The organism is Paraburkholderia strydomiana, assembly GCF_046030495.1.
Classification (GTDB): Bacteria; Pseudomonadota; Gammaproteobacteria; order Burkholderiales; family Burkholderiaceae; genus Paraburkholderia; species Paraburkholderia strydomiana_A.
In genome coordinates this window covers 57,672-288,357 of record NZ_JAQQCJ010000005.1, presented here as the reverse complement: position 1 = coordinate 288,357, position 230,686 = coordinate 57,672, and the positions used below count along the sequence as shown (strand labels likewise).

Sequence of the window (230,686 nt, the reverse complement as noted above, 5' to 3'; positions counted from 1 at the left end):
AGGTCTTTGCCTTCCACCAGTTCGACGCCCATCTGCTGCGCGAGGAAGGTGTGTTCGAAATACGCGGAGTTGTACATGCCCGGCGTGAGCACCACCACGACCGGATCGTCGACGCCTTCGGGTGCAACCGAGCGCAACGTATCGAGCAGCAGATCGGGATAATGCGCGACCGGCGCGATGCGGTTCTGCACGAACAGTTCGGGGAAAAGCCGCATCATCATCTTGCGGTTTTCGAGCATATAGGAGACGCCCGACGGCACCCGCAGATTGTCTTCGAGCACGTAGAACTCGCCCTCGTCGCCCGCGCGCACCACGTCGACCCCGGCAATATGCGCGTAAACACCGAGCGGCACATTCACGCCCTGCATCTCGGGCCGGTACTGCGCATTGGTATAGACCTGCTCGGCCGGCACGATGCCGGCGCGCACGATGTTGCGATCGTGATAGACGTCGTGGATGAACAGATTGAGCGCCCGCACGCGCTGACGCAGACCGGCTTCGAGCGTCTGCCATTCGCCGCGCGGAATGATGCGCGGGATCAGGTCGAAGGGAATCAGCCGCTCCGTGCCGGACAGATCGCCGTTCACCGCGAAGGTGATGCCGACCCGGCGAAACAGCAAGTCCGCTTCCGCACGCTTGCGTGCGATCGCCTCGTTGCCCTGCTTGACCAACCATCGCTCGAAGCGTGCGTAGTGTGGCCGCACGGCATCGTCATGATGACGCATCTCGTCATAGCATCGCATGTCACGCCCCGCTCTTGTTGTCGGATAGAAGGCGAATGCGCTGCGCATTCGGTGTTCGATAATCGATCAAGCAAGCGCTATGCCATTGAGCTTTTAGCGTACGGAACACGTTGCATGCACGCTAACAGCGCATCCCGCGCCGGCAAGGCTTCGCTGCCATCGTACTGCGGCGGATCACGATGCGCCAGTACAGTGCATTCGCGGCACCGTGATGCACGCGAGCAGCACTCGCACGCTGACGACGCACAAAAAAAGTCCCCGTGGATTTTCATCCACGGGGACTTCGAGACAACTGGCACGACGGACCGGATCAAACGTCAACCATGGTCAAGTCAAACCCTGATGGCCGACACCACGGCAACGCTCGATGCGCGATCAGCCTGCTGCAGCGTCTTTCAGCTTCTTCAGCGCACGTGCCTTGATGCGCACGCTAGCCGGCTTGGCCGGGAACCAACGCTCTTCGCCCGAGAACGGGTCTTTGCCGAAGCGCTTCTTCTTCGCCGGCACAGCTTGCACGACGATCTTCAGAAGACCCGACAGCGTGAATTCGCCAGCGCCCTTCTTGTGGACGGCGCCGAGGATCGTGTCTTCGAGCGCGGCCAACACGGCCTTGGCGGTCTTCGGTTCGACAGCAGCGCGTTCAGCGACGTGAGCAGCCAACGAGGCCTTCGTGAAGGTGTCCTTGATCGGCGACGGTGCGCTGGAAGCCTTCACGGCGACCTTCTTAGCTGCGACGGCCTTCTTCGCAGGGACTTTCTTTGCAGCAACCTTCTTGGTCGGTACCGGGGCAGCAGCCTTCTTGGCCACCTTTTTTGCGGAAGTCGGCATGTTTCTCCTACCTGTTGTGGTCAGTGAATTGCAAGAAGCGCACACCGTATGTGCACGCTTCAACGCCGGATTCTACAAGCGCTAATACGATTTGCGCGACTCTTTTGTGTATTCCCGCGAAGGTTTGTTGCGTGGCGCAGACTCCGCAACACATTTTGATGCTTGTTTTAGCGGGTAAACGCGTGTCGGCGAGCCGCGCAACACGAACACGTAACGCACGTTACAGTTCGTTTCGATGCATGTATATAGGCACATTCGTCTTCGGCGTACGGCTGCGCGAGGTGCTTTGCGATGGCGAAGAACGCATTGTTAAACCTCGATTCGGGCGTGCGCCGAAGCGCAACCGATGACAATTCGACCGCGGCATAACGCGCCCCCGCACGAACCTGGGCTGCCGACAAGCGTCAATGCGCCACACGCGGCAGGATCGCGGCGAGGCTCGTGAGCGCCGCATCGATGTGTTCGACCGCGATGCTCCCATAGCCGAACATCAGGCCGGGCCGCGGCTGCGCATGCAGATGAAACGGCGCCAACCCATACAAGCCGATCGACGCCTCGCGCGCCGCATCGACCACCGCCAGCTCCGTCAACGGCGCGCGCAGACGCGCCGCCATGTGGATGCCGGCGGTCGGCACGATCGGCTCGAACCACGGCGCGAGGTCGCCGTGCAGATGGTCGAGCAGCATCGCACGCCGCGCCGCGTAGATCTTGTGCATGCGCCGCAGATGCTTGGCGAAGTCGCCGTTGAGCATGAAAGACGCGAGCGCGGTTTGCGTGAGCGTGCAGCCATGCCAGTCGGCGATCTGACGCGCCTTGACGAGCGGACCATAGAGCGACGCAGGCGGCACCACGTAGCCGACCCGCAGCTCCGGAAAGATCGTCTTCGAGAATGTCCCCACGTAGGCGACCAGTCCGGCGCGATCGAGGCTCTTCAGCGGCTCCATCGGCCGGCCTTCGAAGCGGTATTCGCAGTCGTAGTCATCCTCGATGATCACCGCGCCGCGCTTTTGCGCCCATTCGAGCAGTTCGACGCGACGCTCGAGGCTCATCGGCATGCCGAGCGGAAACTGATGCGACGGCGTCACGTAGACGAGCCGCGCCTTGTCCGGCAGCTTGCTGACGATCAACCCTTCACTGTCCACCGGCACCGGCACGACGCGCGCGCCGGTGGCCTTGAAACACGCAAGCGCGGGGGGATAACCGGGGTCTTCGAGCGCGGCGATTTCGCCGGGCCGCAGCGTGATGCGCGCCATCAGATCGAGCGCGTGCTGCGCGCCCTGCGTGACGATCACGTCTTCCCAATTGCTCGCCACCGCCCGGTTGAACGCGAGGTAGCGAGAGATCGCGAGGCGCAGCTCCTGCTCCCCCGCCGCGTCGCGATAGGTGCCGGGGCCGCGCGCCTGCGTACGCAACGCGTGATTCACGCAGCGGCGCCAGACGTCGAAAGGGAACAGCGCCTTGTCGGTCGCGCCGCCGACGAAGTCCTGCGGCAACGGCACCGACGGCCGCGGCAGCGGCACGCGCTCGGGCATCTGTTCCCACAGCGGCTGGGCGCGCGCGGCGGCGGCTTTGGCCTTCGCCAGGGACCGCTCGCGCGACGACTCCGCCGCGCGCGCCTGCGCGGAGCGTTCCACCGGCAAACGCTCGAGACCGTCGGCGACGAAAGTGCCCGACCCGGCGCGTGCGCTCAGATAGCCCTCGGAGAGCAGCCGCTCGAAGACGTCGAGCGTGGTCTTGCGCGACACGCCCAGTTGCGTCGCGAGATCGCGCGTTGACGGCAGCCGCGTGCCGCCGGCGAGCCGTCCTTCGACGATGCCGGCGCGCAACTGCCGATAGATCTGTCCGGCCAGATCGTGATGCCCTTCGACCGCGAGATGAATGTCCATTCGGGTGGCTACCCCAAATACCAGGGAAATGGTTAGTTCGAAAGACCACTGACGAACATAAGCTTACCCCTGGCGCTGCGATCGCAACGGGTATAGACGAAGGGGGTTGCGCGCCTGAAATGCAAAATGGCGCGACTTGCTGGGCAGGTCGCGCCATTTTGATCGTGTGTGGGCCGCGCAAAAGTGGCTCACACCACTTTCGCAGCTACAGCGGATTACTCTGCCGCCACGCTGTCAATTGCCGCGTTTTGCCGCGCACTCTCCCGCGCTTCATCGCCGCAACGCTGATGTTCGCGCGAGAGCTTGCGCATCAGCGGCAGCAACAGGACCGCCACCAGCGCGCCGGCCGCCGCGAGCCAGCCCAGGCCGTTGAACAGCCTGGTGTAGAGCGGCAACGATTCGAGCGGATCGAGATTGCCGGCCGGCATCTGCGCGAAGTTCGCGACCACGCTGCCGAGATACTGCGATACGCCGGTCGCCACGAAGTAAGCGCCCATCATGAAGCCGCTCATTCGCGCGGGCACGTAGCGGGCGATCATCGCGAGTCCCAGCCCGCTCACCAGCAGTTCGCCCAGTGAATACAGGCCGTAGCCGCCCACCATGAACCACGACGACACGCGGCCATCCACCGCATAGTTGCCGCTCGCCGCATACACGAAGAAGCCGGCCGCCACCACCGCGAAACCGAACGCGTATTTCACCGCCACCGGCACGTCCTTGCCGTTCCTCGCGAGCTTCGTGTACAGCAGCGCGAGCAATGGGCTCAGCAGCATGATCCAGATCGGGTTGAGCGCCTGGAACTGCGCGGCGCTCCACGTGAACAGCGTCGTGCCGAACAGCGTGAAACGCGGATCGACGTTGCGCAGCGCGAACAGCGTGAGCGAGGTCGACATCTGCACGTAGAACACGAAGAACAGGATCACCTGCACGGTCAGAATCAGCGCGGCGACGAGTCCCGCGCGCTCGGAGCGCTCGCACTTCATCAGCATGTAGCCGAAGATCGCCAGAATCGCGATACCCGCTGCATACACGCAGGCCACCGCGATCGCCTTGTGTTGCAGCACGAACATCGTCGCCGCGCCGAGCAGGAGGCCGCCGAGCGCGACCGCGCCGACACGTTTCCAGCGCACCGGTTCGGCATCCGGCGCGGAGCCGATATGCGCGAGCGTGCGGAACATGACGAAGTAGTTCACTACCGACAGCAGCATGCCCGCGCAGCACACCGCGAACGCCGCGTGCCAGCCCCAGTGGTCCTTGATCCACGGCGTGGCGAGCATCGACACGGTCGAGCCGATGTTGACCGCCATGTAGTAGATCGTGAACGCGCTGTCGATGCGCGCGTCATCGCCTTCGTAAATGCGGCGCACGAGGTTCGCCGCATTCGCCTTGAAGAGGCCGTTGCCGACCACGATCACGCCGAGCGACGCGTACATGTACGCGAGCTGGTCGTTAGGCAGCGCCAGCATGAAGTAGCCGGCGCTCAGCACGCCGGCGCCGAAGATCATCGTGCGCCGCGCACCGAGAATCTTGTCGCCGATCCAGCCGCCGATCGATGGCGACGCGTACACCAGCGCCGTGAACGCGCCCCACGTGAGCGTCGCGTGGCTGTCGGTGAAGTTCAGCTTGTCGATCATGAACAGCACCAGCAGCGCGGCCATGCCGTAATAGCCGAAACGCTCCCACATCTCGATCAGAAAGACTGTCGAAAACGAACGGGTCTGTGAGACGCGTGCGTCCGACGGGTGGGATGAATTCATCGTGTACCTCTTGTTCAAACAGTTGCGGCGTCGCGCGAACGGGCCGCGCGGCGCGAAATACGGGATCTGGAAAAGCGGTCGGCCAAGCCTGCGCGGTTGGCGCATACGCGATGGCGTCATGACCGGCGTGCTCGTTCGCACGCTCATGCGCCAATTACCAGCGGAAAGACCAGAGGATGGGGTGTGGAGGCCCGCCTCGCGGTAAGCTGCGCCGCATCGGCCTCGGGCTCCGGCAAGCGGAGCGGGCTCAATGATAAAGCATCGCTGGAAAGGGGACGCCGCGGGGGAGGCCCCGCCCCTCAGCACCTGTTCTTCCGCCGCTTATCCCGTGATCCGCTCGGTCGTCATCGCGCGCGACAAACCATGCATCGGGCGACGCAGCGCGACGTCGAACGGATTGGTTTGCGGCCCGATCGCATCGGCCTGGCGACGCAGCAATTCCACCACCATCGGCAGACGGTCGTCGCCGAGGCGCGCGGCCAGCGTGCCGACGCTCAGCGCCGCCACCGCGACGCCGGTGCGGTCCAGAATCGGCACCGCCACGCCCGCCATGCCGTCGAGCACGCCGCTATTGCGCCCCGCATAGCCCAACTGGCGCACGCGTTCGATCTCGGTGCGCAAATACACTTCGTCGAGCACGCCGTAGCCGCGAATCCGCGGCACGTTGAAACGAATGATTTCCTCGCGCTCCGCCTCAGGCAGAAACGCGAGGATCGCGAGGCTCCCCTGGCCGACACCCAACGCGACGCGTCCGCCGATATCGCCCGTGAACGAGCGGATCGGAAACGGCCCTTCGCAGATGTCGAGGCACACCGCGTCGAAACTGCTTTTGACGAGCAGGAAGATCGTGTCGCCAAGACTCGCGCACAGCCGCAACAACGCCGGACGGCACAGCGTGCGCATGCCGCTCGGATTGCCGGCCTGCGCCGCGAGCGCGAAGAAGTCCACGCTCAGCCGGTACAGCTTCGAGCTTTCGTCCTGTTCGACCATGCCCTCCGCCATCAACGCGTGGAGGATGCGGTGCACCGTGCCCTGCGTCAGCCCCACCGCTTTGGCGAGCCGGGTGACGCGGCCGCCGTCCGGTTGCGCTTCCGACAACGCCCGGATCACGGCAAAGGCTCGCTCCAGCATGCCCGGGCCGGGCGTGTCGCCCGTTTGGCCCGGTGCGGCAGCGGTATCTCGTTCGGCGGCAGCATTCATCCTGTTGGCTCTCAGTTATTTCATTGTCCGGAATACTATAAGACGTTTTGTCCGCAAACGGAATCTTTGGCTCACGCCGGTGATTCAACACTCCGCCGCTGATTCATAGGGATATTGCGGAGCCCGTGGAGCGGAATAGTTCATTTGCATCACATCAAATATATTCCGTGCAACGGAATTTTTTTCAATCATATCTCGCTAAACGGAATTTCAAATTGACGCCCGGTAATTTGGCTGGCTAGAGTCGCCTCCATCACGGCTCACAGCAGTCGCCGTTTGAACCGAGTCGAACCATCAAAAGGCCAGACCATGTCGTTCCTCACTCTCACCGATGTCGCCAAATCGTTCGGCAACCTGCAGGCGGTCACCGACGTGAACCTGTCGGTGGAAAAAGGCGAGTTCGTTTCGCTGCTGGGGCCATCCGGCTGCGGCAAGACCACCACGCTGCAAATGATCGCGGGCTTCGTCGAAACGACGCGCGGGCGCATCACGCTCGACGGCCGCGACATCACGCACATGAAGCCGAACAAACGCGGCCTTGGCATCGTGTTCCAGAGTTACGCGCTGTTTCCGCACATGAGCGTCGCCGACAACGTCGGCTTCGGTCTGGAGATGCGCAACATCGACAAGGCCGAGCGGCAGGAACGGGTGCGCGAAGCGCTCGCGCTGGTGCGGCTCGACACGCTGGCCCATCGCTTTCCGCGCGAGCTGTCCGGCGGTCAGCGGCAACGCGTGGCGATTGCCCGAGCGATCGTGATTGCCCCGCCGGTGCTGCTGCTCGATGAACCCATGTCGAATCTCGACGCCAAGCTGCGCGAAGACATGCAGTTCGAACTGCGCAGCATTCAACGCAAGATCGGCACGACCACGATCATGGTCACGCACGACCAGTCCGAAGCGCTGTCGATCAGCGATCGCGTCGTGGTGATGGAAGCCGGCCGCATCACGCAGATCGACACGCCGTACGAAGCGTACGAGCGCCCCGAGAACCGCTTCGTCTCGCAGTTCATCGGCAAGGCCAACATGCTGCCCGGCACGGTGGTGGCGCGCGACGGTGACGCGATCCGCATCGACCTCGGCCACGACCTCGCGGAAACCGGACGCACCGCGCAGTTGCCGGCGCGCGAGCGGGTGGTCGCGGTCGGCGACGCGGTGACCTTGTGCATCCGTCCGGAAAAGCTGCGGCTGTGCGCGCCGGGCACAGGCCGCGTGCGGGCCACCGTGACGAGCCGCTTCTTCCTCGGCAGCCAGTGGCTGTACCGGCTCGACAGCCGGCTCGGCGAAGTGCTGGTGTGCTGCCAGAACGAAGGCGCCGAGCCGCTGCCGGAAGGCGCGGCGGTGGGTATCGACTGGAACAGCGAAGCAATCCGCTTCATTCAACGGGAGGCACACCATGGCTAGCACGCTGCCTGCCACCGACAACGGCAGCCGGCCATCCGGCGACGCGCGGCGCGCGCCGTGGCACGCGTTCCTGCCGCTCTGGCTGATGTGCGCGCCGGCCTTTCTGCTGTTCGCCGCACTCGTGCTGATTCCGCTCGTGATGACGCTGGTGCTGACCTTCTATCGCTTCGACCCGGCGAGCGGGCCGCTCGCCGCGTTCCAGTTCGGCAACTACATCGAGGTGCTCGGTTCCGCGTATTTCCACACGATCTTCCTGCGGACCTTCGGCATCGCATTTCTGGTCACGCTGCTGTGCGTCGCGATCGGCACGCCCGAAGCGTACGTGCTGTCGCGTATGCGCGATCCGTACCGCTCGATGTTTCTGCTGGTGATTCTCGCGCCGCTGCTGGTGTCGGTGGTGGTGCGCGCGTTCGGCTGGAGCATGCTGCTCAATAGCAACGGCCTCGTGAATCAGGCCTTCGGTCTGGTCGGCCTCGGCCCCTACAAGCTCGAATACACGACCTTCGCGATCGTCATCGCCCTCGTGCACGTGATGCTGCCGTTCATGGTGATCCCCGTATGGACCGCGTTACAGAAGCTCGACCCGCAAACGGAAAACGCCGCGCTCTCGCTAATGGCTTCGCCCGCTACCGTGCTGCGCCGCATCGTGTTGCCGCAACTCACGCCCGGCATTCTCTCGGGCAGTCTGATGGTGTTCGGTTTGTCGGCGAGCGCGTTCGCGATTCCCGGCCTGCTCGGCGGACGGCGTCTGAAAGTCGCCGCCACCGCCGTCTACGACGAATTCCTCGGCTCGCTGAACTGGCCGCTCGGCGCGACCATCGCGCTGCTGTTGCTGGTCGCGAACCTGATCGTGATGCTCACCTACTACCGGGTTCTGGAACGCAGGTACGCCAGAAGCCTGGGTTGATCGACTGCCTCATCGAGTGAAGACATCATGAGAAAAAACGGCCCCGTCGCGCTGATTTTCCACACGCTGGTGATTGCGTTCGTGCTCGCGCCGCTCGTGATCGTGGTGCTGGTCGCGTTCACGCCCGACGAAACGCTCACGCTCCCCACGCACGGCTTGTCGCTGCGCTGGTTCCGCGCGATCCTCAATTACCCGGACTTCATCTCCGCGTTCTTCAATAGCCTGAAGCTGGCATTCGCGTCGGCGACGTTGTCGCTGCTCGTCGCGCTGCCCGCCGCGCTCGCGATCGGCCGGGCGCGCTTTCCGGGCCGGGCGTTTCTGAACGGGCTGCTGCTCTCGCCGCTCGTGATTCCCGGCCTCGTGCTCGGCATTGCGCTGCTGCGTTTCTTCGCATTGATCGGCGCGACCGGTTCGTTCGCGTGGCTCGTGCTCGCGCACATGATCATCATCACGCCGTTCGTGATGCGGCTCGTGCTCGCTTCGGTGAGCGGCCTCGACCGCAGCGTCGAACATGCGGCGCACTCGCTCGGCGCCGACGCGTGGACCACGTTTCGCCGCATCACCTTCCCGATGATTCTGCCGGGCATTACCGGCGGCTGGCTGCTCGCGTTCATCAACAGCTTCGACGAACTGACGATGTCGATCTTCGTCACCTCGCCGCAAACCGTCACGCTGCCGGTGCGCATGTACATGTACGCGACCGAATCGATCGACCCGATGATGGCTTCCGTCTCCGCACTGGTGATCTTCATCACGGCCGGCGCGATGCTGCTGCTCGATCGCGCGTATGGACTGAACCGGATTCTGATCGGCCAGCACTGATGTCTTCTTCCTATTCTTCGATGCGATCCAGCCCGCCGCCGTCCTCCCATGCCGCCACGCGCGCAAGCGAGCCGCAATTCGTTCGTCTCGCCGAAACGCGGCGCGAGCCGCTGCGGTTTTTTCTCGATGGCCGCGAAGTCACTGCGCTGCAAGGCGACACGCTACTGACCGCGGTGCTGACGCACCAACGCCGCGTGCGCGAGAGCGAATTCAGCGGCGCGCCGCGCGCCGGCTTTTGCCTGATCGGCGCTTGCCAGGACTGCTGGATGCGCACCGAAGACGGCCGGCGTTTGCGCGCGTGCTCGACGCCGGTGACCGACGGCTTGCGCGTGCTCACGCGGTTTGCCGCGACCGAAGCCGGCACCGTTGCCGTTGCTCCCGTCGATGGAGACGCGCGATGAACGACGAACGCCGCATCGTGATCGTCGGCGCGGGTCCGGCGGGCGTGCGCGCCGCGCAAACCCTGGTCGCGGCGGGCCTCAGGCCCGTCGTGATCGATGAAAACGGCCGCTGGGGCGGCCAGATTTATCGGCAACCGCCCGCGCACGGCGGCTTTCAGCGCTCGAAAAAAGCACTCTATGGTTTCGAAGCGCACAAGGCCGACGCGTTGCATACGACCATGGCCGCGCTGCTGCCGCATCTCGACTATCGTCCCGACACGCTCGCGTGGGCCTGCGAAGCGGGCTGGCTCGATACGCTGCAAGCGGGACGCGAAACCCGCGTGCCGTTCTCGCACCTGATCATCGCGAGCGGCGCGACCGATCGCGTGCTGCCGCTGCCCGGCTGGACGCTGCCCGGCGTCTACACGCTCGGCGCGGCGCAGGTCGCGCTGAAGGCACAAGGCTGCGCAATCGGCCGTCGCGTCGTGCTGGCAGGCACCGGGCCGCTGCTCTACCTGGTCGCATACCAGTACGTCAAAGCGGGCGCGCAGGTGCTGGCGGTGCTCGACACCAGCCCGCTGTCGCAACAGATCGCCGCCACGCCGAAACTCGCGCGTCTGCCGTCGACGTTCGTCAAGGGTCTGTACTACGTCGGCTGGCTGAAAACGCGTGGCGTGCGCATCGAACGCGCGGTGAAACTCGTGGGTATTCGCGGCGCAGAAGGTGTGGAGGCGATCGAGTGGCGCAAGCCGGGCGACGGCGCGGCGAGCGAAACGATCGCCTGCGACGCGGTCGGCATCAGCTTCGGACTGAAGCCGGAAACGCAACTCGCCGATCTCGCCGGTTGCCGTTTCCGTTTCGATCCGACCAACCGCTGCTGGCTGCCCGAACTCGACGCCGCCGGCCGCAGCTCCGTGCGCGGCATTTACCTCGCCGGTGACGGTGCGGGCATTGCCGGCGCCGACGCCGCCGAACTGGCGGGCCGCCGCGCGGCGCTCGCCCTGCTCGACGACCTCGGCATCGAGCCGCCGCGCGGCCCTGGTCTGCCCGACGCGGCGGCGCTCGAACGCGGCCTGAAACGTATCGCGGTGTTTCGCGGGGGCATCGAAGCGGCCTTCGCGCCGCCCGCGCAGTGCGCCGCGCAATGGCCCGACGACATGACCGTATGCCGCTGCGAAGAGATCGACGCGGGCACCGTGCGGCGCTGCATCCGCGGCGGCGAAGCGAACGAGATCAACCGGCTGAAGGCGCTCACGCGGGTCGGCATGGGCCGCTGCCAGGGGCGCATGTGCGGTGAAGCGGCGCTTGCGCTGCTCGCCGGGGAAACCGGCAAGCCGCTCGAAGCGGTCGGCCGCCTGCGCAGCCAGCCGCCCGTCAAACCGATTCCGCTTTCACCCGCGATGTACGCCGACGACCTCGCCGAGATCGCCAAGGAGGCCCGCGATGAGTGACGCGCTGCATTACGACGTCGTCATTGCGGGCGGCGGTCTCGTGGGTTCGTCGGCCGCATTGGCGCTCGCGCGGCGCGGCCTGCGCGTGGGCCTGTTCGAGCGGCGCTATTGCGGCGCGCAGGCGAGCGGCGTGAACTACGGCGGCGTGCGCTGCCAGGGCCGCCCGGCCGAACAGATGCCGCTCGCGATGCGCGCGCGGCGCATCTGGGACCGCTTGCCCGAACTGATCGGCATCGACGGCGAGTTCACGGTGTCGGGACATTTGCGGCTCGCGCGCAGCGAAGCCGATCTTGCCGCGCTGCAGGCATGGGCCGACATGGCGCGCGACTACGGACTGCGCTCGCAAGTGCTGGACGGCGCCGACTTCCGCCGACGCTACCCGTGGCTCGGCTCGGCAGCCATCGGCGGCTCGTTGTGCGCGAGCGACGGGCATGCGAACCCGCGTCTCGTCTCGCCCGCCTTCGCGCGCGCCGCGCGCGCCGCGGGTGCGGACGTGCGCGAGCAGACCGAACTGACCGGCATTCATCACGACGGCACACGCTTTCAATTGCACGCCGGCGACACGCGCATCAGCGCCGACTGGCTCATCAACTCCGCCGGCGCATGGGCGAACAAGGTCGCGGGTCACTTCGGCGAGACCGTGCCGATGAAACCGATCTATCCGAACATGTGGGTCACCGAGCCGCTGCCGCTCTTCATCGCGCACAACCTCGGCGTGTACGGCGGCGGCATCTACGCGCGCCAGGTGGCGCGCGGCAATTGCGTGATCGGCGGCGGACGCGGTCATGGCGACGGCGAATACGGCCAGCCGTCGACACAAACCACGCGCGCCGTGATGCGCGACGCGTGCGCCTTGCTGCCCGCGTTGCGCGAGGCGTTGCTGATCCGCACGTGGAGCGGCGTCGAAGGCGAGACGGCCGACGGCAATCCGGTGATCGGCGCGAGCCGCACGGTGCCGCGTCTGTTGCACGCGTTCGGCTTTTCGGGCGGTGGCTTTCTGCTCGCGCCCGGCGTCGGCGAAGTCCTGGCCGATCTCGTGATCGACGGCGCCACGGCCACGCCACTCGACGCTTTCTCGATTGGCCGCTTTGCCGCGGCGACCACCTCATCCGTCGTTTAAGTCTCAAATCCAGTGAAACTCAGGAGCCCATAATGAAACTGTTCAAGACGCTTGCGGCACTCGCCGCCCTGTGTGCATTCGGCGCGGCCGCGCCGGCGTGGTCGCAAACCAAAACGATCTACATCGGCATGAACGGCGGTCCGATGGAAAAGGCCTATACGAGCCAGGTGCTGCCCGACTTCGAAAAGGCCAACAACGTGCACGTGGTGGTGGTGCCGGGCACCTCGTCGGATATTCTCGCGAAACTGCTCGCCAACAAGGCCAGCCCGCAGATTCACGTGGTGTTCCTCGATGACGGCGTGATGGCGCGCGCGGTCAGCATGGGCGTGTGCAAGAAGCTCGACGACTCGCCGGTGCTCAAGGAACTCTATCCGTTCGCGCGTATGAAGGACGACATGGGTGCGGGCGTGCAGTTGGGCATGACGGGCATCGCGTACAACAAGAAGCTGTTCGCCGAAAAAGGCTGGGCGCCGCCGACTTCGTGGATGGACTTCGCCGATCCGAAGTACAAGGGCAAGGTGGTGTTCCAGTCGGCCTCGAGCAGCACCTTCGGGCTGCATGGCTTTCTCGCGATCAACCGGCTGATGGGCGGCAGCGAGCAGAACGTCGAACCGGGCTTCACGAAATGGGCGAGCACGGTGGGCCCGAACGTGGTCGAGTACGTGCCGAATTCGGCGAAGATTTCCGAAATGGTTCAGACCGGCGAAGCGGGCCTGTTCCCGCTGACGCCGACCGGCGTCGGCGACCTGCAGGACAAGGGCATTCCGGTCGCTTATGTGAATCCGAAGGAAGGGCCGGTGCTGCTGCTGGTCGATCTGTGCGTGGTCAACAACAACCCCGATCCGCAATTGGCGCAAAAGCTCGCGCAATTCCTGCTGTCCGCGCCGGCCCAAACGAAAGCCGCCGAGGCCGGCAAGCAGATTCCGACCAACCATCTCGCGAAGATGACGCCGCCGATGCAGCAAAGCCTCGGCAACGTCGACGATCTGGTTCGCAAGGTGACCGTGGTGGATTGGGACACGATCAACGCGCATCGCGCGCAGTGGGACACGCGCTGGAACCGTCAGATCGAGCGCTAAGTCCGCCCGGTTCAGGTTCAGCTTCGATGGAAGAAAACGCGCCTTGCCGCTACAAGGCGCGTTTTCTTTGGGGCGTACGTGACGCCCTTCGCATTCAGAAAACCACCGAGATCGCCACCGCGAGCCAGATTGCGATGACGCCCGTGAGAAACAGATGCCGCGCGATGCGGATGCGCACGTCGCTATCTTCCGGCTCGACGGGACTCGTCGCCATCCACGGCACGAGCCCGAGGCAAGCGAAGCCGATCAGCGCGCAGATGAAGACGACGATGTCGGCGGGACGCCATTTGGTCGGCTCATACAGGCCCCAGTAGCCGAGAAAGACGATGCCGATCGAGAAGATCGTTGCCGAAGCGGCACTCAGCGCGGGCACCGATCCAATTGGACTCGGCATGTTTCACCTCCGATCGTTAGGCTGCGATGACGGTCCTTCTTCATCCCCCTGCCTTCCCGCGCCGACTGCGTCCCGCGCTCAGGACGTGCGAGCCTGGCGCGCTTCGTACGTCTTCAGATGGCTATAGGCGATGCGCAGCAGCGACACCCCGTGCTCACCCTTTTGCGCATCGCCGCCGCGCGCGATCAGATCGCCGAGAATGTGATCCGCTTCGGTATGCGAGTGGTTTTCCACATCCCGCAGCATCGACGCGGTCAGCGGCGAAGGCGTGAACAGCGTCTGGGTGGCGCGTGCGTCGAAGTCGGGGCCCATCGTGAAACCGTTGTGTTCGGCCACCGCGCGGCACTCGCCCAACAGATTCTCGATCACGCGCTTGCCGTCCGGCGCGGCCAGAATATCGCCGACCGAGCCGCGCATCAGGCAGGTACTCGCCGCCAGCGTGGCCAGGAACACCCACTTTTCCCACATGCGCAACAGAATGTTGTCGCTGACCGAGACGTCGAAGTTCGCATCGGCCATCGCGTCCGCAATCGTCTGGACACGTTCCGACGTGCCGCCCGCCCGTTCGCCGAAAGTGATCGCGTGCATGTCGTTCAGATGCACGATGTGCTGCTCGGCGTTCAGCGTCGCGGCGATCACGCATTGACCGCCGAGCACGCGCGACGCGCCGAACTTTTCCGTGAGGACGTCGATGTGGCGCATGCCGTTGAGCATCGGCAGGATCAGCGTCGACTCACCGACCAGCGGCGCGAAGGAATCGATGGCGTCGTCGAGGCTGTAGGCTTTGCAGCTGAGCAGCACCAGATCGAACGGCTCGGCGTTGACGCCGGCAAGGATCGTCTTGATGCCGTCCAGCTTGAGGTCGCCGCGCGGGCTGCTGATGACGAGTCCGTCACGCTGCAGCTTTTCCGCGCGGCCCGCGCGCACGAGGAAGGTCACGTCCTGACCCGCCGCCGCGAGACGCCCGCCGAAGTAACCGCCTACCGCGCCCGCCCCTACTACTAGAATTCGCATCTTTTGGCCTCTTGATAGATTTCGGTCACGCGCGCCGCGCCTTATTGAAGAGTTCCGGCTCGCGTACACAGTGTGTGTGCAGAATGTAGCAAAGATTGCCGCGAGGCATCGGCGACGATTGCCGCGCCCGCACGTGCTGCGATGCAGCGTTACCGCGGCTCAGGCCTGCTCAGGTCAGATCAATCGCGGCGCTGCGCCACCCTGGCTCGCAGCTTCTTCACAATCGGCCGCCCGCGCAGCGCGCCGCCTTTCAACACCACTACCTCACTTCGGGCAAGCCGCAAATGGTGCGCTCGTAGAGCGCCAGCATACCCGGCACATCCACGCCGATGCAGACCTTGCACGCCGGGCGGCTGTCCCAGTCCGGCGCGGGCACGGGCAGCGTCGCCGGCTTCTGGATGGTCTGGCCCACCGCGATGCCTTCCGTCACCACGCGCACCGGACCGCTGCGCGTCGTATAGAGGTGCGGCGCCAGCACATACGCGACCGCCGATGAATCGTGCACATAGATGCCCGCCAATTGGGCGCTCTGCTCGTGAAAAGCCTCGTAGTGACGCGACACGTCCCACACGAATTGTCCCGCCGCACCGCCGCGATCGCGCAGCGACGCGAGATACGCGCGGCTCATGATGGTCGGCTGCGTGACGTCGAGCCCGACGATCGCCACCGGCCACGCCGCGCCGAGCACGCGGTCGGCCGCGTCGGGGTCGCCGAGGATGTTGGCCTCCGCGGCCGGCGTCACATTGCCGAGCACGCCGGCCGTGCCGAACGCGCCGCCCATGATCACCACCTGCCTGACGAGCGGCGCGATCTGCGGATCGTCAGCGAGCGCCAGCGCGAGGTTCGTCAGCGGCCCGACGGCAAGCAGCGTGACTTCGCCCGGATGCGCGCGCACCGTGTCGATGATGAAGCGGTGCGCAGGCCGCGCATCGAGCGGCGCCGCGCAGGTACTGTCGAACGCGATGTTGCCGAGGCCGTTGTCGCCGTGAATCCGCGCGAGCGGCGCGGGCGCGGCGCGCCGCAGCGGCGCCGCCGCGCCCTGTGCAACCGGCACGCCGGCGGCGAAGCGCCCGGCCAGAAAGCGGGCATTGCGCGTCGTCGTCTCGATCGTCGCGTTGCCGAACACGCTCGTCAGGCCGAGCAGTTCGATGTCGGGGTGCAGCGCCTGGAAGACGAGCGCCATCGCATCGTCGACGCCCGGGTCGGTGTCGTAGATGATCTTGTGCTTGCTCATAGGTAGAACGCGTCCGGCAGTTGTTCGCGCGCGGTGGTGTCGCGCGTGGCGCCGCGCAGATTGCCGAGGCGAATCGGCAGATCGGGGCCGCCCAGTTCGAGGATCACCTGGCGGCACGCGCCGCACGGTGCGATCGGGCCGTCCGTGTCGCCGATCACCGCGAGCGCCGCGAACTGATCGCGCCGATAACCCGCGGCGATCGCGCTGAAAAACGCCGTGCGTTCGGCGCAATTGCACAATCCGTAGGCGGCGTTCTCGACATTGCAGCCGTCGAATACCTGGCCGTCGCGCGTCAATAGCGCGGCGCCGACCTTGAATTTCGAATAAGGCGCATAGGCCTTTTCTCGCGCGAGGCTCGCGCGTTCCAACAGTTGTTCCATGTTCATGCGGCGGTCCTCGATTCGGTTCTGCGTGACGAACATGCCGGGGAGAGTGGCGCCCATCAGGTTCGTGAGCGTCATGGCGGGCTCGACACGCAGGCCGTCGCGCGGTTTGATGCGCGGCGGTGCCAAACACTGGGTCGGCTTCGCGATCGATCGCAGCAAAGTTCGCGAAGCCGTATGACGCGCACGACAGGGTAGCAATGGTACGCTGATCGAGTGGTCGCGGGCCAGTCGTGTTCGTGCTCGCGACGTCTGGGCACGCCGCCGCCGAGCCTACAGCACTTCCAGCGCCAGCGCGATCCCCTGCCCGCCGCCGATGCACAACGTAACGATGCCACGCTTGAGACCGTCGCGCCGCATCGAATGAACGAGGCGCGTGGTCAGCACCGCACCGGTCGCGCCGATCGGATGACCGTGCGCGATCGCACCGCCCTGCACGTTGATCAGTTCGTCCGCAATGCCCAGCCGGCGCGCGACGGCGATCGGCACCGCAGCGAACGCTTCGTTGATTTCAAAGCGCTCGACATCGTCCAGTTGCCAACCCGCGCGCGCTAATGCGATCTGCACGGCGGGCACCGGACCGAGGCCGAACATGCCCGGCTCGACCGCCGCGACCCCATACGCGACGAGCCGCGCGAACGGCTCGATACCGCGCGCTTCGGCGAAACCCCGCTCGGCCACCAGCATCGCGGCCGCGCCGCTGTTCAACCCCGGCGCGTTGCCCGCGGTGATCGTGCCGTCCGGGCGGAAGGCCGGACGCAATCTGGCGAGCGTCTCCACGGTCGTGTCCGGGCGCGGCTGTTCATCGCGCGTGAACTGCTGCAGACCTTTGCGCGCGGCGATATCCACCGCTACCAGCTCGGCGTCGAAGTCGCCGCGCGCCTGCGCGTCGGCGAAGCGCTGTTGCGAGCGCGCGGCCCAACGGTCCTGGGCTTCGCGCGTGATGTCGAACTGACTGACGAGGTCTTCCGTATGCCAGCCCGAATGCTCGCCGGAAAACGCGTCGTTCAGGCCGTCGCGCAGCAGGCTGTCGTGAATCTGCGCGTTACCCATCCGATACCCCCAGCGCCCGCCATCGAGCAGGTACGGTGCGCGATCCATGTTCTCCATACCGCCCGCGACGGCGGCATCGCCAAGACCTAGCCAGATCTCCTGAGCCGCCGATGCGATGGCCTGAGCGCCGGAGCCGCACACGCGATTGACGGTCAGCGCCGGCACCGCCACCGGCACGCCGCCGCCAATCGACGCCTGGCGCGCCGGGTTCATTTTGTTGCCGGCCTGAATCACATTACCCATCACGACCGAGGCGAGCGCACCCGCTTCGAGCCGGCTGCGCCGCAGCGTTTCGCGCACGGTTACCGCGCCGAGTTCGGTTGCGCTCACGTCCTTCAGCGATCCGCCGAATGCGCCAATCGGCGTTCTCACCGGATTGCAGATCACTACTTCTCGCATACTCGTCATGGTTCTCTCCAGTTGGATCAGCACTGTGTTTTCTACTGCGCCTGCCTGCTCATTGGATGACGCCGATTGGCCGCAGCCACGAATCAGCGTTTCGCCGATACCGCCGCAACCGTCTCGCCCGCCCCCACATCCCACCCGCCACCCAGCGAGCGGTACAACGCGACCGCCGAAAGCGCATGCTCACGCTTCGCCTGGTTCAATGATTCCGCGTCGCGCAGATACGCCTCCTGCGCGGCGAGCACGTCGAGAAAGCTCGACGCGCCGCCCTTGTACAGTTCGGTCGACAACCGCAGCGCATGGTTCGACGCATCCAGCGCGCCGCCGAGCCGTTGCACCTGCACGGCGCCGCTCACCAGATCGCTGCGGTTGTCCTCGATCTCCTTCAGCGCCTGCAGCATGGTCTGCTGCAACCCGAGTTGCGATTCGCGCATGCGGCTCTCGCTTGCGTCGATATTCGCGGTGATGCGGCCCGCGTTGAAGATCGGACTCGTTGCATTCAACGCGGCGCTAAAGAGGTTGTCGGTGAGCGTCGGCAAGCCGAGATACGACGAAGCGAGCAGGCCATTCGCGAGATCGATCCTGAACTTCGGATAGCGCTGCGCCTTCGACACTCCCACTTCGGCCGCGCGCTGTTCGACCAACGCATAGGCGGTGCGCACATCGGGCCGCTGCAACAGCGCGTCGGAAGGCAGCATCTGCGGTGCGCTTTGCGCGGGCAGCGGAATCTCGCGGGCGTCGGCAAGCAGCAACCTGTCGACGCTCTCCGGCGTGCGACCCGAATACACCGCGATCAGACTCAATTGATGCTGCACGGCCGATTGCATGCGCGGAATCTGCGACTGCAAATCCTCCAACTGATTCTGCGCACGCGCGACGTCGAGTTGCGTCGACAGTCCATAGTGCAGACGCTGTTGCGTGAGTTTCAGCGCACGAGCGCGAATCTGCTCGTTGTCGCTGAGAATCTGCAATTGCGTCTGCGCCCAGCGCAGATCGATATACGCCGCCGCCGTGTTCGCGGCGAGCGCGAGCCGCACCTGATTCAACGCCGCCTCGCTTCCCGACACCTGGGCCTGCGCGGCCAGTACCGCGAGACGTTCGCCGCCGAACACATCGGGCGTCCAGCTCGCCGTCAGGCCGATACCGGCCTGACGCACATAGCCGAGCGGCGGCGGCGTGTTCTGCCGCGTGTTCGACGCGGTTGCGCTGGCGTTCAATTCGGGCAGCAAGGCCGCGCGATTCTGCTTCGCCAGATCCTGTGCCTGCCGCACACGCTCCACGGCGGCCTGCACGTCGAGATTGCCGGTCAGTACCGACTCCACCAGTTGGTGCATGACCGGGTCGCCGAATTGCGACCACCACGCGTCGGCGCTGATATTGTCTTGCGGTGCATCGACACTCCACGCTGCCGGCGCAACGGTCTTCACCGTCTGCGGCAAATCCGCGTGCGTGGCCGGTTGCACGGCGCACGCCGCGAGCGTCAGCAACGCCGCGCTCGCCAGTACTTTGATTACGATCGGCTTCATGTTGAAATCCTCAATGGGCCTCGGGCGGCGGCGCGGTGTTGCCGAATGGGCGCGAGAACAGCACGCTGAGCAAACCGACCACGAAACAGAGCGACACGGCAAGAAACGTATCGGAGAAAGTGAGCACCAGCGCTTCTCGCAACAGCACGTCGTGCAATTGATCGAGCCCCGCGTGCGCCGCATTCAGCACATTCCCGCCGATGGCCGCGAAGTACTCGGCCTGCTTCTGCAAGATCGACTCGACCGCCGGACGGCCTGCGTTCAGATGCTCGTCGAGCCGTTCGTAATGAAAGTTCAGCCGATCGTTGAGCATCGTGCTGCTCACCGCGATCCCGATCGCGCCGCCCAGATTGCGCATCAGGTTGAAGAGGCCGCTGGCGGAGCGAAGCCTCGACGGCGGCAACGCCCCCAGCGCCATCGTGACGATAGGCGGAATACAGAACTGCTGGCCGATGCCGCGCAACGCCTGTGGAATCAGCAGTTGCTGCCAGCCCCATTGACTCGTCAACGGCACATACAGATAGCAGCCGATGCCGAACAACGCGAGCCCGAACACCATCAGCAAGCGCATATCGACGACACGCGCGAGCATCGAATACGCGGCCAACGCAATCAACTGGAAGCAGCCGACCGAGAGCAACGCGAGACCAATCTGCAACGAATCGAAGCCGCGTACGCGCGCGAGGAACACTGGCGTCAGAAACACCGTGCAGAAGATCCCGATGCCGGTAATGAAGGACAGCAAACTGCCGATACCGAAGTTGCGCACCGCGAGCGCGCGTAAATCGACGATCGGTTCTTTCGCGGTGAACGCATGCACGATGAACAGAAAGCCGCAGATCGCCGACACCCACGTGCACAGAACGATCACGTCGTCGCCAAACCAGTTCTTGCGCGGGCCCTCTTCGAGCACGTATTCGAGGCAGCCGAGGAAGCCCGACATCAGCAGAATGCCGAGGTAGTCGCCTTTTTTCAGCAGCGAGAGATCGACCCTGTCGATGTGAACGTACTTCGGCACCATCACCGTGACGGCAATGCCCGGCACGAGGTTCAGATAGAACAGCCAGTGCCACGACCATTGCGACGTGATCCAGCCGCCGATCACCGGGCCGATGGTCGGCGCGAGCGACGCCAGCGCGCCGATCGTGGTGGACGCGATCAGCCGCTGCTTGCCGGGAAACAGCACGAACGCGGTGGTGAACACCGTCGGAATCATCGCGGCGCCGGCCGCGCCCTGCAAACCGCGAAACAGGATCATCGAGTTGATGTCCCACGCGAGTCCGCACAGCATGCTGGTAACCGTGAAGCCGAGCGCGGAGAACGTGAAGAGCCAACGCGTCGAAAACACGCGCGTGAGCCAGCCGGACATCGGAATCACGATGATTTCCGCAATCAGATACGAGGTCTGCACCCACGAGAGTTCGTCCTGGCTCGCGGACAAACCGCCGCCGATGTCGCGCAGCGAGGACGCCACGATCTGGATATCGAGCGTGGCCATGAAGAAGCCGACGCACATCAGCGCGAACGCGAAGACTTTGGTGCGGGTCGGCTGGTCGGCGGGATTGTCGAGGACTTGAGTCATGATCGGCTCATCATCCGTGTACTTGTGCGCGGCCGGCGTCGACATGCACCTTCACGGTTGCCGAGAGACCGGGACGCAGCACGCCCTGCATGTCCTTCGGCACGTCGAGGCGCACGCGAACCGGCACGCGTTGCACGATCTTCGTGAAGTTGCCGGTGGCGTTTTCGGCGGGCAGCACGCTGAAGGTTGCGCCGGTGGCCGGTGCGAGGCTCTCCACCACGCCGTGAATCCGTTTGTTCGATGCGTCGAGATCGACGTCGACGCTATCGCCGACCTGCATCTTCTTCAACTGGTCTTCCTTGAAGTTCGCGTCGATCCACAGTCCGCTCGACGGCACCACGGTCAGCAGCGACACGCCGGTGTTGGCGAGCAGTCCCACTCGCGCGCTGCGATTGCCGACAAAACCGTCAATCGGCGAGCGAATCGTCGTGTACTCCACGTTCAGTGCGGCGACGCGCTGCGCGGCCTGCGCGGTGGCGATGCGCGCCTCGGCATCGCCAATCTGCGCATCGAGCACGGCGATCTGCCGTTGCGCCGCGATCAGCGCTGCACTGCTTCGATCGACCGCGGCGTGCGCCTTGGTCAGATCGGCATCGGCCCGCTCGACCACCTGGCTCGATACCGCCTCGTCCTTCACCAGCTCGCGGTAACGCGCCTGGTCGGCGGCGCTGCGCGTGAGTTCGGCGCCGGAGGCGCGCACCTCGGCCGCCTGTTCGTTGATCGTGGCAAGTTGCAACGATTTCTTCGCCTGCAACTCGGTAACGGCGGCTTGCGCGCTCTGCACTTGCGCACTGGCCTGCGCCAGCCGGGCGTCGTAGTCGCGAGCGTCGAGGCGGACCAGCACGTCGTTCGCATGAACGAACTGGTTGTCATGCACGAGCACGTCGGCGACAAAGCCGTTCACCTTCGGCGCCATGACGGTGACGTCGCCGCCCACGTACGCATCGTCCGTCGTTTCGACGAAGCGGCCAACGAAGAACCAGTACGACACGGCAAGCGCCAGCGCGACGATCACGGTGAGGATCGCGAGCAACATCCACGGAATGCGCTTGGCCGGCCTGGCGGTGTGCGCCGCACTCGGCGGGGCGACAGTCGAAGGTGTAGTGGACATGATGTCGATATGTGCGTATGCACTCGTTGCGTTGAAAAAAACGGCGCGATGCGCCGGCCTTCGTTGCGGCCGCGGGCGGCCTCAGATTGAATCCCGTGTCAGAGCGAACAGTTCGCCGCGAAGTGCGGCCGCGCGCTGTTCACCGAAGCGATGCTCGAATTCGGCTTGCGCGCTATACCAATGCTCACGCCCGGCGTTCAGCCGCTCTTCACCGATGGCTGTGAGCGTAATCGTCAACGCCCGCGCATCCGCACCAAGCGCCGCGCTCGACACGAGGCCATTGCGGCGCAACGGCTGAATCGTACGGACCAGCGTGGTGCGCTGCATGCGCATAGCTTCGGCCATCTGCTTCATCGTCATCGGGCCGGTGCGTTTGAGACGGCCCAGCAGCGAAAACTGCGTAATCGTCAGACCGACATTGGCCAGATGCCGGTCGTAAATCTGCGACACGTAACGTGCGGCCTGGCGGATCGCAAAGCAGTCGTCGTCGAATAGCCCTTCCATTGCTGCGCTTCCCTATTCGTGAGTGCGTATGCACACATGCAAATACAGCAACGCTCGCCGGAACGAGCGTGTGCCTGCCTAACCGGTAATGCTGAACAATTCGGCGCGCAGCGTCCTGGCGCGCGCCTGGCCGAACTTCTTTTCGAACTCGTCCTGGGCGGCGCGCCATGCGATGGCGGCCTGATCGAAGGTCTTTTCGCCCTGCTCCGTCAAACTGAACAGAAACGTGCGGCCGTCATGCTCCGCCGATTCCGCCACCACCAGGCCATCGCGCTGCAAGGGCTTCATGGCGCGGACCAAGGTTGTGCGCTCCATGACCATCGCGTCGGCGAGGTCCGTCATCGGCAGGCTCGGCGTGCGTGCGAGCTTGGCAAGAATCGTAAATTGCGCAGCCGTCAACCCCACTCCACCGAGATGGCGTTCGTAGATTTGCGTGACGTGCCGCGCCGCCTGGCGCAGCGCGAAGCAATTACATTCGTCGTAAGAGAGAGGGCGGGTCATGAGAGGCAGTCTATATGTGCATACGCACAGAGTCAAATTTTATTTCGATTAGGGCTGCTATGGGCGCAAGACGCAGTCCGTAGGCATACCAGTCCGCAGTAGCGGCTTAACGTCCAGCGTAGCCTCTTACGGCCATCAAGGTGGACGCGAAAACGGCTCGCCGGAGCGTTCCGGCGAGCCGCCTTTTCTATCCGCGCGATACACGGAGCGCAGACAGCCTGATTTAGAGCAACCGGTACGCCAGGCGTGCAGCCGCTCTCGCTGTGCGCTTGTCCTGATCGAGCGACGGGTTGTACTCCGCGATATCCGCCGCGCGCAGCTTGCCCGAGACCCGCACGCGCCGCACCATCGCTTCGACCACCGATAGCGGTACGCCCAGCGCAGCGGGCGCAGACACGCCCGGCGCGGTGGCGGCGGGCAAGACGTCGAGATCGATCGTCAGATAGACGTCGTCCGCTGCGTCCAGCAACTGCTGAAGCTCATTCAGACGCTGCGGCAGTTGCGTTTCCTGCATATCGACGTCGAGCACGTAGTGCACGCCGAGATGCTCCGCATGCGCGAACAGCGAGGCAGTGTTGCCCAGATCGCTGATGCCGAAGCACGCATAGTTGAACGGCAGCCCCCGTTCCGCGCAGTCGAGCGCGATCTGATCGAACGGCGTGCCGGAATTCGCGGGGCGCTTCTGGCGCAGATCGAAGTGCGCGTCGAAGTTGATGATCAGCAGCTTGCGCGATGCGAGCGGCGCCGCTGTGGCGCCGGCTTCACGCTGCTGATGCAGCCGCAAACCGCTATACGTTCCCCACGCGACTTCATGACCGCCACCGAACACCAACGGCCGGCCACCGCTCGCCAGCACTTCGCTGACCACGTCCGCGAGTTCCGCCTGCGCGCCTTCGAGGTCGCCGTCCTCGCACACCACATCGCCGGCATCAGCGAGCGCCGCCATCGACGTTTTGGCCGGCAACCCCGCCAGCACGCGGCGCAACTCCCTGGGTGCATGCGCTGCGCCGATCCGGCCTTGATTGCGGCGCACGCCTTCATCCGAGCCGAAGCCCACGATCACCGGCGCGTCACGCTGCAACTGCACGACGTCACTGAACGGTATTACCTGATTGAAGACACGCCGCGTGTCGCCGGGCTCACCGTCGTCGGAGCGGCCTGCCCACACCTTGTCATCGAATGAAACTCTCATGCGCGCGATAACACCGCCTGCAGGAATGCGCGTGTGCGCGGCTGCGAAGGCGCGGAGAAAATCTCAGCCGGCGGCCCTGCTTCGACGATCACACCGCCGTCCATCACGACCACCACGTCGGCCACTTCCTTCGCGAAGCCCATTTCGTGCGTGACGACCACCATCGTCATGCCTTCGCTCGCGAGCAGCTTCATCACTTGCAGTACTTCGCCGACCAGTTCGGGATCGAGCGCAGACGTCGGCTCGTCGAACAGCATGACGCGCGGCTGCATCGCTAATGCCCGAGCAATCGCAACCCGTTGCTTCTGACCGCCCGACAGACTCGCCGGCATCACGTGCGCCTTGTGCGCGAGCCCGACTTTTTCCAGCAGCGCGATCGCAGCCGCTTCGGCCTGCGCCTTGCCGAGACCGCGCAACATGCGCGGACCGACGGTGATGTTATGCAGCACCGATAAGTGCGGAAACAGATTGAACGACTGAAACACCATGCCGACTTCAGTGCGCAGCGCATTCAGCGACCGCTCCTTGAGCATCTCGCCCTGTTCGACGAGCCGATGCCCGCAGATGTCGATCGTGCCGCCTTCGGCCTGTTCGAGTCCGTTGCAGCAGCGCAGAAAAGTACTCTTGCCCGAGCCGCTCGGCCCGATCACCACGACGACCTGTTGGGGCTGGATATCGAAATCGATGCCGTTGAGCACCGTGTGCGCGCCGAACGATTTGGTCAGCCCGCGAATGCTGACGATAGGCTCATTGGTTTTGGCCACGGTATTCATTGCACCATCCCTCCCGCACGCAAACGACGCTCGACGCGATGCAGTGCGTAATTGGTCGCCTGCGTCAACACCAGATATACCAGTGCAATAGCCAGATAAACTTCAAGCGAACGATACGACACGCTGATGATCTTCTGACCTTCGTGCATCAGATCGTCGATCGTCAGGAGCGACACCAGCGCCGAGTTCTTGATCAGCGCGATGAATTCGTTGCCGAGCGGCGGGATCATCCGCACGATGGCCTGCGGCAGAATGATCGCGCGCATCGCCTGCCCCGACGACATGCCGATCGATCGCGCCGCCTCCATCTGCCCGCGATCGACGGACTGAATCGCGCCGCGCACGATCTCCGAAACATAAGCGGCCGAATACAGACCGAGCCCCAGCATGCCGCACACGAACGCCGGCAGCAGAATGCCGAATTGCGGCAATCCGAAGAACAGCAGAAAGAGTTGCACAAGCAATGGCGTGCCGCGGAAGAACGTCAGGTACGCGGTACACAGGCCGTACACGATGCGCCGCTTGGGCGTCAGCCGGCCAATGCCGATCAACAGGCCAAGCACGCAACTGAGCGCGAGCGACGCGGCGGTCACTTCGACCGTCACCAACGCGCCGTGCATGATGTCCGGCCAACCGGCAATCACCGGCGAGAAATCAAGTTCCATTTCGTTTGCCCGGCCGCTTATTGCGCACTCGCGCCGAACCACTTCTTGACGATCGCCGCATACGTGCCGTCAGCCTTGATCTTCGCCAGCGCAGTGTTAAAGGCGGTCTTCAGTTGCGGCTCGTCCTTGCGCACGGCGATACCGTAGGCTTCGGTCGTCAGCGTCTTGTCGAGCACGCGGAAGCCGCTGCGCGTTTTCGCGAGTTGATACGCGGCCGGCTTGCCCGTCACGGCAGCGTCGGCACGGCCGATCCCCACCAGATCGAACATCTCCTGGTTCTTCTCGACTTCGACGCGATTGATCTGCGGGAAGTTATCGCGCAGGTAGTTCACCGACTTCGTGCCCACCTGGACCGAGACTTTTTTGCCGTTCAGATCGGCCACCGTCTTGATCGGCGAATCACTTTTCACCAGCACGGCGAGGCCGCCCGCGTAATACGAATCGGTGAAGTCGACCACTTTCGCGCGCTCGTCGGTAATGTAGATGCCGGAGATCGCAGCGTCGAAACGATGCGCGATCAAACCCGGAATCAGCCCTTTGAAGTCGATGTCGGTCCATTGCACGCGTTTGCCCATCGCCTTCGCGAGCGCGTTCATCAGGTCGACGTCGAAACCGGTACGCGCGCCGTTCTCGGTGAACTCCATCGGCGGGAAGGTGGCGTCGGTGGCGACGTTCAGCACGTCCGGCGTTTGTGCCGACGCCGCGCCGGAGAATCCGGTCAACGTCACGGCGAACGTGACGCATGCGAGGGACAACAGTCGTTGCAGTTTCATGAGGTAGGCTCCTTGTGGTTCTATCGATTCGTGCAATTCGTTCGGAATCCGTATTGAGGACGAAACCGGGAAGTTTCGTCCAGTCAATCGGATTGCATATGCTCGGAAATGGCGCGGGCCGTGCGTAGCGTCCCGTCGATGAATTGGCTTTCGCGGCCGATGGCACGCGTGGAAGGCGCCATCAGCGTGATCGATGCGCCGCTGCCGGCGCTGCGTCCACTGCGATGAAAGATCGGGGCGCTCACCCCCCACACGCCCGGATCGACTTCGCTGTCGCTGACGGCGTAGCCTTGGGCGCGAATCTGTTGGAGTTCTGCTTCGATTGCGCAGCGGCCGACGGGGTCGTTGTCGAACACGCTGTCGAGCACTTCGGCGCGCGCCTTGTCGGCCATGAACGCCAACAGCGATTTCGCCGAAGCGCCCGCCTTGAGCGGCACAGCGCGGCCTTTCTCGAACGAACAGCGCAACGAATGCTGGCTGTCGACCATCTCGAGGCACATCACCTGATGCTTGACCGCGACCACCAGCCCAATGCTTTCCTGCGACGCTCGCGCGAGTTGCTGCATTTCGCTGCGGCTCGCTTCGACGAGCAGCGAATTCACATCGAAGCCAAGCGCGAGTTGCAGGCTGATCGGGCCGGGCGCGTAATACCCCGCGTTTTCGGCGACGAAACCCCAGCGCTTGAGCAGCGCGATCTGCCGGTACAGCGTGCTTTGCGCAAGGCCTGTCACGGCTAGCAGATCCTTGACGGACATCGCCTTGCCATGACTGGCGAGCGCCGCCAGCACCAGCAGCACCCGTTCAGCCCCTGTCACACCCTGTTCAACGTTCACGATCACACCGCCCGCAATCCAACAAGGGCCCAGAATGCCAGAACGTTCTCAGATTTCAAAAATGGAATTCCCATTGGACGGGAATGAAGAACAAGGGATTTCCCCAGGTCGGCATGAAATGAGTGCAAGGCCCGAGCGCCACTAAAGCGCAATTACCGTCACACCCACTTCCACCTGATGCGCGCCGCCCCCAAGAATCATTCCGCGCAGCAACGACACGTCGCTGTAATCGCGGCCGATCGCGAGCGTCACGTGATCGACATCGGCCAGCACGTCGTTGGTCGGATCGAGATCGATCCAGCCGCTGCCGGGACAATGCACCGACACCCATGCATGCGACGCATCCGCGCCGATCAAACGCGGCTGCCCCGGCGGCGGATCGTTACGCAGATACCCGCTGACATAACGCGCAGGCAATCCCAGCGAGCGCAGACAGCCGATCATCACCTGCGCGAAATCCTGGCATACGCCGCTCTTCAATTCGAACGCGCGCTCGGCGGGTGTATCGAACATCGTCGCCGAAGGCTTGTACGCGAAGTCGTCGTGAATCCGGTGCATCAGATCGATCGCGCCCGCGGCGATCGGCCGTCCCGGCGGAAAGCTCGGCACCGCATAGGCGCGCAGCGACGGCCGCGGCACGATATTCGGCGACGCGAAACAGAATTCCACTTCCGGCCTGAACTGCCCGCCGACGCGAAACTGCAGCGCTTCGGCCACCTCGTCCCATGCGGGCGTGGCGTCGGGATCGAGGTCGGTCCAGCGCGGCGTCAGCGACACCGTCGTTTCGCTGACGAGTTGCAAGCGCTCGTGCGGCGCATCCAGCGCGAAGTACAGCACATCGTTGCCGAACGCATCGACACGGCTGTGCAGATACGACGGTTCGGGTTCGATCCGCGCGCTATGCGAGACCAGCCGCTGCCACGAACAGGCGATCGGCCGGATCGTCGCGAGATGCTGCGCGGTCTCGACATACGTGGAATAAACGTAAGTCGTGCGATGCGAAACGGACAGCACGGTCGGCGCGTGCTTCATGACCACACCTGCGAAGTCACGGTACTCGCGTGACTGAAATAGCGCGCGCTGATCTCATGCGCAGCCGCGCCGACGAACCCGCCGATCTGATCGCAGACCGCCATCAAGTGACGGTAAGCGCCGTTTTCATCCACTTCACACAGCGATTCCAGCGACGGCAAGGAGCTCGCAGGCGGCATCAACTCCGCGAACGGACGATGCCGCACGCTGCCCGCGGCCAGCGCGATCTCGTCGAGCTTCTTGCGCAGACGTTCGTACACGCCGTAGATGCCGCGCGGGTTGGTCGGCTCGATCACCAGCAGGTCGAGCAAGGCCGGCACTTCGAAGCGGCCCGGATAGAGCGAGCGGTACGTGAGCGTACTGTCGAACAGTTGCAGCAGCAGATCGAAACCCGCGGGGGTGGCAAGCTGGCCGTGCTCGGCGATCACACGCAGTAGTGACGTCATCGCCGCCACGCGTTCGATGTGACGCCCCACGAACAGCAAACGCCACGCTTCGTCGCGTGTCATGCGGTCGCCTTGGGCGCCGCTGATCGCCGACAACTGCACCGACAGGCGCTCGAGCGCGTTGACCAGCGTGATGCGGTCGTAACGGTCGTAGCGTTCGCCACGGCCATTCGCGCCGTTGCCGTTGCCGTTGCCGTTGCCACCACCTTGCGCCGCCGCAGCCGGCATCAAGGTCTGCAACACATCGCGGAAGTCGTTGCGCGACGCGAGAATCGTGCGCCAGTGATCGTTCGACAGCCGCCCTCGCACTTCGCCATTCGAGCGCGCCTGGTAGTTCAGATTCTGGCCGATGCTCGCGGCCCCGGTGCTCTCGCTCAGATTCGCGACGAGCGCGCGCTCGAACATTTGCGGCGAATACGGCGCGGACATGTCGCCGGATTGCACGAGGCCACATTGCATCGCGAGTTCGACCAGGGTCGGAAACATCGCGTCGGCATCGTTGCCTTCGAGCGAGCCGAGAATCAGACGCAGCAGCCGCACGTTGTTTTCGGCGCGCTCGCCGTAACGTCCGGCCCAGAACAGATTTTCCGCCGCGCGGCTCGACACCGTGCGATGCTCGCGCGCGAGGTCGGCGGGCTGCATCGGCGAAGGCAGCAGCGTGAAGGTCGAAGTCGGCTGGCTCGACAGCACCCATGTATCGACGCTGCTGCCGCCGTACTGCATCGATACCGTCGCCTGGCGCTCGGCGGCCATCCGCGTGAAGCCGCCCGGCATCACGTGCCAGCCCCCGTTGACATCGGCAATCGCATAGGCGCGCAGCACCGCCGGGCGGCGGCCGATCGTGCCGTCTTCGTAACGCGGCGTACACGAGAAACGCTGCACCTGCTGGATCGTGTACGTGTCCGGCATCGCCTCGATGCGCTCGCGCCACGCCGACAGCGTCTGCTTGCCCTGCTCGATGCCGGGCGGCGCATCGCGCCCGGTCACCGGCCAGGTCGGCACGATGAACGCTTCGTCGAGCCGCGCGAATGCATGCTCGCGCGCCGCCTGTTCGCCGCACCACCAGGTCGCGACGCTCGGCAGCACGAGGTCTTCGCCGAGCAGCACTTCGGCGACGCCCGGCAGAAAACCGTGCAAGGCCGGCGATTCGACAAAGCCCGAACCCGGCACGTTCGACACGATCACGTTGCCCGCGCGCATCACCTGCAGCAGGCCGGGCACGCCGATGCTCGAATCGGCGCGCAGTTCGACCGGGTCGCAGAACGCGTCATCGAGCCGGCGCAGCACGACGTGCACGCGTTCGAGCCCGGCGAGCGTCTTCAGATAGAGCATGTCGTCGCGCACCGTCAGGTCCTTGCCTTCGACCAGCGTGACGCCGAGATAGCGCGCGAGAAACACGTGCTCGAAATAGGTTTCGCTGAACGGCCCCGGCGTGAGCAGCGCGATATGCGGCGACTGCGGTGACTCCGCGGCGCCGGGGTCGTGCCGCATCGTGGACTGCGCCGATTGCGCGAGCGTCGCGATCAGTTGCGAATAGGTCGGCGCGAGGCGGCTCACGCGCATCGAGCGGAACGGCTCGGCGAACAGCGTCGACACGATCAGCCGGTTTTCCAGCGCATAGCCGAGACCCGATGGCGCTTCGGTGCGATGCGCCATGACGGTCCAGTCGCCGTTCGGCGTCCGCGCGAGATCGACCGCGACCACTTGCAGGTACTGGCCGCCGGGCGGCGTGAAGCCCTTGACTGGGCGCAGATAGCCCGGATGCCCGAACACCAGCGCGGGCGGCAGTTGCCCACGTTCGAGCAGGGTTTGCGGCCCATAGATATCGGCGACGATCGCATTGAGCAGATGCGCGCGCTGCGTCACGCCGCGTTCGATGTGCGCCCACTCGTCCTCGCTGATCAGAAACGGCAGCAGGTCGAGCGCCCAGGGACGCGACTCGCCGTTATCCGCATAGACGTTGTAGCTGATGTCGTTGTCGCGAATCTGTTGCGCGACCGACGCGCAGTGATCCTCCAACCGTGCGACGCCGTCCTCGCCAAGCCGCTCGAAGAATTGCCGCCACGGCTCGCGCAGCACGCCCGGTTCGTCGCGCAACTCGTCCCAATGTCCGTCGTAGCCCGGCAGCAGCCGTAACAGGGACGAAGCGTCCGCACGAGCCGCGGACGCTTCGAAGGGAAAAGTCGATTGAAAGGCCAAGATCGTATCGTTCTAAGTATGGGCGGTTTTACCAGTAGCGCAGATCGAGCGTGAACGGAAACTCGAGACTGCGCTGCGGCAGGTCGACCGTGAGCGGCCCCGGCGTATGACCCGACGCGAAGAAGCGTGCGCGCCGCCGGCTTTCCGCCTCATAGGCGTTGACCGGGAAGGTCTGATAGTTGCGCCCGCCCGGATGAGCGACATGATACTGGCATCCGCCGACCGAGCGGCCAGTCCAGGTGTCGACCAGATCGAAAGTGAGCGGCGCGTCCACGCCGATGGTCGGATGCAGCGCCGACGGCTGCGACCACGCGCGAAAGCGCACGCCGGCCACGTATTCGCTGACGCGGCCGGTGGGCTGCAACGGCACCGGCACGCCGTTGACGGTCAGCATATGGCGGTTGCCGTTCAGACCGAGCGCGCGCACTTCGAGCCGCTCCACCGACGAATCCACATAACGCACCGTGCCGCCCGCCGAACCCTCCTCGCCCATCACGTGCCAGGGCTCGAGCGCGCTGCGGATCGTCAGCGCGACGCCGCTCACCGTGGTCTCGCCCACCAGCGGGAAGCGGAATTCGAAGTGCGGCGCGAACCAGCTGCTGTCGAATGCGAAGCCAGCGCGGTTCAGCTCGTCGAGCACGTCGTCGAAATCCATCTTCACGAAGCTGCCGAGCAGGAAGCGGTCGTGCAGCTCGGTGCCCCAGCGCGTGAGGCGCTGCGTGTACGGCTCGCGCCAGAAGCGCGCCACCAGCGCGCGCAACAGCAACTGCTGCACGAGACTCATGCGCGCGTGCGGCGGCATTTCGAAACCGCGCAATTCGAGCAGGCCGAGGCGTCCAGTGGGGCCGTCGGGCGAATAGAGCTTGTCGATGCAGAACTCGGCGCGGTGCGTGTTGCCGGTCACGTCGATCAGGATGTTGCGCAACGAGCGGTCAATCATCCACGCGGGCAGGTTCGCGCTGTCGCGGCCGCCGAGCAGATCGATCTGGCGCTGCAACTCGCGGAATGCGACTTCGAGTTCGTAGACCTGGTCGTTGCGCGCTTCGTCGATGCGCGGCGCCTGACTGGTCGGCCCGATGAAGAGCCCCGAGAACAGATACGACAGCGACGGATGGTTGTGCCAGTACGCGATCAGGCTCGCGAGCAGATCGGGCCGCCGCAGGAACGGACTATCGGCGGGCGTCGCGCCGCCGAGCACGAGGTGATTGCCGCCGCCGGTGCCGGTGTGGCGCCCGTCGGTCATGAACTTCTCGCTGCTCAGATAGCTCTGCGCCGCCGACTCATACAGGTACTCGGTGTGATCGACCAGTTGTTCCCAGTTCGCGGCCGGATGAATGTTCACCTCGATCACGCCGGGGTCCGGCGTGACCTGCAGCATCTTCAGGCGCGCGTCGCGCGGCGGCGGATAGCCTTCGAGCACCACCTGCATCTTCAACTCGGCGGCTGTCGCTTCGACGGCGGCGAGCAGGTCGAGATAGTCGTCGAGTTCGGTGAGCGGCGGCATGAACACATGCAGCAGCGAGCGGCCGCTGCCGAACGCATCCGCTTCGGCTTTCGGACCGGCCGCGCGTTTGGGGTCGCGCGCCTCGACGCAAATCGCCGTACGCAGCGTTTCCTTCGACGACTGCCCGTGCGCCGGCGCCTGCACATCGCCCGGCTGACGCGCGTAGGCGAGCACGCCGCTGCCCGCCATGCCGCTCAGCAGATCGCCCGCCGACAGCGACAACGCGGCCGCGCGCCGCTTCTCGACAAGCGTCGGCGCCTGGCTCGCGTCGCGCTGTTCGTTGTCGTACTGCAAGCGCAATTGCGCGGACGAACGCAACGGCACCGGCGGCGCGAACGGATCGTGCGCGTGCTGATACGGATAGTCGGTCTTCGACACCCACGGCAGCGAGTCGAGCGGCAGCCGGTAGCCCATCGGCGAATCGCCGGGAATCAGATACATGCGTTCGTCGCGGAAGAACCAGCGGCCGCTGACCCACTTCGGCGTTTCGCTCGGCACGTCGCGCTCGCGCGCGAGCGGCAGCACATACCCCGTGGCGCCGCTCAGGCCCGCATCGAACACACGACGCAAGCGCACCCGCTCCAGTTCGTCGTCGAGCCGGGCGTCGAACGGATCGACGTTGACCGGCAAGCGGCGCTCGCGCCACAGGTAGTACCAGACGTCTTCGAAACCGGGCTGGATGCAGTCCGTGTCGAGCGACAGCTTGCCCGCGAGATGGGCGAGAAAGCGTTGCGCGTCGCCCGCGGTGTAGCGGCCAGGCTCGCGTTCATCGGCGAACAGCGCCGGGTTTTGCCAGCAGGGTTCGCCATCGGCGCGCCAGTAGAGCGACATCGCCCACCGCGGCAACTGCTCGCCCGGATACCACTTGCCCTGGCCGATATGCAGGAAGCCGTTCGCGCCGTAACGCGCGCGCAGCTTGTCCATCAACGCGACGGCATAGCCTCGCTTGGTCGGCCCGAGCGCGTCGGTGTTCCATTCGTCGGCGTCACGGTCGCGCACCGACACGAAGGTCGGCTCGCCGCCCATCGTCAGGCGCACGTCCATGTCGGCGAGTTGCTGGTCGACCTGCTCGCCCATCTTCAGCACGTCGCGCCACATCGCTTCGCTATACGGCTTCGTGACGCGCGGCGTCTCCAGCACCCGTTCGATCGACATCGTGTGATCGAACTCGACTTCGGATTCGTCCACCGCGCCCGAGATCGGCGCGGCGCTCCCCGGCTCGGGCGTGCAGGCGACCGGAATATGCCCTTCGCCCGCGAGCAGGCCCGAGGTCGGATCGAAGCCGATCCAGCCCGCGCCCGGCAGATACACTTCGCACCACGCATGCAGGTCGGTGAAGTCGACTTCGGTGCCGCTCGGGCCGTCGATGGATTTGACGTCGGGCGCGAGTTGCAGCAGGTAGCCGGACACGAAGCGCGCCGCCAGCCCCAGTTGCCGCAAGGTCTCCACCAGCAGCCAGCCCGAATCGCGGCACGAGCCCGCGGCGCTCACGAGCGTTTCCTCGGGCGTCTGCACGCCCGGCTCCATCCGGATCAGGTAGCGGATCTCGCGTTGCAGCCGCTGATTCAACGCGACGAGGAAGTCGGCGGTGCCGGTCGGCGTGCGGTCGATGCTCGCGACGAATGCGGCGAAGCGCGGCGTCATCGGACGCTTGATCAGATACGGCGCGAGTTCGAGCGCGAGGCCGGGGTCGTAAGTGAACGGGAACTGCTCGGCCGACGGTTCGAGGAAAAAGTCGAACGGGTTATAAACGGCCATCTCGGCGACCAGGTCCACGGTCACCCTGAACTCGCGCGTCTTCTCAGGAAAGACGAGCCGTGCCTGATAGTTGGCGAACGCGTCCTGCTGCCAGTTGATAAAGTGTTCGGCCGGTTCGACCCGCATCGAATAGGCGAGGATCGGGGTCCGGCAATGCGGCGCAGGCCTGAGCCGCACGACCTGGGGCGACAGCGAAACCAGCCTGTCGTAGCGGTAATGTGTGACGTGATGCAACGCGACGCGTATGGACACACCGGACTCCTGGACGAAGGATGGCAGCCCGCCAAAAAGCAAGCTTCATGCCGTTGATAGAACGAGCGCGACAAGCGTTGTGAACCGCGTGTACTGCTTCAGCACTGCCCCGGCGCACCGGCTGCTGTGAACTTTGCCGCACTGGCCGGCCGTGCGGACCCTCGAACCGCCGGAGGTTGGCCGCTTCTCGCCAGGCCACGCACCAAAGCGGCGCAGCGCCCATGCACGATCATGCACGTAATGTGCGTTAAACCGGTGACGTCTGGCAATTGCGGCATGAAGATTGCGGCAAGCGTTCGCTCACGACTGCCACCCTCACCCAGGCTCGCCCGATGAAAACCTTCCATTGCAATCGCTGCTCGCACCTCGTCTTCTTTGAGAACGTCCGCTGCGAACGTTGCGAGTCCTTGCTCGGCTATGTGCCTGACCTGGCGGAAATCAGCGCGTTCGAAGACGCCGGCGACGGACGCTGGCGCAGCCTGCATCCGGGCGCGGACGGCGCGCTGTTTCGCCAGTGCCACAACTACGCGGTCGAAAACGTCTGCAACTGGATGATCCCCGCCGACTCGCCCGACAGCTTGTGCCGCGCTTGCCAACTGACCCTCACGATCCCCAATCTGGGCGCACCGGAGAACCGGCTCTACTGGTATCGGCTGGAGATGGCCAAGCGCCGCCTGCTCTATACGCTGGCCGAACTCGGCATCGACGTGAAATCGCGTCAGGCGGACCCCGAACATGGCCTCGCGTTCGAATTCCTCGAAGACGGCGGCGACGGCGCGCGCGTGATGACGGGTCATGACAACGGGCTCATCACGCTGAACATCGCCGAGGCCGATGACGCTCACCGCGAAAAAGTGCGCACTGCGATGGGCGAACCGTATCGCACGCTGCTCGGCCATTTCCGTCATGAGACCGGCCACTACTACTTCGACCAACTGGTGCAGAACGACCCGCGCTGGCTCGAACCGTACCGCAAGCTGTTCGGCGACGAGCGCGCCGACTACGGCGAGGCGCTGGACGCGTACTATCGCGACGGCGCGCCGCCCGACTGGCAGGCGTCGTACATCAGCGCGTATGCGACGATGCACCCGTGGGAAGATTGGGCGGAGACGTGGGCGCACTATCTGCTGATCGTCGACGTGCTGGACACGTCGACGTCATACGGCCTCGCGCTGCTGCCCGACGACCCGAGCGAGCCGACGCTCACCGACCGTACGCCGGTCGAGGACGCCAGCTTCGACAATCTGATGAAGCGCTGGTTTCCGCTCACCTATGCGTTGAACAGCCTGAACCGCAGCCTCGGGATGGCCGACGGCTATCCGTTCACGCTGGCCGCACCGGTGGTGGACAAGCTGCGCTTCGTGCATCGGGTGATTGCGCACGCTGGCGACAAGGACGCTCAATAGGCGACATAGGGCCCGGTGCCGCCAGGCGTCGCCTGTTGTTCGACGGCCGCGTACACATTGCGGCCATAGAAGAACGGCAGACCCCAGTCGAAAATCGTCGACGTCACGAAGGCCGGTCCCGCCAATAAAGGCAATGCCGAATCGCCGGCATACGTCTGCGCGATCGACGCGGCATTGCCCACGCTGAAGCTCACCGCGCTCGTCGTGCCGTTCACGCCTTCGATCAGCGCACTCAACTGCTGGGTCGACGCCGGGCAGTAGTACGCGCTGTTCGGAATCGGGCAAGCCGCCATCGCGCTGGTCTGGAAGAAGAGTCCGGTCGAGCCGCTGTCCAGAATGCTGTGTGAATACGTGATGCCGTTCTGCACCGTCGTGAACGTGCCGTTCGACGGACTCACGCCGATCACCTGCGCACTGCCGAGCGCATTGTTGGCCTGCGTGCCGATGCCGAACACCAGTTGCCCGGACACCGACGGCGCGCCGCCGGAGACCGTCGGCAGGCTCAGCATCGAACCGTTGTTGTCGGTCGCAAAGTACGGCACCGGATTGGCCACCTGAAATGCTTCGGCAAGCGGAATCGACGTGCAGGGCAGGCTCTGGCAGGCGTAGTACGTGCCGGCCAGCGCCTGCGCCACGCAGTTCGCGCCGCAGTCGTGCTTGAACACGCCGATGCCGAGAATCCCGTTGGCCTGCAAGGTGCCCGGCGTGTTGCGCGAGGCGCCGAGGTTCGCGCAGTCGGCGGGCAACGTCGGGTAGTTCGGGTCGATCACCTGGATCGGCAGCGAGGCGGCTTTTTCGCCGGCGATCTGCAGATCGGCGAGCCGCACCGAGCCCCACGTGTAGCCGTCGAAGAACTGCATGCATTCGGCGACCAGATTACCCGACGCGTCCTTCTGCTGCGGCAGGTTCATCGACGCGGGCAGTTGCGAGGCGAACACCCGCACGCCCCATGAGCCGGTATCGACCAGCACGTGATCGATGGTCTGACATTCGCTCGTACCCGGCGCGCACAGCGTGATGCTGACGAACGGCATGTTGGGCACGTTGCTCACGCCGGCGTCGACCGTCACGCGCACTGCGTTCGCGGCAAGCACTTGCGGCGCGGGCGAGGTATTGGTCACGGTCGGACCACCGGTCGAACTGCTGGAATTGGCCGTGGTGCTCGCGCCGCCGGAGCCGCCGCCTCCGCCGCCGCCGCACGCGGTGACGAGCAACGCAAGCAGCGCCGCGCACAACAGGGTCATCCACGAAGACATGTGACGCATGATCGGCTCCGTTATTGAATGACGCCGACGTCGACGCCCGCGGGCACCGCCTGCGGCAAATACGCATGGCCGGAGAACGCGCGCAGATGGCCGCCGGAGTAAATCACCAGGTCGCTGTTCGACACCGCGAGCGGCGTGCCGCGCCGGGTTGCCGTGGCGGCGACGTATGCGTCGAACGACGCGCCCAGCATCGACTTCAGATCGGGCAGCGTCGGGCCCTCCCACGCGATGCCGAACACGATGCCGTTGCGCCCGACGTACTCGCGCACCTGCGTGCCGGACGGCATCGTCAGCAAATGGACCGAATAGGCGCTCTGCGTGGTGGCCGCGCGAGCGACCGCGCGCAGGTGTATCTGATCGCTATCGACAGTGCTGACGTTCTGGCCGAGCGTGGCGTGCGCGGCAAAAGACAGCGCGCAGCTCGCCCCGAACATTGCGCGGGCAATGCGGGTGTGGAGCATCGGTTTCACGAGATTTCCTTCGAGGTGAAACGCTCGTGACCCGGCACTCGCCGATCACAAACGTGAAACTAGGGGGCGCACTTCCGACCGGTGGTGCCAGTGTGGCCTTCACGCCGGTCGGGCTGCGTGAATGCGTCTACGGAGCGACTGGATGAAACTTGAGCGATGACGGCACCCGGCGCCAATCGTTTGCGCGGCAATTTAAACCTTTAGGGCACGGGACACCGTTCAGCGCCGTTTGATCGTTAAGGACACGATGACCGTGGGACGGCCCTCCCACGGTCATTTTTACATTGCGTCCTGCTTAAAGCGAACACAGGCGACCAAAGATCGGCGAGCATCAGAAAAATGTTCACGCAGGCCGCATCAAACAGTTCGATGTAAATACCCGCTGAAAACAGCGGGCTTCAGCACCGCTTTCCTCTGACAAGAAACACGGGGAGCGGCGTATTCCCAGGACGAAAGCCCACCACAAAAAAAAGACCGCGAATGGCGCGGCGGCCAATAGCGGTCCATATTCAATCGACGGGATGCATCGCGCTCGAATCAGATGATTCGACGCGACAGCGCCCGCTATTTTTTCTGCTGCAGGAGCGACTTCAGTTCCTGCACATTCTCTTCTACGCGTTTTGCGATGACCGCATACGACTCGGCTTGCGTCTGATACGCGGCTTGCGCGAGTTGCTGCATATCGGCCAGCGACTTGTGCAGGCTCTGCTGGATCAGCTCGGCGGTTTTCGTGGAAGGCGCTGCGCCGCCTGCCGACAACTGACCCGTCAGCGACTGCAGTTCGGTCAGGGTCGTGCGCAGCATGTCGGCCTGCTTCTGCGCCAGCGATTGCATGCCCTGGAAGGCCGTCTGATTCGCCTGAACCAGCGCCTCCATGTCCTTGCGTCGCGCTTCCATGATAGCGGGGACATCGAAGCCGGGGAGCTTGAACTGCTCCAGCATTTTGGTGAAATCGCCAAATGGATTGGCGGCGTCAGGTCGGTCCATTCGAAATCCTCCTTAGCGGTTTGAGTACTCGCCGGCAGTGCAGGCGCGGCATGTTGCACCGACGCGCGCACCGACAGGCACGTGTGCCGCGCGACCCACGATCCGCCGAAGCTTGCCGGATCTGGGGTCGGACGGCGCATCGATCAATCATGCGCCATCCGGCCACATTGCGCCAGCCGACACTCACCCTGGCTCGCCGCCGGCTTCTCTCCGCTTTGTCGATTTCGACTGGCCCGCATCGCGGCGCATGCAAGGCTTGGTAAGTTACATGTCGGCTTCAGTAACCCTACGAAACGGCATGTCGACTATCGTTGCTCCTACACCGGCGCACTGTGGCGCCGGCTCTGTCTCAATGGGAGCGACATCATGAAAAAAACCATTTTCAGCGCGGCGCTGGCCGCCGTTCTGACCGTGTCCGCGACAGCGGCGCTCGCCCAGGAAACGGCCCCGCCCTCGCCCGCGCAGATGCACGGCGAACCGCAGCGCGGCGACGGTCCGCCTTCGCATGGCGCGATGGGTCCGATGATGGGTCCGAGGGGCCCCGGTTTTGCGGTGATCAACGATCTGGAGCAGTTGCGCCGTCTGTATGCGCTGAGCGGCCATCCGGGTGAGATCGTCGCGGTGTATCACGAGGTGCTCGGCAAAACGCAGGACCCGATGCTGCGGCATTACATCTACGATTCGCTGGCTCGCGAACAGTTGAAGCCCGCGAATCCCGAGCAGGCGATTGCAACGTTGCGCACCAGTTTGTCGGAGGATCTCGCCGCGGCGAGCAAGGCACCGCATGGTGCGCCGGGGATGCCGGGACAGGCGCAGTAATTCCGCTGTAGCGGGAGCCTTTTATGCGCGAAGCGGCAACTCGCCGCCTACGTGGAAGAGCTCCCGCCGATCCACAATGCGCTCGTCTGGCATGCAACGTTAGCTGTCCCACACTCCCGCGTCAGTGTCACTTTTCATCTTCCATCAGGTGATTAGGATAAGAGCACTGAAACGCTCGCGTGTGGTGAAGAATGCGATACCCGATGAATCTGGTAGTTGCGGCCATCCTGCTTGTGCTGGTCCTGTGTTGCATCATCAAGCTGGCGCTGAACTGATGCCCGATTCTCGCGGTACATCCCGCGCCATTTCACGATTTCACATTGCACGCGAATAACGCCGTTCCCGGCACGTCCGCATTTGTCCCGCTTCGGTTCCGCTTCGGTTCCACTTCGCTTCAACACCGCATCGGCACCGCCGTCGGCACCGCGCGCGTCGCCGCCTTTTCGCATGACATCGCTCGAAATAATTGCTGAATGGAGTTCGGCAGGCGACTCGACCATACTTCGTTCGCTGCCGGTGCGTACGAAACAAGGACGCATGAGATCAAGAGTGTTTCACGTGCGAATACGTTTCGCCGATGATCAACGATCCTACGGTTGCCCGATCATCGGCTGATACGTTCGAAGCTACCGGCACCGCGTGCCGAAGACAGGATGAACATGTTGACTTCAGTGAATTTCCTCAGAAAGAACGCCACCCGTCTGGTCTGCGTGGCGATGCTCGGCTGCACCGCGTTGCTGACCGGGTGCGCCGGCGGCGGCATCAGAAACACGAGTGAAGCGAGCGTGCAGTCGCAAGTACGGCCGGACACGATTTACGTGTACGCCTTCGACGCCGATCCAAACCAGGTCAAGCTCGACAGCGGCATGCTGCAGAAACTGAAGACGCACCTCAGCGGTTCGTCCGATGCACAGAAGCAGGTCGCCGATGCGGACGAAGTGCGTGAACAGGTCGCCAACGAAATCGTGCAGCAACTGCAGTCGATGGGTCTGCACGCGGTTCGCTCGGATGCCCCCGCCCCGGCCGACCAGAACGTGCTGCTCGTGCAAGGCAGCTTCGATACGATCGACTCGGGCAATCGCCGCCGTCGCACGATGATCGGCCTCGGTGCAGGCAAGAGTCAGGTGAGCAGCACGGTGCAGATTCTGTACAAACCCGCGGGCGGCGCGCCGCGTCTGGTACAGCGCTTCGATGCCGATGCGGACAGCGGCAAGGCGCCGGGCGTCGCCGAAACCGCCGGGGTGGGCGCGGCGGCCGGCAGCATCGCGACCACGGCGGCACTGGGTGGCGGTTTGCACGCCGTATCCGAAACCAAACGGGCTGGCGTGTCAGCGGACGCGAAGCGACTCGCCGATGCGGTGGCGAAACAGATCGCACAGATCGGCGTGAGCGGCGGGTGGATGTCGACGCAACACATGAAGGGCTGATGACTCGCCATTGAATCCCAGCGGCAGAACCGGGTACAGACAAAACGCAGCGCGGCAGCGTGGAGCAAAACTCCACGCTGCCGCGCGTTGTCGTTCATGCCTTCGTATAGCGCAGCCACACTGCGTCGTGCCCGGCTTTCTCCACCGACGTCAGCTTCAGATATGCGGGTGCCCGCCACTTGTCCATCGGGACTTCGAACGAAGAAGGATGCTCGCTGCGGCCATCCACCAGCGGCAGAATCAGCACGCTGACCTCGTCGACGAGACCGGCGTTCACGAACGCGCCGCTCACATGCGAACCGCCTTCGACAATCAGCTTCTTCACGCCGAGCTCGCGCGCCAGGGTCTGCACCACTTTGTCGAGATCGATCCCGCGCTTGCCGCCGAACGCGTACGACACGCCGATCGATTGCAGATAAGCGAGGTAGTCGTCGGCGACCTCTTCGGTCAGTACCTCGACCACATGCGACTTGAGCGCCGTGTTGCTCTTCCATGCGACACGTCCTTGCGGATCGATCGAGATCGCGTACTGCGCCGCGTTGCGTTCGACGAAATGATCCGTGCGAGGCAGCGCGCTCTTCGCGAGCCCCTTCGGATAATCGGCACCGTGGGAGATTTCCTGCATGGTCACGCGCCCGCAGATCCAGCCGTCGGCTTCGAAGCCGGCCGCGGTGGTCTCGTAGAGGTCGCTGGCGAAGTCGAGATGCCAGCCGTCCGTGAGACTGCGGCCGTCCAGCGACGACATCATGTGAGCGACGATGTAAGGTTTCATAGGAGGAGCCTCCGTGGTGGTCTATGAGTGGAGGTTCCAGCAAGGGCCGTTCCGCTCGCCGTGCATGACCGCGTCGAAGGTCAAACCCGCATGGCGCAAAAAAAGCGCCGTTCACCCGCCACATTCGGCAGCGGGCAAACGGCGCTCATCAGCACCACCGACTTCAGTTCAAACGCTTACGACGCGACCGCGTAACGCTCGAGCCAATGCGCGTACGGCGCGGGCAACGTCCACGACGCGCGCTCGATGCCGAGCTTGCGCGCCGCATGATACGGCCAGTGCGGATCGGCCAGATGCGCGCGGCCGACCATCACCAGGTCGAGCTGTTCGTTCGCGACCGAGCGGTCCGCGAGTTCCGGCGTATCGATTCCCCATGCCGACGAAACCGGAATACCGGCTTCGCGGCGCACGCGCTCCGCGATCGGCGCGAGAAATGCGGGCGCCCACGGGATCGCCGCTGTCGGCGTGGAGAAACCCACGCTGACGCTCAGCATGTCGAGCCCTTCGCGCTTGAAATTCTTCGCGAGTTCGATCGACTCCGCGAGCGTTTCCTCGTCGCGGCCGTCGTATTCGATCACGCCGAAACGCGCGGTCAACGGCAGATGCTCGGGCCAGACCTTGCGCACCGCAGCCAGCGTTTCCAGCAGGAAGCGGCTGCGGTTTTCCAGGCTGCCGCCGTATGCGTCGTCGCGTTGATTCGAATGCGTCGAGAAGAAGCTCTGGCCAAGATAGCCGTGCGCGAAGTGCAGTTCGAGCCATTCGAAGCCCGCGTCGCGGGCGCGCTTCGCGGCGCCGACGAAATCTTCGCGCACCCGTGCGATGTCGTCGAGCGTCATCGCTTGCGGCACTTTCGGCAGGTGCGCGCCGAACGCGATCGCCGACGGCGCGATGGTCTGCCAGCCGCGGCTGTCGCCGGCGGCGATGTGGTCGTCGCCCTCCCACGGACGGTTCGCACTGGCTTTGCGGCCCGCGTGACCGATCTGGATGCCCGGCACCGAGCCGGCCGCCTTGATCGACGCCACCACCGGCGCGAAAGCCTGCGCCTGCTCGTCGTTCCAGATGCCGGCGCAGCCCGGCGTGATCCGGCCTTCCGGCGAGACGGCCGTCGCCTCGACGATCACCAGCCCCGCGCCGCCGCGCGCCAGACCGGCGAGGTGCACGCGGTGCCAGTCGTTGATCAGGCCGTCTTCGGCGGTGTACTGGCACATCGGCGGAATGGCGATACGGTTGCGCAAGGACACGTCCTTGAGCTTGTAGGGCTGAAACAATGCGGACATCAGGCTAAACTCCACTAGATAAACTTGTACGGTAGTTCGATAAACATCGAACTATGGAGTATCGCAGAAACCTCTACTATTTGCAGAATGCGCACTTATACCCACCCTGCCGCCGAGGACTTCACGCTCGGGCGGCTGTTTCATGCTTTGAGCGACCCGGTTCGCCTCGAAATTGTCCGGCGGCTATCCACTGTGGACGAAGCCACCTGCGGCGAACTCGACGGCGGCCGGCCGAAGTCGAGCGTGTCCCATCATTTCCGGATCCTGCGCGAGGCGGGGCTGGTACGCACACGCGTGGCCGGCACCGTGCATCAGAATTCGCTGCGTAGAGCGGAACTGGACGCTCGCTTTCCGGGTTTGATGGAGGCGATTGTTCGGCAGATCATTGCCGAGCCGGTGATAGGGGAACCGGCTTAAGGACAACCGCCGCAAGCCGCCTTATTCGCGCCACAGCCTGCGCATCAGCGCAAGCAAGGCGGTGGGCGCCGTGCCTTTTTGACAATAGCCGTCGAAATTGTGACGTGCCCTGCCGGTTTCCTTGACGTGATCCTCGTCGAGCGACGTGAACGCGACGATGCCGAGACTTTGCGTCGGCAGATAGCTGCGCAGCGCGCTGGCCGTTTCGTAGCCGTCACGCTCGGGCATCATGATGTCGAGCACGACGACGTCCGGCACCCAGTCCCGCACACAGCGAAGCGCATCCGCGCAACTGACGGCGGCACGGGCTTCCACGCCTTCGTAGGAGAGATAGGTAGCGAGCGCTTCGGCCGCGCCGGCGTTGTCATCGACGACGAGGACACGCGGCACTTCGTGCAATACCCGGATTTCGCGGGCGCTCCACCTTTGGCAAGTAGACAGGGTTCGAGACATGTAGGGCACGTGCGAGAAAAACATCAACGCCCAGCAAACCGCATACCAAGGCGGCAGCAGATGCTTCGACGGGTCAAATCAGGCGAATCTACTTGTGCAAAAGCGGATCAGTTGCCGGAGGCTGGGCGTGCTGCCGGACTTAAAAGACAGCATCTAACCGGCAATTAAAAAGCTGACGGCTGGTAGAACTTAAAATGGTCTGAGCAACAAGCCGGCTTTCAACAGAGGAATCCGTATTGACGAAATCGGGCGCGGCGATTTTTCTGACTGAGTGGCAAATACGTTATTCGCGCGATTTATTGAGCCATGTAGTTTGCGCAAACGTTCTCCATGTGCACGATCTTCTCGTCATACTTAAGCGCCCGATGGGAAAAGGTAACAGTTACCAAACGAGATTTGACAATATTACAATGGCCTTTCTTAAATCTAAGATTGAGAGGGCACGCATGGTTCTATATCACCGTGGCGCAGCGATTCAGGCGTCGAGTGTCAGATACGGCCACACTTTCGTCGCCCGCGCCTGCATTCTGAAAGAAGACGGCGAATCCACGTCGCTGGGGGATCTCGGGCAGTTCGCAAGCCCCGCGTGCGCTTATGAATTTGCGGTGCGCTGTGCAAGTGCTTTTGTGGACGGCATGCCGATGCCTCGCTGCCCATTCGGCAAATCATCACACGTGGACGAAACAGTTAATAACTAAAGTTCTAGGAAAAGGGGGCCGCGATGTACAAACCTGTATTAAGCCGCTTTCAATATACGCGCCGGCACGGCAAGCAACGCACTTATGACGTCACGGTCAATCTCGTGCAAAAGGCTTCTGGTGTCTGTACGTATGCCGCATGGGTGCATTATCAAGCTGAATTCAAGGGTTCGGGATTGATGCTGCCACTCGTTGCCAATACTCCTGATGCCGCCGTGCGCGAAGCACAGATGCGCATTCAGGAAGACATCGACAATCTGATCGGTATTGTCGAGTAGATAATCAATCCGGCCGGCGCAATGCGGAGTGAACTGTGCATGCGCGGCCTCTCGTGGTGCTTATACCAGCAGGTCTTCGTAGAACGCACCGAATCGCCGCGTCGGATGAGCGGGTTGTATTTCGCGTATTGCCCTTCGGCCACACGCCGCGTGCTCTTCAAGGCAGATCGGCAATGTCCAGCCCCATCACCGCCGAGCTCAACGATTTGCCGTGCGCATCGAGTGCGAGCGAACGCGTGACACCGCCGCCAAGCGCCTCTCCCAGCACGAAATTGAATGCCGCGAGATGCGGCAATTCATAGCGCACCACCTCGCCACGCACGACGTCGCGCAAATGCGATTTCACGCGATCCGCGGATAACTCGCGCCGCAGATGTTCGTAATGGCTCGGGTCGTAGCATATGACCGACACGTTCAGCGTATTGCCCTTGTCACCTGTTCTGGAATGGGCAAGTTCTCGCAGTTTCATTTCACGCCTCCACAAACTCGAATGCCGGATCGACGTCGACGCGCGGCAGCAATACGGATTGAACCGCGAGTACCTCTCGCGTCGACCTGGTGACGCCTCCGCCGCCTGCGGGGCCATTCGTATAGAGCGTTTCCACTTCGTTGCCAATCCGCTGCGCTTCCTCGGCCGACGCGGCGCGCCCCGTCACACGTGCGCGCACTTCGTACGGCTGAGTGCCGCCCGCTGTCCCCGCGCTCTCGCCATGCAACGCGTTCACGCCGATCAGATCGAACCGCAGCTCACTCGTCTGCGCGCCGGTCAGTTGCAACCGTTCCCGCACGATATCGAGTGCGAGCCGGCCGCGCTCGACAGCGCCCGGACCGCCATAAGAAATCTGTCCTTCCCCGATGTATCCGTCGGTATACGCCACTGACACCTTGAGCGTGTCGGTGCACGGCGTACCACGTCCGCCGGTCACGCGGACGCGATCCGGCGCTTCCTCGCTCACGCGAACGCCGGTGAAATCCGCGACGACATCGGGTTGCAAATAGCGAGCCGGGTCGTGAATCTCGTAGATCAGTTGCTCCTTGCAGGTCGCCTCGGTCACGCGCCCGCCGGCCTGCGCGACTTTCGTGATGATGACGGAACCATCCTCGCTCACCTCGCCGATCGGAAATCCGAGGCGCGCGAGATTCGGCACGTCCTTGAAGCCCGGGTCGGCGAAATAGCCGCCCGTGACCTGCCCCGCACACTCAAGCAAATGCCCGACGACGGTCGCTTGCCCTAGCGTGTTCCAGTCGTCCATTTTCCAGCCGAATTCGTGGATCAGCGGCGCGGTGAAAAGCGACGGGTCCGCCACGCGCCCCGTCAGCACGATATCCGCGCCGGCCGCGAGCGCGGCGACAAGCGGCGCGGCGCCGAGATACGCGTTCGCCGAAACGATACGATCGTTGAACGACGTGACGCTTTGCCCCGACTCCTCGAAATTGAAATGACCTCGCTGCACGACGTCGAGAACATCATCGCCGGTGACGGCGGCGATCTTCAGGCCGTCAAGTCCGAGTTCGCGCGCGATCTGCGCGGTCTTGCGCGCGGCCGCTCGCGGGTTCGCCGCGCCCATGTTGGAAATGATGCGCACGCCATTGCGCGCGGCGATCGGCAGCACCGCCCTCATGCGCGCCTCCAGCAGCGGATCGTAGCCGAGTTCAGGGTCTTTGCGGCGGCTCTGCTGCGCAAGCGCGATCGTCCGCTCGGCAAGGCATTCGAACACGAGGTAGTCGAGCTTGCCGGATTCGGCCAGTTCGACCGCGGGTTCGATCCGGTCGCCGGAATAACCCGCGCCTGCGCCGATGCGCACGCGGCGTGGGTGTTGAGTTGTCGTCATACGGATACCGCCTGTCGAAAAGGACTCAAAGAGGAAACACGCCGAGCACGACGCACGCGATCGTCATGACGATCGACGCGCCGAAGAGCAGCGGAAAGCTGAATTTCTGGTGATCGGCGAGATCGATACCGCACAGCCCGACGACGAGAAACGTCGCTGGCGTGAGCGGGCTCACCGGAAAACCTGTGGTCATCTGGCCAAGCAACGCAGCCTGGCCGACGTGCACCGCCGGCACGCCGAGCTGTCCCGCGACTTCGGCCACCACGGGTAGTACGCCGAAGTAAAAAGAGTCGGGATCGAACAGCATGCTGAGCGGCATCGACACGAGGCCTAACGCAACGGGGATATGACTCGCCATCGCCTGCGGCACGAAACCGACAGCCGCCTGCGCCATTGCCCTGAGCATGCCGCTGCCCTGCATGATGCCGGTGAATACGCCCGCTGCGAGTAGAATGCCGGCCATCATCAGCGCGGCGCGCGCATGTGCGTCGATACGCTTGCGCTGCATTTCCACATTCGGATAGTTCACCATCAACGCGATGCACAGGCCCACCATGAACATGATCGCGGGCGGGACCTTTTCGCCGAGCACGACCATCGTGCCGAGCACCACCAGCGTCAGGACGATGTTGAACCAGAAGTTCTTTGGCCGCCGGAGCGCCTGTTCTTCCGGCGTGAGTTCGCGCCTGGGCATCGGCACCGCACCGTCCGCGCGGAAGTACCCGAGGCGCTTTTCCTCGCGCCGGCCGAGCCAGAATGCCATGCCGAACACAAAGACGAGTCCGACGATCTGCACGGGAATCAGCGGATTGAACAGCGCCGAGATCGGCAGATGCAGCGACGCCGACGCGCGGATCATCGGCCCGGTCCACGGCAGGAAGTTGATGCCCGCCGCCATCGAGACCGCGGCGGCGAGCACGCGCCGGTCCATTTTCAGGCGGTCGTAGAGCGGCAGCATCGCGGGAATCGTCACGAGAAAGCACACGGCGCCGGAGCCGTCCAGATGAATCAGCAGCGCGAGCAGCGTCGTGCCCATCACGATACGCGTCGGCTTCGTGCCGACCGCGCGCAGAATCCGGTCGATGATCGGGTCCAGCGTGCCCGCGTCGGTAATGGTGCCGAAATACAGAATCGCGAACACGAACATGCCGACCACCGGCGCGAGACTCTTCAACCCGTCGATCACGAACTTGCTCGTCTGAAACCCGAACCCGCCGATCAGCGAAGCGGCAATAGGCACGATGATGAGCGCGACGAGCGGCGACATGCGTTTCGAAAGGATCGCCCCCAACAGGACGACGATGGTTGCCAGCCCCAGCAATGGAAGCATGAACTTGTCTCCAGATTTGTCTTTTAGTGGGCCCAGCGTAAATTCGCGCCTACAATAAATCAATTGAAATGATTTGATTGCAACAATCACAAAATGTAATGGATCTGACCTTCCGCGATGTTCGTGCCTTCATCGCCGTGGCGCACGCGGCCAGCTTCACGCGCGCGGCGACGCGTCTGAATGTTTCGCAGCCCGCGCTGACCGTGCAGATTCGGCGTCTGGAGCAGACAGTTGGCGTGCGGCTGCTGGACCGCAACAGCAGGAACGTCACGCTGACACCGGCGGGCCGCGAACTCTTACCGGTGCTGCAAAAGTCGCTTCAGGACATGGAACATGTATTGAGCGACGCCCGCGCGCTCGGTGAAGGGACGAGCGGCACCGTGAGACTCGCGTGTCTGCCGACCTTTGCCGCGAGCGTGCTGCCCGAGCTGATTCAGGATCTGAAGCAGGAGGTGCCGCGCGCCCGCTTTTACATTCGCGACGTCGTAGCGGATAGAGTGAATGCGCTAGTGCGCAACGAAGAGGTCGACATCGGATTGACGGGCGGTGATCTCTCCGACACGGCATTCGAAGTCTTGCATGCCGGCGTCGATCGCCTGGTGGTGGTATGCCAGAAGGAGCACCCGCTGGCGCGCGGGCGGCGCGTGAAGCTCGAAGAGCTTGCCCGCGTGCCGCTCGTGCTGACGGCACAGGGAACGAGCGTCAGAGCGGTTGTCGATGCCGCGTTCGAAAACTGCGGCTACGCGCCCGACATCGCGTGCGAGCCGACCTACATGATGACCGCGGTAGCGATGGTGCGCGGCGGCCTGGGTGTGACGATCCTGCCTGCCACGGCGCGGGAAGTGCTCGCCGAACCAGGGCTGGTTGCAAGGCCGATCGGCGACCAGGCGTTCGTGCGGCCGATCGCGCTGATCAAGAAGCGCGGGCGCACGCTGCCTCCGGTCACGGAGAAGTTCGTCGCGGCAATGAAGAAGAAAATCGGCGCGACGCGTCGGCGATCATAGACACGTGGTGAGGCGAACAAACCCTCCGCAAGCCGAAACTTGCTACGTGGCGACTCGCTCCTTCAGCCGTTGGCTTGCCGCTCATCTGCGCGTCGATGCCGTCGCCAGCCCGCTCTGCGCGCGCTGCAGCCACTCCCGGTTGTGCTCCCGTGCGTGACGCGGCCAGTGTTTGGCATCCTGAACGATTTCCGCGTACAGGGTGTCCGCTCGCTCGCGATCCGCAGCGTCCGGCTGCGCCGCCAGCCAGTCCGCGAACAGACAGCGCGGCGCCACGTCGTTCGCGCAGGTCAACGCCTGCTCGAAGGCCGCACGCGTACCGGGGGCTCCCAGCGCGGCAAGCGTGCGGGCATACAGCAGCGCCGGCTCGCCTTGATTGCGGGCCTGTGGATTGGCCGCGAACAGGCTTGCCAACGTGGCGTCGGTGGCCGTGTAGTTGCCCATTGCAAACTGCGCGCGACCCAGGCCGAGCAGTAACGCCGGGTCGTTGGCGAACGGCCCGTTGGCGGCGGCCTGATAGTGCTCGAGCGCTTCGCTGGCATTACCGGCTGCCAGCAACGCTTCGCCGAGCCGCATGCGGTGCTGGACAGTAGGCGCGCGGTCGAATTGAGCGCGCGCCTCGCGCACCGCGCGATTGGGGTCGACGAACTGCGTGATGGCTTGCGTGGCCGCGCGCGCGCCGCGAGATTGGCGCAGGCTCGGCAGGTAGATGGCGAACAGATAGACCACACTACCCAGCATCGGGAAAGCGAACAGAATGAATAGCCAATACAGCCCCTGCCGGCTGCGCACCGCATGCACCGCAAAGCAGATCGCGACGATAACGTGCAGACCGATTCCAAAGAAATATGGCATGTATATTCAACCTTCGTTCAACTTTCGAGTCGATGAGAGCGCCTGCCGGAAATGGCCGCGCTGATCCTTTATCGATAAGTTTATTACAGCGGGCGTTCGCGCGACATTTAACTCCGCCCATACCTTCAGGCATTCAGCCAATACACACCAATCGACATTGAACGAATTGCTTTCTGGAATAGCGGCGGCTCGACCATAACCGACGAGCACAGATCAGCCTATGCGGCCCAGAACGATAAAGAGCGTCGATCGGGCATTCACCCGCCTGCGCTCCATTCCGGCGAGGCTTCGAGCGAAAACCGCAATCAGGCCATTGGCAAAACTCACCGGGCATTAGGCTCGCCGGGTATCGCATCGCTATGCGGTATAGGTGGATTGTCGCTCCCGCTTTCAATTAGCGGCTGCGGCCAATCTATTCCGTAAGGCCGCGAGCGATCTGACCACGGTGGATACCTCGCGCGCACCGTCCCAGTCAGGACGGACCTGTGCAATCGCGATGCGATGAATCCGCTGGCGGCGCGGCTCGAACGTGCCGGCTACGGGCGCGGAGCGGCGAACGCGCTGACCCAGTTCGTGGACCAGTGCCGCTGGCTGGACGGTTTTCTGAATGCGACGGTGAACGACCTGATGGCGGTCAGCGACTTTAGCGCCGCTGTGAAAATCGCGGACCGTCTCGTCGAGACCGACAACACCACTCCGCAGCACTACTTCATACGCGGCCAGGCGAGAGAAGGCGCGCACGACTATGAAAACGCGCTCGCGGACTACATGCAGATCGCCCTCGTGCCGGACGTATCGCACGTCACCCGCAGCCTGTTGATTCGCGCCGCGTACATGCACGCCAAAGCAGGACACCATTGCGAAGCGATCAGCATGATTCGCATGTGGACATCGGCCGAGCCTGGGCGCGCGAATAACCCAGAGGCCAACCAGCAGATTGTCGCGTATGCCGCGCACCAGTCGTGCCTGCCGTCGTGCGCTTCAGGCGACGACACGTGCGTGCGCGAGGCCGGCAAAACGATTCGCGTGAAGGCGCTCGTCAATAGCGTGCGCGCAACGTTTATCGTCGATACGGGCGCGACTTACGTGATGTTGGCGCGCACATTCGCGCAACGGGCGCACGTCCCGCGCGGCACGGCAATCTGCCCGCCGTCGCGCGCGAGCCTTCCTCGACTTTCTCGTGGATCGCTTCAGGCGAAGCGCGAATACGCTGTTGCCGGTTTCCGCATAAAAGGGCGTGCCAGGTCCACGCGACGCGGTATGCAGCGCGACGGCGCGCTCGCTCCACGCGCTCGTCGGCCATTTCCGGTTTGCCAGTCGAAACTTCACCGTCTAAACTGGGTTGGCTGGTGCGGTGCAACACGCGCCGTGACGGGTTCGTGTCACGCATGTGACACGCCACGTCGAGGCTCGCGCACCGCGTAGTTGCGCTGCCCGTTTTATCGCTGATCGTGGTGAAAGCCGCGCTTTTGACATGGCGCGCCCTGTCTCGCCCAGTTCCGCGCCAGCCGCGTCAAACCGCGCACATGGATGCGACAGGGCCGGGGCCGACTATCTGAGGGAATTCGGAGCGACGATGACCCAGCCACAACCGCAATCCGCCCCGCCTGACTTTGGCGCTTCCCCGATTTCTTATGGCGTGCCGCTCGTGCAGGCCGCCGTCGAGTACTCCATCGACGCCTGGCAACGCGGCGTCCTGTTCGCCGACGTGCTGCGTGAGCGTGGCAACCAGTATCAGGCGCATCTGCTCGACGATACGCCGAACGTGCTCGACTTCGCCGCCGAGTTGATCGTCGACGGGAGAACGCTGCCGCGCCCGGTCAACTACGGCCTCGTGCGCATCATCGCCCCCGACGACCTCAAGCCCGCACGCGACGTCGCCGGCGTGCGCGATCCGGGGCGCCTGCGCCCGTTCGTCGTCTTCGACCCGCGCGCGGGGCACGGTCCGGGCATCGGCGGATTCAAGCGCGAAAGCGAGATCGGCGCCGCCCTGCGCGCCGGACACACGTGCTACTTCGTCGGCTTTCTGCCCGACCCGGTGCCGGGCCAGACGGTCGAAGACGTCATGCGCGCCGAAGCGACGTTCCTTGAAAAAGTCATCCAGTTGCACCCGGACAGCCCAGGCAAGCCCGCCGTGATCGGCAATTGCCAGGCCGGCTGGCAGGTGCTGATGACGGCCGCGATGCGCCCTGAGCTGTTCGGGCCGATCATCGTCGCCGGCGCGCCGGTGTCGTATTGGGCCGGCTGGCGCGGCAAGAATCCGATGCGCTATTCCGGCGGACTGCTCGGCGGTTCATGGCTCACCGCGCTGACCGGCGACCTCGGCGCCGGCCGCTTCGACGGAGCGTGGCTGGTGCAGAACTTCGAGAACATGAACCCGGCCAACACGCTGTGGCACAAGCAGTACAACCTCTACGCGAACATCGACAGCGAAGCGCAGCGCTATCTCGGCTTCGAGAAGTACTGGGGCGGCCATGTGTTCCTGAACGCGGCGGAAATGCAGTACATCGTCGATAACCTGTTCGTCGGCAACCGGCTCGTTCAGGGGGAAATCGTGACCTCGGACGGGATTCGCCTCGATCTGCGCAATATCCGTTCGCCGATCGTCGTGTTCTGCTCGTACGGCGACAACATCACGCCGCCGCCGCAAGCGCTCGGCTGGATCACCGACCTGTATCGCGACGACGCCGACGTCTTCGCCCACGACCAGACGATCGTGTATGCCACGCACGACAGCATCGGGCACCTCGGCATCTTTGTGTCCAGCAGCACGGGGCGCAAGGAGCATCACGAGTTCGTCAGCAATATCGATCTGATCGATATGCTTCCGTCGGGTGTGTATCAAGCGCAGATGGGCAAGAAAGCCGCCGCCACCCGTCACGCGGAACTCGTCGAAGGCGAGCATGTGCTGGCCGTCACGCGGCGCAGCGTCGACGACGTCCGCGCGATCGTGCAGCCCGACCCGGCGAGCGACCGCCGCTTCGCAACGGCCGCTTACGTGTCCAACCTCAATCTCGGCCTGTACCGCAGCTTCGTGCAGCCATGGCTGCACGCCTGCACGACGCCGTGGTCCGCCGATCTGGCCAGCCGGTTCCACCCGCTGCGTGTGCCCCACGAGTCCTGGTCCGACCGCAATCCGCTCGCATCAAGCGTCGCTCATCTCGCCGACAGCGTGAAGCAGGAGCGCAAGAGCGTCGCCGCCGACAATCCGTTCTGGCAGATGCAGACGTTGGTGTCGAATGCGATCGAAGCCTCGCTCGATTACTACCGCGACATGCGCGACGCGGCGGTCGAGCAGACGTTCGAGACGATCTACGGCGCGCCCTGGCTACAGGCGATGGCGGGCCTTCCCGACGCGGGCGGCAAGGAAAATGCCGCCGCCGCGTCGCCGCCGGACACGGCACAGGAGCCCGACGCGGCGAGCGTGGCCGAGCACCAGCGCCTGTGCGCGGCGATGACGGCGGGCGGACTGATCGAAGCGAGCGTGCGCGCGTTGCTGTTCGTGCGCCGCACGCATGGGGAGGCCGACGAGCGGCGCTTCAATCTCGCGCGGGCGCTGCTCGGCACGCTCTCCGATCGCGGGATTCTGGCGTTCAAAAAGGTGGTGCGCGAGCAGGCCGCGTTGCTGCGCTTCGACAGCGAAGCCGCTATCGACGCGCTGCCCGGTATGCTGAAAGGCGCGCCATCGGCCAAAGTACGCTCCGCCGCCCGCCACCTCGAGCAGCTCTCCGCGACGCTCGTCCTCGATGAACACGAACGCGCGGACCTCGATCGTGTGCTGGCGATTTTCAGAGCCGCGGAGAAAGCGAAAACGACGCAGCCTGGCGAGGTTCGTCAGAAGGTCGAATGACGCGCGTCACTGTCTGTTCGCCCGGCGCCGCATCGTCGCCGGGCGCCTATCACGTTGAGACATCGAGGGTCCGTCATATGGAACACAAGCGCGAGAAATACGAGCGGCTCGTCTCGTTTGCCGCAACGCTGCCGCCTACGCCGACCGCGGTCGCGCATCCGGTCGATCACGATTCGCTGTCGGCGCTGATCGAAGCGGCGCGGCTGGGGCTGATCGCACCGATTCTCGTCGGACCGCGCGCGAAGATCATGGCCGCGGCGCAAGCCGGCGCTCTCGATCTCGGCGATCTGCCGATCGTCGATGCGCCGCACAGCCACGCCGCCGCGGCCGCCGCCGTGCAACTCGTGCACGAAGGCCAGGCACAGGCGCTGATGAAGGGCTCGCTGCACACCGACGAGCTGATGGCCGAAGTGGTCGCGCGTGGCACCGGTCTGCGCACCGAACGCCGCGTGAGCCATTGCTTCGTGATGGACGTGCCGGGCCGCGAAGACGCGCTCATCATCACCGACGCGGCCGTCAACATCTCGCCGACGCTCGACGACAAGCGCGACATCGTACAGAACGCGATCGACCTGGCCCACGCGCTGCGCTTTCCCGAGGCACGCGTCGCGATTCTCTCGGCGATGGAAACCATCAACTCGAAAGTGCCGTCGACCCTCGACGCGGCCGCGCTGTGCAAGATGGCCGACCGGCACCAGATCACCGGTGGCATCCTCGACGGCCCGCTCGCGCTCGATAACGCGATCAGCGTCGAGGCCGCGAAAATCAAGGGCATCGTGTCGCCGGTCGCGGGGCGCGCGAACGTCCTCGTGGTGCCGGATCTCGAAGCGGGCAACCTGCTCGCCAAGAGCCTGTCGTTTCTCGCGGGCGCGGACGCCGCCGGCATCGTGCTCGGCGCTAAAGTACCGATCATTCTGACGAGTCGCGCCGACTCGGTGATCACGCGGCTCGCGTCCTGCGCGGTGGCATCGCTCGTCGCGCTCGCGCGGCGCGAGGCGCTAGCCGCCGCCGTCGTCTGAGGCGGCGGCATGGACGTCATACTGGTCATCAACTCCGGCTCGTCGAGCATCAAGTTCCAGGCGTTCTCGGTGAACGGCGCCACGCTCGATCCGATCGCGGGCGGCAAGCTTGAAGAGCTTTACACGGCGCCGCGCCTGCTGGTGAAGCGGCAAGACGGCGAAGTGATCGACGATCGGCGCTGGCCGGCAGGCGAACTTCTCGCCCACGACGACGCGATCGCGTTCCTGTTCGACTGGCTGCGTGCGCACGCCGGCGCCTCGACATTGGTGGCCGTCGGCCATCGCGTCGTGCATGGCGGCGACCGTTATGCCGAGCCGGTGCGAGTCGACCCGGAGGTGCTGGCCGCGCTCGAAGCGCTCGTGCCGCTCGCGCCGCTTCATCAACCGCACAATCTCGCGGCGATCCGGTCGATCACGGCGCGCAATCCTCTCGTGCCGCAGATCGCGTGCTTCGACACCGCGTTCCACCACACGCAACCGGCCGTCGCGACACGCTATGCGCTGCCGCCTGACATCACGAGCCGCGGCGTGCGGCGCTATGGCTTCCATGGTTTGTCGTACGAGTACGTGGCGAGCGTGCTGCCGCAATTCAGCGAGCGCGCGGCGCGCGGCAAGACGGTCGTGCTGCATCTGGGCAACGGCGCGAGCATGACGGCACTGGATCAAGGCAGGAGTGTCGCGAGCACGATGGGCTTCACCGCCGTCGAAGGACTCGTGATGGGTACCCGCTCGGGCAGTCTCGACCCCGGTGTCGTGTTGTGGATGATCGAAGAAGCGCGGATGGATGCGCAGGCGATCAGTTCGCTGCTGTACAAGCGCTCGGGACTGCTCGGCGTCTCCGGCATTTCGAGCGACATGCGCACGCTGCTCGCGAGCGACGCGCCCGCCGCGGCCGAAGCGGTCGATCTTTTCTGCTACCGGATTTCGCGCGAACTCGGGTCGCTCGCGGCCGCGCTCGGCGGACTCGATGCGATCGTGTTCACCGCGGGCATCGGCGAATATGCGGCGCCGGTGCGAGAACGCGTGTGCCGCGCGGCCGCGTGGCTCGGCGTGTCGCTCGATGCGGGCGCGAATGCGCGGCACGGACCGCGTATCAGCGATGCGCACAGCGCCGTCGACGTTTGGGTCATTCCGACCAACGAGGAACTGATGATTGCCCGGCACACGCTCGAACGACTGGAGGCATAAGTATGGACAAGCCATCCGCGCAGCTATTCGCGCAACGCAAGGTGCTGATCGTCGGCATCGCCAACGAACACTCGATCGCCTATGGCTGTGCGCGCGCGTTCCGCGAGCTGGGTGCGGACCTCGCGATCACCTATCTGAACGACAAGGCGAAGGCCTACGTCGAGCCGCTCGCCGAAGAACTCGGCGCGTCGCTCCTGCTGCCGCTCGACGTCTCGAAGCCGGGCGAACTCGACAGCGTGTTCGACACGATCCGCGAACGCTGGGGGCGGCTCGACGTCGCCGTGCATTCGATCGCGTTTGCACCGAAGGAGGATCTGCAGGGCGGCCTGCTCAACAGTTCCGCCGAAGGATTCGCGAAGGCGATGGATATCTCGTGTCACTCGTTCATCCGGATGGCGCGGCTCGCGGCGCCGCTGATGAACGAAGGCGGCTCACTGTTCGCGATGAGCTACCTGGGCGCGACGCGCGTCGTGCCCAACTATGACTTGATGGGCCCGGTCAAGGCGGCGCTCGAAGCGTCGTGCCGCTATCTCGCGCACGAACTCGGGCCGAAGCACATTCGCGTGCATCCGATCTCGCCGGGGCCGTTGAAGACACGCGCGGCGTCGGGGCTCAAGGACTTCGATCTGCTGCTCAATGAGGCGGCGGAACGGGCGCCAATTGGCGAACTCGTGGATATCATGGACGTCGGCCATACCTGCGCGTTTCTTGCGACGCCTTATGCGCGGAGGATGACGGGCAATACGATTTTTGTCGACGGGGGCGTTAGCATCATGAATGGGTAGGGTCGTCAGAAAACGCGTTCGGGGAAAGACGCGCTGCGGGCCGGCGGGGCTTGTCGTTCCGGTCGCGCCACAAACCGCTGTTCACCACTGTCGGTCAAATCGCCGGCAATCGCACCACCTCCTGACGTTAGCGCCGGGAACCCGGTAGTCGGCCCGCCCGGCCGACCGCCCGGCCGACCGCCCGGCCGACCGAGTCGAGCCTCCACCGAAGAGCCCATTGCAGATCGAGCAAGCGCGGCTAGGCGGAATGTTCCCGGCATCGGCGAACATGGCGCCAATCACACGATCCAGACCATGCAAGCTCACTCCGACGCCACGACCGCCTACACGAAGCGCTTCGACGCCGTACTCGCGCATATCGATGCGAACCTCGAAGGCGATCTGTCGGTGGATGCGTTGAGCCGCATTGCGAACTTCTCGAAGTTCCATTTTCATCGACAGTTCGCCGCCTATGTGGGCGTGCCGGTCGCGCGCTACGTGCAACTGATGCGCTTGCGCCAGGCGGCCCGGCGCCTCGCCTCGCGCGAGTCCTGCTCGGTGCTCGATGCCGCGCTCGACGCGGGCTTCGACAGCCCCGAAGCCTTCAGCCGGGCGTTCAAGCGCTCGTTCGGCACGGCGCCCAGTTCGTTCCGGCAGCATCCGAGATGGCAGATCTGGAGTGCGACCTTCGTTGTCCCCTATCTTTCGAGGAAACTGACCATGCAAGTGAAAATTGTCGACTTTTCTGAAACCCGCGTCGCCGCGCTCGAACACTGCGGCCCGATTGGACTCGTCAACGGGAGCGTGCGCAAGTTCATCGACTGGCGCACGCAAAGCGGACAGTCTCCGCTGCCATCGAGCAGAACCTTCGGTATTCCGTACGGCAATCCGGATACGACGCCGGCGGAGGAATTCCGCTTCGACATTTGCGGCGAGATCGACGAAGCTGTCGCGCCAAATAGCTACGGGGTCCGGGAACTCGTCATTGCGGGCGCTCGATGTGCCGTGGTTCGGCATACGGGTTCGACCGACCATATCGGCGAGACCATCTACCCGATCTATCGCGACTGGCTTCCCGCGAGCGGAGAGGAGCTACGGGACCAGCCGTTGTTCTTCCACTACCTGAGCGTCTTTCCGGAGACTGCGCAGGACCAGTGGCAGACCGATATCTACATTCCCCTGGTGTGACGCGACGGATCCGGCGCGGCGTGATGCACGCGCGCGTCGCACCCACGCGTCGAACCGCATCTCGACCGGTCGCGGGCTTTCAGCCCTGGCCCCTCGGCTTCACGCCTCGCAATCGTTAGCGTCCTGCGCGACGCGCCCCACAGGCCGACATTGCGGCACAGCGCCCACCGAACGCATCCGCCGCTTCGGCCTGACTAGCATTATGCTGTCGAAAATTTCGGCGTAAAATGCGCCTGCCGCCGCGATGTACCGGCGTGAAAGAGCCTTTACGTCAGCGATGCATGTCGATCTCATTACCCTTTATCTCCTAGCGATCGGAACGCTTCTCGCCAGTTCCGGGATGACGCTGTGGGAGAGTCGCACGCATCCCAAGCGCAGCAAGGAATTGAAAATACTGGCAGCGGGCTACGCCACGCTCGCCATCGGCTGTGTGGCGGCGCTGTTCCGGCGCGGCCTGCCCGGCTCGACGGGCTCTGCGTTGAGCAATCTCGTCATCGTCAGCGGCTATCTGTTGATCCTGCACGGCGTCGCACTGCTGAACCGGCGGCAATACCGCACCGGCTCGATCGTCATGCTCGGCATGCTGGCACTCGCGTGGGCGGTGGCGGGCACGCGGTGGCAAGGCATCATGTGGGACTACGTGAGTTCGATCCCGATCGTGGTGGCTTGCGGTATGACGTCTCTCGAACTGCTGCGCAACGACAGCATGAAGTCGCTGCAATCGCGGTATATCGCCGTGGTGGTGTCCGGGGTCCATGCGCTCTTTTATGCGTTCCGAGCCTTCATCCTGCCGTGGCTGGCGATGACCTACGGGCGAGACATACCGACGGTCGTCGGCAAGATCACGATGTACGAAGGCGTCCTGTATTCGGTCATTCTGCCGATGACCTTGCTCACGCTCGTGCGCGAGGAAGCCCACGGTCAGCTGTTGCGGGAATCGCAAACGGATTATCTGACCGGCCTCGGTAATCGCCGATGGTTTTTCGAACAGGGTGCGCGCGTCCTTCGCGACAGCGACGCGTCCCGGCCCGTTTCACTGCTTGCCTTCGACCTCGATCACTTCAAGACGATCAACGATCGATACGGTCACGAAACCGGGGACCAGGTCCTCAAGTCGTTCGGGGAAGTTGCTCGCGGCGCGTTGGGGCCCGACGCGATTCTCTCGCGCATCGGCGGAGAAGAATTTGCCGCCCTGCTGCCCGGCCATGACGGCCTGCGTGCCAGAGAAACGGGCGAGGCGCTGCTCAGGCGGTTCGCCGAGACGGTCTCATACCGGACTGACGGAGCCGGGATACAGGCCACGGTCAGCATCGGCCTCGCGCATTCTGAAAGCGAAGCGACCACGCTTGCCGACCTGCTGGCCGCCGCCGATCAGGCGTTGTACAGCGCGAAATCGCTGGGCGGCAATCGGCTTGAATTGGCGCGGAGCGCTTCAGGCGGGCAGTCGCCGGATCAGAGCGTTGGCCGTCGCGATAGAAGCGCCGTGTAAGCGCGCGGGCGGCGTCGTGCATCCCGGCAAAGCGGCCATGCGCGACGCCTATTCATTGATCACAAAGCGTGGCTTGCTGCGCCGAGGTCGAGGGGTCGCGCGGTCTTCCCAGTCAGTGGGCCAGCTTGAACGCAGAGACCACCTGCTCCATCCGACGCGCCTGCTCCTTCAGAGACTCGCTTGCCGCCGCGGCTTCTTCAACGAGCGCCGCGTTCTGTTGAGTCACCTGGTCAAGCTGATTCACAGCGATATTGACCTGCTCGATGCCCTCGCCCTGCTGGGTGGATGCGCCGGCAATCTCATTGACGATCGTGTCGACGCCTGAAATCGAGTCGATCACGCTTCGGATGACCGAGTCCACGTCCTTGAACAGCCGTGCTCCCCCGTCGACACTGTCCGACGAGCGCTCGATCATCCCCTTCACGTCCTTGGCGGCAGTGGAAGTCCGGTGGGCAAGCGTGCGTACTTCACCCGCAACGACGGCAAATCCTTTTCCCTGCTCACCGGCTCGTGCGGCCTCGACGGCGGCATTCAGCGCCAGGATATTCGTTTGAAATGCAATGCTCTCGATGGTCGATATCATGTCGGCCATCTCTGCCGAGCGCTTGCCGATTTCATCCATCACCGTCGCCGCACGTGCGATGACCTGCCCGCTGTGACCGGCCTGTTCCGACGCCTCACGACTCAGAACGCTCGCGCGTTTCGCGTTGTCGGCGTTATGGCGCACGGTCGACGTCAACTCTTCCATGCTGGCCGCTGTCTGCTCGAGCGAAGCCGCCTGCGCCTCGGTTCTTCGGGAAAGATCGAGATTGCCTGAGGCAATCTCCTCGCTGCCGACAAGCACGGCCTCGGCGCTCGATCGGGTTGACGCGATGGCGGCGCTCAACGACGCGAGCAGCCTGTTCATCTGATCGCGCACGGACGCCAGTTCGTCGCGGCCGTCCACTGTCAGGCGACGTCGAAGGTCGCCGGCGCTCGCGAGGTTCATGCTTTCCGCGATCTCGGTAACGTCCCGGTTCGTCTGGTAAGCGAACGCGATGAACAGATAGAGCGCAAGGAACACGGACGTCGCACTGACGACGCACATGAGCGCGAAATGCGCCGCGTCGGACTTCGCTCGTTCCGTCAAAAGACTGCGCAACATCACGGCAAGCTTTTCGTGGGCCGCATAGATCGAGTCGACGGCGCGCGTTCCCATGGCGAAATAGCTTGCGGCGTCGAGAGACTCGGTATCGTGACCGTTGGCAGCGAGGTCGGCGAGCGCCTTTCCGAAGTCATCGAAGTCGCTAAAGTTCAGCGCCCGGACGTCCGCAGCCTGCGCTGTACTGCCCAATGCGCGTTGCGCGCGTTGCAGATCGCGCCGTACCGTTTCCATCTGATCGCGCAGAGAACCGGCATGCACACTGAGCGCGCCCTGGTCGGCCGGCCCCGGCTTTCCTTGACTGAGGGCCATGGCGCCTTTGCCGCGCGCGATCGCTGCCATCTCCGCTGCGTTGGGCAGCGAGAATACGACCGTGTTCATCAGATAGTAGGTGGCCGCTTTGGGATCGAGCGCCAGTTGGGACGCGTCGGCAAGATCGCCTGTGAAAGCGAAGACCGCGCGCACGAACGCCGTGTGTGCATCGAAGACGTCCTTGCCTGCGCCGGATAGCGGCATAGCCACGAGCTTCGCGTATTGCTCCGCGAGTGCATCGACCTGCTCATTGACCGAGAATGTTTTCGTCGACTTCGCCTGTTCTCGCAAGGCGGTCATCAACCGCGCCGAATCCGCGTTGGCCGCATCGAACGTCGGGCGCATGGCTTCATTGCCTGCGATCAAGGCGCCGCTCGCGCCACGCCGTTTCTGCACCGCCTTGATCAAGGCCTGACCTGTCTCGAGCAATGACACGCCCTCGAGTTCCTGCTCCGTCGAGCGGTGGGCGCTGGCATCTTCGCGCAGAATGGAGACGAGGCACACTGAGAGAGGCAGCAGGAAGAGAAGAGCAAGGACGACGAGCTTCCTCGACATCTTCATCCGACTCATCAGAGCCATGCCCGGGACAAACAATCGCATTCTTCTAAAATCCTTCGTTCAGCCAACGCGCCGGCGCGCCATCGTTTGGATCGTCTCGAACCTGAGACCCGAAGTACATATCGGCGCGCTCATGCGAATCTGAAGGATTCTTCGAAGATTGCTTGAAAATGCACTTTTGTGCAGCAAGAATTGCCCGACATCAGTGCATTAAATTTCTTTAACGCCAGGTTGGGGCACAATATTGACGCTGTTCTTTTTTCGGTAATGCACGCGGCGCGCAGGCCACATTTTCAACATGGATTCGGTGGCTGACGATGTCGACTGCTCGGACGCGATGCGCAATCCCGACTGACGTCAAAAGTCCTATGACCGCCGAAACTGGCGCAGTCGTTGTGAGAAAATCTTGATCTCACGTAAGTGAAGATAGCCTTTGGCCGATAGAACCTCTATTCGATCCTCGGCGCACTTACCGGCATTGCGTGTACGAGCGCAACATAGGACTTTGAATCGGGCCATCTGCCGCTACTGTACGGTGTCGCTCGAATGGAGGGAGACATGATATGAAGACCCCACCGATGAAGTGGCCGATGCTTGCCGCGTTGGTTTTACTGCAGGCCGGCTGCGCAGCGAGCGGCACGCCGGCAAGCACGACACACTTGAGCGCAGCGCAATGCCGCGACCTGGCCGCGCTCAGGAACAACGCGCCACCGACCGCGGAGCGAAACCGCAGCGAACTGGCGGCTTTAAGGCAGGCGGGTTATGACCCATCCAGGTGGTTCGACCCGAACTACCCGGAAGATCTGCAGGCGGCACAGCGTCAGGTCGACCGTTGGTTTGTGGCGGAATGCCAGCAGGTGCCGCCCGGTTGACGGCAAACTCATTTGAGCTGTAGCCCGCATGTCGCTTTTGCTCCGCCGGCCTGGCAGGGTGAAAAGTCTGGTGTGCCCTTTCGGTCGTTCACCTGAATCCACCGCCACTCACTTGCCGGCAAGCAGGAATGTCAAAGCCTGTCGTTCAGGAAGCTGCCGAGGGCGGACAACACCTCGTTTGGCGCATCCTCAGGCAGCAGATGACCGCCGGGCATTCCTCTGCCCGTCACATTCGCCGCCCACCTGGACCACGCGTCGAGGGGCGAGATATGCCTCCCTTTCTGTTCTCGCTCACTCCAAAGCACGAGCACCGGACAGGCAAGCGTTCGGCCCGCTGCAAAGTCGTTCGCGTCGTGTTCGAGATCCTTCGCCCAGGTGACCTGTGAGCCACATTAGCTCAACATTGCGTTGGCATTCACGCTCTAGGCGGCGACTCGACTAAACCGGTTCAGATAGCCATAGATATATATCTTTAATAGCACGTTGGATGATAAGACGGGCGACCTGTAATCGATGGCATCGCTCCATTGAAGCCCAGCGATTCAAGGTCAAGGTCTTCAACGAACGCCTCGATGATCCTGACACGATTGTCCTTGCCAACGAGTTCATCGAGGCATTCGGGAAGCAGCGTCACCTGCTTGCGATCCTCACCTTCTATGAATCGCTTCATCCGGTCACCCATGCTGAATGAGCGAATCCAGTTTAGGCGACCTACGCGTTTTCACACAGCCGTATATGGACACCGCCCGGTTTGGCAAGTTGATCTTATGTGATGCGTGAACGAGGTATCGGCTGCGGTCTTATATCCGGCCTTTTGCAGGCCGAAGTTGCGGCCCCTGATGGAATTCGCGAGGAACGTCCTCATCTCGGCCACGTGCTTGAAGCACAAGACTGTGTTCAGGTTTGCGTTTCTGCGGTCCGACCTGTCGCGCCATCACATTGAAATCAACCCAGGCAACCTACCAGTTCCTCAACGCTTCAAAGTGCTCATCCTGCTATGCACGTCTGTTGCTCACATGATGCGCTTCGTACGAAGTCCCGTGAGTAAGGATCGCCCAGGCGATTCTCGCCATTTCGTTAGCCAAGGGTGTGCGCCAGCGACAGACCGCGCTCAGGACGACCACTTCGCGATCTAAGTGGCAACCGTTGAGCAATCCGTGAATGTCTTCCAGCTTACGCATTGGCTCCTGCCCGTCGAAAACGCGAGCCTGACAGACCGGCGTATCCGAATTGCGCCACAACCATCGGACTCACCAGCAGGCACTGGCCGTAATCCAGGCGAGTCGGGCGTTTCGTCGTGCCCCCGACATCACGAAACTTGGCGTTGCTTCGGGCTTACGTCGCTTCGTAACAATCCGTTTGCGCGCTCAGGCGTGGCTTTTTGCGCAAGTCCTGGAGTCAATACACGGCGCAAGGTACTCCGAAGCGGCGCGACGAGTCTTTCCTGGAACACTATAGACGCAACGAGAATCATGGCCAGATAGACCGGATAGACCGACAAATGCGCTGGCACCCGGCTTGCCGCCGCGGCGCACACATGCAGTCTATGAACGCAGGACAAAAGTGGATAGGGAATGCCAAGCAACTTCTGTACTTTTAAAAACGCAATAAAGAGCGGGATTTGTAGAGCGAAAATCGACAGCGAAGCGTTACCGAACCGCCTCGTCCAACGGACGACTCGCGGTGACGCGCGTTGAAGCAAGCTCGCTGAAACAAATATCACCGCCACTTGGGCGGGCAACATCGCACCGTTGTGAAGAAGGACTTCCCAGAATGGCGGCCCGTGTGCGAACTGATAAGCAGCGCCGATGAAAAACGCTAGTAGCGTTCCTATCAGGATTCGCCGATGACGCCCGACGAATCCGGTGATTTGTTGAGCGTGCCCCGCGAATATGCCGTAGGCGAGAATGCCTGCCAAAAATTCCGGCAGCCGTATCAGCGGATTGATATGGAGCATGCCTATCGTCCAGACGTCATACCAGCCATTTGCGACGACGATGACCGCCGGGAGAAGACTTGCGACCCACATCGCAGTCAGCATCGACCACTTGCGGCGCATGGACAGCAAGCGAGGGGCGGCGGCTGGAAATAGCAGATAGAAAAAGAACAGCGTCGACAGCGACCACGTTGGAACATTGAACGACAGGTAAAAAGGATTCCACGCCTGAAGCAGCAGGATTTGCAAAATCGCATTGACTGCCACTTCCTCCACGCTCATCGTGTGGATTTTCTCCGCTGCGGAATCGAGATTACTTAGTTCGACATCAAATGGACGGGAACTAACGGTCATCAATGCCACCGTCAACATTAGCGTGATAATGTGGATCGGATAAAGATTGGTGAATCGGCTAATAAAGAATCTGGATGCCGAGACCTTTTTCCGTTCCCCAGGCGTCATTTCCACCGAAACATGCGACAGAATAAATCCGGACAATATAAGGAAAATACTGGTCGCGCCGCACCCCAACTTGAATATGTCAGCCCAAAACATTGCCTGTGCTGCCGGATAGTAGACCAGCGTGTGGTAAATGACCAGATAGCAGGCCAGCAAAAACCGCAGAACGTCCAGACCCGGAAGCATGCCTTTCATTGTTATTTCTCGCCGCTTACGAAAAGTTATAAATCTCTACACTTCATTGATTTTCGTGATACATATTTCAGAAATGAAGGACTCGACGTCCACGAGAGATTTATCGATCATAAGCAGGCTGTATGTGCAGCTTCGCACCCTCCCAAATTGAAAACAGGATTGCCTTGACCGGCTGAAGCAGGACATGACTGGCTGTCCCTTGAGAGGCGTTCGCACACATCGCCTGCAGCCGCTTCGATTGCGCACCGGGTAGACTTCGGTGGCGGACGCACGACGCCCCTTCCGCTGTGCGAACCGGAGACGAGGCGCAACGAGTATTCCGTTCTGTTGTTAACCAATCTATGGTCACGTAGCATGTTGGAATCGCCAAGGCCACTGTTACTACATTTGCTGGACGTCGCAACTGTATTGCCTTTTGCCATGCAGTTGGTACCTTGCTGTGACACAGAACAGAGCGCGCCCCATGTATCAGCGCATACCGGGTTGCTGCACGGCGGTCCAGATTGCCCGGGCGTCCGCCGCGTCGGTCTGGTTCGTTTGCACGAAAGGTCGAATGAATTGAGCGTGTAATAGCACCGCCTCGTGCCCGAGCGCGCGGATCTTACGCGCCCACCCGTGAGCACTTCCGCACGCCTCGAGGGCGACGCGACCAGCGGGGCGCTGGGCCAGAAACGCAATTAAATCGTCGCGTCCGAACTTTCGATTCGCGACCTCGCCGGGCGGCGTGTGACACTGGCACCTGATTGTCTGCGCCGATAGTCGGTGTCCCGCGACGCGAGCCAGTAATACAGCGGCGATGTCAGAAGTAACCCGATGACCCATGAGAGATCCGCGCCGTCGAGATACTTCGGCACGGGACCCGTATACATCGGCGTGCTCATGAACGGAATCTGCACGACGATGCCGATCCCATAGGCAATCAGCGCCTGTGGATTGAAGCGGCCGTAGATGCCGCCGTCCACCTGGAAAATCGACTGGATGTCGTATTTCCCCTTGTGGATCACATAGAAGTCGATCAGGTTGATCGCGGTCCACGGCACAAGCACGACCAGCAGGGCGAGCACGAGATCGATCAGATTACCGACGAAATTCGTCGAAGCGCCGATCGCTCCGTAGCAGGATGCGAGGAGAATCGCAGTCGACAGCACGGCACGCGCCTTCGCCGTGGGAATCCAGCGATAGGCGAATGTCTGCAGCGACGTGATGGCCGCGAGCACCGCGCCGTAAAGATTCAGCGCGTTATGGCTGATCACGCTCAGCAGGAAGAGGACGAGCATCGGCAGCCCGAGCGGTCCGGTGGCCTGCTTGACGGCGTCCATCGCGTCGGCGCCGGGCGGCACCGCGAGCACGGCTACCGCGCCGAAGACGAACGCGAGCGTCGAGCCGATCGTGCAGCCGAGGTAGGTCGCCCAGAACGTCGATGCGACGCGCACGTTCTCCGGCAGATAGCGCGAATAGTCGGAAACGTATGGGGCGAAAGCAATTTGCCAGAGCGCCGACAGCGAAACGGTCGCGAGCCAGCCGGCGAAGTTGAACCCGCCGCGCGTCAGGAAATCGTCCGTGGAGATATGCGTGAGGATATAGCCGAAACCGATGAGAATGCCGATTCCGAGCACCCAGGTTCCGATGCGGTTCAGAATATGAATGAGCCGGTAACCGACAATCCCGATCAGCCCTGATCCCATCGCGCCGATCACGATGCCGACAGGAACCGGGATGCCATGTTCGATGCCATGAAGAGACTTGCCGGCAAGCACGATATTGGACGCGAAGAAGCCCACGTACATTACGCCTGCGATTACGGTGACGAGCAGCGCACCCCATGAACCGAACTGCGCGCGGCTCTGAATCATCTGCGGGACGCCCATCTGGGGGCCCTGCGCCGAATGCAACGCCATCAGCACGCCGCCGACGGCTTGACCGACGATGATCGCGAGGATGCCCCAGAGCAAGTTCAGGTGGAAGATCTGCACGCCGAGCGCACCCGTGACGATGGGCAATGGAGCGATGTTGCCGCCGAACCATAGCGTGAACAGATCGCGCACCGTGCCATGGCGATCCTCGGGCGGCACATAACCGGTGGTGTGTTTCTCGATCAACGCCGAGGCGTCGCGTTCGGAAGTATTCAAGTTCGTCTCCTATGTCAGCGGAAGTTAGCGCTTCAGCGCCATACTCCAGTCCCATATGTGATCAGGCGTGTTCGGTCCACCGAATCGCCATGCCTGGCATTCGAAAGTATTTGAGTTGCGTGGTCTTGCAGATCAGCCAACTTTGGCGCGAGACAGTGGCCTCGCTATATAGGTCTCACGACGTGGCCGAAATGTAATCTCCCAGGCGAGCCAGCATCGCATCGCACTGGTGCAATTGCTCGACGGTGACGAATTCGTCCGGCTTATGCCCTTGGTCCATGCTGCCGGGTCCGCAGACCACCGTTGGAATGCCCGCCTGATCGAAAAGCCCGCCCTCGGTGCCGAATGCGACCGTGCCGAACTCAATGGAACCGCTCAGCAGCGCCAAAAGACGCGCCGCTTCGCTATCGGGCGAGGTGGCCAATCCCGGATAGGTGGAGAGCGGCTGAAGGCGGATGTCGGTGTCGGACTGCGCTGCGCGCATTTTCGGCAGCAGCTCAGCCTCGGCGTAGGTCAGCAACTCGTCGGCTACCTGGTTTGCGTCGAAGCCAGGCAGCGCGCGCACTTCGAAGTCGAATTCGCATTCGGCCGGCACGATGTTGAGCGCGCGGCCGCCTTTGATCACGCCCGTCTGCACGGTCGAGAACGGCGGATCGAATCGCTCATCGTGATGCTCGGGCTGCGCCAACTGCTCGCCGATCTCTTCCAGGCGGCCGATCATCCGCGCCGCGTATTGAATGGCGTTGACGCCATACGGCGCATAGGCCGAATGGCAAGGCGCGCCTTTCACCCGACAGCGCATCGCCAGCTTGCCCTTGTGACCCAGCATCGGCTTAAGCTCGGTCGGCTCGCCGATCAGGCACAGGGCCGGCTTGCGCGCACGCCTCTCCAGTTCCGCCAGCATCGGCCGCACGCCGAGGCAGCCGACTTCCTCGTCGTACGAAAAAGCGAGATGCACCGGCTGCGTCAGCTCGCGTTCGAGAAACCCGGGCACCGCCGCCAGCGCCGAAGCGATAAAGCCCTTCATGTCGGCCGTGCCGCGGCCATACAGCCGCCCGTTGCGTTCGGTGAGACGGAATGGATCGACGGTCCACGCCTGACCATCGACGGGCACGACGTCGGTGTGGCCGGACAGCACGATGCCGCCGTGCTCACGCGGGCCGATGGTCGCGAACAGATTCGCCTTGGTGCGCTCAGCGTTATAGAACAGCTCGCTCGCGACACCGAGTCCCTCCAGGTAAAGCCGAATGAATTCGATCATGTCCAGATTGGAGTCCCGGCTGACCGTGGCGAAGCCGATCAGCCGCTCGAGCAGCGCACGGCTGGAACTGTCATTCATTGCCGGGCACTCCGTAGCTGGGCGCGGCGGTCGGATTCAACGCCCGGGTCAGGTAGTCCTGCATCTGCGGGCGATACGCCTGCCATAGACCGTCGAGCTGGTCGATGGGGTCGTCATCAACCCAATCGACCCGCAAATCGACAATCGGCCAGCTCACGTCGCCCACAATCTTGAGCGCCGCCGAATGCACGGGCCCCGCTTCGCCGCCGGCAGCCATCGCGGCATGCATAGCCGCGAGCAGGCGATCGGCAAGCGTGCCGGATGCCTGCTCGAACGCCGGAAGCATGGCCTCGATCACTTCGATGCCGGCCAGCATGTTGCCTGCGGCTACGCACTGCTTGCCGGCGACAGCGTGATACGTGCCGAGTGCTTCCTTGCCGCTGAAGAACGCCGTGCGCCCCTGGACATCGACCACCGTCACCTGGCGGTACTCGCTCCACTCGCTCGCGCCGAGCACACGGTCCAATGCGACGGCGGGGTCGAGTTGCCCGTTTTCCAGCAGATCGAGAATCTGCGGGCCGAGCGCGGGCAGGGTGACGTTCTGCGTCGCCACCGCGCCCACGCCGGCGCGCAACCATGGGCATCGAGCGCCTACCGCGATGCTGGACGAACTGATCGCGATTCCAAGCTGCCCGGATTCCGGGCAACGTCCTACGATAGAGAACGTCATATCTCGCTCCTCAGGCCTTCGGCGGGGTCCATCCATCCGGAATGACCGCGACAACGTCTATCTCCATCAACCACTGCGGCTGACCCAACGCGACAACGACCAGGCCGGTCGAAATAGGAAACACGCCCTTCAACCACTTGCCGACTTCCTGATAGACCGGCTCGCGGTAGCGGATGTCAGTCAGGAACGTCGTGGTCTTGACGATGTGCGACAGGTCGCTGCCCGCTTCTTCCAGCAATTGCTTGACGTTCTTCATCGCCTGCTCGGCCTGGGCACGCGGATCGCCGATGCCGACCAGGCGGCCTTCGAAATCCGTGCCCACCTGACCGCGCACATAGACCGTGTTGCCGGCGCGCACGGCCTGACAAAGATCGTTGTCGAGCGTCTGGTTCGGATACGTATCCTTCGTATTGAACATGCGGATACGGGTATGCGTAGGTTGGCTCATCAATGCACCTTAATGTTAGGAAGAAATGGATCGTGGATTAGAGAGGCGTACGCATCAATTCACGCCCATCTCGCTGACTTTGTGGACGCGTGAATCGGGGGATGTGTTTTCAACGCTTTCAATGCTGTTCGCGCGATGACTCTGTGCCGGATGTTGCGCGCCATCGTAATAAGCCAGGTATTTACGCTGCGTGACGATGTGGTCGGCGATGTGCTTCGCGTCGTGCCACACGCCCCAGATGAATGCTGAGCCACGGCGCGATAGCCAGGGCAGACCGAGAAAATAGATGCCCGGCTCCTTCGATACGCCGCGTTGATGTTGCGGCTTACCTTTTTCATCGAAGGCGTTGACGTGCAGCCAGCCGAAATCGACCGCATACCCGGTCGCCCAGACAATCGAGGTCACGCCGGCTTTCGCCAGATCGAGATCGTGCAACGGGTGCGTCACGCACTCCGGATCTGCGGGAATGATGCGGGCTTCGGGCTCTTCGGGAAGATCGAGGCCGTTGCGCTCGGCATACGCGTCGGCCGCGTCCAGCAGCGACAGATAGTTCTCGTCGCCGCGCGCGATGTTCGCCGCGAGATCCGCTTCGAAGGTCACCACGCCGTCATCGAACGATTTCGTCAAACCCACGAGCGTGATGCCCTGATTCGCGAGACGCCGGAAATCCACCGTATGGCCGCCACGCGAGCCGCTTACCGCAATGGTGACGTGCTCCCTGCCGGGCTTCATGACCTCCGCATCCCATTCGCCGAGCACGCCGAGCCACCAGCAGAAGTCGCGACCGCGATAGGCGCGCGGCGGACGATCGTGCGCTCCCACCGACAGGTAGACGCGTTTGCCCGCACGTTGCAACTCGTCCGCGATTTGCACGCCCGACGATCCCGCGCCCACCATCAGCACGCCCCCTTCGGGCAATTGAGCGGGATTGCGATAGTCGGCGGAGTGAATCTGCGCAAGGCTCGAAACTTGCGGCGCGATTGGCGGAATGACGGGACGCTGAAAGGGCCCGGTTGCGACCACCACGCGATTGGCCTCGATCGTGCCCTCCGATGTTTCGATCGTGAAGCCCTGCCGCCCCGCATTGCGCACGACCTTCTTCACTTCCACGCCGGTGCGGATCGGCGCTTCAAACTTCTTCGCATAAGCGACGAAATAGTCCGCGACTTGCTCCTTCGAAGCGAATGCATCGGGGTCGAAGTCCGCGAACTCCAGATTGGGGAAACGATCGTGCCACGCGGGGCCATTGGCAACCAGCGAATCCCAGCGTCCCGTGCGCCAGCGCTCGGCGATACGTGCGCGTTCCAGCACGAGATGCGGCACGCCAAGCTTGCTCAAATGTTCGCTCATGGCGACGCCGGCCTGACCGGCGCCGACTACGAGCGTGTCGATTGACGTTGTTTCCACTGTCATGGCTGTGTCCTTCTGAAAAGGCGGAATGTTTCGATTCGATCGGCCGTCGCGGTCTTTGAGCGCTCGCGATCGCTGCGGACCCGGTAGCGTTTTCCGACAGCGCGTCGCCGTCTGGTCCGTTCGTCTGCGTGAAAATCTACGCGCCCCTTGAGAATTTGAAAAATATATTTAAAAAATGCATGGCATCGGATTTACCTATGCAAGCCTTTTTGACCGCTTCACAATGCCGCCCATTGAAGGCCTTGAACACGGAGCGTCGTCGATGGAGAGTCAACCGTTACGCTACTCGTTGCGCCAGTTGCGTTACTTCGTGGTCACTGCGGAAGCACTGTCCTTCACCGCCGCCGCGAAGCGTCTGCACATCTCACAGCCGTCGATCTCGACGGCGCTCGCCGATCTCGAGGTGTCGTTCGGCGTGCAACTCTTCATACGACATCACGCGAGCGGTCTCTCGCTTACGCAAGCCGGTCGCGATCTGCTCGGCCAGGCGCGCAATCTTCTGAAGTTCGCGGAGGAATTGCAGACCACTGCGAAGGAAATGGACGGCGGCGTGACGGGGGCCATCGCGCTCGGCTGCCTCGTCTCGCTCGCGCCGCCGCTCATGCCAAGGCTCATCAGCCGATTCACGGGCGAGAACGCGGGCATCTCGTTTCGCACTGTCGAGGCGCATCAGGATGGCCTGCTGCGCGGCCTGCACGACGGCTCGCTCGACATTGCCCTCACCTACAGCCTCGACTTGACGGAGGACATCGCCTTCACGCCGCTGCTCTCGCTGCCGCCTTATGCGATCCTGCCGCGGACGCATCGTCTGGCACGCGCGCGCAAGATATCGCTCGCGGACCTCCTGCCCGAGCCGTATGTGATGCTGGACCTGCCGCACAGCCGCGAGTATTTCGCCGCACTCTTCGATGCGGTGGGCAGCCGTCCCGTGCCCGCATTCCGTTCGTCGCAGCCGGAGGTCGTGCGCGGCATGGTGGCCAACGGCCTCGGCTATAGCCTCCTGAACTTTCCGCTCAAATCGAATCGCACCGTGGATGGGGAAGAGTTCGTCATTAAACGCTTCAAAGACAACGTTAACGCAACGACACTCGGCATCGCGCAATCGCGCACAATGAAGCCGCGCCAGGTCGTGCATCGCTTCGCGACGTTCTGCGAGACCTATATTCGGCGGCTGCATATCGACGCATGATCAGGAAAGCGCGATCGTCTGCTTTAGGCCCGCGCACGCTGCATAGGCAAAAGCTTTACTTTGTATCTGAAAACAATATTTTGGCTTGCAATTTGGCTTGATAGATTGATGCCATGTTGAACGCCGCGCCGCAAAGCCTTGCGTCGCCGCGCTCTCACCGTGACGAATCAAGGGGACACCATGGCCAACCCGGTAAGGACGATCGCAGTGCAAGCACTTGTCGACGAACTGCAGACGGGTTGCGAACGTCCATTCGGCGACGCGCATGCGATGCCGCCCGGCGTCTATACGTCGCCCGAATTCCTCGCACTGGAAGAGCGCGCCATCTTCGAGCGTGAATGGCAATGCGTCGGCCGGGCCAGTGCGCTCAAAGTGCCCGGCGATTACATGACGGCGCGGATCGGAGCGCAACCGATCGTCGTATTGCGCGACGAACAGATGCAACTCAAGGCGATGTCGAACGTGTGCCTGCATCGCATGTCGGTTCTGCTCGAAGGACGCGGCAACGTACGTCGCATCGTCTGCCCTTATCACGCGTGGAACTATTCGCTGGACGGCACGCTGCAAGGCGCGCCGCTCATGGATCGGCAAGAGGGCTTCTGCAAGGAAAGCTACAAGCTGCCCGCCGTGCGCTGCGACGAATGGCAAGGCTGGATCTATGTGACACTCGACGAAAACCCGCCGCCCGTTCACACGCAGCTCGCCGAACTGAGCGAGCTCATCGGCGCATACGGCATGTCGGACTACATCGAAACTTTCTATGAAGAGCACGTGTGGGACACGAACTGGAAGATCCTCGCGGAAAACTTCATGGAAAGCTACCACCTGCCCATGCTGCATCGCGCGACGGTAGGACCGCATTCACGGCTCGAGGAGATGGAATGCCCGCCCGGCTATCCCGCCTTCAACTATCACTGGATCACGAAGGAAGCGTCCTTGCCCATCGGCAACGCGCATCCGGACAACACGCGCCTCACGGGACATTGGCGCAAGACCACGGCGCTGCTCGCGATCTACCCGACGCATCTCGTCACACTTACGCCGGGTTACTTCTGGTATCTCGTGCTGCAGCCTCAAGGCGTGGAGCGCGTGCATATCCGCTTCGGCGGCGGGCTTGCGCCGGAGTTCATCGCCGATCCCGAGGCCAATGCGCATATGACGACGTTGAAGAAGCTGCTTGACGAAGTCAACGCGGAAGACAAACGCGGCGTGCAAGCCGTGTTTCGCGGCGTGCACGCGCCGCTCGCGAAGCCCGGTCACTTGAGCCCTCTCGAACGCCCCAATTATGACTTCGCGCGCTATGTCGCTAGCAAAATCGCCGCAACGCAGCTCGGCGCGCATTGATTACGACGCACCATCGACAGGACGCGATCACGATGTCAAACCCTTCCTTCATTTCGTTCTCGGGCGTGAGCAAATCGTACGACGGCGCCCAATACGTCGTCGATGACTTGAACCTCGACGTGCGCAAGGGAGAATTCCTGTCGCTGCTGGGTCCGTCCGGCTCGGGCAAGACGACGACGCTCATGATGCTCGCGGGATTCGAATCGCCCACGCGCGGCGAGATACGCCTCGACGGACGGCGGCTCGACGACAAGCCGCCGCATCAGCGCGACATCGGCATGGTGTTTCAGAACTACGCGCTCTTTCCGCATCTGACGATTGCGGAGAACGTCGCGTTTCCACTGTCCGTGCGGCGCGTGAGCCGCGCTGAGCAGAAGACGCGCGTGAAGCGTGCGCTCGAGATGATCGAACTGCCGCATCTGGCAAACCGGCGTCCCGCACAGCTCTCCGGCGGACAGCAGCAGCGCGTGGCGCTCGCGCGCGCGCTCGTGTTCGAGCCGAGCGTCGTGCTGATGGACGAGCCGCTCGGCGCGCTCGACAAGCGCCTGCGCGAAACCATGCAATACGAGATCATGCGCCTGCATCGCGAGCTGTCGCTCACGATCGTTTACGTGACGCACGATCAGGCCGAAGCGCTGACGATGTCGGACCGCGTCGCCGTGTTCTCCGATGGCCGTATTCAGCAAGCCGCCACGCCCAGCGAACTCTACGAGAACGCGCAGAACGCCTTCGTCGCGAACTTCGTCGGCGAGAATAACGGCTTGACCGGGCGCGTTGTCACTGCCGGCGAGGAGTGGGCGACGCTTGCGCTCTCGGATGGCAGCGTCATTCGTGGCCGCTGCGAACCCGGCCTGCGCGTGGGCGACGACGCGATGCTCGCGCTGCGCCCCGAACGCGCGCATATCCCGAGCGCCGAAGGCGCGTCCGTCGACGAACACAGCAACGTGGTGCGCGCACACGTCCAGGAACTGGTGTATTGCGGCGATCACCATCGCGTGCACCTCGCGCTCGGTTCGCGCGATTCCTTTGTCGTGAAAGTGCCTAATACGCAGCGCCATGCGCTGCCTTCGCCGGGCAGCGCGATCGAGATCGCGTGGCGCCACGACGACTGCAAGATTCTCGCGATGAGCGCGCCGCGCAGCGCGCCCGTGATCCACGCTTCCACACCGCTCTCACCTTCCATCATCACGACCGCACCCGCAGGAGCCAACTGACATGCGCACCCTCATCAAAACACAAAGCGTCGCACTCGCAGTACTCGTCGCAGCCGCTTTCACCACCGTGACCACCCAGGCGGCGGAGACGCTCTCCGTCGTGACCTTCGGCGGTGCATACGAAGCCGCGGCAAAGAAGGCCTATTTCGAACCGTTCACGCAAGCCACCGGCATCGGCTTCTCGACCGAATCGTATGACGGCGGCCTCGCGAAGCTCTCCGCGATGGAGCAGGCGAAGAACACCACGTGGGACCTGATCGACCTCGAAACGAACGATGCGATCACCGCCTGCGACGAGGGCCTGCTGCAGAAGTTCGACAAGAAGACGCTCGGCAAGACGAGCGACTTCATCCCCGGCACGATCAGCGATTGTGCGGTTGCGAGCATGGTCTGGTCCACGGTCTACGCGTACGACACGAGCAAGCTGAAGACCGCTCCGACCACCGTCAACGACTTCTTCGATCTGCAGAAATTCCCCGGTAAGCGCGGCCTGCGCAAGTCGCCGAAGGTCACGATGGAATGGGCGTTGATTGCGGACGGCGTCGCTCCGAAAGATGTCTACAAGGTGCTCGCTACGCCCGCCGGCGTGGATCGCGCGTTCAAAAAGCTCGACACGATCAAGCAGAACATCGTGTGGTGGGAGTCGGGTGCCCAGGCACCGCAGTTGCTCGCAGACGGCGCGGTCGTGATGACGCAGGCCTACAACGGCCGCATTTCCGACGCCGCGAAGAAGGACAACAAGCCATTCAAGACCGTCTGGGACGCGCAAGTTTACGACTTCGACTGGTGGGCCGTTCCGACGGGCGCGAAGCACGCCGACGCCGCCGCGAAATTCATCGTCTCCGCTTCGCAGCCGAAGGCGTATGCGGACTTGTCGAAATACATCGCCTACGCGCCGCCGCGCAAGGACGCCATCGCGCTTATCGACAAGCAACGCCTCGCCGATCTGCCGACCGCACCCGAGAACTTCAAGCGCGCCTTGCAGATCAACGCGAACTTCTGGGCCGACAACGCGGACCAGATCAATAAGCGATTCCAGGTGTGGCTGACGCAGTAACACCATCGTCCGACGAGAGCCCAACTTGACTAGTCACATGCCCGCTTCGGCCCGAGCCACGGCCTCGGGCTCTCCGACGAGAGCCGACGGCCGCGCGTCGTTTCAAAAGGCGCGCCGCCGAGCGTCGGTGCAGGCGCTTTTGCTTGCGCTGCCGCTGATCGTGTTTCTGCTTTCGACGTTCATCGCGCCGATCGCGCTCCTGCTCGCGCGCAGCGTGGAAAATCACGAGGTGCCCGACAGCATGCCCGCGCTCACGCGCGCGCTCGATGCATGGGACGGGCGCGGCGTGCCGGACGAGCGCATGTTCGCCCTGCTCGCCGCGGGGCTCAGGGAGGCGCAGCAAAGCGGGCAACTCGGCACCGTCGCGCGGCGGCTGAACTTCGATCAGGCTGAGTTCCGCAGCCTGTTGATGCGCACCGCGCGCCAGCTGCCCGCCGATGCGCCGCCCGCGTGGAAACCGGCGCTCGTTGAACTCGACGAACGCTGGAATTCGCCGGAGACCTGGCGTCTGCTGAAGCGCGCCGCCATGTCGCCGACGCCGGACTATCTGCTCGCGGCCGTCGATGCGCACGTGACACCGCAAGGCTCAGTCGCGTTCGTGCCGGACAACGCTTCCGTCTATCGGCAGGCGTTCGTGCGCACGATCTCTATCAGCGCCACGGTCACGCTGCTGTGCCTTGTGCTCGGCTATCCGGTCGCATGGCTGCTCGCGAACCTGCCCGCGAAAACCAGCAACCGCTTGATGCTCCTGGTGATCGTGCCGTTCTGGACTTCGGTGCTCGTTCGCACAACCGCGTGGTACGTTTTGCTGCAACCGGGCGGCGTCATCAACAGCCTGCTGATGGGTCTCGGTCTCGCCACCCATCCGCTGCCGCTCATCTTCAACCGCGCAGGCGTGCTCATCGGCATGACGCATGTGCTCCTGCCCTACATGATTCTCGCGATCTATTCGGTGATGAAAAGCGTATCGCCCGTGTACGTACGGGCCGCCCAATCGCTTGGGGCGCACCCGTTCATCGCGTTCGTCCGGATCTACATGCCGCAGACGCTGCCCGGCGTGGGGGCGGGCTGCTTCCTCGTGTTCGTGCTCGCGCTCGGCTACTACATCACGCCCGCGCTGCTCGGCGGCGCAGGCGACGAGATGATCAGCCAGCTCATCGCGATACAGACCAACACGCAACTCAACTGGGGCCTCGCCGGTGCGCTCTCAGCCTATCTCGTGATCTTCACGGCGATCTTCTATTTCCTGTTCAACCGCATCGTCGGCATCGACCGCTTGCGCTTCGGTTGAAACTCGGTTGAAACACGCGGACACGACGAGGAAACGACATGCCAGATCAACGCAACAAGGTGCTGACGGAGCGCATCGCCGGCCGCTGGGTGCGGCTGCATACGGCGCTTGTACTGTTCTTCCTGATCGCGCCGATTCTCGCGATCATCCCGCTCTCGTTCAATTCAGGCTCGTACTTCTCCTACCCGTTGCAGGGCTTTTCGCTGCGCTGGTATGAACAGGCACTCACGAGCGCGGACTGGCGGCGCTCGCTTCTGAATAGCATCGGCATCGGCACGGCGTCGACGCTGATCGCCACGTGTCTCGGCACGCTCGCCGCACTGGGCATTTCGCGCACGCAGTTTCCGCTACGCTCGCTGATCATGCCGATCATCATCTCGCCGATGATCGTGCCGATCGTCGTCGTTGCCGCGGGCTTCTATCTGATCTTCGCGCCGCTTGGCCTTGTGAACTCGTATCCCGGCGTGGTGCTGGCGCATGCGGCGCTCGGCACGCCATTCGTCGTGATCACCGTGACGGCGTCACTGCTTTCGTTCGATCAGAGTCTGTTGCGCGCCGCTTCCGGGCTCGGCGCGACGCCTTGGGTCACATTCAGACGTGTGACCTTGCCGCTCATCACGCCGGCGGTCGCGACCGGCAGCGTCTTCGCTTTCGCGACCTCGTTCGACGAAGTCATCGTCATTCTGTTCATTGGCGGCCCGGATCAAACAACCGTGCCGCGGCAGATGTGGAGCGGCATTCGCGACTCGATCGACCCGTCGATCCTCGCCGTGGCGACGATGCTGATCGTGTTTGCAGTGCTGCTCTTTGCGAGCATTAACTGGCTGCGCGGCCGCACGGCCGCGGCCAGCAACGCTCTTATCTGACGCATCAAGGCCACCCGGGCCGAGCTCTATAAGCTTCGCTTCGCGAGCGGGCTGCGTTCTCGGGCAGGAATTTGTCTTTACATCAGACAAGCGCACACGCTAGAGAAACGACATGTCTTGCTCCCGCTCAATGTCTTTCCGATGCGCAAGGGACGTTCGAGCGCACATTGGGTACACGAACCCAACGGCCGTAATTGGCCGGGTAGCGCCTGATGCAATGGGCGTGCGCTGCTTCAATCCTCGCCAAGCTGCGATCGGCAGCACGCCACTGCGGATTCAACCAGTCGTCGTCGGGCTCAGTTCGGCCATCAAGCGACACTCACCCCGTCACAATGAATGGGCGAAGACGAACGCAAAGCGGTCACTGTAGCTGGCCAGCTAACGTCACGCTTCATGCACATGAAGAGCCTTTCCTTGCGGTGATCCGGGGGTGTGCTCTTCGTCGGTGAGTCACGTCTGCCCCATCCGCAGCGTGCTGTACTCGATAGAGCGGCCAAAAGCACACGCGAGCACTTCATTGCTTCAGACTCGCTCGCCGCCCGACATCGCCACCAATCTCCGTGGCGTCACTGCTTTAGACGCGGTAAGCGATGACTTCAAATGCCTCGTTCACGCCACCGTTGAAACGTCGTGGGTGCCTGCGGAGATCGACTACCACCGCTGACCGTACGCAGTTGGCCGGGGTTCTCTTCGGGCGCTAGTCGCCGCCGCACGCCATCGACTCCCCATGCGATTCGCGATCTCTGGGCCTGCTGCGTCGTCCGTTGCACTTAGGGACCACTCCGTCCATCAAAACAATGACGCTTTTTTCACGGAGAAAAAGCTTGCATTTTTTTTAGAAAAAACTACCTTCATTAAAACAAAACAATTCTTCGCTCGGCACCGGAGGAGACCCATGCCGGCTACTCGTACGATGATTGCGCGTCGGGCTGGCGTCAGCGTGGCCACGGTCGATCGTGTCCTGCGCGACGATCAGGCTGTGCGTCCGGAAACCGCTGAACGCGTGCATCTTGCACTCGCGAATCTGCGTGATGAGCGGGCGAGCCGCGGCCGGCCGGTAAAGGTCAGCTCATTCCGGGTCGCGTTCGTGCTGCCGCAGGTGAACTCCCGTTTCCTCGATCACGTCGAGCGCGATATCGCGCTGTCCGCCAGCTTCTTTCGCGAGCACCGCATCACCCCTTCGTTTTACCGCTGCGATTTTTCCAGCCAACGCGAGACCGCGGCTTTCGCCGCTGAAGTGATCGACCACGACGCGCTCGTTCTCGCACCTCTCGACTATCCGTGGGTTGAGCGTCTCATCGAAGAGATGAGCGACGCTCACGTGCCAGTCGTCACAGTGTTCTCCGATTTACCCGCGAGCCGGCGCGCCGCGTACGTGGGTGTCGACAACCGGATTGCCGGACGCACGGCAGGACTACTGATGGGACGCTTCCTTTGCGCGAAGCTCGGCACTGTTGCCGTGCTATCGGGATCGTCGCGTCTGCATGATCAGGTGGAACGGCGCACCGGCTTCTCGCAAGTGTTGGAGGAGGACTTCCGCAACCTGCGCTGGGTCGCCGAACCGGACTTCACTGAAGACGACGACGGCGCCGGTCTTGCCGTGCAGGGCTTAAGTGCACGCCATGCGGACCTGGTCGGCGTGTATGTGACGGGCGGCGGCATTTCCGGCATTGCAGCGGCACTGCAGGAGTCCGGCGACAAGGCTCACCTCGTCCTGATCGGCCACGAATGCACTGCGGAGACCCGCACCCAACTATCGGAACGTGCGATCGACGTGATACTCGATCAGGACGTGCGCGGCATTGTTCATTGGGCCGGGCTCGCCGCGATTAATTTTCTTAACGACGTCCGGGGAGCGCTTGCCATCCCCACGCCGGAAACCCGGATTTATCTTCGTGAGAATGCGCATGCCTGACGCTCGCGACACGCGGACCGACTTCTGATCTGCCAGAGCCGAAATGCGGTGCCCGGCGCATGGGCGCTGAATGTCATCAGGTTGGAGACCCGAGAAAGACAAGGAGAAGAGACATGGTACGTCTAACGTCAGCGAGGGTAGTGGCGGCCACCCTCATATCGCTGGGGCTCGGCACTGCAACGGGCGCGCACGCACAGGACAAGCAGTTGACACTCTGCTGGGCGGCATGGGATCCCGCCAATGCACTGGTCGAACTGTCGAAGGATTTCACGGTCAAGACCGGCATCAAAATGAAGTTCGAGTTCGTACCGTGGACCAGCTATGCCGACCGCTTCCTCAATGAACTCAATTCGCACGGCAAGCTGTGTGACCTGATCATTGGCGACAGTCAGTGGATCGGCGGCGCAGCGGTCAATGGACATTACGTCAAGCTCAACGACTTCTTCACCAAGAACAAGATTTCGATGGACGACTTCGTGCCGGCAACCGTGGTGGGATATTCGGAGTGGCCGAAGAATACGCCGAACTATTGGGCCTTACCCGCGATGGCTGACGCGGTCGGATGGACCTACCGTAAGGATTGGTTTGCGCGTCCAGAGTTGCGCGCGGAATTCAAGCAGAAATACAACCGTGAGCTCGCGCCGCCCACTACGCTCGATGAACTCAAGCAGACTGCGCAATTCTTCCAGGGTCGAAAGATCGACGGCAAGACGGTCTATGGCGTGTATATCTTCACGGAGCGTGGATCCGAGGGGATCACGATGGGCGTGACCAACGCCCTGTACAACTTCGGCTTTGAGTATCAGGATCCCAGGAAGCCCTATCACCTCGATGGCTTCGTGAACTCGCCAGGCGCGGTGAAAGGGCTGGAATACTACAAAGCGCTCTACAAATGCTGCACGGCGCCGGGCATGACCAACGCCTACATGCAGGAAGGGCTCGACGCGTTCAAGTCGGGTCAGGTGGCGATGCAGATGAACTGGTTCGCGTTCTTTCCGGGGCTTTATAAAGACCCGAATGTCGGTGGCGACAAAATCGGCTTCTTCGTCAATCCGCGAGAGATGAAGCAATACACGCAGTTGGGTGGACAAGGCATCTCGGTCGTCTCCTACTCGGACCATAAAGAAGACGCGCTCGAATATATCAAGTGGTTTGCGCAGCCTGACGTGCAGAAGAAATGGTGGCAACTGGGCGGCTATTCGGCGGCCAAATCAGTGGTCGACGCACCGGACTTTCCGAACAGCGCGCCGTTCGCACCCGCGTTCCTGAAGTCGATGGCAATCGTCAAAGACTTCTGGGCAGAGCCCGCATATGCCGAACTGTTGCTCGACATGCAGAAGCGCGTGCACGACTACGTGGTGGCCGATAAGGGCACGGCCAAAGATGCATTGGATCTGCTGGTGAAAGACTGGACCAAGGTCTTCAAGCAAGAAGGAAAGTATTAGCTTTTAGCTGGACTTGACTGGACCGGCGACGGCTGAACCGGCTGTCTCCGGTCCGCTTAAAGGAGCCAGGCATGTTGGCAGATAAGCCTTTTTCTCCCGCGAGTCTCGAAGCGGGTGCGTCAACGCGCATCGCGAAGCGGCTAAGTGGACTGTCGGATCGAGCCATCGCGTGGCTCTTCATTCTTCCGACCATTCTGCTGCTGCTCGCGATCAACATCTTCCCGTTGATCTGGGCGCTTCGACTGTCGTTCACCAACTTCAAGTCGAACATGCCGAGTGTGCCGGCGCGTTTCGTCGGCATCGACAACTATGTCGACATCCTGACCGACGAAGACATCTGGTACGCGATGCAGGTGACGGCGCGCTTCGTATTCTGGTCGGTCGGGTTGGAAGTGTTGCTGGGTTTCGGCCTTGCATTGCTGATCAACCGGCAGTTCCGCGGACATAGTTTCTGGACCACGCTAATTCTGCTGCCGATGATGCTGTCGCCTGCGGTAGTGGGCAACTTCTGGACGTTCCTGCTGCAACCGCAGACGGGGCTTTTCAACGATATCGTCAGCTTCTTCACCGGCATCCCGCCGGGGTCGTTCCAGATGATCGGCGACGTAGCGCTCGCGCCGTGGACCATCGTGATCGTCGACACGTGGATGTGGACACCGTACGTCATGCTCATCTGCCTGGCGGGCTTGCGTTCAATTCCCGACTATATCTACGAAGCAGCGGAAGTGGACCGCGCGACGCCGTGGCGTCAGTTCTGGTCGATCACGTTGCCCATGACCATGCCGTTCCTGATGCTCGCGGTACTGTTTCGCGGCATCGAAAACTTCAAGATGTTCGATATGGTGAACCTGCTGACATCGGGCGGTCCAGGCTCGGTAACGGAAACGGTATCGATCACGCTCAAGCGTGCCGCGTTCGAAAAGTGGCAGACCGGTTATTCGTCCGCGCTTGCAATCATCCTGTTCGTGACGGTATTCGGTGCGGCGAATATTTACGTGAAGGCGCTTAACCGGATGAAACAGCGATGAGAGCGACTACGACACAACATTCCGTGGTGGCATCGTCTCCGCGCGCCAGGCGCTTCGCGGCTGCGATCGTTATCACGTATGCACTGATTGCTACGTTACCGATGGTCTGGATCTTCCTGACGAGCTTCAAAACGCAGGAAGATGCGATAGCGTATCCGCCCGTCGTGCTGTTTCAGCCTTCCATGGAAGGCTATGTGAACCTGTTGACGATCCGCTCGCGGCAGACACCTGAGTTTATTGCGAGCCTGCCGCCCGCGCGGACCTGGTATGAACGTGAGGTACGCAAGCGCAACATGGTGATCGCCGGACCTTCGAAGGTTTTGCCGCGCTTCATGAATTCGCTTGTCATTGGATTCGGTTCGACGTTTCTAGCGGTATTTCTCGGCACGCTGGCGGCATACGCGTTTTCGCGCTTCAAGGTGCCGCTGTCCGACGATCTGCTGTTCTTCATTCTCTCCACACGGATGATGCCGCCCATTGCAGTCGCCATTCCGATCTACCTGATGTATCGCGCTCTGGGCTTGAGCGACAGCTATGTCGGCATGATCGTGCTGTACACAGCGGTGAATGTCTCGCTAGCGGTGTGGCTGCTCAAAGGTTTTATGGACGAGATCCCGCGCGAGTATGAAGAGGCTGCGCTGGTGGACGGTTACACGCGTTTGCAGGCCTTCGTGAAGGTGGTATTGCCGCAAGCGATGACGGGCATTGCCGCCACAGCGATCTTCTGCCTGATCTTTGCATGGAACGAGTACGCGTTTGCTTCGCTGCTGACAAGCGGCGATGCGCAGACCATGCCGCCATTCATTCCGTTCATCATCGGAGAAGGCGGTCAGGACTGGCCGGCCGTTGCGGCAGCGACAACATTATTCGTGCTGCCGATTCTCTTTTTCACCGTTCTGCTGCGCAAGCATCTGTTGCGGGGCATCACCTTCGGAGCCGTGCGCAAATGAACCGCGAAGTCATTCCGACGCACCGCCGGCTGTTTCGTCGCACTTACAGCGAGGGTGCGTCGACGGTACTGATCGGCTTCGGTGTGGCGATGCTTGTGCAGCCGTTTTCGTTGACGCTCTTCACCTGGTCGTTTCCGGTCCTTCTGGTCGGCGCGCTCGCGTTCGTCGTCACCAGCCATTTTCCGGACTGAACCATGTCCACGATCGTTCTCGCTCATCTCCACAAGCGCTTCGACGATTTTGTCGCGGTGCGCGACACCAGCCTGACCATCGGCGCGGGACGCTTCGTCGTGCTGCTCGGACCGTCAGGCTGCGGCAAGACCACAACGCTGCGGATGATTGCGGGGCTGGAGCTACCGACTTCCGGGCAGATCCTGATCGATGGTGAGGACGTCACTGCGTTGCGCGCGCGGCAACGCGATATTGCCTTCGTGTTCCAAATGTTTGCGCTGTATCCACATATGACGGTGCGCAATAACATCGCGTTTCCGCTAAAGAACGAACACGTATCGCGCAGCGAAATTGCCGCCCGGGTCGATGCGGCGGCACATATGTTGCGCATCGAGAACATTCTCGATCGCAAGACCGGCGGCCTGTCCGGTGGCGACCGGCAACGCGTGGCGCTCGGCCGCGCGATCGTGCGGCAACCGAAAGCATTCTTGATGGACGAACCGCTGGGCACGCTCGATGCGGACTTTCGTGAACTGATGTGTCTGGAACTGCGCAAGCTGCACAACGCGCTCGCCGCCACGACGGTGTACGTCACACACGACCAGAGTGAGGCGATGGCCATGGCGGACGATATCGTCGTGATGAATCAGGGTGAAGTGCTGCAGGCGGCCTCACCCCATGAGATTTATCACTTCCCCGCGACAGTGTTCGTCGGCAACTTCATCGGCAGTCCACCCATGAATTTCCTGCGCGCCGACGGGACGGTGATGGCGGGCCAGGAGCAGGTGAGCCTGCATGGCGCGGCGGTGTCCGTGCCGCGTTGCGATGCCGGTGCCGCGCGCGTGTTGCTGGGAATCAGACCGGAGCACGTCGTGATCGGCGAGCACGGTCCGCTGCGCGGTCACGTGATCGCCGACGAATACCTTGGCTCGCACCAGGTATTGGCGGTTGAAACCGCGCTCGGCGTCGTGCGCGTGCGCGCCAGCAAAGACGATGGTGTTGCCGCGGGCACGAGCGTCGGTCTGTCGTTTCGGAAAGAACGCACGCTGCTTTATGACGCCACTACTGAGCGCCTGCTGCCGGGCGCTGCTTCCACGCTTTCTGTCAACGGAGTCGGTCATGGCTGAAGTCCAGCTACGCAATGTATCGAAGCGCTTCGGCAACATCGTAGCGGTGGACGATCTGTCGATCGACGTGAAAGACGGCGAATTCGTCGTGCTGCTCGGACCGAGCGGCGCGGGCAAAACCACTACGCTACGGCTGATCGCGGGACTGGAACGCCCCGATGCCGGCGACGTGCTGATCGACGGAGCGCTCGCCACCGGCATGCATCCCTCCGATCGCGACGTCGCGTTTATCTTCCAGCAATACTCTTTGTATCCGCATCTGACTGTGTTCGGCAATCTGGCGTTTCCGCTTCGTTCGCCACGTCGTCGCAGCAGCGAGGAACAGGTCCGCGCGCGCGTGCATGCGGTCGCGCAGATGCTGCATATGGAAGCGAAGCTCGACAACATGGCAACGCATCTGTCGGGCGGCGAAATGCAGCGCGTCGCGATCGGGCGCGCGCTCGTGCGCGAGCCGAAAGTGTTTCTGATGGACGAGCCGCTGTCGTCGCTCGATGCAAAACTGCGTGAGGAATTGCGTATCGAGTTGAAGCGGCTGCATCGTACGATTGGCGCGACCATTCTCTATGTCACGCATGATCAGGTGGAGGCCACCACCCTGGCCGACCGCATCGGCATTCTTGAACACGGCCGTCTGGTGCAGCTCGGCACGCCACGCGAGGTCTACGGCAATCCGGTTTCATTGAGCGCGGCGCAGCGGCTCGGCTCGCCGCCGATCAACCTGCTGCCGCCCACGCTGTTCGATTCGGCAGCGGTGCCGGCCGGCACCGCGACCGTGGCGATTCGTCCTGAAGACGTGGTGCTGCACGAGGGCGACGCGCGTGATGCACCCGGCACCCATCATGCACGCGATGCACTCGAGCTGAACGTGCTCGAATACTCACCGCTGCGTCATCTGCTGATTCTGGAGCGCGCTGGAACCCCGGTTGTGGCGACCATGATGGCCGAGCGCAACTTCAGCCCCGGGCAGTCGGTGGGCGTGTCGCTGCCCACTCGCAGCCTTTTATATTTCCGTGCAGACGGCAGGAGGATCCCGACATGAACGGCAAAACGGTCATGGAGTGTATCGACGCCGCATATGCAGCGCTGAAAGAGCACATGGACGAAATCGCCGTACTCGACCAGCAGATTGGCGATGGCGATCACATCTTCAATCTGCTGCGCGGCATGGAGGCCTTGCTCGCAGTGCGTGCGGACATCGAAGCGGAAACATTAGGGGCCGCGTTGGAACTCGCAGCGAACAAGGTGCTGTCGACGGTCGGCGGATCATCCGGGCCGCTATTCTTTTCGTTGCTGAACGGGATGGCGAAAGCATCGGCAAACAATCCGCTGGATGTTGCTGGCACCGCGCTCATGTTCGCAGCGGGCGTCGAAGCGGTCGGACAGCGAGGTAAGACGGGCGTAGGCAGCAAGACAATGATGGACGTGCTGATTCCCGTTGCCGCGCGCTTTAAGGAGCTCGCGACCATCGCATCGCCTACGTTGCGAACAACCGTGCTGGAAGAATTGCCGCAGGTGGCCGAGCGGAACATGCTCGCCACCCGCGATATGCTCGCGACCAAAGGGCGGGCATCGTTTCTGGGCGAACGCTCGCGCGGTCATATCGACCCTGGTGCGCGTTCGAGTCAGATCATGATCACCGCCGTATGCGCGCATCTGGCGCGCAACTGGGCGTGAAGGGAGACCAGGCCATGAAAAAATTCATCAACCACGTCGACGATTTCCTCACTGAAAGTCTGGCGGGATTTGCATCCGCGCATAGCGACCTGGTCGTACTCTACAACGAACCATTGTATGTGCGTCGCAAGACGCTCCAACCGGGCAAAGTGGCATTGATATCGGGAGGCGGGTCGGGGCATGAGCCGTTGCACTCCGGTTTTGTGGGCTATGGAATGCTCGACGCAGCCTGTCCCGGTCAAGTTTTCACATCACCTACGCCGGATCAGATGATGGCCGCCGCCGACGCTGTCGATACCGGTGCGGGTGTGATATTCATCGTGAAGAATTATTCAGGTGATCTGATGAACTTCGAAATGGCATCGGAGATGTCGGAGATCCCGAACGCGATGGTGCTGATCAACGATGACGTGGCGGTGGAAAACTCCAGCTACACGACCGGACGGCGTGGTGTAGCCGGCGCGGTGATCGTTGAGAAGCTGGTAGGCAGCATGGCCGAAAGCGGCGCCGACCTTGAACAGTGCAAGGCGTTCGGTGACCGGATCAACAAGCGTACCGCGTCGATGGGTGTAGCGTTCAGCAGTTGCACCGTGCCGGCCGCGGGAACGCTGACGTTCAAGATTGGCGACGACGAAATCGAAGTGGGCGTGGGCATTCACGGTGAACCGGGCCGGCGCCGCGCAAAGTTCGCAGGCGCCGATGCGATTGCGGGAGAGCTGCTCAAAGCGATCGTCGACGACCTCAAGCCCCAAGCCGGAGCTGAATTGCTGGTGCTGATCAACGGCCTTGGTGGAACACCGCTTGGCGAGCTTTACCTGCTCTTCAATTCGACGCACGCATGGCTTCAGCAACGCGACCTGAAGGTCGGCCGGGCCCAGGTGGGTGCGCTGACGACTTCACTCGAGATGGCGGGCGCGTCGATTACATTATGTGTGCTGGACGACGAAATGGCACGCCACTGGGACAGCCCGGTCCATACGCCGTCGTTGCGTTGGGGGATGTAGGACGCGCTGGCTGCGAGAAACGCGCGGGTGCCGTGATGGACTGTCGCTACTGTGATGGTCCGGTCACGCTATCGGCGTGGTCGGTGTTTTGTGCCCGGATCAGCAGTATGCAACTGGCGTTCATCCCGCGTGTGTTCATCCGGCGGAGTTGGGATCGTGAGGCCGCGCGAAATCCTGACTCGTAACGCGGCGGCCCGCGCCGTTGCGAGTGGCTTGCCACCCTCGATGCAATGAAGCACCTGGCTTCCACGACCGACTTTCCGCCTGGCGCAAAGTTGCGGCATTCGTCCCACCCGGTGTGCTAGCGCAAATTCACGTCGCGGCGGTTGAGATTTGCCGTTCGTGGCGTGCTTGCCTGAGGCACGAACAATGGAACACGCCGTGTTACTCCAGGATCGTGCGTGACAGGCTGCGAACGGCATGCATGAACTGGCGGATTTGTGCCTCGTCCTGCGGTGCGTGCTGCAGCAGCTCCGCTTCGAGGCGCTCGAGATTCGAGTAGATGGACAGACTATTTCCGTCTTCGCTTTCTACACGCATCCATTCTTCCGGGTAGACGAAATGCAGGCGGTCGATATCGAACACTTCGCGCCATAACGCGTGCGTGGGGTCGTGCAAATTCGACCCGAGCAGCCAGTGCAGACAAGCGTCGAACGTATAGACGCCACGCTGCCAGCTGGTGGCGAGTCCGCCGGGACGTTCGTGCTGCTCTAACACGGTGACAGCGTATCCGCACTTGCGCGCATGAACCGCGGCGCACAGGCCAGCAATGCCGGCGCCGATGATGACGACCTTTCGGGGAATGGGGTTCATGGCTGCGACTCCGGCGGGATGAGGCGAGCGTATGGCGCGTATTACGACGCGTACGGTCCGTATGGAAACGCGTGGGACGTTGGATGGACGCGCGCCACACACATCAACTAATGTGCTGCGCGGTGCGGTACTGCTGTTGATCTGTATCAAGTGCGGAGCGAACGACACCACGATCTGGCCGGCCGATGCAGTGCTCGTGTTGCACACGCGGATTGCGCTCTTCATCGTCGGTGGGCTCGTCGCGATCTGGGTGGGCGTGGCGCTGGGCTGGCGGTGGGTGCATGAGCCGATCCTCCGGCTCATGCACCTTGGTCGCCATCGGCATGGCGGGCGGCTCATTACCTGCGGTCCTGATGGTGGCGCTCACCGGCGCGACCCGGTTGATCGTACCGGCCTTCATCCCCCAAACCGTACCGGTACTGTACCGGCTCACCTCGCTAGAATGTACTCCACCGTCCTCTCGCCGACACCGGAGCCATCATGTCTTACTTCACTCTCAGTGCGCTGCCCGCCGGCATTCTGTTCGCGCTCGTCACCACCATCACGCCCGGCCCGAACAACACCATGCTGCTCGCCTCGGGCGTCAACTTCGGCTTTCGCCGCACGCTGCCGCATCTTTCCGGCATCAGTCTCGGCGTCGTGCTGTTGATGCTGTCGGTCGGCATCGGTCTCGGCGAAGCCTTCGTCCATTTCCCCGTGCTGTACACGGTGCTCGAAGTCGCGAGCGTCGCGTATCTGCTGTACCTCGCGTGGAAAATCGGCACGTCGGGTGAGTTGAAGGTGAAATCGGGCGAGCGCCGGCCGATGCGCTTTCACGAGGCGATCGCGTTCCAGTGGGTCAATCCGAAGGCATGGATGATGGTGCTGACCGCCGCCACGACGATCCATCTCAGCGAGAGCTACAGCATGAACGCCGTCGCGATGGCGGTGATCTTCTACGTGATCGGCTTTCCGTGCATCTGCCTGTGGGCCGGCTTCGGCACCGCGATGCGCGAGGTGCTGGCGGACCCGAAGCGCTTGCGCATCTTCAACGTGGCGATGGCGCTGTTGCTCGTGTTCTCGCTGTATCCGATCGCGCTGCGCCTGATCGGCGTCAGCGCCTGATCGGGCTAAACGGACCCGCCTAGAGCGTCCCTCGCCCGACTCGTTCGATGAAGCGCCACAGCGCGTCGTCGAGCGAGTATGGCGCATTGAAACGGAACCAGGCGCTCGGCGCATCGTCGGGACGGAAGTAGGAGCCCGGCGCGAGCCAGATGCCGTGCGACAGGGCGGCCGTCGCCACTTCGCCGGCCCGTTCGGCCTCGATCGGCAGACGCGCCCACAGAAAGAGCCCGGCGCGCGGCCGGTGGAACACCTCGAGACCGAGCGAATCGAGCCGCTCCTCGACGCTCGCGTGCGCGAGCTTGAGCCGCTCGTTGACCGCTTCGACATGACGCGCATAGCGCCCTTCGAGCAGCACCTTGTCGACGATCCGCTCGATCGCCTCCGACGACGTCAGCCCCACCGCCATTTTCGTGCGCGCCAGTTCGCGCAGCACGGCCTGTTCGGCAACCACGTAGCCGCAGCGCAGCCCCGGCGTCACCGTCTTCGAAAAACCGCCCACGTAGAGCACGCGCTGCAGGCCTTCCATCGCGGCAAAGAGCGGCGCGCCGGACGGCGCGAGTTCGCGGCTCACGTCGTCCTCGATCACCCACATGCGCTGGCGTTCAGCGATCTGCAGCAGCCGGAACGCCGCCGACATGCCGAACGTGGCGCCGGTCGGATTCTGCAGCGTGGTGTTCACGAAGATCGCCTTAGGCTTGTGCTCCGCGACCAGCGCTTCGAGCACGTCCGTATCGACGCCCGCCGGCGTGCGCGGCACGCCGTGCACGACCAGTCCCGCCAGCTTCAGAATCTGCAGCAGGTTGCAGTATCCAGGGTCTTCGACGATCACGACGTCGCCCGCGCGCAGCAACGTGCGCACGATCAGATCGAGCCCCTGGGTCGCACCCTGCGTGAGCAGCACATTCGAAACGTCGACGGGCAGGCCGCGCCGGTCGAGCTGTTCGGCGATCCGCTCGCGCAGCGGCGCGAAGCCGTACGGATGCCCGTAATCGCCGAGACGCGCCGCCGGTACCCGGCTCGTCGCGCGCAACGCGTGCTGCAAGCCGGTCTCGTTGATCCACTCGTTCGGCAGCCACCCGCCGCCCGCCTTGATCGGCACCGAATGGTCGGCGAACACGTCGGACAGCAGCCAGGTCGCGGTGAGGCTCGGCGGCTGCCAGTCAGTGGCCGCCGTGCGCGTGGACGGCGCTCGCGCCGCCACGCGGTAGCCGGAGCCGCGCCGCGCGACCACGAGGCCCATCGACACCAGCCGGTTATACGCCTCGGTGACCGTGAAGGTGCTCAGTTGATGGCTCTGCGCGAGCTGCCGCACCGACGGCAACAACGCGCCAGCGCGCAGCGACTGCGCCTCGATGGCGCGCGCGAAGCCTTGCACCACCTGCTCGACGAGCGTGGGAGCGGCGCGCCGGTCGCGCGCAAGTTCTAGTTCGATCATGGTCAGCACGAAATCGGGGCGAAGAAGCGGGTCGCGGCAAGCATTCAGGCGGACGACGGGGCGCCTTGCTGCCGTCGACACAGTTGGCGCCAATCCGCCAACACAGTTGGCATCACACCACGTCAACTGTTTATGCCGCCATTAAACCGCGAACGCTACAGTTTCGCTATGCCCCAACGGAAATCCCCCTAGGGGAGACCACTTCGAGGAGATGCTCCCATGACTTCGCGCCCCGTCATCGACGATCTGTCGTCCTTCTGGATGCCCTTCACCGCCAACCGCCAGTTCAAGGCCGCGCCGCGCCTGCTGGAATCGGCCAAGGGCATGTACTACCGCAGCACGGACGGCCGCGAAGTGCTCGACGGCTGCGCGGGTCTGTGGTGTGTGAACGCCGGCCACGGCCGCGACGAGATCGTCGCCGCGATCACCCAGCAACTGTCGACGCTCGACTTCGCGCCAACGTTCCAGATGGGCCACCCGCTCGCCTTCGAAGCGGCCACCAGGGTCGCAGAGCTGATGCCGGCCGGGCTCGACCGCATCTTCTTCACGAACTCGGGTTCGGAGTCGGTCGATACCGCGCTGAAAATCGCGCTCGCCTACCATCGTTCGCGCGGCGAAGCGCAGCGCACCCGGCTGATCGGACGCGAACGCGGCTATCACGGCGTGGGCTTCGGCGGCATTTCGGTCGGCGGCATCGCGCCGAATCGCAAGACCTTCTCCGGTGCGCTGCTGCCGGCGGTCGATCATCTGCCGCACACGCACAACCTCGAACACAACGCGTTCTCGAAGGGCCAGCCCGCGTGGGGCGCGCATCTGGCCGAGGAACTGGAGCGCATCGTCACGCTGCACGATGCGTCGACAATCGCCGCGGTGATCGTCGAACCGGTGGCCGGCTCGACCGGCGTGCTGATTCCGCCGCAAGGCTATCTGCAGAAGCTGCGTGAAATCTGCACGAAGCACGGCATCCTGCTGATTTTCGACGAAGTGATTACCGGTTTCGGCCGCGTCGGCAAGGCGACCGCCAGCGAATACTTCGGCGTCACACCCGACCTGATTACGATGGCGAAGGCCATCAACAACGCGTCGATTCCGATGGGCGCGGTCGCGGCCAGCCGCACGATCCACGACACGATCGTCAACAGCGGCGCGCAAGGCGCAATCGAGCTGTTTCACGGCTACACGTATTCGGCTCACCCGGCCGCAGCGGCCGCAGCGGTGGCGACGCTCGACCTGTATCGCCGCGAAGGCCTGTTCGAGCGGGCGGCCACGCTGGCCCCGACCTTCGAAGCGGCCGCTCATTCGCTGCGCGGCGCGAAGTACGTGAAGGACGTGCGCAACCTCGGCATGATCGCGGGTATCGAACTCGAATCACGCGACGGCGCACCGGGCGCGCGGGCTTACGAAGCGTTCGTCAAATGCTTCGAGGCGGGTGTGCTGGTGCGCTTTACGGGCGACATCCTCGCGTTTTCGCCGCCGCTCATCATCAACGAAGAGCAGATCGCGCATATCTTCAAGACCGTGGGTGAGGTGCTGGCGACGGTGCAGTAAGCAGCGACCGCGCAGTATGCGCGGGGCTGGTATGAAAACGGGCGCACGCGTTTGCATGCGTCCGTTTTCTTTTGAAGGGACGCATGGGCTTGCCGGCGGCGAGCACGTTGCGCACCCGAGCGAGCGTGCGTGAACGACGCGCGAGCAAAACCCGCGTATGCGTCGCATTCTTCAGCGATGCATGCGCAGCTCGCCCCTGCGCCGCCTTCTCAAGTGAGGCGCTGTCGAAGCCCGCCTCTTGCCCCGCCTTCCTCAATGATGCGCCCGCGAAGCCCGCGTATGCGCCGCCTTCTTCGCCGCCGCCGAGCGACCCGCCGCACCCTTCGTCGCAGCAGCCTTCTTCGCCGCCGCTGACCGGCTTGCCGCCGGGCGTTTGGCCGCCGCCGATTTCGCCTGCTTCGACATCGCCGCCGGCGACGCCCCGGCGCTGCTTTCGCGCTTCAGCGCATTGGCGGAGGCGCGCGAGCGCTTCGCGCTCGGCTCCGTGCTCGCGCTCTTTCGCGCCGTGCTCTTGTGCTGCCCGGCGGCGTTGTCCTTGTCCGCTTTCTTGCGGGTCGCCTCGCTCGCCGCGCCTTTCTTCGGCGACTTCACGCTGACACCCGCGCGACGCGCTTCCGACAGGCCGATCGCGATCGCCTGCTTCGCCGACCTGACGCCGTGCTTGCCGGCGCGCACCTTGTCGACCTGCTCCTTGACGAACTCTCCTGCCTGGGTGCTCGCTGACTTGCCGGCGCGTTTGTCGGCGGCGGCACGCTTGAGGGCTTTCTGTTCCGGCATGACCGTTCTCCAGTTGGCTGTGGCATCCGTCATGCAGCAACCGCTGTGCCGGGGGCGGCGAGTCTGCCGGTCGGGATCGGCCGAATGCCCAAACTCCGGCATTTCAACCAGCGGGGCTCGCGCCCGTCAGCGGGACGGCGTATGGTGTCAGCAAGGGTTGGCGCCATGGTCCGGCCCGACGGGAGACGTCCATGAAGATACCTACCGTTCGCGCGGGAGCGCATATCGAAGGCGTGCACTGGGTCGCCGAATACGCGGAAGACGTTCACGAGATTCGCGTGTTCCGCGAAGGCCAGGAAGTGGATGTGCACAACGCGCCATCCACCCTCTTCGGCGATGAAGAGAATGCAGGGTCCAAGAGCACCGCCGATCATCGCGCAGTCGAAGCCGCGGTGCTGGCTTATCTGCGACGCTTCGTCATCGAGCACGACGCGGAGGAGTAGCGCTGTCGCTCGCATGCCGAGCGGCATGGTTTGGCTTTTTGCATGAGACGGAAGGGATAACCATGCCGTACGCGGCAATCATTTCCCTGCGCATGTCTCATGACGCGGCAAGGGGCGCGGCTTAGCCGCAAACACCCGCTCGCACCTTGTCCAAACGACATGTACTTCGCTGCGCATTGGTCGCCTCGCCCAACCGGCCACATCTGCACCTTCGACATGGCCGGCAAACCATTGACAATCGATCGCCCATCCCTGTGTCCTGCACGGTTTAACCGGTGGCTCTCAAACTGAACGAAGCCCGAATGGCCCTGGGGCGATGCCGCATAGGAAATTACATGAACCCAGTTAGCGATCTTTCTGTTCTATTAAAAACGTTGGAGCCTGCGCTTAACCCTGGCGTGTTTGTGTTTGCTTCGGTCAAGCACGGTCATGCCATTGACCCGGCCGTCATCGTCGCGTCAATCCGCGAGCCGGAGGGCTTGTCGGTCATTACGAGTGAGACGGATGCGGCGCTCAACGGTTTGAAACCGTTGTTCAAATGCGCCTGGATTACGTTGACCGTGAATTCAGCCTTGGATGCAGTGGGGTTGACCGCCGCGTTCGCCAGTGCATTGGGTCATTCCGGTATCAGTTGCAACGTGGTGGCGGGCGCGTATCACGATCATATTTTTGTTCCCCTCGAATCGGCTCGGACGGCGATGCACGTACTTCATCAGTTGCAGACCGATGGAGGCATCGAATAACGACTGGCAAATGGTGTTGTTTTTTCGAATAGAGAATCAGGAAGGTCACCGACAGACGCAGACCGGCCGTTCGACACATCACAAAGAATCGCTGACAATCGACTGATCGCGGACTCAATGGACCGTTCAGCCCTATGAAGATAGCAGCCCTCTCGGACATTCACGGCAACCTGGCGGCATTGGATGCTGTTTTGAATGACGCGCATCGGCACGGCGTCGACGTGATCGTCAATCTCGGCGATATCCTTTCCGGCGCTCTCTATCCATGTCAAACAGCCGATCGGCTGAAGCCTCTCGGACTGCCTACGATCAGGGGCAACCATGAAAGACAAATCCTTTGTGGCGATCCGTCTCGAATGGGACTGTCAGACCGCTTTGCCCACCTCGCGCTACGGGATGATCAACTGGCCTGGATACGCGACTTGCCGGCAACACTGAGACTCGTCGAAGACGTCTTACTCGTGCACGGCACGCCGGAAAGCGATCTGGGCTACTTCCTCGAGACTGTGACGGAACAGGGTTGCAGGGTGGCTACGTACGATGAGGTCGAAAGCCGTGCCGGCGATACCAACGCTACCTTGATTCTCTGTGGACACACGCATCTGCAACGATCGATGCGACTCGACGATGGGCGTCTGATCGTGAACCCCGGCAGTGTCGGACTGCAAGCATACGAAGACAGTCTCCCGTTTCCACATCGTATGGAAACGGGATCACCGCACGCTCGTTATGCCCTGGTCACAAGGACAGTGTCGGGATGGGACGTCAAGTTTCGAGCGGTCGAATATGACTGGCATGAGGCTGCGAATGTCGCCGCACTGAACGGGCGGCCCGATTGGGAGATGGCCCTTCGAAGCGGATATTGCTGAGCGTGTCCCCGCCGGTTTCGTGGCGCAATGACCGCTTTCGGCAGACGCCACGGTCGAGCCAACGGTGCCGTGGCGAAACTGCTCTATAGGGGTAGTCGCTCCATGACTAACACTGTGCACGCAACACGGTCGGAGCAAGTCGGATCGCGTTCTTCGTGCTCGTGCCGTCACTCAACATCGGCATTGCCGCGCTGACCAACGCGTAGCCGATCGGCATTGCCGAGGCCATCGGTTTCGCGTTCATCGACCTGGTGCAGTACGGCGCGCAGCGCAAAGACTGGGTTGCCTATGCGTTGTCGCAGTTCGCGGGGCTTAACGACAACGCCGCGGTCGATGCCAACACTAATCGAACTCGTCGCCTGCGTCGCCGTGCGCCGCTGACTGCCAATGCGACCTCTGACTCCGACATCGCTGCGCGTCCTGACCGACGCGCAGCGTCCGCTCGCTCACTTTGCGTGCGCATGGACCCATCGAACGCACGGCTCACAGACTTGCCACAGCGGCATAAGTTACCTATAACTTGGTCACTGGCCAAGTCGAAGGCGAGGAATTTCTGGTCGGGTTGAACGCTCGCCAGCCATCGTTTGCATGGTTCGCCGTAACGAATACCAGGAGGTGGGGGAAATGCTCCTGGGGAATTTGAGCGTCGTCGATGTCGGCAAGGAGAACGTAATGAAACACCTGGGTGCTGCAGTGCTGAGCGGTTTGCTTGCCACGTTGAATGCTCCCTTGGCCTCGGCGCAGGGCAATACCACAAGTAGCTCACCAGCCACAGAACATTCTGATCCGATAGTGAGAATGCACCGCCAGGTCGCCGCGGCTAATCGCGTATACGACCAGAAGGTTGCGGCCGCGAAAAAGGTCTACGACCACAAGAAGGCGGAAGCCAGAAAAGAACGCGACGCGGCTATCAAGGCCGCGCACGACGCAGCGGGGCAATAGAAGCTGCACTTCGTATGGTGAGCGTCCCGATCGCACAGGACGAACAGATGGGATAGAGGCGCTGTTGCCGCGGTACCTCCAGGGCTCTGCTGTTACACGGGTGCGACCGGAATCGCACTTGCAATCTACGCATGACAACGTAGTAGGCGTTGACTACGTCTTTGGGCATTGTGACGAGAGATTGATTACAGCGAGTCCGCCAACAGGTGCGACGCTGCTGCCCGACAAATCTGCAATGGTGACCACGCAGCCAGTCGACGCAATCCTCGTACTCGGGATGAGGCTACATGTTCGGGAGACGTTGCTATGGGCCAGCGTTCCATTTCAGGTGCTGCACATCAGGACACAGTCGATTCCGATAAACCTGGACTGATCGACGCCCGGCGGCGCGCGTGGGATTACCTCCCGGTCGACATGATCTATCTGGTAGACAACCCCTGGTTGAAGGAGCTGCTGAAGGTTGAGCAGGTGAAGCAGCGTCTGCTTGGGCATTTGGGCGCGAGCCCAGCGCTTTTGTTTGTAAGGGCGCATCTGAATCGCGTCGTCAAGCGCGACGACCTCGACGTCATCTTGTGGCCGGCCCCGGCCATGGCGCTCCCGGCGTGCTCGGCCCCGCCTGTCTGGAAGGCGCCTATTCGAAGGTGTATCCGGATCAGGGCGAAGACGCTGCGGGCATGCGGAAATGCTTCAAGCGGTGCTCGTTTCCAGGCCACATCGGCTCACATGTCACACCGGAGACGCCCGGCTCGATTCACGAAGGCGGCGAACTGGGCTATTGGAGCAAGCTACCTGATCGCGACAGCCGGAAATCTAGCCGCCTGGAGAATCCAATGATGGCTCACATATCGCGCATTTCCTTTACCGCTACCGATCGCGTTTTTGAGGGTTCTGATGTGATGGCCGATACCCGGCCCTCGGGGTTCGGCATAGGCCAAAGTGAAGGAGTGGCGACCTCCACGGCAAAGGAGCGGATTCTGTCGCGATAACGCCCTGGGCGAAATTTCTTCTGTGGTAAGGATTCCTTAAACCAGAAAAAATTGGAGGCATGCGCATGACGTGCCTGAACGAACGGATAGTCGGCGCGATGTTTTTTTCGCTGAGCGGTCTTGCGTTTGCAGGCGACCTTGTCATCGACTCGCCCGTCGCGATGACGGTGACGAACATCGCGCCTCAGCCCTTGGAGGTTGTTTCATCCATTCCGGAACCGCAACGCTATTTGCAGCGCTATGAAATGGAATATCAATCGAGTCATGCAGCGCCAGCGCCGATTTATACCCAAATCGACAACTTCTACACCGCACGGCTGAATCATGACTTCCAGCCCGGCGCCGGGAAGGTCGCACCGGCGCTCGAACTCGCGCCGCAGCCGACAGCGAATTATCTCCATCTGGGCCCGTCCACGGCGCCGCAACTATCACTCGTCGATTTGAAGAACACGACATTAGCGCTCGGCACTCAACCGCAGCGAAGGCTTTCGTTGACTGTCGACGAGTGGGTGTTTTCCGCAACGGCGCGGGTCGCGATTTTACATTCACACAGTACGGGAGCAACGGTTTCTGTCCGGCGCGGATTTTAGTCCAGTGTCCGGCTTGGCTCAATCAAACGCACCGATTCATTCGGTATGGGAACGCTACAACATAATTTCACGGAAGGCGATGCGCTCCGCGGTCTGAATAAGACCAAGGTCCGGCGCCGATATCCGAACTGGTCGTCTAGTCTATTTTTTGGCACGAACGTCACGGCATCGAGTTGCGAAGGCGTTTAGCCGGCACTGCGCGTCCCTCGTCCTGCTGGGGCTCGCGCGGCAATATCCGGCGGGGGGCTTGACCTGTCGTCGAACGACCGGTTCGTCGATCTTGCAGAGAATGATTTCGATCTAGCCATCCGCACCGGCGATCTGAAGGATAAGGCTGGGGTGATAGCGCGTCGCGTCACGCGCCTGCACATGGTCGTCTGCGCGTCGCCAACCTATCTCGATACGCCTCGTCGGCCGCATTGCCCAACTTCATGACGCGAGCGGTGGCAACGTCACTGGCGCATGCCCCGGTCCAGCTTGAGCTTGCCGAAGGACGGCCGCGTCGCAACCCGATCAGCCTCAGATCGGTTGGCCGTTCCATTGCACTCCCCGAACTCAGGCCAACGATGCCCCAACGGACAATTGATTTCCGGGTTCGCCGGGAAGCGTCATTCGCTCGCGCTGTTGTGTGCGCCTTCTGACACGCGCAGGAGCGGCATTACAGACTCTTTAGTCAAGTGCCTCCAGGCAATTTCACCGATGAAATCCGTGTGATGCCCCAGCATTCTTTTTTTGTCAGTAGAATGCTGCAATCGCAAAGGTCCGGACTGTTCCGAAACCGGCGTTCAGGCCCACCAGGCTAACGCGTCTCGCTAAAACCGTGATGCAATTAGCATAGGTGCTGTCGCAAGGTGACGGGGATAAGCCAAATGCATAACTTGTCTGGCCGATGCGGTTCGGGGGGAAGCGGTACGCCGCCCAGAAAGAACGGGTTGCCATCAGGGCAACTGAAATACCGATGGCAACGCTTCGTCACTTGGACCAGGGAAACCATCGACGCTGAACTGGCCGACCTGCTGACCCGGGTACGGCACCAGATTTCAAACCCACTTGTCGTGGTACTTACCTAGCCACAATACTGTGTATTCCAAAACGCAAATCGATCCGGTAGTGAGCTTCCGCAACTCGCAGGGCGAGCAGGTGCGGGGCACGATCATCAATCTCCAGCGAAAGTCCCTGGTGATGGAGGTCTATAACCCGTACTCGATTGTCCAGGTCAGTGAGGTGTTGAACGACCTCTCGGTCAAGATGGGTGTGGAACACGCCTATTCGGGCAAGGCGGTTGTCATCAGTATGGTCAATACCGGCCTGACAGCCATTGTCTCGGTGACGCTGATCGCCGAGTGGCGGGAACTGAGTGGCGGGACCCTGGAAGCGCGCACGGTGGGGGAAGAAGCCCGCCGTTTCGCACAGGACTGGACCGAGCGCTTCCAGATCCGCCGTGACTACCAGATCGCGGTCAACCAGATCCGGGCTTTCCTCTCAGACATGTCGCGCTGGGTCGAACAGGCGGACCTGGCCGACACCATGCCGAAGGAAGGTAAAAGCCTGCGTGAGGACTTCTTCCTCGAACTGGCGTCGCCACTGATGGAAAGGACCAAGCTCTACTTCGACGAGTTCGAAGGCGAGGCGCGCCTGGTCGACGAAGAGCTGGCGCCGGCACACCGTGCCTTTGCCCAGGCTGCGCTCCATCCGCTGCTGCTGCGCTCGCCGTTCGTCTTCCGCACCTTCACGAAGCCGCTGGGTTATGCCGGTGACTACCAGATGGTCAACCAGATGCTCGACGATCCCCGCCAGGGCCCGAGCACGTATTTCCAGATCGTCAACGCGGCCTTCCTGCAGACGGCCGTGGCACGCGCGCACCGCAATCGCGTCGAACTGCTGGTGGACTACCTGACCCGGCTGGCCAATGAAGCGCGCGCCGCGCGGCGGCCGTTCCGGGTGCTGAACGTGGGTTGCGGCCCCGCTCAGGAAATCCAGCGTTTCATGCACGAATACGACGAACCGGAATGGCTGACGTTCGAACTGCTCGACTTCAGCCAGGAGACACTGGACTGGACGCGCGACCGTCTGGCGTCCATCGCACAGAAAACGGCCAGGCGCATGACCATTAGCTACACGCATGATTCGGTCCACCATCTGCTCAAGCGCCGGATGGATGCGGATGCACCGGACGTCCGCGAGTTCGACGCGGTCTATTGCGCGGGCCTCTTCGACTACCTGTCCGACAAGGTCTGTGCCCGGCTGAACCAGCATTTCGCGAGCCGCACCAGAGTAGGCGGCCGCCTGCTGGTCACCAATGTCCACGCCGACAACCCGGAGCGCTTCAGCATGGAGCACGTGCTGGAGTGGTACCTGATCTATCGCAACGAGGCACAGATGGCGGAAATCATGCCGGAGAACTGCGGCGAGCCGCGCCTGTACACGGACTCGACCGGGGTCAACGTGTTCGCCGAGGTGGTGATCGGCCAGCAACAAGTAGCCTGAGATGATGACATCCCTGGCTGGGCTACATTCGAACTATCGTGAAGAGTTGCGCGACTACCGGTTGCTCTGCAGCAAGGCCGGCGGCCTGACCGTGATCGCGCTCGTGCTGATGGGCGTGGCGCTGGACTATGTCGTGTATCCGGCTGAGCAGGAACGTTTTGCCATCGTTCGGGTGCTGACCAGCGCAGCGATCGGCCTCGCATTGCTCTCGCTTTACACGAAAACGGGCAAACGCCAGGTGCAGGTCATCACCTTCCTCTGGCTGCTGCTGCCGCAGGCAATGATCTCGTGGATGATTTATGTCACGCAGGGCGAGGAGTCGCTGTTCTATGCCGGGCTGATGCTGACGATCTTCGCGGTCGGGATCCTGTTCCCCTCCGGCTACCGGCAGACGCTGGCATTCGGCGTGGCCACGGTCGGCCTCTACTACATCGCCTGCATGGCACATCCGGGCGGCATACAGAACCCAAGCAAGTTTCAGTTCCAGCTGATTCTGATCTTCTTCTGCGCGTTGGCCAGCTCCATTTACACCTTCTTCAACGAGAAGGGCCGTTTCCAGCTTTTCCGGCTAAAGGATGAGCTGGCGCACAAGAACGACCAGCTCGCGCGCACCAATGAAAGCCTGGCGCAGATCAAGGGCCAGTTGCTGCAGCAGGAGAAGATGGCTGCAATTGGTACGTTGTCCGCAGGGCTGCTCCACGAAGTCAACAACCCGGTGAACTTCAGCCTGATGGCCATCGAAATAGCCATGGAGGAACCGCAGGCCCAGGACAGCCCGTCGATGCTGGAGTGCCTGACGGATGTCAAGCAGGGCATGCAGCGCATTCAGCATATCGTGTCGGACCTGAAGACCTTTGCGTACCGCAAACCCGGCGCGGCGGCAGACGATGTGCCGTTCCTGTTCGAGAAGGCGCTCGACTCGTCGACCCGGCTGAGCGCACATGAGCTGCGCGGCGTGAAGCTCACGCGCGAGCTGCCCGGCGACACCCTTGTGCTCGGCGACGAAGCCGCCATCATCGGCGTGCTCATCAACCTGTTCTCGAATGCCGCTCTGGCCATGCACAAGGCCGGCACCGTATCGCCGCAGGTTCATGTCACGGCGCAATGGCACGACGACCGGCTGCACGTGACAGTGCGCGACAACGGCCCGGGAATCGCCGCGGCGAATCTGGCGCGTGTGTTCGAACCATTCTTCACTACCCGCGAAGTCGGCCAGGGCCTCGGCCTTGGCCTGTCCATCAGCTATGCGGTGGTGGAGCGGCACGGCGGCACACTGTTTGCCGAAAGCGAGTTGGGCAAGTGGACCGCGTTCAACTTCGACCTGCCGCGTGTCGAGTGATGTCGAGATGAGAGAGATCCAGCAAGTACGGCAGACTGTCGTCTATGTCGATGATGAGGAATTGGCCCGCAAGTACTTTGCGCGTGCGGCCGGCAGCGACTATGAGGTGCTGCTCGCCGGCGGCGCGGACGAGGCCCTGTCGATCCTGCGCAGTGAAGGTGCACGGGTGGCCATACTGGTGACCGACTTCCGCATGCCGGGCCGGCATGGCGACGACCTGCTGCAGCAGGTCTCCGAGGAGTATCCGCATATCGTGCGGATTCTGGTGACAGCCTACGCGGACAACAACGCGCTGCTGGGAGCGGTCAATTCTGGCGAGGTGTTTCGAATCCTGGAGAAGCCGCTAGGCGTGGGCACAGTCCGCGAGGTGCTGGCGTCAGCAACGACAGCTCCGCTATTGCGCCCGAGGTGATGCAGCGCTTGCTGGTCGCCCCAGTTATCACGACCGCCGGCGTGAGCGGCTTCGGCATGATTTTCTGCAACCGCGTCATGCAGTCCTTCGGCAAGAGTATCAGGATCGCATCCGGCGCCGACAGGACCGTGACGCTGGAATTCCCAAATTTCAAGAATCGAATGCACAGGAGTGACCAATGAGCAATACGATTGCCGACCAGACGCCGGCCCCGGCGATTCTGTTCGTTGATGACGAAGCCACCGCGCTCAAATACTTCGAGCGCGCCATCGGCGCGATCGCGCCGGTGGTGACGGGCGCCTCCGTGGAGGACGGCAAGGCAATGCTGGATGCCCACGCCGCCAGCCTCGCCGTGCTGGTGTCCGACCAGCGTATGCCGGGCGAATATGGCAATGAACTTCTGCGCTATGCGCGCGAGCGCTATCCCCACATCGTCCGGATCCTGACGACGGCCTATTCGGAGCTGGACCAGACCGTCGAGGCCGTCAATCAAGGCCAGATACATCGCTATATCAAGAAGCCGTGGGACATCACCGCGCTGCGTATGGAGATGAAGCAGGCGCTGGAACTGTCGGGACTGCGCAAGGAACGCGACCAACTCGTGCGCGAGAAGCTGGGGGTGCTGCAGACGCAGACCGTCGCCACCCGCATCGGCATAGTGCACACACTGTGCGCCAGCCTGATCGGCCCGGGCCGCTTCCAACCGGTGGAAACCTACCTGGCCGGCACCGAGCTGGCCGGTGCGCGCAACGTGGAGCCGGACTGGCAGCGTATGGACTACGCCGACCTGGTGCGCGCCGAGAGCGAATGCAGCGGCAGCTTCGGCCACGCGGTCAGCACGCGCCTCGCGGCGCTGCGTACGCAGAATGCGGGACGCAGCGCTGCCGATGCGGTGCAGGTCTTCACTGAAGTCCTCGGCGCCACAGTACGCGGCGGTGGCGACGCGCTGATCTGGACTTCGCCGACCACACTGAACGAGTTCCTCACCCGGCCGGTGGGTCAGGCCGTATCGGCCGAGCACGCTGCCTGGCTGGCCTGCCTACTGTGGCTGGAAGAAGCGGGCGGTGCACTGCAGTTTGTGCGCGAAGGTGACACCATCGTCTGCCGCGGCGGCACACGCGCTGCCAGTTTTGCGGCCGACCGCCTGGCAGTCTGGATCGAGCGGTTCTCGGAGCGGGCGTTCGACTAGGCGAACGAGACGATCCGCGCCCAAAACGGGCGCAACGGCGGTGCTCGGCTCGTCGGGCCGCAGGGCGAGCGACCGCTGTACCTGAAGAAAAGACGTCGGGCCAGGCGAGACCCGACGGTTGCCGATACGGACGTTTCTGCCTGCGTGCCCGCGCCTGCTGCTAGCGGAGGCCCATTTCACGACACGCCTATTGGCGCAGCATCGGCAACGAACCGGCCAGCCAGGTGCCGTGTGCGCTGAAATCCCACGTCGGGCCGTAGCTCGCCGGGTTCCTCAATTGTGCTTCCGTGAGTCCGCTCGCCGCGGCCACCGACGTGCCCGAGCCGACGCCCGCCGACGCCCCTGACGTCTCGCTGTTCCAGAACACGTCCGCGGCAATCGAGCCGCTGTTCGTGCCCGCGATGCCGCCCGTCGTCGAGTTCGCGCCAACCGGGAGATGCGACCAGGCATACGACTCGTTGATGGAGCCCGTATTGCTGCCAACCAGTCCACCGATGGTCGTCGCACCGCCGCTCAGAGGTTCCTGCGCATACGACCGGGAGATCGCGCCGTTGTTCGTACCGACGAGGCCGCCGACTGTGCTTTGCGCACCGGCTGTCACCGAACCGAGCGCGTAAGACTTGTCGATGGACCCATCGTTGAGGCCGACGAGCCCACCAACCTGGCCCGCGCCGTGGATGTTCACGCCAGCCCACGCCTGCTCGATGCGTCCGAAGTTCTCGCCGACGAGCCCGCCGACCACCGTGCCCGTGTTGCCGATGGAATTGATGGTGCCCGTGGCACCGACATTGACCATGTACCCCCAGTTAATCCCGGCTAGCAGTCCGACCACTCCTCCCGAGGAGGTCGCGGTGCTATCTGCGAGCGTGAAATTTCTCACGACACCGGTTTTGCCGATTGCGCCAAAGAGTCCGGTATTGGCCGAAAGAGTCAAATCCGCAGGGAGGTGCCCCATGCCGTCGAACTGGCCGGTGAACGGATTCGCTGCGGTGCCGATGCCGCTGAAAGCTGGCGCCGCCGCGAACTCCAGCCCCCCGGCGCCCAATGCGTAATTGCCAGCGAGGTTGTTGTTCACCGCGATCAGGTCTGCCATGGAGTTGACAAGCTGATAAGCCGTGAACTGCGTGACGAGCCCGCTGAACGGCGCAGGGCTCCATGATGTGTTGGTGCGGACATCGCCACGCGTGTAGCTGCCGTTCCTGTCATAAAGCGCCGCGACGATACCCGTGCTACGCGACCAGTCGATCGTGCCGAGATTGACCACGCTGCCGCCGTTGTCAAACCCGTGACTATCGGCGGATAGCGTGAGAGAGCCGGTGCCCGTATTGGCGATGTTCGCATGCGGCGCGATAGTCAGCGAGTGCGCCGCATTGAGCGTCAGTGACGCCGCCCCTTGCCAGCGCACGCTCGACTGGACCGCAATGTCGCCCTCGCCGTTCGCACCATATTTGCCGTCGGCGCCGATCGCTTCCACGGTGATGGATGCGCCACGGCTCAGACTTGCGGCGAAGGTATTGGCCGTGCCGGCATCGGCAGTGAAATCGCCGCTGGTGATATTCCACGCTTTCGCCCAAACGTCTGCGCCACCGACCTTGACGCTCCCGGCGGACATATCGACGATGCCGCCGCTGCCGTCCGCATTGCGCGCACTGATCTGCGCCCCGCTCGCATCGACATGGCCGGCGACGCGGTTGCCGGCCTGGTCGAAGGTGCTCGCGACGAGCCACACGTGGCCGTCGCGCGTGGCAGTGCCGGTGGCCCGCAGCGCGGCCGAACGGCCCGCGAGCGCAAAGATGTTGCCGTCGGCCGCCTGCAGGTTGATCAGCGCCGCCTGCACGGCGCCACTGTTCGTCACCGTGCCGCCGCTTCCTACCCTCACGAAGACTTGCTGATACTTGCCATCCAGTAACGACACGCTACGACCCACGGCAAGTTCTGCATTGCCGTTCGGCGCATCGATTTTCCCTGCGTTCGTGACCTGGTTGGCCGATATGAGAAACACGTCCCCGCCCGACGAACTGATCTTGCCGAGATTGACCACATTCGCCGTGGAACTACCCGTGTACAACGCGCCACCGTACACAGGGGGATTGAGAAAATCATTGTTGGAAACATCCAGTGTCGAAGCGACGAAGCGCATGCCCGTCGACACCACGCCGCGTGGTCCGATAAGCACGCCATTCGGATTGACAAGATAGATGCTGCCGGTGCCCGTCAGTGAGCCATAGATTGCCGAGAGATCGGTACCGGTCACGCGATTCAGTGTGGCGCCCGTGCCGTTGTTGATCGACACCTTCTGGCCCTGTCCGATCGAAAAGCTGTTCCACTCGATGATGCCCCGCGAGCCAGATTGCGTGATGCTCAGGTCCGCACCGTGCTGAGCGATGCTTCCCGAACCGGCCACATAATGGCCGCCTTGTGGCAGGACGCCCGCCGCGAAACTCAGCTGTTCGGCGAAGAGCCCTGTCAACGAGAGGCCTATGACGAACCACGTGTTTCGGATCGGGCGACGGCGGCGGGGTGCGCGCTTAACGCGCACCGATCTGGCAGCATGGCTCATAGGTCACCTTTCTGCGTGAGTGCAAAGTGATGGGCCAACATATGCGAGGCAAACCGGGCCCGACCGCGTGCGCCCGTGTATGAAAAGTAGCACGCGGCGATGTCGAGACACGTCTAAATCTAGACGTATGGCGACCAAATACAAGCGCCCCCAAGAACCGGCCGCCACGCACAACTGATCGTTTTGCGAGGCACGTCGAAGCGTTCGACCGCCTTTTGCCGCTGCCGCCAGCGGCGCATTTTCAAGATGTGCAGGTTGCTTCCTTGAAGGCTTGTTTACTGTGCGGTAACGCACACTCCCAGGCTTCCTTTATTTAAAGCTTCATTGCAAGTAACCCACCTTCCCTTGTAAAGCTGGACAAATCTCACGGTGCCCTGACAGGAAAGGCTCGCACCTTCCGAGGTCGAATTTGTGTACCCCGTTGTGTACCAACGTCCAACGAGCGCCGATGATCGCCCGTTAGCACGGAGCAGGTTGGACACTAGATGCCGCAGAAAGCGGCAGCTCGAGTTGGGCCATAAGTACGGCTTCTGCCGCCGCAGAATCATCATCAACATCCGGTCGGCCAAGGGGTCACTCGCTGGCGCCTTATCGCCGCGACCCTTTGACGAGAAAAAAGGCCCGCACGGAGCGATCTGTGCGGGCCTTCTGGGGCGGTCAGGGCGGTGAGCCTATCGGTATTCGTCAATCTCGATGGTGCCGCCCATCGCTTCCATCAGCGCCCTAATGTCGTCAGGAACATCGGGGACGCGGTCGCCGCTCTCGTTATACCAATAGCAAAAGAAGCGCATATGCGCGTTGGTGCGCCTGAGTAGCTCGGGCAAGTCTGAGCGAGGAAGGGCCAGACGCTCGACCAGATACCGGAGATGAGGCTCCAGGAGATCGCTTTGGATATGCGGTTTGCTGCGTATGCCCCATACGCCGGTCCGGCGCGCCAACGCGCGGTTTTGCCCGGTAGGATCGGGAATAGGATCACCTTTACAAACGGCCGTATCGGGCCGAATGTTGAAATAGTTCGTCCAGAATTCAGGTGGCTCCGCGTCTTGATAGATGGAAAACGAGACATGGGCCATTTGATGTTCGTATGTCATGTGTTTTCTCAGGGTGCCCAACTGTGCATGTTGTCGATAATGCCGCCGTTAAAAGATACGTCGCCGTTGTCGTGCCAAATGACGTTGTCATCGCCCCGCAGCTTGTTGTAATCCTTCATCGCGTGGATCATGTCGCCGAAGGTCTTGCGGTCATAGCCGAGCATCTTGGCCGCGTAGTTCTCGTTGTTCGTGCTGGCTGCGAACTCTTCAACGTCGCCACCCACCGCATCCGGTATGTACTCGAACGGCTGCGCATCGCCGAGCGGCGTAGCGGTTTCCGTCAGATCACTCGCGGTGTCGGCCAGTGCGGACGCGGCCGTGTTCGCGGATCGTGCCAGCGCCGCATTGATGCGATCGACCGAAGCGTTGTAGCGCTCGATCTAGTCCGTCGCCGCATCGTATGACATCCCGTAGCTGGTCATTAACGATTCACGGAAGCTGGGAAGCCTTTCGGGTTCAGGTGCCGCATCAATCCCGGCGCCGCCTGTGCGCGATTGCTCGGCAATGAGTACCACGCTCTCACCACGAATCATCGACTGCAAGGTTTCTAACACCTCAAGGTCGGCGCCGGTCTTCACAAGCCGGTAGTGCCAGTAGAAGTGCTGCCCAAGGAACGTCCGCACGCGCTTGACCAGATGTGCGTCCTTGGCCCACACATCGGCATACGCGCGTTGGGCGAACTTCTTGCCCTCTTCAACTGCCTGTTTCTGCCCGGTAGTAAGAAAGATGCGCCCGCCTCCGTAGGCGTCCTTGCTGTACATCATCCACCGTTGCAGCGAATCCGTCTTCAGTTCAGTTCCACGCATTGCCAGATCCTTCGCTTGTGACGGCGTAAACCTAGCAGATCGCCCGGAGGCTATGTTTTTGGGATATCCATCAGCAACGAAAAAAACGACCATCGGGGGTCGGCTTCTTCGTGCCGGTCTTTCCCGGCTGTTCGTTCGTGCTACTGGGTGCGCCAGTATTTCCGGCCTGGCCGTCACCGACTGTCATCGACTGGTTGAATCCGCACTCGAATTCGAACCCGCAACGTTGCCTCCAGATGCAACAAAGCCGACTTGACGTCGGCTCTGTTGTAAAGCATATCCGTACAGTCGATGCAAAAAGACGCCTCCTGTTGCACGCATGCTGGCGGCGTCGAACGCCGCGAGACGCGGCACGCAAAAACACCGCGCCGCTCACGCAAGCCGTTCAGTCAGCGGGCCGCAGCTTCTTGACCTCGGCGTCCGGCGGCTGCACGCTCGCGCCGTCGATATACCGGTACGACGTCATCACGCCCTTGCCGTCCTTCATCCCCGTCACACCGACATATGCGCCCATGGTCGACTGATTGTCCTGCGCGCGATAGCTGATCGGCCCGAACGGCGTCTGCACGTTGAGGCCCTTGAACGCGGCGGCGAGCTTGTCGGAATCGACCGAGCCGGCTTTCTTGATGCCCTCGGCAATCGACATCAGCGCCGAGTAACCCACGACCGAGCCGAGCCGCGGATAGTCGTGATATTTGGCCTTATACGCATCGACGAACGTCTTGTTCGCCGCCGTATCGATCGAATACCACGGGTAGCCCGTGACGATCCAGCCGGTCGGCGCTTCCGCGCCCAGCGGATCGAGATAGTCCGGCTCGCCGGTCAGCAGCGACACCACGCTGCGGTCCTTGAAGAGTCCGCGCGTATTGCCCTCGCGCACGAACTTGCCGAGGTCCGCGCCGAACAGCACGTTGAAGATCGCGTCGGGCTTCGCATCGGCGATCGCCTGGGTGACGGCGCCCGCGTCGACGTTGCCGAGCGGCGTTGCCTGTTCGGCGACGAACTGCACGTCGGGCTGCGCGGCGCTCAGCAGCTTCTTGAACGTCGCCACCGCCGATTGCCCGTACTCATAGTTCGGATACACCAGCGCCCAGCGCTTCTTCTTCAGTTTGGCCGCTTCCGGCACCAGCATCGCGACCTGCATGTACGTGGAAGGACGCAGACGGTACGTGTATTTGTTGCCGTCGGCCCAGACGATCTTGTCGGTCAACGGCTCGGCGGCCAGGAAGAAAATCTTTTTCTGCTTCGCGAAGTCGGTCAATGCGAGACCGGTGTTCGACAGGAACCCGCCGAACAGCAGCTGCACCTGCTCACGCGCGATCAACTCCTGCGCGACGCGGATCGTGTCGCCGGGATTGCCGTTGTCGTCGCGCGACACGACTTCGAGCTGCTTGCCGAGCACGCCGCCCGCCGCGTTCACCTGCTCGAGCGCGAGATTCCAGCCGTTCTTGTAAGGCCCGAGAAAGGCGGGCTGCGCCTTGTAGCTGTTGATCTCGCCGATCTTGATGGTCTGCTCTGCGCTCGCGCCCAACGCGGCAAGCGAGCACACCGTCGACACCATCAGGCGAGAGATCCATCCTGCGCGCGTGGTCATGCGTTTCTCCGTTATCAGTGGGATTGTGTGAATGCTATTTCTCAGGCGTCCCGGCGTTCGGGCAGCCCGCGTGTCAATTTGCCTGTGACATCGTGCGGATGCGGGCCACGCTCGCCGCGACGTCCTGCCATGCCGGCTTGCCGCCTGCGAACTGCCGACGCAGATAGGACACGAGTTCGGCGACCTGGGCGTCGTTGAAACTGTCGCGGTAAGCCGGCATCGTACCGAGTTCGGGCCGCGCAGGCGAGCCGATGCCGTCGAGAATCACGCGAATCAGGTTGTCCGGGCTCGCGCTGTGCAGATTCGTGTTGAGCGCGAGCGACGGATGCGCGCCGAACAGTTGCGGCCCGCTGCCGGTGTGATGACAGGCTGCGCAGGCGCCGTCGAAGAGCCGCGCGCCGAGCCCCGCCGGCGCACCCGTGATCGTGCCGGCCTGCTCGACCTGCCGCGCCATCGCGGCCGGATCGGCGTTGGGCTCCAGCGGATTGAGCGATGCCAGATACGCCGCCATCGCGCGGATATCGCTATCGGGCAGCGCCGCCAGATCGCTGACGACGGGCGCCATCGGCCCCGCCGCGACGCCATGCAACGGCGCGTGACCGAAGCGCAGATAGCCGAACAGTTCGTCCTCGCTCCAGGGCACCGGCGCATTCGACAAGGTGGAAAGCGCGGGCGCTTCCCAACCTTCCGCAACGCCGCCGCCCATGAAGGCCGCGCCGGTTTTCTCGGCGCCGAATGCGTTGCGCGGCGTGTGGCAGGCGCTGCAATGGCCGAGGCTGTTCACCAGATACGCACCGCGATTCCATTGCGCGCTTTGCGTCGCACTGGGCGTGAACGTGTTGCGGCCGAGAAAGAGACCATTCCACGCGGCCATCAGCGGACGCACGCTGAACGGAAACGCGAGCTTCGTTTCCGGCGCGCGCGAACGGACCGGCGTTTGCGACATCAGGTAGGCGTAGAGCGCTTTGAGATCGTCGTCGGAGGTGTTCCTGAACGACGTGTACGGGAACGCCGGATAAAGCCGATGACTGTCGCGACTGATGCCTTGCCGCATCGCGCGAACGAAGGCTCCCAGCGACCAGTTGCCGATTCCCGTCAACCCATCCGGCGTGATGTTGGTGCTGTAGACGGTGCCGAACGGCGTATCGAGCGGCTTGCCGCCGGCGTTCGGCACACCGTTGTGCGCGGTATGGCAAACCGCGCAATTGCCGAGCGAGGCCAACAGCTTGCCGCGCGCGACGAGCTCAGGCGCGAACGCGCTGGCGAGCGGCGGCGTGATCGGCGCGAGCGCGGGCGGCGCGAAAGACAATGCGCCAAGCCAGCCGGCCGCGCCCGCGGCAAACGCGCCGAGAAATCCCAGGCGCCAGCGCTTCCTTTTGCGCGCCGCCGCGTCTTCGGCCTGCGCGTCGGCCAGCGCGGCGCGGATCGTCTCAGGCGTGAACGGCGGCCGCCGAAAGCGCACACCGGTCGCGTCGAACAGCGCATTGGCAATGGCGGCCGCGCCGGGGAGCGACGCGGATTCGCCCACGCCCATCGGCGGCTCGCCGTGGCGCGGCATCATCACCACGTCGATCACAGGCACTTCACGGAAGGTCAGGATCGGATACGCGCCCCACTCCTGGCTTGTCACCGCATTCCCGCCGAACGTCACGCGCTCTTTCAGCGCGCGGCTGGTCGCCTGGATCACGTTGCCGTGAATCTGATGACGTACGCCGTCGGGGTTCACCATCGTGCCGCTGTCCTGGCCGACCACGACACGCGTCACTGCGAGTTCGCCGCTTTTTCGATTCACTTCGATGTCGGCGATCCACGCGGACCATGCCGCGCCGAAGCCGGGAAATTTGCTGTGCACGTAGCGTGCGTACGCGACGCCGCGGCCACGCGCGATGTCGCCGTCCTGCTGAGGTTGCGCTTGAGCTTCTTCTTGCGCGGCGCGGCGAGGCTCCCAGCCGGCCTTGTCGGCGACGGCCTTGAGCAGTTCGATCGCGTGCGGATCGGTCAAATGCTTCAGGCGGAATTCGACAGGGTCGACGCCCGCCTGCGCGGCGAGTTCGTCGATGAAGGACTCGTGCGCGAACGTGTTCGGCAATGCGGACACGCCGCGCAGCCACGAGGCCCGCACGATCGGCGGCGTGTCGTCGCAGACGATGCGCATGCTGCGGTAGTCGTACGGCGGTACGGCCGTGCGGTCGCCCATCTCGAACACCTGCGGCTGCGCGGGAATCGTACCGGTCAACAGCAGTGCCAGCGTAGGCGCGTCGTTCGATGGATAGCGTGTCGCAAAGTCGTACGCGGCCAGCTCGCCCTCCGCGTTCAACGCGCCGCGCACGTCCATCAGTTGCGCGGCGCCCTTCGGCTCCCACGCATGTTCGTCTTCGCGCGAGAGCTGCACGCGCACCGGGGCACCCGTCGCACGCGAGAGCAGCGCGGCGTCAGCGGCGACATCGTCCGCGCAATTACGGCCATAGCAGCCCGCCGCGTCCATCCGCACGATCTCGATGTGCGCCTCCTCCATCGACACCAGCAGCGCGAGGTCGGCGCGCAGCGAATGCGGATTCTGCGTGCCCGACCAGACCTTCAACGCGCCGTCGCGATAGTCGGCCACCGCGCATGACGGTCCGATCGACGCATGCATCTGAAACGGCCACACGTAGGTGCGTTCGAGCGTGCGAGCGGGGTCCTGCGCGAGCGCCGCGTCCACGTCGCCGTCGATCACCAGGTCGCGCCGCGTGGCGGGATTCGCGCGCAACGCCGCTTCCACTTCGTCGCTGGTCTCCAGCGGCGGCAAGCCTTCGACCGCTTTCCATCGCACGTCGAGCCGTTTCACCGCTTGCTGCGCGACCTCCTCACGCTCCGCGACGATGCCGACAAAGTCGCGAATCACCACCACCTTGACGATGCCGGGCAAATCGCCAATGGAATCTTCGTCGACGTGCAGCAGGCTGTTGCCCATGAAGTCGCCCTGCGCGATGCCCGCATAGGGCGGGCGCACCACGCGGCCATGCAGCATGCCGGGCACGCGCACGTCATGCACGAAACTCAGTCCGCCGGTCGCCTTCGCGGGAATATCGATGCGCGGCGCGCTCCTGCCGACGACCCGGTAGTCGTCCGGGGACTTCAACGGCGCATCGGTGGCGAGCTTCAGTTCGACGCGCCGCCCTTTGATCAGGTCACCGTATTGAACGTGGTTTGCCGGATCGCCGCCGCTCTGGAACACGCGGCCGTCCTGCACCTCCAGTTGCTCGACGCCGACCTTGAAATGCGCCGCCGCCTCCGCGAGCAAATAGTGACGCGCTTGCGCCGCCGCATGCCGCAGCGGCACCGCCGAAATCTGGATCGTCGCGCTGGCGATCGTCGGTCCCTGGTTCGGCGCTTCGCCGGTGTGGCCGAGCACGATCGACACGCGCGTCAACGGCACGTCCAGTTCTTCCGCGACGATCTGCGCGAGCGCGGTGCCGATGCCGGTGCCGAGATCGACGTGACCGTTGAACGCAACCACGCTGCCGTCGTCGCGCACGACGAGAAACAGGTCAGCTTCGGTCGGCACGAACGCCGAGCGCGAGCCCGGCTGACCGATCGCGGCCTTCACCGGCGCTTGCGGCGGCCGCGTGACAATCAGCACGCTCTGCGCGTCATAGAGCTGTTTGCGCGACGGCGGCGTGGCGCGTCGATCGACGCTGAAATCCGGCCCCGTCATGCGCGCGCTCCTTCTTGCGCGGCGAGCAATTCAGCGGCGCGCTGCACCGCGCGCACGATCTCAACATGCGTGCCGCAGCGGCACAGGTTGTGCGACAACTCGCGCTGGATCGTCGCGACGCTCGGCTGCGGATCGCGATCGAGCAAGGCCTTGGCCGTCATGATCATGCCGTTCAGGCAATAGCCGCACTGCGCGGCCTGTTCCTCGATGAACGCCTGCTGCACCGGATGCAGCGCGGCGCGCGTGCCCAGTCCTTCGAGCGTCGTGATCTCGCGGCCCATCGCGACCTGCGCGGTGGTCACACAGGCGCGCGTCGGCATGCCGTCGAGCAATACGGTGCACGCGCCGCATTCGCCGAGGCCACAGCCGAACTTCGGCCCGTTCAGCGCGAGGTCGTTACGCAGCAGGTAGAGCAGCGGCGTGTCGGCGGCGGCGCTGACCAGATGGGTCGCGCCGTTCACCTTCAGCGCAAGCGGCGCCGGGAGGTTGATCACGATCCGTGCGCGCTCAGAACACGACCGGCACTTCCGTGGCCGGCGGCGTATTGCGGCTGCGGCGGCAGCGGATCAAACCGTCGATCATCACCATGCCCACACCCGGAATGTCGCCGAGTTGCACGCTTTCGAGCAGCGTATCGGCCGCCGTGTGTTGCGCGCGGTCCATGAATACGAGGTCGGCGGGACGGCCCACTTCGATCAACCCCTGGCGCAGGTTGCGTTGCCGCGCCGTGTTGCCGGTCGCGAAGCAAAACGCGATTTCGGCGGGCACATCGGCGAGGCTCGCAATCAGCGCGATCATCCGTAGAATACCGAGCGGCTGCACGCCGGAACCGGCGGGGCTGTCCGTGCCGAGAATGATCCGGTGCGGACACTTCAGTTCGATCGCATGACGCGCTGTCAGCAAGGCGATCCGTTCGTTGCCGTTGTGGACGATCTCCAGCGCGCGGCTCGACTGCTCGCACAGATCGCACACATGCCGGTACGACAGCGACGTATGCCCGCCGTTGATGTGGCCGATCACGTCGGCGTCGGCGGCGAGCACCACGTCGCGATCGATCAGACCCGATCCGGGAATCGACGGCCCACCCGTGTGAATCGTGCTTTGAATGCCGTACTTGCGCGCCCACGCGACCATCTGCGCGGCTTCCTCGCCGCCCTTCACACTGCCGAGACCGACTTCGCCGAGCAGCTTCACGCCCGCTTCCGACAGCTCCTTGAAGTCCTGTTCGACCATGCCCTTCTCGATCACGGGCGCGCCCGCCATCACCTTCACGCCGCCGCCGACACCCGCGCCGCGCATCCCTTCGAACGACCGTTGCGCGGTAATTGCCAGCGCCTTCACGCCGAGCACATCTTTCGGACGGCCAGGCAAATGCACTTCGCCGGCGGAGATCATGGTCGTCACGCCGCCGTTCAGATTCGATTCGATCCAGCCCATCTGATTCTGGCGCGGCGTCCAGTCGCCGAATACCGGATGCACATGCGAGTCGATCAGGCCGGGCGCGACCGTCGTGCCTTTGCAATCGACCGTGGTGCGCGCGCCTTCGAGGTCGCAGTCCTTCTCCTTGCCGAGCGCGACGATCACGCCATCGTCGATCACCAGTGTGTTCGCGTCGAGAATCGGCTGGTCGATATCGCCGGATAACAGCAGCCCGATGTTCGTTACCGCGACCTTGCCCGACAAGCCTGTCAACGTCTCTGCTGCCATCTGCCTCTCCTTTCGCAACAATTGCCCGGCCACACGGACGTGCCTGACGCACGCCCCGCGCGCCGCTGGAATCACACGCTCAGATAAGCGCGCCTGACTGTTTCGTTCTGTGCGAGTTCGCCGATCGTGCCGCTGAAACGGATCTGCCCTTTTTCGAGCACGTACGCGCGGTCGCTGACCAGCTCGGCAAAGTGCAGGTTCTGTTCGGACAACAGGATCGACAGCCCTTCGCGCTTGAGTTCGAGAATCATGTTCGCCATCTGTTCGACGATCACGGGTGCCACGCCCTCCGACGGTTCGTCGAGCAACACCAGGTACGGATTACCCATCAAGGTGCGCGACACGGTCAGCATCTGCTGCTCGCCGCCGCTCATCTGGCCGCCTGGGCGACGCGGCATTTCGCCGAGGTTGGGAAACAGGCGAAACAGCTTGTCCGGCGTCCATTGCGGCGCGCCTTCGCGCGGCGGCTGGCGGCCGGTGTCGAGGTTCTCCATCACGGTGAGATCGGCGAATACGCGACGGTCTTCGGGCACGAAGCCCATGCCCATTCGCGCGATTTTGTACGGCGGCAACGCGGCGATGTTCTGCCCGCGAAACGTCACCTCGCCGTGACGGCGCGGCAGTAGGCCCATCACCGCTTTCATCGTCGTCGATTTGCCCGCGCCGTTGCGGCCCATCAGCGCGACGACTTCGCCTCGGCCGACTTCGAGACCGACGTCGAACAGGATATGGGCGCGGCCATAGAACGCATTGAGACCGGAGACTTTCAGCATCGGCTCGCTCATTGCTGTGCTCCTTGTCCTGCCTGTCTTGCCTCGCCACTCGCCGTGTCATGCAGCGGCGCGTGCGGGCGGAAAGTCTTGCCCGTGCCGAAATAGACTTCCTGCACGCGTGGGTCGTTGCGGATCGTGCCGGCATCGCCCTCGGCGATCAGCTTGCCGCGCGCGAGCACGATCATGCGATCGGCGTACGCGAATACGACGTCCATGCTGTGCTCGGTAAACAGCACGCCGATCCTGTGTTCGGTGACGAGCCGTTTGGTGAGCGCCATCAACTCGTTGCGCTCCTTCGGCGCCATCCCGGCGGTGGGTTCGTCCATCAGCAGCAGCTTCGGACGGTTGGCCAATGCAATGGCCAGTTCGACACGCTTCACGTCGCCATACGCGAGCACGCCGCACGCACGATGCGCATCGGCGCCCATGCCGACCTGTTCGAGCAGCGCGAAGGCTTCGTCGGCGTAACGCGAGCCGGCGGACTTCCAGAGTCCGAAGGTTTTGCGTTCGCGCGAGACCAGCGCCGTCTGCACGTTTTCCAGCACGGTCATCGAATTAAACGTGGCGGCAATCTGGAACGTGCGGCCGACGCCGAGCCGCCAGATGTCGCGCGGACGCATGCCGACCAGTTCTTGACCGTCGAGGCGGATCGATCCTGAAGACGGTGGCAGTTGCCCGTTGACCATGTTGAAACAGGTCGACTTGCCTGCGCCGTTCGGGCCGAGCAGCGCGAGCAGCTGACCGGCTTCGAGATCGAACGAGACGTTGTCGACCGCCTTCAGGCCGCCGAACGATCGTGAGAGACCGGAGACGCGCAGCAGGCTCATAGCCCCTCCTTGATCGCGGCTGCGCGTTGCGACGGCTGCGCGGCGCCTGTATCTGCGGCGTCGGCGCTGTCGTCGCCGAAACGCTCGCGGATAAATCCGACGATTCCCTGCGGAAACGCGATCACCAGCAGCAGGATCGCGACGCCGAGCAGCGCCTGCCAGTAGTCGGTTTGCCGCGCGACGGTGTCCTGCAGCCACGTGAATACGGCCGCGCCGACGATCGGTCCGCTCAGGGTCTGCAAGCCGCCGAGCAGCACCATCACGAGGCCGTCTACCGAACGGCTCACGCTGATCACTTCCGGCGAGATCGTCCCCTTGGAAAACGCGTACAGCGAGCCGGCGAGCCCGCAGAACAGCGACGCGATCACGAATGCCGCCCACTGCACGCGCTTCACGTCGATGCCGATCGCCTCGGCGCGCAACACGGAATCGCGCGACGCGCGCATCGCATAACCCAGCGGCGAGAACAGCATCTTGCGCAGCAGCCACACGCCGATCACCGCGCACACGAGCGTCAAATAGTAAAACGCCACCGGCGACGACAACCAGTTGGACGGCCACAAGCCCAGCACACCATTGCTGCCGCCAGTCACATCGTCCCATTGAAAGACGACCGACCAGACGATCTGCGCGAATGCGAGCGTCAGCATCGCGAGGTAGACGCCCGAGAGGCGCACGCAGAACCAGCCGAACACCAGCGCGCCGCCGACCGCCAATAACGGGCCGAGCAGCAAGGCGGCCTCCATCGGCAGATTCAGCACTTTGAGGAACAACGCGGCGCCGTATGCACCGAGACCGAAGTAAGCCGCGTGGCCGAACGAATGCATGCCGCCCGGTCCCATGATGAAATGCAGGCTCGTCGCGAACAGCACGGCAATGAGTATCTCGACCAGCAGCACGGGCATGTAGGGAAACGCGTTAGCCGCGAGCGGCGCGAGCACGAGAAGCAGCAACACGAGCGCGGCCAGCCATTTGAGCCGTTTGCCCGCCGGACGCAATGGCGTTTCCGGCGCCGCCATGCCGCGCACCGCGGCGCCCGCACGGCCCAGCAGACCCCAGGGCCGCACCACCAGCACGACCGCCATCACGACGAATTCGGCCACCAGCGTAAAGCGGCTCAATGACAAGCCGACGCCGAAGATCGTCACGTGACCGATGCCGATGCACAGCGCCTTGATCTCCGCGATGATCAACGCGGCGACGAACGCACCCGGAATCGACCCCATGCCGCCGACCACCACCACCACGAACGCATTGCCGATCGTCTCCAGGTCCAGCGACAGATTCGCCGACATGCGCGGCCCTTGCAGCGCGCCGCCGAGACCCGCGAGAAACGCGCCGACAAAGAACACGCCGGTAAACAACCACGCCTGGTTGATGCCGAGCGCGCCGAGCATCTCGCGATCCTGAGTCGCGGCACGCACCAGCGTGCCCCAGCGCGTGCGCGTCAACGCATACCAGAGCAGCAGCAACACCACCGGCCCAATCACGATCAAGGCGATGTCGTAAGTCGGCAGCGGATGGCCGAGGAAATCGACCGCGCCGGCCAGATGCGGTGCGCGTGGCCCGAACAGGTCTTCCGGGCCCCACAGCCATAGCGCGGCGTCGCGAAAAATCAGCACCAGCGCGAAGGTGGCGAGCAGGTGGAACAACTCGGGCGCCTGGTAGATGCGCCGCAGTACGATCATCTCGACCAGCGCGCCGAGCACCGCGACCACCAGCGCGGCGGCCAGCACCGACAGCCAGAAGCCGGCCGCCGTCTGTCCGAAGCGGCTTGCGATGCTATACGCGACATAGATGCCGAACATATAGAACGAGCCATGCGCAAAATTGACGATGCGCGTCACGCCGAAGATCAGCGACAAACCAGCGGCGACGAGAAACAGCGTCGACGCATCGGCGAGTCCGTTGACCAGCTGTACCAGCAAATTCGAAAACATCGCGACCCTCGGCAGCTCGCCGGACGGCGCGTATGCGGCAAGCGCATTCGGCACGACCGGCAGACGTTGCAGCGCATGCGGCCCCATGCGCGCACACGTCAACGGCATCACACCCGTAGAAAGTCCCCTTCGGGGCCTGCGAAAATAACCGAAAGCAAAACTCAGCGCAAACCGTTCAGCGCAAACCGTCCTCGCCTTTGATCTCACTCACCTGCAATCCGCCGATGCGCGGCAGCGGCCGGCCCGACGCCGTCACCGCGACCGCCACGACGATTTCGTTGGCGCGCGGCGCGTCCGAAACACGCGCTTCGATCGCATCGAAATGACTGCGCACGAAAGCAGCGTCCTTGTGGCCGAGCGGCACGTCGATCGCGGTGCCAAGCGTGCCCATCTTTTTCGCCGACGGCACCAGCGCCGCGCCCTTCTCTACCGCCGCCCGCAGCGGTGCGCCGAGTTTCGGATGCAAAATCGCGGCGGCGTGCTCCAACTCCCCCGCTTCGCCGACGATCGCGGCCTTGCCATAGCTCTGCGCCTCGCCGGGCGCGATACCGAGCGCTTCGACGCAGCGCTTGCCGAGCAGCGCGCCCAACGCTTCACCGGCTTCGATCAGCGCGTCGAGTTTGGCCTCGTAGCGGCCCGCATACGGATTGTCGATCACCGCGATCGCGACCGCGCGACGCGCGGGCGGATCGATGCTCTGGCCCATTTCAATGCGTGTTTCGTCCACCTGCACGACCAGCTTGCGAAGCTTGATTGCCATTTCGCTCTCCGAGTTTCGATATTGCGGCGTTTTGCTGTGTGGATGCAATGCTTCAGCGCAAACCGTCCTGACCCACGATCGCCTCTTTCGCGAGACCGCCGACGCGCGCATGCACGCGCTGCCCGGTGCTCATCACGAGGATGTAGACCAGTTCGTCCGCGGCGGGCGCGCCCGGCACGCGCACTTCGATCGCATCGAAATGGCTGCGCACGTAGCTCGCGTTGACGTGCGTGAGCGGCACGTCGAGCGCGGTGGACGGCGCGCCGACTTTTTTCGTCGACGGCACGATGGCGTTGGTCGGCACGCCGTGCTTCTCCAGCAACTCGCGCATCGCATAGCCGCCGGGCACATGCCACAGCGCGCCATGCTCGAGTTCGCCCCGCGAGCCGACAATCGCGCCCTTGCCATAACTTTCGATCGACGCATGCGGCACATCCATCGCCGCCAGCAACCGCTGCGCCATATCGAAGCCGATCGGTTTGAGCGCTTCCATGGCGGGCTGGATGTTCGCTTCGTAGCGGCCGGCGAACGGGTTCGTCATCACCGCGGCAATCGCGCCGCGTCTGAGCGGCTGCGCGGGCGCGGGGCCGAACTCGTGGAAGATATCTTCGACGTGCGTCAGCACGCGGCGTATTTCGAACACGGAGCCTCCGTTGTTGTAGGCGCGCGCGACGTGAGCCACGCGCCGGTCTCGTGAATCCCGGCGACGCGCGCCCGCCCTTGCAGGAACAGCGCGGCGCCTTCGATCAAGCCTTGCGCGCGCAGACGCTGCGCGGCCTCCACGCCGCGCGCGAGCGCGAGGTCGATCAGCGGCGCCGGCAATGCGGGGACGTCGACGGTGACGAGTTTGTCGCCGAGATCGCTATCGTCTTTCAGCGACGAAGCAGGACGACGCACGATTCCAACGTATGTCAGGCCGTGCGTCAGTTCGTCGTCCAGATTCACGGCATTGGCGATCATCGTCGCGGCGGCGTCGGCGGTGGCGGCGTTGCGAGCGAGCACGGTCACGCTGTCGGCGATGCCGAGACTGAAGCTGCGGCCGCGCCAGCCGCTGGTCGCGACGCCGCGCACCGGCAGACCAGCGTCGAGCGTCAGTTCCGCGTCGAGCGCGTGATCGCGCGAGAGATGCGCGCCCGAGCAGTTCGCGAGATCGGCGAATACGCCGACGCGGTACTGCTGGCCTTGAGCCAGATGGAGCGCGATGTCGCCGCCGTTGTTGATGAACGCGCGCGCGATGCCTTCGCGCGCAAACGCCGCGATCAGTTCATCGGCGACGCTGCCCGCCACGGCCGCCATCGGCGTGATGTACCGCGCGCGATGAGGGTGGCACGCTGACCACATGCGGCGCGCCACCGGGCCATCCAATACGGTGTCGTTCAGTGCGTCATCGATGTGTATGGGCTGCCGAAGCAGCTTCAATTCGCCGACCAGTTCCGGTAAGACGTCGGAAAAACGCGCCCAGCACGCCTGATACGCAGCCTGCACCGCCGCGGGCTCGCCGTCCGCGCCGAGGATCAGATCGATCGGCCCGTGCTGCCAATGCCAGCGGCTTGCATCGAGCCGGGTGCGGGTGGGGGTCATCGGATGGATCGCGGTCTCGTGTGAGCGGAGTTCGTGTGATTCGTGCCGTTAGCCGAGCATCGGCGGCATCGCCGGCGGCCACGGATTGTCGGGATGGCGCGCCAGCGTGCGGCGCGAGAGCGGCGCCCCATCCGTGTGTTGCGGCCCGTTCGCGAGGACGCTCTCCAGTGAGCGCACCGCATCGAGATGGCCGCCGAGGTCGCGATACGCGTCATACGTCATCGTGAATTCGATCGGCGCGACGATCGCGGGCGTCGGCACCGTGCCGAACGAGTGGTCGGGCATGCGCGAGACATCCACCATCACGGTGATGCCCCCGCCTGGCCATACATAGGCCGGCGCGCCACCACACGTCACGTTCACCAGCTTCTGTTTGATCGCGCGTGTGAGCAGCACCGGATTCTCGGTCGCACCCGCGCGCAGACTGCCGCCCGCGCCGCCGAGAAACAGCACGGTGGCGAGCGACGGCTCGCAGTTCTCGCCAATCCGCTCGACCGTGCGGCGCACCGCGTCCGGCATCGGTGCGATGCGCGGCACGAGATCCTGGTCGAGTTCGTACCATTGCGCGTGTTCGCCGGTGGTCGACACCATCAGCAAACGCAGGCCCGGTTTCGCAACGGCGGGATCGAAACCTTCGACGATCGCCAGCGGGTCCTGAATGTCGGTGCCACCCCAGCCCGTGCCGGGATTCGCCACCTGAAAATAGCGGCCGGGCGTCGATTTGCGTCCGCGAATCTTCAGACCCGAACGCGTCATGCCGAGGCATCGGCCTGCCTGGTGTTCGGTGAGCACGCCCGTAATGTGATCGTCGACGACCACCACTTCATCGGCATGACCAAACCATTGCTTGGCGAAGATGCCGATGGTCGCGGAACCGCAACCCACGCGCATGCGCTGCTCCTCCACGCCGTCGACCACCGGCGCCGCGCCCGCGCGAATCACGAGACTCGCGCCGCCGTCGATGCTCAGCTCCACCGCTTCCTTGTTGCCGAGCGCGAGCATCAAGTCGCACGTCACGCGGCCTTCCTTCTTGCTGCCGCCGGTCAGATGGTGCACGCCGCCCAGGCTCAGCATCTGCGAGCCGTACTCCGCCGTGCTCACGTGGCCGACAATCTCACCGTGGCAACGCACGTTCGATTGCTCCGGTCCGAGAAAGCGGTCGGTGTCGATCTTCACCTTGAAGCTGCAGTAGCTGAAAATGCCTTCGGTGACGACGGTGATCATATCGACGTCGTCGAGTTTCGAGGCGACGATGAAAGGCGCGGGCTTATAGTCGGGATAGGTGGACGAAGCGCCGACGCCCGTCACGAACAGGGCCTGTTCGGCGCCGGGATCATGCGCGGCGGACGAGGCGCCGAACTCGACCTCGCTTTCCTGCTTCTGATCCGCTTCGTCAGTTGATAGCGAGCGAGCGAGAAACACGACGGGATCGACGCGAATCAGTCGCCCGTCCGCATTCGCATAACGATCACACGCGCCGGTGCGTCCTTCGGAGATCTGGCACAGCACCGGGCATGCATTGCATTCGATCTTGTTCGACGCCATCCGCTCGCTGCGCGGCGCCGCCTTCTCGAGCACGGTCGGACCAGGCGTCGACGCGGTTTCGCCATCGACACCGTCCGCACCGAAATCGACCTTCGTATGTTCTGTCATGGTGGGGTTCCCATACGACGACATTACAAGCGGTCCTGCCCGGCCGACGAATCCCCCTTGTTTCTGGGGACTTTCGTGTGACTCGCCAATTTTCATGTTGCGGTCACTCACCGTTCATGTAGTATCTTCTACACCAAACTTGATTGAAATCTACTCGATCAAAATTGAGTGTGCAACGAGTTTCCGGTCGGGTCGCGAATGCTGCAACGCGGCATCGTCACGCGAATCACGCTTCAATCTACGCCGATGCACGAGAAACGCGCAGCACGTGCGGCGGCGGCCAAAGCGGGCTTATGATGGAGATGCGCCGCGCCCGGGCAGACTTGCCCGAACGGCCCGCGCGCACGCCGTTCGACAGACGCCAACAACGAGATTCGAGACCACCATGAGTCCCACCGCCGCCCGCAAGCCGGGCGCCACCGGCATCCGAGCGAAACAGGCGCAAGACACGCGCGCCAAGCTTCTGAAAGCGGCCATCAAGGTGTTCGCGAAACAAGGCTATGCCAGCGGCCGGGTCGAGAGTATTTCGAAGGCCGCGCGCTCGCACGACCGCATGATCTATTACTACTTCGGTAGCAAGGAGCAACTGTTCGTCGAAGTGCTGGAAACGATTTACACGCAATTCAACGAAGCGGAAAGCAAACTCGATCTCGATCTGGACGATCCGGTGCATGGTCTCGAACAGATGGTCGAATTCGTCTGGCAGTACTACCTCGATCATCCCGAGTTCGTCACGCTGCTGTCGAGCGAAAACCTGCACCGGGGCAAGCATGCGAAGAAATCGCTGAAGCTCAAGGAGATTTCGGGCTACGCGATTTCCGTCGTGCAAAAGTTATTGGACGCGGGGCATGCGCAAAACGTATTTCGTGCCGATATCAAGGCGCGCGACGTGTACCTGATGATCGCGTCGCTCGGCTATTTTTATAACGCCAATCAGTACACCCTGGGCGCGTTTCTCGGCGAGCCGTTGATGGAGAAGGCGGCGCTCGAACATTGGCGCGAGGTTATCAGGGATACGGTGTTGCGGGCGGTGCGGGTGGAGTTGTCGGTGAATGCGGTGGATAGCCGCGAACTCGGACGCAGCCCCGTGTGAAAACGCCCGCGGGGCGGCGGGCGTGGGCAGGCATAGTCGGGACAACGCGAAACGGTATCGATATCTTATTCGTCCTTTATTGGACCCCGTTGCAGCCCCTCACTCGAAGTGGGAATACACTCTCCGCTGGCGGCTTGGGGCAAACGGACTTCGCTATAACGCATCCGGTTCAAGTTCCCAACCGACTCGATCAATCCTCTCGCGACCATCAACTTGATACGCTGCGCGTAAAAGACATCGATAATGTCCGGATAAAAACTTGTATCGGAACCCATACCGAGGGAAACGATCAGCGCAACCTTCCGGTAATTGCCGGTCAAATTCCGCAAAAGTGCGGCATCGATCGTTCGCAGATCGGCCTCGCTTAGACGATCTGCTGCCGCCTGTTGTGCGGCGGTCAGAGGCGGGTCGTCTGCATCGTCATCATCGAAATTGTCGTCGTGTTCGTCGGTCGATTTGTTCACTTAATTACCTCTTGCAGTTTTTTCAATGTAACCGTTAGACATCGGATGGCCTTCGCTCAGTTTCACGCTAACAGACTTCTGATGCATCGGAATAGCACCATGCTCTAGGATCCTGCGAAACCTTGATACGGATTGCCTCCACATCGGGCAGGCAAACAGCCAGCAAAACACTTATTAAAATTTCGATACCATATGTTTGGTTTTCTGAAATCTCCGGCGGCGTCGGAGCACGTGACCTTACAGGCTGCGCGCTCCGCGGCACATCCGTCGTCATGGCATTTGACGATTCCGCCATCTGTAGACGAATTCGAACCCAAAGGCGAATTCAATAGCGAGGACGAATAGACCACGGGCAGGCTGAGCAGCGATTGAACTGAAATATCCATCGGTCCGCCGGCCGTCAAGACGCCGGTTTGCGGATTGTAGAGTGCGCGAGGGTCCGGGCCAAGTACAGGCCACGCCTTGGCGAACACGTAACAGTCCATGCACACCGGTTCAACGTCCGTCTGGGAGCCGGTCGTTTGCGATCCCGCCACGCCAGCGGCTGGGACGATAGGTGTGACACCGTTTTCGTAATTATTCAACCATAGGTCGACGGCGTCGCTACTTATCGCGGTGGCCGTGCCGTTGTCCGTCTTCAAAGTACCAGTACGCGAAATCACCTTCCCATCCGGCGAGTAGCCGTATTCGACCTGGAGCGTACGTTTGACGTTACCGCTTTCAGGTACTGCGTTGGCGAAAATCCTGAAAGTGGTAACGCGTCCTCGAGCGTCATAAGCAGCGTCCGCGCTGAACTCATTCAGTGTTACGCCCGCAATCCGGTGCGCAGCGTCGCGCGCGATCACTGGCTGCACCCAGCCTGGGAAACGACTGGATACCGATCGAATATTGCCACTGTTGTCGAAGATCGTTCCCCACGCCCATCAACTTGATACACGGTGCGTAAAACGCGTCAATAATATCCAGACAAAGGCTCGTATCGGAACCCGTGCCGAGGGGAACGATCATCGCAAGCTCCCGCGAATGGCCAGTCGAATTCCGAAGAAGTACGGCATCGATCGTTCGCAGATCACTTCGCTTAGATGACCTGCTGCCGCCTGTTGTGCGGCGGTAAGAGGCGGGTCGTCCGCTTCGCCATCGAAACCTTCGTCGTTACGGAATTTCGGCCGACGGAGGATGGCACTGATTGCCAACGGGCGGCAAGCAGACTTCGCTGTATCCCATCCGGTTCAAGTCGCCCACCGCCAAAAGCAGCCCCTTCTCAACCATCAGCTTGATACGTTGGGCGTAGAACACGTCAACAAGGTCGGGATATAGCTTCTTGTCGGCATACGCGTTCATGGTCGTCCCTACGATCCGGGCCACTTTGCGCCAGTTATCGACGACGTTTGCGAGAATCGCTGCGTCGATGGCTTGCAAATCGGCCTCTGTCAGCCGGTCAACCGCTTGTTGTTGAGCAGCGGTGAGCGGCGGGTTGTCGGCCGCGGGGTCGTAATTGGCCGGATACTCGTGAACTGACTTGACCATTCGTTTAATCCCTCCAGATGCTGAGTAAAGTATTTTGGATCATTTGGCTAACGGTGTAGTACGAGCCCGGAACATCTCGCGATATTCCTTTGCAATCAAAAACCGCCACACCGAGCTGGCATGCAACTTCGCATACAGGTCGAAAATTTTCCGGTCCACACGTGCGGCTGGTTGAAATCGGTAGCGGCTCGAGCGCACGTTTCTGTGCAGGCCGCCTTTTCGGCCGCACATCCGTTGTCGTTGCACTTCACCATTCCCCCGGTGTTGCGCTTCACACTTGAAACCGCCCATCTAAAGCCGAATAGGCTGGCGGGGTATTTACCAAAGCCCAATTATCAATGCCCACTGGGCCGCCACCCGTCAACTGCCCCGTGCGTGGACTGTAAAGTGCGCGAGCATCAGGGCCGCCTGCCCGGGAGGAGCGTGCCGAACCCACAGGGGTGAGTGCGACGGGCGGTGACCGACAGATATCTTATCGACGGTCCTCATCACGGCCTATCGTACCGGTCCGGAAACGGGATTCAGTCCGCATCAACTTCATTGCGCTCGTTACTTTCGACAAGCCACTTGTCACGCGGATGGACTGACATCGGTTTCGCAAATGAAAACGCCCGCGCAGGGCGGGCGTCGCACGAACGTGCATATCAAGCCCACTTCCATCCGGGGCGATTACGGTTTTGACTCGTCAGCAGCGCCCTGATGCGGGTATCGCGTAAGAGTCATATATTGCTTGATTTCCGGCTGACCTAGCGCGAGCATGTTTAACATCGTTGCTCCAATCCCTTGGGCGCACAAGTCGTCAATCTTGAAATCTTGCATCTCCAGCGGAAGCGGCACCGCGAATTTCCCTGCCAATATTGGCTCCAACTTGCGGCGATCAATAGCTTGCAAAGCAAACTCCTGACTGTCTTCCAGGTAGCTTAGAACAATACAGTACGGCCGATGAGCCATCAGTAACCTCTGCAAGATTGATAGTTTTGAAAGGCTTTCTGCCTACACAAGGCCAGGCCGCTTGTCAGATTAAGCATGCAATATCCTGTCAACCTCACCGTTGGAGAAGCTGCGCGATAGCCTGGAATGGGTTTCGCAAATGAAAACGCCCGCGCAGGGCAGGCGTAGAACGAACGTGCATATCAAGTCCACATCCATCCGGAGCGATTACGGTGTAGTTTGGCGCTCACCGAACCCCTCTCCGTGAGCGCAACAACCGGTAGTCATTCTTCTGACGGTCTCTCAATTGGATGTTGAGTCAGCTTCAGATGCTTTTTGACTTCCGGTCGACCTGCTGCAATCAGATTCAGCATTGCAACTCCAAGCTGCCTCGCTATTTCGTCATCAAAACCGAATTCCTCGTCATCAAGAAAAAAAGGCACAGCCATTTTTCCCGCGACCAGCGGGGCTATTAACGCTGAATCGACTGCTTGTATTGATAACTGCCGTGGTTCATCGGAGTACGTCAGAACCACCGTGTAGGGCGGATGATTGACCATTAATATCCCCTGCATTGTTGATATCTGTCGAAGGCGTTGCTTTTACACAGCGCGTAGTTCCTATCTCCTCGGGGCTTCGCCACGAGTCTACAAAAATCCAAATCTGCCTCGTATTGGTCATGACATTGTGATTCGTGCTTCTCCCGCGAACTACACTTCACCATTCCACCGTCACCATTCCCGCTCCCGAAGACATTGCTGTAAAGCATTGACTTCTTGGCCGAGGCGGTCACGTCCGGTACAAGGGTCGGATAAGGAACCTGCGACTGATCACTCAGCATCAGCTCCGTTGTCTCGCCCCACTGCGGAAGTATATCGGTCAGTTCGCTACCAAATAGCTTGCCTGTCAGGTTGGCTTTCCACGCCATGTAGCACTCGACGCAGAGTGCCGGAGGCGAAGCAGTGGGGGCGGACTGTAGCCCGGTCAGGTTAGCGGGCGGCGAAACCGGATCATTACCCAATTCCCAGTTGGTAAGCCATACGTTCAGTTCGGCATCACTGATCGGTTGCCACCATGCGCCATTCGTTGACACCTGTCCAGTGCGCGTCGATACCGCACCGCCCGGACCATACTTGTAATCGACCTGCAACGTGCGGGCGAGACCGCCGTTAATAACTCCTGCCGGTTCACTATAGGTAAATTTCGATACGCGTCCGCGCTCATCGTAAGCAATGCCCGCCTGACCACTATTGCCTGCAATAGTTTGCGCACGACCTTCGTTGCTACGATCCACCGTCCGCATTTGCCAACCCGACACGGCATCCCGCGTCAATGCAATATCGCCCCTTAGGTCATACGTGTAGGTCCAGTCTTCAAGCGTCTTGCCATCCTGGGTGACGGTGGCTGACAGAAGGCGGCCAGCTCCGTCGTAGCTCGCGCCAACGGCGAGCTGGCTGCCTGTTCCGACCGCCTGCATCCCCTGTTCGCCTGTCAGGTCAGTCGTTTGCCGCTCTGCATAACCCGTGACGTTACCGCTTGAGTCATAGACGAACGCGCGGATTTTTCCGGGTGTAGCGACCAGATGAGGACGCAGGGAGCTGCTATCGGCATACTCAACTGTCGTGACCGTTTTGGTGCCGGAGACCGTGGCAAACGCTTTGGTTGGCCGGTTGACGCTGTCCCACGTGTACTGGATGTTTCCGGCGGGCGAGGTCCTCTGCTGCAGATTGCCGGCTGTATCCCACGTGCGCGATACCGTGCCCCCCGGTGTGGCAATCGAACGGGGGCGCAACGTGTCCGCGGCATCAAAGCTGAATGTACTGGTGCCGGACATGTCACTGACTGTCGTCGCGCCGGAACCGTAGCTCAGCGACGTATTCCGGGTGGTGTCGGGATGCGTGACTGAGGCTATGCGACCGCTGGCATCGTAACTCCACGTTGCAATCCGGGATCCAGACTCATCCTTTACGCCTGTCAATGCACTGGGGAAGCGCGCGTCCTCATACAGATATTGACGAACATACGCGATCGGTAGTGTTACCGAAGCAAGATTCCCTGTCGTGTCATACGCATAATGGACGGCATTCCCGCTAGGGGGCACCACAGAAAGGATGTGACCGCTACTGTCGTAAGTCAGGCTGAGCACCGTCCTGTTCTGTGCTGTGCTTGCTGTGCTATCGACCGGCCGCTGGGCAATCTGCGTTATCCGCTGCCCGACGTAAGTAACCTGGCGAAGCATACCCGTGCGTGTTTTCTCGGTATAGAACATACCCGTGGTGTCCGAATAGCTCTCGGTCGTTCCACGTTGCTCATCTCTCAGGTAGTAGAATCCATCACCCGCTTTCGTGAGGGTGAGACCAGGATTTCCTGATACAACCCACGCCCCGCCGCTCAACCTGAACGTCACCGGTTGCCAGAATCCCCGATAAGCGACAATTTGCGGCACACCCGCATTGACGCCCGTCAGATCAATCCGTCGCTGCCAGTTGTTGATCCAGTTGGTCCCCATCAACTTCTGGGTCGTGTCGTAGGGCTTCGACAGATAGACCCGTGTAAAGACGAGTGGCGACGCGTCACCGCTCTGAAAATCGGTTTCGGAAAGCGCGACAATCCCCTTTGCTGGCAGCACAGGATCCGCCACCGGACAGGAGTCATCCGGTGTAGCGTCGTCAGACGGGGTTGTCGGGGTGTTACACCACTGATCAATCTGCGCAAGGTCATTGATGCAGGCGTAATTGCCGAGACCACCTGGCGTGTTGCTGGCCACGGTAAGCTTGCAGCTCGGCGTACCCGGCGTTGCACCGGACTGCGCGTATAGCGAGAAGCAGTCAGTCGCATTTGCTCCGAACGCGAACATGAGAAGCATTAATGCAGCCAGCAGTCGGGTCACACCACCTGCTACCACGACTGTGGTTCCGTCTCTTTTCATAGTTATCCCTAATAGTTGTACTTAGTAATTTTCCAAGTACCTTATAGGGCACGCTCTATAACCCCGGCTATCAGGCAACTCCTAAAATTGCAAATCCCCTGCGGTCTACACCACCCGTCGCCTGTGTACCTGCACCCGTGACGGCGCGTTCACGTCCTCGTCCGCGGCCAGATGCGCGACATGCAGCGCAAGATACTGGAACGCCTCCACGACATGGCTCGTGGGTCCCTTGACTGGCTCGTTTGCATATTCCTGCGCGCCTGCCGTGGACACCACGCGCAGGCGACGGTGCACGTAGCTACGGCCCAGCCCGTCAATGAGCATCGTGCAGGCCGGGTCGATCACGCAGCCGTGACGACGGTTCAGCAGCCGAGCGACGGCCACCTTGCGCAGTGCGAAGCGGTTCGTCGCAGCGGGTAGCGCATTGATCTGGTAACGCTGCAGGAGCTGCACGGGCGTCAGACCCGTACGCGCATCACGCGGGTTCGACGGATCGCACACCGCCAGCAGCGGACAGCTGTGGTAACGCTTCGCGATCACCGGCAGCAGCACGTCCTGGATGAACTGTTCGAACGCCATGTCGGACGCGTAGCCTTCATCCATGACGGTGAGCGTACCGGCAGCGGCCTGAGCGAACACCGCACCGGGATGCAGGCCCGAGGTGTCGATGCCGACCAGCACGTCGGCCGCGCACGGGCGTGGTACGCAGCTTCCCCACATGGGCCGGTGCGGAGAACTCCGGATGCACGAGCTTGCCCAGGGCCGTGGGTGTCCAGCGCATCAACAGGTAGGAGCGGATTTCCGGCCACGTGAAGGTGGCGAGCTGGTTCGCGTAGTAGCCTTCGGGCAGATTGTGCAGGTTCTCCGCTTCGGAACTCAGACGGAAGCGCGGCGGCGCGCCATCGGCTTCCACGCTTTCCTCGTTGTCGCACACGACGGCGGCAGGCTGCAGGAACAGCGCCAGCTCCGGCTCGAAGGTGCGCCCGTCCGGCAGCTCGATCACGGGGAAAGGCTCGCGCTCCACGAACCGCCTGTAGAGCCAGTGCGAGGTGTCGGGCAGGTTGAAGTCCATCACGACGCCGGGTTCCGCGCAGGCCACGCCATGCTTCATCGACGGATAGCGCCCGACGCGCTGCACGGCGATACGCAGGATCGCCTCGGACAGTTCGGTGGCTTCATGCAGCCAGAAGGCCGACACCTCAAGAGACCTCATGTTCTCGATGTCCTTCTCGTCCTCCAGCGCAATGAACAGCAGCTCCAGGCGCACGTGCGTGCCGTCCGGCAGCGGGAACCTGAACAGACCTTCCATCGGCGCGGTGAGCTTCACGTCCCCGAGCGCGGAGGGCATCCAGTCCTGCACGGTTTTCAGCGTCGTGGTCTTGAGCTTCGGGTAGGTGGCACGCGCGATGCCGAGCCGCCAGCGCCGCACGCCGTCGCGACCCGGAGGCTGGCGCATGGCACGCAGGAGACCCCCATCCATGAATGCGCCCACGCTCTTACCGCCGCCCGGAGGACCGGCCACCGCCTTGATGAAGGCGCAGGAATTATGGACAGCGAGGATGGTCGGAGAGGGGCGGTAGTCGAGCGCCGCGCCTGCTGAAACATCAGGCATACTGTGGATTCCTCGAACAATCGGAATGGAGGCGTGTATGGTTAGTGAAGAACGAATTGCTACCCTTAACGAGCTTGCGACCGCGTTGCAGCCACTTTTCCCCGCTGACGCCAAGTTCTCACGTCATCCACAATCCGATTTCAATTTCTGCGTGCAGTCACAGGCCAGGATTTGGCGTTCATGTAACACTCCACGCATATCGGGTGTGCATCTGCCGATAACTCGATGCCGTTGCTTGACTTAGCCAGAGTGGCACCGGGGACAACAGGTGTCACGCCGTTTCATAATTATTCAACCATAGGTCGATTGTGTCGCTACTTATCGCTGTGGCCGCCCCATTGTTCGTCTCCAACGTACCAGTACGCGAAATCACCTTCCCATCTGGCGAGTATCCATATTGGACCTTGAGCGTACGCTTGACGTTGCCGCTTTCAGGTACTGCGTTGGCGAAAATTCTGAAACCGGTAACTCGCCCTCGAACGTCATAAGCAGCGTCCGCGCTAAACTCATTGACGCTTATGCCCGCAATTCGGTGCGCAGCGTCTCGCGCAATGATCACCGGCTGCACCCAGCCTGGAAAACGACTGGATACCGATCGAATATTGCCGCTGTTGTCGAAAATTGTCCCCCATGCTCCGGTCATTGCGTCGTTCCGGTACATCTCAAGATAGGAAAGGTTGTTGCCTACGTAGTACGCGCCGTATGTGGTTTTCTGGCCGTCAGTCGTATGCGCGTCAAAGCCGTTCTCCCCGGTCTGATCATCTGTTGTGAGGTCGCTGATACCGGTGACATTACCTTGCCCGTCATATGCGAACGCACGCATTTTTCCAGGCGAAGCAATCATGTACGGACGCAAGGTGGTCGCGTCCGCATAGCGCATGGATGTGACGGTCGTACCGTTGATACCACTTACGACAAGACGCACCGGTCGGCCCATCTCGTCGTAGGTGTAGCTGGAAGTGCCAACAGGATTTGTCTGTGTCAGCAAATTGCCCGACGCATCCCACGTCACACTGTTGGCTCCTTTGGGGGAGCTTCCGCTCAACGGGCGAAGCCTGTCCGCAAGCCAGGAATAATTCAACGTGTTCGAGCCTGTGCCATCAGTCACCGTAGTGATTCCACTGCTGTAGGACAACTGCACGTTACGCGTAGTGTCGGGATGCGTGACCGTGGTTGCACGACCCATTGCGTCATACATCCATGTCGCGATTCTCTTTCCCGTCTCGTCAATGACCCCAGTGAGTGCTCCGCCAAAACGAGAGTCGTCATAGACATAACGGCGCACATTGCCGTCTGGCCAGGTCACGGATACGAGGTTATTCAGCATGTCGTACGCGTATTTTGTGATTCCTCCGGTCGGGTCGGTCATCTGCGTAACGCGTCGCTTATGGTCATAGGCCAATTGAATGGCTATGTCGCCTGCCGGGTTGTAATCGACCGCATGCTCTGAAATCGCAACCAGCAAACCGACGACTGGGGAAACTGTCGATGGCGTTGTTGCATCGCTATAGGTCAGGGTGAACGTGCGTCCGTTATGTGTATTGACCGAAAGCAATACACCCTGCGGAGAGTATGACTCCGTAGTTTGGGTAGAGAGGTCAACGAGCGTCCAACCCGATCCATCCTGCGTAAGCGCTAGACTGCTAAAGCCGGCCGTGCGCCACGCGCCCGATGTTTTATTGAACGTGATGCGGCTGCCGTCCGCACGGTAGGCAAAGACCTGCGGCATGCTGCTGCCCGCACTCGCCACTCCGAGCTTCAACTGCCAATTATGAAGCCAAAGCGAACCGATGCCGGCGTCGTTGCGGGTCATTGGCTGTGCGTGGTAGGTGCGCCGGAACATCAAAGGTACGTCGTCACCGCTCACAAAATCGGTTTCGGTGAGCGTCATCGCGCCAGTAGCCGGATATACGGGATCGGCTACCGGACAAGTATCTTCAGGCGTTCCATCAGGCGGCGAATTGCACCACTGAGTAATCAGGTCAAGGTTTGCGGTGCATGAATAACTTCCGAGGCCGACCGGGGTGTTGGACGCAGCCGTAAGCCTGCATGACGAAGTACCTTGTACTGCTCCAGATTTCGGATAGAGCGATAGACATGTCGAGTCGCCACCATCCGCGTGGGCTGCATTAGCAAAGAAAAGCAATGCCGACAACACCAGGAACCGATCCAGTCTTCCGAATCGCCACTTTTTTGGTGCGAAGTTCTTCATACTTTCCTTCGGTAGACTTATTAATTTTTTTAATAGTCTGAACCAAGGTGCGTCTTTTACTGCTCAGAAATATCCCCTCAAAACTTGGAAATTTCCGCCAGTAGAAAAATCTTCGCTCGCTTGTGATTCAAGCGTTCGTACATACGATACCGAGATTGGCAGCACTGTCTGCTATTAAGCCTGCTAGGTACAGAAGCGTATCGGCGGACGTGGCCTAACGTCACAAATCGTTGCTGGCTCTATGACTCACGCTTTCATGAAACGACAGTTTGCTTTGTCCATCCTCGCTGTGAGGGCCAAGCGAATGATTGCCGGAGCAATTCCGACCTGCAACGTGTTTTGCGTGAGGGACGCCCCAAATAAAACACCCTACTGCGATACCCGCATGTAGGGTGGTGGGAAGTGTCAATCATCAAACGCGCCGATCGCTGGCGCGCGTTTTTTCATCGCAACATACACGAGAGCAGTCTTACGACTTCACCTCAGCCGCCGCATCATCCTCACGAAACAGCTTATCCGCGAGGTGAAACGCGGAATTAGCCGCCGGCACACCGCAATAGATCGCGGTTTGCAGCAGCACTTCCTTGATCTGCTCACGCGTCACACCGTTGTTCTTCGCGGCGCGCAGGTGCAGCGCGAGTTCTTCGCTGCGATTGAGGGCGACCATCATCGCGATGGTCAGCAGGCTGCGCGTGTGGCGCGGCAAGCCGTCGCGCGTCCAGATTTCACCCCACGCATAACGCGTGATGAGATTCTGGAATTCGTCCGTCAGCTCGGTGCGGTTCGCCAGCGAGCGATCGACGTGCGCGCTGCCCAGCACCGCGCGGCGTACGCCGAGTCCGGCTTCGTAGCGGTCTTCGTCGTTCATTTCGTCTCCGTCAGGAAGTCGAGCACGGTCTTCGTGAAAGCGTCGGCCTTCTCGATGTTCGAGATATGGGAGGCGTCGAGTTCGACATAACGCGCGCCGGGAATCGACTGCGCGAGCTCGCGGCCTTGCGCGGGCGTCGCGGCCAGATCGTGCGTGCCGCTGATCACCAGCGCGGGCACCTTGATGCCGGCGGTTTCAGGACGCAGATCGGTTGCGTCGATCGCGTCGCAATTCGATGCGTAGCCTTCTTTGTCCGTATGCACGAACACGTCGCGGATCATCGCCAGCACGACCGGTTCGCGGTCGAAGTAGTCGGCCGTGAACCAGCGCGGCAACACCGCATCGGCCAGCGCGAGCATGCCTTCGCTGCGAGCCTTCGCGGCGCGCGGCACCCACACTTCCGGCGACCCGATGCGCGCGGCCGTGTTGCAGAGCACGACACGTTCGAAACGGTCGCCGTGACGCGCGGCGAGTGCGACGCCGGTCAGGCCGCCCATCGACAGTCCGCAGAAATTCGCGCGGGCGATCTTCAGTGTATCCATCAGGCCGAGCACGTCGCCGGTCAGTTGATCGATCGTGTACGGACCCTTCGGTGCCTCCGAATGGCCGTGACCGCGTGTGTCGTAACGCAGCACGCGGAAATGTTTGGACAGCGCCGCGACTTGCGGCGTCCACATGGACAGATCGCTGCCGAGCGAATTCGACAACACGATCCACGGCGCGTTGCCGTGACGGTTGCCGTCGATTCGATAATGAAGCTCGGTGCCGTTGACTGCGGCGTAGGGCATGCCGGTTACTCCTTGGAATGGGCGCGCTCAGCGCGCGAGGTATGAAGTGCCAGCGCGGCGTCCACATAAGCGTGCGCCTGGCCGACGTATTGAGCGGGATCGAGCAACTGCTTCAGGCGCTCGAGCGGAAGATGTTCGGTGACGGCGGCGTCGGCGGCGAGCACCTCGAAGAGCGTCTGCCCGTCGCGGATCGCGGCCTTCGACGCGCGTTCGACCAGATGATGCGCGTCGAGCCGGCCGATGCTGTCGCCGAGCGCGAGCATCACCGCTTCGCCGAAAATCAGGCCGTGCGTGACGTCGAGATTCGCGGCGAGGCGCGCCACGTTCACGTTCAACCCGGCGGCGATCTGTTCGATATTGGCGAGCGCGCCGCCCGCGAGTCGCGCGAGGTCCGGCAGCGCGTCCCACTCGGCCTGCCAGCCGCCGAGCGCGCGCTCGTGCTCCTGGACCATGCCGGCGAACACCGTGGCGACCAGCCCCGGCGCGCGCGTGGCGGCGGTCAGCACGGCCGCGCAGCCGACCGGATTGCGCTTGTGCGGCATTGTCGAGGAACCGCCCTTGCCGGCTGCGGCAGGCTCGGCGAGTTCATCGATTTCGGTTTGCATCTGCAACGAGATGTCGCGCGCGATCTTGCCGAGCGTGCCGATCAGCATGCCGAATGCCGCCGCCGTTTCGGCGATACGGTCTCGCTGCGTGTGCCACGGCAACGTGGGCACGGCAAGGCCGAGCTCCTTCGCGAGCGACTGGGTGACTTGCGGCGCGGCATCGCGCAGACTCGCGAGCGTGCCCGCCGCGCCGCCGAATTGCAGCACCAGCACGCGAGCGCGCAATGCGTCGAGCCGCTCGCGATGGCGCAGCAGCGCATCGAGCCATTGTGCGAATTTCAGGCCGAGCGTGATGGGCAGCGCCTGCTGCAACCAGGTGCGGCCGATCATCGGCGTCGCGCGATGCGCCGCCGCGAGTGTCGCCACGGCGTCGCAGGTGGCTTGCAGGCCGTTGTCGAGCAGATCGAAGGTGTCGCGCAGTTGCAGCACCGTCGCCGTGTCGATGATGTCCTGGCTCGTCGCGCCCCAATGCACGTATTTCGATGCTTCGGCGTCGGCCGCCTTGACGCGCGCGGTGAGTTGTTTGACGAGCGGAATCGCGAGGTTGCCGCCGAGCGCGGCGTCGCGCGCGAGCGCGTCGGCATCGAGCTGGTCGGCCTGGCAGGCCGCTTCGATCGCGGGCACGGCGGATCGGGGAATCACCTGATGCGCAGCCGATGCGCGCGCGAGCGCCGCTTCCACGTCGAGCATCCGCTGCAGCGTCGCACGCGGCGCCCAGATGTCGTTCATCGGCTGTGTGCCGCAAAGAAGGCCGGTTAGACGGGCGCTGGAGTCGAGCATGATGACGTCGAGAGTCGAGGGAAACGGGAATGAAGGTTGGCGCGGCGTGCCGAACATGCCGCGACATGCTGCGTTGGACGCAAGCGTCGAGTCGAGGCTCAACGCGACACATACCGCTCAGCGCCGCATGAACCGTACACAACGTCGCGCGCACAGCGTTGCGGCGTATTGTGCGCCAAACGCGGCCGGCATGTCGTTCAAGTTGGCATGCCGGCGGGGATGAGGCTCTTGATTCATCCCCGTCTGGCGTCGTCCTGAGACGACGTCGTGGGCCGCGCCGCGTCGAGCCTGCGCGTTACCGCCCACTCGCCGTGGTGGCGCGCCGACAGCTTGCGGCGTACAACGCCCACGCGTTTCGCGTCAGGCCGCGCGAGCCGCTTGGGTGCCGTCGATCAGCGGCACGCCGGTCAGCTTGTGCAGCGCATCGAAATCGATGTCCGAGAAGATCTCGCGCACCACGAGGCCCTGCCCGGTGACGTCGATCATCGCGAGGTCGGTGTAGATGCGGTCGACGCAAGCCACACCCGTCACCGGATACGTACACTCGGCGGCGATCTTGCTTTCGCCCTGCTTGGTCAGGTGCTCCATCATCACGTAGACCTGCTTCGCGCCGATCGCCAGATCCATCGCGCCGCCGACCGCCGGAATCGCGTCGGGCGCGCCGGTGTGCCAGTTCGCCAGATCGCCCTTGGCCGACACCTGGAACGCGCCGAGCACGCAGAAGTCCAGATGGCCGCCGCGCATCATCGCGAACGAATCCGCGTGATGGAAGTAAGCACCGCCCGTGAGCAGCGTGACGTGCTGCTTGCCGGCGTTGATCAGTTCGTCGTCTTCCTCGCCTTTGGCCGGCGCGGGGCCCATGCCGAGCAGGCCGTTTTCGCTGTGCAGGAAGATCTCCTTGTCGGCGCCGAGGTGGTTGGCCACCAGCGTCGGCACGCCGATGCCGAGGTTCACGTAAGCGCCTTCGGGGATGTCCTGCGCAACGCGCTTGGCCATTTCATCGCGGGTCAGTTTTTTCATGTCGGGTCTCCGGTTCAGGCGGCAGCGTCGTGAGGATTGGGCATCGGCGCGTGTGCCGCTTGCGGCACTTCAATCACGCGTTGCACGAAAATGCCCGGCGTCACGATGTTTTCCGGGTCGAGCGCGCCGAGCGGCACCACTTGCGACACCTGCACGATCGCGGTTTTGGCCGCGCTTGCCATGATGGGGCCGAAGTTGCGCGCCGTCTTGCGATAAACCAGGTTGCCCCAGCGATCGCCCTTATACGCCTTGATCAGCGCGAAGTCCGCATGCAGCGGCGACTCCAGCACGTAATGCCGGCCGTCGATCAGACGGGTTTCCTTGCCTTCGGCGAGCTTGGTGCCGTAAGCGGTGGGCGTGAAGAAACCGCCGATACCCGCGCCCGCCGCACGGATGCGTTCCGCGAGGTTGCCTTGCGGCACCAGTTCGAGTTCGATCTCTCCCGCGCGATACAGCGCGTCGAATACGTACGAGTCGGTCTGGCGCGGGAACGAGCAGATGATCTTGCGCACGCGCTTCGCCTTGAGCAGCGCCGCGAGGCCGATGTCGCCGTTGCCCGCATTGTTGTTGACGATGGTGAGGTCGCGCGCGCCCTGCTCGATGAGCGCGTCGATCAGCTCCGACGGCATGCCGGCCGTGCCGAAGCCGCCGATCATGACGGTCGCGCCGTCGTGGACATCGGCGACGGCCGATTGAAGTGACTCGAAAATCTTGTTGATCATGTCGAATTTCCTTTTGGGGCGCTGCGTGCCGCCGAGCTGGCCGCCGTGGAATGGCAGGGCTTGCGGGACGGTCTCCGGGCCAATGCTGGCGGCGGCTCGCCGATAGGGATGCGGGCTGGCGCCTTCGGTTGGTTCACTGCCGATTTGTTCGTTGTATGAACATGGATTCGTTTAGCGAACGCTCAGGCGATTATGGTTGCCCTTCGGGCGGGTTGTCAAGGCAGGGAAATCCCCTTAATCATAGGTTCTTGTCCGCGATATGGGCGGGTTCGCTGTATTCGGCGAACGTGTTCCCTGAGCGAGACGCGTGCCGCCGCTCGCCCCTCGGCGCGGAGGTAAAAGTAAAATCGCACTATCCGCAAAGTCGATTTTTCAACTACCCTTTATGCCAGCGGCAGATAGCCACCCGCCAGCCCCCTCCGCACCGCCAGCCAAATAAAAGCATGTCCGAGACACATCTGGATCTGAACCTGATCCCTTATCTGGTCGCAATGGAAGACGCCCGCAACGTGAGCCGCGCCGCCGAGCAGCTCGGCGTCAGCCAGCCGCGCGTGAGCACCGCGCTGGGCCGCCTGCGCGAATACTTCGACGACCCGCTGTTCGTGCGCACGTCCAAAGGCATGGAGCCCACGCCGCGCGCGCTCGCGATCCTGCCTGCCGCGCGCGACGCGCTGCTGCGCATCGAGAAGGGCATGCTCGACGTGCAGGAGTTCGACCCCGCCACCAGCACCCATACCTTTTCGATCGCGCTGTCCGACGTCGGCGAAATCGTCTTCCTGCCGCGGCTTCTGCAACTCTTCGCCGAACGCGCGCCGTCCGCGAATCTGCGCTCGGTGACGCTGTCGCCTTCGCAGGTGGAGCGCGGGCTCGAATCGGGCGACGTCGATCTCGCGGTCGGCTATTTCCCGGACCTGGCGGGCAATAATTTCTTTCAGCAGCGGCTCTTCACCCACCGGTTCATCTGCCTGATGCGCTCGGGTCATCCGCTTTCGAAAGCGCCGCTCACGCTTGCCCAATACGTGGCGTCGGGCCATGCGGTCGTGCGCGCCGAGGGCCGCAGCCAGGAAGTCCTCGAACAGTACCTGGAGAAGAAGCGCATCAAGCGCCGCGCGGTGCTGGAAACGCCGCACTTCATGAGCCTGCCGTTCATCCTCGCGCGCAGCGATCTGATCGCGACTGTGCCGCACGCGATCGGCTTCGCGTATGTGACCGAGCATGCGTCGATCACGCTGGTCGAGCCGCCGCTGCCGTTGCCGCGCTTCGATCTGCGCCAGCACTGGCATCGCAAGTTTCATAACGATCCGCGCTTGAGCTGGCTGCGCGGCGTGGTCGCCGAGCTCTTCAACGACGCGATGGACGAGTGGCCGAAGTAAAGCGCGCCCGCAGCAGCCCTGCTTCGGGCTGCTTCGCGCCAACGGCGGCCGCCGCCGGCGCGCCCCGACAGCTAAAGGGGACATCGGCACGATTGAACGCAAAACATGGAACAATGGCCGCACTCATTGACCCCGCGCGCCCGTGAGCGTCGACGCGCGATCCCGGAGGAACAACGCATGACCAGCAGCAAGGCAAACCAAACCAAATCCGCAGTGGAACGCCCGAGCCGCGACGAAGCCGAAGCCGCGGTGCGCGTGCTGTTGCGCTGGGCCGGCGACGATCCGCAACGCGAAGGCCTGCTCGACACCCCGGCGCGCGTGGTGCGCTCCTACGAGGAGTTCTACGCGGGCTACCAGGTCGACCCGCGCGAGATCCTTGCCCGCACTTTTTCCGAAGTGGACGGCTACGACGAAATGATCGTGCTGAAGGACATCCGCTTCGAAAGCTATTGCGAACACCACATGGTGCCGATCATCGGGCGCGCGCACGTCGCGTATCTGCCGCAGCATCGGGTGGTCGGCATCTCGAAGCTGGCGCGTCTCGTCGACGCGTTCGCGAAACGGCTGCAGATCCAGGAAAAGATGACAGTGCAGATCGCCGATACGTTGAACGAAGTACTGCAACCGGCCGGCGTCGGCGTGATCCTCGAAGCCGCGCATCAGTGCATGTCGACGCGCGGCGTGCACAAGGCCGGCGTCACGATGGTCACCTCGCGCATGCTCGGCACGTTTCGCTCGGACCCGTCGACGCGGCGCGAATTTCTGTCGATCGTCGGCAATCCGGGCGCGGTGGCAATCGCCAATACCTGAGCGCGGCGGCGTAGCCGCAACGGCCGAACGCGCGGCCGCTCACGCCGTGCCGCGCGGCATGCGCCTGCGGCCGAACGTGGCGAGCAGCACCGCGCCCAGCACGCACGCGACGCCCACGAGTTGCGCCACACGCACCGGCTCGCGCAGCACGAGCGCGGCAAACGCCACAGCGCTCACCGGCACGAGCGCGGTCGTCAGTCCGGCTTCCGCGCCGCTGATGCGCGCGGCGCCCGCATACCAGAGCAAGAAGCCCAGCACGGTCGGCACGAGCGCGTAATACAGCACGCCGCGCAACGCGGGCGCATCGACGGGCACACGCCACGGCGTTTCGAAGCAGGCCGGCACCAGCGCCACCGCGAGGCCGATCCCGCACATCAGCGCCGACAGCGGCAGCGGCGCGACCGGCGTGCGCAGCTTGCGATTGAGCAGGATAAACAGCGCCTCGCAGACCACCGCCGCGAACACCAGCGCGTTGCCTGTCAGTGAGCCGCCCGTGTGCGGCGCGGCGACCTCGCCGCCAGGCACGGTACACACCAGCACACCCGCGCTCGCGAGCACGATCGCGCCGAGCAGCGCGGGCGCGGGCCGCTCGCCGAGCGCGAGCATCGCGACGCCCGCCGATACGGCGGGCAAGGTGCCGGCGATCACACCGGCATCGGCGGCCGACGCGAGCCTCATCCCGCTGATGAGCAACACCGTATAGCCGACGCTGCCCGCGCCGGCCTGCGCGATCACGAGCAAGGTATCGCGCCGGTCGAGGCGCGGCCAGCGCACGCCGCGCCAGCGCATGATCAGCACGAACAGCGGAAATGCAATCGCGAAGCGCAGCGCGGTTGCGCTGAACGGCGGCAGTCCAGCCGCGATCGCCTTGCTGACCGCCACCGTGCTGCCGACGCCGAGCATCGCCAGCGCGCAAAACAGGTATCCCGCGTAGCGCGAGTTCATAGTGTTGTCCTGTCGGTTGAGAAGGTCGAGACGAGTCCAGATTAGGTGGCCTTGCGCCCACGGTCTTGAACGAAATTGCAGCGCCGCCCTGGGCTAACGGGCCGGCATGCGCCCGCAGCATCGCGTTCGAACGATGGCGGCAAGCTCGCTCTCCCCGCGCGCCGGCCTGCACAGAGCCTGGCTGGGCGGAATTGCCGGGCCGCCGCCAACGGCATCCCGCCGCGCGATCCATCGGGTATCCTCATCAGGGGACGCTTCGGGAACGTACTTTGCATCTACGCTACGCAGTCCTCGCAGCACGCCGGCCAACCGCACTAACAGGAGCGCCTCAATTGGTAGCATTTCCGTCTTCGGCGGTTTCAACCTGGGGCGGCGCAGTCGTATTCCTCAATGTCCTGCTGACGCGCCTCGGCGTGCCGATTCCGGCGGTTCCCGTGCTGCTGTTCGCGGGTTCGGCAATCGCTGCCGGTACCCTGTCCTTCTGGCCGATTCTCGGCGCGGCGGTGCTGGGCGCAGTGCTCGGCGACGGTGCCTGGTTCACCGCCGGCCGGCTCTATGGCCGCAAGCTGCTCGCCCTGCTTGGGCGTCTGTCGCCTGCGGTCGATTTCAGAGTCGAGACCGCGCGCTCGCTGTTCGAGCGCTTCGGCGTCCCGCTCGTGTCGATCTCGAAGTTCGTCCCCGGGCTCGGCTTCATCACGCCGCCGCTGATGGGCACGACCGCCGTCGACATTCGCATTTACGCGGTCTGGGATCTGGCCAGCGCGCTCGCCTGGGCGACTTTCTGGCTGCTCGGCGGCGCCGCCGCGCAGCGGGAACTGCACATGCTGCACGACTTCGTCGAATCACGCGGCGGGACGATCGCCGACATCCTCGTGGGCGCGGCGCTGATTTTTCTGCTCTACCGTCTGTATCAGCGACGCCGCGAACGGCGCCGGCTCGCAGACGCCGCATCGGCACACCACGCCGCCGGAGGGTGGCGTCGCATCGCGCCGTCGCGCGTGCTCGACGCGCGCCCGGACACCCCCGCGTTCGAGCCGCGCCGCATCCCCGGCGCGCTGGCGCTCGACCCCCACTCCCCCGAGCAGATCGACGGCGCGCTGCGCGCGCATGACATGGTGATTTACTGCATCTGCCCGGATAGCGCGACCGCCGTCGAGGTCACGCAGCACATGCGCAGCAATGGCTATACGCGGATCCGCGCGCTGCGTGGCGGGCTCGATGCGTGGGAGCGGCGCGGCTTTCCCGTCGAGCCGCTCACGCCGGCTGACGAACCGGGTATCGGCAAACGAGCGCCGCCGCGCGGGGACGCACGTGGTGCGATCACGCTGCGCGGGTTTGCGCCGCGCAGCACTGCGGGGACGTGAAGGTCATGCAACGGTAGGCGCGGCCTCCAGCCTCCCGCCTCCCGCCACGAATGCCAGGCCAGGCCAGGCCAGGCCAACCTCACGCCGACGAGTCCTGCGCCATCGAAGGCGCCATCCCCTGTGCCGAACTGACGCGGTTGCGCCCGCCCGCTTTGGCCGCGTAAAGCTGCCGGTCGGCGGCGGCCAGCAGATCGAGCGCGCTCTCGCCCGCCGTCGGCACGCAGGTCGCGCAGCCGACGCTCACGGTCACCGTCACCCCTTCGCCGTGGCTTTGCACCACATGCAGGCCCTGCACCTTGCGGCGGATTTTCTCGGCGACACTCAGCGCGCCCTCGGCCGACGTCTGCGGCAACACCACCGCGAACTCCTCGCCGCCGTAGCGCGCCACCACGTCGACCGAACGCCGCACCGCCGCCGAGATGCACTCGGCCACCGTGGTCAACGCTTCGTCGCCACTTGCGTGACCGTACGCGTCATTGAAGTGCTTGAAGTGATCGATGTCGATGAACAGCACCGACAACGGCTGCCCGCTGCGCCGCGCGCGCCGCCACTCTTCGTCGAGCCGGTTGTCGAGCACGCGGCGATTGCCGAGGCCGGTCAGCGGATCGGTCGCCGCGAGGCGCATCAGCGCGGCCTGCGCACGCAGCTTGTCGCGCAACGCGAACGCCAGCAGCCACGAGACCATCACGAAGACCGCGCCGAATGCCAGCGTCAGCGCGCCGGCGATACGGCTCCGATGCCACCACAGTTCGAGCATTTCATCGACGGCGGGTGCCACCGCCGCGATCAGCGGCGTACCCGGCACGCGAGCGTAGGTGTACATGCGGCGCACACCGTCCATCGCCGACACCGCCTCGTACGTGCCGGCATCGTGCGCGGACATCCGTTCGAACGTCGGCCACTTCGCTATGCTCGAGCCGATATCACGCGCGGAAAACGGCTTGCGCGCGAGCAAGGTGCCGTCGTCCATCACGACGAACACCGAGCCCTGTTTGCCGGTATCGATGCGGTCCAGCAGATGCTGGAAATACTCGATGCGAATAGCCAGCAGCGCGACGCCGGCGAATGCGCCGTCGGCGCCGTCGATTCGCCGCGTGAGACCGATCGACAGTTTCCCGTCGCGCAGCCGCGAATGGAACGGGTGCGAGAAATACAGGCCGACGCTCGGGTTGCGCTGATGCGCCTGGAAATAGTCGCGATCGGCGAGGCGGACGGTGGCATTGACCTCGTCGTTCTGTGACGCGAGTATCTCGCCGTTGCGGCCGACCAGATAGGCGCCGCCGAGATAGGCCGCGGTGGTCGCGCGGTCGAACAGCACCTCGCGGCGCACCTCCGGGGGAAGCGCTAGCGCGGCCTCGTCGCGAGCGCCGTCCACCATCGACTGCAGCGACAAATCGTAGATTTCGACATTGCGTTCGAGGTCGCTGGAAATGATCGAAACGAGGTTCTGCGACGTTTGCCGCGCATGGTCGAGCGCATCGGCGCGGCCCATGCCGAGCGTGAGCAGCGTCAAGCCCGCCATCGCCACCGCGACCAGCGTGCCGGTCATCCCGACGACCAGCGGATGGTTGCCCACATACCGCATCACGCCGGCTCCGGCCGCGCGCAGTCTCTTGCGCAGCCGACCACGCAGCGAAAGCGTTTGACGTGCCACGTACGCAGCGCCTCCTTGACAAGTGATCCGCACGGCCTGGCGGGTGCGGGTGCACTGCCCATATCGTTTATTCAAGTTGCAAGGCACGTGCCGACGTCGCCCCGCTCTTCAGTCCTTCATCGTTTGCGCAGCAAGGCCGCCGCCGCGCGCATGTGGCGTTTGCGCTCCTGTCCGAGCCAATCCAGCACCGCTTCAGTATCGCCGGACCCGCCGAGCGACGCGGCATACTCTCGCAGCAGCCCCTCGCTTGCGACGACATCGTTCAGCGCACCGAAGCGTTTCTGAATCCGCTTCACACGCCTGGCGGTGCTTTTACAGCTGCCCTTCAGAACCGGTTCGAAAAAATCGAGCAGATAGCGCAGCTTCTTGCCCGCCTTCCTCACGTCGTGGTACGCGGTGTAATCGGAGCGCCTCGCACGGTTCGCGCGTTTCATGCGCTTCTTCAACGAGCGCTTCGCCGCGTCCACGCGCCGAGTGACGAATTTGCGCAACGGCATGCGCTCGTGCGCGGTGTTCAATTCTCTGGACGCACCGGCCAGCGCTTCGCGCAGCAGATGTTTGACGTCGGCGTTCGACAGCGTTTCGCGGCTGACCGCCAATGCGCTGCCGCGCGCTTCCTGGAGGCTGGGCATGAGGCCGTGTGCGCCACTGTCCTCCTGCGCCAGCAATTCGATCAGGATGTCCCAGTCGCGCGTCTTGCCGGCCGCCGTCGCGAGATATTTGAACAGCGCCCGCTGGTGGATGTTCTCGTCCTTCCCGAGCAAAGGCGCGAAGGCCCACCACAACGAGCGCAAGCGCCGCAGCGAGACGCGCAGTTTGTGCAGCGCTTCGGGCGACGCGTCTTCGCGCACCGCGCTCGCGAATTCGAGCGCATCAGCGACGAGCGGGGCCGCATACGAGGCGAAGGCCGCTTGCGCCGAGGGTGCCGTGCTGGCTGGATTGCCGGGCGGATCGCCGGTGGCGGATCGTTTGTCCATCTTCCCGCTGTCTCGCTTCATCGATGCTCCTTGAATCGGCTTTACTGGGGACGCCACTGTCAGCGTAGCAAAAATAGTTCCCTGGCGGCATCCGGAATTTTCTCTGCAAAGCCTGCGGCGGGAAAGCCGCGTGACGCGTTGCCGCTCGCCGCAGCGGCCTTTTTCGCAATCGATGGCGTGCCGGGACCTGAGCCACTATGCTGAATATGCGGGTCCGTCATCCCTGCCTTACAGTGAGCGGACGCGTTTCCCCGTCAGGAGGATGTATGCGAGTACTTATCGTCGGTGCAACGGGTCTGCTCGGCGGCGAAGTCGTGAAGCTGCTTTCGCCCGAGCACGACATCGTCACCGCCAGCCGCAAGGGTTCCGATCTGCATGTGGATCTGTCGGACAAGGCAACGATCGAGTCGATGTACCGCCAGGCCGGCACGCTCGACGCCGTGATCTGCACGGCGGGCTCGGCGAAATTCGCGCCGTTCGCGTCGCTCTCCGACGACGACTTCTCGTTTAGTCTTGCCAACAAACTGATGGGGCAGATCAACCTGGTGCGTTGCGGCGCGGCCCACGTGTCGCAAGGGGGCTGCTTCACGCTGACGAGCGGGGTGCTCGCGCAACAACCGATGGAAGGCAGCGCGGCGGTAAGCGTCGTCAATGCGGGTGTGGAAGCCTTCGTGCGTGCCGCGGCGCTCGAATTGCGCGGCAAGGCTCGCGTCAATGCGGTGAGCCCGGGCTGGGTCGCCGAAACGCTGGAGTCGATGGGCCGCGATCCGTCGCAAGGCGTGCCGGCCGCGATGGTCGCGCAAGCGTACAAACGCACGCTGGGGGGCAGTGAGAGCGGGGAAGTGATCGCGGCTTCGTAGCCGCGTTGTGCGCTCGCTTGATAACCGCTCCTGGCCGCTGCTTCGCAAAAGCTGACATCCGGTAGCGCTTTTCGGCTATCCAACCACTGCTATCCGCCATCCGGCAAGCGTTCAACCGATACAGTGCGCCGCCAGAACCCGCGCCATTCCCCGCGCTGACGTCTCGCGCCGCGCGCTCACGCCCCTGTCATCATTGCGACACACCGCCCCCGCAGCATCGGAAGTTCCGCGACAAACTTCAGGGCTTATGCCATGCCGGAACTTTCGTATCCGCAGCCAGCCGCTGCAAGCGGTAAAGGGCGCAATCTCAGCCTGTTCATCTTCCTCGCCGTCATCGCGGTCGGCGCGGTCTACTGCGCCATCCATTTACTGGACGATTTGCAGCCGGTCCGCGAAAGCTCGTTTCTTCCCTACCTGCTGCTCGGCGTCGCGCTGCTGATCGCGCTCGGCTTCGAATTCGTCAACGGCTTCCATGACACCGCCAACGCGGTCGCCACCGTCATCTACACGCACTCGCTGACGCCGAATCTCGCGGTCGTGTGGTCCGGCGCGTGGAATTTCCTCGGCGTGCTGACGTCGAGCGGCGCGGTGGCCTTCGGCATCCTGCAGTTGCTGCCGGTCGAACTGATTCTGCAGGTGGGCAGCAGCGCCGGTTTCGCGATGGTGTTCGCGCTGCTGATCGCCGCGATCATCTGGAATCTCGGCACCTGGTACTTCGGACTGCCGTCATCGAGCTCGCATACGCTGATCGGCTCGATCATCGGCGTAGGGTTGATGAACCAGCTGATGCACGGCACCGACGGGACGAGCGGGGTCGACTGGACTCAGGCGCTCGGCGTCGGCAAGTCCTTGCTGTTTTCGCCGCTGGTGGGCTTTCTTGCGGCCGGTTTGCTGCTGCTGATCCTGAAAGCCGTGGTGCGCGTGCCCGCGCTCTATGCCGAACCGAAAGGCAAGGAGCCGCCGCCGTTCTGGATTCGCTGCCTGCTGATTCTGACCTGTACGGGCGTGTCGTTCGCGCACGGCTCGAACGACGGCCAGAAAGGCATGGGCCTCATCATGCTGATCCTGATCGGCACGGTGCCGACCGCTTATGCGCTGAACAAGGCGGTCACGCCCGCCGAAACGCAAACCTTCGTCGCGGTCGCGCAGCAAACCGCGGCGACCCTCGCCCACTACACGCAGGGCGCCGCGCCTTCCACGAATCCGCGCGCCGATGTCGAAGCGTTCGTGCGCACGCGCCAGCTGACGCCCGCCACGCTGCCGGCGTTGCAGCAATTGACCGAACAGATCGGCTCCCAGGTCGGCGCGTCGGGTTCGATGGCCGCCGTGCCGCAAGGCAGCGTCGATAACGTGCGCAACAACATGTATGTCGCGTCCGAAGCGATCCGTCTGATGCTGAAAGCGCAACAGCCGGCCTTCGCGCCGGAGCACGCCAAAATCATCGGCAACTTCAAGACACAAACCGATCACGCGACCAAGTTCATCCCGACGTGGGTCAAGGTCGCGGTGGCCATCGCGCTGGGGCTGGGCACGATGGTCGGCTGGAAACGCATCGTCGTCACGGTCGGCGAAAAGATCGGCAAGCAGCATCTGACGTATGGACAGGGCGCCTCGGCCGAACTGGTCGCGATGGTTACGATCGGCGCCGCCGACATGTACGGCCTGCCGGTCTCCACGACGCACGTGCTGTCCTCAGGCGTGGCGGGCACGATGGCCGCTAACGGCTCAGGCCTGCAATGGGCCACCGTGCGCAGCCTGATCCTCGCGTGGGTGCTGACGCTGCCGGTGTCGATCGCCCTGGCGGCGGGCTTGTACTGGGTGTTCCGGGCGGTGTTCTAGATTCGCCGAGCCGGGTGGCCAGTCTCGCGGCTGGCCGCCCGGAACGAAAAAAGCGCGGCCCAGCCGCGCTTTTTTCATTGAACCGGAGAGGGTCCGCTCAATACACCTCGGGCACGATCATCGATTCGGGCACGGGCTGACGGCTGTACTCGTCGTGATAAACGCGCGCCGGCAATTCGATGCCCGGATGCTCGATCTCGTGATACGGCACCTGGCTCAACAGATGTTGAATACAGTTCAGCCGCGCACGCTTCTTGTCGACGGCCTGCACGACCCACCACGGCGCCTCGGGAATATGCGAGCGCTGCAGCATCACCTCTTTCGCCTGCGTATAGGCTTCCCAGCGGCGCCGGCTCTCCAGATCCATCGGGCTCAGCTTCCACTGCTTCAGCGGATCGTGAATGCGGTTCTGAAAGCGGATTTCCTGCTCTTCGTCGGTAATCGAAAACCAGTACTTGAGAATCTGCACGCCGCTGCGCGCCAGCATCTTTTCGAATTCCGGCACCGAGCGGAAAAACTCTTCGTACTCTTCGTCGCTGCAAAAATTCATCACGCGTTCGACGCCCGCGCGGTTGTACCAGCTACGGTCGAACAGCACCATTTCGCCGCCCGCCGGCAGATGCGACACGTAGCGCTGGAAGTACCACTGCGTGCGCTCGCGATTGTTCGGCGCGGGCAGCGCCGCCACGCGGCACACACGCGGATTGAGCCGCTGCGTGATGCGCTTGATCGCGCCGCCCTTGCCCGCCGCGTCGCGTCCTTCGAAAATGACCACGAGCCGATGACCGGTTTGCACGATCCAGTCCTGCAGTTTGACCAGTTCGCCCTGCAGGCGGAACAGCTCGCGGAAGTACATCTTGCGCGCTTCGCGATGCTCGGGCGTGAAACCGTCCGCCCCGTCGATGATGCGGTCGTCGACCTCCATCTCGAGTTCCTCGTCGTACGCATCGATGAGATCTTCCTCGAAACGGCGTTGCCGCTCTGCCAGCCATTCGGCTTCAGGTCTCGGGTCCTGCTCTTTCATTGCGGCTCTCCTGGCAACAGAAATGGTTAGGCGCGCGGCGGCACTCGCGACGCGGACGCGTTCGATTATCGAAGCGCCAGGTGTCAGCCGTGTTACCGCTGCGGCCATCCGGACGGCTGCGCGGCGGCGGGCGCGTGCGCTGCACGCGTGCGATCGGCACGCGTCATGGATAGTGACGATGATAGCGAGTTTCGCGCGCGCCCCCGACGCTAACGCAGGGGCCGCGCGAAGCTGAGCTCGTGGCCGTCCGGATCGGTGAGATGGAAATAGCGCTCGCCCCACGGCGCGTCGGATGGTTCGAGCGACGGCCTCAGGCCTGCGGCCAGTGCCTTGCGGTAAAGCGCATCGACGTCGGAGACGTAGAAGATCACGCGTCCCCACCAGTTGACCGGCGCGCGCGTATCGACGATCAGGTTCAGGTACGCGCCGCCGAACGCGAAAGATGTAAACGCCTCCTGCGGACCGCCGTATTTCATCGGGAAACCGAGCGCTTCATAGAACGCTACGGCACGCGGCATATCGCCGGTGGCGAGCGTGATCGCGCTGAGCGATTCGATGCGCGGTTCTGTCGGCGCGTCGGACGAGGATGAGGGTGTGGATGCGGGCATACGTGTCTCCTTCTCGGCGTAGTCGGAACGCGGGCGGCGGCTGATGACGCGGCGCCGGTGGGCGGTGGCGCCGGCAGCATCGACGGCAGCCGCCACGTTGATCACGTCGGCTCGCCACGCGCGTCGTCCGCCGCATCGCTCACCTCACCCACGCACGCACCCACGCACGAGGGAAGTGTCTCACAGCGGGCCGACCACCCCGCCCCCGCGCGCGCCCTTGAAAACCCCAATCGCGCCCTGCATGTGCGATTCCGTTTATCCGGAGCATCGCCATGGGAAGCCGTCCACGCTTCATCGATGACCTGTCGCGCGCCGCATCCGACGCCCCCGGGCCCCACTCGCTCAACCCCTTATCCGACGACGCCCTGCTCGACGCCTATTCCCGCACCGTGATCGGTGCCCTGGAACGCGTCCAGCAGGCGGTCGCCTTCATCTCCGTCGAACGCCGGCTGCCCGGCGAGCCGTCCGGGCGCGGCCGAGGCGCGCGCGGCGGCACCGGCTCGGGTTTTCTGTTCACGCCCGACGGCTATCTGCTCACCAACAGCCACGTCGTCCACGGCGCCACGCATATCCAGGTGACGCTCGCCGACGGTGCGAAGTTCGACGCCGATCTGGTCGGCGACGACCCCGGCAGCGATCTGGCCGTGCTGCGGATCGGCTCGCCGGAGCCGCTGCCGCACGTCGAACTCGGTGAATCGTCGAAGCTGCGCGTCGGGCAGATAGCGATCGCCGTCGGCAATCCGCTCGGCCTCGCGCAAACGGTGACGACCGGTGTGGTGTCGGCGCTCGGCCGCTCGCTGCGCTCGAACTCCGGCCGCATGATCTACGACGTGATCCAGACCGACGCCGCGCTCAATCCCGGTAACTCAGGCGGTCCGCTAATCAATTCGGCGGGCCAGGTGATCGGCGTGAATACCGCGATCATCCCCGGCGCGCAGGCGATCTGCTTCGCGACTGCTATCGATACGGCCAAGTGGGTGATCATGCAGATCTTCGCGCACGGCCGCGTGCGGCGCGCGTATGTCGGGGTGGCGGGCACCACGACGCCGCTGTCGCGGCGCGTGCAGCGGTATTTCGGCTTGAGTTCGGAGAGCGGCGTGCACGTGATGGAGATCGTCAAAGGCAGCCCGGCCGCGCTCGGCGGTCTGCGCACCGACGATACGATCGTCGCGATCGATGGGCTGAGCGTGCAGGATGTGGATGGCCTGCAACGCACGCTCGACGCTTCGCGTATCGACAAGCCGGTCGGCGTGACCGTGCTGCGCGGTGCGCAGCGGCTCGAACTGACGTTGACGCCGGTCGAGCAGGTGAGTTGAGGAAAGCGGCCGCCGCCAACACCCGGCGGCCCCAAACCCCAACGCTTACTGAATCACCCGCGTCACCCCACGGCCACGCGGATCAGCAGCCGCTTGCGGCGTATCGCCGTTGACCTTGATCGCCTGGATGTCGCCGCTGAAATCCTGCCCCTTCAGCGTGTAGCCCTTCGCTTCGATCTGCTGCGCGAGTTCACCGTCGATCGGCTTGTACGGCTCCCAGAAGATCGTGTTCGGCGGCAACAGCTGATGATGAAAGCGCATCGCGCCGACGGCTTCCGGCAACGGCATGTCGTAGTCGTACACGTTGTTGATCACCTGGAAGATCGACGTGAAGATGCGCGAGCCGCCCGGCGTGCCGATCACGAGCGCGACCTTGCCGTCCTTCGTCAGAATCGTCGGGCTCATTGACGAGAGCGGGCGCTTTTTCGGTTCGATCGAATTCGCGTCGCTGCCCACCACACCGAACATGTTCGCGACGCCCGGCTTCGCGGAGAAGTCGTCCATCTCGTCGTTCAGCACGATGCCAGTGCGGTCCGCCACCACGCCCGAGCCGAAATAGCCGTTGATGGTGTACGTGTTCGAGACCGCGTTGCCCCACTTGTCGATCACCGAAAAGTGCGTGGTCTCCGCTTTCTCCGGCATGTTGGTGCCGAGACCCGGCTGCACGCTCTTCGTGTCCGACGGTGCGTTCGGATTGACTTCGGCGGCGCGCCGGGCGATGTACGCGTCGCTCGTCAATTGCGCGACCGGCACCTTGTAGAAGTCGGGGTCGCCGAGATACTGCGCGCGGTCGGCGAACACGCGCTTCTCGATCTCGGCGATCAAGTGCACGTATTGCGGCGAATTGAGCGGCACGTCCTTGAAGTCGGGCGCGAGGTCGGCCTTCATCTTCAACAGTTGCACGAGGCCGATGCCGCCCGAACTCGGCGGCGGCGCGGTGTACACGCGATAGCCGTTCCAGTCGGCCTGGATCGGTTCACGCCACACGGCTTTGTACTGCTGCAGATCGGCCTTCGTGATGAGCCCATGACCGCGCATCGACGCGGCTATCAGATCGGCCGTCTTGCCCGAGTAGAAATCCTTCGCGCCCTGATCCGAAATGCGCTGCAGCACCGCGGCGAGATCCGGCTGCTTGAAGTTGACGCCCTGTTTCAGATTGGCGAAGTACGTGTCGAAGTTGGTCTTGCCCGCGAAGTCTTTCGCGGCCGCGTCACGACGCTCCTGCAATTGCTCGCTGACTTCGAAGCCGTCGCGCGCGTAGTGAATCGCCGGCGCGAGCACCTGCTTCCACTTGAGCTTGCCGAAGCGGCGCTGCGCCTGCCACATGCCATCGACGGTGCCCGGCACGCCCACCGCGCGATAGCCGAACAGGCTCATGCCCTTGATGACCTCACCCTTATCGTCGAGGTACATGTTCTTCGTCGCGGCGAGCGGCGCGCGCTCGCGATAGTCGAGGAAGTACGGTTTGCCGTCGACATAGAGCGTCATGAAACCGCCGCCGCCGATGTTGCCCGCTTCCGGATACGTCACGGCAAGCGTGAAGGCGATCGCGACGGCTGCGTCGACGGCATTGCCGCCTTGCTTGAAGATCTGCTCGGCGGCGTCGGCGCTGTACTTGTCGGCCACCGCGATCGCGGAGGCGGTGAGAATAGCGGGCTGCGCTTTCTCGGGCGCCTTCGCAATGGCCGGCGTGGCCTCGAGGAAACCAGCCGATACGGTAACGAGTGCGACCAGCGCGAATCCGCTGGCTGAAGCTTTGGCGTTGCGGAACAACCTCATTGAATACCCCCAGGACGACTGTTTCATCTGACGACGATTCAAGCTGCCTTGGGCTTATAACATGCGAAGTGACGCTTTGCGAAGTCGCAACAATTCGTAGGGCGCATGTTGCGGTACACAAAAAAGGGATACCGCGAGCGCATCGCAAGGGGTGACGGCGGCGTGACTCCGGGAGAGACGAAGTAGCGGACGCATCGATCATCGGCGGCAACGCTGAGGCGTCGATGCGACCGGAAACACAACGCCATCGCCCATGACCACCCCACCCGTTCACCCTTCACGCACGCCCGCGACTACCTCGTGCGATTTCATCGCCGGCGTCTCGCGGCAAACGCGCGGTGACCGGAATCGACATGACCGAGAACAGGCCGACGACGAGAAACGCCGGCCAGAAGTCCGAGAACACGATGCTCGAATGGCCCTGCACGTTGTGCGAAATCTGCAGCACGATACCCGCGATCGTCACACCGAGTCCCAATGAAATCTGCTGGATCACGCTCGCCACACTCGTCGCGCGGCCGACGTCGCTGCTCGGAATATCCGCATACGCCAACGTGTTCAGCGACGTGAACTGCAACGACGGAAAGAAGCCGCCGAACAGCACGACACACCAGATCAGCCAGTGCGGCGTGCCGGGAAAGAACAACCCGTACACGGCGATGGCTGCGCCCGCGCAAGCCGCGTTGAACATCAGCACGGTGCGAAAGCCGAAACGTCCGAGAATGCGCGACGCCGCCGCCTTCATGAAAATCGATCCGAACGCGGATGCGCAGGTGATCGACCCCGCTCTGAACGCGGTCATGCCCAGACCTTCCTGCAACGCGAGCGGCAATAGAAACGGCACCGCCCCGAGCCCGATGCGAAACAGCGAACCGCCCAGCACGCTTGCATGAAAACTCGGAATGCGCAGCAGCCGCAGATCGAGCACCGGCAATTCGACACGGCTCGCGTATAGCGCGTACAGCAACAGCAGCACCACACCGGCCACGCACATGCCGATCGACGCGCTCGTCGGCACCAGTTCGCCGCCCACCAGCGAGAGCCCCAGCATGAACAGCGACGCGCCGCTCGCGGACAGCAGGAAGCCGGTCCAGTCGAGCCGGCCCGGATGCGCTTCGCGCACGTTGGCGATGTGCCTGTTCGCGAGCCAGATGCCCAGCAGACCGATTGGAATATTGATGACGAAGATCAGACGCCAGTGCAAATACGTCGTGATGAAGCCGCCGAGCGGCGGTCCGACCACCGGCCCGAGCAAGGCCGGCACCGTCAGATAGTTGACCGCGCGAATGAACTCGGACTTCGGCACCGAACGAAAAATGATGATGCGGCCCACCGGCACCATCATCGCGCCGCCGATACCCTGCACGAAGCGCGCGACCACGAAGGTGCCGAGCGACGTGGAGGCCGCGCACATCAGCGAGCCGGCCATGAAAACGCCGATCGCCGTGCGAAACACCGTGCGCGAACCGAAGCGGTCGGCCACCCAGCCGCAGATCGGGATGAACACGCCGAGGCCGATCACATAGGCCGTGACCGCGAGCTTGAGGGTGATGGGATCCTGGCCGAGATCGCGCGCCAGAACCGGCAGCGACGTCACGATGACCGTGCCGTCCACGTTTTCCATGAACATCGCGCACGCAACGATCAGCGGAACGATGAAGGCGCCTAAAGCGAGAGGCATTGGCATGACGACGGGCTGCTAGGCCGTCGAGGTAAAGCGTCGATTATGGCATTGCAGCGGCGACATGGGGTGGTGCGCGAGGGCTTTCGTGCAGTTACGCAGCGCACGTGCGCAACTGCGTCGTGCGTCCTGCGGCGGGTGGGCACAACGCAACGAAGGTGAAGCGGCGTACAGCCGGTTCACCTTCGCGATACAGCGGGATGCAGCGGGCTACCGGCGCAAGCCGCTTAGCGCGACGCGCTGACGAGCGGTTGCAGTTGCGGCAGGATCTCAGTGCCCGCGCGGGCAACATCGTTCGGGAAGTCGATTTCGATCCACGGCGCGCCGGTCACGTCGGCGGTATCGAACACCTGGCTGCGCTCCAGCAACAGGTCGCGCACGGCTTCCTCGTGCGGCATGTTGGCCCGGCCGCTGTCGATATAGCCCGCGACGATCTCGGCGAAACGTTGCGCGGCTTCCTGGCGGAAGCGGAAGAAGCCGACCGACTCGCCGATCGTGTCGTACTCGAGATTGACCGCGAGCTGCTTGCGCAATTCGACCGGCACGCCGTCTTTCAGACACAGCTTGACGGGCTCGTCGCCGGCTTCGAAATCACGGTCGATCAGCAGGCGGTTGACCGTCTCGCCCGCTACCAGCGCACTCAGAATGCGTTCGTCGTAGAGCACGTCGGCGTCCATCAGCAGCACGTCGCCACCGCGCGTGAGCGCGTCGGCCACCGTATGCACCGTCAGCACGCTGCCCAGATCGAAGCGCGGGTTCAGCACGGTTTCCACCTTGTGCGGCCAGTTGATGCGCTCCAGTTCCGCCTGCACCGATTCCGGCTGAAAGCCGAGCGCCAGCACGACGTCGGTCACGCCGGCGGTTTCGAGCATCTGCAGATGCCGTTCGAGCAGGCTCATGCCGTCGAACTGCAACAGACACTTCGGGAACTGAGCTTGCGGCGGTTGCTGAAGACGCAGGCCGAGGCCCGCCGCGAGGATGATGGCACGCATGCGCGGTCCTTTGAAAAAATACGGAGATTAATCGGCAACCGGCACGCGCGCCGTGGCGCGCCGCCGTTGCCAGCTTCTTTCGCTGAAGTGCAAAACCACCAGCCCCGGCAAGCCGAGCAGGATTTCGCGCGCACGCTTGGCGAGCGACAACGCCAGCGCCGCATCCGGCGGCAATCCGACCAGCGGCGCGAGCAGGAGATAGCCGCCCTCCTGCACGCCGAGCGAGCCCGGAATCATGAACGCCGCGCCGCGAATCGCCTGCCCGATGCTCTCGAGCAACAGCGCGTCGATCCAGTCGACCGGATGGCCGAGAAAGCGCAGCGCGAGCCACACTTCGACCGTGCCGACGATCCAGCCCACGAGACTCAACGCGAAACTCGCCGCCACCTTGCAACGCTCGCGGTACAACGCCTGCACGGCGGCGTCGACGGCTTCCGCGCGCGTCATCAGCGAGGACCAGTCGCGCTTGCCGAAGACCTTCGAGACCACGCCGAGCAGCCGGCCGAACAGGCCGCGCCGCTGCGCATAGTAAAAGCCGACGATCATCGCGCCGAGCACGCCGGTGGCGATCAGCGTCGCGGTTTGCAGGTCGTGCAGCGCGCCGTTCGCGGCATACGCGCCGAACAGCAGCAGCCCGCCCAGTGCGAAGACGATTTGCGCGAGCGCCTGCGCGGTCGTGCTGACGGTGATCGCTGCGGCGGCATCGCGCATGCGCATGCCGCGTTGCGAGAGTTGCCGCACCATGACGACCGGGCCGCCGATCTGTCCGGCCGGCAACAGGCTATTCACCGATTCGCCGATCCAGCGCGCGAACAGCGCGTCGCCCAACGACAGATTGCGATGCGCGCCATCGCGGCGGCGCTCGAACAACACGGAGATCGCGGCGGCGTCGAGCACCAGCGGCACGACGTGGAACGCCGCGACGAGCGCGAGCCCCCAGCCGGCCGCGAGCAGCGTCGAGGCCACTGAGCCGAAGCCCTGCCAGGCGAGCAGGCCGACGAACAGCGCCGTGCCGATCGACAGCAGAAGCAGGGCCGCGCGGCTCATGCGCGGTCCTTGCCGCGCGCGGCGAGTTGACGGAACACCTGGCGGAAACCGAAGTACGCGATGGCGTCCTTCATGTTCGAGATGAAGCGGCGCCACGGCCGCATGTTCGGGTCCGTGACGTATTCGAACGTAAGCGACACGCGCATCTCGTTCGCGCCGGCCGGCGTGACGCGGTGGCGCAGCTTGTCGCCGTCGAAAAACACGAGGCCGCCCGGCGGAATCTGCACCGAGCCCGGCTGATCCGGCACGTCCGGATTGCGCGTGTGCAATTCGTAGTCGAGCCGGCAGGACGAGTCGTCGATCACGCCGAGCAGCAGCGTGTAGCGGCGGCCGTCATAGTACGAAGTATCGTAGTGCCAGCCGATGTGGTCGCCCGGCCGCGTGTAGTAGTACAGCGCGTACGCATGCGGGTCGTCGAGCGGCGAGACCTGCAGCTTGTCGCCGCTCAGTTGTTCGAGCCAGCCGATCAGCTCCTTCGAGCGATACAACTCGGCGATGAACGGCGCGAGGCGGTCGATCGTGTGCCGGCTGACGCTGCCGCCCTGCTTGTGACCCGGCAGGTAGTTGCGGTTCACCTCGTCGAGCAGCGCACGCGCGCTGTGGATGAGCTGCGCCGTGACTTCGGGCGCGAGAAAGTCTTCCAGATAGAGGAACGCGTCCTGAGCGGCGAAGTCTTTGCGCAGACGCGGGGTGTCGAACGTGCGCGTGCGGTTCGCGACCGCGCGGTCGGCATTCGGCGCGCCCGGCGCCGCAGCGCAAGCAGCGTCGGCGGAGACCGCTGCGATCACGTCGTCTTCGGCGTGCGTACTCATTCGCTAGCCCACATTTGACTGGTTTCGGAAGCCCCCGCGGTGCGGCGCGCAACGCGCCAGTAGTCGATCACGACCCACGCGGCGAAGAGCGGCGCGCCGATCGAGGCAACCACCACGAAGGGCATCACGACGTTCGTCAGGGTGACGATCGGCAGCAGGTACAGCACGTCTTCCGTTTCGAATCCGCCGGCCGATGCCTGCCTGGTGCCCGCCTTGCCCGCCATTTCCTCGATGCGCATGCGCAGGAAAAAGATCAGCGCGACCGCCACGCCGGCCACGGCACCGAGCACACCCGGCGCGACCTTCAACCCACCGATCTGCGAGGCGCCCACGCCGACGCCCATGCCGACAAACAGCATGACGGTGACGAGCGCGTCGCACGCGAGGTCGTAAAAATGACCGATCCGGCTCGACTTGCCGCCGATGCGCGCGAGTTCGCCGTCCGTGTGATCGACGAAATTCGACAACACGATCAGCAGCGCGCCCGCATTCGCCCACGCGAATTCGCCATGAGCGAGGCACAGCGCGCCTGCCACGCCGATCAGCAGACGCAGCGTGGTAAGGTGATTCGGCGTAACCCAGGTGTTCACCAGCGGAGTCACGAGCCGGCGGGCGAGCCGGGCGTCCCACGTGCGAGGCGGCGGGACGTTATTTGGAGTTTGGGGTTGCGAAGTCATAACCCGGAAATATATACGGGATCATAAAATATTGCTTTCATCCCGTACGTTTCTTTGAGACGCGTTCGTTACCGGCGTGTGTCCAACGCAAAGCAAGATTTGCCGAATCGCGATACAGTGCGAATCCAGTTGCGCCTGTCACGCGGAATCCCTTCGATACGCAACGTCTTTCGGTCTAAACCCCGCGCCGCCCCGCGTTGCAAAACCACGACATCGAACCCGGCGCGACTCACCGCTTATGAAACGTTTTATTTCTTCTGCACTCCTGCTTCTGGCGGCCGCGCTGCCGATGCGCGGTTTCGCGGCGTCGCTCGACACCGCGCTCACCTGCAATCAGAGCGGCCATCAGTTCATCGCCGACCTCGCGCAGCAGGAACTCATCGACCCGAAACCAACGCGCGTTGAACCGAATTCGATCAACGCATTCTCGCCGGCGTCCGGCGCCGATCTGAGCGCGTTCGGTTTTCATGTGTTCGCGGTGGTCGGCTTCGAAAAGGACGATCCGCTGTTTCGCGTCGGCGATGGCGAGCCGCTCGCACGCTCGGCCTACGGCGTCGTGGTGTTCGGCAGCGAAGCCAAAGTGCGCAACGCGCTGGCCGGAACCGGCAGCACGGCGATCGTGCATCACGTGGCGCCGCTCATCACGGCGATTTTCTGCAAGCGGAGTTGAGGTTCGAGCGCGGCAACCGCGGCCGAACCGCGCGCCCCTAGCCCGGACGACGAAACTCGTTTTCGACCCACGCCGCCGCGCTCGCCTTGCTGAGCTTGAAGTTGGGCGCGACCTGCACCTGCGCGAGCTGTTCGCCGAACGCATCGAGCGCGGTCAGCAGCGCGTACGGCTCGAGTTCATCGGGGACGATGTCCAGCGTGATGTCGAGTTCGTCATTCCCGTCGGCGCTCGCGACCCGCACTTCTTTATGCAATTGCGCGCGCAGTTGCTGCTCATGACGGCGCAGCACTTCCGACGCGGTCTTCACTAGCGTGTTGAACGCCGAGGTGTCGAGCGGCTTCGGATCTTTCTTGTTGCGGCCCATCGTCCACGGTCCGACGAGCGCGGGTTCCGCTTCGCCGTCCTTGATCATTTCGACGGCCCAGCCTTCGTCGTCTTCATTCTTGATGACGCGCGCGGTCCAGCCGTCGTCGCGCCACAGACGCGCTTCGTGGACGCTTTCGTCCAGCCCGGGCGAGCCTTCCGTCGTGAGATCGGCAGCGGTGTCGGACGATGGAAGGGGTGTATCGGTCATTACAGGTTCACTCAGGTTCGCGGGGCAAAAACACATCTCAAGCACGCGATTCTACCTGCCCTGCGCGCGCTGGCCGCGCCCCTCTGACGAACGGACAAGTCGTGGCGAACCCATTGTCCAGCGAAATACATTACTTCCTTATTCGCCGGACCTTATAAAGCCATTATAAAAAGCTTATAAAAAAAGACGCGACCCGAAAGCCGCGCGTAGAAATGAAAAAAGACACCCTTGGTCAGAGGGATACGGAATTGTAGAGCCGCAATCGATCAAGATAGACCATGCAATCCGGAAGAGTTCATTGCAGAAAAAGGAATAAATCATCATTCATTCGGCAATACGTTGTAATACCCGCCAGGACCGGCTGAGCGGACGCGTCGCGAGCCAGCAACACCACTGCGATTGACCTGCCCATTTCAATTTCCTAAACAGGCAGTTTTTCTTTTATTTTTCCCGCACTTATGCAAATCCAGATCGGCCATTACGGATTTGAGAATTCATTGTTGTGTCTTATGAGATTAAAGATCTGAATGGCAGGAATACACTTCGCTGCGAATCGTCAGGCAGCCGGCGCCATCGGCTGTAAGTACTCGAATGCGATTCTCCACGCACTGTCCCGGAGTTATCTGAACATGAAAAAAACCCTCATCGCAGCCGGCCTCATGGGCGCGTTCGCGGTCACCGCGCACGCACAGAGCAGCGTCACGTTGTACGGCTCGCTGGACGCCGGCCTCGTGTATTCGAACAACCAGGGCGGCCACAGCAATTGGCAACAAGGCAGCAGCTCGATGTCGAACACGTATTTCGGTCTGCGCGGCAGCGAAGACCTCGGCGGCGGTCTGCACGCGATCTTCACCTTGGAAAGCGGCTTCAATCTGAACAACGGCCAGAACTCGGAAAGCGGCACGCTGTTCAACCGCAAGGCTTTCGTTGGGCTGCAGAGCGATCAGTACGGCACGCTGACACTCGGCCGTCAATATGATTCGATGGTCGACTACCTGTCGCCGCTGTCCGCTACGGGCGCGGGCTACGGCAACAACCTCGCCGCTCACCCGTTCGACAACGACAATCTGGACGCGTCCTTCTCGGTCAAGAACGCGGTGAAATACACGAGCGCGAATTACGCGGGGCTGACGTTCGGCGGCCTGTATGGCTTCAGCAATGCGGCTGGCCAGTTCGCGAACAACCGTGCATGGAGCGCCGGCGCTTCGTACGACAACGGCCCGTTGAACTTCGCGGCCTCGTACCTGCAACTGAACAATTCGGGCAGCTCGAACCTGGGCGGCGCCGTATCGCAAGGCAACGGCACTGCGGCGATCGCCGCGAACCTGCAGCGCTCGTTCGGCGCGGGCCTCAACTATACGTACGGCCCGGCCACCGTCGGCTTCGTGTACACGCACACGCAACTGGACGGCATCAGCGGCGTGAATGTGGGCGGCGTCACGCTGCCGGGCGTAGCGGGCACCAACCTGCGTCTCGACAACTACGAGTTGAACGGCCGTTATGCACTGACGCCGGCGCTGAGCCTCGCGGCGGCGTACACGTTCACCGACGGTAGAATGACGGGCTCGAACGGCACCGGCGATCCGAAGTGGCACACGGTGTCGCTGCAAAGCGACTACGCGCTGAGCAAGCGTACCGACGTGTATGTGGAAGGCGTGTACCAGCATGCGTCGGGCGAGCTCGGCAACTTCGGCGCGAACGTCGCGGCAATCAATACGCTGGCGCCGTCGTCGACGGGCAATCAGGTCGCCGCGGCCGTCGGTCTGCGTCACCGCTTCTAAGTTCTCCACGCAGTACCCGCGGCGCGAATCTATCCTTTCCCGCTGCATTTCGACCCGCGCGTGACACGATCACATCGCGGGTTTTTTTATCGCACTAACGATTCGACATCGTGGCGATCAACGGGTCTCGCCACCGCGCGAAATGACGACGCCGGCGCGCGGTGGGTATACTGGCCCACGCCGCCCCGGCCACCGCGATGTCGCTGCGGTAGCCCGGCGGCTTCGTCGCGAAGCATCACGTTGTGCTGAAAATGCATGGCGCTTCGCCCGCGCCTCAAGTCCCCACGAACGACCGGGGACGCCGACGATCGGACCATGAAAAGACTTCTCCTATTAGCACCCGCTGTTGCCGTCATTGCTGCTCTCGCCGCTTGCGGTACGTCCAGGGGCCCTGCCCGCGACGCATCCGTGCCGCTGCTGTACGTGTCGTCGCAACGCGCCCCCGCCTCTATCGCCCAATGCCTCAAGGACCGTTTGCCGCGCGTACGCACGTCGCAAGTCGGCTCGGCGACTGAGCTCGCCGTCGGCTCGGATTCGAACAACTCGTATTTCGTCACGCTGACGCCGCTCAACGCGGGTTCGGTCATCAAGGTGATGCGCCCCGCGAACGCGCCGGACGATCCGCCGGAAGAAGAGATGCGCTTCGACATCGCACGCTGCGCCACCTGACATTCCGCTCACGCATTCGGGTTGTGAAGGCCACGCCGCCACGCGAATTTTTTATCTCGCGCGGCGGCTATTTTTTTGTCGGCTCATCTGCGAACATAGCCGCCCTTCGTCTTTGACGCGGCGCGGCGCGCCGCGAGTTTCATGGCCTCCAGCAACGCACATCACGCGACCGGTTTTGCAGCCGGTGTCATCGCGGCGGCAATCGTCGCGCACATCGGCGAGGGTGATCCGTATCATCTCGGCGTGCTGTCGAGCTTCCTCGCCGGGCTCGCCGGCAGCACCGCGCCGGACTGGCTGGAGGTGGCGTGGTGGTCGCGCGCGCGGCGTCTGTGGATCACGCATCGCACGTTGACGCATTGGGGTGTGGGGTGGCTCGCGCTGCTCGCGATTTCCTATCATTGGCTCGGACATTCGATCTATGCCGCGCCCGCATTCGGCTTCGCGTGCGGCGGCCTCATGCATCTGCTGGCCGACTGGCCGAATCCGCTAGGCGTGCCGTGGCTTGCCGGACGGCATTCGCTGAATCTGTGGAAGAGCGGGCACTGCGACCTGATCGTGGTAGCGGCTTCGTGGGCCGCGGCCTGGTTTATCGGCGAGCATGTCTGGTGGCATGGCGCGCATGAGCTGTCACTGCTGCGCTATCTGCGCACGGGCTAAGCGTCACCGCATCGCAGCCGCATAGTTCGCGGGCGTCACGCCCAGCAGGCGCACGAAGGCCCGCGTCATGTGGCTCTGATCGGCAAATCCGGCCGCTGCCGCCGCATCGGCGAGCGTCGCGCCCCGCGCGATCGAGCGCCTCGCGAGCGCGATGCGCCGCTGCATCTGGTAAGCGTGCGGCGGCAAGCCCATCTCGTGCGCGAAGCCACGCAACAACTGGAAACGGCTCAGGCCGGTGTCGGCGGCAAGGTCGGCCAGGGTGAGCGTGGCAGCAGGATCATCGTCGATGCGCGCTTTCGCTCGCGCAATCGGCCCGTGCGCATGAACGGCGGGCGTATGCGCCGGCCGGGTCGCGTGGGTGTGGACCAGATACCCGAGGAGTTCGAGCAACGCCTCTTCCGTCAGCAGATTGTCGGGCGCCGACTGCGCCTGCACCGACACCGCAAATAACCGCTCGAACAAATGCCTGAGCAGCGGATCGTGAACCACCGGCTGCGTGAGTTCGATCTCACGCGCCGCTGCGCCCGTCAACTCGGTCGCGGCGGACGTCAGCATCGACGGTTCGAAATACAACATGCGCCACGCGCGGCCACGCTCGTCGAGGGGGCTGCCGTCGTGGACCTCGCCTGGATTGACCGTGATCGCGTCGTTCGCGCGCGCTTCGACGACGCCGCGCCCGCTCGCCGACCGATGTCCGCCACGCACGATCACGCCGACGCCGAAGCGGTCGTGCGAATGGCGCGGAAACGAATGCGCCGTATCGGCCAGCGTCGCTTCGACGCCGGCAATCGCGCAGCGAGGCATGTGAACGCGGCCGCGCGGCATGAGTCGTGCCTCAGTTGTTGTGGCTGGAGCCGCACGAGCCGGAGGGGCCATCCCCCGCGCGCATCATCGCCGGCTCTCGTCGGTGCGCTCGCCTTCACGCACTTTGCCTTGCGACACGCTGCTGCCCGGCGGCACGCTGTGCGTGAGCCACACGTTGCCACCGATCACCGAGCCGCGTCCGATCGTCACCCGCCCGAGGATGGTCGCGCCGGCGTAGATCACGACGTCGTCCTCGACGATCGGATGGCGCGCATTGCCCTTGATCAGCGCGCCGTCGCCATCGGCGGCGAAGCTCTTCGCGCCGAGCGTGACCGCCTGATACACCCGCACACGCTCGCCGATGATCGCGGTCTCGCCGATCACCACGCCCGTGCCGTGGTCGATGAAGAAGCTCGGCCCGATCGTGGCGCCCGGGTGAATGTCGATACCGGTCGCCGAGTGCGCGATCTCGTTGATGAAACGCGCCAGCAACGGCACGCCGAGCCGATGCAGCGCATGCGCGAGCCGGTGGTGAGTCATCGCCCACACGCCCGGATAGCACAGCAGAATTTCGGTGATGTGCTGCGCGGCCGGGTCGCCGGTGAAGGCTGCCTGAATGTCGCTGACCAGCAGCGCGCGAATCCCCGGTAACTGCGTGCCGAATTCGCGCGCGACACCGAACGCTTGCTCCTGCAGCTCCGCATCGGAGGTTGCGGCGTACTCTGGCAGAAATCGCAGCGCGCGGCGAATCTGTTCGGCGAGCAAACGCAAGGTGCTCTCGAGCGTGTGGCCGACGTAGTAATCGACGGTTTCATCGGTCAGATCGGGCGCGCCGTAGTGCGTGGGGAACAGCGACGCGCGCAGGCCGGCGACGATGTTGACCACCGCGTCGCGCGAAGGCAGCTCGCGAATGCCGAGCGGATGCCGCGTGCGATGCAATTGTTCACGCGAGGCGCGCAGGTCCGCGACGATCTGTTCGAGACCCCAGTTGTGGGAAGGCACGTTAGGCATAGAAGAACGACGCCATGCGGCGAGCACGGTTCGAGGTGATGGATTATGCCGAGAGATTACCGCGTTTTGCCGCGGCCCGCGCAGCGTGGCGCGCTGGCTGGCATGCGGCTCGCGTGCGCTCATGCCGCGCGGTGCCGTGCCATGCATGCGCTTCTTCAGATGGTCACGCTGCTCGCGTCGATCCAGCGCACCGCCCAGTCGCGCGCATGGGCGATGGCGGCGCCTTCGTCGGGGAAGCGCAGCTCGTTAGGGAAGAATCGGTTGGCGACCAGCTCGCCGTCGCTCGACCGCGAGATCACCACATACGGTTGCCAAGTGCCATCGCCGGCGCGCGCAGGCGCGCAATTCAACAAGTAGCCGCGATGTGTGAATGCAGCATCGAAGTGCATGAGTCACCCGCCCTGACGCCCCGTAAAAATGTTTTGAATAGCGCGGCCTTTCGTTCGTTGTTTCCGACCATGAAGAGTTAGTCGGGGCCCTTTCGTCAATTTAACCGCGCTTCGCTCGTCGGAGTAAGATCATACTCTGTAGAAAATACGCGTCCATTAAAAAAAACGAAAAGAATCGCCGACGCAATCGCCAGGTGAAATGTCCTCACATGCATCGCCTTGCAAGCGTGGCGTATGCGCATTGCAAGTCACGTGCACACAGGCGTCGTGCCGGGCGGTATGGGTTTTGCTGACCTTCAACCATGTCCTCTTCAAGGAGAACGCATGATGAACAGCGATATCGACAAGCCAGCAGACGTCGCGAAGCAAGCGGCCGCAAGCGGCCCGAGCTCGGCGGAATTGCACAACGACCGTACGCACGACAGCACGGTCGACACCGACGGCAAAAACCTCGAAGCCGCGCGCATCGCGGGTTACCGCCCGATTTCGCCCGACGAGATCACCACCAGTAACGCATCGCTGGACAATAGCGTGCCCGAGGCGCTCGACGGCATGGCCGGCTTCGACAGCCGGGTTGGCGGCAACCACCTGCTGCTCGCGCTCGAACCCGGCTACACCGTGATCGACAAAGGCATGATCGAACCACAAGGCGCCTACTCGGCCGATCATCAATTCGACGATCCACGTCCCGTGGGCAGCCGCCAGGATCGCGGCCGCATCCATTACGCGCTGAATCATTTTCGGCCCACACGCGTGATCGAATTGCATCGGGTGAAATAAACGCGGGCAGGGAGTCCCCTGGCGTTTGAATCCACGCGCTTATTCCTATTAATCATTGAATATCATCGCGCGCACCGTTTGAAATAATGGTGCGCGCCTTGCTTTACGTCGATTCGAAACTCAGGGTTGCGGGACCTGGGCGCCAGCGCAGCTTTTTCTCCACGCCGATCCCCGCCACAATCGAGCCACATCAACCACGCTCAACAGGGCAGCAGATGAAAAAAATCGTTGTGATCGGTGCGACCGGCACGCTGGGCCAGGCCGTCAGTGCGGCGTTGCAGGCGCGTCACCAGGTGATCGAAGTGGGCGCGACGCGCGGGCAGTATCGCGCCGACATCACGGACCCGGCGAGCGTCGAGCGGCTCTTTCGCGAGATCGGCAAGGTGGACGGCGTGGTCACCGCGACCGGCAAGGTGCACTTCGGGCCGCTGCCGGATATGAGCATCGAACAGTTCTGGGTCGGTCTGCGCGACAAGCTGATGGGCCAGATCAACGTGGTGCTGGCCGCACAGCAATACGTGAACGACGGCGGCTCGTTCACGCTGACGAGCGGCATCATCGCCGACGAACCGATTCGCCTCGGCGCCAGCGCGACCACGGTCAACATGGCGCTCGAAGGATTCGTGCGCGGCGCGGCGATCGAATTGCCGCGCGGCATCCGCATCAACGTGGTGAGCCCGACCGTGCTGACCGAAGCCATGGACGCTTACGCGCCCTACTTCCGCGGCTTCGAGCCGGTGACGGCACAACGCGCCGCGCTCGCCTACGTGCGCAGCGTGGAAGGCGCGCAGACGGGGCGGGTGTATCGCGTGGGGTATTGAACGTCGGGGGAATCACGCGATGCGGTCTCGCCGCATTGCGCGCCCCTCTCGAAGTGTTGCCGCTCTGTGGCGGCTGCACTGCTCTGCCGACGGCCCTCGATAAAGCCGTTGCATTGCGAACCGCCTGCCAGATCCTCAGTGAATCTCCGGCTCGCCCGGCTTGTCCGCTTGCGGCGCGGCAAGCGCGCCGCCGCGTTGCAGGAAGTCGAAGTCGCAGCCCTGATTCGCCTGCATTACATGCACCTGATACATCGCGCCATAGCCGCGCGTGAAACGCGGCGCGGGTCTGACCCACGCGGCCTGGCGGCGCGCCAGTTCCTCGTCCGACACCAGCAGGTTGAGTCTGCGCCCGGGCACGTCCAGCTCGATCGTGTCGCCGTTTTGCACCAGCGCGAACGGCCCACCGACGAACGACTCCGGCGCGACGTGCAACACGCACGCGCCGTAACTCGTGCCGCTCATCCGCGCATCCGAGATGCGCACCATGTCGCGTACGCCCTTTTGCAGCAGCTTGCGCGGGATCGGCAGTTGCCCCCACTCGGGCATGCCCGGCGCGCCCACCGGCCCCGCATGCTGAAGCACGATCACACAGGTCTCGTCGATGTCGAGCGCTTCGTCGTCGATGCGTGCGGCCAGGTCGTTATAGTCCTGGAACACCACCGCGCGGCCGGTATGCACGAGCAGATGCGGCTCGGCCGCGCCGGGTTTGATCACCGCGCCGTCGGGCGCGATATTGCCGCGCAGCACCGCGAGTCCGCTGTTAGGCAGGAGCGGCTTGTCGCGGCGGCGAATCACTTCGTCGTTGAAAATCCGCGCACCTGCGAGGTTCTCGCCGAGCGTGCGGCCGTTCACGGTTCTCTGCGAACCGTCGATCAGCTCGCCCAGCTCCGCGAGCAGCGCCCGCAGACCGCCCGCGTAGAAAAAGTCCTCCATCAGATACGCGCCGGTCGGCCGGATGTTGGCCAATACCGGCGTGCGGCGCGAGATGTCGTCGTAGCGATCGAGCGTCAGCGCGATGCCCGCGCGGCGCGCGAGCGCGATCATGTGGACGATCGCATTGGTCGAACCGGACAGCGCGAGACAGGTGGTCACGGCGTTATCGACCGAGCCGGCTGTGATGAGGTCGGAAGGCTTGAGATCCTCCCACACCATGTCTACGATGCGCATGCCGGTCTGCACCGCCATCTGCGCATGACGCGAATCCGCTGCGGGAATCGACGCGAAACCGGGCAGCGTGAAGCCGAGCGCCTCGGCCGCGCTCGTCATCGTCGAGGCGGTGCCCATCGTCATGCAATGCCCCGGCGAGCGCGCAATGCCGCCTTCGATGCCCTGCCAGTCGTCCTGCGTGATCGTCCCGGCGCGCAGTTCGGCCCAGTACTTCCAGACGTCCGAGCCGGAGCCGAGCGTCACGCCATGCCAGTTGCCGCGCAGCATCGGGCCGGCGGGCAGGAAGATCGCGGGCAGGTCCATCGAGATCGCGCCCATCAGCAAAGCGGGCGTGGTCTTGTCGCAGCCGCCCATCAGCACGACGCCGTCGGCGGGATAGGAGCGCAACGTCTCCTCGGCTTCCATCGCGAGGAAGTTGCGGTACAGCATCGTGGTGGGCTTCTGGAACGGCTCGGACAGCGTCTGCACCGGCAGCTCGATCGGAAAGCCGCCGGCCTGCCAGATGCCGCGCTTCACTTCCTCGACGCGCTGCTTGAAATGCGTGTGGCACGCGTTGATCTCGCTCCACGTGTTGAGAATCGCGATGACCGGCTTGCCCGCGTATTCCTCCCGGTTGTAGCCCATCTGCGCGGTGCGCGAGCGGTGACCGAACGAACGCATATCGTTCGCGCCGTACCAGCGGTGGCTGCGCAGCTCCTCGGGGGTCTTTCTCTTCGTCAACGTCGGCTCCACGAATAGCGTCGGGAGTGCTTCAGCGCTTCTGCTCCTTCACGCGCGACACGATTTGCGTCGGACTGACAAATTGCAGCGCGATCAGCACCCAGATCAGCGTGATCGCCATGTAGATCATCGCCATCGCATCGATCGATTGCGGAGCGCGCACGCCGGTTGAAAATACAGCGTAGTACAACGCGACCACCAGCGTCTGCGTAGCGGGCCCCGCGGTGAAGAAAGTCAGTTCGAACATGCCGATGGTGCGCACCAGCACCAGCAACCCCGCTGCGAGCATGCCGGGCACCAGCAGCGGCAGCAGTACGTAGCGGAAGTAGCGGAACGTGTTGGCGCCGAAAATGCGCGCCGCCGCTTCGAGATTGGGGTCGATCTGCTCGATGAACGGTGTCATCACCAGAATCACGAACGGCAGCGCCGGCACCAGGTTCGCGAGGATCACGCCGCTCAGCGTGCCGGCGAGACCGATCTTGTACATGACGGTCGCCATCGGAATGCCGTAGGTGACGGGCGGCACCATCAACGGCAGGAGAAAGATCAGCATCACGAGGCGCTTGCCGCGAAACTGCACGCGGGCGAGCGCGTATGCCGCCGGCACGCCTAGCAGCACCGACAGCAGCACGACCGCGCCGACCACCTCGACGGTCACCCACAGCACGCTCGCGAGCTGGAAATCGCTCCACGCCTGGGCATACCAGTGCAGCGTGAAGCCTTGTGGCAACAGGGTGCCGAACCAGCGCGTCGCCACCGAATTGACCGCGACGGTCGCGATCAGCAGCACCACGTTGAGCAGGAAAAACACCATCACGGCCCACACCAGCACCCGCCACACGCGGCCCGCCACGCCGGCGCGCTGCGTTGCGCGCTTGACGGGCTCGCGCGCGCCGTCGCCGTGGTCTTTCGAAGCGGAGCCGGACCACGCGGGCTGTGCCGCACGACGTTCGCTCGTCATCAGCCTTTGCCTCCGCTTGCCGGTCCGCTGTAGAAGAAGCGGCGCGCGCCCAGCAGCGCGGCGACCACCAGCAATTGCACGAAGCCCATCACCATCGCGATCGCGGAGGCGAGCGAATAGTCGTAGCTTTCGAACGCGGCTTCGGCGGCGGCGATCGACATCACGCGCGTCGGACCCGCGGGCGCGCCGAGCAGCACCGCCGACGGAAACACCGAGAACGCCTGCACGAACGACAGACACGCCGCCATTGTCAGCCCCGGCACCAGCAGCGGCAGATAGATGCGGCGAAACTGCTGCCACGGACTCGCGCCGAGCGTCGCCGCCGCGCTCGCGAGCGTCGGGTCGATGCCGGTCACGTACGACAGCGTCAACAGAAACGCGAACGGAAAGCCCGAGACGATCAGCGAGATCAGCACGCCCCAGAAGTTGTGCGTGAGGCGCACTTCGCGCGTGTACAGATGCAGGCCTTGCAGCGCTTGCGGGAACCAGCCGTTGGGGCCGAAGTAGGTCAACATGCCGTCGGCGATCAGCACGGTGCCGAGCGTGACGGGAATCACCAGCAGCGTCGTGACGATCTTCTGATAGCGCGAGTAGCGGCGCAGTGCAAACGCTACCGGCACCGACACGCCGACGTTGATCAGCGTCGCGGGCACCGCGAGCTTGAGGGTGACGAGAATCGTCGGCCACATCGACGTGTCGGTGAAGAACGTCAGATAGTTGGCCCATAAGCCGCCGCCGTTCATCGGCCGGAACGACAGCACGAGGCCGTACGCGAACGGATAGATGAACATCGCGACGATGAACAGCAACGCCGGCGTAACCAGCCATGCCTTGGCGTCGCGCGACGCGAGCGGCGGCGAAGCAGGCGGCGACAACGTCGGCGTGTTCATGCGGCCTCGGCGTCGTACACCAGCACACGCGACGGCGCCACGCGCAAACTGATGTGCTCGCCCGCCACGAATTCGCCGACGATGCGCGCCCACACGTCGCCGAATGCGGTCTTCACACGCAGCAGCGAATCGTGGCCGCCGTATTCGACCGCGTCGACCAGCGCGTCGAACGCGTTGTCCGCGCCGGGCGCGGCGCGCTCCATATCCTCGGGACGCAGCGCGACGCTCACGCGTTTGCTGTCGAAGCCCGCCATCGGCGTGCCGATCAGACGCACGCCGTTCGCGCTCACCGCGACGCCTTCGCCCTGCGTGCCTTCGAGCGTGAATTCGGCCACGTTGCGATAACCCATGAAACGCGCGACATGCAGATTGTGCGGCCGCGTGTAGACCTCTTTCGGCGTGGCGACCTGCTGCACCACGCCCTCCTTCATCACGACGATGCGGTCCGCCATCGACAGCGCTTCGTCCTGATCGTGCGTCACGTAGAGCGTCGCGCGGTCGAGCTGGCTATGAATGCGGCGAATTTCAGCGCGCATCTCGATGCGCAGTTTCGTGTCGAGATTCGACAGCGGTTCGTCCATCAGGATCAGGGGCGGCTCGATCACGATCGCGCGCGCAATCGCCACGCGCTGTTGCTGGCCGCCGGACAGTTGGCCGGGCAGCTTGTGCTCGTGCCCGACCAGTTGCACGAGCTGCAATGCCTCGCGCACGCGGCGCGTCGTTTCGCTTCTGCCGACGCCGCGCATCTTCAAACCGAAACCGACGTTGTCGAGCACGCTCATGTGCGGAAACAGCGCGTAGTTCTGAAACACCATGCCGAAGCCGCGCTTTTCCGGCGGCAGCACGTCGATGCGTTTGTCGTCGAGCCAGATGCCGCCGCCCGTCAACGGCTGCAAGCCGGCAATGCAATTGAGCGCCGTCGATTTACCGCAGCCGGATGGCCCGAGCAATGCGATAAATTCGCCACGTTGGATCGTCAGATCGAGTTCCTGAAGCGCCGCGATCGCGTGGCCTTGCGCATTCGTGAAACTGCGGCTCACCGAGTCGAGCCGCAACCGCTCAAAGTGATGCTTCATGGAGGTTTCCTGGTACACGTGACGTGTCGGTGAATGCTCCTCCCGACATGTCACGCGCGAATCGCGACGGCATGCATGGCTGGATGCGCGGACTACTTGGTCTTCTGTGCGCCGACCTCGGCATCCCACTTCCTGAAGGCCGCAACCATCGCGGACGCATTCAACGGCAACGCATGCGGACGGTCAGCCAGCAGCTTCGCGTATTCCGGGCGGCCGTACTTCTTCAGCACCTCCTGGCTGTGCGCGGGCGCCTGTTCGATGCTCACGCCCTTGATCGCCGGGCCGGGATAGAAATAGCCGTCGTCATAGGTCATGGCCTGCTGCGCCGGTTCGAGCATGAAGTTCATCATCTTGTAGATGACGTCGAGCTTTTCCTTCGGCACGCCCTTCGGAATCACCATGTAGTGCGCGTCGTTCACCCATGTCATGTTGTCGAACGCCTGCACGCGGAATTCAGCCGGCACGATGCCGAGCGCACGTGGGTTGATGTCCCAGCCCGTCACCGTGACGGTCATGTCGCGCGTGCCCTCGCCGAGTTCCTTCATCACCGCCGAGGTGCCGCCAGGATAGTAAGGAATGCAATCGTTCAGCTGCTTGAGAAAGGCCCACGTCTTGTCCCAGCCGTGAATCGGGTCCTGCGGGTCCTTGTCGCCGAGGACGTATGGCAAGCCCATCAGGAACGTACGGCCCGGACCGGAGTTCGCCGGCCGTGCGTAGATCAGCTTGTCCGGATGCGCCTTGCACCATTGGAGAAGCTGCTCGGGCGTCTTCGGCGGATCGCTGACTTTGGCGGGGTTGTATTCGAGCAGCGGACCGGCCGGCATATACGCGACCGTGAGGCCATAGCCTTGAGCGAGGTCCTGCATCTTGCGCGGACCCGGCGCGTATTTGTCGAGCACGCCGGGAAACTGCGCCGCGTTGTCGGGCAGCAGCTTGATCCACAGATTCTGTTCGATGCCGGCCGCGAGCGCGTCGGTGCCGGTCAGTACGAGATCGATATCGGAGCGGCCCGCGCCCTGCATCGCCTTGATCTTGCCGGGCAATTGCGGAGCGGGCGCGTTGGTGAACGTGAGATTGGCGACGAGGTTCGGATACTTCGCCTTGAAGGCCTCGAAACCCTTTTGCGTGAGTTGGAGATCGCCGGCCACGTCGACGATGTTGATCGTGACCGGATCGGCCGCGTGCGCGGCGGATGCGAATGCGGCGCTAGCCGCGAGACATACGGACACCAGCTTGAGCGACAACCCGTGCGAAACAGTCATTGCGTCTCCTCGCTTCTTGGTATGGAAGTCCGCCCGTCAGGTGCGCCGCGGGCGGTGTCTCTCTACCAACGCAACATAGCGAAGCGGAACAGCCGATGTCAAGCAAATACTCGCGAGGGCGCGCAGTGCGTGAAAACCGCCGTTTTTGCGGGGAATCCTTATCGATTAAAGCAGAGCGCGCCGCATCCAGGGGCAAACCCGAAGCCGGTGACGAGATCGGACGATTCGTTGTCAAGCAACCGGAGAATGCGTGGCGCGCTCGCCTGCGCCCACGCGCGTCTGCTCACACCGATTCGCACTCAGCCGCCTTGCACGCCCTGCGTATTCACATAGAGCGAATACAGGCCGTGGCTCGCCGCCATGAACAGCCGGTTGCGATGACGCCCGCCGAAGCACACGTTCGCGCAACGCTCCGGCAACGCAATGTGGCCGAGCGGCTCGCCTTGCGCGGTGAAGACACGCACGCCGTCGAGTTCGTCGGTGCCCATGCCCCAGCCGCACCACAGATTGCCGTGGACGTCGACGCGAAAGCCGTCCGGCGTGCCTGGACCCGCGTCGATCAGCACACGGTTGTTCGACAGTGCAGCGCCATCGACGCCGACATCGAACGCGCGAATCTTGCGCGGCTCGCCGCGCGATTCGACGATGTACAGCACCGCCTCGTCCGGCGAGAACGCGAGGCCGTTTGGGCCGAACACGCCGTCGGCGACCATCGACACCTCACCGGACTGGCCGTCGACGCGGTACACGCACGCCGGCAGTTCCGACGTCTGACGCTCGCCTTCGTAGAAGCCGTCGATGCCGAAGGTCGGATCGGTAAACCAGATCGAGCCGTCCGACTTCACGATCACGTCGTTCGGCGAATTGAAACGCTTGCCTTGATAACGGTCGGCGAGCACGGTGATCGAGCCGTCGTATTCGGTGCGCGTCACGCGGCGCGTGAGGTGCTCGCAACTGACGAGGCGTCCCTCGCGGTCGCGCGTGTGGCCGTTCGCATTGTTCGACGACTGCCGGAACGTGCTGACGGTGCCGCTCGGTTCGTCCCAGCGCAGGATGCGATCGTTGGGAATGTCGCTCCACAGCAGATAGCGGCCATCGCCGAACCAGACCGGGCCTTCCGACCAGCGCGCGCCCTGGTACAGACACTCGACTGAAGCGGAGGCAAGAATCAACGACTTGAAGCGCGGATCGAATACGCGGATGGAAGGATCGGGATAGCGTCGGCTGTTGTCGGTCATGCTGGTGAGTGGGGTTCGGAGATTGATGAAGGGGTTTGGGCAAACTCGCGCTCCAGCGCAAGCAGTGCTCGCGCGCCAGCGTCGATCTTCGCATGATGTTGGGGCGGCGTCGAACTTAGCAGTGGCAGGATCGGGCCCATGTCGGCGATTTGCGCGAACGTGACGGCATCGTGAAGCACGCGGATCAGCGAGATGTCGTCGCGCAGGGTTTCGAGCGGCAAGAGGGCGTCGTATAGCCGTTGCGCGGTCTCGTGAGTCCCGCCTCGACGCCCTCGGGCGTCGTGAAGCCGCCGAACGGCAGCACCATCGCGGTCCGATACCGGGTTTGCGCGAGGATGCGCGCCTGATCGAGCATTTTCCCGAAGTCTGGGCCGATGGCCGGGATCACTCGCGTGCGGGGGCTCGCGGCGTCGGCAAGTAGGTCCAGCAGGTCCCGATATTCGCTGACGGCGGTGTGATAGAGGTTCGCGTTGCCGCCATATAGCAAGGTGCGCACGCCGCCGGCTTCTATATGGCGCGGATGAGCGAGAGATTCGCAGCAGGATCGAGCGTATAGTCCGCGCGGCGCGCCAGCGGCGGCACCGCCATGACCGAGGCGGCGAATTCGGCGTCAAGCAGAGAGGCTACGTTCATGACGCCTCCTGCCTGGCGAGCGCAACGGGGCGCTCACGGTAGCATCGGCCTCGCCATGTTGTCAAACAACTTGAACCGACGACGCCCGACCGTACTTGCCGCTCGTGTCTCGACATCACTGCGAACTGTCACTTTTATATGACAATGGAGCCTGATGGATCGATGCCCCACCTTGCCCGATCGTGGACAGTCGCGCGTCATTGCGGACGAATGCGCGGTTGGATCCGGCAGTCGCGGCCTCGTGCTTAATTAAAATCAGCGGGGTAATAATATTGCCAATGAAAGGCTTCAAAATGGCGACGACGAGGGAATTACCTATTTCGGGAGCCAGCAACTCTCAATCGGGCTAAACAGACTTAGATGGCAGTTCGCTCGTTTTCTTCGCAGTGGCGCCCGTCATGCCGTTCGACAGCGTTCGGCGCTGCGCAAGTTTTTTTAGTGTTAGATTGTGACGATTAAAACCGCCGGGCGGATTACCGTTCCGCGACGAAACGCAACGGGATGTTTGCGAGCCTGAGAGAGTTAAGCAATTGTCGCTACATTTTATCGAGCAGATGGCACCGCTACTGGACGCCGCCGACGAAGCGGAATGGTTCCGTGCGATTGCGGGCCTTGCCGAGACATGGGGCTTCGACAGAATTTTGATCGCCATGCTGCCGCGCCCGACCATGCGTCTGGAAGATGCGTACATACGCAGCACCTACGCGCCGGCATGGCGACAGACGTATGACAAAGAGGGATTGGTTCACATCGACCCGACCGTCGAACATTGCATGGCGCGCGCCGCACCGCTGATCTGGTCGCCGGCAATCTTCTCGACGACGGCGCAGCAATCCTTGTACGAAGAAGCGCGCTCATACGGGCTGCGCGCCGGGGTGACGGTACCGATTCACGGACCGAACCAGGAAGCCGGCATGATGTGCTTCGTCAATGACAACAGTTCGAGCGAAGATTTCCAGCGCCACGTCAACGCAGCGCTGCCGAATCTGGCGTTATTGCGCGACCTGGTTATCGATACCAGCCAGCGCCATCTGGATACGCACGCTCAGACCGTCTTGCCCAAGCTCACGCCGCGCGAACGCGAGTGCCTGAAATGGACCGCACGCGGCAAATCCACCTGGGAAATCTCCCATATCCTGAACTGTTCGGAAGCCGTAGTGAACTTCCACATGAAAAACATCAGGACGAAATTCGGTGTGAATTCGCGGCGTGCGGCAGCCGTGATCGCGGCGCAACTCGGGCTTATTGACCCGGGTTGAGAAACGCGGCGGCGTCGCGGCTATACAGCACTCGCTCGGCACGGCCCAGATCGGCATCGGAAACGGTTTTCGTGAAGTACAAGCCCAACAGGATCGACACCGGCGCCGGGATTTCGGCACCGGATTCGAACCGGCTGCCGCGCGACTGGGTGACGCCGAACCGTGCCCAGAAGCGGCGCTGGCTTTCTTTTTTCTTCTTGCGGTACGCAATGATCAGCACACGATCCACCGCCGTGGAGGCCTCCGCCGGGCGCGTTTGGAGGCCAGTCTGCGGTTGCCAGTGATTTTCGAGAAGTTCCATTTTCGTGCCTTGTCGGTTGGATGCGGATACGTGTCTCGAATTCTGCGTTACCCGATAAGCATGCACACCTATCCAGGTAGGTAGGTGGCAGAACAATTCAATATGCATAAGTTTTCCTGGTATTGGTTTCTCAACTCGTTCAGGAGAACGGCATGCAAACAGCGATCCGGATTGGAATGCGGCAGGATTTCGACAACTCGGACATCAACGAGATGTATCGCCTGCGGGCACGGGTGTTTCACGGGCGGCTCGGCTGGGATGTCCCGACCATAGCGGGCATGGAGATCGACGGCTACGACGCCCTCGGGCCGTATTACATGCTGATTCAGAGCGAAGACCGGAAGTTGCGCGGCTGTTGGCGCATGATGCCGACCGAAGGTCCCAACATGCTGAAAGACACCTTCCCCCAGCTGCTGCACGGCGAGCAGGCGCCGGTCGGGCGGCACATCTGGGAGTTGAGCCGGTTTGCAATCGAAACCGGTGGCGAGGAGCAGTCGTTCGGCTTCACGGACATGACGATCCAGGCGATTCAGGAAGTCATGAAATTCGCGCAGCGGATGGGTATCACGCGGTACGTCACCGTGACCACCACGCCGATCGAGCGGCTCCTGCGCAGGACCGGCATCGACATCAGCCGGCTCGGCGCGCCGGTGCAAATCGGCGTGGAGCGGGCGGTGGCGCTGAATGTCGCGGTGAGTCCGAAGACCCTTACGGCCTTGTTCGGCCCGATTGCGGTTGCGGCTTAGTCCGGACGCTCGTTCGCGCCTGGCGTCGGTTCAGGGAAATTTGTCCCGGTTTGATTGCGGGCCATGGGGGGGCCGGGACAAGCGCTTTCCCGTGGCTGGGTCGTGTTGGGTCGCTACGCGGAACTCAGGAGCCGAACATCCGTTCGAGCGCATTCTCGAGATGCGCGCGCATCGCCGCGCCGGCAGCTGCGGCGTCCTTGCGGCGAATCGCATCGAGCACCGCCATGTGCTCGGCCTGGACAAGCCGCTGACGCTCCACCGTCTTGAGGAGCGACAGGTTGCGCGACAGGTTCATGCTGAACAGTATCTGTTCCTCGATGAACGACATGACCGTGATGAAAAACGGGTTTTTCGACGCGCGCGCCACGGCCAGATGGAACAGGAAGTCGTCCTGCGCGCCGATCCCGCGGGTTTCGATGATGCGCTCCAGTTCGTCCCAGGCGTGCTGAATCGCGGCGATGTCGTCGGCATCGGCTTTGAGCGCCGCCTGCGCGGCCGCGCCGGCTTCGGTCACGATGCGAAATTCGTAGCATCGGCGAATATCGGACAGCGTTTCGAGCGGCGCGAAACGGCGCACGTCCGGATCGGGCCGCCGCGCGACCGTGGTGCCCGACCCGTGCCGCGTCATGATGATGCCGTCCGCCCGCAGACGCGCCAGTGCTTCGCGCACGGTCGGCCGCGAGGTCGCAAAACGTTCGGCCAGCGCGTGCTCGGTTGGCAAGCGCTCACCTTCCTTGTACTCGCCTTCGAGAATGCGATTGAGGATGTCGCCGTAGATCTTCTCGGGCAGGCCCGTGGTTTTGCGCTCGTTCATCGGCGGGCTGAAACAGCTTGTCTGAATATCATTTAATTGTAAGGCCAACTTTGGCCGTTCCTTACGGAAATATGCGCCCTGAATCGAGCAGCGGGGCGCCGCCCCGCGCGCTATCAAGCTTGGCGACAAGGACACCGGACCCATGAATTTGATAAGAGTTTGATTTACATCCCGGTTGAGTGCATCTTTTTCGGCCATCATCTAAGCTTCGTTGGTATAAAAGACCAAGGAGCCGGGCCGTGAGAACGGCTACGGCATACGGATTTTTCAGACGCGGAGTCGCCATGTACACACGCATCCTGGTAGCGGTCGACGGCAGCAACACTTCCCGCCGTGCATTCGAGGCAGCCCTCGCGCTCGCCAAATCCAACGGCGCCGTTCTGCGGCCTTTCTACGTTGTCGAAAACACGCCCATGTACTTCGAAGCGCCCGGCTACGACCCGTCGATCCTGCGCAACCGGTTGATCGAAGAAGGCAGGGAGTTGCGCGCGGAATTCGCGCAGACGATGGCCGAACAAGGCGTCAAGGGGGACCCGGCCGTCAGCGAAGCATCGTCGCTCGGCGATGTTTCGGACATCGTGCTGAAGGCCGCCGCCGAATTCGACGCCGACCTGCTGGTGATGGGCACACATGGCCGGCGCGGTTTTCAACGGCTGATTCTCGGCAGCGTCGCCGAGCGTTGCGTGCGCCAGGCGACCATCCCCGTGTTGCTGATTCCGTCCGCCGCGGGCCAGGACAAGGAAGCCGCCGCCCAATAACAGCGCTTCGTGCGACCGCCGTTTGCCATGTGTGGAACGGCGTCGCGCAATGGCGGCTCATTCGTGGGCCCCGCACCGATGGAAGCGCTCAGGAAATATCTGGCAGTCCAGCCACCCACGACCGTGCCACAACGCTCAAGATGCCTCACCGACTGAACGCGTCACTTTGCCGCCAAATCGCGTCCAGGGCGGGTGGGACAATCGCCACTACTCTGACAATCGGCTGCAGAACATGCTCACTCCTTCCGCTGTAACGCACTCCACCGGCATCGACGGCCCCTCCGCAAGTTCGTTGCCGGCGCGCAGCGGCCGCCGGGCTGCACCGGTGCGGGCGACCGCGCGCACCGCCGCCCGCTGTTCGAGTTGTTCGATGCGGCAACTCTGCATGCCTCAAGGCCTGTCCGCCGAGGAACTCGCGAAGCTGGAAACGCTCATCTGCTCTGCGCGCCCGGTGCAGCGCGGTGAAGCGCTCTATCGCAGCGGCGACCGTTTCGACAACGTCTACGCCGTCCGTTCCGGGTCGATGAAAACCGTGATGGCGCACCGCGACGGCCGCGAGCAGGTCACCGGCCTGCGGCTCGCCGGCGAGGCGCTCGGGCTAGACGGCATCAGCGAAGACGTCCACGCGTGCAGCGCCGTCGCGCTCGAGGACAGCACCGTTTGCATCGTCCCCTACAGCGCGCTCAAACGCTTGTGCCGCGAAATCAGTTCGATGCAGGAGCGCATGCACAAACTGCTGGGCGCGCAAATCGTTCGCGAAGCCACGCAGATGATGATGCTCGGCTCACTGTCCGCGGACGAACGCGTCGCCGCCTTCTTGCTGGACGTATCGGAGCGCAATGCGCAACGCGGCTATTCGTCGGCGGAATTCAACCTGCGCATGACGCGAGAGGACATGGGCAGCTACCTCGGCATGACGCTCGAAACCGTGAGCCGCACCTTGTCAAGATTTCAAAAGCGCGGCCTGATCGACACACAGGGGAAGCACATCCGCATCGTCGATCTGGCCGGACTGCGCCAGGTCTGAGCCGTTTGCCGGGGCTGGCCGGCGCCCGCCTACGCTCGTTCGGCGCGCTTTCGCCTTGGCATGGCTCCTGCGACCGGGTACAGTCTTTAGTCCCTCCCCCGCAAGGAGACCCGGCGAAATGAATCGCGACCCCGCCCCACGTCACCCGCTCGTCCAGCGTCTGATCGACGCGCGTCAGGTCACTGACGCATTGTTTGCCATCGTCAAACCCGAATTTCTGTATGAACGGCCGATCCGTGAACGCCACCGGATTGTGTTTTACATCGGCCATCTGGAAGCGTTCGATCGCAATCTCTTCGATCGGCGTGTATGCGACCTGCCCGCGTTCGCCCCGGAACTCGACCAGCTCTTTGCTTTCGGCATCGATCCGGTCGACGGCGGCTTTCCGACCGATCAACCCGGCGACTGGCCGTCGCTCGACACCGTACGCGCGTATGTCGCGCGTGCGCGCAGGCAGATCGACGACGCGCTCGCCGGTCTCGCGGACGCCGCCAGGTTCGGCCGCGACGGCGCGCAAGCCGACACCTGCCGGCAGTTGCTGAACGTCGCGATCGAGCATCGGCTGATGCATGCCGAAACGCTCGCGTACATGCTCCATCAGTTGCCGCTTGCACAAAAGGTCACCGAACTGCGCGAGTCCGTGGTCACGCATCCCGAACGCCCGGACGCGTTGGCGTCGATGGTCCGGGTGCCGGCCGGGTCGGCGGTGCTCGGCATGCCGCGCGACGCCGGCCAGTTCGGTTGGGACAACGAGTTCGGCGAATTACGCGTGGACGTGCCCGCCTTCGAGATAGACCGGTACATGGTGACGAACAGCGCGTTTGGCGAGTTCATCGAGGCCGGCGGCTATCGCGAATCCGAATGGTGGTCGGAGAAAGATTGGGCATGGAAGGAAGCCGAGCACATCGAGCACCCGGCCTGCTGGTCGCGACGCGAGGCGAGCGGCGAAACAGGCGGCAACGCGAGTGAATGGATGCTACGCACGATGTTCGACGAAGTGCCGCTGCCGCTCGACTGGCCCGCCTATGTGAGCCACGCCGAAGCCAGCGCTTACGCGCGCTGGGCCGGCAAGTCGCTGCCCACCGAAGCGCAATGGCAACGTGCAGCGCAAGGTGTGCCGCACGCCGGGTCAGGCAACTTCGATTTCCGCAGTTGGGACCCGAAGCCGGTTGATGCGTATCCGCAGAACGTCAGCACGTTTGGCGTCGAAGGTCAGTTCGGCAATGGCTGGGAATGGACTTCGACGGTATTCGATGCGCTGCCGGGCTTCGAAGCGTTTCCGTTCTATCTGGGTTACTCGGCCAATTTCTTCGATGGGCAGCATTACGTGCTCAAAGGCGGCTCGGCACGCACCGCGCAGTGCATGCTGCGGCCCGCTTTCCGCAACTGGTTTCAAGCGCATTATCAGTACGTGTATGCGGGGTTTCGCTGTGTGAGGGCTGACAAATAAAGAATAAGTTGACGCGAAATATCGCCTTAGCCCACGCCTCCTGGCCCAACACCGCGTTCCGCCGGCGCGGGTGGAAGAAATGGCTTCATTTACGATGACATGGGGCACGTCGTCGCTTGCAACGAAGATCCGGCGCGGCGGCACATGACGGTGCCCGATTCCTTCAGCAGGAACCGTCAGGACTGGGCACTCCGCGTCGCAGGCGAGAGTGACAGGTCCGCCGCAATCCGACATCAACTGGTTCGTGCAGGGCGAAGGCGACGCCGGAGCGGATACCACGCTCGGCGACTTCCGGCGTTTTCCGACGTGGATGTGGCGCAATCGTGAAATGCGCGACTTCATCGTCTGGCTGCGTGCACACAGCGCCGGACTGCCGCCCGAAGAGCGAGTCGGTGTTTATGGACTCGACCTGTACAGCATGCACCAGTCGGCAGATGCAGCGATCCGCTATCTGGAGCAGCTCGATCCCCAGCGGGCCGCGATGGCGCGTGAGCGTTACGCAGCGCTCGACCATGTTCGCGAGCCTCAAGCCTATGGCTATGCCACTGCAGTTGGCGCCCGCCCTGACGCGCGCGAAGGCGTCGTCGCGCAATTGCTGCCACTGCGCACCGACGCGCTGCTCCACCTCGCGCAAGATGGCCTCGCGGCACTCGACGCACAGTTCTTCGCACAACAAAACGCCAAAGTCGTCGTGAATGCGGAAAACTATTACCGCTCGATGTTCGGGCGACGTCTGAACACATGGAATTTGCGTGACGCGCACATGTACCGCACGTTAGCCGTCCAGCGGGAGGTGGTCGAAATGACTTATGTGATAATATCATTACCATAATCTGCAAATCAGGTTAGCCATGCAACATGGCTGCCGGCCGAGCGGAAGCGGAGCGAAGGCGCTCCCGATTATCACGAGGCTGAAGAGCCAGACATACACGCTGCCCAGGCAACTGCATGGATCACTCGCACGCGTCCTTCAACGCCTATATGAAGTTTCTTGCCGGGCCGCCCGCGGACGGTACGCCCGTTGTGCTGGAAACGGCCAATGCGCTGTCGCTGCACTTCGATCTACTGGCCACGCAGAGCTTCATGTCCCGACGCGATCCGCACAAGCTGATGCTCGGCTATACCCGGACAATGATGGGCTTCCTTTTGCTGAAGCCCACGCCCAGCAGAATTTCCATGATCGGTCTGGGTGGAGGGTCGCTGGCCAAGTTCTGTTACCGGCATCTTCCGCACACACGGATCGTGGCCATCGAAATCGACCCGGCAGTCATCGCGCTGCGCAACACATTCCATATTCCGCCGGATGACGAGCGATTCGAGGTGATCTGTGCGGACGGGGCGGAATACGTCAAGCGCGACGACGCGCCTCCTGACGTGATTCTGGTGGATGGCTTTCTGGCACACGGCATGCCCGTGCAGTTGGGTAACGCGGCGTTTTACGCGGCTTGCCACGCGCAGCTCGCGGACGATGGAGTGCTTGTCGCCAATTTCGTCGAGGACGATCCGCTTATTCCCTATTATCTGGAAGAGGCGCGTTCGGCGTTCGGTAACTCGCTCTCCATTCTTATGGCAGAGGATAGTTGTAACTACACGATGTTTGCATGGAAAGGTGCGCCAAAGCTTCCGTCCCGGGATGCGCTACTCACACGCGCACGCACACTTGCAATGACACATCCGCTGAACTTGCTCGCGACCGCGCGTCGACTGAAGCAAGGCACGAGCTTCGCCATGAATTGGAGATCTGAACAGAATCCGGAGCCGGGCGAGAGCTGACAGCAATTGTGCAGCCGCCACCCGCGTGCAACGACGCGCAGCAACTCTCAAGGACTAGGGTGGGGACTTGAAAACTGCCCTGGTTCAGGCAGTTTTGCGGCGCGGACGCGCACCAATGGCGCTCTTTGTCTTGTAGCTGACGCCGTGCTGCTCAAGGTAATCGCGGATCAATTGCCGAACCACCTGTGAGGGCGTCAGGTCCTGCGCTGCGCACAGTTTCTCGAACGCTTCCTTCTTCACAGGATCGATTAAAATCGTGAGCCGAGCGCTTTTCGTTTCCATGACGGGCAGAGTCCAGATATGTTAATTTGATTATAATACATGGCGGCTCCCGAGTCATCCTCGCGCCATCAATGCGCCACCCTCGTTGCGCATTCTGCCGTCGCCTTCCTTCCTCGTGTGCACACCCGCTCGAACCGTCCGGTCCATAGAGATGAAACCGTCTGCAGATAGCGGACCACTTCACTCAATCCGTCCATATCGGCTCCAGTTCAATTTTTTGCCGTATTCAATGCGCGTGGCCGTGGCGTGGAGACTGACCGCGTGCCGCGCCTGAAGCGCGCGCGCCCGATCGAGCATCGCTGTGAATGACGGAAGTCCGCCCGCTCCTTTCCACGCAAAAACGGTGACGTTGTGCTCACTACCTTCCGACCGCGCCAGCGCAACCGCGCCGGCAAAAATTTCCCGGAGCGAGCAGAGGTAGCGGTGGAAGTCAGGTTCGTCCGTCATCAGATCGGCACGAGCATGGTCCGCGTATGGCCCAGTGCGAGCGCATAAGGATCGTGCCGCAACATCGTGCTCTAAACGCCACGCGCGTCGAAGTACAACGACACCACCTGGTCGTTTTCAATCACCAACGGCTTGTTCGGATTTCTCTTTCCTATGTTGAGCATGATCGGGGGCGAGTCGTGGCGTGATCAGTTGGCGAGTGCGCGTAGAGTGGGGTGCCCTGCCTGAAGCGGATCAGGAGGACACCTGCGCATGCAGAACCGCCGACAGGGCATCCATCGCGGCGCTTTCGTCGGGCCCCGTAATCAGGATGCGTACGAGCGTACCTCGCCTCACCCGAAGGGACATGACAGACATGACGTCCTTGGCGTTAACGGACCGGCCGTTCGCGATGCAGACGATATCGCTCCCAAAGCGGGCAGCACTCACCGCAAGCCTCGCCGATTCGTGCCCGTTCAGCCCCCACCGGCCATTTATCTGAATCAATGCCTCGACCAACCCACTCCCCTTTGCACGTAAATCGTCACAGCGGGCGCGCTACGCCCGGACATAGCCACACAGCACTCAATGCATGGAACTTGCGGCCCTCTGCGCAAGGAAAGCGCGTAATTGCTGGTCCCATTCGTCAACCCGCACCGCAATGTCGACCGTGCCGAGTCGCTTCATATCCCGATCCAGATGAACCGCCCTAAGCGATTTTGGACGCAGTGGAGCACGAAAGAACTTCCCGTCGTCGTCCAGAAACAGACAGGGCCGCTGCCGGTATCGCGCCCCGAAAAGCGAGGTTGTGTCGTGGACATGGCGGGCCGATTCCTTCTGATAGACGAAGATGACATTGATCCCGCAGTCTTCCAGGCTGTCGCAGATGTCGGAGAACCGGTACAGCATCTGGAATCCCCGCTCGCCCGCCCTGCCCACACCGATGACAATCAGTCCGTGACGACCCATCAGGTCTCGCAAGAACCGGTGCGTGTAGTCATGGGACAAAAGCGAAATACTGGTGTCAATCACGTCAATCTCCCGTCCAACGCAGCTCCCCCGTTTCGCACGATCCCCGAATTCAGGTTCGGAAACACCAAGGGCGCCGGTCAATAACCTTCGTTATCATTGAAGCAACTCAAATGATGGTCTTATTATCATACTATGTGCGTCTACGTCAGGCAGACCGTTTCCACCCTGACGGTGACTTCGGGCGCGGCGAGCGGGGGCGTCAGGCAGCCGCAGCCAGCTACTGCCCTAGCGGTCGAGCCGGCAGATCCGTCCGCGCAGATCGTCGATCAGCGGCACGATCGCCAGCGCGATCAACAGTGCCGCGAGTGGAGTTGTCGCCTCGTACCCGACATGACGGAAACCGACCGCGCCCGTTAGTCCACCAACAAGGAACAGGGCCAGCATGGTCCCGTGCACTTTCAGCTTCGCACGATTGGCCAGCACGCCGGGCGCGGCGATGTCATCGCGCGAGGAATTCCAGTAGAAGAGCTTGCCGAGCTCGATGCCGATATCGGTCACGATTCCCGTCATGTGGGTGGTACGGATTTCCGCACCGGACAGTTTGGTGATCATGGCGTTTTGCAAACCCATGATGAAGCAAAGGAGTACGACCGTTGCCGGCACAAACAGCGTTTCCCACAAGGCGAGGTGACTGCCAAGCAGGCCGAAACACAGGAGCAGGCTGGCTTCGACCAGCAGCGGCAAAGCATACTGGCTATTCAGCCGCTTGCGCCGGCCCCAGTTGACGAGCACCGCCGAACAGGCGGCACCCAACAGGAACGAGGTCAGCGATCCGGCGCCTGCGAGGACCAGTGAAAAGTCGCCCAGCGCAGTCTGGTCGGCAATCGCGGATACCACGCCGCTCATATGCGACGTGTATTGCTTGACCGCGAGAAAACCGCCGGCATTCGTCGCGCCGGCCACGAACGCAAGCGAAAAACCGAGCTGCCGGTCGCCCCTGACAGTCCGGTCCTTCCCCGTGAGGGTCCGGAAATAGTCTGCTGGCATCAGGTATCGACTCCTGTGTTTGCATGCGCCGCGCCGACGCATGCAGGAGCCGGTGCGGCAAGCTGTTTCTGGAATTCCATGCGTTATGTGAGGCTCGCGTTGCCAATGCCCCGGAAGGACGCGGCGCCGTTTTTCCGCGGATGTCGCCGAAGCGGCATCGGTGGAACCATCTCGATAAAGCTGCTTGGATGATAACGCCATTATCATAAACTGGTAAGTCGATGCACCTTCCGGCCTGGCAGATTCAATGCACACACCCGGCCCAGGCAGTTTCCGGAGACGATTGATTTGTCGGCCAATCACCATCATTTCAGGCAGGCGCTGGCGGAACTGTTGAAAGGGCCGCCCGGAAATCCCGCGCCCGTGGTAAGCGACAGGTTGCGTACACGGTCGCTGCGCTTCGGTCCATTGGGCATACAAAGCTCGATGCGCACATGCGATCCGTTCGAGCTCGACCTCCCGTACACACGGGCCATGATGACCTTCGGGCTCTTCCACCACGCCCCACGAGGCATCCTGATCGTGGGGCTGGGCGGAGGATCGTTGTCGAAATACTGCTTCCAGAGGTTTCCATCGGCGCGGGTCACTACGGTCGAAATCGACGCGAATGTGATCGCGTGAGCACGGGCGTGAGCGCGTTCTCCGCCGGCTATTTCCGCAAGGGTGAAGGCACGCCGCCCGGCTTACTCTGCTTCGAATATCACGTGTGCCTGGCGAGCATGGCGACACTGTTACTCGCGGACGATGCATACAGCTTCATGGTCGCATGGGAAACGATGACCGTGTCGGCAGTTTTTCTTGTCATGACCAATCACCGCATCGCGGAGATCCGTCGAGCCGCTTACCTCTACTTCCTGATCTCCCATGTCGGCGCGCTGGCGCTCCTGTTGTGTTTCGGCCTGCTGCAAGCCAATACCGGCGACTATACGTTTGCCAACATGCGCCAACAGCATCTCGACGTATTCTGGGCCTCCGCCGCATTCCTGCTTGCGCTATTCGGCTTCGGCGCAAAGGCGGGTGTCTTCCCCTTGCATGTGTGGCTGCCCGAAGCCCATCCAGCTGCGCCGTCACCCGTGTCCGCCCTCATGAGCGGCTTTATCCTGAAGGCGGGTCTGTACGGCATTCTGCGCACGGTGTTCGACTTGCTGCATGTCCAGTTGTGGTGGTGGGGAGTCTTCGTGCTGGCGCTCGGACTCTTCACCGCCCTGTTCGGCGTCGTGTTCAGCGCGATCCAGACAGACATGAAACGGCTGCTCGCGTATTCGTCGATCGACAACCTCGGGCTGATGTTCGTCAGCATGGGACTGGCGATCCTGTTTCGCGCGTACGGCATGAACACGCTCGCCGCGCTCTCGTTGACCGCGCTGTTCTACCAGATGGCAAGCCACGCGACGTTCAAAAGCCTGTTGTTTCTCGGCACGGGTTCCGTGCTGCATGCCACCGGCGAACGCAATCTCGGCCGTCTGGGCGGATTGATCCGCGTGATGCCGTGGACCGCCGGGGCGGCGCTCGTGGGCGCATTTGCGAGCGCCGGACTGCCGCCGTTGAGCGGGTTCGTCTCCGAATGGCTGTTGCTGCAGAGCTTTCTGTTCACGCCGGGCTTGCCGAACCCGTTCCTGAATATGGTGGTGCCGCTGGTCGCGGCGCTGATCGCGCTGGTGGCCGCGCTGGCGGGCTATACGATGGTGAAGTTCTTCGGCATCGTCTTTCTGGGTTAGCCGTGCGCGACTGAATGTCAGCTGGTGGCAGCGGACATTCGAGGGATGAGATCGCTGGCGGATTCTCGGCCGAACCTCAATTTGGATACCGAAGGACAGCGGGCGGCATTTCCGCTGCGGCTATCGACGCGCTGATCGACGAGTATCGAGCAAGTGTCGCCATAGCTACCCGACGATTTTCCGATGGACGTGGCCGGCGCGGTGTTCGTCAGGACACGCCGCCCAAAGAGCAAACTCGCGGAGTAAGCCGTCAGTGAAAGTTGGCGATGAAATTGCGCAGTAAAAGTTGTCAGTGAAGGTAAGCACCAAAAAAGCTGCGCATTCAATGGGCTATGCTTACCTCGATGCGACTCAAGTTTCTTACAAAATAATGAATAACTTCGATTCTTCTATTGAAACATATCTGTCCAACTTACAGTTGGGTCATTTCGCGACCCAATCCATAGAAACCATCGCCGACCTTTACACCTTCAAAGGCCTCGTACTCATTCCTGTGCTGTGGTGGATGTGGTTTCAGCAGGACGAGCGCCGCGAATGGCGGCGAGAAATGGTTCTCGCGACGCTTCTCAGTGGCCTCGTGGCGCTTTTCGTCGGAAGACTGCTGACTCACTGGTTGCCGTTCAGAGTGCGCCCCGTCTATAGCACCGAACTGCGTCTGCACTTTGCAGGTAGCGATATCAAGGACGCACTGCTGACAAGTTGGAGTTCCTTCCCAAGCGATCACGCGATGCTATGGATGGCGGTCGCCACCGGCATCTTCCTGGTGTGGCGGGGTATCGGTGTGCTGGCGATTCTCTATACCGTGCTGTTCATTTGCGTTCCGCGCGCCTATCTCGGCTTTCACTATCCAACCGATTTGCTGGTGGGCGCCGCTGTGGGAACCGGAATCGCCTATGTCATGACGCGACAGGCGATCCGCGTGCGCTACGCGACTCCGGCGCTGCGATGGATCGAACGCTGCCCGGGGCCTTCAGCGATGCTGGCCTTTATTCTGTGCCTCGAACTCGTTACGCAGTTCGACGAACTGCGCAAGGTGGCGAGCGGTGTGCTCAAACATCTATGAACCACGCGTTGCGGTGCGGCGCTGGGAGCGTGTCGGTGGTGGCGCCGCCCGAGCGAGTGATTTTATCGAAGCCACGTTCATCGCCGCGACACGCGTCATTGTGATCGAAACGGCCGCTCAGAAAACGGAGCAGTCGCACGAATGTCCATGTGACGTTCTGGCTGGACGTCGCTTCCTGGCCGTGCACTGCCTCATCTGACCGGCAGAGCGCGACCCGAACCCGTTCTGCGGCCGCTCCAATTCGAATGGCCGCTTCGCGTCGCGTACAGCGGTCACTTACGCCTTCGAATTGCACAGCAGGCCCTCTTCCATTGTGGGCGCACAAACCCGCTGAAAACGACCATCCGTGATTGACTGCTTTCATAACAGCGCCGACCACAACTCGATCGATGCACGCCGGAACAGACCTGTTCCGCACTCGTCGTCTGTATTTTCGAGACGAAACAGCGATTGACGCGATCTGACCGGAGTCCTCCACTGCGTGAGCACTTACGGGGCCGCTTCGGTCACTGACACATTTTGTGCACCGCACCTGGAGCGCGAGCAAAAAGTATCAGCGTCTTCCGCCTTTTGCAGTGGCTGGCCATTGGCCGCGACCACTACAGTTCTCGTCACCGTACGCTTGGTCTGCTCTCAATCGCAGCGCCCCGTATGGCAATGCCAAAGAACATTCCAAAAGCGGAGACGAGAGTGAAACCAATTCAATTGTTGACAGTTTGCACGGCCTTGGGCGCAAGCCTTCCCATGCTGGCGACGGCACAGACCTGCAACGTTCCCACGCTTAAAGTGCTTGCCCAGAAGAGCCTCGGCCTGACAGTCATGGAGAAGTCACTGCCCGACTATGAAAAGCGCAGCGGCACCAGGATTGAAATCAACTACTTCGGTGAAAACGACCGTCGCTCGAAATCGCGACTCGACGCGTCAACGGGCGCGGGATCCTATCAAATTTATTACGTCGATGAGGCGAACGTCGCGGAGTTTGCATCGGCAGGCTGGGTCGTACCGCTGCTGAAGTACTACCCCAAAGACGCCGACTACGACGACTTCCTGCCGGGCCGACGCGCGGTGGCGAGCTATAAGGGCGTCGCGTATTTTGCCCCGCTGATTGGCGGCGGCGACTTCCTGTTCTACCGTCGCGACTTGCTCGAGAAGGCCCATCTCCCGGTGCCGAAAACGCTCGACGAACTCGTTGCGGACATCAAGAAGCTCAATGCCCCGCCCAACATGTACGGCTGGGTTGCACGCGGACAGCGCGGCTCCGGTATGAACGTGTGGCGCTGGGCGCCGTTCATGCTCGCCGAGGGCGGCACCTGGACCGACAAGAGCCAGGCGCCGGACTTCAATTCGCCGGCCGCGGTGAAGGCGACGCAACTGTATCGTGACCTCTTCAAATACGCGCCTCCCGGTTCGGCGACGTACGACTGGAGCAACGCGCTCGAAGCGTTCCGTTCCGGCAAGGTCGCGTTCATGATCGAATCGACGCCGTTCGCCGACTGGATGGAAGATCCGACCAAGTCGAGCGTCGCTGACAAAGTCGGATACGTCAGGCCGCCGGCCCCGTTGCCCTCGGCTGCCTATGGTCATGGCCTTGCGATTTCCTCGGTCGGCGCCAAGGACGAATGCACGCGTCAAGCAGCAGGGAAGTTCATTGCCTGGGCGACGGGCAAGGATCAGGAGCAGGCCCGCCTGCGCGACAACGTCTTTAGCGACTACAACCGCTCGAGCACGATCAAGAGCGATTACTTTCAGAAGCACGTCAAGCCGCAGATTCTTGCCGGCCTGAACGATACCAACCCGGTGACGAAGGTCACGATCTGGTCAAGCCCACAGTGGCCGGACATTGGCGACAACCTTGGTATCGCGCTGGAGGAAGTGTTCACGGGTACGCAGCCCGATGTTCAGGCCACGCTGAACGACGCCGTTCAGTACGCCCAGGACGCGATGGAGCACGGCGCGAAGAAGTAGTGCGCACGCCCCTTGCAGCATGGGTTGTGCTGCAAGGGGCGCCGCCGGTTCATTCGTGCTCACAGGAACACTGAGTTCGCGGATTCTAAGTTGTTGGAGAAGTCAATGTTCAATCGGGGTAAAACCAGTCTTCCGTTCGTATTTCTTGGACCGCCTCTCGCCTTGATGGCGGTCCTCGGTCTAGTTCCCACTATCGCCGCAATCAACCTCGCATTGAAAAATCGCGTACTGCGCTACCCGGATAGCGAGTACGTCTGGCTGCGCAATTTCGTCCGGTTGTTCTCGGACAGACGGTTTCTCAATTCCATCGAGGTATCGGCGATCTGGGAAATCACGACGGTGGTCGGTGCGGTCGTGGTCGGCGTTCTGGTTGCGATGTATCTCTTCGAGCAGATACACGGCAGGATGCGCAGCGTCATTTCGCTGTTGCTAATCGTGCCCGTGCTTCTACCGCGAGTCTCGGCGGCCTTCATCTGGAAGTTCATGTATTCGCCTCTGACGGGCATTCTCAGCTGGTTTCTCGGTCTGCTGGGAGTCGAGAACACGGCTTTTCTGTCCGATCCGCACCTGGCGTTGTATGCGGTGGCGCTCGTCGATATCTGGCAGTGGGGGTTGTTCTTCGCGGTCGTCATATTGAAACTGCTCGAAACGCTGCCGCCCGAGCCGCTCGAAGCCGCGCGTCTCGACTACGCGCGCACCTGGCAGGTCTACGCCTATATCGCATTGCCGATGCTGAAAGTGCCGATCATGAGTCTGGTGTTCATCAAGATGGTCGAGTCGCTGCGCTCATTCGATCTGGTCTATGTGATGACCAAGGGCGGCCCCGGGATCACGACTGAAACGCTCGACATGTATGCGTATTCGCAAGGCATCGGGTTGTCCGGGAAGGTCTCGTATGCCTCGAGCATGGCCGTGCTGATGATGGTCGCGACCACACTGATTTTCACCTTCATCTGGAAGCGGGTGAACAAATGGGAAGACTGATCTCGCGAAGCGCCAGTTGGTCGTTCGGCACGGTGCTCGCCATAGTGGCCGTGTTTCCGATCTTCTGGGCGTTTCTCAATTCGTTGAAAAACCTGCTCGACATCGTTACGCCGACGCCGCGCTTCTTTTTTACGCCGACACTCGACAACTACCGGCAGGTCGTGTCGAGCCCCGAGGTACTTACCGGACTCGCCAACAGCCTTTCTATCGTCGGTTCTGCCGTCGTGCTGGGCGCGCTGCTCGGCGTACCTGCGGCCTATGTCATCGCGCGCTATCACCTGCCGGCCAAGCGCGACATCCAGTTCTTTCTGTTGTCGCTGCGGTTTCTGCCACCGGTCGCAATCGCCGTCCCGTTGATCGCTATCTGGGTCGATGTCGGGCTGTACGACACGAAGCTGTCGATGGTGGTGACCTATCTGCTGGTCACGCTGTCGACCATCACATGGTTGTCCATCCCGGTATTTCAGCGCCTGCCGCGTGAAGTCGAAGAAGCCGCGACGCTGGACGGGTACGGCCCGTACGGGGTGTTCTGGCGGATTGCATTGCCGCTCAGCGCAACCACGCTGATGGGCGGCATCGTGTTCAGCTTCGTACTGGTCTGGAACGAACTGATGATCGCACTCGCCCTGACGTCGTCGAGAAGCGCGACGCTGCCGGTCGTTGCCTCAGCGTTCACTTCGCTCGGGCAGGAGGTGCCGTGGGGCGTGATCAACGCGTCCACGGTCCTGCTCGCGCTTCCTCCGATTATCTTCGTCGGCATCCTGAGCCGGCTGTTGAATTCAATGCTCAAAGGCAAGTAAGGAGATCGTTTTGAAAGCCCTCGTACTCGAAGAAGCGCGCCAACTTGCGCTGCGCGATATCGACTTGCCGCTCGAAGTCGGCCCTCGCGACGTCAAGATCAAGATTCATACGGTTGGCGTTTGCGGCAGCGACATCCATTACTATACACACGGACGCATCGGACCATTCAAGGTCGACGCGCCGATGGTGCTCGGTCACGAAGCGTCCGGCACGGTGGTCGAAACCGGCAGCGAGATCACCCACCTGCGTGTGGGCGACCGCGTTTGCATGGAGCCGGGCATTCCGCAATTCGACTCACCGGCAACGATGCGCGGCCTGTACAACCTCGACCCTGCAGTGCGCTTCTGGGCAACGCCGCCCATTCACGGTTGCCTGACGCCTTACGTCGTGCATCCGGCGGCATTCACCTTCCGGCTTCCCGACAATGTGTCCTTCGCGGAGGGTGCGATTGTCGAGCCGCTATCGATCGGGCTACAGGCCGCCAAGAAAGCTGCGATGAAACCCGGGGATGTCGCGGTCGTGATCGGCGCGGGGACAATCGGCGCGATGACCGCCCTGGCTGCACTGGCGGGCGGCGCATCGCGCGTCATTCTGGCCGACATGGTCAAGGAAAAACTGGCGCTCTTTGCCAACAATCGCGCGGTGACAACCGTAGATGTGCGCGAGCAACGGCTCGCCGATGTCGTTCGTGAAATCACCACGGGCTGGGGCGCCGACGTCGTATTCGAAGCGAGCGGCAGCGCGAAGGTCTACGATGACCTGTTCGATCTGCTTTGCCCAGGTGGCTGCGCGGTCCTCGTCGGCATGCCGGTCGACCGCGTGCCGCTCGATGTTGTCGCCATGCAGGCGAAGGAAGCGCGCCTCGAATCGGTGTTCCGCTACGCGAATGTGTTCCCGCGCGCGCTGGCGCTGATCAGCTCGGGCATGATCGACGTCAAGCCGTTCATCTCGCGCAAGTTCGCGTTCGCTGACGGCCTCACGGCGTTCGAAGAGGCCGCAGCAGGTCGCCCGAACGATGTCAAAATCCAGATAGAGATGGACTGAGCCATGGCCAAAATCGTCTGCAGAGGTCTCACGAAACGTTACGACGGCGGTCCACCGGTGTTGCACCCACTCGATATGGAAATTACCAATGGTGAGTTCGTGGTGTTGCTCGGCCCATCCGGATGTGGCAAGTCCACGATGCTTCGCATGATTGCGGGTCTCGAAGGCATCACCGGCGGTGACCTCGCGATCGGCGACACCATCGTGAACGACTTGCCGGCACGCGAGCGCAACGTCGCGATGGTGTTTCAGAACTACGCTCTGTACCCGCATATGAGCGTGTATGACAACATCGCGTTTGGTTTGCGCCGATTGAAGGTACCGGCTGCGGAGATCGATCGCCGCGTGCGAGAAGTTGCCGCGCTGCTGAACCTCGACGCGTTGCTCGATCGCAAACCGCGCGCCATGTCCGGCGGCCAGCAGCAGCGCGCGGCGATCGCCCGGGCGATGATCAAGACACCTGAGGTGTTCCTCTTCGATGAGCCGCTGTCCAACCTCGACGCGAAACTGCGGGCGCAACTACGAGGCGATATCAAGCGGCTACACCTGCGCCTGAAGACCACGACGGTCTATGTGACGCACGACCAGCTCGAGGCCATGACGCTCGCCGACCGCGTGATCCTGATGCGAGGGGGGCGGATTGAGCAGGCCGGCACGCCATCTGATCTCTACCATTTCCCGCAGACGCTGTTCGCCGCAGGTTTCATTGGTACACCCGCCATGAATTTACTGTCCGGGACAGCCGAGCGAACCGGTGAAGCCTGTTTCGTGAAGGTACAGGACCAGCGCTGGGCGCTCGCCGGGCCGCGTTTCGCAGGACTGCAGGCCGGTCAGGCGGTGAAGCTTGCAATCCGGCCGAACTATCTGAAGCTGGCGTCTGCAGACAACGAGATCGGCTCGCTAAGGTTTCGCGGCAAAGTAGAGCTGATCGAACTGCTGGGCGCGGAGGCGCTGGTCACGTTCGAATTCGCCGGCGAACGCCTGGCCGCCCTGGTGCCGGCGGAGAACCTGCCCGAACTGGATAGCGTGGTAACTTTCCAGTTCAAAACCGCCGACCTGCACGTCTTCGATGCCCAGACGGAGCAAAACGTTTCATTGCCCGTTCCTCCGAGCAGCAGAACGACACTCGCCAACTCGCCACATCAAGGCGCAGGCGTACAGGGAGCGGCTTTGCATTAACACAAGAGGCGGCGTCGAGACAGCCGGGAAGGAGAAGCGGTATGAATCCAGATCTGGAGTTGGTGCACACACGACGGGACGAGTCGTTCCGAGCTTGGGCGCACGACTATCCGCATACAGTGGCGAAATGGCACTTTCATCCGGAGTATGAGATTCACGTCATCCGGGCGTCTTCCGGCAAGTTTTTTGTCGGCGATTTCATCGGCGATTTCACGCCGGGCAACCTGGTCATCACCGGGCCGAATTTACCGCACAACTGGATCAGCGAAATCGGCGAGCGCGAAACCGTGCCATCACGCGACGTGGTTCTGCAGTTTTCGCGCGACGCGGTTGAACGCATGGTGGCCGCGTTCACCGAGTTGCACGCGATTGTCGGTCTGATCGACGACGCGGCGCGCGGGATACAGTTTCCGGACTCGGTGGGTCTGGCCATCGCGCCCATGATGCTCGAGCTTGTCGTGTCACACGGTTGCCGCCGCGTCGAGTTGTTGATGTCGATCTTCGACAGGTTGTCATCGTGCACCGAGCGCACTTTGCTGGCGGGACCCGCATACGATGTCAATGCGCACCGCTACATGCAGTCCACGATCAACCAGGTGCTCTCGTACATTCAGCAGAATCTTCCGGGTACATTGCGCGAAGCTGACGTCGCCGAACTTGCCGGCATGAGCGTGAGCACGTTCACACGTTTTTTCCGGCGACATACGGGGTGTACGTTCGTGCAGTACCAGAACCGGCTCCGGATTAACGAAGCGTGTGAACTGTTGATGTGCTCGACGCTTAGCGTAACGGAGATCTGCTATCGCGTTGGCTTTAACAATCTGTCGAACTTCAATCGTCAATTCCTTTCAACGAAGGCAATGCCGCCCTCGAAGTTTCGCGCGCTGCATCAGCTTAACGAACACATGATCGCGGCTTGACGGTTTGCTTCGGCAAGACGAGCAGGCCGCAAGAACCAGGACGACATCTTGACTTTCCTTGGAATCGACCTTGGGACCTCCGAGGTCAAAGCGTTACTGACAGACGACGAATCGCACACAATTGCCACCGGCAGCGCGCGACTCGAAGTCGAGAAAATTCATCCCCACTGGTCCGAACAGAGCCCGCAGGCATGGTGGCACGCCACGCTAGACGCAATCGCTCAAGTGCGAGCGTCTAATCCCGCCGGCTTCTCGGCGCTGCGCGGCATTGGGTTATCTGGACAGATGCATGGTGCGACGCTGCTCGATCGCGCAGGCCAGGTGTTACGCCCGGCGATCCTGTGGAACGACACCCGGGCGGCTGCCGAATGTGTGGAACTCGAAGCGCTGGTTCCAGAGTCGCGCTCGATTACCGGCAACCTGGCGATGCCGGGTTTCACCGCGCCGAAACTGCTCTGGCTGTCCAAATACGAACCGGCCGTGTTCCGCGCGGCGCACAAGGTGCTGTTGCCGAAGGACTACGTGGCGTGGCGGCTAACTGGCGAGTTCGTCTCCGACATGTCCGATGCGTCGGGCACCCTGTGGCTCGACGTCGCGAAGCGTGACTGGTCGGACAGGATGCTCTCCGCGACCGGCCTTTCGCGTGAACATATGCCGAGGCTGGTGGAAGGCAGTGAGGCTGCCGCACAGTTGACCGAACCATTGCGGCGCGAATGGGGCATTGCTGGCCCTGTGCTTCTGTGCGGCGGTGCGGGGGATAACGCGGCCAGTGCAATCGGCATGGGTGTCGCCGAGGCCGGGAGCGCGTTCCTGTCATTGGGTACGTCCGGCGTGCTGTTCGCCGGGACCGACCGGTTCGCACCGAATCCCGCGCAGGCGGTGCACGCGTTCTGCCATTGCTTGCCCGAGCGCTGGCACCAGATGAGCGTCATCCTGTCCGCGGCTTCCAGTCTCGCGTGGCTGTCCGACGTGCTCAAGACAAATGTCGCCGAGCTTGCCGGCCTTGCCGAGACGGCCGACGCGCAGCGTGCGCCGCTGTTCCTGCCGTACCTGAGCGGTGAGCGTACGCCTCACAATGACGCGAATGCAAAGGGTGTGTTCTGGGGGCTCACCGGCGCTCACGATCAGGCCGACCTTGCATACAGTGTGATGGAAGGCGTCGCTTTCGCGATGGCCGACGGCTATGCGGCGCTACAAGGTGCCGGGACGACACTGGACACCGCGTCTTTCATTGGAGGCGGCTCGCGTAGCCGTTTCTGGGCGAAGCTTTGTGCAACAGCCACTGGCGTTGCAATGCGCCGCCATCATGGTGGAGATGTCGGCGCCGCTTTGGGCGCTGCACGGCTCGCGCGGTTGGCCGTTGCAAAGGAGCACGTCTCGCAGGTATGCACGTCTGCGGCAACGATCGAAGTATGCGAGCCCGACGTAGCGCAACGGACCGTGACCGGGGACCGGCTGGCACGCTATCGCAGAATATACGCGGCGCTTAAAGACGAATTTCCCAGATAGCTGTTCATCCAGATCCGCGTATCCCGGAGTTCCGAATTGAGATTGTGATGTCTTGGGCCGCCTTCCCGTCGCGCTGTTGCTTCTTTCCGTGTCCATGGCCAGGATTGCTGGCGACGGTGCGCGAGGCGTCGTGAAGATCGCGGCGCGCGATCCCAACTTGCCTGTGGGATATCAGGACGAGCTTTTCACCTGACTGTGGGCGGATTACGTCAGGCCGTATGCAGTCGTCTGGACAACCTCGGTCCGACGATACTCGCGATTGCTAGCGGACATTCACAGACGCCCACTTCTTTGTCCGGCTGTCGGACCTGGCTGACGATCTGCCTGCGGTCACGCCCCAACGAATGACCGCTGTCTGGGAGCGACGCAGACGTTCAAACGTCCGCTCCACGCAGTGGCTGAACGGCCGGAAATGGCCGGTAGTACGTGTTCGCGGAAACCGCCGGTAAAGAGCCGCCGAGGATTCCAATGCCCGGTCCTGGGACGATCCTCGAACTGGTGCCATCGGCCAGGACCGGTCGCTCGCACTCCACTGGCGAACGCCCGCTGACGAGTGACGAACCGTCATTCGGTAAGGCGGCGACCGATGTTTCGTCGAACGATCCGGCTCCAATCTCATGTGCTGCGTGCAGCGGCTAAGCCGCCGGATTCAGCGAAAAGATTTCGTCACGAAGCCGTATCGCCCGGCATTGCGGCGTGGGATCTCACCGGGAACACCCGTCTACCACCCGGCGGTGCATATAACGGTTCAAGCGTATGATCGGAGCACGACTGGCGCGCTGACGGTCGTGAGCTCTTCGTTGCAGGCAGGTGGAGCACATACCCCACGATCTTGGTAGTGTCGGCCGCAATGAATTCAAAGCAGTCAGTTTGTTCCGACGGAGCTGTAGTGGCGTTATAGGCTGAACGCTTCCACAATCATGGTCTGTGACAAATCGGCTTCGCTATCGAGATAGGTGGGAGACAACGGCGCTTTGAATTCCAACTCGTCGTACGCGTATTTCACACACCGTCTGCTCAGATAACTCGGTCGCTACAGATGCAAAGTGGCCCGCTAGCGGCCACTTTGCTCATGCCGTTTGCGAAAATCCCAATGACCTGGTTTCGGAGCCCGGGAAGAAATTAGGGATCACAGAAGTATTCTGAAAGACATCCATCTGGCCGCCAGAAAGCGTCTTGCCGGATGTCGAAACGAAGTTTGATGTACCGTTTTCAAAAGCCTGCGCACTTTTGGCGAACAGCAGAAAGCCAGCTGCGGTGGTCGGATCTTGACCGAGATCCATCTTGCTCCCATCCGCCAACTTGTAATCGCCGTCCTTCATCTGATATTTCTGCGCATCCTGCCCAAGCGACTTGAAAAGCGACATGAAACCCCCAAGCCCGTCCGCTTTCTGGCTAACCGCATCTGACTGCGATGCGGTTAGCGGCGTTCCATCCGCTTCCGACCACTTCGCATAGCCGCGGACCGCGTCATCATGAAAAGCCTTTACAGAGGCGACGAGTGAAGTATTGCCGTTCAGCTTACCTTGAAGCCACGATATATCGCTTGCACTCAGGTCTTTCGATGTGACCTGAATCGAGCCGTTGCTCGAATGGAAATCAAAATGTGCATTGGCGAGGTCCGGCCGCTCGGACACTACTGACTGCATTGTGGAAGTTAAGGCGTTAGCGATGTTTCGCGCGTCGTTCCCCATCTTCAACGGTGCGCCTAGAGCATCCAGATACTTTGCGACGCGAGCCGCTGTCGCAGACGGGTCGGCGACGCTCACCGTGGCTTGCGCCGGCGACGCTTCCTTAGCTGGCACAGACTGCATCAACCCGGCAGAACTCAGCGCGAACGGGTTCAATGTCGCCGCGTTTGAACTTGTCGAACCGATTGATGGGCTCATTCGTTCCTCTCTCTTTGTCCCCTAAGCTGACTGACGGCTATTTTCCGAAAAACTTGAGTTTGAAAGCGTCGAATGAACGTTTTGAGTTGAATGGAGCCCCGACAGGATGCTGGCACCGGTCCGCATGGGCAGGCCTTCCCCGGCTGGCCGGATAGCGTTATCACGATACGCGTCGAGCCTCGCTCTTGGGGGGCTTCAATGCCCGATGCATCCGTTCGCAAAAGGTCGGCCGCCTAACTGGCCATAAAGCTGATCTCCGCAGGCGGCCTCCTGCTGTGGCTGCTTTTGAGCACCGTGGTGACATTTGAAGAAACTAACCGAAGGGCAGAAACGGGGCGAAAGTACGCGTTCGCCGATATCACAGTGGCTGTTCCGTGACTGCCGCTGTCGAAGGACTGCTGTGATGCAATGAGCGGGCATGCGAACGGCGGCTTAGGCCCGAACAACCGGCCGATCGGCCACCTGCATAGCCAAGGCCTCCCGTCTCAACTTCTACTTAATCCAACGCCGCGCACCATCTCCAAGCGATTTCTATAGGGCAGGAGTTCAACTTTTTCTTTATTCCGTCAACCTTCTCGCGCCACACCTCAATACAATCAATGAAATATCGGCAGCTGAAATTAAATTCAACTTCCGGCTTACTGCGGCGAAATTCCATCGCCTTTTGGTTTAAACAAACGCACTACAACGAAGATCTAGCCGCAGCTTACGGTTCAACTCTTCCTTTATTTTTCTCCAACTTATGCCTTATTCGACAGGCGTTGGAAATTAACGCAAAAGATGAGTCGACAGGTCGTCTTCTGGGCTAACGAAATCGACGAATGGCTATTGCTTTAACATGCCGGCGTGAGCTGCCCACAGGCCAGCAACTGATTTTGCACGAATGCTCTCATAGAGTGCCTCAACCTTCTACCACCCTATTTGCAGTCCGAAGTATCTATCCGGGCTGTTCTTATTGAACAACACAGTCGGCTCGACCGGTCCATCGCCGTCAGTGGCTCTCCTGGTGGCAGAACTGCTGATACAACGACTGCCGGAGGACCGACCGCCGCGCATCCGCTTGTTGCTTCGACGACCCTTTACTTGCCCTGCGCGTTGAACCAGCCCGGACCTATCGGTGCGTATCCCCCGCTGCCCGCAGCGGCAGCCGCTGCCATCGCGCCGAAATTAGGCCATGCGGGGTAGTACTGACTCGACGGCGCGTGAGAACTCCCAGCGATCTTCGCCGCACCCTGGTTGCCCGTCGAGCCGGTCGTCGAACTCATCGTCACGATGCCGAAGTACGGTTCGTAGACGTTGGTGCTGCTCGGTAACCACAATGCCTGGTCTGAATAGCTGTACACGTAGACCGGACCGTACATCCCCTTCGGCTGGCGCCCAACCCAGGCCATCAGTGCACTGTATTCGCGTGCCTGGTTGGCCTGCGTCAGGTAATACGAGAGGTCCGTCCAGACTTGAAAATTGGCGTTCGTGTACGTGGTCGGGTCGTCGCCTAAATAACCCGTGAAATTTGTCGCGCCATCCGAACCCGTGGTCGGCACGCCGAACTCGGTAAGGGCGATCGCCTTCGCTCCGTCGCCGTGCGCGCTCATCTGCTCGCGCAGGCTCGTGCCCGTATAGCTCGCGAATGTATTTCCTCCGTCGCTTTCCGGCCAACCGTACGATGGCGACGAAAACGTATGCCACATCACGTTGAACGCATTCGAGTATTGCGGGAACATCGAGTTGAGCGTCGTACTCGGGCACTGATCGGGCGCCGACTGCCAGTCGTCACTGTAACAGTAGGGGTGGTGGGCAAGCGCATCGAAATATCCCTGGGCGCCCTTCGCGTACATCACTGCCAGCCAGTCACGCGGGTTCCACTGCATTGGCGCCGGGTAGCTTGGGTTGGTCGAATTGACGAGGCCCGCGATGCCAGTCGACGGCAGAGCACCGGTCGTGTTATTCGGCCACGTAGTACAGCCTGAACTACCGCCAGCGTATACATAGGCACCCGGATTTGCCTGCTTGATAGCCGGGTAGACGCTCTTCAGGATCGTCGTGTAGAGGGCGGGATCATGAGGCATGAAATCATCGCCGCAGTTGGGCTCGTTCCAGATCTCCCATGCATCGACCTGGCCACCGTAACTATCGCTGCTGTAATGCTTGGCCGCGGCCCGCGCAAAATTGGTATAGAGAGTGGGATCCGGCGCGCACAGCCAGAATGGAACGTAGTTCGTTTGCTGATAGCTGCTGGAACACGCTGAACTTCCTGCCCATGGAGGGGTCAGCAAAATGACGCCCAGCACCCTCAAGCCGTTGTTGCGGGCGGCCCGGATAATCGTGTCCGCTACTCCCCAGGTCAACCCACTGCTTGCGCCCGGATTAGGATCGCTGTCATTGATCGTCGTTGGCGAGGGTTGGGTTTGCTCCCAGTTGATGACAATCCGAATCCAGTGGGCTTTTGTCGCCGCCAGGCCGGCCATGTAATTGTTGATTGCCTGAGTCGGATTGTCGGGGTTCCGGTAGATGATGTCGCTGATTTCGCTGCCCAGGTTAATGCCAGGCACGGGCGTATTGGTCTGCCCGAGCGCAACCCGGCACCCGAACAGCGCCATAATGAGCACACTCCAGCCGAGCCCGACCCTTGCTAGATTCAATGGAGTGAACAGGAATTTTTCCACGATGGACCGTATCTGGCCGCAGAGAAATCTGGATTGTATTCCAATCGTTACGCGTACTGCGTTTATCTTTTGCCAGGCAAAAATAGCACTATATTTTTATGCAGTACGTGAGATTTTTAAGTAAATAACGACATTTGACTATTAAGGAAACCGTAGTAGTTCGGCGGTTACCGCCAGTATGAAGGGCTTGGCCTAAAGACCTTGCGCGGCCGAACGCGACCGGATGCCGCGCGCGCCGGAACTCTCGAACCGCGCATCACGCAGAGGATCGTCTACCTTTCGGCCTCTCTATTATTTGTCCCGAATTCTGCTTTATTCGCCAGGGCGTGACAAATAAGGCGGAATTTGAAACCCGATTCCGGCTTCCGCTTTGACGCAACCTCATTCGAGCAAATGCGTTAAAGAATCATTGAGGCGGCGCAGCGATGCGCCATCTCACTACAAGCATGAATGAGTGAGATTCATCAGGCACGGTCATTGTCATTCAACCCTATGACCTGTATTCGCTGAAAGTCTTCCCCACCTGAAAGCAGGCGGGCATCCACCGCATCGATGCACGCCCGCCGCCGCGCCCCATCCGCTGCCGCCGATCAAGCGCAATGCCCCACTACCGTCAATGATCCAGCTGCTGAATGCCGGCCAGTCGCCATGCCGGGTCGCCATGCGCGGCGCGAACGATGTTCCAGACCTCCTGGAACGGCTGGGCGGTCTGAGCGCCGTCTTCCCGCATCTGACCGTAAAAGCGCACGCTGACCAGCGTCTCATCCGCATGGGTCTCCACGCCCAGCACCTCGGCATCGAGTTGCGGTACCTCCGTGCGGCTCGGCTGGCTGCCTCGAACTTCCAGATCCTGCTTGATTCGCGCGAACATCTCGGGCGTGGTCAACTCGAACAGGTCACCCTGCTCGTTGCGGTCCCATGCGCCCTGAAGACGCATGAACATGGTCTTCGCCGACGCCAGCAACGCGGCTTGATCCAACCCGAGCGCAGTGGCCGGGGTTTTCACGCTGCCCGCAGTTCCGGCCGGATCCATCGCAGCGCGCTGCGAGCCGAAGAAATTTGTTTCGGGCCGCGCCTGGCCTGTCTGACTACCGAACGGCGAGCCGTTCGTCTGCCCTCGGTTCGCGGCACCATGCCCATAAGCCAGATCCGGACGACGCCGGTTGGCGATGAAACGAAATAGCAGCACGCCCGCAAAAATCACGAGGCCGATCAGCAACGCATTCGACAGCATTTGCGCAAGGCCAGCACCCAGACCCAGAGAAGACAGCAGCGCGGCAATGCCGAGGCCGGCTGCAAGACCGGCGAGCGGCCCCATCCAGCCGTTGCGCGCCGGTGCGGCAGCAGGCGCTTGCGCGGCCTGCTGCGCAGGTTGAGCTTGCTGGCTTCGTTGTCCTTGACCCGACGGCGACGCCATCTGCGACTGGCGTCCGATACTTTGGCTTCCGCCCATCCGCTTCGCTTCGGCGTCGTTCGACGCCACTGCGCCAAGGGCGAGCACGCCCGCGAGACCAAGCGCCGCACCCCCGCGCGTAACCTTTCCGGCAGCCCATCGCAGCTGATTGATGATTTGCGTGTACATATGAAACCTCTCTTGATGACTCAGGGGCCGCCCGCACCGCGCGTCCGGCATTTCGCACTGAAACATTACGGACAGTAATATTTTACGGCCGTCAAATCTGCCATCGGTCGGCCTGCAATCGGTCGCGCGCGGCCTGCAAACCATTGCCGTGGATGTAATGCTCCAGTTGCTGGATCGTGTGTTCCTGCTCCGACATCTGGTTCTTGATCAGATCGCCGATCGACACCATTCCGATCAGTTGCCCCGCGGTAATCACCGGCAGATAACGTATCCGGTGCGCGGTCATGAGCGCCATGCATTCCTCCGTCGTCTGCTTCGGGCCCACGTAGCGCACCGCCGTCGACATGATGTCCCGCACCGGCGTATCCCGCGAAGAACGGTCCATCAGCACGACTTTGCGGGCGTAGTCGCGTTCGGTAACGATGCCGACGATGCGCCCCTCGTGTGCCACGATGAGTGCGCCTACCTGCCGGTGCGCCATGATCGCTATCGCGTCGTACACCGACGCCGATGCCTGAGTCGACCACACGGTCTGGGAAGTCTTCGAACGCAGAAACTGTGCAACCGATGTCATTTGTCACCTCTGTCAGCTGTCAGGAGACGCCCGCTGACGCCTCGGGCCGAGGTTTGAATCTAACTGAAGTCGAGACAACGGAAAATTCGAATTTTCATTGCTGATATTTCGAGAAAAACGTAACGTTGGAGGGTCGACGGAGGCACGGTGAACTTCAAGCATCTGTATTACTTCTGGGTCGCGGCGCATGCGGGCGGAATCGTCCGCGCCGGCGAGCAACTGCACATCACGCCGCAAACGCTGAGCGGCCAGATCAAGCTGCTCGAAGAAGCGCTGGATAAGAAGCTGTTCAAGAAGAGCGGCCGCTCTACCGAACTCACCGATGCGGGCCGGCTGGCGCTCGATTACGCCGACGAAATCTTCTCGCTCGGCTCGGAGCTCGAAAGCGCGGTGCGGCGCGAAAAAGAAGTCGGCACGCAGTCGCGGTTTCGCGTGGGCATCGCGGATTCGGTGCCGAAGGCGATCGCGTACCGGCTGCTGGAACCGGCACTAGGCGCGCCCGTGTCGCTGCGCGTGATCTGTCATGAAGGCAAGCTGCACGCGTTGCTCGCGCAACTGGCCGTGCACCGCCTCGACCTCATCATTGCGGACGCCCCGATTCCGGCCGACGTCAACATCAAGGCTTTCAATCACCGGCTCGGCCGTTCGACGCTGAGTTGCTTCGGCGCAGAGGCGCTGCTGCAAGGCGGGCTGAAACGCTTTCCGATGTCGCTTAGCCAATTGCCTCTGCTGCTGCCGGGCACGGAATCAGCGGTGCGCCGCAAGCTCGATCATTGGCTGGCGTCGCGCGCAATCTCGCCGCGCATCGTCGGCGAATTCGACGACGGAGCCATGGCCCTGGCGTTCGGCCGTGAAGGCCGCGGGCTGCTGTTCGCCCCAACCGTGCTGGCGGACCAGTTACAGGCGGAGCATAAGCTGACGATGGTCGGGCAGATCAACACCATCGTCGAGGAGTTCTTTGCGATCTCCATCGAACGTCGTATCAGTCATCCCGCGGTCGCAACGATCATCGACGCGGCACGTAGTGAACTGTTCAACGCTTAGACGATTCCGGCTTCTTCGTTGCAAGCCGATGTGCGCGTAGTCGAAAGCGCGTTCGGCGTGGCATGGCTTAACGGCGACGGATACGTTTACCGCACACGGCCTCGTCATCGGGGCCACGGCGCGTGCACCCAGGCCGGCTCACGAACCGCGTGGGTGCGTGGCCGCGGCAAGGAGTTGCCGCACAGGCCGGCTCAGGCGCCAGAACAGAGACTCCTGCAAACTGGCAAGTTGCTGCCGGACGTTCGCGAGCGCCGTCCGTGTCACAGCGAGTTCGCTTGCCACCGCCGTATCGATATCCGCTCCATCGATCAGCGCTACGTTGACGATGCGAACGCCGTGGTGCGATGCCGCCTGCGCCTGCGGCCAGTTCACCTCGGCGCCGAACGCCAGAACCTGCGTGGCCTGCGCAAGCTTGCTGGCCCACAATGAATAGGTATCCGGATGCGCGGCGCCGCTCCGGACGAGCTCTTTGCACAGGTGCATGGCTTCAAGATGAATCTTCAATCCCTGCACCGCGTCGAAGCCGCTGTGACGTTCCTCCGTCTTTGCGCGCCGTGACGTGCCGAACGACGGCGTCAATCCGGTGAGATCGGCAACCCATCCTTCCGCGGCCAGCGCATACGCGGACGAGTGAACGGCGAGATCGCAGTCGAACACCGCATGCGCGTGCGTGGCGGCATGTCGCAACGTGAGCAGCCAATGCGCGAGAAACGCGCGATACATCATGGTCGGCGCAATCTCCCCCACGTGCTGCTTGAAAAACGCGAGGCGCCGCTCGAACGGCTGCTCCGCCAGTTCCGTCGGCAGGTGCGGAAGCTCGACGCGAAGCGCCTCGAGAACGCGGGCCACCGTCGGCACATGGCGGTTCGATGCCAGCACGGCGTAGGGGATCGCTACGAAATGCGCATTGCCATGTAACGCAAACAGATCCCAACAGGATTGCCACTGGGAGATCGGGTTCTTCTCGACCACGATATGCACCGCGTCAGCGAAGGTGCTGCGAAACCACGGAAGCCGCCCTAGCGAGCGGCAGAACTTGAAGACAGGCACCTTGCCCCGCGCGTGCGCCGAGTCGATGAGACGGCGCACATAGCCTTCGATCCGATCCGCGTCGTCCGGTACTTCGCCCGTGAAGCTGTCGATGGCAAAGCGCTCGTCAAATCCCGCGATCCCTCGCCCGCCGGGTTCGAGCAGCGCGGCGTATTCCGTAAAATAGGGTCGCTCCAGTTCGGGATGGCCCGAAGGCCAGCTATCCGCCGTGCTTTTTTCAAGCGTGTCGGAATCGATGCTTGCCAGCATCTCGTGCAACGGTTCGTAGTACGCAACGACTTCCTCGATACGGCGAAAGCGCGACCATAACCACGTGCCCGCGGTCCGGTATCCGCTGTGCAGGAATACCGCGTTCGGTTTTGATGTCATGAGATGGGGAGAAGCCTGGTTGGTCAACGGGTCGTCGGATTCACACTGCGCGGCGCGCTCGTCGCGCTGGAGTCATCCTGCTTCGCACTCGCGAACCATCCGATGGAATCCAGCAAGTACCCGGGCGCAAGTGAGCGTTTGCCGCCAGAGCTTTTCCTTCAGCCATGCGCCGGGCACCCATTGCCACGGCAGAACGACATGGCCGGCGCCCCACCCTGGTCGCCAACGCTGCGCGACGCGCCGCCGCCTGAACAGGCTGAGCGTAGGAATACCGAGGTTCGACGCCAGATGCCCGACCCCCGAGTCGTTGCCGATGAACCAGCCCGATTCATACAGCCAGCACGCGAGTTCGTGCAGGTCATGGAACGTCGCTGCGTGAAGCGCTGACGTGCCGAGTTCTTTCCAACGCTCACGCTCGTGAGGGGCAATGACGAAGTGCACGTCGTAACCGTGCTCGCGCAACCGGTGCGCCAGTTTGATGAACCGCGCGCGCCGCCAGCGTTTGTCGTCGGTGCTCGCTTCGGGATGTATCACAACGCGACGCCGATGCCGCCGGTGCTGCAATGAAGGCGGAGGCGTAATGCCGTTATCTGTCCCCACGTGAGATAGCCCCAGCTCTTCACGGCAGAAGCCGGCGAAGCGTTCGGCCATACAACCCGGCCGATCGCCGAGTTCGACGCTATCCAGGTACAGGACATTCGGGTGAGCCGCCGTCAGATCCGGCACTGGCTGATGCCGGTGCATCTGGATAACGACGTCGTAGCACACCAGCCATGCCGCGCCATGTTCACGGTGCGGTATCGGGTGAATCGTTACGCCGGGAAACCAGCGTCGCAATGCGCAGGCTTGCCGTCCGAACACCGTGATGTCGATGCCGTTACGCAGACAGTTCTGAACGGCGACCATCAGAACGAGTGTGTCACCGAGGGCATTCGACATCACGACGGCAACGCGTGGAGAACGGCCATCGACGGTGGCGCTCAGCGGCATCGGCGTCATGTGAAACTCGCGCGCAGTTGCTCGAATGCCCGAGCCACTTTGCCTACCGACAGCATGTATTTCCAGTAGCGCTCTTTCAGACGTCCGGTCGGTAGATAGGTACTGCCGATCAATACCTGCCCCGCGCCCCAGCCTGGCCGCCAGGTATGCGCGAGTCCGCGCCGCATGAACAGGGAAAGCGTAGGAATCTGCAGGCTCGAAGCGAGATGGCCGATACCCGAATCATTGCCGATGAACCAGCCCGATTCGAAAAGCCATGCGGCGACGTTGTCCAGCGAGCCGAGACTGACCGATGTCAGGCCCAGACGCTCCACGTGCGTCCAGTCGTCGCGCTCTTCCGGCGCAACGACGAACTGCGGATCGAACCCGCGATCGCGCAAGGTGACGGCTAGCCGGACATAGCGCGAAGCCAGCCAGCACTTGTCAATCGTACTCGCTGTCGGGTGTATCGCGACGCGCAGGGGATGCCTACGATGCACGAGCCCTGCCGGCGCGGTGATGCCGTTGCTTTTGTCGGCATTCGTCAGATTCAGCTCATCACGACAGAATCGCGTGAGCCTGACTGCCATTGAATCGGGAGAGCGCGCCCGGCAGACGCGATCGAGCAGAACGACTCGGGGGTGCAATCGGTGCAGCCCGTCGAACGGCCTGTCCGAATGCATCTGGATGACGAGGTCGAACCTGGCCAGATTGTCCGCAAGACCCGCTTCGCCCAGGTCCGCCCGGATATCGACTCCGGGAAACCACCCGTGAAGCGCGCTCGCATGACGGCCGAACACCGTGACCGCGATGCGTTCGAGGCAGAGATTGCGCGCGATCGTCATCATGAGTAACGAGTCGCCGACTGCCGGCGAAAGAATCAATGCGACGTGCTTTATCGGCTGTAGTAACTGTGGCATAAGTCGCCCCCGCTGACACGCCTTCGAATGGCAAGGCGCTGACCCCGCTCATTGACGAGCGTTCTCCGCTAAAACGATTCGGAGTCTAGGCGGGGGCGGCATTATTTGCGTTACAGCGCGAATTACCACGCCTTACGCGGATAAAGTGGCGGACCGTTGGCAGCATGAACCGCGTACGCATGCCTGTACAAAGCCTGTTCCTGTCGGCGGCGAATTCCGTAAAAATTCCGGAAGCGCATGACACGATAGCGACGCATTCGCTATTCGGAACCTCTCCGTCTGATCAATCAACGTGATGATGTTGCTCGATAAGATCGAGAAAAAGGTTGAGCGCACGCGTTCTCGGTCTTGAGATCTCGGTGATCGCGCTGATCGTATTTTCATAGACCGGACCGGAGCGCACCTTCACGAGTGCCCGCCGTTTTGCGAAAGACGCCGCGTAATATTGCGGCAACAAGCCCACATAATGCCCGGAGAGCACCAGCATCGCGACGGCCTCCAGCCCTGATGCCGTCGGACCTCGCTGCATGCCGAGCGTGTTCAAGACTTCATAGACGAACGGCTGCGGACGATAGACGAGCGGCAACTTCGACGCTTCACGTATCCGATGACCCGCGACATACAGCCCTTGCCGCTCGATGAAAAGCGGCAGGTATTGGAATCCCGCTTCGCGACGGTACATGCCTCGAATCGCAACGTGAACCTGACGCTCCCGTAACGCCGAGTTGAGTTCGCTGAAGGTCATGACCCTCAGCTCGACGTTCACGTCGGGCGCCAGTTCCTTGAACGCGGCCAGGACCTCGGGCAAATGACAGCCTTCGTCGCTGACGATGTGCTCCACCATTCCGATCGATAACGAGCCCGACAGCACGCCGCGTACGGCGTCGATCTCCGGCCGAATCCGCTCAAGCGATCTGAGCGCGTCGCGTGCCAGATCGAGCGCCACCTTGCCCGCATGCGTCAGCACGAATCCCGCTGGACCGCGCTCGCACAGCCGTGCGCCGAGCGTGTCCTCGACTTCGCGGATGTGCCGGCTGATCGACGTCTTCGACATATTCAACTGCTTCTCGGCCGCGGCAAATCCGTTCGCCTGCGCGACCGCGCAGAAGATGCGCAGCGAGCGCAGGCCGCGTTCATCGAAATCGGGGCGGCTCATGGAGGCGGTCCTCGGCGTGGGGTGGTCGGTCATGGTCGGCGCTTGAAAGGTTTCATTTTCCGGAACCATACCGCCAAAAAAATCATTTTTCACGATCTTTATGGCGGCATACATTCGGTCGCCAGGGTCATCGTGCGAAGCCGTAGCGTGCACGATGCACCGGTCCATCACCCACACGTCCCCTCACGCGGAGAGCGCAATGCAAAACTGGACCCGACGATCCTTCATCAAGACCACGCTCGCCTCGGGCGCAGCATTGGCGCTGCCGCGGCTCGCACTCGCGGAGGGCGGCACGCTCGCCGACATCAAGAAACGCGGCAAGCTGACGGTCGGCACGGAAGCCGCCTATGAGCCGTTCGAATTCGTCGAGAACGGGCAGATTACCGGCTATGGCCACGACGTGCTGGAGTTGATGGCGGCCAAACTGGGCGTGCAACTCGAACAGATGAACCTGCCGTTCCAGGGCCTGCTGCCCGGCCTGATGTCGCACAAGTTCGACTTCGTCGCGACCAGCGTCGGCATCACGCCGGAGCGCGCCAAGCGTTTCGCCTTCAGTGAGCCGGTAGGTGTGGTGCGCTCGGTGCTGATGGTGCGCGCCGACGACGGGTCGATCAAACGCGATCTCGACATCGCCGGCAAGACCATCGGTACGCAGATGGGCTCGTCGTCCCAGCCGGTCGCCACCGAGTTCGAAAAGGAACTCAAGGAAAAGGCCGGCAAAGGCTACGCGGATACCAAACTGTTCCAGGCGTATCCGGACGTGTCCAATGCGCTCGCGAACAAGACGATCGACGTGGCGCTGATGCCGTCGAACATCGCCGCCGTTCAGATGCGCAAACAGCCGGGCGCGTTTCGTATTGCCGGCACGATCGGGCAACCGAAACTGCTCGCCTGGGTGGCGAATCCGAACGACCTCGAAATCCGCAAGTTCATCAACGACTCGCTCGACGAATTCAGGGCGAACGGCAAACTGGCCGCATTGCAGACGAAATGGTTCGGTGCACCGATGGATACGCCGCGCATGAACTATCTGCCGACCGGCTCGATCTGACGCCCCCGCCATGCTCGACTGGATCGACAAAGGTGGCGTCATCGCGCCGTTTCTCGATGGCGTCGTCTCGGGCACCGCGCTCACGCTGGTCGCCTCCGCGTGCGCGTTCGCGATCGGCCTCGCGCTCGGCATCGTCTTGCTGCTCGCGCGCATCTCGCCGATCGGCCCCTTGCGCGCGCTGGTGGTGCTGTGGGTGAGCCTGATTCGCGGCACGCCGGCGCTGATTCACATGTTGATCGCGTATTACATGGTGCCGGCGTTACTCGACATTTCCATTTCGCCGATCACCGCCGGCATCGCCGCGCTCGCCTTCAACACGAGCGCGTACATCGTCGAGATCCTGCGCGGCGCGCTCGGCACGATTTCGTGGGGGCAGCGCGCCGCCGCGTATGCGATGGGTATGCGCACGTCGCAGGTCTGGCGGCACGTGCTGCTGCCCCAGGTCATCTATCGGGCGATTCCGCCGCTCACGAGCGAATTTACGATTCTGCTGAAGGCGTCGTCGCTGATGTCGATCATCGCCGTGCCCGAACTCGCAACGGTGGCACGCAACGCGACGCTGCAAACGGATCTGCCATTGCAGGTCTTCACGATCACCGCGGCCGTCTACTTCGTGATCCTGTTCTGCATCTCGGCTGCATCGCGACTCTGCGAGCGCCGGGTCTCGAGGATGCTTCCCCATGGCCATTGACTTCTCGATCGTCCGCGAAGCGATCCCTGTGCTGATCGAGGGATTGCGCATCACCGCACTCGTCAGTGCGATCGGCATTCCGGTCGGTATCGTCGCGGGCATCGTCGCGGCTTACGCGGCACAGTCGCGCACCTGGCTGCGGCCAGTGGCGCTCACATACGTCGAACTCGTCCGCAACATCCCGTACCTGATCCTCGTCTATCTGTCGTTCTTCGGCTTGCCGAAGCTCGGCGTGAGCGCCTCGGCGATGACGGTCGCAGTGGGTTGCACGGCCTTCTACACGGGCGGCTACTTCTGCGAAATTCTGCGCGCCGCGCTGCGCAGCGTGGCGCGTGGCCAGACGCATGCCGCTTTTTCGCTGGGCATGACCTTCTGGCAGGCGCAGCGCCACGTGATCGCGCCACAACTGTTCGGCTTCATCACACCGCCGACGACGAGCCTCGTCATCATGATGTTCAAGGACTCGGCGATTTTTTCCGTGATGAGCCTGCCGGAAATGACGTACCAGAGCAATCTGCTTACAGCCAACACGTTTGCCTATGTCGAAGTGCTAGGCACGACGGCGTTGATCTACTGGGTCTGCAGCGTCCTGCTGGCCGGCGTCGGCCGCCGTCTCGAAACGGCGATCGGACGCCGCGGCCGTCACGCGTGACACGCCTCCCCCCCAATCCAACTGAGGACACCCGCATGAGTCACTACACCGTTGCGCCGCGTACCGGCCACCCCACGCTGCTGTATTCGGAACTCGACCTCGACATCGACAATCTTAAGGCCGACATCGCGGTGCTCGGCATGCCTTACGGTGCACCGTATTCGCCCTCCGATTTCAGCAACGACCAGACCAATGCGCCGTCCGCGATCCGCCAGGCCACGGACCGCGTCGCGCGCAAACCGCACCACTACGATTTCGATATCGATGGCCCGCTGCTGCAAGGCCGCACCGATATCCGCTTCGTCGATTGCGGCGACATCCTTCCCGATCTGACCCAACCCGGTGAGCACTACGCCCGCGCCGAAGCGGCCGTGCGCCGCATTGCGGCCGGTGGTGCGATGCCGATCGTGCTGGGCGGCGATCACGGCATCACGACGCCCGTGCTGCGCGGTCTCGACCAGAAAGGTCCGATTACGCTCGTGCATATCGACGCGCACCTCGACTGGCGCGATGAAGTGAACGGCGTACGCGAAGGCCTGTCGAGCCCGATTCGCCGCGCGTCGGAGATGGCGCACGTCGAGCGGATCATCCAGATCGGCCTGCGCGCACAAGGCAGCGGCCGCGCCGAGGAATTGACCGTGGCGCGCGCGTATGGCGCAGAGCTGATCACCGCCTATGAACTGCACGACATCGGTATGGACGCCGTGCTCGAACGCATCCCCGATGGCGGTAACTACTACCTCACGATCGACGCCGACGGTCTCGATCCGTCGACGATGCCGGCCGTCGCAGGGCCGGCGCCCGGCGGCGTCACCTTCGTGCAGGCGCGCAAACTGATTCACGGTCTGGTCCGCAAGGGCCGCGTTGTCGGCATGGACATCGTCGAGATCCAGCCGGAAAAGGACGATGCCAATCTGATCTCGTGCGTGACCGCCGGCCGGCTGATTCTCAACCTGATCGGTGCGTCGATTCGCGCGGGCTACTTCGACAAATGAGCGCGGACATGAGCGCAACGCAGATCGTCATCGACATTCGCGGCATCGACAAATGGTACGGCAGCCATCACGTGCTCAAGCAGTGCTCGACGCAAGTGAGCAAGGGCGAGATCGTCGTCGTGTGCGGGCCGTCGGGTTCCGGCAAGTCGACGCTGATCAAGACCGTCAACGCGCTGGAGCCCTTCCAGAACGGCGACATTCTGGTCGACGGCACCTCGCTTGGCGCGAAATCCACGAACCTGCCGAAGCTGCGCAGCCGCGTCGGCATGGTGTTCCAGCACTTCGAGCTGTTCCCGCATCTCGATCTGACGCGCAACCTCACGCTGGCGCAGCGCATCGTGCTCGGCCGTGACGAAGGCAGCGCGCGCAACAAGGCGCGCGAACTGCTCGATCGCGTCGGTCTGTCGGCGCACGCGCACAAGTATCCCGGGCAGTTGTCGGGCGGGCAGCAGCAACGCGTGGCGATTGCGCGAGCGTTGTCGATGGACCCGGCGGCGATGCTGTTCGACGAGCCGACGTCGGCGCTCGACCCCGAAATGGTCAATGAAGTGCTCGACGTGATGGTCGAACTCGCACGCGAAGGCATGACGATGATGGTGGTGACGCACGAAATGGGATTCGCGAAGCGTGTTGCGCATCGCGTGGTCTTCATGGAAGACGGCGCGATCATCGAAGACAGTCCGACCGGCGAGTTCTTTCAGGACGCGGCAAGCCCCTCGGCCAAGCGCTTCCTTTCCAGGATTCTTGCTCATTGAACCTGCGCCGGTGCGCGCTCGCACGCATCGGCCGCTCACACTTTCCGGAGATCCCAACGCCATGACGACCCACACGCGCATCCGCAAATTCAACACGCGCGAAACCTATCCCGAGCAAAAGCTCGACAATGACCTGTGCCAGGCAGTGATCGCCGGCGATACGGTCTACCTGCGCGGCCAGATCGGCCAGGATCTCGACACGCGCGAATCGGTAGGCATCGGCGACGTCACTGCGCAGGCCGAAAAAGCGATGGCCAACGTCGCGATGCTGCTCGAAGAATGCGGCAGCAAGCTCGAGGACATCTGCAAGGTCACGGTCTATCTCATCGACCCGCGCTATCGCGAGGCGGTCTATAACGTGATGGGCCGCTGGCTCAAAGGCGTGTTTCCCGTCTCGACCGGTCTCGTCGTGCAGGCACTCGCGCGCCCGGAATGGCTGGTGGAAATCGACGTCATTGCCGTCAAGCAGCGTGCGTAAGCTGCGTTGCATAATGTCACCGGGCGGCCCCGGTGTGCGTTAATGGAGTCCGCTGCAGTCACCGCAATGCCGATCTGGACGAACATTCTCAAAGGGATTTCCTATCACTATGCCGCTCAGTCGCAGTGCCGAACTGCTGAAGGCGCTGATCGCCTTCCCCACCGTTTCACGCACGCCGAATCTCGCCCTGATCGAGCACGTCGCCCGCTTGCTCGGCGCGGCGGGAATCGCCTGCACGCTCGTCAAGGACGAAGCGGGAACCTGTGCCAACCTGTTCGCCAGCACGGGGCCGGCGAACGTGCCCGGCGTCCTGCTGTCGGGACATACCGATGTCGTGCCGGTCGACGGGCAACCGTGGACGATGCCGCCGTTCGAAGCGACACTGCGCGACGAGCGGCTGTACGGACGCGGCACCGCCGACATGAAGGGCTTCGTCGCCTGCGCGGTCGTCGCCATGATCGACGCTTCGGCGCGTACGCTGCGCAAGCCGCTGCAATTGGCGCTGTCGTATGACGAGGAGATCGGATGCGTCGGCGTGCGGCGTCTGATCGACGTTCTGGAGATCGCGCCGGTACGGCCGGAGTTGTGTGTCGTCGGCGAGCCCACGATGATGCAGATCGCCACCGGCCATAAGGGCAAGGCCGCGTATCGTGCGGTCTGTTGCGGACAGGAAGGACACTCGGCGCTCGCGCCGAAGTACCTGAACGCGATTCACGTCGCCGCCGACTGGATCGCGGGAATCCGCGCGGCACAGCAGCGCCTCGCACAAACCGGTGCGCGCGACGACGACTACGACGTTCCCTATTCGACGATTCACGTCGGCACGATTCGCGGCGGCAAAGCACTCAACATCGTGCCGAACGAATGCACGCTCGATTTCGAAATCCGTACGCTTGCGGCGGATCGTGCCCAGCCTATCCTCGATGACATCCGTCGCCATGCCGAGACGGCGAGCGCGGCAGGTCACGGCGGACCGGTGTATCTGCCCCGGGTCGAAGAAGTCAACGCCTACCCCGGGCTCGACACGCATGTGGCGAGCGATGCCGTGCAGTTTCTCGAATCCTTGCTGCCGTCGGAGACGTCAAAACGAAAGGTCGCGTTCGGCACGGAAGGCGGCCTGTTCTCAACGCGACTCTCGGTGCCGACGCTGGTATGCGGTCCCGGCGATATCGACGTCGCACACAAGCCGGATGAATACGTTGCGTTGGCGCAGCTCGACGCGTGCGATGCGTTTCTTGCGCGGCTGGTCGATTGTTTGCACTGACAGCCACGAGTCTGCCAGGCATCCTCAACGACTAGGGCACCATCAGCTCATCCACTCTCGTCAGAAAGAACGCCAGCGTAGGTGAAGCGTTTGAGCGGCTATAACCGATAACGAGATCGACGGTCGGCGCCTCGCCTTCCAGCGGCCGGCTCACCACCGACCACGGCAGCAGATTGTTCGCGTACTCCGGCATCAGCGCGAGCCCACGCGTGGAGGCCACGAGCGACATCGCCATCGCGAGATTGTCGACGTGGTGCTCGGCGGCGATATCGACATGATTGATCAGCAGATATTGCTCGATCACGTCGTGCAGCACCTTGGCCTTGTTCGAGGCCAGGATGAATGGCTCGCCGATCAGATCCTGCGCGCGGATCGCCGCGCGCCCGGTCAGCCGGTGATCGCTCGGCATCAACACCAGCAGCTTCTCGCGGCTCACCACACGATATTCCAGATCGAAGCCCGGCTCGGCGCGCAGAAATGCGAGGTCGAGCTTGCCGCGCGCCAGCGCGTCGGCCAGGTCGGGCGAATAGTGGCTCGAGACCGTTACGTCGACGTTTGGCAGTTCTTCGCGCAGGACCTGCATTGCCCGCGGCAGCCACGTCATTTCCTGCCCTGTCAGGAAGCCTAGCGCGAACACCTTCCTCGCCGGCGTCGACGCGCGCCGGGCGGCTTCCTTTGCCGCGTCGACCTGCGCGAGCGCGAGCCGCGCGTGGTCGAGAAACGCCTTGCCCGCAGCCGTCAATTCGACGCCGCGCGCGCTGCGGCTGAAAAGCTCCGCGCCGACTTCGTCCTCCAGATCGCGGATCTGGCGGCTCAGCGAAGGCTGAGACGTATGCAGCCGCTGCTCGGCCGCCACTGTCAGGCTGCCGGTCTCCGCGACCGCCACAAAGTACTTCAGGTGACGCAACTCCATTCGCTCCTCCTGCTGCCCCATGCTTCTGAGGCATGCCCATCAGCCTACAAAGTCTTTTTCGTTCGTGCAAGCGCCATCTACATTGCTGAGCAGGCAAGGACGAAACGCAACAACCGTTTGAGCCATACCTTACATCTATATCTGAAGGAGTTTGAAAATGGACAAGCCAGTCATCCTGATCACCGGCGCGCTGACCGGAATAGGCCGCGCCACCGCGTTCGCATTCGCCGAAAGCGGCGCGCGTCTGGTCGTCTCGGGCCGCCGTGAAGCCGAAGGCCGCGCGCTCGAAGCCGAACTGCGCCAACGCGGCGCCGATGCCGTCTTCATTCGCGCCGACGTCCGTCACGACGACGAAGTGCGCGACCTGGTCGATGCGGCGGTCGCACGCTTCGGCCGTATCGACGCGGCGGTCAACAACGCGGGGACCGAAGGCCAACCGGGCTCGATTCTCGACCAGAGCGCCGAGAGCTACGCAGCGACCTTCGACACCAACGTTCTCGGCACGTTGCTGAGCCTCAAGCACGAGTTGCGGGTCATGCAGGCGCAGAAGCACGGCAGCATCGTCAACGTGTCGTCGACATATGGACATGAAGGCGCGGCGTATGCGTCGGTCTATGCGGGCAGCAAGCACGCGGTGGAAGGCATCACGAAGTCGGCGGCGCTTGAAGTCGCTTCGTCGGGCGTGCGCGTGAACGCCGTCGCGCCGGGACCGACCGACACCGGCATGCTCGAGCGCTTCACCGGCACCGCCGAGCGCAAGGCCGCGCTTGCCGCGTCCGTGCCACTCGGTCGGGTCGGGCAGCCCAACGACATCGCCCGCGCGATCACGTTTCTCGCTTCCGACGCAGCGTCGTTCGTGACGGGTCAGATCGTCACCGTCGACGGCGGCAAGACTGCCGGCTAAGCGCAACACTGCCCCTGCGGAGAAAAGGCCATGACCCACCACACCCACCAGAACGCGCCGACGCAATTCGTCGAAACGAACGGCATTCGCTTCGCGTACCGCCGCTTCGGCAAGCGCGATACCGTTCTGCTCGTGTTTAACATTCACTTCACCGGCACCATGGATCACTGGGACCCCGCCATCACCGACGGTTTTGCCAGGGACCGCGAAGTGATTCTCTTCAACAACGCGGGCATCGCCAGTTCGTCGGGCGACGTGCCGGAGTCCATCGAGGAGATGGCCGCCAACGCCGCAGCGTTCATCAAGGCACTCAGGTTGCAGCAGGTCGACGTCCTCGGCTTTTCGATGGGCGGCTTGATCGCCCAGACGCTCGCGCTCGCCGAACCCGAGCTGGTGCGCCGCGTGGTGCTCGTCGGAACGGGACCGCGCAGCGGCGAAGGCATGGCAACGCTCACGCCCGAGGCGCAGCAGATCTTCGGCGCGACCTACGACGAACCCGACGAGTTATGGCTGAAGGTGCACTTCTCGCCGTCGGCGCAAAGCCAGACGGCCGGACGCCGGTTTCTCGAACGATTCCGCCTGCGCCAGGAAAACCGCGATCCGCAAGCCGGCGAGAAGGTCGCGCCCGCTCAGCTCGCGGCCCTCGCGAAGTGGGGCGCGCCGCGCGCGAACCCGTACGCGTATCTGCACGCGCTGGAACAGCCGACGCTCGTGGTCAACGGCGACAACGACGTGATCATCTATTCGATCAACTCGTGGATCCTGCAGCAGAACATCCCCAACGCGCAGCTGATCCTGTATCCCGATGCCAACCACGGCTCGCTTTATCAATACCCGGAGCGGTTCGTCTCGCACGTCACACAGTTTCTTTCGGAATGCCAGGCGCATCACGAACAGAAATGACCTTTCTCATCACTTCTGGAGTCTCGTCATGAACAACCTTACTGGAAAGACCGCGCTCGTTACGGGCGCATCGCGCGGCATCGGCCGCGCCAGCGCGCTCGCACTCGCTCGCGCAGGTGCTCAGGTGCTCGTCCACTACAGCACCGGCGAAAAGGAAGCGGAGGCCGTCGTTGCGGAGATTCGCGCGGCAGGCGGCACCGCGCAGAAAGTCGCAGCCGACCTGCGTGACGCGGACGGTGCGCATCTGCTCGCGAAACGCGTGCGCGAAGTGATCGGCCATCGTCTGGACATTCTCGTGGCGAACGCGGGCGTTTCCCGAGCCGCGAGCATCGAAGAGACCACCGTCGAAGCCTTCGACACGCTGTTTGCCGTGAACGTGCGCGCGCCCTATTTTCTCGTCCAGCAACTGCTGCCGGTGATGTGCAAGGGCAGCAGCATCGTCATGATCTCGTCGCTTGCGGCACGCGCGGCGGTTGGCACGCTATCGGCCTATGCGGCGACCAAGGGTGCGGTCGATACCCTCGTCACGCATTTCGCCTCGGCGCTCGGAGAACGGGGCATCCGGGTGAATGCCGTCGCGCCGGGCGTCGTTGAAACCGATATGTCGAACTTCACGAAAACCGACGAAGGACGCGCGGCCACGCTCGGCATGCAGGCGCTGAAGCGTCTCGCCCAGCCCGATGAAATCGGCGATGCGGTCGCGTTTCTTGCATCCGATGCCGCGCGCTGGATCACGGGCGAAACGCTACGAGTCGATGGAGGCTCGAAGCTCTGACGCATCGCGCGAAGCGCCGAATTCTCGCCGCCTTTGCAACATCGGCCAACGCCAGATTCCGGAGTTCAATGTCGCTCGTTGATTGTCACGCGCGACGCCTTGCAGGCATCAGGCCACACATGCCTGCTCGCGCGCCGTGCGCGACGCCTTCACTGTCGCTGTCGAATAGCGTCATTGGACGACCCGAGCGATGTGCCAGGATGAACCTCTCACCCGCAAAACCCTCTACTGCTGCACGCCCCATCTCCGCACCGTGACACGCTCCAGCGTATCGAACACCAGATGTTCGATCAGCAAACCGATTACGATCACCGCCGCCAGCCCCGCGAAAACCCGGTCGGTGTATAGCTCATTGCGATTCTGGAAGATATACCAGCCAAGTCCGCCGTTGCCTGAACTCGCGCCGAACACCAGTTCAGCTGCGATCAGCGTCCGCCACGCAAACGCCCAGCCCACCCGCAAACCCGCCAGAATCGACGGCAGCGCCGCGGGCACCAGAATCAGCAGCACGTGGCGCAGGCCTGTCAGGCCGTAGTTGCGGCCAGTCATCCGCAGCGTCGCCGGCACGGACTGAAAGCCGGAGTAGGTGTTGAGCGCGAGCGGCCACAGCACCGCATGCACCAGCACGAACAGCAGGCTGCCGGTGCCGAGACCGAACCACAGCAACGCGAGCGGCAAGAGCGCGATCGACGGCAACGGGTTGAACATCGCGGTCAGCATCGACAGAAAATCGCGCCCTACGCGCGTCGACACGGCAAGCGAGGTCAGCACGAAGGCGAGTGCCGCGCCGAGCAGATAACCGCGCAGCAGCACCGACATCGATACCGCGGTTTTTTGCAGCAATTCGCCGGACCAGATGCCTTGCACGAACGCGCTGAACGTCGCACCGAACGTCGGCAGCAGCAAATCGTTGTCGACCATGCGCGCGGCGACCTCCCATCCGGCGATCAGCACAAGCGCAATCAGCGTCTTGCGCAACCAGCCCTGCGCAAAGACACGTTTGGCGAGCGGCAACGGCGCTTCGAGAACGAGTTCGCCGAGTGGTTCGAGCGAGCGTTCGTACTCCTCGCGAACCGGCGGCAGCAATGTGACAGGCGAGCTCATTGAACGGTCTCCGTCTGCTCGAACAACAGGTGATGAATACGCGCGACACTGCGCTGAAAATCGCTGCGCCCGAAACTGTCCTGCGAATACTGATGGCTGTTGAGTTCGGCGCGGACGCGGCCGGGATGCGGCGACAGCAGCAGAATCCGGTTGCCGACCACCAACGCTTCCTCGATCGAATGCGTGACGAAGAGCAGCGTGAAGTTCACCTCTTCCCATAGCCGCAGCAGTTCCTCCTGCATCTTGCGGCGCGTAAGCGCATCGAGCGCGGCAAACGGTTCGTCCATCAGCAGCACGCGTGGCTGCATCGCCAACGCGCGGGCAATCGCAACCCGCTGCTTCATGCCGCCTGACAGCGTATGCGGATAAGCATTCGCAAACGAAGCCAGCCCAACCTTCTCCAGATAGTGCAGCGCGCGCTCGTTCGCTTCCGCGCGAGAGAGCTTCTTCGCGACGCGCAGCGGGAACGCAACGTTCTGCAGCACCGTCTTCCACGGCGGCAACTGATCGAACTCCTGGAACACGACGATGCGATCGGCGCCGGGGCCGCGCACGGCCTGCCCGTCGAGCGAAATGCTGCCCGAGGTCGGCTGGATGAAGCCGGCCACCGCTTTGAGCAACGTCGACTTGCCGCAGCCCGACGGCCCGAGCAGTACGAAGCGATCGCCGCCGTAGACGTCGAAGCTGACGTCGTGCGTCGCGCGCACGATGCGCTCACGTGTGCGGTATTCGAGGTTGACGTTTTCGACCGCGAGCAGTCGTTCGCTGGTCGCCGCGGCGGTCTGCCCGTCGCGGTTCGGAAACAGAAGCGTGGGATTGGCCACCATCAGATTGCTCCGTGTGTGCGGACTAAACGCGCCGGCAAATGTCGCGCAATGCTGAACATGTTCAACTCCCCGTCGCCGTCGCGGGGTCGTCGAAGAAGTAGTCCTTCCACGACTTCGGCTCGTTCCTGATCACGCCGACGCGATACATGAACTGCGCGAGCCCGAACGTGTTCTGCGGCGCGACCTTGAATTGCACCTGCGGATTCTTGATGACCTTCACGAGCAGAGTGCGGTCGATCTTCGATTGATTCGTGCGGATGTAGATATCGGCAGCGGCTTCTGGATTGGCCGTGACGAAACGCGCGGCGTCGGCCAATGCATCGACGAATGCGCGATACGTCTTCGGATTGTTGTCGCGGAATTTTTCGGTGGCGTAAAGCACGGTCGCCGAACTCGGTCCACCGAGCACATCGTAGGAATTCAGCACGATATGCGCTTTCGGATTGCCCGCCAGTTCCTGCTCCTGAAACGGCGGATTGCCGAAGTGCCCGGTGATTTCCGTGCCGCCCGCAATGATCGCAGCGGCCGCATCGGGATGCGGCAACGCCTGGGTGAATTTGTCGAGACGGTTGTAATCCTTGTCGCCCCAGCGCTTGGCCGCCGCGTATTGCAGCACGCGCGATTGCACCGACACGTTGACGGCGGGCACCGCGATGCGGTCCTTCTCGGTGAAGTCGGCAATCGTCTTCACGTTGGGATCGTTGCTGACGAGGTAGTACGGCAGATTGCCGAGCGACGCGACGCCCTTGACGTTCTGCTTGCCGTGCGTGCGGTCCCAGATCGTCAGCAGCGGACCGACGCCGGCACCCGCGATATCCACGGCACCGGACAGCAGCGCGTCGTTGACCGCGGCGCCGCCCGAGAGCTTCACCCAATCCACCTTGATATCGAGCCCCTGCTTACGCCCTTCTTTCTCGACGAATTGCTGGTCACGCGCCACGTTCAGCAGCAGATAGACAATGCCGAACTGCTCGGCGACGCGAATCTGCCCCTCGGCGTGCGCGGGCGCGATGGCGGCAAAGCCCGCGACGCCCATCGATACGGTCAGCAGAGTCGCGGTAAAACGGCGGGCAAACGACGGCCGCGCGGCGGTCGGGCGAAACCTGGCAAGCATTGGAACTCCGGTCAGCGTGTGGTGTGGTCAAAGCGGGCAACGGCGCCGTCAGAACGGCGCGTCGCCTTCGATCGTCGTGCGATACAGTTTGCGGCGCAGATGGTCCGGCGTGCCGGCCGCGAGATGCATCAGCGAGCGGTTGTCCCAGAACACCATGTCGTGCTCTTCCCACTGATGCCGGTACAGATGTTCTGGGCGAACGCTATGGGCGAATATTTCGTCGAGCAGCGCCTTGCTCTCGTCTTCCGGCAAACCGATCACGCGGGTCGTGAAATGCTCGCTGACGAACAGCGCCTTGCGGCCGGTCTCGGGATGCGTGCGTACGATCGGCTGCACGACGGGTTTCACCGAGGCGATCTGTTCAGCGGACAGATTGGGCCGCCACGGACTGCGCTTCTGCAGTTCCGCGTACTTGGCGAGATACGTGTGCTCGGCCTGACGCCCTTCCACGGCGGCGCGCAAATGCGCGGGCAAGGTGTCCCCCGCGAGGTGCATGTTGGCGAACAGCGTGTCGCCGCCTTCGGCGGGCAATTCCTGCGCATGCAGCAGCGAACCGAGACTCGGCCTTTCCTTGTACGACAGATCGGAATGCCAGTAATGACCCGCATCGCCGAGACCGATCGGCTTGCCGTTCTCGACGATGTTCGAGACCACCAGCACTTCCGGATAGCCCGTCAACTGGAATTGATGCAGCACATGAATCTGCAGCGGGCCGAATCGGCGGCTGAAGGCAATCTGCTGATCCGGCGTGATGCGTTGGTCGCGGAACACGAGCACATGGTGATCGAGGTGAGCGCGATGAATGCGCGCGAAATCGTCCTGGCTAAGCGGCTTGCCGAGATCGAGTCCGAGGACTTCCGCGCCGACGGGACCGTCGAACGCGCGAATCTCGAAGGGCTGGGCTTCAATGGCGTGGCCGTCATGGCCGGCAGCAGTGGGGGCAAAGGCAGTCGTCACAGGAAACTCGTCGTTGATCTGTTCGGAGAACGCCGTCGAGGGCGCAGTCCGACGAATGTACCGGCGCAGGCGCGCGGCGACAACGAAGCAAATCCGATACGTTTATCTGCTGGAGTGATAAACCCGATGCTTTAACGCATTCCGGGCGGCCGCGACGCTTTACTCGCGTGTGCCGCTTCGGCCTTCGTGTCGGCGAACCTGCGCGTCATAGCCGTCCGGGGCGCGGATCGGCCACGAAACCCTGCCGGTTGGGCATCACCACTCGCGGCAGGGACGCCGCGTCGAGGCGCGCATCGGCTGCAACGATGCCGTTCTGGTTCAGCAGGAACGCGCTGAGCGCATAGACCTCGTCGGCGGACAGCGATTCGGGCGCGTTGTAGGGCATCGCGCGGCGGATATAGTCGAACAGCGTCGTCGCATAGGGCCAGTAACTGCCCACGGTGCGCTTCGGCTTTGCGCTGGTCAGCGTGCCCTGCCCGCCGACCAGCGGATCGCCAAGCCCGCCCTGGCCTTGCGCGCCGTGGCACGCGGCGCACTTCGCGGCGAACAGATGCGCGCCCGTGGCGACGTCGCCGCTGCCCGCGGGCAAACCGCGGCCATCCGGCGCGATGTCGATGTTCCAGGCGGCCAGCTCCTGCTCGGTGAGCGGCGTGCCGATGCCGTGGCCGGGCGCCACGCTCTGAACGTTGGACGCGTCCGGTGCGATCGCCGAACAGGAGACCAGCGCGCATAGCGAGAGCCCTGCGGCCAACGCCGTGCGCACTCGCCAGCGTGTCGAACAGGCGTCACGCATTACGCACCTCGCCGCTCGCGTCGACCCGCCATTGCTGGATCGCGTTGTAGTGGTACTGCGAGTTCAGCCCGCGAGCGGCAACGAGTTCCGCGCGAGTGGGTTGCACGTAGCCGGTCGAATCGGTCGCGCGCGAGAGAATCGCGGCGGGGCCGCCGTCCCAGCGCCAGTCCGCCTGAAAGCGCGTGAGCGCGCGATCGTGAATGGCGCCATCGAGACGCGCAAGACGCCAGGTCGCGCCGCCATCGGTCGATACTTCGACCTTGCGAACGGTGCCGCGCCCGGACCAGGCAAGCCCGGTAATCGGGTAGTAACCGTGTGTGGTGAGGCGATGCCCCGGCGAGGGCCGCGTGATTACCGACTTCGCATCCATCTCGAACGCGAACTGACGGGCGGTGCCGTTCGCGAGCAGGCTCGTGTACTTCGAAGTTTCCTCGCGCGTTTGCAAGGGCGCATCGACTACCTTCAGACGACGCAGCCACTTGACGTTCGTATTGCCCTCGAAGCCGGGGACGATCAAACGCAACGGATAGCCGTTCTCCGGGCGCAGACGTTCGCCGTTTTGCGCGTACACGACAAGCGCGCGTTCGAGTATCCGTTCGAGCGGCAAACTGCGCGTCATCACGGCGGCATCCGCGCCTTCGGCGAGCAGCCAGCCACGCGCCGGATCGATCTGATTCGACAGACCGCCCACCTCTTCCAGCAAGGTCGACAAGCGCACGCCGGTCCATTCACAGCATGAGAGCAGGCCATGCGTGAGTTGCACCGGCAGGCCGCTCGGCCCGTTCCACTCGTTGCCGGTATTGCCCGAGCATTCGAGAAAATGGATGCGCGATTCGGACGGCAGGCGCAGCAGATCGTCCATCGTGAACAGCTTCGGCGTACGCACCAGTCCGTGAATCGCGAGCCGATGCTGAGCCGGGTCGATGTCGGGTACGCCACCGTGATGACGTTCGTAGACCAGACCGTTCGGCGTGAGCGTGCCGTGCAGATCGGCGAGCGGGGTCATCGATGAAGCCGCGCCGGGCAGCGGCCACGCCCGCGCGCTGCGCCGCACGACATCCACCTCGTGCGGCGACGGCACGCCGTACGGATGCTCGAGTATGGGCGCGCCTGGCACGCGGCTCGACGGCGCGATGTCGAGCGGCTTGAGCAGTTCGGCGGCCGCCGCGGCGTGCGAGGCAACGAGGCCGCCCGCGGCGAGACGCCCGAGCAGGCGGCGGCGAGTGCGCGATGGCGGCGGATGCAGCGGCTGGGTGCGGGCATTCATGATGGCGGCGGCGCTTTGTCGTACTGGTGGGCTCGTAGGCAAGCCTGCGATGCTAGCAACGGCGCGCACGCTCGCCAAACAATCAATCGTGATATCGATCGCAGCATGGCTGATGTGGGCGCGTCATACGCAACACAGCACGCGGCCCCGACGAAGGCCGGCTATCGAGCGCGATGCGCAGGCCGCCGCAGCCCGAGGTTTTCGCGCAACGTGCGCCCTTCGTACTCGCTGCGGAACAAGCCGCGTCTGCGCAACTCGGGCAACACGAGTTCGACGAAATCGGTCAGGCCGTTCGGCAACACCGGCGGCATGACATTGAAACCGTCTGCGCCGTAGTTCACGAAGCGCTCTTCGAGTTGATCGACGATCTGCTCCGGAGTCCCGACGAGTTGCCAGTGGCCGCGCGCACCCGCTACCCGCAAATAGAGTTGGCGGATCGTCAGGTTCTCGCGACGCGCCAACTCGATCGTCAACGACTGCCGGCTCTTGCTCGCATTCGTTTCCGGCAACTCGGGAATCGGCCCGTCGAGCGGATAGTCCGACAGATCGAAGCCGCCGGTGAGTCCGGACACCAGCGCGAGCCCCACTTTCGGATCGACGAGCGACTGCAACTGGTCGAACTTTTCGTTCGCCTCGCTCGCGGTGCGTCCGACAATCGGGAACACACCCGGCATGATCTTCAGATCGTCGGGCTCGCGGCCATAAGCCCGCATGCGTCCCTTCACGTCGGCGTAAAAGGCCACTGCGTCCGCGAGCGTTTGCTGCGCGGTGAAGATCACCTCGGCCGTGCTGGCCGCCAATTCCCTGCCCGCTTCCGACGATCCCGCCTGCACGACGACCGGATGCCCTTGCGGAGAACGCGCGACGTTCAGCGGGCCTCGGACCTGAAAGAAACGTCCCCTATGGTCGAGCACATGCCGCTTTTGCGGGTCGAAGAAACGGCCGTTGGGTTTGTCGCGGACAAACGCATCGTCTTCCCAACTGTCCCAGAGCCCTTGCGTGACTTGCGCAAACTCGGTCGCGCGTGCGTAACGCTCGGCGTGATCGAAATGTTTGTCGCGATTGAAGTTCTTCGCCTCGTGCTCGCTCGACGACGTGACCAGATTCCAGCCGGCACGTCCGCCGCTGATGTGATCGAGCGACGCAAACTTGCGCGCGATGTGATACGGCTCGTTGAAGCTCGTCGAGGCCGTTCCGACCAGGCCGATGCGCTCGGTCACCGCCGCCAGCGCCGAGAGCAGCGTGATGGGCTCGAACTGCGCGACATAGCTGTGTGCGGTGCGGCTCAGAAAGTCGACGTTGTCGCCGCGCGTACCCACACCGTCGGCCAGAAACACCAGGTCGAGCTTCGCGGCTTCGGCCGCCTGGGCAAGCTGTACGTAATGGCGGAAATTGACGCCGGCATCCGCCTGCGCCTCGGCATGCCGCCATGCCGCGATGTGATGTCCCGACGGATAAAGAAAGGCGCCGAGGTGCAAGTGCCCGCTACGTCTGCTCATGGAGGTCCGCGAAAGAGGGTTAGCGAGGTGACCGTGCCGCGGCGGCTCTGAATCTGCTGGAGCCAAGGTGCTCGCGGGTGATCTGGATGGCTAAAGAGCCGACGTTAGCGGTGCGGGCGGCGAATGGCAACGAAGCGAAACTCATAACGTTATGAGCACGGCGTGTTCGCCATGCTTACGCTCTGCGCGCGAGGAACCGTCGAATTGATCGCATCAGGAATCAGCTAAGAATAGCAATTATTGTTCGTTGTCCGTCTTCAATCTTCTTCGCATAATTTTTGACGTTTCCGACACCTCGAAGCAGCGAGTCGCGCTTCATGAGCGCCGATATTGCTGTTCAACACGATCCCGTGCGGATCGCTCCGGAGCCCTTAATGCCCACTCAAACGTCGAACGCTGCGTTCGCCGACCCTGCCGCGCCCCGCTCCAGCAAACCGGCTCACGTCATCAAGTCCAACGCCGAGGCGATCGCCACCGCGCAGCACCTCGCCAGCCGCTTCGCCGCCGATGCCGCGCGCCGCGACAGAGACCGCAGCCTGCCGCACGAAGAACTCGATGCCGCATCGAACGCCGGCCTGTGGGCGATGACCGTACCTGAAGCGTACGGTGGTGCGCAGGTTTCCTACGTGACGGTCGGGCGGGTCTTCGCCATCCTCGCCGCGGCCGATCCGTCGATCGCGCAGATCCAGCAGAACCATAACAGCGCCGTATTCTGGCTCTGGAAAACCGGCACGGAGCAGCAACGTGCGTTCTTCCTCGGCGAGATTCTGCGCGGCGCACGCTTTGGCAACGCCAACGTCGACGTCGGTGGACGACGCCCCGCCGGCTCCGCCATGACCATCGCCGCCGACGACGGCGGCTTCCGGCTGTCCGGCCGCAAGATCTATTCGACCGGCGCGCTGTTTGCCGACTACGTCTCGACCATCGGCCAGGACGCGCAGGGGCGCCGCGTCGTGGCAATCGTGCCGACGGGGCATCCGGGCATGAAAATCGTTGACGACTGGGAGAGCTTCGGCCAGAAAACCACCGCGAGCGGCACGGTGATCTTCGACAACGTGTGGGTGCCCGCGCTAAATGTCTTGCCGATCTACCGCAGCTACGAAGAATGGCCGCAAAACGCCATTTCGCAGATCAGTCACGTCGGCATCGACGCGGGCATTGCGCGCGGCGCAATCGACGCGACGATCGCTTTCATCCGGCAGCGTGACGCCGACTCCGCGCCGTCCACGGCTGCCCTCGGCGCCGACCCTTACGTGATCTACCAGCTAGGCGAACTGAAAACGCGCCTGCATGCGGCCGAAGCCATGATGGACCGAGCCGGCCACGCGATCGACGGTTGCCTCGCCGCCCCAAGCGAGGACACGATTGCCGAGGCGTCGATCGCAGTCGCCGAAGCCAAAGCATTGACGACTGAAATCGCCATCGAAGCCAGCAACAAGCTGTTCGAACTCGCAGGCACGCGGTCCACGCATCCGTCGTTCAATCTCGACCGGTATTGGCGCAATGCTCGCGTACATACATTGCATGACGCCGCGCGCTGGAAATACGCGGCAGTCGGCAACTTCTATCTCAACGGCGAACGGCCACCCACTAGCGGGCAGACCTGATGTGGCTGCCGTGCCCCTTAACCGTGTGACATCCCCCGCTTCACCATCCACCCATTCTCCAGGAGATGCCTGCATGCCACGACGTCGTCAATTTCTCGCCGCCGGCGCTGCGGCACTCGCCGGCGCGGCCTTCGCCACGTCGACGCGCAAAGCCTCGGCGGCGACATCCGATACGATCAGTCTAGGCTTTCAGAAGACCGGCATTCCCCTCGTTGCGCGGCAACTCAAGGTATTCGAAAAGCGCTTCGAGCCACGCGGCATTCGCGTCAAATGGATCGAGTTCCCCTCCGGACTGACGCTATTGCAGGCGCTCGATATGGGCGTGATTGCATTCGGCAATGCCGGCAACGTCGGCTGTATTTTCTTGCAGGCGTCGGGAGGTCATGTCAACTACATCGCCGCGCAGCCGACAGGTGCGAAAAGCGAAGGCATTCTGGTCAAGGCAGACTCCGGCATACACACGCTCGCCGATCTGCGCGGCAAGAAAGTCGGCTATGCAAAAGGCTCCAGTTCGCACGATCTGATCGCCGCCGCACTCGAAAAGGCCGGGGTGAAATTGTCGGAGATCGAAACCTTCTCGCTCGGCGCCGCAGATGCCGCGTTCGCCTACGAAGGCGGAAATATCGACGCGTGGGTGATCTGGGACCCGTATTTCACGCTCGCGCAAAAGCACACGCCTTCGCGTGTGCTTGCCTATAGCGGCGACATCGAATCGAGTTCCGGCTTTCTGCTGGCGAACAGCACGTTTGCCGCGGCGCATCCCGAGCTGGTCAACGAGTACATCGAAGGATCGAAACAAGCGGCCGAGTGGGCCAAAGCACACCCGGGGGACGTGACTGAAGTACTGGCGAGCGCCACCGGCATCGCGCCCGATGTGATGGCGGCCGTGAACCGCAATGCGAGCTTCGACGTGACTGCACTCAGCGCGCGCCTGCTCGACAACCAGCAGGCGACAGCAGACCGCCTGTTCGCACTCGGGTTGATTCCGAAGAAGGTCGATGTGCGCGACATCGTCTGGAAAGCATAGAACGCAAACCATGCTCATGCGTGGAAACAGGCCGCTAAAGCGGCACTTTCACGCATCGCCTGGCACTTCAGATTAAAAGCAGTTTTCGTTGTTTGGCGTTCCGGATAACGACGTGCTTTACTGTTTGCACCCCCAGGTTTTGCCGCCGCGCCGCGTGCGATCTCGCGGACAACGCGTACGTTCATACTTGCATCGCAAGGAATTTCACCGTGCCCGAATCAGTCGTTACCCCACCATCACGCACATCGGCACCTCCTGCCGACGGTGCGCGCGATGCGTCGCCTTTCGTCGCAGTCCGTTCGCCCACCGCCTTTACGGATAGTCCGGTTTCGCGCGCCTTTGAACAGCCCTTGCTGCTTGGCCTGTTCCTGCCGATTCAGGCCGGCGGCTGGAGCGCATCCACCTTGCCCCGCACGACGGACTGGAACTTCGAGTACAACCTGGATCTGGTGCAGAAAGCGGAATCGTTCGGCTTCGACCTGGTCTTCGCCCTGTCGCAATGGTTGCCCAAGGGCGGCTACGGCGGCGTATTCAACGGAGAAGCACTCGATTCGTTCATGTCGCTCGCGGCGATGACCGCGCGCACCGAACGCATCATCCTTGTCGCCACCAGTCACGTGTTGTATGGCCCGTGGCATCCTCTGCATTTCGCCAAATTCACCGCGACGCTCGATCACATCTCGAAGGGGCGCTGGGGCATCAACGTCGTCACCGGTCATCGTGCGATCGAGCACGAGATGTTCGGCTGGCATCGCATCGATCACGACCGGCGCTATCAACTGGCGGCCGAATTTCTCGACGCCGTACAGCAATTGTGGTCGCAGCCCGATAACTTCAGTTTCGCGCCCGAACTGTCGAGCTGGAAACTGGACAAGGCCTTCGTCACGCCGAAGCCGCGCTACGGACGCCCGCTCCTCGTCAACGCGACCGGCTCGGACGCGGGCATCGACTTCGCCGCGCGCTATTCCGATGTGGTGTTCATCACGAGCCCGGCCGGTTCGGAAATCGAAGCGGCGCTCGCCGCGCTGCCGGCGCACACCGCTCGCGTGAAAGCCGCCGCCCAGGCACATGGCCGCAAGATTCGCACGTTGCTCAACCCGATGGTGATCTGCCGCGAGACGCCCGCTGAAGCACGCGCCTACCACGATGCGATCGTCGCACACGGCGACGAAGGCAGTTTCCATCGCTTCGACAGCGACGCGCACGCGTGGCGCGGAGGCGCCGAGCAACGCAATTCGGCGGCAGCGCGCGCAGTGGGCGGCAACATTTCGATCGTCGGCTCGCCGCAGCAGATTGCCGACTACATCGTGCGACTGCATCGCGCCGGTGTCGACGGCGTGCAACTGAGCTTCTTCGATTTCAAACCCGACCTCGAATTTTTCGGCGAGCGTGTGCTGCCGTTACTGCGCGAAGCCGGCTTGCGCTATTGATTGCGTCAGCGCGCCGCGTTCGTCGAACGCGGCAACCATCCCAACAAAATTCCACTCAACCACGCAGGTGATCCGCATGAGCCGAATCTGGTACACGCGCTGCCCGGCACCGACCCCGTTCGGCATCGCGGCGCAAAAAGGCTGGCTGCAACAGGAATTCGCAGCCGACGGTATCGACGTCAAAGCACTGCAGGATGCCGACGATGTGCTGATCCGCCGCTCGCACTTCACGCATAGCCAGCCATGGTCGTTTCGCCAGGGCGGCAATATTCCGGCACTGTGGGCGCGCGCTCAGGGCAGCGACACACGCCTGATCGGTCTGAGCTGGGTCGACGAGTTCCAGGCGCTGATTACACTCGACCGGCAACTCGACGCCACACCGCACGCGCTCGCCGGGCGTCGCTTCGGTTTGCCGCGTAATACGCGTGCGAACGTGGTCGATTTCCATCGCGCCACCGCGCTGCGCGGGTTTTCGTCGCTGCTCGATGTGGTCGGCGCGCAGTTCGAGGATATCGATCTGGTCGAACTGCCGCACACGCCTCGCGGACTCGAAGACGCGAAGCCCGCTAGCGGCGCCCCGCTCGGCGTGTGGCTCGACGCGCAACGTTCGCACGAATTCGCCCGCGAAGCAGAGGCGCTTCTGCGCGGCGAGGCCGATGTCGTGTTCGTCAAAGGTGCGACCGGACTCGATATCGCGAATCTTCTCGGTGCGAAAGTCCTCGTGGAGATCGGCGCGCAATCCAATCGCGCGCTGCACGCGAACAATGGCACACCGCGTCCGTTGACCGTGGACGCGCAACTGCTGCGCGAGCGTCCCGACCTTGTGGAACGCGTGCTGGCTCGCACCCTCGCCGCCGGCGACTGGGCCGAGACGCACGCGGCCGAAGTGGCGAGTTACGTCGCCCGCGAGGTTCGCAGCGCCGAGCATTGGGTCGAACGCGCGTATCCGGGCGGCCTGCACCGGCAGTTGGCGATCGGCCTCGATCCGCAGGCGCTTGCCGCGCTCGCCGATTTCAAGCAGTTCCTGTTCAAGTGGGGCTTCGTTGCGACGGATTTCGACTTCGACGCATGGGTCGATCCGGCTCCGCTCGCCGCGGCACTCGAGCGACGCAATGCGCTCGCCGGATCGGCAGGCTGACCCGTCTCCGCTTTCTCCTTCTCTCCTCTTCTCCCATAACAAAAGATGGCACATGTCACCACGCAGGCCACACTGCGTCGCTACGGCAAGCGGGTCTTCAGCGGAGCGTTCGCATTTGCAGTGACACTCGCCGTCGCGCTCAACGCCCACACGGCGCAAGCGCAGACGCGCGGCGGTACGCTCAATTTCATCGTCACGCCGGAGCCGACCGCCCTCGTCGATCTGGCGACCACCGCGACCAACGTGCTGAAGGTCAGCGGCAAAGTCACCGAAGGTCTGCTGGAATACGACTTCAAGTTCGAGCCGAAACCCTCGCTCGCGACCTCATGGGAAATCAGCGACGACAGCCGCAAATACGTTTTCCATTTGCGCCACGGCGTGAAATGGCACGACGGCAAACCCTTCACGTCAGCCGACGTCGCGTACTCGATCCAGACGCTCAGGCAAGTCCACCCGCGTGCGAAAACCACCTTCGCCAATGTCACCGATATTTCGACGCCCGATCCGTACACGGTCGTCATTACGTTGTCGAGATCTGCGCCGTGGCTGATCAAAGCGTTTTCGTCGTCGGAAACGCCGATCGTGCCGAAGCATATCTACGACGGCACCGACGTCCTCACCAATCCGGCCAACAACGCGCCGATCGGCACGGGCCCCTTCCGGTTCATCAAGTGGGTGCGCGGCAGCTACATCGAATACGCGCGCAATGACGACTACTGGGACAAAGGCAAGCCCTGGCTCGACAGGATCGTCGTCAAGGTCATCAACGATCCGGCTGCGCGCACCGTCGCGTTCGAAGACGGCTCGGTCGATCTAAGCGGCGATACGCCGGTGCCGCTGTCCGACCTTGCGCGGCTGAAGGCCAACCCGAAGCTCGGAATCGAGTCGCGCGGCTACGAATTCCAGGCGGGCGTGGCGCGCATCGAATTCAATCTCGACAATCCGGTGCTGAAGAATCCGAA

General features: G+C 62.8%; 211 protein-coding genes and 6 pseudogenes (2 of these 217 only partly in view). 95 read left to right on the top strand and 122 right to left on the bottom strand.

Annotated features, from left to right (window positions below):
• The 5 genes from PQQ53_RS09825 to PQQ53_RS09805 form a co-directional block, all read right to left on the bottom strand.
• A protein-coding gene (locus tag PQQ53_RS09825; protein ID WP_408139131.1) for a circularly permuted type 2 ATP-grasp protein crosses the window boundary here: on the bottom strand, nt 1–743 show its 5' portion. Its footprint begins 667 nt before the window's first position; only the first 743 of its 1,410 coding nucleotides appear in the window; its start codon is at nt 741–743; its stop codon lies off the left edge, out of view.
• 375 nt (nt 744–1,118) lie between these two features.
• A complete protein-coding gene (locus tag PQQ53_RS09820; protein ID WP_042326082.1) occupies nt 1,119–1,571 on the bottom strand; it encodes an HU family DNA-binding protein in 453 nt (150 codons plus the stop codon).
• Nucleotides 1,572–1,975: 404 nt separating this feature from the next.
• Nucleotides 1,976–3,457, bottom strand: a complete 1,482-nt coding sequence (gene pdxR / locus PQQ53_RS09815) for a MocR-like pyridoxine biosynthesis transcription factor PdxR (RefSeq protein WP_408323878.1) — start codon at nt 3,455–3,457, stop codon at nt 1,976–1,978.
• Nucleotides 3,458–3,672: 215 nt separating this feature from the next.
• Complete coding sequence (locus PQQ53_RS09810) at nt 3,673–5,214, bottom strand: peptide MFS transporter (RefSeq protein ID WP_408323876.1); 1,542 nt, start codon at nt 5,212–5,214, stop codon at nt 3,673–3,675.
• 321 nt (nt 5,215–5,535) lie between these two features.
• The gene (locus tag PQQ53_RS09805) at nt 5,536–6,414 is read right to left on the bottom strand and encodes an IclR family transcriptional regulator (RefSeq protein ID WP_408139137.1); all 879 of its coding nucleotides are present in this window, start codon (nt 6,412–6,414) and stop codon (nt 5,536–5,538) included.
• Nucleotides 6,415–6,723: 309 nt separating this feature from the next.
• Here PQQ53_RS09805 and PQQ53_RS09800 point away from each other — a divergent pair, with 309 nt between their 5' ends.
• From PQQ53_RS09800 to PQQ53_RS09770, 7 genes are read left to right on the top strand one after another with little or no spacing between them, the layout of a single operon-like run.
• Nucleotides 6,724–7,815: an ABC transporter ATP-binding protein gene (locus PQQ53_RS09800; protein ID WP_408323874.1), complete on the top strand. Its 1,092-nt coding sequence runs from the start codon at nt 6,724–6,726 to the stop codon at nt 7,813–7,815.
• Entirely contained in the window at nt 7,808–8,722 is a 915-nt protein-coding gene (locus PQQ53_RS09795) for an ABC transporter permease (protein WP_408139141.1), read from the top strand. Before PQQ53_RS09800 ends, PQQ53_RS09795 begins: the two co-directional genes overlap by 8 nt.
• Nucleotides 8,723–8,749: 27 nt before the next feature.
• A complete protein-coding gene (locus tag PQQ53_RS09790; protein WP_408139142.1) occupies nt 8,750–9,544 on the top strand; it encodes an ABC transporter permease in 795 nt (264 codons plus the stop codon).
• A 20-nt stretch (nt 9,545–9,564) separates the two neighbouring features.
• Complete coding sequence (locus PQQ53_RS09785) at nt 9,565–9,945, top strand: (2Fe-2S)-binding protein (RefSeq protein WP_408139550.1); 381 nt, start codon at nt 9,565–9,567, stop codon at nt 9,943–9,945.
• On the top strand, nt 9,942–11,375 hold the full coding sequence (locus PQQ53_RS09780) for an FAD-dependent oxidoreductase (RefSeq protein ID WP_408323872.1): 1,434 nt from the start codon (nt 9,942–9,944) through the stop codon (nt 11,373–11,375). Before PQQ53_RS09785 ends, PQQ53_RS09780 begins: the two co-directional genes overlap by 4 nt.
• Complete coding sequence (locus tag PQQ53_RS09775) at nt 11,368–12,495, top strand: NAD(P)/FAD-dependent oxidoreductase (protein ID WP_408323870.1); 1,128 nt, start codon at nt 11,368–11,370, stop codon at nt 12,493–12,495. The genes PQQ53_RS09780 and PQQ53_RS09775 overlap by 8 nt, the downstream gene beginning before the upstream one ends.
• Nucleotides 12,496–12,527: 32 nt before the next feature.
• Complete coding sequence (locus tag PQQ53_RS09770; protein ID WP_408139146.1) at nt 12,528–13,574, top strand: ABC transporter substrate-binding protein; 1,047 nt, start codon at nt 12,528–12,530, stop codon at nt 13,572–13,574.
• Between the two features lie 94 nt (nt 13,575–13,668).
• Here the strand turns inward: PQQ53_RS09770 and PQQ53_RS09765 are convergent, their stop codons facing one another.
• The 18 genes from PQQ53_RS09765 to PQQ53_RS09680 all read right to left on the bottom strand — a co-directional run bounded on the left by PQQ53_RS09765 (nt 13,669) and on the right by PQQ53_RS09680 (nt 34,708).
• Complete coding sequence (locus PQQ53_RS09765) at nt 13,669–13,968, bottom strand: hypothetical protein (RefSeq protein ID WP_408139148.1); 300 nt, start codon at nt 13,966–13,968, stop codon at nt 13,669–13,671.
• Between the two features lie 78 nt (nt 13,969–14,046).
• Nucleotides 14,047–14,982, bottom strand: a complete 936-nt coding sequence (gene panE / locus PQQ53_RS09760) for a 2-dehydropantoate 2-reductase (protein WP_408323868.1) — start codon at nt 14,980–14,982, stop codon at nt 14,047–14,049.
• Between the two features lie 259 nt (nt 14,983–15,241).
• The gene (locus PQQ53_RS09755; protein ID WP_408323866.1) at nt 15,242–16,216 is read right to left on the bottom strand and encodes a nucleoside hydrolase; all 975 of its coding nucleotides are present in this window, start codon (nt 16,214–16,216) and stop codon (nt 15,242–15,244) included.
• Nucleotides 16,213–16,602: a cytidine deaminase gene (locus PQQ53_RS09750; protein ID WP_408323903.1), complete on the bottom strand. Its 390-nt coding sequence runs from the start codon at nt 16,600–16,602 to the stop codon at nt 16,213–16,215. The genes PQQ53_RS09755 and PQQ53_RS09750 overlap by 4 nt, the downstream gene beginning before the upstream one ends.
• Before the next feature lie 270 nt (nt 16,603–16,872).
• On the bottom strand, nt 16,873–18,060 hold the full coding sequence (locus tag PQQ53_RS09745; RefSeq protein ID WP_408323864.1) for a thiolase family protein: 1,188 nt from the start codon (nt 18,058–18,060) through the stop codon (nt 16,873–16,875).
• Nucleotides 18,061–18,143: 83 nt separating this feature from the next.
• Entirely contained in the window at nt 18,144–19,583 is a 1,440-nt protein-coding gene (locus PQQ53_RS09740; protein ID WP_408323862.1) for an efflux transporter outer membrane subunit, read from the bottom strand.
• A gap of 10 nt (nt 19,584–19,593) precedes the next feature.
• Nucleotides 19,594–21,165, bottom strand: coding sequence for a DHA2 family efflux MFS transporter permease subunit (locus PQQ53_RS09735; protein WP_408139158.1), 1,572 nt, complete (start codon nt 21,163–21,165; stop codon nt 19,594–19,596).
• 10 nt (nt 21,166–21,175) lie between these two features.
• Entirely contained in the window at nt 21,176–22,276 is a 1,101-nt protein-coding gene (locus tag PQQ53_RS09730; protein ID WP_408151950.1) for an HlyD family secretion protein, read from the bottom strand.
• Nucleotides 22,277–22,357: 81 nt separating this feature from the next.
• Nucleotides 22,358–22,780, bottom strand: a complete 423-nt coding sequence (locus PQQ53_RS09725; protein WP_408139161.1) for a MarR family winged helix-turn-helix transcriptional regulator — start codon at nt 22,778–22,780, stop codon at nt 22,358–22,360.
• A 78-nt stretch (nt 22,781–22,858) separates the two neighbouring features.
• Nucleotides 22,859–23,281 carry a MarR family winged helix-turn-helix transcriptional regulator gene (locus tag PQQ53_RS09720; RefSeq protein ID WP_408151949.1) on the bottom strand — a complete coding sequence of 141 codons (423 nt, stop codon included), beginning with the start codon at nt 23,279–23,281 and terminating at the stop codon, nt 22,859–22,861.
• Nucleotides 23,282–23,504: 223 nt separating this feature from the next.
• The gene (gene hutG, locus PQQ53_RS09715; RefSeq protein WP_408323860.1) at nt 23,505–24,473 is read right to left on the bottom strand and encodes a formimidoylglutamase; all 969 of its coding nucleotides are present in this window, start codon (nt 24,471–24,473) and stop codon (nt 23,505–23,507) included.
• Entirely contained in the window at nt 24,470–25,246 is a 777-nt protein-coding gene (locus tag PQQ53_RS09710) for an amino acid ABC transporter ATP-binding protein (RefSeq protein ID WP_408139166.1), read from the bottom strand. Before PQQ53_RS09710 ends, hutG begins: the two co-directional genes overlap by 4 nt.
• A complete protein-coding gene (locus PQQ53_RS09705) occupies nt 25,243–25,911 on the bottom strand; it encodes an amino acid ABC transporter permease (protein WP_121323477.1) in 669 nt (222 codons plus the stop codon). The genes PQQ53_RS09710 and PQQ53_RS09705 overlap by 4 nt, the downstream gene beginning before the upstream one ends.
• Nucleotides 25,912–25,928: 17 nt before the next feature.
• Complete coding sequence (locus PQQ53_RS09700) at nt 25,929–26,684, bottom strand: transporter substrate-binding domain-containing protein (RefSeq protein ID WP_408139168.1); 756 nt, start codon at nt 26,682–26,684, stop codon at nt 25,929–25,931.
• 83 nt (nt 26,685–26,767) lie between these two features.
• Nucleotides 26,768–27,517, bottom strand: coding sequence for an IclR family transcriptional regulator (locus PQQ53_RS09695; protein ID WP_408139170.1), 750 nt, complete (start codon nt 27,515–27,517; stop codon nt 26,768–26,770).
• Nucleotides 27,518–27,658: 141 nt separating this feature from the next.
• The gene (locus PQQ53_RS09690) at nt 27,659–28,549 is read right to left on the bottom strand and encodes a transglutaminase family protein (RefSeq protein WP_408323859.1); all 891 of its coding nucleotides are present in this window, start codon (nt 28,547–28,549) and stop codon (nt 27,659–27,661) included.
• Nucleotides 28,546–31,194 carry a circularly permuted type 2 ATP-grasp protein gene (locus PQQ53_RS09685; RefSeq protein ID WP_408323857.1) on the bottom strand — a complete coding sequence of 883 codons (2,649 nt, stop codon included), beginning with the start codon at nt 31,192–31,194 and terminating at the stop codon, nt 28,546–28,548. The genes PQQ53_RS09690 and PQQ53_RS09685 overlap by 4 nt, the downstream gene beginning before the upstream one ends.
• A gap of 28 nt (nt 31,195–31,222) precedes the next feature.
• Nucleotides 31,223–34,708: a transglutaminase family protein gene (locus PQQ53_RS09680; RefSeq protein WP_408323855.1), complete on the bottom strand. Its 3,486-nt coding sequence runs from the start codon at nt 34,706–34,708 to the stop codon at nt 31,223–31,225.
• 332 nt (nt 34,709–35,040) lie between these two features.
• Between PQQ53_RS09680 and PQQ53_RS09675 the strand changes: the two genes are divergently transcribed.
• A complete protein-coding gene (locus PQQ53_RS09675; protein ID WP_408323853.1) occupies nt 35,041–36,114 on the top strand; it encodes a zinc-binding metallopeptidase family protein in 1,074 nt (357 codons plus the stop codon).
• On the opposite strand, the gene PQQ53_RS09670 is transcribed toward PQQ53_RS09675, so the two are convergent.
• From PQQ53_RS09670 to PQQ53_RS09660, 3 genes are all read right to left on the bottom strand, one after another.
• On the bottom strand, nt 36,108–37,379 hold the full coding sequence (locus tag PQQ53_RS09670) for a DUF3443 domain-containing protein (RefSeq protein ID WP_408323852.1): 1,272 nt from the start codon (nt 37,377–37,379) through the stop codon (nt 36,108–36,110). The two genes, PQQ53_RS09675 and PQQ53_RS09670, sit on opposite strands and share 7 nt — an antisense overlap.
• Nucleotides 37,380–37,390: 11 nt before the next feature.
• Nucleotides 37,391–37,840, bottom strand: coding sequence for a DUF2844 domain-containing protein (locus tag PQQ53_RS09665; protein ID WP_408139554.1), 450 nt, complete (start codon nt 37,838–37,840; stop codon nt 37,391–37,393).
• 573 nt (nt 37,841–38,413) lie between these two features.
• The gene (locus PQQ53_RS09660) at nt 38,414–38,836 is read right to left on the bottom strand and encodes a phasin family protein (protein WP_408139180.1); all 423 of its coding nucleotides are present in this window, start codon (nt 38,834–38,836) and stop codon (nt 38,414–38,416) included.
• Between the two features lie 366 nt (nt 38,837–39,202).
• Between PQQ53_RS09660 and PQQ53_RS09655 the strand changes: the two genes are divergently transcribed.
• Nucleotides 39,203–39,655 (top strand): hypothetical protein, encoded by a 453-nt coding sequence (locus PQQ53_RS09655; protein WP_408139182.1) that lies wholly within the window; start codon nt 39,203–39,205, stop codon nt 39,653–39,655.
• Nucleotides 39,656–39,807: 152 nt separating this feature from the next.
• Here the strand turns inward: PQQ53_RS09655 and PQQ53_RS09650 are convergent, their stop codons facing one another.
• Nucleotides 39,808–40,155 (bottom strand): hypothetical protein, encoded by a 348-nt coding sequence (locus PQQ53_RS09650; RefSeq protein WP_408323850.1) that lies wholly within the window; start codon nt 40,153–40,155, stop codon nt 39,808–39,810.
• A 159-nt stretch (nt 40,156–40,314) separates the two neighbouring features.
• On the opposite strand from PQQ53_RS09650, the gene PQQ53_RS09645 reads away from it, so the two are divergent.
• The gene (locus tag PQQ53_RS09645; RefSeq protein WP_408323849.1) at nt 40,315–41,082 is read left to right on the top strand and encodes a DUF4410 domain-containing protein; all 768 of its coding nucleotides are present in this window, start codon (nt 40,315–40,317) and stop codon (nt 41,080–41,082) included.
• Between the two features lie 94 nt (nt 41,083–41,176).
• Here PQQ53_RS09645 and PQQ53_RS09640 read toward each other — a convergent pair whose 3' ends face one another.
• Both PQQ53_RS09640 and PQQ53_RS09635 read right to left on the bottom strand, forming a co-directional pair.
• Nucleotides 41,177–41,854: a dihydrofolate reductase family protein gene (locus tag PQQ53_RS09640; protein ID WP_408151940.1), complete on the bottom strand. Its 678-nt coding sequence runs from the start codon at nt 41,852–41,854 to the stop codon at nt 41,177–41,179.
• Nucleotides 41,855–42,030: 176 nt separating this feature from the next.
• Complete coding sequence (locus PQQ53_RS09635; protein ID WP_408151939.1) at nt 42,031–43,131, bottom strand: NADH:flavin oxidoreductase/NADH oxidase; 1,101 nt, start codon at nt 43,129–43,131, stop codon at nt 42,031–42,033.
• Between the two features lie 87 nt (nt 43,132–43,218).
• Here PQQ53_RS09635 and PQQ53_RS09630 point away from each other — a divergent pair, with 87 nt between their 5' ends.
• A complete protein-coding gene (locus PQQ53_RS09630; protein WP_408151938.1) occupies nt 43,219–43,548 on the top strand; it encodes an ArsR/SmtB family transcription factor in 330 nt (109 codons plus the stop codon).
• 21 nt (nt 43,549–43,569) lie between these two features.
• Here PQQ53_RS09630 and PQQ53_RS09625 read toward each other — a convergent pair whose 3' ends face one another.
• Nucleotides 43,570–44,001, bottom strand: coding sequence for a response regulator (locus PQQ53_RS09625; protein ID WP_408139190.1), 432 nt, complete (start codon nt 43,999–44,001; stop codon nt 43,570–43,572).
• 236 nt (nt 44,002–44,237) lie between these two features.
• On the opposite strand from PQQ53_RS09625, the gene PQQ53_RS09620 reads away from it, so the two are divergent.
• Nucleotides 44,238–44,699 carry a hypothetical protein gene (locus tag PQQ53_RS09620; RefSeq protein WP_408139192.1) on the top strand — a complete coding sequence of 154 codons (462 nt, stop codon included), beginning with the start codon at nt 44,238–44,240 and terminating at the stop codon, nt 44,697–44,699.
• A 23-nt stretch (nt 44,700–44,722) separates the two neighbouring features.
• A complete protein-coding gene (locus PQQ53_RS09615) occupies nt 44,723–44,977 on the top strand; it encodes a hypothetical protein (protein WP_408139194.1) in 255 nt (84 codons plus the stop codon).
• A 157-nt stretch (nt 44,978–45,134) separates the two neighbouring features.
• On the opposite strand, the gene PQQ53_RS09610 is transcribed toward PQQ53_RS09615, so the two are convergent.
• Genes PQQ53_RS09610 through PQQ53_RS09600 form a run of 3 tightly spaced genes read right to left on the bottom strand, consistent with a single transcriptional unit; the run spans nt 45,135 to nt 48,139 of the window.
• Nucleotides 45,135–45,446, bottom strand: a complete 312-nt coding sequence (locus tag PQQ53_RS09610) for an AtuA-related protein (protein WP_408139196.1) — start codon at nt 45,444–45,446, stop codon at nt 45,135–45,137.
• A 1-nt stretch (nt 45,447) separates the two neighbouring features.
• A complete protein-coding gene (locus PQQ53_RS09605) occupies nt 45,448–46,809 on the bottom strand; it encodes an acyclic terpene utilization AtuA family protein (protein WP_408139197.1) in 1,362 nt (453 codons plus the stop codon).
• Between the two features lie 25 nt (nt 46,810–46,834).
• Entirely contained in the window at nt 46,835–48,139 is a 1,305-nt protein-coding gene (locus PQQ53_RS09600) for a CitMHS family transporter (RefSeq protein WP_408323846.1), read from the bottom strand.
• A 98-nt stretch (nt 48,140–48,237) separates the two neighbouring features.
• On the opposite strand from PQQ53_RS09600, the gene PQQ53_RS09595 reads away from it, so the two are divergent.
• The gene (locus PQQ53_RS09595; protein ID WP_408151935.1) at nt 48,238–49,143 is read left to right on the top strand and encodes a LysR family transcriptional regulator; all 906 of its coding nucleotides are present in this window, start codon (nt 48,238–48,240) and stop codon (nt 49,141–49,143) included.
• 81 nt (nt 49,144–49,224) lie between these two features.
• On the opposite strand, the gene PQQ53_RS09590 is transcribed toward PQQ53_RS09595, so the two are convergent.
• Nucleotides 49,225–49,995, bottom strand: coding sequence for a hypothetical protein (locus PQQ53_RS09590; RefSeq protein ID WP_408323844.1), 771 nt, complete (start codon nt 49,993–49,995; stop codon nt 49,225–49,227).
• Between the two features lie 501 nt (nt 49,996–50,496).
• On the opposite strand from PQQ53_RS09590, the gene PQQ53_RS09585 reads away from it, so the two are divergent.
• From PQQ53_RS09585 to PQQ53_RS09555, 7 genes are all read left to right on the top strand, one after another.
• Nucleotides 50,497–51,420, top strand: coding sequence for an aspartyl protease family protein (locus tag PQQ53_RS09585; RefSeq protein WP_408323842.1), 924 nt, complete (start codon nt 50,497–50,499; stop codon nt 51,418–51,420).
• Between the two features lie 151 nt (nt 51,421–51,571).
• Nucleotides 51,572–53,845, top strand: coding sequence for a DUF3141 domain-containing protein (locus PQQ53_RS09580; protein WP_408323840.1), 2,274 nt, complete (start codon nt 51,572–51,574; stop codon nt 53,843–53,845).
• 77 nt (nt 53,846–53,922) lie between these two features.
• On the top strand, nt 53,923–54,864 hold the full coding sequence (locus PQQ53_RS09575; RefSeq protein WP_408139205.1) for a phosphate acetyltransferase: 942 nt from the start codon (nt 53,923–53,925) through the stop codon (nt 54,862–54,864).
• Between the two features lie 9 nt (nt 54,865–54,873).
• Nucleotides 54,874–56,052, top strand: a complete 1,179-nt coding sequence (locus PQQ53_RS09570) for an acetate/propionate family kinase (RefSeq protein WP_408323837.1) — start codon at nt 54,874–54,876, stop codon at nt 56,050–56,052.
• Nucleotides 56,053–56,054: 2 nt separating this feature from the next.
• Nucleotides 56,055–56,837 carry an enoyl-ACP reductase FabI gene (gene fabI, locus PQQ53_RS09565; RefSeq protein ID WP_408139207.1) on the top strand — a complete coding sequence of 261 codons (783 nt, stop codon included), beginning with the start codon at nt 56,055–56,057 and terminating at the stop codon, nt 56,835–56,837.
• A gap of 294 nt (nt 56,838–57,131) precedes the next feature.
• Nucleotides 57,132–58,004, top strand: a complete 873-nt coding sequence (locus PQQ53_RS09560; RefSeq protein ID WP_408323835.1) for an AraC family transcriptional regulator — start codon at nt 57,132–57,134, stop codon at nt 58,002–58,004.
• Nucleotides 58,005–58,281: 277 nt separating this feature from the next.
• Entirely contained in the window at nt 58,282–59,493 is a 1,212-nt protein-coding gene (locus PQQ53_RS09555; protein ID WP_408139209.1) for a GGDEF domain-containing protein, read from the top strand.
• A 112-nt stretch (nt 59,494–59,605) separates the two neighbouring features.
• Here PQQ53_RS09555 and PQQ53_RS09550 read toward each other — a convergent pair whose 3' ends face one another.
• Entirely contained in the window at nt 59,606–61,546 is a 1,941-nt protein-coding gene (locus PQQ53_RS09550; RefSeq protein ID WP_408323833.1) for a methyl-accepting chemotaxis protein, read from the bottom strand.
• A 521-nt stretch (nt 61,547–62,067) separates the two neighbouring features.
• Here PQQ53_RS09550 and PQQ53_RS09545 point away from each other — a divergent pair.
• The gene (locus PQQ53_RS09545) at nt 62,068–62,376 is read left to right on the top strand and encodes a DUF4148 domain-containing protein (protein ID WP_408139213.1); all 309 of its coding nucleotides are present in this window, start codon (nt 62,068–62,070) and stop codon (nt 62,374–62,376) included.
• 131 nt (nt 62,377–62,507) lie between these two features.
• Here the strand turns inward: PQQ53_RS09545 and PQQ53_RS09540 are convergent.
• The 9 genes and pseudogenes from PQQ53_RS09540 to PQQ53_RS09500 form a co-directional block, all read right to left on the bottom strand.
• Nucleotides 62,508–62,747: pseudogene (locus tag PQQ53_RS09540) on the bottom strand (alpha/beta fold hydrolase); the annotation flags it as partial.
• Nucleotides 62,748–63,046, bottom strand: a pseudogene (locus tag PQQ53_RS09535) (transposase); the annotation flags it as partial. It abuts the pseudogene before it with no gap.
• Nucleotides 63,047–63,685: 639 nt separating this feature from the next.
• Nucleotides 63,686–64,966, bottom strand: a complete 1,281-nt coding sequence (locus PQQ53_RS09530; protein WP_408323831.1) for an acyltransferase family protein — start codon at nt 64,964–64,966, stop codon at nt 63,686–63,688.
• A 471-nt stretch (nt 64,967–65,437) separates the two neighbouring features.
• Nucleotides 65,438–65,689, bottom strand: a pseudogene (locus tag PQQ53_RS09525) (IS110 family transposase); the annotation flags it as partial.
• Nucleotides 65,644–67,095, bottom strand: coding sequence for a purine-cytosine permease family protein (locus PQQ53_RS09520; protein WP_408323829.1), 1,452 nt, complete (start codon nt 67,093–67,095; stop codon nt 65,644–65,646). The pseudogene PQQ53_RS09525 and the gene PQQ53_RS09520, both read right to left, overlap by 46 nt.
• A gap of 175 nt (nt 67,096–67,270) precedes the next feature.
• A complete protein-coding gene (argE, locus tag PQQ53_RS09515) occupies nt 67,271–68,434 on the bottom strand; it encodes an acetylornithine deacetylase (RefSeq protein WP_408323828.1) in 1,164 nt (387 codons plus the stop codon).
• Nucleotides 68,427–69,104 (bottom strand): DUF1028 domain-containing protein, encoded by a 678-nt coding sequence (locus PQQ53_RS09510; protein ID WP_408139218.1) that lies wholly within the window; start codon nt 69,102–69,104, stop codon nt 68,427–68,429. Before PQQ53_RS09510 ends, argE (PQQ53_RS09515) begins: the two co-directional genes overlap by 8 nt.
• 10 nt (nt 69,105–69,114) lie before the next feature.
• Nucleotides 69,115–69,552, bottom strand: a complete 438-nt coding sequence (locus tag PQQ53_RS09505) for a RidA family protein (RefSeq protein WP_408139219.1) — start codon at nt 69,550–69,552, stop codon at nt 69,115–69,117.
• Nucleotides 69,553–69,606: 54 nt separating this feature from the next.
• Nucleotides 69,607–70,965 carry a flavin-containing monooxygenase gene (locus PQQ53_RS09500; protein ID WP_408323826.1) on the bottom strand — a complete coding sequence of 453 codons (1,359 nt, stop codon included), beginning with the start codon at nt 70,963–70,965 and terminating at the stop codon, nt 69,607–69,609.
• A gap of 262 nt (nt 70,966–71,227) precedes the next feature.
• Here PQQ53_RS09500 and PQQ53_RS09495 point away from each other — a divergent pair, with 262 nt between their 5' ends.
• From PQQ53_RS09495 to dhaK, 15 genes are all read left to right on the top strand, one after another.
• Entirely contained in the window at nt 71,228–72,154 is a 927-nt protein-coding gene (locus PQQ53_RS09495; RefSeq protein ID WP_408139223.1) for a LysR family transcriptional regulator, read from the top strand.
• A gap of 180 nt (nt 72,155–72,334) precedes the next feature.
• Complete coding sequence (locus tag PQQ53_RS09490) at nt 72,335–73,498, top strand: SRPBCC family protein (RefSeq protein WP_408323824.1); 1,164 nt, start codon at nt 72,335–72,337, stop codon at nt 73,496–73,498.
• Between the two features lie 32 nt (nt 73,499–73,530).
• Complete coding sequence (locus PQQ53_RS09485; RefSeq protein ID WP_408323822.1) at nt 73,531–74,712, top strand: ABC transporter ATP-binding protein; 1,182 nt, start codon at nt 73,531–73,533, stop codon at nt 74,710–74,712.
• A 1-nt stretch (nt 74,713) separates the two neighbouring features.
• Nucleotides 74,714–75,769: an ABC transporter substrate-binding protein gene (locus PQQ53_RS09480; protein ID WP_408151924.1), complete on the top strand. Its 1,056-nt coding sequence runs from the start codon at nt 74,714–74,716 to the stop codon at nt 75,767–75,769.
• A 37-nt stretch (nt 75,770–75,806) separates the two neighbouring features.
• Entirely contained in the window at nt 75,807–77,060 is a 1,254-nt protein-coding gene (locus tag PQQ53_RS09475) for an ABC transporter permease (protein WP_408139556.1), read from the top strand.
• A gap of 38 nt (nt 77,061–77,098) precedes the next feature.
• Nucleotides 77,099–77,926 (top strand): ABC transporter permease, encoded by an 828-nt coding sequence (locus tag PQQ53_RS09470; RefSeq protein ID WP_408139230.1) that lies wholly within the window; start codon nt 77,099–77,101, stop codon nt 77,924–77,926.
• 895 nt (nt 77,927–78,821) lie between these two features.
• Complete coding sequence (locus tag PQQ53_RS09465; protein ID WP_408323902.1) at nt 78,822–79,841, top strand: LacI family DNA-binding transcriptional regulator; 1,020 nt, start codon at nt 78,822–78,824, stop codon at nt 79,839–79,841.
• Nucleotides 79,842–79,954: 113 nt separating this feature from the next.
• Entirely contained in the window at nt 79,955–81,286 is a 1,332-nt protein-coding gene (locus PQQ53_RS09460) for an ABC transporter substrate-binding protein (protein ID WP_408139232.1), read from the top strand.
• Between the two features lie 71 nt (nt 81,287–81,357).
• Complete coding sequence (locus tag PQQ53_RS09455; RefSeq protein ID WP_408139233.1) at nt 81,358–82,314, top strand: carbohydrate ABC transporter permease; 957 nt, start codon at nt 81,358–81,360, stop codon at nt 82,312–82,314.
• A complete protein-coding gene (locus tag PQQ53_RS09450) occupies nt 82,311–83,264 on the top strand; it encodes a carbohydrate ABC transporter permease (protein WP_408139234.1) in 954 nt (317 codons plus the stop codon). Before PQQ53_RS09455 ends, PQQ53_RS09450 begins: the two co-directional genes overlap by 4 nt.
• Nucleotides 83,261–83,455, top strand: a complete 195-nt coding sequence (locus PQQ53_RS09445) for a hypothetical protein (protein ID WP_408323820.1) — start codon at nt 83,261–83,263, stop codon at nt 83,453–83,455. Before PQQ53_RS09450 ends, PQQ53_RS09445 begins: the two co-directional genes overlap by 4 nt.
• Nucleotides 83,456–83,458: 3 nt before the next feature.
• Complete coding sequence (locus PQQ53_RS09440; RefSeq protein WP_408323818.1) at nt 83,459–84,562, top strand: ABC transporter ATP-binding protein; 1,104 nt, start codon at nt 83,459–83,461, stop codon at nt 84,560–84,562.
• Nucleotides 84,555–85,601, top strand: coding sequence for an ABC transporter ATP-binding protein (locus PQQ53_RS09435; protein WP_408323816.1), 1,047 nt, complete (start codon nt 84,555–84,557; stop codon nt 85,599–85,601). The genes PQQ53_RS09440 and PQQ53_RS09435 overlap by 8 nt, the downstream gene beginning before the upstream one ends.
• Entirely contained in the window at nt 85,598–86,236 is a 639-nt protein-coding gene (gene dhaL / locus PQQ53_RS09430; protein WP_408323814.1) for a dihydroxyacetone kinase subunit DhaL, read from the top strand. The genes PQQ53_RS09435 and dhaL overlap by 4 nt, the downstream gene beginning before the upstream one ends.
• Before the next feature lie 14 nt (nt 86,237–86,250).
• On the top strand, nt 86,251–87,240 hold the full coding sequence (gene dhaK, locus PQQ53_RS09425) for a dihydroxyacetone kinase subunit DhaK (protein ID WP_408323812.1): 990 nt from the start codon (nt 86,251–86,253) through the stop codon (nt 87,238–87,240).
• Nucleotides 87,241–87,624: 384 nt separating this feature from the next.
• On the opposite strand, the gene PQQ53_RS09420 is transcribed toward dhaK, so the two are convergent.
• Together PQQ53_RS09420 and PQQ53_RS09415 are read right to left on the bottom strand one after the other, a co-directional pair.
• Nucleotides 87,625–88,053 carry a phytoene desaturase family protein gene (locus PQQ53_RS09420; RefSeq protein ID WP_408323811.1) on the bottom strand — a complete coding sequence of 143 codons (429 nt, stop codon included), beginning with the start codon at nt 88,051–88,053 and terminating at the stop codon, nt 87,625–87,627.
• 103 nt (nt 88,054–88,156) lie between these two features.
• Nucleotides 88,157–88,453: a hypothetical protein gene (locus tag PQQ53_RS09415; protein WP_408323809.1), complete on the bottom strand. Its 297-nt coding sequence runs from the start codon at nt 88,451–88,453 to the stop codon at nt 88,157–88,159.
• Nucleotides 88,454–88,533: 80 nt separating this feature from the next.
• Between PQQ53_RS09415 and PQQ53_RS09410 the strand changes: the two genes are divergently transcribed.
• Nucleotides 88,534–89,157: a LysE family translocator gene (locus tag PQQ53_RS09410; RefSeq protein ID WP_408139246.1), complete on the top strand. Its 624-nt coding sequence runs from the start codon at nt 88,534–88,536 to the stop codon at nt 89,155–89,157.
• Between the two features lie 19 nt (nt 89,158–89,176).
• On the opposite strand, the gene PQQ53_RS09405 is transcribed toward PQQ53_RS09410, so the two are convergent.
• Nucleotides 89,177–90,592, bottom strand: coding sequence for an aminotransferase-like domain-containing protein (locus tag PQQ53_RS09405; protein WP_408139247.1), 1,416 nt, complete (start codon nt 90,590–90,592; stop codon nt 89,177–89,179).
• Nucleotides 90,593–90,811: 219 nt separating this feature from the next.
• On the opposite strand from PQQ53_RS09405, the gene aptA reads away from it, so the two are divergent.
• Nucleotides 90,812–92,140 carry an omega-aminotransferase AptA gene (gene aptA / locus PQQ53_RS09400; RefSeq protein WP_408139248.1) on the top strand — a complete coding sequence of 443 codons (1,329 nt, stop codon included), beginning with the start codon at nt 90,812–90,814 and terminating at the stop codon, nt 92,138–92,140.
• A gap of 252 nt (nt 92,141–92,392) precedes the next feature.
• Here aptA and PQQ53_RS09395 read toward each other — a convergent pair whose 3' ends face one another.
• Nucleotides 92,393–92,917, bottom strand: a complete 525-nt coding sequence (locus PQQ53_RS09395) for a DUF6496 domain-containing protein (protein WP_408323807.1) — start codon at nt 92,915–92,917, stop codon at nt 92,393–92,395.
• 191 nt (nt 92,918–93,108) lie between these two features.
• Between PQQ53_RS09395 and PQQ53_RS09390 the strand changes: the two genes are divergently transcribed.
• The 11 genes and pseudogenes from PQQ53_RS09390 to PQQ53_RS09340 all read left to right on the top strand — a co-directional run bounded on the left by PQQ53_RS09390 (nt 93,109) and on the right by PQQ53_RS09340 (nt 102,917).
• Nucleotides 93,109–93,360, top strand: coding sequence for a hypothetical protein (locus tag PQQ53_RS09390; RefSeq protein ID WP_042326185.1), 252 nt, complete (start codon nt 93,109–93,111; stop codon nt 93,358–93,360).
• A gap of 335 nt (nt 93,361–93,695) precedes the next feature.
• Nucleotides 93,696–94,103 (top strand): ACT domain-containing protein, encoded by a 408-nt coding sequence (locus tag PQQ53_RS09385; RefSeq protein ID WP_408323805.1) that lies wholly within the window; start codon nt 93,696–93,698, stop codon nt 94,101–94,103.
• A gap of 134 nt (nt 94,104–94,237) precedes the next feature.
• Entirely contained in the window at nt 94,238–94,972 is a 735-nt protein-coding gene (locus PQQ53_RS09380; protein ID WP_408151918.1) for a metallophosphoesterase family protein, read from the top strand.
• 672 nt (nt 94,973–95,644) lie between these two features.
• Nucleotides 95,645–95,914: a hypothetical protein gene (locus PQQ53_RS09375; protein WP_408139256.1), complete on the top strand. Its 270-nt coding sequence runs from the start codon at nt 95,645–95,647 to the stop codon at nt 95,912–95,914.
• 306 nt (nt 95,915–96,220) lie between these two features.
• Nucleotides 96,221–96,900 (top strand): annotated as a pseudogene (locus PQQ53_RS09370) (phosphoketolase family protein).
• Between the two features lie 65 nt (nt 96,901–96,965).
• The gene (locus PQQ53_RS09365; protein WP_408139260.1) at nt 96,966–97,490 is read left to right on the top strand and encodes a hypothetical protein; all 525 of its coding nucleotides are present in this window, start codon (nt 96,966–96,968) and stop codon (nt 97,488–97,490) included.
• 195 nt (nt 97,491–97,685) lie between these two features.
• Nucleotides 97,686–97,925, top strand: coding sequence for a LysR substrate-binding domain-containing protein (locus tag PQQ53_RS09360; RefSeq protein ID WP_408323901.1), 240 nt, complete (start codon nt 97,686–97,688; stop codon nt 97,923–97,925).
• Nucleotides 97,926–98,570: 645 nt separating this feature from the next.
• Entirely contained in the window at nt 98,571–99,977 is a 1,407-nt protein-coding gene (locus PQQ53_RS09355; RefSeq protein ID WP_408139262.1) for a class I SAM-dependent methyltransferase, read from the top strand.
• A 1-nt stretch (nt 99,978) separates the two neighbouring features.
• On the top strand, nt 99,979–101,316 hold the full coding sequence (locus PQQ53_RS09350; RefSeq protein WP_408139263.1) for a sensor histidine kinase: 1,338 nt from the start codon (nt 99,979–99,981) through the stop codon (nt 101,314–101,316).
• 7 nt (nt 101,317–101,323) lie between these two features.
• Nucleotides 101,324–101,728, top strand: a complete 405-nt coding sequence (locus PQQ53_RS09345; RefSeq protein ID WP_408139265.1) for a response regulator — start codon at nt 101,324–101,326, stop codon at nt 101,726–101,728.
• Between the two features lie 178 nt (nt 101,729–101,906).
• A complete protein-coding gene (locus PQQ53_RS09340; RefSeq protein WP_408323804.1) occupies nt 101,907–102,917 on the top strand; it encodes a response regulator in 1,011 nt (336 codons plus the stop codon).
• Between the two features lie 187 nt (nt 102,918–103,104).
• On the opposite strand, the gene PQQ53_RS09335 is transcribed toward PQQ53_RS09340, so the two are convergent.
• The 15 genes from PQQ53_RS09335 to PQQ53_RS09265 form a co-directional block, all read right to left on the bottom strand.
• Nucleotides 103,105–105,387 (bottom strand): filamentous hemagglutinin N-terminal domain-containing protein, encoded by a 2,283-nt coding sequence (locus tag PQQ53_RS09335; RefSeq protein WP_459252107.1) that lies wholly within the window; start codon nt 105,385–105,387, stop codon nt 103,105–103,107.
• Nucleotides 105,388–106,148: 761 nt separating this feature from the next.
• The gene (locus tag PQQ53_RS09330) at nt 106,149–106,568 is read right to left on the bottom strand and encodes a DUF4279 domain-containing protein (protein WP_408151913.1); all 420 of its coding nucleotides are present in this window, start codon (nt 106,566–106,568) and stop codon (nt 106,149–106,151) included.
• An 8-nt stretch (nt 106,569–106,576) separates the two neighbouring features.
• Nucleotides 106,577–106,792: a hypothetical protein gene (locus PQQ53_RS09325; RefSeq protein ID WP_408323800.1), complete on the bottom strand. Its 216-nt coding sequence runs from the start codon at nt 106,790–106,792 to the stop codon at nt 106,577–106,579.
• Between the two features lie 156 nt (nt 106,793–106,948).
• A complete protein-coding gene (locus PQQ53_RS09320) occupies nt 106,949–107,374 on the bottom strand; it encodes a hypothetical protein (RefSeq protein WP_408323798.1) in 426 nt (141 codons plus the stop codon).
• A 385-nt stretch (nt 107,375–107,759) separates the two neighbouring features.
• Complete coding sequence (locus PQQ53_RS09315; RefSeq protein WP_408151911.1) at nt 107,760–108,968, bottom strand: ABC transporter substrate-binding protein; 1,209 nt, start codon at nt 108,966–108,968, stop codon at nt 107,760–107,762.
• Between the two features lie 73 nt (nt 108,969–109,041).
• Nucleotides 109,042–112,665 (bottom strand): molybdopterin cofactor-binding domain-containing protein, encoded by a 3,624-nt coding sequence (locus tag PQQ53_RS09310; protein ID WP_408323796.1) that lies wholly within the window; start codon nt 112,663–112,665, stop codon nt 109,042–109,044.
• On the bottom strand, nt 112,662–113,156 hold the full coding sequence (locus PQQ53_RS09305) for a (2Fe-2S)-binding protein (protein WP_408323899.1): 495 nt from the start codon (nt 113,154–113,156) through the stop codon (nt 112,662–112,664). Before PQQ53_RS09305 ends, PQQ53_RS09310 begins: the two co-directional genes overlap by 4 nt.
• Before the next feature lie 16 nt (nt 113,157–113,172).
• Entirely contained in the window at nt 113,173–114,372 is a 1,200-nt protein-coding gene (locus PQQ53_RS09300) for an amidohydrolase family protein (RefSeq protein ID WP_408139281.1), read from the bottom strand.
• 71 nt (nt 114,373–114,443) lie between these two features.
• The gene (locus tag PQQ53_RS09295; RefSeq protein WP_408139283.1) at nt 114,444–115,157 is read right to left on the bottom strand and encodes an ABC transporter ATP-binding protein; all 714 of its coding nucleotides are present in this window, start codon (nt 115,155–115,157) and stop codon (nt 114,444–114,446) included.
• On the bottom strand, nt 115,154–115,972 hold the full coding sequence (locus PQQ53_RS09290) for an ABC transporter ATP-binding protein (RefSeq protein ID WP_408323794.1): 819 nt from the start codon (nt 115,970–115,972) through the stop codon (nt 115,154–115,156). The genes PQQ53_RS09295 and PQQ53_RS09290 overlap by 4 nt, the downstream gene beginning before the upstream one ends.
• On the bottom strand, nt 115,969–117,912 hold the full coding sequence (locus PQQ53_RS09285; RefSeq protein WP_408152123.1) for an ABC transporter permease: 1,944 nt from the start codon (nt 117,910–117,912) through the stop codon (nt 115,969–115,971). The genes PQQ53_RS09290 and PQQ53_RS09285 overlap by 4 nt, the downstream gene beginning before the upstream one ends.
• Nucleotides 117,913–118,087: 175 nt before the next feature.
• Nucleotides 118,088–118,672: an amino acid synthesis family protein gene (locus tag PQQ53_RS09280; RefSeq protein WP_408139287.1), complete on the bottom strand. Its 585-nt coding sequence runs from the start codon at nt 118,670–118,672 to the stop codon at nt 118,088–118,090.
• A gap of 52 nt (nt 118,673–118,724) precedes the next feature.
• Complete coding sequence (locus PQQ53_RS09275; RefSeq protein WP_408139289.1) at nt 118,725–119,315, bottom strand: amino acid synthesis family protein; 591 nt, start codon at nt 119,313–119,315, stop codon at nt 118,725–118,727.
• Nucleotides 119,291–120,253, bottom strand: a complete 963-nt coding sequence (locus PQQ53_RS09270; protein WP_408139291.1) for a UPF0280 family protein — start codon at nt 120,251–120,253, stop codon at nt 119,291–119,293. Before PQQ53_RS09270 ends, PQQ53_RS09275 begins: the two co-directional genes overlap by 25 nt.
• Before the next feature lie 48 nt (nt 120,254–120,301).
• A complete protein-coding gene (locus PQQ53_RS09265; RefSeq protein WP_408323792.1) occupies nt 120,302–121,906 on the bottom strand; it encodes a 6-hydroxynicotinate reductase in 1,605 nt (534 codons plus the stop codon).
• Between the two features lie 385 nt (nt 121,907–122,291).
• Between PQQ53_RS09265 and PQQ53_RS09260 the strand changes: the two genes are divergently transcribed.
• A complete protein-coding gene (locus PQQ53_RS09260) occupies nt 122,292–122,999 on the top strand; it encodes a TetR family transcriptional regulator (protein ID WP_408323790.1) in 708 nt (235 codons plus the stop codon).
• 65 nt (nt 123,000–123,064) lie between these two features.
• Here PQQ53_RS09260 and PQQ53_RS09255 read toward each other — a convergent pair whose 3' ends face one another.
• From PQQ53_RS09255 to PQQ53_RS09190, 14 genes are all read right to left on the bottom strand, one after another.
• Nucleotides 123,065–123,463 carry a DUF3658 domain-containing protein gene (locus PQQ53_RS09255; RefSeq protein ID WP_408151904.1) on the bottom strand — a complete coding sequence of 133 codons (399 nt, stop codon included), beginning with the start codon at nt 123,461–123,463 and terminating at the stop codon, nt 123,065–123,067.
• A 104-nt stretch (nt 123,464–123,567) separates the two neighbouring features.
• Nucleotides 123,568–124,308, bottom strand: coding sequence for a hypothetical protein (locus PQQ53_RS09250; RefSeq protein WP_408323788.1), 741 nt, complete (start codon nt 124,306–124,308; stop codon nt 123,568–123,570).
• A gap of 307 nt (nt 124,309–124,615) precedes the next feature.
• Complete coding sequence (locus PQQ53_RS09245; protein ID WP_408323786.1) at nt 124,616–124,990, bottom strand: DUF3658 domain-containing protein; 375 nt, start codon at nt 124,988–124,990, stop codon at nt 124,616–124,618.
• 669 nt (nt 124,991–125,659) lie between these two features.
• Nucleotides 125,660–125,881, bottom strand: a complete 222-nt coding sequence (locus PQQ53_RS09240; protein ID WP_408323784.1) for a hypothetical protein — start codon at nt 125,879–125,881, stop codon at nt 125,660–125,662.
• A gap of 323 nt (nt 125,882–126,204) precedes the next feature.
• Nucleotides 126,205–126,480 carry a hypothetical protein gene (locus PQQ53_RS09235; RefSeq protein WP_408323782.1) on the bottom strand — a complete coding sequence of 92 codons (276 nt, stop codon included), beginning with the start codon at nt 126,478–126,480 and terminating at the stop codon, nt 126,205–126,207.
• Nucleotides 126,480–128,810, bottom strand: coding sequence for a DUF6531 domain-containing protein (locus tag PQQ53_RS09230; RefSeq protein ID WP_408323780.1), 2,331 nt, complete (start codon nt 128,808–128,810; stop codon nt 126,480–126,482). The genes PQQ53_RS09235 and PQQ53_RS09230 overlap by 1 nt, the downstream gene beginning before the upstream one ends.
• A 144-nt stretch (nt 128,811–128,954) precedes the next feature.
• Nucleotides 128,955–129,530 (bottom strand): hypothetical protein, encoded by a 576-nt coding sequence (locus PQQ53_RS09225; protein ID WP_408323778.1) that lies wholly within the window; start codon nt 129,528–129,530, stop codon nt 128,955–128,957.
• Nucleotides 129,445–130,461, bottom strand: coding sequence for a hypothetical protein (locus PQQ53_RS09220; protein WP_408323776.1), 1,017 nt, complete (start codon nt 130,459–130,461; stop codon nt 129,445–129,447). The genes PQQ53_RS09225 and PQQ53_RS09220 overlap by 86 nt, the downstream gene beginning before the upstream one ends.
• A gap of 271 nt (nt 130,462–130,732) precedes the next feature.
• Nucleotides 130,733–132,673 (bottom strand): DUF6531 domain-containing protein, encoded by a 1,941-nt coding sequence (locus PQQ53_RS09215; RefSeq protein WP_408323774.1) that lies wholly within the window; start codon nt 132,671–132,673, stop codon nt 130,733–130,735.
• Nucleotides 132,674–133,142: 469 nt separating this feature from the next.
• Nucleotides 133,143–133,541, bottom strand: coding sequence for a 4-carboxymuconolactone decarboxylase (gene pcaC / locus PQQ53_RS09210; protein ID WP_408323772.1), 399 nt, complete (start codon nt 133,539–133,541; stop codon nt 133,143–133,145).
• Nucleotides 133,538–134,329 carry a 3-oxoadipate enol-lactonase gene (pcaD, locus tag PQQ53_RS09205; protein ID WP_408323770.1) on the bottom strand — a complete coding sequence of 264 codons (792 nt, stop codon included), beginning with the start codon at nt 134,327–134,329 and terminating at the stop codon, nt 133,538–133,540. The genes pcaC and pcaD overlap by 4 nt, the downstream gene beginning before the upstream one ends.
• Before the next feature lie 5 nt (nt 134,330–134,334).
• Nucleotides 134,335–135,714, bottom strand: a complete 1,380-nt coding sequence (locus PQQ53_RS09200; protein WP_408323768.1) for a 3-carboxy-cis,cis-muconate cycloisomerase — start codon at nt 135,712–135,714, stop codon at nt 134,335–134,337.
• A gap of 360 nt (nt 135,715–136,074) precedes the next feature.
• Nucleotides 136,075–136,734, bottom strand: coding sequence for a 3-oxoacid CoA-transferase subunit B (locus PQQ53_RS09195; protein WP_408323766.1), 660 nt, complete (start codon nt 136,732–136,734; stop codon nt 136,075–136,077).
• Between the two features lie 14 nt (nt 136,735–136,748).
• Entirely contained in the window at nt 136,749–137,456 is a 708-nt protein-coding gene (locus tag PQQ53_RS09190) for a 3-oxoacid CoA-transferase subunit A (RefSeq protein ID WP_408139307.1), read from the bottom strand.
• A gap of 443 nt (nt 137,457–137,899) precedes the next feature.
• Here PQQ53_RS09190 and PQQ53_RS09185 point away from each other — a divergent pair, with 443 nt between their 5' ends.
• Both PQQ53_RS09185 and folE read left to right on the top strand, forming a co-directional pair.
• Complete coding sequence (locus PQQ53_RS09185; RefSeq protein ID WP_408323764.1) at nt 137,900–138,829, top strand: LysR family transcriptional regulator; 930 nt, start codon at nt 137,900–137,902, stop codon at nt 138,827–138,829.
• 177 nt (nt 138,830–139,006) lie between these two features.
• Nucleotides 139,007–139,639, top strand: a complete 633-nt coding sequence (gene folE / locus PQQ53_RS09180) for a GTP cyclohydrolase I FolE (protein WP_408139309.1) — start codon at nt 139,007–139,009, stop codon at nt 139,637–139,639.
• 39 nt (nt 139,640–139,678) lie between these two features.
• On the opposite strand, the gene PQQ53_RS09175 is transcribed toward folE, so the two are convergent.
• Entirely contained in the window at nt 139,679–140,584 is a 906-nt protein-coding gene (locus tag PQQ53_RS09175; RefSeq protein ID WP_408151900.1) for a DMT family transporter, read from the bottom strand.
• 332 nt (nt 140,585–140,916) lie between these two features.
• Between PQQ53_RS09175 and PQQ53_RS09170 the strand changes: the two genes are divergently transcribed.
• Nucleotides 140,917–141,948: a VTT domain-containing protein gene (locus PQQ53_RS09170; RefSeq protein ID WP_408139313.1), complete on the top strand. Its 1,032-nt coding sequence runs from the start codon at nt 140,917–140,919 to the stop codon at nt 141,946–141,948.
• A 79-nt stretch (nt 141,949–142,027) separates the two neighbouring features.
• Here PQQ53_RS09170 and PQQ53_RS09165 read toward each other — a convergent pair whose 3' ends face one another.
• Together PQQ53_RS09165 and PQQ53_RS09160 are read right to left on the bottom strand one after the other, a co-directional pair.
• On the bottom strand, nt 142,028–143,602 hold the full coding sequence (locus PQQ53_RS09165; protein WP_408151898.1) for a sensor domain-containing diguanylate cyclase: 1,575 nt from the start codon (nt 143,600–143,602) through the stop codon (nt 142,028–142,030).
• 116 nt (nt 143,603–143,718) lie between these two features.
• Nucleotides 143,719–144,600 carry a CHAD domain-containing protein gene (locus tag PQQ53_RS09160; RefSeq protein ID WP_408323762.1) on the bottom strand — a complete coding sequence of 294 codons (882 nt, stop codon included), beginning with the start codon at nt 144,598–144,600 and terminating at the stop codon, nt 143,719–143,721.
• Between the two features lie 245 nt (nt 144,601–144,845).
• Between PQQ53_RS09160 and PQQ53_RS09155 the strand changes: the two genes are divergently transcribed.
• Together PQQ53_RS09155 and PQQ53_RS09150 are read left to right on the top strand one after the other, a co-directional pair.
• Nucleotides 144,846–145,439, top strand: coding sequence for a short chain dehydrogenase (locus PQQ53_RS09155; RefSeq protein WP_408139319.1), 594 nt, complete (start codon nt 144,846–144,848; stop codon nt 145,437–145,439).
• A 252-nt stretch (nt 145,440–145,691) separates the two neighbouring features.
• Nucleotides 145,692–147,278 carry an inorganic phosphate transporter gene (locus PQQ53_RS09150; RefSeq protein ID WP_408323760.1) on the top strand — a complete coding sequence of 529 codons (1,587 nt, stop codon included), beginning with the start codon at nt 145,692–145,694 and terminating at the stop codon, nt 147,276–147,278.
• 97 nt (nt 147,279–147,375) lie between these two features.
• Here PQQ53_RS09150 and ppk2 read toward each other — a convergent pair whose 3' ends face one another.
• Together ppk2 and PQQ53_RS09140 are read right to left on the bottom strand one after the other, a co-directional pair.
• The gene (ppk2, locus tag PQQ53_RS09145) at nt 147,376–148,302 is read right to left on the bottom strand and encodes a polyphosphate kinase 2 (protein WP_408139322.1); all 927 of its coding nucleotides are present in this window, start codon (nt 148,300–148,302) and stop codon (nt 147,376–147,378) included.
• Nucleotides 148,303–148,511: 209 nt separating this feature from the next.
• The gene (locus tag PQQ53_RS09140) at nt 148,512–148,910 is read right to left on the bottom strand and encodes a VOC family protein (protein WP_408139324.1); all 399 of its coding nucleotides are present in this window, start codon (nt 148,908–148,910) and stop codon (nt 148,512–148,514) included.
• A 272-nt stretch (nt 148,911–149,182) separates the two neighbouring features.
• Between PQQ53_RS09140 and PQQ53_RS09135 the strand changes: the two genes are divergently transcribed.
• Nucleotides 149,183–150,226: a S1C family serine protease gene (locus PQQ53_RS09135; RefSeq protein ID WP_408323758.1), complete on the top strand. Its 1,044-nt coding sequence runs from the start codon at nt 149,183–149,185 to the stop codon at nt 150,224–150,226.
• A 45-nt stretch (nt 150,227–150,271) separates the two neighbouring features.
• On the opposite strand, the gene ggt is transcribed toward PQQ53_RS09135, so the two are convergent.
• The 6 genes from ggt to PQQ53_RS09105 form a co-directional block, all read right to left on the bottom strand.
• Nucleotides 150,272–152,005, bottom strand: coding sequence for a gamma-glutamyltransferase (gene ggt / locus PQQ53_RS09130; protein ID WP_408139327.1), 1,734 nt, complete (start codon nt 152,003–152,005; stop codon nt 150,272–150,274).
• 277 nt (nt 152,006–152,282) lie between these two features.
• Nucleotides 152,283–153,686, bottom strand: a complete 1,404-nt coding sequence (locus PQQ53_RS09125) for an MFS transporter (RefSeq protein WP_408152122.1) — start codon at nt 153,684–153,686, stop codon at nt 152,283–152,285.
• Nucleotides 153,687–153,913: 227 nt separating this feature from the next.
• A complete protein-coding gene (locus tag PQQ53_RS09120; protein ID WP_408323756.1) occupies nt 153,914–154,678 on the bottom strand; it encodes a phosphocholine cytidylyltransferase family protein in 765 nt (254 codons plus the stop codon).
• 27 nt (nt 154,679–154,705) lie between these two features.
• Nucleotides 154,706–155,725 carry a lysylphosphatidylglycerol synthase domain-containing protein gene (locus PQQ53_RS09115; protein WP_408323754.1) on the bottom strand — a complete coding sequence of 340 codons (1,020 nt, stop codon included), beginning with the start codon at nt 155,723–155,725 and terminating at the stop codon, nt 154,706–154,708.
• Nucleotides 155,722–156,537, bottom strand: a complete 816-nt coding sequence (locus tag PQQ53_RS09110) for a HalD/BesD family halogenase (RefSeq protein WP_408151891.1) — start codon at nt 156,535–156,537, stop codon at nt 155,722–155,724. Before PQQ53_RS09110 ends, PQQ53_RS09115 begins: the two co-directional genes overlap by 4 nt.
• Nucleotides 156,534–157,214, bottom strand: a complete 681-nt coding sequence (locus tag PQQ53_RS09105; protein WP_408323752.1) for a CDP-alcohol phosphatidyltransferase family protein — start codon at nt 157,212–157,214, stop codon at nt 156,534–156,536. Before PQQ53_RS09105 ends, PQQ53_RS09110 begins: the two co-directional genes overlap by 4 nt.
• A gap of 238 nt (nt 157,215–157,452) precedes the next feature.
• Here PQQ53_RS09105 and PQQ53_RS09100 point away from each other — a divergent pair, with 238 nt between their 5' ends.
• On the top strand, nt 157,453–157,884 hold the full coding sequence (locus PQQ53_RS09100) for a hypothetical protein (protein WP_408139337.1): 432 nt from the start codon (nt 157,453–157,455) through the stop codon (nt 157,882–157,884).
• A 37-nt stretch (nt 157,885–157,921) separates the two neighbouring features.
• Here the strand turns inward: PQQ53_RS09100 and PQQ53_RS09095 are convergent, their stop codons facing one another.
• Nucleotides 157,922–158,458: a hypothetical protein gene (locus PQQ53_RS09095; RefSeq protein ID WP_408151889.1), complete on the bottom strand. Its 537-nt coding sequence runs from the start codon at nt 158,456–158,458 to the stop codon at nt 157,922–157,924.
• A gap of 629 nt (nt 158,459–159,087) precedes the next feature.
• On the opposite strand from PQQ53_RS09095, the gene PQQ53_RS09090 reads away from it, so the two are divergent.
• From PQQ53_RS09090 to PQQ53_RS09080, 3 genes are all read left to right on the top strand, one after another.
• Nucleotides 159,088–160,239, top strand: a complete 1,152-nt coding sequence (locus PQQ53_RS09090) for a porin (RefSeq protein WP_408323750.1) — start codon at nt 159,088–159,090, stop codon at nt 160,237–160,239.
• A gap of 315 nt (nt 160,240–160,554) precedes the next feature.
• Nucleotides 160,555–160,908, top strand: a complete 354-nt coding sequence (locus PQQ53_RS09085) for a sugar ABC transporter ATPase (RefSeq protein WP_408139341.1) — start codon at nt 160,555–160,557, stop codon at nt 160,906–160,908.
• 141 nt (nt 160,909–161,049) lie between these two features.
• The gene (locus PQQ53_RS09080) at nt 161,050–161,565 is read left to right on the top strand and encodes a metal-dependent hydrolase (protein WP_408139343.1); all 516 of its coding nucleotides are present in this window, start codon (nt 161,050–161,052) and stop codon (nt 161,563–161,565) included.
• 3 nt (nt 161,566–161,568) lie between these two features.
• Here the strand turns inward: PQQ53_RS09080 and PQQ53_RS09075 are convergent, their stop codons facing one another.
• The 3 genes from PQQ53_RS09075 to PQQ53_RS09065 all read right to left on the bottom strand — a co-directional run bounded on the left by PQQ53_RS09075 (nt 161,569) and on the right by PQQ53_RS09065 (nt 163,769).
• Complete coding sequence (locus PQQ53_RS09075) at nt 161,569–162,390, bottom strand: AraC family transcriptional regulator (protein ID WP_408323748.1); 822 nt, start codon at nt 162,388–162,390, stop codon at nt 161,569–161,571.
• 63 nt (nt 162,391–162,453) lie between these two features.
• Nucleotides 162,454–163,380, bottom strand: a complete 927-nt coding sequence (gene epsC, locus PQQ53_RS09070) for a serine O-acetyltransferase EpsC (protein WP_408139347.1) — start codon at nt 163,378–163,380, stop codon at nt 162,454–162,456.
• A 155-nt stretch (nt 163,381–163,535) separates the two neighbouring features.
• A complete protein-coding gene (locus PQQ53_RS09065) occupies nt 163,536–163,769 on the bottom strand; it encodes a hypothetical protein (RefSeq protein ID WP_121323556.1) in 234 nt (77 codons plus the stop codon).
• 327 nt (nt 163,770–164,096) lie between these two features.
• Between PQQ53_RS09065 and PQQ53_RS09060 the strand changes: the two genes are divergently transcribed.
• Nucleotides 164,097–164,549 (top strand): DUF3005 domain-containing protein, encoded by a 453-nt coding sequence (locus PQQ53_RS09060; RefSeq protein ID WP_408139564.1) that lies wholly within the window; start codon nt 164,097–164,099, stop codon nt 164,547–164,549.
• 215 nt (nt 164,550–164,764) lie between these two features.
• Complete coding sequence (locus PQQ53_RS09055; RefSeq protein WP_408139349.1) at nt 164,765–165,370, top strand: short chain dehydrogenase; 606 nt, start codon at nt 164,765–164,767, stop codon at nt 165,368–165,370.
• A 135-nt stretch (nt 165,371–165,505) separates the two neighbouring features.
• Here PQQ53_RS09055 and araD read toward each other — a convergent pair whose 3' ends face one another.
• The 7 genes and pseudogenes from araD to PQQ53_RS09020 all read right to left on the bottom strand — a co-directional run bounded on the left by araD (nt 165,506) and on the right by PQQ53_RS09020 (nt 173,317).
• Nucleotides 165,506–167,257: an L-arabinonate dehydratase gene (gene araD, locus PQQ53_RS09050; RefSeq protein ID WP_408139351.1), complete on the bottom strand. Its 1,752-nt coding sequence runs from the start codon at nt 167,255–167,257 to the stop codon at nt 165,506–165,508.
• A gap of 31 nt (nt 167,258–167,288) precedes the next feature.
• Complete coding sequence (locus tag PQQ53_RS09045; protein ID WP_408323746.1) at nt 167,289–168,218, bottom strand: ABC transporter permease; 930 nt, start codon at nt 168,216–168,218, stop codon at nt 167,289–167,291.
• Nucleotides 168,218–169,108, bottom strand: a complete 891-nt coding sequence (locus PQQ53_RS09040) for an ABC transporter permease (RefSeq protein WP_408139355.1) — start codon at nt 169,106–169,108, stop codon at nt 168,218–168,220. The genes PQQ53_RS09045 and PQQ53_RS09040 overlap by 1 nt, the downstream gene beginning before the upstream one ends.
• Nucleotides 169,105–170,184, bottom strand: coding sequence for an ABC transporter ATP-binding protein (locus PQQ53_RS09035; protein WP_408139357.1), 1,080 nt, complete (start codon nt 170,182–170,184; stop codon nt 169,105–169,107). Before PQQ53_RS09035 ends, PQQ53_RS09040 begins: the two co-directional genes overlap by 4 nt.
• 92 nt (nt 170,185–170,276) lie before the next feature.
• Entirely contained in the window at nt 170,277–171,446 is a 1,170-nt protein-coding gene (locus tag PQQ53_RS09030) for an extracellular solute-binding protein (protein WP_408139359.1), read from the bottom strand.
• 299 nt (nt 171,447–171,745) lie between these two features.
• Complete coding sequence (locus PQQ53_RS09025; protein ID WP_408323744.1) at nt 171,746–172,684, bottom strand: SMP-30/gluconolactonase/LRE family protein; 939 nt, start codon at nt 172,682–172,684, stop codon at nt 171,746–171,748.
• Nucleotides 172,681–173,317, bottom strand: a pseudogene (locus PQQ53_RS09020) (beta/alpha barrel domain-containing protein). The gene PQQ53_RS09025 and the pseudogene PQQ53_RS09020 overlap by 4 nt, the downstream one beginning before the upstream one ends.
• A 554-nt stretch (nt 173,318–173,871) precedes the next feature.
• Between PQQ53_RS09020 and PQQ53_RS09015 the strand changes: the two are divergent.
• The gene (locus PQQ53_RS09015) at nt 173,872–174,576 is read left to right on the top strand and encodes a helix-turn-helix transcriptional regulator (protein ID WP_408139363.1); all 705 of its coding nucleotides are present in this window, start codon (nt 173,872–173,874) and stop codon (nt 174,574–174,576) included.
• Here PQQ53_RS09015 and PQQ53_RS09010 read toward each other — a convergent pair.
• Nucleotides 174,560–174,877 carry a helix-turn-helix domain-containing protein gene (locus PQQ53_RS09010; protein WP_408139365.1) on the bottom strand — a complete coding sequence of 106 codons (318 nt, stop codon included), beginning with the start codon at nt 174,875–174,877 and terminating at the stop codon, nt 174,560–174,562. The genes PQQ53_RS09015 and PQQ53_RS09010 overlap by 17 nt on opposite strands.
• 152 nt (nt 174,878–175,029) lie before the next feature.
• Between PQQ53_RS09010 and PQQ53_RS09005 the strand changes: the two genes are divergently transcribed.
• Nucleotides 175,030–175,623, top strand: coding sequence for an acyl-homoserine-lactone synthase (locus PQQ53_RS09005; RefSeq protein ID WP_408139366.1), 594 nt, complete (start codon nt 175,030–175,032; stop codon nt 175,621–175,623).
• A 124-nt stretch (nt 175,624–175,747) separates the two neighbouring features.
• On the opposite strand, the gene PQQ53_RS09000 is transcribed toward PQQ53_RS09005, so the two are convergent.
• Nucleotides 175,748–176,437, bottom strand: coding sequence for a FadR/GntR family transcriptional regulator (locus PQQ53_RS09000; RefSeq protein ID WP_408323897.1), 690 nt, complete (start codon nt 176,435–176,437; stop codon nt 175,748–175,750).
• 284 nt (nt 176,438–176,721) lie between these two features.
• Here PQQ53_RS09000 and PQQ53_RS08995 point away from each other — a divergent pair, with 284 nt between their 5' ends.
• From PQQ53_RS08995 to PQQ53_RS08975, 5 genes are all read left to right on the top strand, one after another.
• A complete protein-coding gene (locus PQQ53_RS08995; protein WP_408139368.1) occupies nt 176,722–177,195 on the top strand; it encodes a universal stress protein in 474 nt (157 codons plus the stop codon).
• Between the two features lie 232 nt (nt 177,196–177,427).
• Entirely contained in the window at nt 177,428–178,222 is a 795-nt protein-coding gene (fnr, locus tag PQQ53_RS08990; RefSeq protein WP_408151882.1) for a fumarate/nitrate reduction transcriptional regulator Fnr, read from the top strand.
• A gap of 118 nt (nt 178,223–178,340) precedes the next feature.
• Nucleotides 178,341–179,672 carry an SUMF1/EgtB/PvdO family nonheme iron enzyme gene (locus tag PQQ53_RS08985; RefSeq protein WP_408323742.1) on the top strand — a complete coding sequence of 444 codons (1,332 nt, stop codon included), beginning with the start codon at nt 178,341–178,343 and terminating at the stop codon, nt 179,670–179,672.
• Between the two features lie 244 nt (nt 179,673–179,916).
• Nucleotides 179,917–180,504 carry an erythromycin esterase family protein gene (locus PQQ53_RS08980; RefSeq protein ID WP_408323740.1) on the top strand — a complete coding sequence of 196 codons (588 nt, stop codon included), beginning with the start codon at nt 179,917–179,919 and terminating at the stop codon, nt 180,502–180,504.
• 116 nt (nt 180,505–180,620) lie between these two features.
• The gene (locus PQQ53_RS08975) at nt 180,621–181,445 is read left to right on the top strand and encodes a fused MFS/spermidine synthase (protein WP_408151879.1); all 825 of its coding nucleotides are present in this window, start codon (nt 180,621–180,623) and stop codon (nt 181,443–181,445) included.
• 84 nt (nt 181,446–181,529) lie between these two features.
• On the opposite strand, the gene PQQ53_RS08970 is transcribed toward PQQ53_RS08975, so the two are convergent.
• The 5 genes from PQQ53_RS08970 to PQQ53_RS08950 all read right to left on the bottom strand — a co-directional run bounded on the left by PQQ53_RS08970 (nt 181,530) and on the right by PQQ53_RS08950 (nt 184,670).
• On the bottom strand, nt 181,530–181,727 hold the full coding sequence (locus PQQ53_RS08970; protein WP_007178408.1) for a ribbon-helix-helix protein: 198 nt from the start codon (nt 181,725–181,727) through the stop codon (nt 181,530–181,532).
• A gap of 180 nt (nt 181,728–181,907) precedes the next feature.
• Nucleotides 181,908–182,174 (bottom strand): class I SAM-dependent methyltransferase, encoded by a 267-nt coding sequence (locus tag PQQ53_RS08965; RefSeq protein ID WP_408151878.1) that lies wholly within the window; start codon nt 182,172–182,174, stop codon nt 181,908–181,910.
• 234 nt (nt 182,175–182,408) lie between these two features.
• Entirely contained in the window at nt 182,409–182,672 is a 264-nt protein-coding gene (locus tag PQQ53_RS08960; protein ID WP_408139378.1) for an HPr family phosphocarrier protein, read from the bottom strand.
• A 66-nt stretch (nt 182,673–182,738) separates the two neighbouring features.
• Nucleotides 182,739–183,185 (bottom strand): hypothetical protein, encoded by a 447-nt coding sequence (locus tag PQQ53_RS08955; protein WP_408139379.1) that lies wholly within the window; start codon nt 183,183–183,185, stop codon nt 182,739–182,741.
• A 225-nt stretch (nt 183,186–183,410) separates the two neighbouring features.
• Nucleotides 183,411–184,670: a YoaK family protein gene (locus PQQ53_RS08950; protein ID WP_408323738.1), complete on the bottom strand. Its 1,260-nt coding sequence runs from the start codon at nt 184,668–184,670 to the stop codon at nt 183,411–183,413.
• 119 nt (nt 184,671–184,789) lie between these two features.
• On the opposite strand from PQQ53_RS08950, the pseudogene PQQ53_RS08945 reads away from it, so the two are divergent.
• The 9 genes and pseudogenes from PQQ53_RS08945 to xylB form a co-directional block, all read left to right on the top strand.
• Nucleotides 184,790–185,887, top strand: a pseudogene (locus PQQ53_RS08945) (proton-conducting transporter transmembrane domain-containing protein); the annotation flags it as partial.
• A gap of 373 nt (nt 185,888–186,260) precedes the next feature.
• The gene (locus PQQ53_RS08940) at nt 186,261–186,953 is read left to right on the top strand and encodes a phosphatase PAP2 family protein (protein WP_408323895.1); all 693 of its coding nucleotides are present in this window, start codon (nt 186,261–186,263) and stop codon (nt 186,951–186,953) included.
• A 744-nt stretch (nt 186,954–187,697) separates the two neighbouring features.
• On the top strand, nt 187,698–188,918 hold the full coding sequence (locus tag PQQ53_RS08935; RefSeq protein ID WP_408323893.1) for an ABC transporter substrate-binding protein: 1,221 nt from the start codon (nt 187,698–187,700) through the stop codon (nt 188,916–188,918).
• Between the two features lie 105 nt (nt 188,919–189,023).
• Nucleotides 189,024–189,902: a carbohydrate ABC transporter permease gene (locus PQQ53_RS08930; RefSeq protein ID WP_408139398.1), complete on the top strand. Its 879-nt coding sequence runs from the start codon at nt 189,024–189,026 to the stop codon at nt 189,900–189,902.
• A complete protein-coding gene (locus tag PQQ53_RS08925) occupies nt 189,890–190,702 on the top strand; it encodes a carbohydrate ABC transporter permease (protein ID WP_408139400.1) in 813 nt (270 codons plus the stop codon). The genes PQQ53_RS08930 and PQQ53_RS08925 overlap by 13 nt, the downstream gene beginning before the upstream one ends.
• Before the next feature lie 10 nt (nt 190,703–190,712).
• The gene (locus PQQ53_RS08920) at nt 190,713–191,747 is read left to right on the top strand and encodes an NAD(P)-dependent alcohol dehydrogenase (RefSeq protein WP_408323736.1); all 1,035 of its coding nucleotides are present in this window, start codon (nt 190,713–190,715) and stop codon (nt 191,745–191,747) included.
• 3 nt (nt 191,748–191,750) lie between these two features.
• Nucleotides 191,751–192,926: an ABC transporter ATP-binding protein gene (locus PQQ53_RS08915; RefSeq protein ID WP_408323734.1), complete on the top strand. Its 1,176-nt coding sequence runs from the start codon at nt 191,751–191,753 to the stop codon at nt 192,924–192,926.
• A gap of 41 nt (nt 192,927–192,967) precedes the next feature.
• Nucleotides 192,968–193,846: an AraC family transcriptional regulator gene (locus tag PQQ53_RS08910; RefSeq protein WP_408139405.1), complete on the top strand. Its 879-nt coding sequence runs from the start codon at nt 192,968–192,970 to the stop codon at nt 193,844–193,846.
• Nucleotides 193,847–193,894: 48 nt separating this feature from the next.
• The gene (gene xylB / locus PQQ53_RS08905; protein ID WP_408323732.1) at nt 193,895–195,355 is read left to right on the top strand and encodes a xylulokinase; all 1,461 of its coding nucleotides are present in this window, start codon (nt 193,895–193,897) and stop codon (nt 195,353–195,355) included.
• Between the two features lie 1,070 nt (nt 195,356–196,425).
• Here the strand turns inward: xylB and PQQ53_RS08900 are convergent.
• The 4 genes from PQQ53_RS08900 to PQQ53_RS08885 form a co-directional block, all read right to left on the bottom strand.
• The gene (locus PQQ53_RS08900; RefSeq protein WP_408323730.1) at nt 196,426–197,244 is read right to left on the bottom strand and encodes a hypothetical protein; all 819 of its coding nucleotides are present in this window, start codon (nt 197,242–197,244) and stop codon (nt 196,426–196,428) included.
• A 1,079-nt stretch (nt 197,245–198,323) separates the two neighbouring features.
• Nucleotides 198,324–199,841 carry a glycoside hydrolase 5 family protein gene (locus tag PQQ53_RS08895; protein WP_408139572.1) on the bottom strand — a complete coding sequence of 506 codons (1,518 nt, stop codon included), beginning with the start codon at nt 199,839–199,841 and terminating at the stop codon, nt 198,324–198,326.
• 679 nt (nt 199,842–200,520) lie between these two features.
• Nucleotides 200,521–201,489: a Tim44 domain-containing protein gene (locus PQQ53_RS08890; RefSeq protein WP_408151865.1), complete on the bottom strand. Its 969-nt coding sequence runs from the start codon at nt 201,487–201,489 to the stop codon at nt 200,521–200,523.
• A 91-nt stretch (nt 201,490–201,580) separates the two neighbouring features.
• On the bottom strand, nt 201,581–202,063 hold the full coding sequence (locus tag PQQ53_RS08885) for a CBS domain-containing protein (RefSeq protein WP_408323728.1): 483 nt from the start codon (nt 202,061–202,063) through the stop codon (nt 201,581–201,583).
• 147 nt (nt 202,064–202,210) lie between these two features.
• On the opposite strand from PQQ53_RS08885, the gene nhaR reads away from it, so the two are divergent.
• Nucleotides 202,211–203,107, top strand: a complete 897-nt coding sequence (nhaR, locus tag PQQ53_RS08880) for a transcriptional activator NhaR (protein ID WP_408323726.1) — start codon at nt 202,211–202,213, stop codon at nt 203,105–203,107.
• A gap of 138 nt (nt 203,108–203,245) precedes the next feature.
• Here nhaR and PQQ53_RS08875 read toward each other — a convergent pair whose 3' ends face one another.
• The 4 genes from PQQ53_RS08875 to PQQ53_RS08860 form a co-directional block, all read right to left on the bottom strand.
• Nucleotides 203,246–204,526: a hypothetical protein gene (locus tag PQQ53_RS08875; RefSeq protein ID WP_408323724.1), complete on the bottom strand. Its 1,281-nt coding sequence runs from the start codon at nt 204,524–204,526 to the stop codon at nt 203,246–203,248.
• 72 nt (nt 204,527–204,598) lie between these two features.
• The gene (locus tag PQQ53_RS08870) at nt 204,599–205,525 is read right to left on the bottom strand and encodes a glycosyltransferase family 9 protein (RefSeq protein ID WP_408323722.1); all 927 of its coding nucleotides are present in this window, start codon (nt 205,523–205,525) and stop codon (nt 204,599–204,601) included.
• Entirely contained in the window at nt 205,522–206,352 is an 831-nt protein-coding gene (locus PQQ53_RS08865) for a glycosyltransferase family 9 protein (RefSeq protein ID WP_408323720.1), read from the bottom strand. The genes PQQ53_RS08870 and PQQ53_RS08865 overlap by 4 nt, the downstream gene beginning before the upstream one ends.
• A gap of 355 nt (nt 206,353–206,707) precedes the next feature.
• Nucleotides 206,708–207,580: a LysR family transcriptional regulator gene (locus PQQ53_RS08860; protein WP_408139574.1), complete on the bottom strand. Its 873-nt coding sequence runs from the start codon at nt 207,578–207,580 to the stop codon at nt 206,708–206,710.
• Between the two features lie 199 nt (nt 207,581–207,779).
• Between PQQ53_RS08860 and PQQ53_RS08855 the strand changes: the two genes are divergently transcribed.
• The 7 genes from PQQ53_RS08855 (at nt 207,780) to argE (PQQ53_RS08825) (ending at nt 213,466) form a co-directional block, all read left to right on the top strand.
• Complete coding sequence (locus PQQ53_RS08855; RefSeq protein WP_408139421.1) at nt 207,780–208,631, top strand: transporter substrate-binding domain-containing protein; 852 nt, start codon at nt 207,780–207,782, stop codon at nt 208,629–208,631.
• A 10-nt stretch (nt 208,632–208,641) separates the two neighbouring features.
• Complete coding sequence (locus PQQ53_RS08850; protein ID WP_408139423.1) at nt 208,642–209,322, top strand: amino acid ABC transporter permease; 681 nt, start codon at nt 208,642–208,644, stop codon at nt 209,320–209,322.
• Complete coding sequence (locus PQQ53_RS08845) at nt 209,312–209,974, top strand: amino acid ABC transporter permease (protein WP_408139425.1); 663 nt, start codon at nt 209,312–209,314, stop codon at nt 209,972–209,974. The genes PQQ53_RS08850 and PQQ53_RS08845 overlap by 11 nt, the downstream gene beginning before the upstream one ends.
• Before the next feature lie 35 nt (nt 209,975–210,009).
• Nucleotides 210,010–210,969, top strand: a complete 960-nt coding sequence (locus PQQ53_RS08840; RefSeq protein ID WP_408151861.1) for an agmatinase — start codon at nt 210,010–210,012, stop codon at nt 210,967–210,969.
• A gap of 8 nt (nt 210,970–210,977) precedes the next feature.
• On the top strand, nt 210,978–211,724 hold the full coding sequence (locus tag PQQ53_RS08835; protein ID WP_408151860.1) for an amino acid ABC transporter ATP-binding protein: 747 nt from the start codon (nt 210,978–210,980) through the stop codon (nt 211,722–211,724).
• A gap of 61 nt (nt 211,725–211,785) precedes the next feature.
• Nucleotides 211,786–212,202, top strand: a complete 417-nt coding sequence (locus PQQ53_RS08830) for a RidA family protein (protein ID WP_408323718.1) — start codon at nt 211,786–211,788, stop codon at nt 212,200–212,202.
• Nucleotides 212,203–212,311: 109 nt separating this feature from the next.
• Nucleotides 212,312–213,466, top strand: coding sequence for an acetylornithine deacetylase (gene argE / locus PQQ53_RS08825; protein ID WP_408151859.1), 1,155 nt, complete (start codon nt 212,312–212,314; stop codon nt 213,464–213,466).
• A 31-nt stretch (nt 213,467–213,497) separates the two neighbouring features.
• Here the strand turns inward: argE (PQQ53_RS08825) and PQQ53_RS08820 are convergent, their stop codons facing one another.
• On the bottom strand, nt 213,498–214,379 hold the full coding sequence (locus tag PQQ53_RS08820; protein ID WP_408139435.1) for a LysR substrate-binding domain-containing protein: 882 nt from the start codon (nt 214,377–214,379) through the stop codon (nt 213,498–213,500).
• A 157-nt stretch (nt 214,380–214,536) separates the two neighbouring features.
• On the opposite strand from PQQ53_RS08820, the gene PQQ53_RS08815 reads away from it, so the two are divergent.
• From PQQ53_RS08815 to PQQ53_RS08805, 3 genes are read left to right on the top strand one after another with little or no spacing between them, the layout of a single operon-like run.
• Nucleotides 214,537–215,283: an SDR family NAD(P)-dependent oxidoreductase gene (locus PQQ53_RS08815; RefSeq protein WP_408151858.1), complete on the top strand. Its 747-nt coding sequence runs from the start codon at nt 214,537–214,539 to the stop codon at nt 215,281–215,283.
• 30 nt (nt 215,284–215,313) lie between these two features.
• Nucleotides 215,314–216,186 carry an alpha/beta fold hydrolase gene (locus PQQ53_RS08810; protein WP_408323717.1) on the top strand — a complete coding sequence of 291 codons (873 nt, stop codon included), beginning with the start codon at nt 215,314–215,316 and terminating at the stop codon, nt 216,184–216,186.
• Nucleotides 216,187–216,214: 28 nt separating this feature from the next.
• Nucleotides 216,215–216,961, top strand: coding sequence for an SDR family NAD(P)-dependent oxidoreductase (locus tag PQQ53_RS08805; RefSeq protein ID WP_408139441.1), 747 nt, complete (start codon nt 216,215–216,217; stop codon nt 216,959–216,961).
• 225 nt (nt 216,962–217,186) lie between these two features.
• On the opposite strand, the gene PQQ53_RS08800 is transcribed toward PQQ53_RS08805, so the two are convergent.
• From PQQ53_RS08800 to PQQ53_RS08770, 7 genes are all read right to left on the bottom strand, one after another.
• The gene (locus PQQ53_RS08800; protein ID WP_408151855.1) at nt 217,187–218,065 is read right to left on the bottom strand and encodes an ABC transporter permease; all 879 of its coding nucleotides are present in this window, start codon (nt 218,063–218,065) and stop codon (nt 217,187–217,189) included.
• Entirely contained in the window at nt 218,062–218,892 is an 831-nt protein-coding gene (locus PQQ53_RS08795) for an ABC transporter ATP-binding protein (RefSeq protein ID WP_408151854.1), read from the bottom strand. Before PQQ53_RS08795 ends, PQQ53_RS08800 begins: the two co-directional genes overlap by 4 nt.
• A gap of 61 nt (nt 218,893–218,953) precedes the next feature.
• Nucleotides 218,954–220,006, bottom strand: coding sequence for an ABC transporter substrate-binding protein (locus PQQ53_RS08790; RefSeq protein WP_408151853.1), 1,053 nt, complete (start codon nt 220,004–220,006; stop codon nt 218,954–218,956).
• A gap of 48 nt (nt 220,007–220,054) precedes the next feature.
• Nucleotides 220,055–220,963 carry a TauD/TfdA dioxygenase family protein gene (locus tag PQQ53_RS08785; protein ID WP_408323715.1) on the bottom strand — a complete coding sequence of 303 codons (909 nt, stop codon included), beginning with the start codon at nt 220,961–220,963 and terminating at the stop codon, nt 220,055–220,057.
• 205 nt (nt 220,964–221,168) lie between these two features.
• Nucleotides 221,169–221,756, bottom strand: a complete 588-nt coding sequence (locus PQQ53_RS08780) for a c-type cytochrome (RefSeq protein ID WP_408139451.1) — start codon at nt 221,754–221,756, stop codon at nt 221,169–221,171.
• Nucleotides 221,749–223,023: a sulfite dehydrogenase gene (gene soxC, locus PQQ53_RS08775; protein ID WP_408139453.1), complete on the bottom strand. Its 1,275-nt coding sequence runs from the start codon at nt 223,021–223,023 to the stop codon at nt 221,749–221,751. The genes PQQ53_RS08780 and soxC overlap by 8 nt, the downstream gene beginning before the upstream one ends.
• A gap of 161 nt (nt 223,024–223,184) precedes the next feature.
• Nucleotides 223,185–224,522, bottom strand: coding sequence for an LLM class flavin-dependent oxidoreductase (locus PQQ53_RS08770; RefSeq protein WP_408323713.1), 1,338 nt, complete (start codon nt 224,520–224,522; stop codon nt 223,185–223,187).
• Between the two features lie 374 nt (nt 224,523–224,896).
• Between PQQ53_RS08770 and PQQ53_RS08765 the strand changes: the two genes are divergently transcribed.
• The 5 genes from PQQ53_RS08765 to PQQ53_RS08745 form a co-directional block, all read left to right on the top strand.
• Nucleotides 224,897–226,129 carry an SfnB family sulfur acquisition oxidoreductase gene (locus PQQ53_RS08765; protein WP_408323711.1) on the top strand — a complete coding sequence of 411 codons (1,233 nt, stop codon included), beginning with the start codon at nt 224,897–224,899 and terminating at the stop codon, nt 226,127–226,129.
• A 73-nt stretch (nt 226,130–226,202) separates the two neighbouring features.
• Nucleotides 226,203–227,156: an aliphatic sulfonate ABC transporter substrate-binding protein gene (locus tag PQQ53_RS08760; protein WP_408323709.1), complete on the top strand. Its 954-nt coding sequence runs from the start codon at nt 226,203–226,205 to the stop codon at nt 227,154–227,156.
• Nucleotides 227,157–227,365: 209 nt separating this feature from the next.
• On the top strand, nt 227,366–228,586 hold the full coding sequence (locus PQQ53_RS08755; RefSeq protein ID WP_408323707.1) for an LLM class flavin-dependent oxidoreductase: 1,221 nt from the start codon (nt 227,366–227,368) through the stop codon (nt 228,584–228,586).
• Between the two features lie 76 nt (nt 228,587–228,662).
• On the top strand, nt 228,663–229,724 hold the full coding sequence (locus tag PQQ53_RS08750; RefSeq protein WP_408139460.1) for an ABC transporter substrate-binding protein: 1,062 nt from the start codon (nt 228,663–228,665) through the stop codon (nt 229,722–229,724).
• A gap of 45 nt (nt 229,725–229,769) precedes the next feature.
• On the top strand, nt 229,770–230,686 hold the 5' portion of the coding sequence (locus PQQ53_RS08745; RefSeq protein ID WP_408139462.1) for an ABC transporter substrate-binding protein. The gene runs 703 nt beyond the window's last position; the window shows 917 of its 1,620 coding nt (coding positions 1–917); the start codon lies at nt 229,770–229,772; its stop codon lies off the right edge, out of view.

Coding starts and splice junctions, on each gene's coding strand:
- PQQ53_RS09820 (WP_042326082.1), bottom strand. CDS start 1,571: ATGCCGACTTCCGCAAAAAAGGTGGCCAAGAAGGCTGCTGCCCCGGTA.
- pdxR (WP_408323878.1), bottom strand. CDS start 3,457: ATGGACATTCATCTCGCGGTCGAAGGGCATCACGATCTGGCCGGACAG.
- PQQ53_RS09810 (WP_408323876.1), bottom strand. CDS start 5,214: ATGAATTCATCCCACCCGTCGGACGCACGCGTCTCACAGACCCGTTCG.
- PQQ53_RS09805 (WP_408139137.1), bottom strand. CDS start 6,414: ATGAATGCTGCCGCCGAACGAGATACCGCTGCCGCACCGGGCCAAACG.
- PQQ53_RS09800 (WP_408323874.1), top strand. CDS start 6,724: ATGTCGTTCCTCACTCTCACCGATGTCGCCAAATCGTTCGGCAACCTG.
- PQQ53_RS09795 (WP_408139141.1), top strand. CDS start 7,808: ATGGCTAGCACGCTGCCTGCCACCGACAACGGCAGCCGGCCATCCGGC.
- PQQ53_RS09790 (WP_408139142.1), top strand. CDS start 8,750: ATGAGAAAAAACGGCCCCGTCGCGCTGATTTTCCACACGCTGGTGATT.
- PQQ53_RS09785 (WP_408139550.1), top strand. CDS start 9,565: ATGCGATCCAGCCCGCCGCCGTCCTCCCATGCCGCCACGCGCGCAAGC.
- PQQ53_RS09780 (WP_408323872.1), top strand. CDS start 9,942: ATGAACGACGAACGCCGCATCGTGATCGTCGGCGCGGGTCCGGCGGGC.
- PQQ53_RS09775 (WP_408323870.1), top strand. CDS start 11,368: ATGAGTGACGCGCTGCATTACGACGTCGTCATTGCGGGCGGCGGTCTC.
- PQQ53_RS09770 (WP_408139146.1), top strand. CDS start 12,528: ATGAAACTGTTCAAGACGCTTGCGGCACTCGCCGCCCTGTGTGCATTC.
- PQQ53_RS09765 (WP_408139148.1), bottom strand. CDS start 13,968: ATGCCGAGTCCAATTGGATCGGTGCCCGCGCTGAGTGCCGCTTCGGCA.
- panE (WP_408323868.1), bottom strand. CDS start 14,982: ATGCGAATTCTAGTAGTAGGGGCGGGCGCGGTAGGCGGTTACTTCGGC.
- PQQ53_RS09755 (WP_408323866.1), bottom strand. CDS start 16,216: ATGAGCAAGCACAAGATCATCTACGACACCGACCCGGGCGTCGACGAT.
- PQQ53_RS09750 (WP_408323903.1), bottom strand. CDS start 16,602: ATGAACATGGAACAACTGTTGGAACGCGCGAGCCTCGCGCGAGAAAAG.
- PQQ53_RS09745 (WP_408323864.1), bottom strand. CDS start 18,060: ATGACGAGTATGCGAGAAGTAGTGATCTGCAATCCGGTGAGAACGCCG.
- PQQ53_RS09740 (WP_408323862.1), bottom strand. CDS start 19,583: ATGAAGCCGATCGTAATCAAAGTACTGGCGAGCGCGGCGTTGCTGACG.
- PQQ53_RS09735 (WP_408139158.1), bottom strand. CDS start 21,165: ATGACTCAAGTCCTCGACAATCCCGCCGACCAGCCGACCCGCACCAAA.
- PQQ53_RS09730 (WP_408151950.1), bottom strand. CDS start 22,276: ATGTCCACTACACCTTCGACTGTCGCCCCGCCGAGTGCGGCGCACACC.
- PQQ53_RS09725 (WP_408139161.1), bottom strand. CDS start 22,780: ATGGAAGGGCTATTCGACGACGACTGCTTTGCGATCCGCCAGGCCGCA.
- PQQ53_RS09720 (WP_408151949.1), bottom strand. CDS start 23,281: ATGACCCGCCCTCTCTCTTACGACGAATGTAATTGCTTCGCGCTGCGC.
- hutG (WP_408323860.1), bottom strand. CDS start 24,473: ATGAGAGTTTCATTCGATGACAAGGTGTGGGCAGGCCGCTCCGACGAC.
- PQQ53_RS09710 (WP_408139166.1), bottom strand. CDS start 25,246: ATGAATACCGTGGCCAAAACCAATGAGCCTATCGTCAGCATTCGCGGG.
- PQQ53_RS09705 (WP_121323477.1), bottom strand. CDS start 25,911: ATGGAACTTGATTTCTCGCCGGTGATTGCCGGTTGGCCGGACATCATG.
- PQQ53_RS09700 (WP_408139168.1), bottom strand. CDS start 26,684: ATGAAACTGCAACGACTGTTGTCCCTCGCATGCGTCACGTTCGCCGTG.
- PQQ53_RS09690 (WP_408323859.1), bottom strand. CDS start 28,549: ATGAAGCACGCGCCGACCGTGCTGTCCGTTTCGCATCGCACGACTTAC.
- PQQ53_RS09675 (WP_408323853.1), top strand. CDS start 35,041: ATGAAAACCTTCCATTGCAATCGCTGCTCGCACCTCGTCTTCTTTGAG.
- PQQ53_RS09670 (WP_408323852.1), bottom strand. CDS start 37,379: ATGCGTCACATGTCTTCGTGGATGACCCTGTTGTGCGCGGCGCTGCTT.
- PQQ53_RS09665 (WP_408139554.1), bottom strand. CDS start 37,840: ATGCTCCACACCCGCATTGCCCGCGCAATGTTCGGGGCGAGCTGCGCG.
- PQQ53_RS09660 (WP_408139180.1), bottom strand. CDS start 38,836: ATGGACCGACCTGACGCCGCCAATCCATTTGGCGATTTCACCAAAATG.
- PQQ53_RS09655 (WP_408139182.1), top strand. CDS start 39,203: ATGAAAAAAACCATTTTCAGCGCGGCGCTGGCCGCCGTTCTGACCGTG.
- PQQ53_RS09650 (WP_408323850.1), bottom strand. CDS start 40,155: ATGGTCGAGTCGCCTGCCGAACTCCATTCAGCAATTATTTCGAGCGAT.
- PQQ53_RS09645 (WP_408323849.1), top strand. CDS start 40,315: ATGTTGACTTCAGTGAATTTCCTCAGAAAGAACGCCACCCGTCTGGTC.
- PQQ53_RS09640 (WP_408151940.1), bottom strand. CDS start 41,854: ATGAAACCTTACATCGTCGCTCACATGATGTCGTCGCTGGACGGCCGC.
- PQQ53_RS09635 (WP_408151939.1), bottom strand. CDS start 43,131: ATGTCCGCATTGTTTCAGCCCTACAAGCTCAAGGACGTGTCCTTGCGC.
- PQQ53_RS09630 (WP_408151938.1), top strand. CDS start 43,219: ATGCGCACTTATACCCACCCTGCCGCCGAGGACTTCACGCTCGGGCGG.
- PQQ53_RS09625 (WP_408139190.1), bottom strand. CDS start 44,001: ATGTCTCGAACCCTGTCTACTTGCCAAAGGTGGAGCGCCCGCGAAATC.
- PQQ53_RS09615 (WP_408139194.1), top strand. CDS start 44,723: ATGTACAAACCTGTATTAAGCCGCTTTCAATATACGCGCCGGCACGGC.
- PQQ53_RS09610 (WP_408139196.1), bottom strand. CDS start 45,446: ATGAAACTGCGAGAACTTGCCCATTCCAGAACAGGTGACAAGGGCAAT.
- PQQ53_RS09605 (WP_408139197.1), bottom strand. CDS start 46,809: ATGACGACAACTCAACACCCACGCCGCGTGCGCATCGGCGCAGGCGCG.
- PQQ53_RS09600 (WP_408323846.1), bottom strand. CDS start 48,139: ATGCTTCCATTGCTGGGGCTGGCAACCATCGTCGTCCTGTTGGGGGCG.
- PQQ53_RS09595 (WP_408151935.1), top strand. CDS start 48,238: ATGGATCTGACCTTCCGCGATGTTCGTGCCTTCATCGCCGTGGCGCAC.
- PQQ53_RS09590 (WP_408323844.1), bottom strand. CDS start 49,995: ATGCCATATTTCTTTGGAATCGGTCTGCACGTTATCGTCGCGATCTGC.
- PQQ53_RS09585 (WP_408323842.1), top strand. CDS start 50,497: ATGAATCCGCTGGCGGCGCGGCTCGAACGTGCCGGCTACGGGCGCGGA.
- PQQ53_RS09580 (WP_408323840.1), top strand. CDS start 51,572: ATGACCCAGCCACAACCGCAATCCGCCCCGCCTGACTTTGGCGCTTCC.
- PQQ53_RS09575 (WP_408139205.1), top strand. CDS start 53,923: ATGGAACACAAGCGCGAGAAATACGAGCGGCTCGTCTCGTTTGCCGCA.
- PQQ53_RS09570 (WP_408323837.1), top strand. CDS start 54,874: ATGGACGTCATACTGGTCATCAACTCCGGCTCGTCGAGCATCAAGTTC.
- fabI (WP_408139207.1), top strand. CDS start 56,055: ATGGACAAGCCATCCGCGCAGCTATTCGCGCAACGCAAGGTGCTGATC.
- PQQ53_RS09560 (WP_408323835.1), top strand. CDS start 57,132: ATGCAAGCTCACTCCGACGCCACGACCGCCTACACGAAGCGCTTCGAC.
- PQQ53_RS09555 (WP_408139209.1), top strand. CDS start 58,282: ATGCATGTCGATCTCATTACCCTTTATCTCCTAGCGATCGGAACGCTT.
- PQQ53_RS09550 (WP_408323833.1), bottom strand. CDS start 61,546: ATGCGATTGTTTGTCCCGGGCATGGCTCTGATGAGTCGGATGAAGATG.
- PQQ53_RS09545 (WP_408139213.1), top strand. CDS start 62,068: ATGAAGACCCCACCGATGAAGTGGCCGATGCTTGCCGCGTTGGTTTTA.
- PQQ53_RS09530 (WP_408323831.1), bottom strand. CDS start 64,966: ATGAAAGGCATGCTTCCGGGTCTGGACGTTCTGCGGTTTTTGCTGGCC.
- argE (WP_408323828.1), bottom strand. CDS start 68,434: ATGAATGACAGTTCCAGCCGTGCGCTGCTCGAGCGGCTGATCGGCTTC.
- PQQ53_RS09510 (WP_408139218.1), bottom strand. CDS start 69,104: ATGACGTTCTCTATCGTAGGACGTTGCCCGGAATCCGGGCAGCTTGGA.
- PQQ53_RS09505 (WP_408139219.1), bottom strand. CDS start 69,552: ATGAGCCAACCTACGCATACCCGTATCCGCATGTTCAATACGAAGGAT.
- PQQ53_RS09500 (WP_408323826.1), bottom strand. CDS start 70,965: ATGACAGTGGAAACAACGTCAATCGACACGCTCGTAGTCGGCGCCGGT.
- PQQ53_RS09495 (WP_408139223.1), top strand. CDS start 71,228: ATGGAGAGTCAACCGTTACGCTACTCGTTGCGCCAGTTGCGTTACTTC.
- PQQ53_RS09490 (WP_408323824.1), top strand. CDS start 72,335: ATGGCCAACCCGGTAAGGACGATCGCAGTGCAAGCACTTGTCGACGAA.
- PQQ53_RS09485 (WP_408323822.1), top strand. CDS start 73,531: ATGTCAAACCCTTCCTTCATTTCGTTCTCGGGCGTGAGCAAATCGTAC.
- PQQ53_RS09480 (WP_408151924.1), top strand. CDS start 74,714: ATGCGCACCCTCATCAAAACACAAAGCGTCGCACTCGCAGTACTCGTC.
- PQQ53_RS09475 (WP_408139556.1), top strand. CDS start 75,807: ATGCCCGCTTCGGCCCGAGCCACGGCCTCGGGCTCTCCGACGAGAGCC.
- PQQ53_RS09470 (WP_408139230.1), top strand. CDS start 77,099: ATGCCAGATCAACGCAACAAGGTGCTGACGGAGCGCATCGCCGGCCGC.
- PQQ53_RS09465 (WP_408323902.1), top strand. CDS start 78,822: ATGCCGGCTACTCGTACGATGATTGCGCGTCGGGCTGGCGTCAGCGTG.
- PQQ53_RS09460 (WP_408139232.1), top strand. CDS start 79,955: ATGGTACGTCTAACGTCAGCGAGGGTAGTGGCGGCCACCCTCATATCG.
- PQQ53_RS09455 (WP_408139233.1), top strand. CDS start 81,358: ATGTTGGCAGATAAGCCTTTTTCTCCCGCGAGTCTCGAAGCGGGTGCG.
- PQQ53_RS09450 (WP_408139234.1), top strand. CDS start 82,311: ATGAGAGCGACTACGACACAACATTCCGTGGTGGCATCGTCTCCGCGC.
- PQQ53_RS09445 (WP_408323820.1), top strand. CDS start 83,261: ATGAACCGCGAAGTCATTCCGACGCACCGCCGGCTGTTTCGTCGCACT.
- PQQ53_RS09440 (WP_408323818.1), top strand. CDS start 83,459: ATGTCCACGATCGTTCTCGCTCATCTCCACAAGCGCTTCGACGATTTT.
- PQQ53_RS09435 (WP_408323816.1), top strand. CDS start 84,555: ATGGCTGAAGTCCAGCTACGCAATGTATCGAAGCGCTTCGGCAACATC.
- dhaL (WP_408323814.1), top strand. CDS start 85,598: ATGAACGGCAAAACGGTCATGGAGTGTATCGACGCCGCATATGCAGCG.
- dhaK (WP_408323812.1), top strand. CDS start 86,251: ATGAAAAAATTCATCAACCACGTCGACGATTTCCTCACTGAAAGTCTG.
- PQQ53_RS09420 (WP_408323811.1), bottom strand. CDS start 88,053: ATGAACCCCATTCCCCGAAAGGTCGTCATCATCGGCGCCGGCATTGCT.
- PQQ53_RS09415 (WP_408323809.1), bottom strand. CDS start 88,453: ATGAAGGCCGGTACGATCAACCGGGTCGCGCCGGTGAGCGCCACCATC.
- PQQ53_RS09410 (WP_408139246.1), top strand. CDS start 88,534: ATGTCTTACTTCACTCTCAGTGCGCTGCCCGCCGGCATTCTGTTCGCG.
- PQQ53_RS09405 (WP_408139247.1), bottom strand. CDS start 90,592: ATGATCGAACTAGAACTTGCGCGCGACCGGCGCGCCGCTCCCACGCTC.
- aptA (WP_408139248.1), top strand. CDS start 90,812: ATGACTTCGCGCCCCGTCATCGACGATCTGTCGTCCTTCTGGATGCCC.
- PQQ53_RS09395 (WP_408323807.1), bottom strand. CDS start 92,917: ATGCCGGAACAGAAAGCCCTCAAGCGTGCCGCCGCCGACAAACGCGCC.
- PQQ53_RS09390 (WP_042326185.1), top strand. CDS start 93,109: ATGAAGATACCTACCGTTCGCGCGGGAGCGCATATCGAAGGCGTGCAC.
- PQQ53_RS09385 (WP_408323805.1), top strand. CDS start 93,696: ATGAACCCAGTTAGCGATCTTTCTGTTCTATTAAAAACGTTGGAGCCT.
- PQQ53_RS09380 (WP_408151918.1), top strand. CDS start 94,238: ATGAAGATAGCAGCCCTCTCGGACATTCACGGCAACCTGGCGGCATTG.
- PQQ53_RS09375 (WP_408139256.1), top strand. CDS start 95,645: ATGAAACACCTGGGTGCTGCAGTGCTGAGCGGTTTGCTTGCCACGTTG.
- PQQ53_RS09365 (WP_408139260.1), top strand. CDS start 96,966: ATGACGTGCCTGAACGAACGGATAGTCGGCGCGATGTTTTTTTCGCTG.
- PQQ53_RS09350 (WP_408139263.1), top strand. CDS start 99,979: ATGATGACATCCCTGGCTGGGCTACATTCGAACTATCGTGAAGAGTTG.
- PQQ53_RS09345 (WP_408139265.1), top strand. CDS start 101,324: ATGAGAGAGATCCAGCAAGTACGGCAGACTGTCGTCTATGTCGATGAT.
- PQQ53_RS09340 (WP_408323804.1), top strand. CDS start 101,907: ATGAGCAATACGATTGCCGACCAGACGCCGGCCCCGGCGATTCTGTTC.
- PQQ53_RS09330 (WP_408151913.1), bottom strand. CDS start 106,568: ATGACATACGAACATCAAATGGCCCATGTCTCGTTTTCCATCTATCAA.
- PQQ53_RS09320 (WP_408323798.1), bottom strand. CDS start 107,374: ATGCGTGGAACTGAACTGAAGACGGATTCGCTGCAACGGTGGATGATG.
- PQQ53_RS09315 (WP_408151911.1), bottom strand. CDS start 108,968: ATGACCACGCGCGCAGGATGGATCTCTCGCCTGATGGTGTCGACGGTG.
- PQQ53_RS09310 (WP_408323796.1), bottom strand. CDS start 112,665: ATGACGGGGCCGGATTTCAGCGTCGATCGACGCGCCACGCCGCCGTCG.
- PQQ53_RS09300 (WP_408139281.1), bottom strand. CDS start 114,372: ATGGCAGCAGAGACGTTGACAGGCTTGTCGGGCAAGGTCGCGGTAACG.
- PQQ53_RS09295 (WP_408139283.1), bottom strand. CDS start 115,157: ATGAGCGAGCCGATGCTGAAAGTCTCCGGTCTCAATGCGTTCTATGGC.
- PQQ53_RS09290 (WP_408323794.1), bottom strand. CDS start 115,972: ATGAGCCTGCTGCGCGTCTCCGGTCTCTCACGATCGTTCGGCGGCCTG.
- PQQ53_RS09285 (WP_408152123.1), bottom strand. CDS start 117,912: ATGTTTTCGAATTTGCTGGTACAGCTGGTCAACGGACTCGCCGATGCG.
- PQQ53_RS09280 (WP_408139287.1), bottom strand. CDS start 118,672: ATGGCAATCAAGCTTCGCAAGCTGGTCGTGCAGGTGGACGAAACACGC.
- PQQ53_RS09270 (WP_408139291.1), bottom strand. CDS start 120,253: ATGACCCCCACCCGCACCCGGCTCGATGCAAGCCGCTGGCATTGGCAG.
- PQQ53_RS09265 (WP_408323792.1), bottom strand. CDS start 121,906: ATGACAGAACATACGAAGGTCGATTTCGGTGCGGACGGTGTCGATGGC.
- PQQ53_RS09260 (WP_408323790.1), top strand. CDS start 122,292: ATGAGTCCCACCGCCGCCCGCAAGCCGGGCGCCACCGGCATCCGAGCG.
- PQQ53_RS09245 (WP_408323786.1), bottom strand. CDS start 124,990: ATGGTCAAGTCAGTTCACGAGTATCCGGCCAATTACGACCCCGCGGCC.
- PQQ53_RS09235 (WP_408323782.1), bottom strand. CDS start 126,480: ATGGTCAATCATCCGCCCTACACGGTGGTTCTGACGTACTCCGATGAA.
- PQQ53_RS09220 (WP_408323776.1), bottom strand. CDS start 130,461: ATGCCTGATGTTTCAGCAGGCGCGGCGCTCGACTACCGCCCCTCTCCG.
- PQQ53_RS09215 (WP_408323774.1), bottom strand. CDS start 132,673: ATGAAGAACTTCGCACCAAAAAAGTGGCGATTCGGAAGACTGGATCGG.
- pcaC (WP_408323772.1), bottom strand. CDS start 133,541: ATGAACGACGAAGACCGCTACGAAGCCGGACTCGGCGTACGCCGCGCG.
- pcaD (WP_408323770.1), bottom strand. CDS start 134,329: ATGCCCTACGCCGCAGTCAACGGCACCGAGCTTCATTATCGAATCGAC.
- PQQ53_RS09200 (WP_408323768.1), bottom strand. CDS start 135,714: ATGCTCGACTCCAGCGCCCGTCTAACCGGCCTTCTTTGCGGCACACAG.
- PQQ53_RS09195 (WP_408323766.1), bottom strand. CDS start 136,734: ATGAAAAAACTGACCCGCGATGAAATGGCCAAGCGCGTTGCGCAGGAC.
- PQQ53_RS09190 (WP_408139307.1), bottom strand. CDS start 137,456: ATGATCAACAAGATTTTCGAGTCACTTCAATCGGCCGTCGCCGATGTC.
- PQQ53_RS09185 (WP_408323764.1), top strand. CDS start 137,900: ATGTCCGAGACACATCTGGATCTGAACCTGATCCCTTATCTGGTCGCA.
- folE (WP_408139309.1), top strand. CDS start 139,007: ATGACCAGCAGCAAGGCAAACCAAACCAAATCCGCAGTGGAACGCCCG.
- PQQ53_RS09175 (WP_408151900.1), bottom strand. CDS start 140,584: ATGAACTCGCGCTACGCGGGATACCTGTTTTGCGCGCTGGCGATGCTC.
- PQQ53_RS09160 (WP_408323762.1), bottom strand. CDS start 144,600: ATGAAGCGAGACAGCGGGAAGATGGACAAACGATCCGCCACCGGCGAT.
- PQQ53_RS09155 (WP_408139319.1), top strand. CDS start 144,846: ATGCGAGTACTTATCGTCGGTGCAACGGGTCTGCTCGGCGGCGAAGTC.
- PQQ53_RS09150 (WP_408323760.1), top strand. CDS start 145,692: ATGCCGGAACTTTCGTATCCGCAGCCAGCCGCTGCAAGCGGTAAAGGG.
- ppk2 (WP_408139322.1), bottom strand. CDS start 148,302: ATGAAAGAGCAGGACCCGAGACCTGAAGCCGAATGGCTGGCAGAGCGG.
- PQQ53_RS09140 (WP_408139324.1), bottom strand. CDS start 148,910: ATGCCCGCATCCACACCCTCATCCTCGTCCGACGCGCCGACAGAACCG.
- PQQ53_RS09135 (WP_408323758.1), top strand. CDS start 149,183: ATGGGAAGCCGTCCACGCTTCATCGATGACCTGTCGCGCGCCGCATCC.
- ggt (WP_408139327.1), bottom strand. CDS start 152,005: ATGAGGTTGTTCCGCAACGCCAAAGCTTCAGCCAGCGGATTCGCGCTG.
- PQQ53_RS09125 (WP_408152122.1), bottom strand. CDS start 153,686: ATGCCTCTCGCTTTAGGCGCCTTCATCGTTCCGCTGATCGTTGCGTGC.
- PQQ53_RS09120 (WP_408323756.1), bottom strand. CDS start 154,678: ATGCGTGCCATCATCCTCGCGGCGGGCCTCGGCCTGCGTCTTCAGCAA.
- PQQ53_RS09115 (WP_408323754.1), bottom strand. CDS start 155,725: ATGAGCCGCGCGGCCCTGCTTCTGCTGTCGATCGGCACGGCGCTGTTC.
- PQQ53_RS09110 (WP_408151891.1), bottom strand. CDS start 156,537: ATGAGTACGCACGCCGAAGACGACGTGATCGCAGCGGTCTCCGCCGAC.
- PQQ53_RS09105 (WP_408323752.1), bottom strand. CDS start 157,214: ATGACTTCGCAACCCCAAACTCCAAATAACGTCCCGCCGCCTCGCACG.
- PQQ53_RS09100 (WP_408139337.1), top strand. CDS start 157,453: ATGAAACGTTTTATTTCTTCTGCACTCCTGCTTCTGGCGGCCGCGCTG.
- PQQ53_RS09095 (WP_408151889.1), bottom strand. CDS start 158,458: ATGACCGATACACCCCTTCCATCGTCCGACACCGCTGCCGATCTCACG.
- PQQ53_RS09090 (WP_408323750.1), top strand. CDS start 159,088: ATGAAAAAAACCCTCATCGCAGCCGGCCTCATGGGCGCGTTCGCGGTC.
- PQQ53_RS09085 (WP_408139341.1), top strand. CDS start 160,555: ATGAAAAGACTTCTCCTATTAGCACCCGCTGTTGCCGTCATTGCTGCT.
- PQQ53_RS09080 (WP_408139343.1), top strand. CDS start 161,050: ATGGCCTCCAGCAACGCACATCACGCGACCGGTTTTGCAGCCGGTGTC.
- PQQ53_RS09075 (WP_408323748.1), bottom strand. CDS start 162,390: ATGCCGCGCGGCCGCGTTCACATGCCTCGCTGCGCGATTGCCGGCGTC.
- epsC (WP_408139347.1), bottom strand. CDS start 163,380: ATGCCTAACGTGCCTTCCCACAACTGGGGTCTCGAACAGATCGTCGCG.
- PQQ53_RS09065 (WP_121323556.1), bottom strand. CDS start 163,769: ATGCACTTCGATGCTGCATTCACACATCGCGGCTACTTGTTGAATTGC.
- PQQ53_RS09060 (WP_408139564.1), top strand. CDS start 164,097: ATGAACAGCGATATCGACAAGCCAGCAGACGTCGCGAAGCAAGCGGCC.
- PQQ53_RS09055 (WP_408139349.1), top strand. CDS start 164,765: ATGAAAAAAATCGTTGTGATCGGTGCGACCGGCACGCTGGGCCAGGCC.
- PQQ53_RS09045 (WP_408323746.1), bottom strand. CDS start 168,218: ATGACGAGCGAACGTCGTGCGGCACAGCCCGCGTGGTCCGGCTCCGCT.
- PQQ53_RS09040 (WP_408139355.1), bottom strand. CDS start 169,108: ATGAACACGCCGACGTTGTCGCCGCCTGCTTCGCCGCCGCTCGCGTCG.
- PQQ53_RS09035 (WP_408139357.1), bottom strand. CDS start 170,184: ATGAAGCATCACTTTGAGCGGTTGCGGCTCGACTCGGTGAGCCGCAGT.
- PQQ53_RS09030 (WP_408139359.1), bottom strand. CDS start 171,446: ATGACTGTTTCGCACGGGTTGTCGCTCAAGCTGGTGTCCGTATGTCTC.
- PQQ53_RS09025 (WP_408323744.1), bottom strand. CDS start 172,684: ATGACCGACAACAGCCGACGCTATCCCGATCCTTCCATCCGCGTATTC.
- PQQ53_RS09015 (WP_408139363.1), top strand. CDS start 173,872: ATGGCACCGCTACTGGACGCCGCCGACGAAGCGGAATGGTTCCGTGCG.
- PQQ53_RS09010 (WP_408139365.1), bottom strand. CDS start 174,877: ATGGAACTTCTCGAAAATCACTGGCAACCGCAGACTGGCCTCCAAACG.
- PQQ53_RS09005 (WP_408139366.1), top strand. CDS start 175,030: ATGCAAACAGCGATCCGGATTGGAATGCGGCAGGATTTCGACAACTCG.
- PQQ53_RS09000 (WP_408323897.1), bottom strand. CDS start 176,437: ATGAACGAGCGCAAAACCACGGGCCTGCCCGAGAAGATCTACGGCGAC.
- PQQ53_RS08995 (WP_408139368.1), top strand. CDS start 176,722: ATGTACACACGCATCCTGGTAGCGGTCGACGGCAGCAACACTTCCCGC.
- fnr (WP_408151882.1), top strand. CDS start 177,428: ATGCTCACTCCTTCCGCTGTAACGCACTCCACCGGCATCGACGGCCCC.
- PQQ53_RS08985 (WP_408323742.1), top strand. CDS start 178,341: ATGAATCGCGACCCCGCCCCACGTCACCCGCTCGTCCAGCGTCTGATC.
- PQQ53_RS08975 (WP_408151879.1), top strand. CDS start 180,621: ATGGATCACTCGCACGCGTCCTTCAACGCCTATATGAAGTTTCTTGCC.
- PQQ53_RS08970 (WP_007178408.1), bottom strand. CDS start 181,727: ATGGAAACGAAAAGCGCTCGGCTCACGATTTTAATCGATCCTGTGAAG.
- PQQ53_RS08965 (WP_408151878.1), bottom strand. CDS start 182,174: ATGACGGACGAACCTGACTTCCACCGCTACCTCTGCTCGCTCCGGGAA.
- PQQ53_RS08940 (WP_408323895.1), top strand. CDS start 186,261: ATGAATAACTTCGATTCTTCTATTGAAACATATCTGTCCAACTTACAG.
- PQQ53_RS08935 (WP_408323893.1), top strand. CDS start 187,698: ATGCTGGCGACGGCACAGACCTGCAACGTTCCCACGCTTAAAGTGCTT.
- PQQ53_RS08930 (WP_408139398.1), top strand. CDS start 189,024: ATGTTCAATCGGGGTAAAACCAGTCTTCCGTTCGTATTTCTTGGACCG.
- PQQ53_RS08925 (WP_408139400.1), top strand. CDS start 189,890: ATGGGAAGACTGATCTCGCGAAGCGCCAGTTGGTCGTTCGGCACGGTG.
- PQQ53_RS08915 (WP_408323734.1), top strand. CDS start 191,751: ATGGCCAAAATCGTCTGCAGAGGTCTCACGAAACGTTACGACGGCGGT.
- PQQ53_RS08910 (WP_408139405.1), top strand. CDS start 192,968: ATGAATCCAGATCTGGAGTTGGTGCACACACGACGGGACGAGTCGTTC.
- PQQ53_RS08900 (WP_408323730.1), bottom strand. CDS start 197,244: ATGAGCCCATCAATCGGTTCGACAAGTTCAAACGCGGCGACATTGAAC.
- PQQ53_RS08895 (WP_408139572.1), bottom strand. CDS start 199,841: ATGGCGCTGTTCGGGTGCCGGGTTGCGCTCGGGCAGACCAATACGCCC.
- PQQ53_RS08890 (WP_408151865.1), bottom strand. CDS start 201,489: ATGTACACGCAAATCATCAATCAGCTGCGATGGGCTGCCGGAAAGGTT.
- PQQ53_RS08885 (WP_408323728.1), bottom strand. CDS start 202,063: ATGACATCGGTTGCACAGTTTCTGCGTTCGAAGACTTCCCAGACCGTG.
- PQQ53_RS08875 (WP_408323724.1), bottom strand. CDS start 204,526: ATGACATCAAAACCGAACGCGGTATTCCTGCACAGCGGATACCGGACC.
- PQQ53_RS08870 (WP_408323722.1), bottom strand. CDS start 205,525: ATGACGCCGATGCCGCTGAGCGCCACCGTCGATGGCCGTTCTCCACGC.
- PQQ53_RS08865 (WP_408323720.1), bottom strand. CDS start 206,352: ATGATGACGATCGCGCGCAATCTCTGCCTCGAACGCATCGCGGTCACG.
- PQQ53_RS08860 (WP_408139574.1), bottom strand. CDS start 207,580: ATGAGCCGCCCCGATTTCGATGAACGCGGCCTGCGCTCGCTGCGCATC.
- PQQ53_RS08855 (WP_408139421.1), top strand. CDS start 207,780: ATGCAAAACTGGACCCGACGATCCTTCATCAAGACCACGCTCGCCTCG.
- PQQ53_RS08850 (WP_408139423.1), top strand. CDS start 208,642: ATGCTCGACTGGATCGACAAAGGTGGCGTCATCGCGCCGTTTCTCGAT.
- PQQ53_RS08845 (WP_408139425.1), top strand. CDS start 209,312: ATGGCCATTGACTTCTCGATCGTCCGCGAAGCGATCCCTGTGCTGATC.
- PQQ53_RS08840 (WP_408151861.1), top strand. CDS start 210,010: ATGAGTCACTACACCGTTGCGCCGCGTACCGGCCACCCCACGCTGCTG.
- PQQ53_RS08835 (WP_408151860.1), top strand. CDS start 210,978: ATGAGCGCAACGCAGATCGTCATCGACATTCGCGGCATCGACAAATGG.
- PQQ53_RS08830 (WP_408323718.1), top strand. CDS start 211,786: ATGACGACCCACACGCGCATCCGCAAATTCAACACGCGCGAAACCTAT.
- argE (WP_408151859.1), top strand. CDS start 212,312: ATGCCGCTCAGTCGCAGTGCCGAACTGCTGAAGGCGCTGATCGCCTTC.
- PQQ53_RS08820 (WP_408139435.1), bottom strand. CDS start 214,379: ATGGAGTTGCGTCACCTGAAGTACTTTGTGGCGGTCGCGGAGACCGGC.
- PQQ53_RS08815 (WP_408151858.1), top strand. CDS start 214,537: ATGGACAAGCCAGTCATCCTGATCACCGGCGCGCTGACCGGAATAGGC.
- PQQ53_RS08810 (WP_408323717.1), top strand. CDS start 215,314: ATGACCCACCACACCCACCAGAACGCGCCGACGCAATTCGTCGAAACG.
- PQQ53_RS08805 (WP_408139441.1), top strand. CDS start 216,215: ATGAACAACCTTACTGGAAAGACCGCGCTCGTTACGGGCGCATCGCGC.
- PQQ53_RS08800 (WP_408151855.1), bottom strand. CDS start 218,065: ATGAGCTCGCCTGTCACATTGCTGCCGCCGGTTCGCGAGGAGTACGAA.
- PQQ53_RS08795 (WP_408151854.1), bottom strand. CDS start 218,892: ATGGTGGCCAATCCCACGCTTCTGTTTCCGAACCGCGACGGGCAGACC.
- PQQ53_RS08790 (WP_408151853.1), bottom strand. CDS start 220,006: ATGCTTGCCAGGTTTCGCCCGACCGCCGCGCGGCCGTCGTTTGCCCGC.
- PQQ53_RS08780 (WP_408139451.1), bottom strand. CDS start 221,756: ATGCGTGACGCCTGTTCGACACGCTGGCGAGTGCGCACGGCGTTGGCC.
- soxC (WP_408139453.1), bottom strand. CDS start 223,023: ATGAATGCCCGCACCCAGCCGCTGCATCCGCCGCCATCGCGCACTCGC.
- PQQ53_RS08770 (WP_408323713.1), bottom strand. CDS start 224,522: ATGAGCAGACGTAGCGGGCACTTGCACCTCGGCGCCTTTCTTTATCCG.
- PQQ53_RS08765 (WP_408323711.1), top strand. CDS start 224,897: ATGCCCACTCAAACGTCGAACGCTGCGTTCGCCGACCCTGCCGCGCCC.
- PQQ53_RS08760 (WP_408323709.1), top strand. CDS start 226,203: ATGCCACGACGTCGTCAATTTCTCGCCGCCGGCGCTGCGGCACTCGCC.
- PQQ53_RS08750 (WP_408139460.1), top strand. CDS start 228,663: ATGAGCCGAATCTGGTACACGCGCTGCCCGGCACCGACCCCGTTCGGC.